The sequence below is a fragment of the Paenibacillus sp. FSL H7-0326 genome, from assembly GCF_001955535.1.
Classification (GTDB): Bacteria; Bacillota; Bacilli; order Paenibacillales; family Paenibacillaceae; genus Paenibacillus; species Paenibacillus shunpengii.
In genome coordinates this window covers 230,499-461,184 of sequence record NZ_MPVN01000003.1, presented here as the reverse complement: position 1 = coordinate 461,184, position 230,686 = coordinate 230,499, and the positions used below count along the sequence as shown (strand labels likewise).

207 protein-coding genes, 5 pseudogenes and 2 riboswitches (2 of these 214 only partly in view) are annotated in these 230,686 nt (G+C 43.6%); of the genes and pseudogenes, 57 read left to right on the top strand and 155 right to left on the bottom strand.

The window, feature by feature from the left end:
• The 3 genes in view from BK126_RS18035 to BK126_RS18025 are tightly spaced (at most 56 nt apart) and all read right to left on the bottom strand, a layout consistent with a single transcriptional unit that may run on beyond the window.
• On the bottom strand, positions 1-203 hold the 5' end (the start) of the coding sequence (locus tag BK126_RS18035) for an extracellular solute-binding protein (RefSeq protein ID WP_076313923.1). Its footprint begins 1,033 nt before the window's first position; 203 of the gene's 1,236 nt are visible here — the first part of the coding sequence; it begins with the start codon at positions 201-203; its stop codon lies off the left edge, out of view.
• Between the two features lie 56 nt (positions 204-259).
• A complete protein-coding gene (locus tag BK126_RS18030; RefSeq protein ID WP_076313922.1) occupies positions 260-1,141 on the bottom strand; it encodes a carbohydrate ABC transporter permease in 882 nt (293 codons plus the stop codon).
• Between the two features lie 26 nt (positions 1,142-1,167).
• Positions 1,168-2,124, bottom strand: a complete 957-nt coding sequence (locus tag BK126_RS18025; RefSeq protein ID WP_076313921.1) for an ABC transporter permease — start codon at positions 2,122-2,124, stop codon at positions 1,168-1,170.
• A gap of 295 nt (positions 2,125-2,419) precedes the next feature.
• Here BK126_RS18025 and BK126_RS18020 point away from each other — a divergent pair, with 295 nt between their 5' ends.
• Positions 2,420-3,394, top strand: a complete 975-nt coding sequence (locus BK126_RS18020) for a bile acid:sodium symporter family protein (RefSeq protein WP_076313920.1) — start codon at positions 2,420-2,422, stop codon at positions 3,392-3,394.
• Between the two features lie 74 nt (positions 3,395-3,468).
• Here the strand turns inward: BK126_RS18020 and BK126_RS18015 are convergent, their stop codons facing one another.
• From BK126_RS18015 to BK126_RS17945, 15 genes are all read right to left on the bottom strand, one after another.
• On the bottom strand, positions 3,469-3,729 hold the full coding sequence (locus tag BK126_RS18015) for a hypothetical protein (RefSeq protein WP_076313919.1): 261 nt from the start codon (positions 3,727-3,729) through the stop codon (positions 3,469-3,471).
• A 46-nt stretch (positions 3,730-3,775) separates the two neighbouring features.
• A complete protein-coding gene (locus tag BK126_RS18010; RefSeq protein ID WP_076313918.1) occupies positions 3,776-4,360 on the bottom strand; it encodes a TetR/AcrR family transcriptional regulator in 585 nt (194 codons plus the stop codon).
• A 165-nt stretch (positions 4,361-4,525) separates the two neighbouring features.
• Positions 4,526-5,407: an ergot alkaloid biosynthesis protein gene (locus BK126_RS18005; protein WP_076313917.1), complete on the bottom strand. Its 882-nt coding sequence runs from the start codon at positions 5,405-5,407 to the stop codon at positions 4,526-4,528.
• Between the two features lie 33 nt (positions 5,408-5,440).
• Positions 5,441-5,854 (bottom strand): nuclear transport factor 2 family protein, encoded by a 414-nt coding sequence (locus BK126_RS18000; RefSeq protein ID WP_083655950.1) that lies wholly within the window; start codon positions 5,852-5,854, stop codon positions 5,441-5,443.
• 304 nt (positions 5,855-6,158) lie between these two features.
• Positions 6,159-8,288: a galactose-binding domain-containing protein gene (locus BK126_RS17995; protein WP_076313916.1), complete on the bottom strand. Its 2,130-nt coding sequence runs from the start codon at positions 8,286-8,288 to the stop codon at positions 6,159-6,161.
• Positions 8,272-11,367 (bottom strand): glycosyl hydrolase, encoded by a 3,096-nt coding sequence (locus BK126_RS17990; RefSeq protein WP_076313915.1) that lies wholly within the window; start codon positions 11,365-11,367, stop codon positions 8,272-8,274. The genes BK126_RS17995 and BK126_RS17990 overlap by 17 nt, the downstream gene beginning before the upstream one ends.
• A gap of 17 nt (positions 11,368-11,384) precedes the next feature.
• Positions 11,385-12,386, bottom strand: a complete 1,002-nt coding sequence (locus BK126_RS17985) for a glycoside hydrolase family 130 protein (protein WP_076313914.1) — start codon at positions 12,384-12,386, stop codon at positions 11,385-11,387.
• A gap of 31 nt (positions 12,387-12,417) precedes the next feature.
• The gene (locus tag BK126_RS17980) at positions 12,418-13,245 is read right to left on the bottom strand and encodes a carbohydrate ABC transporter permease (RefSeq protein WP_076313913.1); all 828 of its coding nucleotides are present in this window, start codon (positions 13,243-13,245) and stop codon (positions 12,418-12,420) included.
• A gap of 10 nt (positions 13,246-13,255) precedes the next feature.
• On the bottom strand, positions 13,256-14,158 hold the full coding sequence (locus tag BK126_RS17975; RefSeq protein WP_076313912.1) for a carbohydrate ABC transporter permease: 903 nt from the start codon (positions 14,156-14,158) through the stop codon (positions 13,256-13,258).
• A 73-nt stretch (positions 14,159-14,231) separates the two neighbouring features.
• Positions 14,232-15,608: an ABC transporter substrate-binding protein gene (locus BK126_RS17970; protein WP_076313911.1), complete on the bottom strand. Its 1,377-nt coding sequence runs from the start codon at positions 15,606-15,608 to the stop codon at positions 14,232-14,234.
• 173 nt (positions 15,609-15,781) lie between these two features.
• Complete coding sequence (locus tag BK126_RS17965) at positions 15,782-17,413, bottom strand: response regulator transcription factor (RefSeq protein WP_076313910.1); 1,632 nt, start codon at positions 17,411-17,413, stop codon at positions 15,782-15,784.
• Positions 17,373-19,085: a sensor histidine kinase gene (locus BK126_RS17960; protein WP_256702909.1), complete on the bottom strand. Its 1,713-nt coding sequence runs from the start codon at positions 19,083-19,085 to the stop codon at positions 17,373-17,375. The genes BK126_RS17965 and BK126_RS17960 overlap by 41 nt, the downstream gene beginning before the upstream one ends.
• Before the next feature lie 489 nt (positions 19,086-19,574).
• Positions 19,575-20,531, bottom strand: coding sequence for an NAD-dependent epimerase/dehydratase family protein (locus tag BK126_RS17955; RefSeq protein ID WP_076313908.1), 957 nt, complete (start codon positions 20,529-20,531; stop codon positions 19,575-19,577).
• Between the two features lie 117 nt (positions 20,532-20,648).
• Positions 20,649-21,179 carry a TetR/AcrR family transcriptional regulator gene (locus BK126_RS17950; RefSeq protein WP_076313907.1) on the bottom strand — a complete coding sequence of 177 codons (531 nt, stop codon included), beginning with the start codon at positions 21,177-21,179 and terminating at the stop codon, positions 20,649-20,651.
• 144 nt (positions 21,180-21,323) lie between these two features.
• Positions 21,324-22,337 carry an NAD(P)-dependent alcohol dehydrogenase gene (locus BK126_RS17945; protein ID WP_076314109.1) on the bottom strand — a complete coding sequence of 338 codons (1,014 nt, stop codon included), beginning with the start codon at positions 22,335-22,337 and terminating at the stop codon, positions 21,324-21,326.
• A gap of 227 nt (positions 22,338-22,564) precedes the next feature.
• Here BK126_RS17945 and BK126_RS17940 point away from each other — a divergent pair, with 227 nt between their 5' ends.
• On the top strand, positions 22,565-23,515 hold the full coding sequence (locus BK126_RS17940; RefSeq protein ID WP_076313906.1) for a phospho-N-acetylmuramoyl-pentapeptide-transferase: 951 nt from the start codon (positions 22,565-22,567) through the stop codon (positions 23,513-23,515).
• Positions 23,516-23,630: 115 nt separating this feature from the next.
• Here the strand turns inward: BK126_RS17940 and BK126_RS17935 are convergent, their stop codons facing one another.
• Positions 23,631-24,401 (bottom strand): alpha/beta fold hydrolase, encoded by a 771-nt coding sequence (locus BK126_RS17935; RefSeq protein ID WP_076313905.1) that lies wholly within the window; start codon positions 24,399-24,401, stop codon positions 23,631-23,633.
• Positions 24,402-25,000: 599 nt separating this feature from the next.
• Between BK126_RS17935 and BK126_RS17930 the strand changes: the two genes are divergently transcribed.
• Positions 25,001-25,615 (top strand): TetR/AcrR family transcriptional regulator, encoded by a 615-nt coding sequence (locus BK126_RS17930; protein ID WP_076313904.1) that lies wholly within the window; start codon positions 25,001-25,003, stop codon positions 25,613-25,615.
• Between the two features lie 144 nt (positions 25,616-25,759).
• Here BK126_RS17930 and BK126_RS17925 read toward each other — a convergent pair whose 3' ends face one another.
• Positions 25,760-26,536 (bottom strand): ABC transporter ATP-binding protein, encoded by a 777-nt coding sequence (locus BK126_RS17925; RefSeq protein ID WP_076313903.1) that lies wholly within the window; start codon positions 26,534-26,536, stop codon positions 25,760-25,762.
• Positions 26,537-27,024: 488 nt separating this feature from the next.
• Between BK126_RS17925 and BK126_RS17920 the strand changes: the two genes are divergently transcribed.
• On the top strand, positions 27,025-27,945 hold the full coding sequence (locus tag BK126_RS17920; RefSeq protein ID WP_076313902.1) for a TauD/TfdA dioxygenase family protein: 921 nt from the start codon (positions 27,025-27,027) through the stop codon (positions 27,943-27,945).
• Positions 27,946-28,023: 78 nt separating this feature from the next.
• On the opposite strand, the gene BK126_RS17915 is transcribed toward BK126_RS17920, so the two are convergent.
• The 4 genes from BK126_RS17915 to map form a co-directional block, all read right to left on the bottom strand.
• Positions 28,024-28,257: a transcriptional regulator gene (locus BK126_RS17915; protein ID WP_076313901.1), complete on the bottom strand. Its 234-nt coding sequence runs from the start codon at positions 28,255-28,257 to the stop codon at positions 28,024-28,026.
• Between the two features lie 61 nt (positions 28,258-28,318).
• Positions 28,319-29,185, bottom strand: coding sequence for a methyl-accepting chemotaxis protein (locus tag BK126_RS17910; RefSeq protein WP_076313900.1), 867 nt, complete (start codon positions 29,183-29,185; stop codon positions 28,319-28,321).
• 18 nt (positions 29,186-29,203) lie between these two features.
• Positions 29,204-30,658: a benzaldehyde dehydrogenase gene (gene yfmT / locus BK126_RS17905; protein WP_076313899.1), complete on the bottom strand. Its 1,455-nt coding sequence runs from the start codon at positions 30,656-30,658 to the stop codon at positions 29,204-29,206.
• Positions 30,659-31,058: 400 nt separating this feature from the next.
• The gene (map, locus tag BK126_RS17900; RefSeq protein WP_076313898.1) at positions 31,059-31,805 is read right to left on the bottom strand and encodes a type I methionyl aminopeptidase; all 747 of its coding nucleotides are present in this window, start codon (positions 31,803-31,805) and stop codon (positions 31,059-31,061) included.
• 476 nt (positions 31,806-32,281) lie between these two features.
• On the opposite strand from map, the pseudogene BK126_RS29890 reads away from it, so the two are divergent.
• Together BK126_RS29890 and BK126_RS29885 are read left to right on the top strand one after the other, a co-directional pair.
• Positions 32,282-32,422 (top strand): annotated as a pseudogene (locus tag BK126_RS29890) (EamA family transporter); the annotation flags it as partial.
• Positions 32,423-32,459: 37 nt separating this feature from the next.
• The gene (locus BK126_RS29885) at positions 32,460-32,606 is read left to right on the top strand and encodes a hypothetical protein (protein ID WP_256702934.1); all 147 of its coding nucleotides are present in this window, start codon (positions 32,460-32,462) and stop codon (positions 32,604-32,606) included.
• 19 nt (positions 32,607-32,625) lie between these two features.
• Here the strand turns inward: BK126_RS29885 and BK126_RS17890 are convergent, their stop codons facing one another.
• Positions 32,626-33,555: a VanW family protein gene (locus BK126_RS17890; protein WP_445321887.1), complete on the bottom strand. Its 930-nt coding sequence runs from the start codon at positions 33,553-33,555 to the stop codon at positions 32,626-32,628.
• A gap of 202 nt (positions 33,556-33,757) precedes the next feature.
• Here BK126_RS17890 and BK126_RS17885 point away from each other — a divergent pair, with 202 nt between their 5' ends.
• Complete coding sequence (locus tag BK126_RS17885) at positions 33,758-34,498, top strand: class I SAM-dependent methyltransferase (protein WP_083655948.1); 741 nt, start codon at positions 33,758-33,760, stop codon at positions 34,496-34,498.
• 229 nt (positions 34,499-34,727) lie between these two features.
• On the opposite strand, the gene ppsA is transcribed toward BK126_RS17885, so the two are convergent.
• The 3 genes from ppsA to BK126_RS17870 form a co-directional block, all read right to left on the bottom strand.
• A complete protein-coding gene (gene ppsA / locus BK126_RS17880) occupies positions 34,728-37,346 on the bottom strand; it encodes a phosphoenolpyruvate synthase (protein WP_076313897.1) in 2,619 nt (872 codons plus the stop codon).
• A 267-nt stretch (positions 37,347-37,613) separates the two neighbouring features.
• A complete protein-coding gene (locus tag BK126_RS17875; protein ID WP_076313896.1) occupies positions 37,614-38,789 on the bottom strand; it encodes a macrolide family glycosyltransferase in 1,176 nt (391 codons plus the stop codon).
• On the bottom strand, positions 38,786-39,226 hold the full coding sequence (locus tag BK126_RS17870) for a helix-turn-helix domain-containing protein (RefSeq protein WP_076313895.1): 441 nt from the start codon (positions 39,224-39,226) through the stop codon (positions 38,786-38,788). Before BK126_RS17870 ends, BK126_RS17875 begins: the two co-directional genes overlap by 4 nt.
• Before the next feature lie 299 nt (positions 39,227-39,525).
• On the opposite strand from BK126_RS17870, the gene BK126_RS17865 reads away from it, so the two are divergent.
• On the top strand, positions 39,526-40,317 hold the full coding sequence (locus BK126_RS17865) for an SDR family oxidoreductase (RefSeq protein WP_076314106.1): 792 nt from the start codon (positions 39,526-39,528) through the stop codon (positions 40,315-40,317).
• Between the two features lie 138 nt (positions 40,318-40,455).
• Here the strand turns inward: BK126_RS17865 and BK126_RS17860 are convergent, their stop codons facing one another.
• Positions 40,456-41,571, bottom strand: coding sequence for a glycoside hydrolase family 88 protein (locus BK126_RS17860; RefSeq protein WP_076313894.1), 1,116 nt, complete (start codon positions 41,569-41,571; stop codon positions 40,456-40,458).
• A 30-nt stretch (positions 41,572-41,601) separates the two neighbouring features.
• The gene (locus tag BK126_RS17855) at positions 41,602-42,741 is read right to left on the bottom strand and encodes a DUF2264 domain-containing protein (protein ID WP_076313893.1); all 1,140 of its coding nucleotides are present in this window, start codon (positions 42,739-42,741) and stop codon (positions 41,602-41,604) included.
• Between the two features lie 118 nt (positions 42,742-42,859).
• Here BK126_RS17855 and BK126_RS17850 point away from each other — a divergent pair, with 118 nt between their 5' ends.
• The 5 genes from BK126_RS17850 to BK126_RS17830 all read left to right on the top strand — a co-directional run bounded on the left by BK126_RS17850 (position 42,860) and on the right by BK126_RS17830 (position 47,306).
• Entirely contained in the window at positions 42,860-43,630 is a 771-nt protein-coding gene (locus BK126_RS17850) for a helix-turn-helix domain-containing protein (RefSeq protein ID WP_076313892.1), read from the top strand.
• 295 nt (positions 43,631-43,925) lie between these two features.
• Positions 43,926-44,366 (top strand): MarR family winged helix-turn-helix transcriptional regulator, encoded by a 441-nt coding sequence (locus BK126_RS17845; protein WP_076313891.1) that lies wholly within the window; start codon positions 43,926-43,928, stop codon positions 44,364-44,366.
• Entirely contained in the window at positions 44,363-45,208 is an 846-nt protein-coding gene (locus tag BK126_RS17840; protein WP_076313890.1) for an SDR family oxidoreductase, read from the top strand. The genes BK126_RS17845 and BK126_RS17840 overlap by 4 nt, the downstream gene beginning before the upstream one ends.
• 85 nt (positions 45,209-45,293) lie before the next feature.
• Complete coding sequence (locus BK126_RS17835; protein WP_076313889.1) at positions 45,294-46,010, top strand: FAD-dependent oxidoreductase; 717 nt, start codon at positions 45,294-45,296, stop codon at positions 46,008-46,010.
• Positions 46,011-46,079: 69 nt separating this feature from the next.
• Positions 46,080-47,306 carry an FAD-dependent oxidoreductase gene (locus BK126_RS17830; RefSeq protein WP_076313888.1) on the top strand — a complete coding sequence of 409 codons (1,227 nt, stop codon included), beginning with the start codon at positions 46,080-46,082 and terminating at the stop codon, positions 47,304-47,306.
• Between the two features lie 174 nt (positions 47,307-47,480).
• Here BK126_RS17830 and BK126_RS17825 read toward each other — a convergent pair whose 3' ends face one another.
• The 5 genes from BK126_RS17825 to BK126_RS17805 all read right to left on the bottom strand — a co-directional run bounded on the left by BK126_RS17825 (position 47,481) and on the right by BK126_RS17805 (position 51,220).
• Positions 47,481-47,750: a KGG domain-containing protein gene (locus tag BK126_RS17825; RefSeq protein ID WP_076313887.1), complete on the bottom strand. Its 270-nt coding sequence runs from the start codon at positions 47,748-47,750 to the stop codon at positions 47,481-47,483.
• A gap of 62 nt (positions 47,751-47,812) precedes the next feature.
• Positions 47,813-48,331, bottom strand: coding sequence for a GNAT family N-acetyltransferase (locus tag BK126_RS17820; protein ID WP_076313886.1), 519 nt, complete (start codon positions 48,329-48,331; stop codon positions 47,813-47,815).
• A gap of 67 nt (positions 48,332-48,398) precedes the next feature.
• Positions 48,399-49,265 carry an aminoglycoside phosphotransferase family protein gene (locus tag BK126_RS17815; protein WP_256702903.1) on the bottom strand — a complete coding sequence of 289 codons (867 nt, stop codon included), beginning with the start codon at positions 49,263-49,265 and terminating at the stop codon, positions 48,399-48,401.
• Between the two features lie 209 nt (positions 49,266-49,474).
• Entirely contained in the window at positions 49,475-50,128 is a 654-nt protein-coding gene (locus BK126_RS17810) for a hypothetical protein (RefSeq protein ID WP_076313885.1), read from the bottom strand.
• 57 nt (positions 50,129-50,185) lie between these two features.
• Positions 50,186-51,220, bottom strand: a complete 1,035-nt coding sequence (locus BK126_RS17805) for a WxL protein peptidoglycan domain-containing protein (protein WP_076313884.1) — start codon at positions 51,218-51,220, stop codon at positions 50,186-50,188.
• Positions 51,221-51,480: 260 nt separating this feature from the next.
• On the opposite strand from BK126_RS17805, the gene BK126_RS17800 reads away from it, so the two are divergent.
• A complete protein-coding gene (locus tag BK126_RS17800) occupies positions 51,481-52,317 on the top strand; it encodes an alpha/beta hydrolase (RefSeq protein WP_076313883.1) in 837 nt (278 codons plus the stop codon).
• A 65-nt stretch (positions 52,318-52,382) separates the two neighbouring features.
• Here BK126_RS17800 and BK126_RS17795 read toward each other — a convergent pair whose 3' ends face one another.
• Positions 52,383-53,726, bottom strand: coding sequence for an FAD-binding oxidoreductase (locus BK126_RS17795; protein ID WP_076313882.1), 1,344 nt, complete (start codon positions 53,724-53,726; stop codon positions 52,383-52,385).
• 161 nt (positions 53,727-53,887) lie between these two features.
• Positions 53,888-54,523: a hypothetical protein gene (locus BK126_RS17790; protein WP_076313881.1), complete on the bottom strand. Its 636-nt coding sequence runs from the start codon at positions 54,521-54,523 to the stop codon at positions 53,888-53,890.
• Between the two features lie 260 nt (positions 54,524-54,783).
• Here BK126_RS17790 and BK126_RS17785 point away from each other — a divergent pair, with 260 nt between their 5' ends.
• Positions 54,784-57,366: a glycosyl hydrolase gene (locus BK126_RS17785; protein WP_076313880.1), complete on the top strand. Its 2,583-nt coding sequence runs from the start codon at positions 54,784-54,786 to the stop codon at positions 57,364-57,366.
• Between the two features lie 177 nt (positions 57,367-57,543).
• On the opposite strand, the gene BK126_RS17780 is transcribed toward BK126_RS17785, so the two are convergent.
• The 10 genes and pseudogenes from BK126_RS17780 to BK126_RS29480 all read right to left on the bottom strand — a co-directional run bounded on the left by BK126_RS17780 (position 57,544) and on the right by BK126_RS29480 (position 68,448).
• Positions 57,544-59,844 carry a heavy metal translocating P-type ATPase gene (locus BK126_RS17780; protein WP_076313879.1) on the bottom strand — a complete coding sequence of 767 codons (2,301 nt, stop codon included), beginning with the start codon at positions 59,842-59,844 and terminating at the stop codon, positions 57,544-57,546.
• Between the two features lie 154 nt (positions 59,845-59,998).
• Positions 59,999-60,733, bottom strand: coding sequence for a type 1 glutamine amidotransferase (locus BK126_RS17775; protein ID WP_256702902.1), 735 nt, complete (start codon positions 60,731-60,733; stop codon positions 59,999-60,001).
• A gap of 221 nt (positions 60,734-60,954) precedes the next feature.
• Positions 60,955-61,725 (bottom strand): IclR family transcriptional regulator, encoded by a 771-nt coding sequence (locus BK126_RS17770; RefSeq protein WP_076313877.1) that lies wholly within the window; start codon positions 61,723-61,725, stop codon positions 60,955-60,957.
• Positions 61,726-61,891: 166 nt separating this feature from the next.
• Positions 61,892-62,377, bottom strand: coding sequence for a DUF6609 family protein (locus tag BK126_RS17765; RefSeq protein ID WP_076313876.1), 486 nt, complete (start codon positions 62,375-62,377; stop codon positions 61,892-61,894).
• A gap of 29 nt (positions 62,378-62,406) precedes the next feature.
• Positions 62,407-62,568 (bottom strand): annotated as a pseudogene (locus BK126_RS17760) (manganese catalase family protein); the annotation flags it as partial.
• Positions 62,569-63,037: 469 nt separating this feature from the next.
• Positions 63,038-64,801 carry a right-handed parallel beta-helix repeat-containing protein gene (locus tag BK126_RS17755; protein WP_256702901.1) on the bottom strand — a complete coding sequence of 588 codons (1,764 nt, stop codon included), beginning with the start codon at positions 64,799-64,801 and terminating at the stop codon, positions 63,038-63,040.
• Between the two features lie 133 nt (positions 64,802-64,934).
• Positions 64,935-65,123 (bottom strand): hypothetical protein, encoded by a 189-nt coding sequence (locus tag BK126_RS17750; protein WP_143757750.1) that lies wholly within the window; start codon positions 65,121-65,123, stop codon positions 64,935-64,937.
• A 614-nt stretch (positions 65,124-65,737) separates the two neighbouring features.
• Positions 65,738-67,687, bottom strand: a complete 1,950-nt coding sequence (locus tag BK126_RS17745; RefSeq protein WP_076313873.1) for an alginate lyase family protein — start codon at positions 67,685-67,687, stop codon at positions 65,738-65,740.
• 278 nt (positions 67,688-67,965) lie between these two features.
• The gene (locus BK126_RS17740; protein WP_076313872.1) at positions 67,966-68,235 is read right to left on the bottom strand and encodes an SDR family NAD(P)-dependent oxidoreductase; all 270 of its coding nucleotides are present in this window, start codon (positions 68,233-68,235) and stop codon (positions 67,966-67,968) included.
• Positions 68,236-68,307: 72 nt separating this feature from the next.
• Positions 68,308-68,448, bottom strand: a complete 141-nt coding sequence (locus BK126_RS29480; RefSeq protein WP_179085564.1) for a hypothetical protein — start codon at positions 68,446-68,448, stop codon at positions 68,308-68,310.
• Between the two features lie 639 nt (positions 68,449-69,087).
• On the opposite strand from BK126_RS29480, the gene BK126_RS29475 reads away from it, so the two are divergent.
• Positions 69,088-69,507: a helix-turn-helix domain-containing protein gene (locus BK126_RS29475; protein WP_083655946.1), complete on the top strand. Its 420-nt coding sequence runs from the start codon at positions 69,088-69,090 to the stop codon at positions 69,505-69,507.
• Between the two features lie 149 nt (positions 69,508-69,656).
• On the opposite strand, the gene BK126_RS30255 is transcribed toward BK126_RS29475, so the two are convergent.
• Entirely contained in the window at positions 69,657-69,914 is a 258-nt protein-coding gene (locus BK126_RS30255; protein WP_368665073.1) for a helix-turn-helix transcriptional regulator, read from the bottom strand.
• Here BK126_RS30255 and BK126_RS29880 point away from each other — a divergent pair.
• On the top strand, positions 69,855-70,085 hold the full coding sequence (locus tag BK126_RS29880) for a hypothetical protein (RefSeq protein WP_256702900.1): 231 nt from the start codon (positions 69,855-69,857) through the stop codon (positions 70,083-70,085). The two genes, BK126_RS30255 and BK126_RS29880, sit on opposite strands and share 60 nt — an antisense overlap.
• 127 nt (positions 70,086-70,212) lie before the next feature.
• Here the strand turns inward: BK126_RS29880 and BK126_RS17725 are convergent.
• The 4 genes and pseudogenes from BK126_RS17725 to BK126_RS17710 all read right to left on the bottom strand — a co-directional run.
• Positions 70,213-70,401, bottom strand: a pseudogene (locus tag BK126_RS17725) (manganese catalase family protein); the annotation flags it as partial.
• Positions 70,402-70,484: 83 nt separating this feature from the next.
• Positions 70,485-71,117, bottom strand: coding sequence for a LysE family translocator (locus BK126_RS17720; protein WP_076313869.1), 633 nt, complete (start codon positions 71,115-71,117; stop codon positions 70,485-70,487).
• 116 nt (positions 71,118-71,233) lie between these two features.
• Positions 71,234-71,680 carry a VOC family protein gene (locus BK126_RS17715; RefSeq protein ID WP_076313868.1) on the bottom strand — a complete coding sequence of 149 codons (447 nt, stop codon included), beginning with the start codon at positions 71,678-71,680 and terminating at the stop codon, positions 71,234-71,236.
• A gap of 68 nt (positions 71,681-71,748) precedes the next feature.
• Positions 71,749-72,510 carry an alpha/beta hydrolase gene (locus BK126_RS17710; RefSeq protein WP_083655945.1) on the bottom strand — a complete coding sequence of 254 codons (762 nt, stop codon included), beginning with the start codon at positions 72,508-72,510 and terminating at the stop codon, positions 71,749-71,751.
• Positions 72,511-72,642: 132 nt separating this feature from the next.
• Here BK126_RS17710 and BK126_RS17705 point away from each other — a divergent pair, with 132 nt between their 5' ends.
• The 5 genes from BK126_RS17705 (at position 72,643) to arsC (ending at position 75,412) form a co-directional block, all read left to right on the top strand.
• Complete coding sequence (locus tag BK126_RS17705; RefSeq protein ID WP_076313867.1) at positions 72,643-72,870, top strand: hypothetical protein; 228 nt, start codon at positions 72,643-72,645, stop codon at positions 72,868-72,870.
• Positions 72,854-73,126, top strand: coding sequence for a hypothetical protein (locus tag BK126_RS17700; RefSeq protein WP_076313866.1), 273 nt, complete (start codon positions 72,854-72,856; stop codon positions 73,124-73,126). Before BK126_RS17705 ends, BK126_RS17700 begins: the two co-directional genes overlap by 17 nt.
• A gap of 200 nt (positions 73,127-73,326) precedes the next feature.
• Complete coding sequence (locus tag BK126_RS17695) at positions 73,327-73,644, top strand: ArsR/SmtB family transcription factor (protein WP_076313865.1); 318 nt, start codon at positions 73,327-73,329, stop codon at positions 73,642-73,644.
• Positions 73,645-73,658: 14 nt separating this feature from the next.
• Complete coding sequence (locus tag BK126_RS17690; protein WP_076313864.1) at positions 73,659-74,951, top strand: arsenic transporter; 1,293 nt, start codon at positions 73,659-73,661, stop codon at positions 74,949-74,951.
• Positions 74,952-74,989: 38 nt separating this feature from the next.
• The gene (arsC, locus tag BK126_RS17685) at positions 74,990-75,412 is read left to right on the top strand and encodes an arsenate reductase (thioredoxin) (protein ID WP_179085562.1); all 423 of its coding nucleotides are present in this window, start codon (positions 74,990-74,992) and stop codon (positions 75,410-75,412) included.
• Position 75,413: 1 nt separating this feature from the next.
• On the opposite strand, the gene BK126_RS17680 is transcribed toward arsC, so the two are convergent.
• Positions 75,414-75,956, bottom strand: a complete 543-nt coding sequence (locus tag BK126_RS17680) for a hypothetical protein (protein WP_076313862.1) — start codon at positions 75,954-75,956, stop codon at positions 75,414-75,416.
• A gap of 127 nt (positions 75,957-76,083) precedes the next feature.
• A complete protein-coding gene (locus BK126_RS17675; RefSeq protein ID WP_076313861.1) occupies positions 76,084-76,722 on the bottom strand; it encodes a nitroreductase family protein in 639 nt (212 codons plus the stop codon).
• Positions 76,723-76,842: 120 nt separating this feature from the next.
• Between BK126_RS17675 and BK126_RS17670 the strand changes: the two genes are divergently transcribed.
• A complete protein-coding gene (locus BK126_RS17670; protein WP_076313860.1) occupies positions 76,843-77,202 on the top strand; it encodes a MerR family transcriptional regulator in 360 nt (119 codons plus the stop codon).
• 59 nt (positions 77,203-77,261) lie between these two features.
• Here the strand turns inward: BK126_RS17670 and BK126_RS17665 are convergent, their stop codons facing one another.
• Positions 77,262-78,479: an MFS transporter gene (locus BK126_RS17665; RefSeq protein ID WP_076313859.1), complete on the bottom strand. Its 1,218-nt coding sequence runs from the start codon at positions 78,477-78,479 to the stop codon at positions 77,262-77,264.
• Between the two features lie 146 nt (positions 78,480-78,625).
• Here BK126_RS17665 and BK126_RS17660 point away from each other — a divergent pair, with 146 nt between their 5' ends.
• A complete protein-coding gene (locus tag BK126_RS17660) occupies positions 78,626-79,441 on the top strand; it encodes a MerR family transcriptional regulator (RefSeq protein WP_076313858.1) in 816 nt (271 codons plus the stop codon).
• A gap of 149 nt (positions 79,442-79,590) precedes the next feature.
• On the opposite strand, the gene BK126_RS17655 is transcribed toward BK126_RS17660, so the two are convergent.
• The 9 genes and pseudogenes from BK126_RS17655 to BK126_RS17620 all read right to left on the bottom strand — a co-directional run bounded on the left by BK126_RS17655 (position 79,591) and on the right by BK126_RS17620 (position 85,042).
• Positions 79,591-79,953 (bottom strand): DUF423 domain-containing protein, encoded by a 363-nt coding sequence (locus BK126_RS17655; RefSeq protein WP_143757749.1) that lies wholly within the window; start codon positions 79,951-79,953, stop codon positions 79,591-79,593.
• Positions 79,954-80,026: 73 nt separating this feature from the next.
• Positions 80,027-80,362 (bottom strand): hypothetical protein, encoded by a 336-nt coding sequence (locus BK126_RS29875; protein ID WP_256702898.1) that lies wholly within the window; start codon positions 80,360-80,362, stop codon positions 80,027-80,029.
• On the bottom strand, positions 80,353-80,559 hold the full coding sequence (locus BK126_RS29870) for a P-loop nucleotide/nucleoside kinase family protein (protein WP_256702897.1): 207 nt from the start codon (positions 80,557-80,559) through the stop codon (positions 80,353-80,355). Before BK126_RS29870 ends, BK126_RS29875 begins: the two co-directional genes overlap by 10 nt.
• 54 nt (positions 80,560-80,613) lie before the next feature.
• Positions 80,614-81,597 carry an aldo/keto reductase gene (locus BK126_RS17645; protein WP_076313857.1) on the bottom strand — a complete coding sequence of 328 codons (984 nt, stop codon included), beginning with the start codon at positions 81,595-81,597 and terminating at the stop codon, positions 80,614-80,616.
• 128 nt (positions 81,598-81,725) lie between these two features.
• Positions 81,726-82,115 carry a hypothetical protein gene (locus BK126_RS17640; RefSeq protein WP_076313856.1) on the bottom strand — a complete coding sequence of 130 codons (390 nt, stop codon included), beginning with the start codon at positions 82,113-82,115 and terminating at the stop codon, positions 81,726-81,728.
• Between the two features lie 130 nt (positions 82,116-82,245).
• Positions 82,246-83,306 (bottom strand): annotated as a pseudogene (locus BK126_RS17635) (RNA-guided endonuclease InsQ/TnpB family protein).
• Between the two features lie 5 nt (positions 83,307-83,311).
• Positions 83,312-83,710 carry an IS200/IS605 family transposase gene (tnpA, locus tag BK126_RS17630; protein WP_076313855.1) on the bottom strand — a complete coding sequence of 133 codons (399 nt, stop codon included), beginning with the start codon at positions 83,708-83,710 and terminating at the stop codon, positions 83,312-83,314.
• Positions 83,711-83,820: 110 nt separating this feature from the next.
• The gene (locus BK126_RS17625) at positions 83,821-84,420 is read right to left on the bottom strand and encodes a DUF3885 domain-containing protein (protein WP_076313854.1); all 600 of its coding nucleotides are present in this window, start codon (positions 84,418-84,420) and stop codon (positions 83,821-83,823) included.
• Positions 84,421-84,685: 265 nt separating this feature from the next.
• Entirely contained in the window at positions 84,686-85,042 is a 357-nt protein-coding gene (locus tag BK126_RS17620) for a hypothetical protein (RefSeq protein ID WP_076313853.1), read from the bottom strand.
• 394 nt (positions 85,043-85,436) lie between these two features.
• Here BK126_RS17620 and BK126_RS17615 point away from each other — a divergent pair, with 394 nt between their 5' ends.
• Positions 85,437-86,207, top strand: coding sequence for an EcsC family protein (locus tag BK126_RS17615; protein ID WP_076313852.1), 771 nt, complete (start codon positions 85,437-85,439; stop codon positions 86,205-86,207).
• Positions 86,208-86,304: 97 nt separating this feature from the next.
• Here the strand turns inward: BK126_RS17615 and BK126_RS17610 are convergent, their stop codons facing one another.
• The 3 genes from BK126_RS17610 to BK126_RS17600 all read right to left on the bottom strand — a co-directional run bounded on the left by BK126_RS17610 (position 86,305) and on the right by BK126_RS17600 (position 88,279).
• Positions 86,305-87,087, bottom strand: coding sequence for a tyrosine-protein phosphatase (locus tag BK126_RS17610; protein WP_179085561.1), 783 nt, complete (start codon positions 87,085-87,087; stop codon positions 86,305-86,307).
• Positions 87,088-87,300: 213 nt separating this feature from the next.
• Positions 87,301-87,780 (bottom strand): phage tail protein, encoded by a 480-nt coding sequence (locus tag BK126_RS17605; protein ID WP_076313851.1) that lies wholly within the window; start codon positions 87,778-87,780, stop codon positions 87,301-87,303.
• A 19-nt stretch (positions 87,781-87,799) separates the two neighbouring features.
• Entirely contained in the window at positions 87,800-88,279 is a 480-nt protein-coding gene (locus tag BK126_RS17600; RefSeq protein ID WP_047910275.1) for a GyrI-like domain-containing protein, read from the bottom strand.
• A 106-nt stretch (positions 88,280-88,385) separates the two neighbouring features.
• Here BK126_RS17600 and BK126_RS17595 point away from each other — a divergent pair, with 106 nt between their 5' ends.
• On the top strand, positions 88,386-89,348 hold the full coding sequence (locus BK126_RS17595; RefSeq protein ID WP_076313850.1) for a helix-turn-helix transcriptional regulator: 963 nt from the start codon (positions 88,386-88,388) through the stop codon (positions 89,346-89,348).
• Between the two features lie 51 nt (positions 89,349-89,399).
• Here BK126_RS17595 and BK126_RS17590 read toward each other — a convergent pair whose 3' ends face one another.
• The 8 genes from BK126_RS17590 to BK126_RS17555 all read right to left on the bottom strand — a co-directional run bounded on the left by BK126_RS17590 (position 89,400) and on the right by BK126_RS17555 (position 98,895).
• Positions 89,400-90,185, bottom strand: coding sequence for an AraC family transcriptional regulator (locus BK126_RS17590; RefSeq protein WP_076313849.1), 786 nt, complete (start codon positions 90,183-90,185; stop codon positions 89,400-89,402).
• 21 nt (positions 90,186-90,206) lie between these two features.
• Positions 90,207-90,782 carry a LysE family translocator gene (locus BK126_RS17585; protein ID WP_076313848.1) on the bottom strand — a complete coding sequence of 192 codons (576 nt, stop codon included), beginning with the start codon at positions 90,780-90,782 and terminating at the stop codon, positions 90,207-90,209.
• A gap of 358 nt (positions 90,783-91,140) precedes the next feature.
• Positions 91,141-91,455: a DMT family transporter gene (locus tag BK126_RS17580; RefSeq protein WP_047910279.1), complete on the bottom strand. Its 315-nt coding sequence runs from the start codon at positions 91,453-91,455 to the stop codon at positions 91,141-91,143.
• Positions 91,456-91,458: 3 nt separating this feature from the next.
• A complete protein-coding gene (locus BK126_RS17575; RefSeq protein ID WP_047910280.1) occupies positions 91,459-91,791 on the bottom strand; it encodes a DMT family transporter in 333 nt (110 codons plus the stop codon).
• A gap of 101 nt (positions 91,792-91,892) precedes the next feature.
• A riboswitch (guanidine-I (ykkC/yxkD leader) is annotated at positions 91,893-91,991 on the bottom strand.
• A 164-nt stretch (positions 91,992-92,155) separates the two neighbouring features.
• Positions 92,156-93,889, bottom strand: coding sequence for an allophanate hydrolase (atzF, locus tag BK126_RS17570; RefSeq protein WP_076313847.1), 1,734 nt, complete (start codon positions 93,887-93,889; stop codon positions 92,156-92,158).
• On the bottom strand, positions 93,886-97,503 hold the full coding sequence (uca, locus tag BK126_RS17565; RefSeq protein WP_076313846.1) for an urea carboxylase: 3,618 nt from the start codon (positions 97,501-97,503) through the stop codon (positions 93,886-93,888). Before uca ends, atzF begins: the two co-directional genes overlap by 4 nt.
• Positions 97,496-98,173, bottom strand: coding sequence for an urea amidolyase associated protein UAAP2 (locus BK126_RS17560; protein ID WP_379262183.1), 678 nt, complete (start codon positions 98,171-98,173; stop codon positions 97,496-97,498). Before BK126_RS17560 ends, uca begins: the two co-directional genes overlap by 8 nt.
• A complete protein-coding gene (locus BK126_RS17555) occupies positions 98,170-98,895 on the bottom strand; it encodes an urea amidolyase associated protein UAAP1 (RefSeq protein ID WP_076313844.1) in 726 nt (241 codons plus the stop codon). The genes BK126_RS17560 and BK126_RS17555 overlap by 4 nt, the downstream gene beginning before the upstream one ends.
• Before the next feature lie 71 nt (positions 98,896-98,966).
• A riboswitch (guanidine-I (ykkC/yxkD leader) is annotated at positions 98,967-99,075 on the bottom strand.
• 253 nt (positions 99,076-99,328) lie between these two features.
• On the opposite strand from BK126_RS17555, the gene BK126_RS17550 reads away from it, so the two are divergent.
• Positions 99,329-100,660, top strand: coding sequence for an APC family permease (locus BK126_RS17550; RefSeq protein WP_076313843.1), 1,332 nt, complete (start codon positions 99,329-99,331; stop codon positions 100,658-100,660).
• 142 nt (positions 100,661-100,802) lie between these two features.
• On the opposite strand, the gene BK126_RS17545 is transcribed toward BK126_RS17550, so the two are convergent.
• The 12 genes from BK126_RS17545 to BK126_RS17495 all read right to left on the bottom strand — a co-directional run bounded on the left by BK126_RS17545 (position 100,803) and on the right by BK126_RS17495 (position 114,716).
• A complete protein-coding gene (locus BK126_RS17545; RefSeq protein WP_076313842.1) occupies positions 100,803-101,240 on the bottom strand; it encodes a hypothetical protein in 438 nt (145 codons plus the stop codon).
• A 10-nt stretch (positions 101,241-101,250) separates the two neighbouring features.
• A complete protein-coding gene (locus BK126_RS17540) occupies positions 101,251-101,790 on the bottom strand; it encodes a LytTR family DNA-binding domain-containing protein (protein WP_076313841.1) in 540 nt (179 codons plus the stop codon).
• A 33-nt stretch (positions 101,791-101,823) separates the two neighbouring features.
• Positions 101,824-103,008 (bottom strand): serine hydrolase domain-containing protein, encoded by a 1,185-nt coding sequence (locus tag BK126_RS17535; RefSeq protein WP_076313840.1) that lies wholly within the window; start codon positions 103,006-103,008, stop codon positions 101,824-101,826.
• 145 nt (positions 103,009-103,153) lie between these two features.
• Positions 103,154-105,577 carry an RNA polymerase recycling motor HelD gene (gene helD / locus BK126_RS17530; RefSeq protein ID WP_076313839.1) on the bottom strand — a complete coding sequence of 808 codons (2,424 nt, stop codon included), beginning with the start codon at positions 105,575-105,577 and terminating at the stop codon, positions 103,154-103,156.
• Positions 105,578-105,901: 324 nt separating this feature from the next.
• Positions 105,902-106,210: a hypothetical protein gene (locus BK126_RS17525; RefSeq protein ID WP_076313838.1), complete on the bottom strand. Its 309-nt coding sequence runs from the start codon at positions 106,208-106,210 to the stop codon at positions 105,902-105,904.
• Between the two features lie 73 nt (positions 106,211-106,283).
• Positions 106,284-108,539 (bottom strand): ATP-binding cassette domain-containing protein, encoded by a 2,256-nt coding sequence (locus tag BK126_RS17520; RefSeq protein ID WP_076313837.1) that lies wholly within the window; start codon positions 108,537-108,539, stop codon positions 106,284-106,286.
• 180 nt (positions 108,540-108,719) lie between these two features.
• On the bottom strand, positions 108,720-108,896 hold the full coding sequence (locus tag BK126_RS29470) for a hypothetical protein (protein ID WP_177178700.1): 177 nt from the start codon (positions 108,894-108,896) through the stop codon (positions 108,720-108,722).
• Between the two features lie 37 nt (positions 108,897-108,933).
• The gene (locus BK126_RS17515; protein ID WP_143757762.1) at positions 108,934-110,133 is read right to left on the bottom strand and encodes an MFS transporter; all 1,200 of its coding nucleotides are present in this window, start codon (positions 110,131-110,133) and stop codon (positions 108,934-108,936) included.
• 263 nt (positions 110,134-110,396) lie between these two features.
• Positions 110,397-111,602: an NAD-dependent epimerase/dehydratase family protein gene (locus BK126_RS17510; protein WP_083655943.1), complete on the bottom strand. Its 1,206-nt coding sequence runs from the start codon at positions 111,600-111,602 to the stop codon at positions 110,397-110,399.
• 14 nt (positions 111,603-111,616) lie between these two features.
• The gene (locus BK126_RS17505) at positions 111,617-112,507 is read right to left on the bottom strand and encodes a patatin-like phospholipase family protein (RefSeq protein ID WP_256209698.1); all 891 of its coding nucleotides are present in this window, start codon (positions 112,505-112,507) and stop codon (positions 111,617-111,619) included.
• Between the two features lie 16 nt (positions 112,508-112,523).
• Positions 112,524-113,672 carry a glycosyltransferase family 4 protein gene (locus tag BK126_RS17500; protein ID WP_076313835.1) on the bottom strand — a complete coding sequence of 383 codons (1,149 nt, stop codon included), beginning with the start codon at positions 113,670-113,672 and terminating at the stop codon, positions 112,524-112,526.
• Between the two features lie 267 nt (positions 113,673-113,939).
• Positions 113,940-114,716 carry a TerC family protein gene (locus BK126_RS17495; protein ID WP_076313834.1) on the bottom strand — a complete coding sequence of 259 codons (777 nt, stop codon included), beginning with the start codon at positions 114,714-114,716 and terminating at the stop codon, positions 113,940-113,942.
• A gap of 276 nt (positions 114,717-114,992) precedes the next feature.
• On the opposite strand from BK126_RS17495, the gene BK126_RS29865 reads away from it, so the two are divergent.
• Together BK126_RS29865 and BK126_RS17490 are read left to right on the top strand one after the other, a co-directional pair.
• Complete coding sequence (locus tag BK126_RS29865) at positions 114,993-115,097, top strand: DUF6254 family protein (protein ID WP_256209697.1); 105 nt, start codon at positions 114,993-114,995, stop codon at positions 115,095-115,097.
• A gap of 391 nt (positions 115,098-115,488) precedes the next feature.
• A complete protein-coding gene (locus BK126_RS17490; RefSeq protein ID WP_076313833.1) occupies positions 115,489-116,442 on the top strand; it encodes an L-lactate dehydrogenase in 954 nt (317 codons plus the stop codon).
• Between the two features lie 73 nt (positions 116,443-116,515).
• On the opposite strand, the gene BK126_RS17485 is transcribed toward BK126_RS17490, so the two are convergent.
• Complete coding sequence (locus tag BK126_RS17485) at positions 116,516-117,079, bottom strand: TetR/AcrR family transcriptional regulator (protein WP_076313832.1); 564 nt, start codon at positions 117,077-117,079, stop codon at positions 116,516-116,518.
• Between the two features lie 167 nt (positions 117,080-117,246).
• Between BK126_RS17485 and BK126_RS17480 the strand changes: the two genes are divergently transcribed.
• Entirely contained in the window at positions 117,247-118,725 is a 1,479-nt protein-coding gene (locus BK126_RS17480; protein ID WP_076313831.1) for a DHA2 family efflux MFS transporter permease subunit, read from the top strand.
• A gap of 231 nt (positions 118,726-118,956) precedes the next feature.
• A complete protein-coding gene (locus BK126_RS17475) occupies positions 118,957-119,937 on the top strand; it encodes a YpdA family putative bacillithiol disulfide reductase (RefSeq protein ID WP_076313830.1) in 981 nt (326 codons plus the stop codon).
• Between the two features lie 97 nt (positions 119,938-120,034).
• On the opposite strand, the gene BK126_RS17470 is transcribed toward BK126_RS17475, so the two are convergent.
• From BK126_RS17470 to BK126_RS17460, 3 genes are all read right to left on the bottom strand, one after another.
• A complete protein-coding gene (locus BK126_RS17470) occupies positions 120,035-121,744 on the bottom strand; it encodes an ABC transporter substrate-binding protein (RefSeq protein WP_076313829.1) in 1,710 nt (569 codons plus the stop codon).
• Positions 121,745-122,192: 448 nt separating this feature from the next.
• Positions 122,193-123,674 carry a DHA2 family efflux MFS transporter permease subunit gene (locus BK126_RS17465; RefSeq protein WP_076314099.1) on the bottom strand — a complete coding sequence of 494 codons (1,482 nt, stop codon included), beginning with the start codon at positions 123,672-123,674 and terminating at the stop codon, positions 122,193-122,195.
• 58 nt (positions 123,675-123,732) lie between these two features.
• Entirely contained in the window at positions 123,733-124,311 is a 579-nt protein-coding gene (locus BK126_RS17460; protein ID WP_076313828.1) for a TetR/AcrR family transcriptional regulator, read from the bottom strand.
• A 315-nt stretch (positions 124,312-124,626) separates the two neighbouring features.
• Between BK126_RS17460 and BK126_RS17455 the strand changes: the two genes are divergently transcribed.
• Positions 124,627-125,502, top strand: a complete 876-nt coding sequence (locus BK126_RS17455; protein ID WP_076313827.1) for a hypothetical protein — start codon at positions 124,627-124,629, stop codon at positions 125,500-125,502.
• A gap of 255 nt (positions 125,503-125,757) precedes the next feature.
• Here BK126_RS17455 and BK126_RS17450 read toward each other — a convergent pair whose 3' ends face one another.
• Entirely contained in the window at positions 125,758-127,071 is a 1,314-nt protein-coding gene (locus tag BK126_RS17450) for an alkaline phosphatase (protein ID WP_256702896.1), read from the bottom strand.
• Between the two features lie 267 nt (positions 127,072-127,338).
• Between BK126_RS17450 and BK126_RS17445 the strand changes: the two genes are divergently transcribed.
• Positions 127,339-128,754, top strand: coding sequence for a catalase (locus BK126_RS17445; protein ID WP_076313826.1), 1,416 nt, complete (start codon positions 127,339-127,341; stop codon positions 128,752-128,754).
• Between the two features lie 279 nt (positions 128,755-129,033).
• Positions 129,034-129,549 (top strand): hypothetical protein, encoded by a 516-nt coding sequence (locus BK126_RS17440; RefSeq protein WP_083655940.1) that lies wholly within the window; start codon positions 129,034-129,036, stop codon positions 129,547-129,549.
• 150 nt (positions 129,550-129,699) lie between these two features.
• Here the strand turns inward: BK126_RS17440 and nhaC are convergent, their stop codons facing one another.
• Positions 129,700-131,097 (bottom strand): Na+/H+ antiporter NhaC, encoded by a 1,398-nt coding sequence (nhaC, locus tag BK126_RS17435; protein ID WP_076314096.1) that lies wholly within the window; start codon positions 131,095-131,097, stop codon positions 129,700-129,702.
• A gap of 387 nt (positions 131,098-131,484) precedes the next feature.
• Between nhaC and BK126_RS17430 the strand changes: the two genes are divergently transcribed.
• On the top strand, positions 131,485-132,366 hold the full coding sequence (locus BK126_RS17430) for a PhzF family phenazine biosynthesis protein (RefSeq protein WP_076313825.1): 882 nt from the start codon (positions 131,485-131,487) through the stop codon (positions 132,364-132,366).
• Here BK126_RS17430 and BK126_RS17425 read toward each other — a convergent pair.
• The 4 genes from BK126_RS17425 to BK126_RS17410 form a co-directional block, all read right to left on the bottom strand.
• Positions 132,341-133,519 carry an aminotransferase class I/II-fold pyridoxal phosphate-dependent enzyme gene (locus BK126_RS17425; protein ID WP_076313824.1) on the bottom strand — a complete coding sequence of 393 codons (1,179 nt, stop codon included), beginning with the start codon at positions 133,517-133,519 and terminating at the stop codon, positions 132,341-132,343. The two genes, BK126_RS17430 and BK126_RS17425, sit on opposite strands and share 26 nt — an antisense overlap.
• Positions 133,509-134,453, bottom strand: a complete 945-nt coding sequence (locus BK126_RS17420; RefSeq protein WP_076313823.1) for a D-alanine--D-alanine ligase — start codon at positions 134,451-134,453, stop codon at positions 133,509-133,511. Before BK126_RS17420 ends, BK126_RS17425 begins: the two co-directional genes overlap by 11 nt.
• Positions 134,454-134,485: 32 nt before the next feature.
• On the bottom strand, positions 134,486-135,949 hold the full coding sequence (gene pdxR / locus BK126_RS17415; protein WP_076313822.1) for a MocR-like pyridoxine biosynthesis transcription factor PdxR: 1,464 nt from the start codon (positions 135,947-135,949) through the stop codon (positions 134,486-134,488).
• Between the two features lie 179 nt (positions 135,950-136,128).
• Entirely contained in the window at positions 136,129-136,611 is a 483-nt protein-coding gene (locus BK126_RS17410; RefSeq protein WP_076313821.1) for a hypothetical protein, read from the bottom strand.
• 155 nt (positions 136,612-136,766) lie between these two features.
• On the opposite strand from BK126_RS17410, the gene BK126_RS17405 reads away from it, so the two are divergent.
• The gene (locus BK126_RS17405) at positions 136,767-138,428 is read left to right on the top strand and encodes a PucR family transcriptional regulator (RefSeq protein WP_076313820.1); all 1,662 of its coding nucleotides are present in this window, start codon (positions 136,767-136,769) and stop codon (positions 138,426-138,428) included.
• Positions 138,429-138,561: 133 nt separating this feature from the next.
• Here the strand turns inward: BK126_RS17405 and BK126_RS17400 are convergent, their stop codons facing one another.
• The 5 genes from BK126_RS17400 to BK126_RS17380 all read right to left on the bottom strand — a co-directional run bounded on the left by BK126_RS17400 (position 138,562) and on the right by BK126_RS17380 (position 144,921).
• Complete coding sequence (locus tag BK126_RS17400; RefSeq protein WP_143757748.1) at positions 138,562-139,848, bottom strand: amidohydrolase family protein; 1,287 nt, start codon at positions 139,846-139,848, stop codon at positions 138,562-138,564.
• Positions 139,845-141,041 (bottom strand): amidohydrolase family protein, encoded by a 1,197-nt coding sequence (locus BK126_RS17395; protein WP_076313819.1) that lies wholly within the window; start codon positions 141,039-141,041, stop codon positions 139,845-139,847. The genes BK126_RS17400 and BK126_RS17395 overlap by 4 nt, the downstream gene beginning before the upstream one ends.
• Entirely contained in the window at positions 141,038-142,273 is a 1,236-nt protein-coding gene (locus BK126_RS17390) for an amidohydrolase (RefSeq protein ID WP_076313818.1), read from the bottom strand. Before BK126_RS17390 ends, BK126_RS17395 begins: the two co-directional genes overlap by 4 nt.
• Before the next feature lie 32 nt (positions 142,274-142,305).
• On the bottom strand, positions 142,306-143,292 hold the full coding sequence (locus BK126_RS17385) for an ABC transporter substrate-binding protein (protein ID WP_076313817.1): 987 nt from the start codon (positions 143,290-143,292) through the stop codon (positions 142,306-142,308).
• Positions 143,293-143,568: 276 nt separating this feature from the next.
• Complete coding sequence (locus BK126_RS17380) at positions 143,569-144,921, bottom strand: amino acid permease (RefSeq protein ID WP_076313816.1); 1,353 nt, start codon at positions 144,919-144,921, stop codon at positions 143,569-143,571.
• A 302-nt stretch (positions 144,922-145,223) separates the two neighbouring features.
• Here BK126_RS17380 and tlp point away from each other — a divergent pair, with 302 nt between their 5' ends.
• From tlp to BK126_RS17355, 5 genes are all read left to right on the top strand, one after another.
• Complete coding sequence (tlp, locus tag BK126_RS17375; protein WP_076313815.1) at positions 145,224-145,451, top strand: small acid-soluble spore protein Tlp; 228 nt, start codon at positions 145,224-145,226, stop codon at positions 145,449-145,451.
• Between the two features lie 39 nt (positions 145,452-145,490).
• Complete coding sequence (locus BK126_RS17370) at positions 145,491-145,679, top strand: hypothetical protein (protein ID WP_047910314.1); 189 nt, start codon at positions 145,491-145,493, stop codon at positions 145,677-145,679.
• Between the two features lie 221 nt (positions 145,680-145,900).
• Positions 145,901-146,539, top strand: a complete 639-nt coding sequence (locus tag BK126_RS17365) for a nitroreductase family protein (RefSeq protein WP_076313814.1) — start codon at positions 145,901-145,903, stop codon at positions 146,537-146,539.
• Positions 146,540-146,638: 99 nt separating this feature from the next.
• Complete coding sequence (locus BK126_RS17360; protein WP_076313813.1) at positions 146,639-147,067, top strand: MarR family winged helix-turn-helix transcriptional regulator; 429 nt, start codon at positions 146,639-146,641, stop codon at positions 147,065-147,067.
• A gap of 29 nt (positions 147,068-147,096) precedes the next feature.
• The gene (locus tag BK126_RS17355) at positions 147,097-147,393 is read left to right on the top strand and encodes a putative quinol monooxygenase (RefSeq protein ID WP_076313812.1); all 297 of its coding nucleotides are present in this window, start codon (positions 147,097-147,099) and stop codon (positions 147,391-147,393) included.
• 100 nt (positions 147,394-147,493) lie between these two features.
• On the opposite strand, the gene BK126_RS17350 is transcribed toward BK126_RS17355, so the two are convergent.
• Positions 147,494-148,150, bottom strand: a complete 657-nt coding sequence (locus tag BK126_RS17350; RefSeq protein ID WP_256702894.1) for a CPBP family intramembrane glutamic endopeptidase — start codon at positions 148,148-148,150, stop codon at positions 147,494-147,496.
• Between the two features lie 264 nt (positions 148,151-148,414).
• On the opposite strand from BK126_RS17350, the gene BK126_RS17345 reads away from it, so the two are divergent.
• Positions 148,415-149,173 carry a response regulator transcription factor gene (locus tag BK126_RS17345; protein ID WP_076313810.1) on the top strand — a complete coding sequence of 253 codons (759 nt, stop codon included), beginning with the start codon at positions 148,415-148,417 and terminating at the stop codon, positions 149,171-149,173.
• On the opposite strand, the gene BK126_RS17340 is transcribed toward BK126_RS17345, so the two are convergent.
• The 8 genes from BK126_RS17340 to zwf all read right to left on the bottom strand — a co-directional run bounded on the left by BK126_RS17340 (position 149,146) and on the right by zwf (position 162,689).
• Positions 149,146-154,302: a protein kinase domain-containing protein gene (locus tag BK126_RS17340; protein ID WP_076313809.1), complete on the bottom strand. Its 5,157-nt coding sequence runs from the start codon at positions 154,300-154,302 to the stop codon at positions 149,146-149,148. The two genes, BK126_RS17345 and BK126_RS17340, sit on opposite strands and share 28 nt — an antisense overlap.
• Before the next feature lie 111 nt (positions 154,303-154,413).
• Positions 154,414-155,559 carry a hypothetical protein gene (locus BK126_RS17335; RefSeq protein ID WP_076313808.1) on the bottom strand — a complete coding sequence of 382 codons (1,146 nt, stop codon included), beginning with the start codon at positions 155,557-155,559 and terminating at the stop codon, positions 154,414-154,416.
• A gap of 1 nt (position 155,560) precedes the next feature.
• Positions 155,561-156,364: a lipase family protein gene (locus tag BK126_RS17330; protein ID WP_076313807.1), complete on the bottom strand. Its 804-nt coding sequence runs from the start codon at positions 156,362-156,364 to the stop codon at positions 155,561-155,563.
• Positions 156,357-156,689: a hypothetical protein gene (locus BK126_RS17325; protein ID WP_076313806.1), complete on the bottom strand. Its 333-nt coding sequence runs from the start codon at positions 156,687-156,689 to the stop codon at positions 156,357-156,359. Before BK126_RS17325 ends, BK126_RS17330 begins: the two co-directional genes overlap by 8 nt.
• A gap of 250 nt (positions 156,690-156,939) precedes the next feature.
• Positions 156,940-158,580, bottom strand: a complete 1,641-nt coding sequence (locus BK126_RS17320) for a hydroxysqualene dehydroxylase (protein WP_076313805.1) — start codon at positions 158,578-158,580, stop codon at positions 156,940-156,942.
• Between the two features lie 271 nt (positions 158,581-158,851).
• Positions 158,852-160,288 carry an NADP-dependent phosphogluconate dehydrogenase gene (gndA, locus tag BK126_RS17315; RefSeq protein ID WP_076313804.1) on the bottom strand — a complete coding sequence of 479 codons (1,437 nt, stop codon included), beginning with the start codon at positions 160,286-160,288 and terminating at the stop codon, positions 158,852-158,854.
• Between the two features lie 41 nt (positions 160,289-160,329).
• A complete protein-coding gene (gene fsa, locus BK126_RS17310) occupies positions 160,330-160,995 on the bottom strand; it encodes a fructose-6-phosphate aldolase (protein WP_076313803.1) in 666 nt (221 codons plus the stop codon).
• 137 nt (positions 160,996-161,132) lie between these two features.
• Positions 161,133-162,689 carry a glucose-6-phosphate dehydrogenase gene (gene zwf, locus BK126_RS17305; RefSeq protein WP_076314094.1) on the bottom strand — a complete coding sequence of 519 codons (1,557 nt, stop codon included), beginning with the start codon at positions 162,687-162,689 and terminating at the stop codon, positions 161,133-161,135.
• Positions 162,690-162,841: 152 nt separating this feature from the next.
• Between zwf and BK126_RS17300 the strand changes: the two genes are divergently transcribed.
• The 3 genes from BK126_RS17300 (at position 162,842) to cyoE (ending at position 165,528) form a co-directional block, all read left to right on the top strand.
• Positions 162,842-163,720 (top strand): LysR family transcriptional regulator, encoded by an 879-nt coding sequence (locus BK126_RS17300; protein WP_076313802.1) that lies wholly within the window; start codon positions 162,842-162,844, stop codon positions 163,718-163,720.
• A gap of 54 nt (positions 163,721-163,774) precedes the next feature.
• The gene (locus BK126_RS17295; protein ID WP_076313801.1) at positions 163,775-164,233 is read left to right on the top strand and encodes a DUF4385 domain-containing protein; all 459 of its coding nucleotides are present in this window, start codon (positions 163,775-163,777) and stop codon (positions 164,231-164,233) included.
• Between the two features lie 365 nt (positions 164,234-164,598).
• Positions 164,599-165,528, top strand: coding sequence for a heme o synthase (gene cyoE / locus BK126_RS17290; protein WP_076313800.1), 930 nt, complete (start codon positions 164,599-164,601; stop codon positions 165,526-165,528).
• A gap of 118 nt (positions 165,529-165,646) precedes the next feature.
• Here the strand turns inward: cyoE and BK126_RS17285 are convergent, their stop codons facing one another.
• Positions 165,647-166,174, bottom strand: coding sequence for a P-loop nucleotide/nucleoside kinase family protein (locus BK126_RS17285; protein WP_143757747.1), 528 nt, complete (start codon positions 166,172-166,174; stop codon positions 165,647-165,649).
• A gap of 101 nt (positions 166,175-166,275) precedes the next feature.
• Positions 166,276-167,643, bottom strand: coding sequence for a PD40 domain-containing protein (locus BK126_RS17280; RefSeq protein WP_143757746.1), 1,368 nt, complete (start codon positions 167,641-167,643; stop codon positions 166,276-166,278).
• A 198-nt stretch (positions 167,644-167,841) separates the two neighbouring features.
• Between BK126_RS17280 and BK126_RS29145 the strand changes: the two genes are divergently transcribed.
• Entirely contained in the window at positions 167,842-167,967 is a 126-nt protein-coding gene (locus BK126_RS29145) for a sporulation protein YjcZ (protein WP_143757745.1), read from the top strand.
• 105 nt (positions 167,968-168,072) lie between these two features.
• Here the strand turns inward: BK126_RS29145 and BK126_RS17275 are convergent, their stop codons facing one another.
• Together BK126_RS17275 and BK126_RS17270 are read right to left on the bottom strand one after the other, a co-directional pair.
• Positions 168,073-169,377, bottom strand: coding sequence for a DUF4179 domain-containing protein (locus tag BK126_RS17275; protein WP_076313798.1), 1,305 nt, complete (start codon positions 169,375-169,377; stop codon positions 168,073-168,075).
• Positions 169,289-169,906: an RNA polymerase sigma factor gene (locus BK126_RS17270; RefSeq protein ID WP_076313797.1), complete on the bottom strand. Its 618-nt coding sequence runs from the start codon at positions 169,904-169,906 to the stop codon at positions 169,289-169,291. Before BK126_RS17270 ends, BK126_RS17275 begins: the two co-directional genes overlap by 89 nt.
• A gap of 254 nt (positions 169,907-170,160) precedes the next feature.
• Between BK126_RS17270 and BK126_RS17265 the strand changes: the two genes are divergently transcribed.
• A complete protein-coding gene (locus BK126_RS17265) occupies positions 170,161-170,616 on the top strand; it encodes a hypothetical protein (RefSeq protein ID WP_076313796.1) in 456 nt (151 codons plus the stop codon).
• Positions 170,617-170,802: 186 nt separating this feature from the next.
• Here the strand turns inward: BK126_RS17265 and BK126_RS17260 are convergent, their stop codons facing one another.
• The 11 genes from BK126_RS17260 to BK126_RS17210 form a co-directional block, all read right to left on the bottom strand.
• Positions 170,803-171,597, bottom strand: coding sequence for a DUF2935 domain-containing protein (locus BK126_RS17260; protein ID WP_076313795.1), 795 nt, complete (start codon positions 171,595-171,597; stop codon positions 170,803-170,805).
• 128 nt (positions 171,598-171,725) lie between these two features.
• On the bottom strand, positions 171,726-172,250 hold the full coding sequence (locus tag BK126_RS17255; RefSeq protein WP_076313794.1) for a GNAT family N-acetyltransferase: 525 nt from the start codon (positions 172,248-172,250) through the stop codon (positions 171,726-171,728).
• Positions 172,251-172,463: 213 nt separating this feature from the next.
• Positions 172,464-173,669, bottom strand: coding sequence for a GTP-binding protein (locus BK126_RS17250; RefSeq protein WP_076313793.1), 1,206 nt, complete (start codon positions 173,667-173,669; stop codon positions 172,464-172,466).
• Positions 173,670-173,796: 127 nt separating this feature from the next.
• Entirely contained in the window at positions 173,797-174,066 is a 270-nt protein-coding gene (gene rpsN / locus BK126_RS17245) for a 30S ribosomal protein S14 (protein ID WP_076313792.1), read from the bottom strand.
• 64 nt (positions 174,067-174,130) lie between these two features.
• Positions 174,131-174,280 carry a 50S ribosomal protein L33 gene (gene rpmG, locus BK126_RS17240; protein WP_076313791.1) on the bottom strand — a complete coding sequence of 50 codons (150 nt, stop codon included), beginning with the start codon at positions 174,278-174,280 and terminating at the stop codon, positions 174,131-174,133.
• A gap of 29 nt (positions 174,281-174,309) precedes the next feature.
• Positions 174,310-174,558 (bottom strand): type B 50S ribosomal protein L31, encoded by a 249-nt coding sequence (locus BK126_RS17235; RefSeq protein ID WP_047910338.1) that lies wholly within the window; start codon positions 174,556-174,558, stop codon positions 174,310-174,312.
• A 137-nt stretch (positions 174,559-174,695) separates the two neighbouring features.
• A complete protein-coding gene (locus tag BK126_RS17230; protein WP_076313790.1) occupies positions 174,696-175,511 on the bottom strand; it encodes an AAA family ATPase in 816 nt (271 codons plus the stop codon).
• Between the two features lie 182 nt (positions 175,512-175,693).
• A complete protein-coding gene (locus BK126_RS17225) occupies positions 175,694-176,164 on the bottom strand; it encodes a DinB family protein (RefSeq protein ID WP_076313789.1) in 471 nt (156 codons plus the stop codon).
• A gap of 112 nt (positions 176,165-176,276) precedes the next feature.
• Positions 176,277-176,699, bottom strand: a complete 423-nt coding sequence (locus BK126_RS17220; protein WP_076313788.1) for an NUDIX hydrolase — start codon at positions 176,697-176,699, stop codon at positions 176,277-176,279.
• 325 nt (positions 176,700-177,024) lie between these two features.
• Positions 177,025-178,071 carry a hypothetical protein gene (locus tag BK126_RS17215; RefSeq protein WP_143757744.1) on the bottom strand — a complete coding sequence of 349 codons (1,047 nt, stop codon included), beginning with the start codon at positions 178,069-178,071 and terminating at the stop codon, positions 177,025-177,027.
• Positions 178,072-178,114: 43 nt separating this feature from the next.
• Positions 178,115-179,662: an extracellular solute-binding protein gene (locus BK126_RS17210; RefSeq protein ID WP_076313786.1), complete on the bottom strand. Its 1,548-nt coding sequence runs from the start codon at positions 179,660-179,662 to the stop codon at positions 178,115-178,117.
• A gap of 318 nt (positions 179,663-179,980) precedes the next feature.
• Here BK126_RS17210 and BK126_RS17205 point away from each other — a divergent pair, with 318 nt between their 5' ends.
• Positions 179,981-182,356, top strand: coding sequence for an AraC family transcriptional regulator (locus tag BK126_RS17205; RefSeq protein ID WP_076313785.1), 2,376 nt, complete (start codon positions 179,981-179,983; stop codon positions 182,354-182,356).
• 64 nt (positions 182,357-182,420) lie between these two features.
• On the opposite strand, the gene BK126_RS17200 is transcribed toward BK126_RS17205, so the two are convergent.
• The 17 genes and pseudogenes from BK126_RS17200 to BK126_RS17120 all read right to left on the bottom strand — a co-directional run bounded on the left by BK126_RS17200 (position 182,421) and on the right by BK126_RS17120 (position 206,306).
• Positions 182,421-187,763 carry a sugar-binding protein gene (locus BK126_RS17200; RefSeq protein WP_143757743.1) on the bottom strand — a complete coding sequence of 1,781 codons (5,343 nt, stop codon included), beginning with the start codon at positions 187,761-187,763 and terminating at the stop codon, positions 182,421-182,423.
• Positions 187,764-187,981: 218 nt separating this feature from the next.
• The gene (locus BK126_RS17195) at positions 187,982-188,857 is read right to left on the bottom strand and encodes a carbohydrate ABC transporter permease (RefSeq protein WP_076313783.1); all 876 of its coding nucleotides are present in this window, start codon (positions 188,855-188,857) and stop codon (positions 187,982-187,984) included.
• Positions 188,858-188,880: 23 nt separating this feature from the next.
• Positions 188,881-189,831, bottom strand: coding sequence for an ABC transporter permease (locus BK126_RS17190; protein ID WP_076314092.1), 951 nt, complete (start codon positions 189,829-189,831; stop codon positions 188,881-188,883).
• Between the two features lie 323 nt (positions 189,832-190,154).
• Positions 190,155-191,579, bottom strand: coding sequence for a glycoside hydrolase family 88 protein (locus BK126_RS17185; RefSeq protein ID WP_179085560.1), 1,425 nt, complete (start codon positions 191,577-191,579; stop codon positions 190,155-190,157).
• Between the two features lie 22 nt (positions 191,580-191,601).
• Entirely contained in the window at positions 191,602-193,539 is a 1,938-nt protein-coding gene (locus tag BK126_RS17180; protein WP_076313781.1) for a glycoside hydrolase 5 family protein, read from the bottom strand.
• 35 nt (positions 193,540-193,574) lie between these two features.
• Positions 193,575-195,704: a Sip1-related alpha-galactosidase gene (locus tag BK126_RS17175; RefSeq protein WP_076313780.1), complete on the bottom strand. Its 2,130-nt coding sequence runs from the start codon at positions 195,702-195,704 to the stop codon at positions 193,575-193,577.
• A 368-nt stretch (positions 195,705-196,072) separates the two neighbouring features.
• A complete protein-coding gene (locus BK126_RS17170) occupies positions 196,073-196,582 on the bottom strand; it encodes a DinB family protein (protein WP_076313779.1) in 510 nt (169 codons plus the stop codon).
• Positions 196,583-196,720: 138 nt separating this feature from the next.
• Positions 196,721-196,895: pseudogene (locus BK126_RS30355) on the bottom strand (VOC family protein); the annotation flags it as partial.
• Entirely contained in the window at positions 196,888-197,457 is a 570-nt protein-coding gene (locus tag BK126_RS17160; RefSeq protein WP_076313778.1) for a GNAT family N-acetyltransferase, read from the bottom strand. The pseudogene BK126_RS30355 and the gene BK126_RS17160, both read right to left, overlap by 8 nt.
• Positions 197,458-198,201: 744 nt before the next feature.
• Positions 198,202-200,220, bottom strand: a complete 2,019-nt coding sequence (locus tag BK126_RS17150) for a bifunctional diguanylate cyclase/phosphodiesterase (protein ID WP_076313776.1) — start codon at positions 200,218-200,220, stop codon at positions 198,202-198,204.
• Between the two features lie 187 nt (positions 200,221-200,407).
• The gene (gene yidC, locus BK126_RS17145; protein WP_076313775.1) at positions 200,408-201,253 is read right to left on the bottom strand and encodes a membrane protein insertase YidC; all 846 of its coding nucleotides are present in this window, start codon (positions 201,251-201,253) and stop codon (positions 200,408-200,410) included.
• Entirely contained in the window at positions 201,151-201,555 is a 405-nt protein-coding gene (locus BK126_RS29140; RefSeq protein WP_143757742.1) for a hypothetical protein, read from the bottom strand. The genes yidC and BK126_RS29140 overlap by 103 nt, the downstream gene beginning before the upstream one ends.
• A 170-nt stretch (positions 201,556-201,725) precedes the next feature.
• A complete protein-coding gene (locus tag BK126_RS17140) occupies positions 201,726-201,914 on the bottom strand; it encodes a hypothetical protein (RefSeq protein WP_076313774.1) in 189 nt (62 codons plus the stop codon).
• 187 nt (positions 201,915-202,101) lie between these two features.
• The gene (locus BK126_RS17135) at positions 202,102-203,247 is read right to left on the bottom strand and encodes a copper amine oxidase N-terminal domain-containing protein (RefSeq protein WP_179085559.1); all 1,146 of its coding nucleotides are present in this window, start codon (positions 203,245-203,247) and stop codon (positions 202,102-202,104) included.
• A 160-nt stretch (positions 203,248-203,407) separates the two neighbouring features.
• Positions 203,408-203,908 carry a CYTH domain-containing protein gene (locus tag BK126_RS17130; RefSeq protein ID WP_076313772.1) on the bottom strand — a complete coding sequence of 167 codons (501 nt, stop codon included), beginning with the start codon at positions 203,906-203,908 and terminating at the stop codon, positions 203,408-203,410.
• Between the two features lie 71 nt (positions 203,909-203,979).
• Entirely contained in the window at positions 203,980-204,645 is a 666-nt protein-coding gene (locus BK126_RS17125) for an HD domain-containing protein (protein WP_076313771.1), read from the bottom strand.
• Positions 204,646-204,692: 47 nt separating this feature from the next.
• Positions 204,693-206,306: a DUF4153 domain-containing protein gene (locus BK126_RS17120; RefSeq protein ID WP_076313770.1), complete on the bottom strand. Its 1,614-nt coding sequence runs from the start codon at positions 206,304-206,306 to the stop codon at positions 204,693-204,695.
• Positions 206,307-206,422: 116 nt separating this feature from the next.
• Between BK126_RS17120 and BK126_RS17115 the strand changes: the two genes are divergently transcribed.
• Positions 206,423-208,141 carry an ABC transporter substrate-binding protein gene (locus tag BK126_RS17115; RefSeq protein ID WP_076313769.1) on the top strand — a complete coding sequence of 573 codons (1,719 nt, stop codon included), beginning with the start codon at positions 206,423-206,425 and terminating at the stop codon, positions 208,139-208,141.
• Between the two features lie 368 nt (positions 208,142-208,509).
• On the opposite strand, the gene BK126_RS17105 is transcribed toward BK126_RS17115, so the two are convergent.
• Positions 208,510-209,418: a DMT family transporter gene (locus BK126_RS17105; RefSeq protein ID WP_076313767.1), complete on the bottom strand. Its 909-nt coding sequence runs from the start codon at positions 209,416-209,418 to the stop codon at positions 208,510-208,512.
• Positions 209,419-209,567: 149 nt separating this feature from the next.
• On the opposite strand from BK126_RS17105, the gene BK126_RS17100 reads away from it, so the two are divergent.
• Entirely contained in the window at positions 209,568-210,473 is a 906-nt protein-coding gene (locus BK126_RS17100) for a helix-turn-helix domain-containing protein (protein WP_076313766.1), read from the top strand.
• Between the two features lie 89 nt (positions 210,474-210,562).
• On the opposite strand, the gene BK126_RS17095 is transcribed toward BK126_RS17100, so the two are convergent.
• Together BK126_RS17095 and BK126_RS17090 are read right to left on the bottom strand one after the other, a co-directional pair.
• The gene (locus BK126_RS17095; RefSeq protein ID WP_076313765.1) at positions 210,563-210,889 is read right to left on the bottom strand and encodes a hypothetical protein; all 327 of its coding nucleotides are present in this window, start codon (positions 210,887-210,889) and stop codon (positions 210,563-210,565) included.
• Positions 210,890-210,995: 106 nt separating this feature from the next.
• A complete protein-coding gene (locus BK126_RS17090; RefSeq protein ID WP_076313764.1) occupies positions 210,996-211,844 on the bottom strand; it encodes an AraC family transcriptional regulator in 849 nt (282 codons plus the stop codon).
• A 127-nt stretch (positions 211,845-211,971) separates the two neighbouring features.
• Between BK126_RS17090 and BK126_RS17085 the strand changes: the two genes are divergently transcribed.
• From BK126_RS17085 to BK126_RS17075, 3 genes are all read left to right on the top strand, one after another.
• A complete protein-coding gene (locus tag BK126_RS17085) occupies positions 211,972-212,970 on the top strand; it encodes a Gfo/Idh/MocA family protein (RefSeq protein ID WP_076313763.1) in 999 nt (332 codons plus the stop codon).
• 49 nt (positions 212,971-213,019) lie between these two features.
• Positions 213,020-213,964: an aldo/keto reductase gene (locus BK126_RS17080; protein ID WP_076313762.1), complete on the top strand. Its 945-nt coding sequence runs from the start codon at positions 213,020-213,022 to the stop codon at positions 213,962-213,964.
• Between the two features lie 131 nt (positions 213,965-214,095).
• The gene (locus BK126_RS17075; RefSeq protein ID WP_076313761.1) at positions 214,096-214,659 is read left to right on the top strand and encodes a maltose acetyltransferase domain-containing protein; all 564 of its coding nucleotides are present in this window, start codon (positions 214,096-214,098) and stop codon (positions 214,657-214,659) included.
• 24 nt (positions 214,660-214,683) lie between these two features.
• Here the strand turns inward: BK126_RS17075 and BK126_RS17070 are convergent, their stop codons facing one another.
• Together BK126_RS17070 and BK126_RS17065 are read right to left on the bottom strand one after the other, a co-directional pair.
• Positions 214,684-215,202, bottom strand: coding sequence for a glycosyl-4,4'-diaponeurosporenoate acyltransferase CrtO family protein (locus BK126_RS17070; protein ID WP_076313760.1), 519 nt, complete (start codon positions 215,200-215,202; stop codon positions 214,684-214,686).
• A 26-nt stretch (positions 215,203-215,228) separates the two neighbouring features.
• The gene (locus BK126_RS17065) at positions 215,229-216,350 is read right to left on the bottom strand and encodes a glycosyltransferase family 2 protein (RefSeq protein ID WP_179085558.1); all 1,122 of its coding nucleotides are present in this window, start codon (positions 216,348-216,350) and stop codon (positions 215,229-215,231) included.
• 170 nt (positions 216,351-216,520) lie between these two features.
• On the opposite strand from BK126_RS17065, the gene BK126_RS17060 reads away from it, so the two are divergent.
• Positions 216,521-218,041 (top strand): phytoene desaturase family protein, encoded by a 1,521-nt coding sequence (locus BK126_RS17060; protein WP_076313759.1) that lies wholly within the window; start codon positions 216,521-216,523, stop codon positions 218,039-218,041.
• Positions 218,042-218,181: 140 nt separating this feature from the next.
• Here BK126_RS17060 and BK126_RS17055 read toward each other — a convergent pair whose 3' ends face one another.
• From BK126_RS17055 to BK126_RS17030, 6 genes are all read right to left on the bottom strand, one after another.
• A complete protein-coding gene (locus BK126_RS17055; protein WP_083655973.1) occupies positions 218,182-219,690 on the bottom strand; it encodes a glycoside hydrolase family 43 protein in 1,509 nt (502 codons plus the stop codon).
• Positions 219,691-219,804: 114 nt separating this feature from the next.
• Positions 219,805-220,704 (bottom strand): alpha/beta hydrolase family protein, encoded by a 900-nt coding sequence (locus BK126_RS17050; RefSeq protein WP_076313757.1) that lies wholly within the window; start codon positions 220,702-220,704, stop codon positions 219,805-219,807.
• Positions 220,701-222,059 carry a glycoside hydrolase family 28 protein gene (locus tag BK126_RS17045; RefSeq protein ID WP_076313756.1) on the bottom strand — a complete coding sequence of 453 codons (1,359 nt, stop codon included), beginning with the start codon at positions 222,057-222,059 and terminating at the stop codon, positions 220,701-220,703. The genes BK126_RS17050 and BK126_RS17045 overlap by 4 nt, the downstream gene beginning before the upstream one ends.
• The gene (locus tag BK126_RS17040) at positions 222,056-223,222 is read right to left on the bottom strand and encodes a glycoside hydrolase family 88/105 protein (protein ID WP_076313755.1); all 1,167 of its coding nucleotides are present in this window, start codon (positions 223,220-223,222) and stop codon (positions 222,056-222,058) included. The genes BK126_RS17045 and BK126_RS17040 overlap by 4 nt, the downstream gene beginning before the upstream one ends.
• A gap of 147 nt (positions 223,223-223,369) precedes the next feature.
• Positions 223,370-224,884, bottom strand: a complete 1,515-nt coding sequence (locus BK126_RS17035) for an extracellular solute-binding protein (protein WP_076313754.1) — start codon at positions 224,882-224,884, stop codon at positions 223,370-223,372.
• A 35-nt stretch (positions 224,885-224,919) separates the two neighbouring features.
• Positions 224,920-225,825 (bottom strand): ABC transporter permease, encoded by a 906-nt coding sequence (locus BK126_RS17030; protein ID WP_081872274.1) that lies wholly within the window; start codon positions 225,823-225,825, stop codon positions 224,920-224,922.
• 374 nt (positions 225,826-226,199) lie between these two features.
• Between BK126_RS17030 and BK126_RS17025 the strand changes: the two genes are divergently transcribed.
• Positions 226,200-227,096, top strand: coding sequence for a carbohydrate ABC transporter permease (locus tag BK126_RS17025; RefSeq protein ID WP_076313753.1), 897 nt, complete (start codon positions 226,200-226,202; stop codon positions 227,094-227,096).
• 107 nt (positions 227,097-227,203) lie between these two features.
• Here BK126_RS17025 and BK126_RS17020 read toward each other — a convergent pair whose 3' ends face one another.
• Positions 227,204-229,447, bottom strand: coding sequence for an AraC family transcriptional regulator (locus BK126_RS17020; RefSeq protein ID WP_076313752.1), 2,244 nt, complete (start codon positions 229,445-229,447; stop codon positions 227,204-227,206).
• A gap of 213 nt (positions 229,448-229,660) precedes the next feature.
• On the opposite strand from BK126_RS17020, the gene BK126_RS17015 reads away from it, so the two are divergent.
• Positions 229,661-230,404, top strand: a complete 744-nt coding sequence (locus tag BK126_RS17015) for a cupin domain-containing protein (RefSeq protein WP_076313751.1) — start codon at positions 229,661-229,663, stop codon at positions 230,402-230,404.
• A gap of 195 nt (positions 230,405-230,599) precedes the next feature.
• A protein-coding gene (locus BK126_RS17010; protein WP_076313750.1) for a class I SAM-dependent methyltransferase crosses the window boundary here: on the top strand, positions 230,600-230,686 show its start. The gene runs 651 nt beyond the window's last position; the window shows 87 of its 738 coding nt (coding positions 1-87); it begins with the start codon at positions 230,600-230,602; its stop codon lies beyond the right edge, outside the window.

Here is a 230,686-nt window from a genome sequence, read left to right as displayed (position 1 = left end):
AACTCTGGATTGTAGCTCGTCAGCATGATAGACATTTTGAACGGCTTCTGCCCATCTGTACCGGCTGCCGTTCCTGTCCCTTCTTGCCCCGTATTCCCTGCCGATCCGCCGCCAGCACAACCGGCGAGTAAGCTTGCAGCAAGTACTGTTGTACAGAAGGCAGCCCCCCATTTAATCCGCTTTTGCTTCTTTGCCATTGTCATAAGCCGTTTACCTCCCTATTCATAAACAAATTTATTCGTTGTTCCTCTTCTCATTATCAGCCCTTCACAGAGCCTAAAAAGGCTCCCTTGGCAAAATGCTTTTGCAGAAACGGATACACAAGCAGAATTGGCAGGGTGGAAACGACGATAACTGCCATCTTCACCGATTGCTCAGGTGGAACAAAGTCTGACTCGAACGCGGCCGTATCACCGATATTACCGCCTTGGGACAAAATAACGATTTGCCTTAGCAGAACCTGAATCGGCCACATGGTTGAATCGTTAATGTACAGGACAGCGCTGAAGAAGGTATTCCAATGCCCTACCGCATAAAATAAGCTGAATGTAGCAATTACAGGCAGCGATAACGGAACCACAATTCGAATCAAAATGCCCGGATCACTTGCGCCATCTATCTTCGCTGCTTCCTCCAGCCCTTCGGGCAGCTGCTGGAAGAAGCTTCTTATAATAATGAGATTAAATGCGCTAACCGCTCCAGGAATAAGAAGCGACCAATACGTATCGATCATGCCTAATTCCTTGACGACTAGAAACGTAGGAATCATACCGCCGCTGAACAGCATCGTGAAAATCACCATAAGCTGAATCGGCTTGCGAAAGTCCAAATCCTTTCGCGCCAGCGGATATGCCATCAGGCAGGTAACAACGATATTGATTAAGGTTCCGAATATGGTAATGAATATGGTAACGCCAAGGCTTTTGACCAGCGTGCTGGTTGAGAATATAAATTCGTAAGCGCTTAAAGTAAATTCCGTAGGAAACAGAATAAATCCTTTCTCAAGCAGCTCGCTTTGGGTCGCGAATGAGCCCGCTACGACATAAACAAAAGGAATAATGGTAAGCAGAGCAAACAATCCAAGCAGAACAACATTCAATGTATCAAACATTTTGCTGCCCCATGTGCGGTCCCGAACCATCAAATACACCTCCCTTCTTCACCAGGTTACAAAATACCTTCCTCTCCAAACCGTTTCGCCAAATAGTTGGCTCCAAATACAAGCGCTAGCCCAACGACGGACTTGAACAAGCCAACGGCGGTGCTGTAGCTGTACTGCCCTTGCGCAATGCCGGTTGAATAGACGTACGTATCGAATACTTCCCCAACTTCACGGTTCAGCGGATTCAGCATCAGCCATATTTGCTCAAAGCCCGTATCAAGAAAATTGCCAAGCCGCAGAATAAGCAGCACGATAATGGTGGATCGGATTGCCGGCAGCGTAATGTGCCATAGCTGGCGTAAACGGTTCGCTCCGTCCATCCTCGCTGCTTCATACAATTGGGTGTCTACGCCAGCCAAGGCGGCGAGGAATATGATCGTTCCCCAACCGGTCTCCTTCCAGATGACCTCAGCGGTAACGAAGCCGCGGAACCATTCCGGGCTGGCGAGAAATTGTATCTTCTCTCCCCCAAACGCAGCAATGGCTTCATTGACTACCCCGCCCTCCGTCGTAAACAGCAGATACGCAATGGAAACGATTACAACCCATGACATGAAATGAGGGATATAGATAAGTGTCTGGATAAATCGCTTGTATACCTCAATCCGCAGCTCATTCAGCATAAGCGCTACAATGATCGGCAGCGGGAAAAAGAAGAAAATATTATACGCTGCCAAAATGAACGTATTCTTAAGCAGCATCCAAAACAATGGATCCCCAAAAAAACGGTCAAAGTGCTTCATGCCCACCCATTCACTGTTCAAAAATCCGAGAAAAGGCTGGTAATTTTGAAAGGCAAGCAAGACTCCATACATCGGAATGTATTTAAAAATAATGAAGTAAATCAGTCCAGGCAGCAGCATGATGTACAGCCATTTGTTACGGACCATCCGCCTCAGCCTGTTACGGTGATATGCTTTGCCGACCGAGGACGGATGTGGGGTAATCACTTCGCTCTTCATATGGCATCTCCTTTCTTCCTCTTTCTCTCTTCCAAATACGAAACGGCGCCGTTTCTATTCCTCCGAATTGTAGGTGAATCGTCCTGTTGCCGTATATAGTCATTCCGATAGAAGTTAAAAAAATCCAGATGCAGCAAGGGTTTGCCGAAACCGTATAATCATTAGCATACCTGGATAGTCATTTGAGAAGACGGACCGCTACATTACATTCAGCATGACTTTTCTTGATTTGGAAACGTCTATCCCCATAAAAGGTGTATAATGTAAAGAACTTATTGAAGAAGGAAGTTATGTCATGCTGCTTACTGTAAACCGTATACTTAACCGAATGATGCCGCTGATTACTCCGCTCAGTGTCTTGATTGGTGTGCTTTGCGGAAGTGCACTTTCCTCTTATACTTCTTTGACTCCCTGGCTATTTGCTTTTATGACATTTACCGGAAGCATCAGCCTTGGATTTAAAGATTTTTTGAATGTGCTTAAAAATCCGCTGCCTTTGTTCATTTGTATCTTTATTCTTCACATTGCAATGCCGCTGGTTGCCCTTGGGTTCGGGAATGCACTCTACTCCTCCGATGAATATACAATTACCGGACTTGTGCTAGCTGCAGTTATTCCGACCGGAATTAGCAGTTTTATATGGGTCAGTATTTACAAAGGAAATACGGCGCTTACGCTATCCATCATTTTAATTGATACACTGCTAGCTCCCTTTGTCGTACCAGGTGTTCTATCATTGCTGATCGGAACTAGCGTTGAGCTGGACACTTGGGCCATGATGAGCAGTCTGTTCTGGATGATCGTGGTACCATCACTACTGGGCATGGTGCTTAATGAATGGAGCAAAGGCAAGGTGGCTCCCAAGTGGAGTCCCAGACTAAATCCATTTTCCAAACTTTTTATGGCTGTTGTCATCATGATTAATGGATCTGTCATTTCTCCATACCTGACTGACATTAACCTGCAATTAGTTGGGCTTGCTGTCGTTATTGTGACTATGGCGGCTTCTGGATACGCCCTTTGTTTTCTTACGGCCCGAATCCTGCGTTGGAATGAAGCAGACGAAGTCGCTCTTCTATTTAATGGAGGCATGCGTAATATTAGCGCAGGTGCAGTTCTTGCCGTTTCATACTTTCCTCCTCCGGTCGCTGTACCGGTTGTGCTCGGGATGGTATTCCAGCAGCTCTTGGCTTCAATCGTTGGCTTCCTGCTCGGAACCCGTTCCAGGAACAAAAAGATCGCGGGGGAATCCTCTATAAACCAAACATAGAGCAATTGTATTTAGCTCAAATAAAAAAAGAGCAGCTACCCATCGGTAGACTGCTCTCCTTAGTTGCATAAATATTATCCAAACAATGCTTTGATCAGCTGCTTGTCGTTCGTCTCCCAGGCTTGGCGACCCAGTTTATGTAAGTATTTCGGCCGTTCGTTAAGATACTGCTGCACATCAGGCATTTCCCCCGGGTAATGAATGACCTTGTTGTACCCCAGAATATCCTCGCTGAAATGAGCAAGCTGATGGGTAAAGAACAGCGGATCATAATGATGAAAGTTGTATACAACCTTCGAATCATCCGTAAGCGTAAGCTCCTTCGAGGTCAGCACGCTGTTGGCGTCGTTGCCGCCGACGAGAATCGTTCGTCCATATATTTCATCTATTAAGTATATCCAGCGTTATTTTCGCAATCTGTTTAATCACGATAGGGTCTTTTGTCATTTTAGCAGATTGAGTTAAGGCATACCGAGCGTGATATAGATAAGCAGCCAGCTCTCGCAAATCGACGTTTGGATTAAATTCTCCTTGTTTTTGTCCACGGATCAAGGCTTCATAAATCGCCTGCTCCAAGAGAAGCTTATCTTGTACGAAGATTTCAGCGATTTCGTGGTCATGTGGAATCTGATCAATTGCACTATTGAGAATAAAACATTCATTTCGGCGCTTCTCATCTGTTAGTGCTTCCACAATAGTCTCAAATATATGGTTAATGGCTTCCTTAACGTCTGCTGACTGCTCCAAATAAGCCACAACAGAAGATGATTTCTCATTAACATAATGCTTAACTGCTTTAATGAAAAGGTCACGTTTCGTACCGTAAGTGTCGTATAAACTTTGCCGGGCTATCCCGAGACCATCGAGTAAAATTTGCAGTGATGTGCCTGCGTATCCATAATGGCCGAATACTTCCATAGCCTTATGCAGCACAATCGTCGTATCAAACTCCTTATTTCTTGCCAAAAAACCCGCCTCCCTTCTCTTCATCCTATCTTTCGTAGAATCTCTCAGTCAAGCCTAATAACAAAGATACTAACCGTACCTATTAAGAATATAAGGAATTCAGGAATTCATCTCTTATCCCAATAGGTACTTATAGACCCCTATTCTTAAGTGTTCAGTCTATGTTCATTGGTGCTGTTTATCGCTGATAGCCGAGTTCCATAGGGAAGCATGTTTTTCCGCGAACCTATGGAAGGAAATCGGCTCCTTTCCAGTTAACCTAACTACCGTGTCAGTCCTTAAATCTTCCGTCCCTTCCTCACGGATTCTACGGTCCAGCTCCGTCATGATCTCTGCATAGGTCTTATTGAGTCCTGCTGCTAACCAGCTACGGGTATGTTCTTCACTTGATATGGATTGGTGAGTCACATTTCTTCCTATTACTTTAGTTATAATTTGACTGATATCTTCATATGAAAGTGAATCAGGCCCAGTTATGATGTGCTCCGTATTATGAGCTTCAACATCAACAAGTGCTCTCACAGCGACTTCTGCAATATCTTCTGCTGATACGAAGCCTACTTTTCCGTGACCTGCGGCACTAATAATTGAATCCTGCTGACGAATCGTCTTAGCATGCTGACCTTCGGTAAAATTCTCCATAAAGTAGGAAGGTCTCAGTACTGTCCACTCAGGGGCCCGTTCCTTCAATAATTGATGAACCGGTCCAAATACAGGTCCATCCTCTGAAATGGAGGCACTGCTAAGCAATACAAAGCGGCGAACGCCTTGTTCCAATGCCATTTCGATAAAGGGTTGCATCACTTCAATTGGTTCTGGATCGCCTACCGGAGCAACCAAATATACGCGTTCCACATTTTCTACAGCTGGAAGAAACGTTAAACGGTCATACCAGTCAAAATGGACTTGTTTCATAGGATTAATAATGTCCTGTTTATTTCGAAATGTCGTACTGTAGGGGTATCCGGATTGATCTAGTCGATTCGCTATTCTCGTTCCCGTCTTACCTCTTCCTCCGGTTATAAGTATTTTGTTATGATTCATCATCAGAGTCATCTCCTTATTGGCAAGTAGCCGTACTTAATTTTGCACCGCATTCAGAACCACTACCGGATTCCAGTAATCCTTAAAGCGTGTAATCTTTCCACCCTTAGTATGGATTACGGAAATGTACGTTTGTTGATATGGTTTTTGTGTCTCTATAACCACTCCATCGCACGTATACTCGGCAACAATTTTATCATTCGTAATGATCAGCTCCGCGTTTGAAAAGGCATGCACATTCATCAGCTTAGGCAGCTCATAAATATAATTTCGAATTTCTGAAATTCCAGCCAAACACTTAATATAACCTTCTGGTGCATAAGGAAACTCAAAGATCGCATCTTCGCTGAACAGCTCTAACCAGCTTTCAAAATCCTGAGTTATGATACTGTTATGAAATGTTTCTAAGATTCCAGCTGCCTCTGTCTCAGTTAAAAATCCGTTATTCATAGAAATCTCTCCTATCTTTTTGGACTTTTTAGTCTAGAATGATCAAAAAAATAAATGGATGAAATACCTTTTCCAGAACAATTAGTCTAAAATCGAGAAATAAAAATGAAGGGTTACACCCTCATCAGCCTTACCTACTCACTATCTATTGCTAAACTAATCCGTTATCATGTATTTCCTTCCATATTTCACCTCCTTGATCGTTATTATAATAATTACGGACCAATCAGTCAAGAAAATTTATACATCGTGTTCTTCGTAAAAAAGCCCGGTTGATCACCGGGCATAACTGTTAATCGTACGATTATTGTTGCGGACCATAAATTTCAAATTCCCAGATGGAGTAGCCATATATTGTAGCCCGAACGGTTCCGTGCATTCGTATATAGCGGGCGTCTACTTCGTCAAAAGTAATGACCTCAAGTCCACCCTTACCTGCTGTAGTACTGAACACATCTCTCCAATGGGTTTCTTGGCTTGGATCATCAGTGACCTGTATTTGATAGCTCTTTCCATAAGCTGCTTCCCAGTAGAGCCTGACTTCGTTTATCTTCTTAATTTCTCCAAGATCAATATAAATCCAACCCGGATCTACACCTCGCTTTGTGCCAAAACGTGTTGCTAAATTCCCGTCATTTACGTACGGAGCGGTATCCTCTAATCCGTCTTGGGATGAGCCTACGGCTGGACGGTGCAGTGCCAGGTTAGTTTTCGGGAGCGGTTCGTTATTCTGAACGGGTCTAATGGTGACATCTCCATAATGTTCTTTGTTCAAAAAATTCATCTCGTGTAGCGTAGTCGCCGGTTCGCTGTCACCAGGCATATAAATATTCTCAAACGTGAGATCAGTAATCAATGCACCTTCCATACCTTTAATTTTGGCAAAACTTTCACCCGCGTCACGTACCGTAATATCCTTCACTTTAACATCATGAATAGGTCCCACCCCGTGATTGCTGCCATTCACAATGAATAAAGTCATCCAGGCACTATTGTCTTCATTCTTTCCACTGATATCTTCAACGTCCATGGATTCAAACCGTACATCACTCACTGTGCCGGTCCCGTATTTGTGATGAATTGCGAATCCTACGGCGGCTTTGTACACAACGCCGTTACGGAATACAATATCAGATTGATTCTGCATGACACCTTGACCCACTTTATATCCGTAGCATAATGTCCAAGCGATCGTATCTTCAAACAGGACGTTCTGAACAGGTTCAGGGTTTCCCGGCCAAGGTACTTTACCTGAAGCGATGTCAGTATCCTCTTGCCAGGCTTTCGTTGAGAACGGATCATCAAGAGAAATACCTATCACATTTTGTACGACAACATCTTGGGATTCACAAATATCAATACCGTCATTCTCCCCCATGCCCAAACTGTTAAACAGCTTTAAATTTCGAAAAGTAAGATCGTTTGATCGAACTGTAACGACTGCCCATCCCGAAGATTCCCTTATAATAATGCCGTCCATCACAAATTGGGATGTATCAATCGGAACTACCAAATTGTTAATCATGCCCTTACCATTTGTTTCTTTGTCATTGTGGAGGACTTGCCCATTTCCATCGATGGTGCCTCTCCCATATATTCGAATGTTCTCTGATTGAAATTCGGTGGAGATCCACCACGTTGCAGGCCTTCCCATCGAATCCTTAAACCAGTGCTCTGTATAATGGTTCGTCCTTCCTGTCCCCAGCAAAGTGGCTCCCGGTTCTAAATAGATGGCCGTATTGCTTCGTAATACCAAATTGCCAATAGAATAAGTCCCTGCTGGTATATAGACAATACCTTGTTTACCGTCTCCTTGGGCGGTTCCATACTCGCTCGCCTCATCAATTGCATGCTGAATCGCTTTAGTTCTTGCGGAGACCTCTGTTGTGGAGGTTCCTGAAGGTATAACATGATAAGGAGCAGAAGTAATGTTGAATATTCCCTCTCCAGCTGAAGCTGGAACATCACTCTCCAGCGGATCTGCAGCGATGACCATTCGGGTCTTGCGGTTGTTCAACATGACAATTAAATATTCATCCGATCGGGTCGTAAAGGTGAGTGTCCTTCCCTCTATTTTGTCTGCTTGTATCCCGAGTTTTTTGGGACTGATCGAATATTCATGTACCTTATCCGTATTCAGAATCGTTAATTCGTAAGTTACTGGGCCATCGGACATCGAAAAATGTGCATAATCATAGTCGCTGAACCCTTTTATCACTGGAACCGAGACCCCATTTGCTTTAAGTGTATAGTTTGCGGAGTCCTCATAACGTTCTGAGGGTTCATAGGTTATGACTGAGGCTGGAGCCGAGTGTTCAAGAAACTCTGTGCTCTCTAATGCATTAGCTTGAGGGTTTAAGGTTAGCGGTAACAGCATAACCGCAGCAAGCGATAATCCAACCGTTACATTAAACCATTTATTGAACCATGTCATCACCTTTTGCCTCCTTTGGTTCACAGGTAGATATAGAAACCAATCCCGGAATATTTGACAATCCAAACCGGACAAAAGCATATCGATCCTGATAAATAGAGGTATCTGGTTGAAGGTCCTTATCCGTCCAACCCGGCTTATCCTTAAAACTGTCTGGTCCTACCTTAAGAGGCTCTCCCTTTATATGATGATGCGGACCGAGTAAGTTCCTGCAGCTCCCTGTCAACTCGAGTTCAATTCGATTAACTCCTGTTAGGAGATATTCTGAAATCTCTGCTTCATAGGGCTCCCATATAAAGCTCCGAATTTCTATATTATTTATCACCAATCGGGTGACAATCGCATCTGGCCTTGAGCCAAACTGCCATCGCCATAAAGCAGCATGATCTAAATTCACAATAGCAGTCTGTACTACCCTTATACTCCCCGCGAAGAAGGGGAATCCTTGCCTAATGAAATCGTCTTTCAGCGAAATATACTCAGGTGAATCCGTAAGTGTAAAAGGACCATCCGTATATATAACTCCATGTTCATCATCCACATATTCCGTTTCTGACACGACAGCAAAATCTCCAATTATATAGATACTTTCAAGCTCTGTATCGAGCTTAAGCTTATTGGCTTCAGCTTCGAATTGAGCAGACCGCTCTATAGCTTCATAAGTTTCGGGTGTGTTCCAGAATTCAAGGTTCAGAATGATGGTGTTCCTGCCATAATGAAGGCAACCTCGAATATCTACCTTCTCAAAAGCAATGCCTCTCCACCATCCACAGCTAACAGAAGGTACCTCTTTATCGTTAATCACGATTTTCGTGCTTTCGAGATTCTCTATAACTAGATACATTTCCTTGTCATCTGTAGGCTCAAATGAAAGATTAACGTCAAATTCCAGATCGATTTTTACCGGATAGCCTATCCTTAGCAGCTCTTCTTGGATAAAAATAATGGGTAAAGAGGGTGACCATTCTCCATTCTCTACTCGATAACGACATGTATCTAGCGTTAAACTGTTAAGATCCATATAATCAATTCTCCATCGCTCATCCAAGATCTGAATAGTACCATCTTCATGACAAGCTTCTAATTCCGTAATCGTACCGAGATCACATGGAATATCCGCTTGTTCAAGCCGGATCATGTATGAGTAAGCAGGATAGAGAGTCAAATTTAGCTGGGTGCCCTCCTCCACGACGGTTTGATCCACAGCCTGTATCTCCCCGCTCTCCATGTCGATAAGGGATAACCTGCCCTTCTTATGGATTGTTACCTTCACATCCGAGTAAAGTTCTTCTCCAGAATTCACGATGTAATAGAGATAACAATCATCCAGTTGGAGTGTTTGCACGTTAATCATATCCGACACCATTGGATCCCCCTGATTATTGCGGACAGAAATAGATGGTGAAACTGTACACGAAACCAGCTTAGCTAAAGAGCTACGATCTCGGGCAGGCTTTAATGCCGCAGCTATTAGAGAATCGATATGTTCGCATTGCTCTCCATTCATTAGATATGGATAAGGTTCACATGCGATTAATCTTCCACCTTGAAGTGAAAATTCCTGAAGTAAATTTACCGTGATTCTGTCTAATGTAATACTAGGAGGGATAATAACTACTCGATATCCAGCCTCCCCAATGACAAATTGTCCATCTACTACCTTGCCATGATGTTCAATGATGCCTTCACTCCCATAGTCATGCTCGATGAATGATTGGCACAACCAGCGGGATAACTGTGCGAAAGATTGGTGATAAGGCTCAATCCTTGTTGAATCTATGCCTTCTTGCTCCACCCAGGCTGTTCTGATGGGATGCAGCAGAAGTACTTCTGCTTGCCGCGTCCCCTCTGATAGCAGCATGGACAACCGGGAAAAGTAATCATTAAATTGATGATAATCCTTCCACCAAGGCTGTTGATAGAATAAGGATGGCGGATAATCCCGTTTTCGCATGCCTCGAAGTGAATACGCCTGCAAGTGCTGACACATCAGATTTATTCCATGAACAAACTGCCACTCTCCGATTCTCCTTAATTCCTGAAAGCTGACATTCCATCCGCTGCAACCGAAGCTTTCGGTGATGGCTGTTTTTTTGCCAAGCTGCCTGACAACGGAGCTCACCTGTTTCGGAACAATCGGCTCTTCACTAACGAACCGTCCGAGCCAGTCACAGCCGGGTATTTGCAGATACTCGTAAAAGAGGAGTGGATCACCTACCGAAGTGGCTTGACTCATAAGGGTTTGCTCGTCTACAACATGCCCGGTAGAAACCCACCCTTTGTCCCTGCACCACGCTCCGATCTGTTTGGCATACGCTTCCGTAAACATCCTGGTAACACATTCCCAATAATCATACCTTATCTTTCGGCAACCCTTGGTTTCCCTAAAAAGTGCCGGAAGTGCTTGAAGAAGAGAATATCCATAATGACTTTCAAAAACTTCTGTTAATTCTAACGACCATGGAATATGACCACGTCCAAACTGGGGTTCATCTGTAAAAATGCCTTTGAGTATGGAGCCATGCTCTTTGCCAAACTTCTCCCAATATGCTTCATAGATGATTGTAATAAATGCATTCACTGTCATTTTGCTTAGTGTGTCGATGTAATAAGGGTTAACCTCGTAGCCTATTCGAAAGTCAGGCTGGGTTGCGTCATCCGGAGCAAGTAATTGCAGTTCATCACTAACCTGAACATACTTGGCGATGGTCACCATATCCTCTTGCTTAAATGGTGCCCATTCGCAGGTCAGCCGCTTTTGCTGATAATTGGGCCCCATTGCAGGTACCTTTCCGTCGGCATAACCGCTGGGCCAGCCATTTTCGTCATACAGCCACACCTCCATCCCGAGCTCCTGACTTTTCTTGATGCATAGCTGTATCGCCTCCATCCACTCCTCACCCATGTAAGGTACCATAAGGCCCCCGCGGGCATGTATAAAAAAACCTCCGATACCGGCTTTATACATTTCTTCGATTTGTCGCATAAGTTCGTTCTCATTTAGATCGTCATTCCAGGACCAGAAGGGTATCGTTTGGTAACAAGCAGGAGGACTCTTAAGGAGGCTCCATACGGTCATTGTCTTCTCCACCTCCCCTATACCTCTAGACATAACCTAATCAAATCATCAATATGTGCCGTCGCCAGACATTCCACCGCGTCTGCTGAACCGTAATAAATTTTTACCTCACCGTCATCTTCTAATATCATTCCGCCCGGAAAGATCACGTTGTTACGGAAACCTCCATCAGTCTCATAACTAACCTCAGGTGCAAGTAAAGGTTCCTTATACATGCCGATGACCTTTTGAGGATGCTCCAGATCCAGCAGCATCAAACCGGCTGTATAACGTTTTTTCCAAGTAGGTTCCCACCCGTTTTTTCCTCTTGCTGGATCAAGATCTACGGCGTGGAATGTCGTAAGCCATCCCTTCTTTGTCTTGATTGGCGGAGCTGCCGGTCCAATCTTATCATTTGCAAATGGGACATCTTCCACTGCAAGCAGCAAAGCCGAATTCCCCCAGTATTTCAAATCAGGCGACTCCGAAATCCACATGTCAAATCGATCGATTCCCCCTCGGCTGTACACCGTAAACGGCCGCTCAAGCCTCACGTAGTTCCCATTGATCTTCTCGGGAAACAGCACCATATTTCGCAAATCCGGAGTCGACAAGCTTAAAATTTCAAAATTTTCAAAATCATCTGTAACTGCAACACCACCGCGAATGCCATGCTGTGTATCAACGGCAAAACACATATAACACCGACCGTTAATCACAGTAAGCCTAGGATCATACACACGAATGTTCTCTTCATCATGCAGCTTGAAACACGGCTTAGGTCGTACATCCCAGTGAATTCCGTCATCACTGAAGGCAACGCCAAGGTCGGTTGTGTGATGAGGCTCAAGGATCTGGCTCTCTACACAACCGTAGTCGTTACGGAATACCATGACATATCTTCCATTAAATTTGGTGACGCCAGCATTAAATACGAGAGCGGTTGAATAGGGAACACGGGATGCATCCAATATTGGATTATCCGAATGCCGTTTAATTACGGGACTTGAGATGAGTTTCCCAATCGAAAAAGAATTCATGTGAAGAGCCTCCTGTTCAATGAATTTTTAACTAGCCCTTTAAGGAGCCGGCTGTCATCTGCATAAAGGATCGGTTGGCAAAGATATAAGCAATAAGAATGGGAAGAATAGACAGACAGGCACCTGCCATCATGAAGTGGGTCTGAGAAGCGGCCGCTATACCGTATTTCAAATTAGCAAGACCGACGGTGAGTGTCTGCAGCTCGGGTTTACTGAGCGTAAACACAAAAGGAAGCAGATATTCATTCCACGCACCTCGAAAAGCAAACAACGCGCAAACGCCAAGTCCCGGAGTAAGCAAAGGAATAACGATTCTCCAAAACGTTCGTCCAAGTGAGCACCCATCAATCCGAGCTGCTTCATCCAGTTCTTTCGGAATCCCGTTCATAAAACTGAGTAAGATAAAAAATGCAGAAGCATGAGCACTAATTAAGATCAGAATTACACCCCACAGCGATTCGTGTAAATGAATCTTTACCATGAGGTCAAATTGAGGACGCAATACGACTGCCCCTATGGCTACAAACATCGTAAACGCTTGAAGGCCGACATATAATTTTTTACCGATAAACTCCATCCGGTTTACTACATAGGCCGCCATCGAAGCTACCAATAAGGTGCCGATCGTTGTGACACTGGCAACGAATAGGCTGTTCAGCGTGTATGTAGAAAAATTGGCATGAACCCATGCTTCAAGATAGTTCTCAAACTGCCAGTCAGACGGAAGAAAAGTGGCTCCGGCGGTAAGTTCAGCATTCGTTTTAAAAGAACCAAGGAAGGTGATTACAACGGGGAACAGCGTCAGAAATGCGACCAAAATTAAAAACGTCCACAATATAGTGTTCCATACAATTTTCATGAACGTCCCCCTATTCATACTGGTTCATTCTTTTTGAACCATAGAAGTAAAGTATCGTTATCATGCCAACGATCACCGCTGTAACAAAAGCGACTGCGCTGCCATAGCCAAACTCCTGAATTTGAGTGGATGCTGTTGAACCTGCTGGCGGGAAAAATAATTTGTACACATATAAGAACATGACATTCGTTTTTCCAATTGGACCCCCATCGGTCAGTACCATGATACTTTCAAAGCCTTTTAACGCATTAATGATAGCCAGCATAATGATCATCTGCATGACGGGTCCCAGCATGGGAATGGTAATGTATCGGAATTGCTGAAATTTGTTTGCCCCATCCAGTGCAGAGCTTTCGTAAACATCATTAGGTATGTTCTGAAGCCCTGCCAAAAATAAAAGCATGTAATTCCCAACGGCCCCCCAGACGGATACGATAATAATGGTTAACATCGCAAAATCGACACCGAGCCAATCGATGGCACTCTTAACGAGACCAAACTTCATCAGAAACTGATTGAGGATCCCATTATAGGAATTAAATATGGTAAAAAATACGACAGCCATTACGGATGTACTTATAATGGTCGGCATAAAAAAGATGGCTCGAAGCAGGTTTCTTCCTTTAATGTTCCAGTTCAGAATAACTGCCAGGATCAGAGCAAGCGGAATGGATATCAGAAGTTTGCCTCCGGCATAGATAAACGTGTTGGTTACAGATTCCCAGAATTGCTGGTCCATTATGACACGTTCGAAATTAGCCAGTCCCACAAATTTCTCGGTTCCATACCCCTTATAATCATAAAACATATATCTCATAGCCCACATAATAGGGTAGATGCCCAGGACCACGGTTAGAATAAAGCTCGGCAACAGAAAGCTGTATGAAAAAGCAACACCCTTTGCTCTATTCATATCCTCTCAACTCCTTGCATTACAATAAAATTTAGAAAGGGATGGAGCGTGAACCATCCCCATAAGAAAAAAGTTATTCTTCAGCATATTGTCCGGCTAGGTCGAGAGGATTAAAATCTGCCATCGGCTCCGCCTTTACTTCCCCACTGGCTATAGCGCTATCTAAGGCGGCGTTATAGCGTGTATTCAAATCATTAATAATGGCATCCAGATCTCCGCCACTTAGCATATATTTGAAAAAAGCGTCATCAGACTTCGTTCCCTGCACGGCAACCGTCGGGTATACCGGCCAGACACCGTCATATTTGTTAGGCAGGAATCCGTCAATTCCATTCACTTCAGGCTTCGCAGCAACCGCACTAACCGAAGGAACCATTGATATCCCAAACCCTTTTTCCTGGTACTGTTGAAGGATAGATTCGTCATACATGTACGTTAGAAATTTCCATGCCGCTTCTTTATGTTCCGACTCCGAGCTAATGGCCAGCCATTGTCCTCCTAAGAAACCTGACGCGCCATTAAATTGACCGTCAATGGAAGGAACAGGTGCTGCTGCCCAGTCAATCTTTGCAGGAAATTGGGATTGGTACACTCCTGCCTCAGCGGAAAAGGATAAGTACATTCCAATCTTTCCTTCCGCGAATTGAGCACGCAGTGGATCGATATCTAGAGATTCAACCCCCGGAAGCATACTCCCATCGTCCTTCATTTTTTTAAATGCTTCTATGATTGGCTTGAATCCGGTGAAGTCATAGCGAGCCGTTTTGAAATCATATCCAAAGCCTCCATAACCGCTCACCTCGGCAATCACGCGCGCAGAACGACCGAACGCACTAGATGGATTCTTGAAATTTTGGGCGAAGCCATAAGCACCACTTTCTTTCCCCACTTCCGTTATTTTCTTTGCCGTCTCCACTAACTCATCCAACGTGGTAGGTGGTTGTTCAATACCCGCTTTGGCGAAAAGCTCTTTGTTATAGATCAATCGCATCGTTGTACCGTAATTCGGCAGGCTGTAGCGCTGTCCATCGAAGCTGTTCAGATCCTCCATCAATGGGAATTTCTCCTTTATATCATCTGTTAGAAACTCGTCGATGGGGGCAATAAATCCCTTTTTATGGAAGGTCTGAATGGTGTTCTCTTTCACGCGAATCACATCAGGCGGATCTGAGGTCTGAAAGGACATATCCAGCGCTTGATCAAAATCGTCACCCTTGATAACGAGTTCAACCTCGATGTTATCTTCATTCGTTTGGTTGAACGTATCGATGACCTCTTTAACGAATTCAGAATCATGACGATCTCCCGTCCAATAAGTGATCTTTGTCTTACTATTGGTCTCAGAATCCGATCCCTGCTCCTCAGAGCTCGGGCTGCTGCAAGCGGCAAGACTTCCGGCAAGCAGCATACAACACATCGCAAATACGAAAGATTTATTTTTCTTCTTCATCCATAGAACCTCCCTTTTATGAGCGAAATATCGTTGTTGCTCTCTCAGTATAAAGGCATCTTCTTACTCACATAATGCGGGTAACCACACATTAAGGGCAGGTTTTATATTCAAACTGGCCCTTCTCGCAAAGCAAGCCTTGTATCCATAAACGGAAACAAGGCTTGCTATATCTACTGTTCTATAGGTGGAGTAACTCTCCCTGTGCTATACAACTTGAATTCTGATGGAGTCATATTGGTATGCTTCTTGAATACCTCGCTGAAATAGCGTCGATGCTCATACCCCAGCTCCTGAGCGATCTCCTGTACCTGATAATCATTTATTAACATCTCTTTCGCTTTTTCCATACGCTGATGCATCACGAATTGCTGAAAAGTGATATTCAGCACCTTTTTAAAAAGATTTGAAAAATAGCCGGGACTTATATTAAACTGCTTGGAACAAATATCGAGCGTCAAGTTTTTATGTAAATTAGAACATATAAATTCCTTAGCCTGATAGATTAATTTAGTGGATTCATCTGAACGTTCCTCTTCAATCCAGGAACAGGCTTCAAGACATATTTCTTTAACCGTTTCCCGTAAGATTTGGAACGATACCAAGCCTGAACGCTTAACCGCATTCCATTTTTCTTCAAGCCTCTTTACCCGATCCTGTGAGAATTGCTCTGACATGACCCTGCATATTTTGGATGAGAGCTCATAGCATATATTTTCGACCTGCTGCGGCTTAGGAAGTGGATCCAGCTGTAAGATATCATTAAAAATTTGCTCCAGAATGAGTCGGCACTTCTCCTGATGCCCGGAACGCAGCGCAAATAGTAATTCTTGCTCGGTCGATTCCGTGTAACTCCAGAAGGTCTTCTCGTCATCCGAACGGTAACTGTTCACTCCATTAGCGTAGAAATGGTATTCTAAAGCATTCAGAGCTGTCTCATATGAATTTGGCAATTCATCAATAGAAGTCACGCACATGCCAATTCCAATGGAAATGGTGGAATGTGTGAATTGGTACATGTTCTTCTGACAGGCTCCCGCTATTTGTTCTGCGACCTTCATTTCTTCGCAATTGAACAAGCATACAAATCGGTTCAAGGCTTCACTAAAAACAATTCCCTCGGTAAAACCTTTAATCGTCTCCTCTAATATGTTTCGAAGACTGAATCGAATCAACTCTACTTCCCTTGCAGGTTGATCTTTATATTTGCCCATGAATCGATCCATTTCCACGATAAACAGATTGAAGAATCGAGGCTTTAACGTAATACCAAGAGATTGCCATCTTAGATAAGCTGCAGATGAATTTGTATGATGATGAACCAGCAATGACAAGTATTCTTGCTGCAATACCGGTAAACTTGTAAACATATTCTGCTTCAATTCCATGACCTGGCTTTGCTTCTGCCGATCTTCTAAATAAGCTGACTTTGCTTTCAATACGACCTGAACAATTTCATCTATTGAAAAAGGTTTCTTGATGAAATCAAATGCGCCTAGACGAATAGCCTGTCTCGTATAAGAAAAATCGGTGTACGCACTGAGAATGACAATCTTAGTAGAAGGGGAATATTCTAGAATCTCTTGTGTCATGGCAAGACCATCTTTTTTCGGCATCCGGATGTCCGTCAGTACGATATCTGGCTTCATTTCCTTAACCAATTGAATGCCTTCTTCACCGTCCAGCGCCGTACCTATTACCTCAATATGGAATTCCTCCCAAGGAGGCTTTCGTGCGATCATTTCTACCACACTTCGAATATCATCAATGATGCATAACCGAATTAATGAATGCTGTTTCATCATGATTCAACCCTTCCTTCATCGGAATCCATATTTCAGTCCTTGATCCTGAACCAATAATGCTGGTCAGTTTGATCTTGGCATCTTCACCATAAAAGAGCTGGAGCCTGTTAACGAGGTTATTCAAGGCATAACCCTTTTTAGAAACGGGCTCTTCCAGCATACGCTTGCTCACTTCATCTGCATTCATCCCTATCCCGTTATCTTCTATGATTAGATAGATCAGATGGTTTTGTCTACTAACATGTAAGTCAATTCGCCCCCCACAACGTATCTCCTTAAAGCCATGCTGTATGCTGTTTTCGACGATGGGTTGTAGAAGAATTTTGGGCAAGAGACAGCTAAGTAATGATTCGTCTGTTACAGTAAGTTCATACTCAAACAATCCTTCATAACATTTCTGTTGAATCAGGCAATATTGTTTCACATGCAGCAATTCATCCTCCAGTGTGTTCCAATCTTTGCCCCCGCTTAATCCTAACTGGAACATCTGGGACAAGGACAAGATCATTTCATTGACCTCATCGTTTTCGCCTAATACTGACTTGCAATATATCGTATTTAGAGTGTTGTATAAAAAGTGCGGTTCCATCTGTGCAGTCAAAGCTCTCATCTCCGCCTGACGTTTTGCCGATTCGATCCGTCTTACATCACTGATAAGCCGATTAATTTCATCCAGCATGCGGTTGAATTGGTAACCTACCTGTGCTACTTCGTCATGAGAACGGCTCTTAAACCGGACATTAAGACGGTTGTCTTCGACCTCCCTCATGAGTCGTTGGAGTTTATATAACGGATTAAGCAAAATTGTGGTTAATTTTGTGGATATAATCCAGGTGACTAGCAGAAAAAACAACATAATAAAGAAGGTGGTACGTTTTACGCTATTCATTTGCTTAAGCAGCGTATCCTTCTGCTGGATACCGAATAGGCTCCAGTCTTCTACTATAGAGGATCTTGCATAGTTCACAAGATAATCGGTATGATCAAATTGATGAAAAAAAGCACCTTCATTTCGTTCAGAAACATTGTGCAAGAAAGGGATGTCCTCCATAAGATTATGGCGGGATGACCACGCTGTCCGAATCACTTCCTCACCTTTGGCATCGATGATAAAATAATCGCTGTCATCATTCGCAGAATGTTGGTTCACGGTTCCAATCAATTGGCTTTCGTTCACATTCACGACAATGAATACATTGCTGTTTGTTACATTCTCCAGCGTTCCCTTCGTAATAAAAGAAAGAGTACGACTATCTCCAGTAAAAAACTTGTCGATATGCCCCTTAATCCAAACTCCGCCGTAGTTCTCTTTGACATCGTAATACATACTCGACTCATAAAAGGACTGTACCTGAGATCGACGCTGTGACACGGGATAGAAATCCCCGATTGGCGTAGCAATAAGAATGCTTTCAATCAGAGGTTCATTAAAGGAAACCTGTGAAAAAACATACTGAAGCTCGGACAAATGAACATAATAATTCGAAATGTCGTTGCTCTGTACATCCAGCATCATTTCTTTAAAAGCGTAACTAAACATAAGGGAACGGACAGAATTAGAAATCCCAGCCAGCTTATCGTCAAGAATTTGGATCGTTTTGTTGACCGTCTCCTGTCTCGATTCAAAGGCATTTCTCTGAAGCTCCTTAGAAGCAATCCCATACGTGATCATGCCAGATACCCCTATTGCAAGCGCTATCATAACTAGGAAGGACACACGAACTCTTTGTTTAAAAGAAACACTATGCAGACGTTCACCCAACTTTTCGATCAATCGCTCCAACTTTAGTCGCCTTATCAAATATCGATCAGCCTCTCTAATTCAATAGTCCTAGCATGACTAAGCTAATTGAAAAGAAGAAATTTTACAAGAAGATTTTTTATTTGTAGGAATGAAATGGACCCCGAATTAACAACAAAGAAGCAAATCATTTAAATGACTTGCCTCCTAGTGCACAAATATCTAATTTTAGCAAAGTAATGCTTAATCTCATTTCCAATAACACAAATTTACTCTGTCATTCAGATTATGCTTAACTGCCTTGATCTAACCCTAAAATTTTCTCACATAATACATCCACAATACAGAAAATACGATCAAACAAAGAATAAGCAAGCTAGCAAATATATTAGTGATTAATCAATCACAAATATTCATAGTTTATTTCTTATTCTGCAATTCGCGAATAGTTGCGGTAATTCCAATCTCCGGTTTGGTTGATGAGAAGCTTCCGATACGACGCTTATACTTCTCACCGCTTAAGCGCAGTGGCTCTTCTGTTAAGTACAGCATTTCCACAACCTCCTTCATAACCGGGACGAATAAGCCTAACAGTGACAAACCAATTCTGCCTAGCGCAATGACGGGCTTTTTAGTGCCGCTTGCCTGTTGTGCGATACGGACAATCTCATGGCCAGTTATGATATCCGAGCCTGGTATATTCCAGTTCTCCCCATAGGCATGCTCATTTCTCGCAAGCTCAACAATCATATGGGCTGCATCAGGCAGATACACATATTCGCGGGGAGTTCTCATATTACCTATGAAAAAGGACATTTTTCCATTTGCAATCGCTTCGAGTGTTCCACCTAAATAGGAAGCCTGATTGGCAGTTGGTCCATAATAATCAGGAAGGCGCACAATCATCGGACGCGCCTTTTTCCATCTGCTGCTAAAGACCATTTGCTCAAAGGCAAGACGAACCTTTCCCTTCTTCGTATGAGGTTGTTTAGGATGCTCTTCAGTTACGAAATCCATCTGTCTTCTTCCATAAGGGTAGATCCCATCTACGACAACGACCTTCATACTAAGTCGATCAGCTGCCTCCATAATAGATTCACCCAGAGGAATCAGCTTACTTGCCATCTCGTTGTAAGGGACATTCGCGCAATGGAACAGGACATCTGCATCTTGCACCGCAGCCACAATCTCATCCGGCCGACATGCGTCTCCAACTGCCAGCGACAAATGAGCGGGATTGCCATGTCTGATGGCAATCTCCTTCAGCTTTGTGTTAGATCTCCCGAATGCAATTGTCGGCACCCCACGCTTCACCAGCTCAGACACAATAACAGCACCCGTACCGCCGGTTGCACCGATTACTATCGCTTTTTTCATACTTCGTCATCTCCCAAATTAGTTTGTGATTGATCAATTACTTATTCAATAACCAAACTATATCACCCAGTTAGTGATTGGTCAATAACTAAGTTTCAAATTATGGCTTTCGCCATATCACACCCCTCTATCGATAAGCTCTGGCATATCGAGAGCCCACGAAATATTGCAGAGCATTCCTCTCGCCAGAAACAAAAAGGTTCGTTCCCCTGGATTCGATAGCCCTTTCTGGCGAAAAGCATCCAGTACAATTCGATGCACTTCCCGAAACCCATTGCGCATGGCTTCCCGAATAGGCTCTTCTCGCATTGTCTGGGCTTGCATTTGCAAGTAGGTTTCATTCGTATGTGCAGATAGAATCTCCTTATACGCCTCAATCAGATCACTTTCTAATTCCTCTGGGCCAGCTGCGGTTTCCACGACCTGCTTAAACGATTGTTGGATCCTTTCCCACGAAAGCTCCAGTGCGCTGAGTAACAACGCTTCCTTTGTTGCAAAAAAACGAAACACATAAGGCTGGGAAATATTTGCCCGCTCTGCAACCTGTGCTGTCGTTGCACGGTAATATCCAGTTTCCGCAAAGACCTCAATTGCTGCCGATATGATTTCGGCTTTACGGTTCACGCTTTTCTTCTCATCTCTTGCCATACTTCCTACACCTCTTTTTTAATTAGTAACTAATCAATAACAAAATATCAGTAAAGTATAGCTTATATAAGTTATACTTGCAATCAAGCAGTTGCATTGAAAAAACAGCCGATTAATCCAGCTGTTTCCTTAGAGTTACAACATCTAATTCTTGATGGAGATGACGGCTTTTCCTTTTAACCGGCCTTCTCCAATATCGCGAAACGCCTGAGCTGCTTCACTCAGTGGGTACTCCTGATCTATAACCGGCAAGACCTGTCCTAATTCGACAAGTTCCTTCCACACCTGCTGGTCTCCGTTGTTTGGTTTGTGGATGAGCAGCATCATTTTCTTTTTTTCCAGCCTAGAAACGAAGGGGCCGAGCAATAAATTTTGGAAGATGCGTAACATAGTCCCCCCGATCATAACATATCGTCCACCCTTTTTTAGGGTGCGCTTTAAGGCAAATGTGGAGCGATTTCCGACGACATCAAGTATCAAATCGTATTTGTGTCCTCTTGCAGTAAAGTCCTCTCTGGAGTAATCCAACACATGATCCGCGCCTAAAGCTTGCAGCATCTCCAGCTTCTCAGCCAAGTCAACTGCCGTCACTTCTGCACCGTGCAATTTGGCATATTGAATGGCGAATGTCCCTACTCCGCCACCGGCGCCATTAATGAGCACACGTTGTCCTTGCTTTATATCTCCTTTATCACGCAGACCTTGCAGAGCTAGAACCGCTGCCTGTGGGATAGCGGCTGCCTGGGCAAAGCTGATTGCAGCAGGCTTTGGTGTTAAGGCATTTTCGTTCGCACAAACATACTCCGCAAATCCTCCCCAGCCACAACTAGAAAGATCGCCAAACACCTCATCTCCTCGTTTAAATCTGGTAACATCCGCGCCCACTGCGATTACCATTCCTGCTACGTCTGCGCCAAGAATTCGGTAACGAGGCTGCCGAAATGCACCGATACGGTTTGCGAATGGTTTTCCGCGAAGAAGATCCCAATCCCAGGAATTTACCGAGGTCGCATAGACTTCAATCAAGACTTCATTACCCTTGGGTACGGGGACTGCTACTTCTTCTAAACGGAGAACTTCTGGTGTTCCGTAGGTATCGTACACCAAAGCATTCATGGAGGAGGGACCCTGCTTGCCGGACAATCCATTGTTATCCATTCTTTCTCTCATCATCATTCTCCATTCGATCACACCAAAGAGTTCACTTTCAAACGTCTCATACGCTGTAAAAATTTAGAAGTTTCAAATTCAATTTATTCCGATATTAAATGATGTATTCTATCCTGTTATTGATCACAAGGAGCAACTAAAACAGGAAAAATATTGAAGCTAAATTTCGCTTTATTGATTCTTCACCCTTATGATATGAAAGGGGCCTATCCGAAATGTTTGGCATATTAGGTATATCTGCTCTTTCGTTTGTGCTTGTGGCACTCTGTGCTCCCGTACTCATATGGGGATTACGCAATCTGAAGCTAACGCAGCCCATTCGATTCGAGTTACCCCCTGATCATCAAGCTAAGCAAGGGACTCCACTGATGGCTGGTCTCATTTTACTTATCGGAGTCGTCATATCTTTACAATCTTCTCCTACACCATTGATGATCTTTATGTGCGTTACGTTTCTCTTATTCAGCTTTATTGGGTTTATCGATGATTTCAAAAAGGCAGTATGGCAAGATCCATCAGGCATCTCCGGACGAACCAAGCTTATGTTTCAATTCGCATTTACCTTTATTCTGCTAATTATTCTATTTCATTCATTTAATTTGTCGAGCGATATTTCATTATTAAATGGTTTTAGAATACACCTCCCCGTTTACGTATACATAATGATCATGTCACTATTTGTGGTTGGATCAGCGAATGCGATTAATTTTACTGATGGTCTGGACGGACTGTTAATCAATGTTGCTCTCCCTAGTTACTTTTTCTTTTTTTTGATTTCGGACAAGCAGGAAGTTCAAATATTCACCCTCGTAATGATAAGCTGTTTGCTCGGATTATTTTTCTATAATATTTATCCTGCCAAAGCTTTCATGGGGGATACCGGATCGTTAGCAATCGGTGGTTCGCTCTCTATCTTAGCTGTTATGGAGAAGGTAGAAATATTAATCCCTATTCTATTTTTCGTATATCTGACTGAACAAATTTCGGTCATCCTGCAAGTCTGGTACTTTAAACGCACAAAATTACGTCTTTTTAAGATGGCCCCTATTCATTATCATTTCAGCTTGAAATATGGCTGGAGCGAGAATAAGATTGTCATCGTATTTGGCTTTATTTCTTGGGCGTCCGCTCTTATCTGCTGGTTTATTTGGAAATATGCTCTCTAGGCAATGTCGCACCAAAAAAGTAACCGCAGCTAAATTTAGAGCCGCGGTTACATCCGGTAGTGTGGAACTGATGGTTCACACCAACATTTAATCTCCAATTCTTTTTGAAAAACGTTTATCGTTGACTGTTCATCTCCGTGATCCAATCCTCTATAGCATTAACTACTTCTTGTCGTTGCTCCTCCTCATCAATAGCTGGATCATTATCCCCTTTTTGCTTCCCATAGGATCCGAATTGTCCATGGTTGCCTCCTTCTACACTGACATAAGAAGTATGTGCAGGCAGATTGGTTTTGGAGCTTTCCCACACTTCTCTATTTAGGACTCCATCCGATGTACCTGTAATTTGCAGCGCAGATAGATCTGTATCTTTTAATGAACCCGTCTCATCAGCATAAGAAGCCAAGAAAAACACACCCTCAAGCTCCTCAGTATGCTCAGCAGCATATCTGGCTGCAAAAGAACCACCTAAGGAGTGCCCCCCAATAACGAACGATTCGTCCGGGTATTCCTTAAGGAAGGAGTCAGCTTTGTTTTGACCGAAAATGGCCAGGTTCAGGGGCATGTCAGCAATGTATGTGCGATGTCCTAGTTTAGCTAGTTCTCTCGCAAAAGGCGAGTAGCTTTCGGGTTCAACTAACCCTCCTGGATAAAAAATAATATTAGGTTCCTTAATATTTCCCATTTCAGGCTCAAATTTGAAGCCTCCTTTAACTTCTGTTACTTTCACCTGGCTATCGCTCTGAAAAGCTAGCTCTGCTTGCTGGGTAGGATTATAGGTTATCGAATTAAGATACACCCATAGACCAATAATACCAATCACCAAGATTAAGCATCCCCATAATAATATTTTTTTCCATTTACTTCTTTTTGTTTTTTTTGTCAAAGTTAAAACTCCTTATCAATGAAATGTTAAACTGCAGGCTTGGCTAGTCTCCAAACGATATAGCTCATGTATGATAACAGGCCAAAAAGTACCGCTATACTTGTCATATGAGCGAGCACAACAAACATATACACTTCAGGACGATCCATGGTAAGCATTAATCCGCCCCGGAAAGAACTTGAAACAGAATAAGAGTAAGTGCGCTATTCCCTAAGATTCTCAGTTCTCTATTATTCTTATACTCATGCAATTCCCACTCCTCCTGATAGTTCTGGCAATAATGTTCCATTACACAGCGGAAATCAGAGAGCATACGCCTGCTAAATACCACCAAGAGCGCAACCATTGCTCCTTGAATACTTACAAATATTAACGTGAGCAGCGCAAAAAATTGTAAGTCTCTCCGCTTTTGGCTGTACAAAAGAATTAATACGAGTGTAGCTGCTGATAAAATACCCGCTCGCTTTTTTCTTGACATTGAATTGCTGATACATTTCTAGTAAATTATATTTACCGTTAAGTATAATTACAAGGTTCACTGCACGATTCATTTGTTCAAATAGACTATTTGTCATAAAATATTCACGGAGGTTATGTTGATGAATATCGATATTCAACGTTCACCAGGAAGACCCAAACAAGCTGAACATGAGTTATCCATACAAGAAGTTATACTTCAAACGGCTGCACAGCTGTTTATGAGTCATGGTTATGAGCCCGTGTCGCTCCAGCAAATTTCTAAAGCTTGCAATGTGACCAAACCGACCATTTACTATCATTTCACCAGCAAAGCTGAACTTTTTAAGGTTGCGGTTACGACTATGTTCAAGAATGTACATCAACATACGTCAGGATTATTAAGAGATGCAGAGCATCTGGAAGAAGGATTACTAAAGGTTGCAGAAGCAAGATTAGCCAATCCCCATGCGGAAATAGAGACGCTTCTTAGAGAAGCAGAGAAGTTTCTGAGTGAGGAACAGATCCAGAAGATTAGAGAAGCTGAAAATCAAATTTACGAGGAATTAGCTGACTATTTTCGAGAGGCGATGGAACGTAATATACTTCGAAAAAATAATCCAATGCTACTGGCTCAAACTTTCTCTACCATGATGGTTATAGGTAATAAAAATGAGACTTACTCTGCCAATTTAGGCAAGGAGATCGTGGAAATCTTCTTGCGCGGTACGTTATTGGGATCACCCGCCTCCATGTAAGCTTGACGAGTGTAGTATACAACATAAAAACCCCCATCATTCAACAAGAGAAATCTAAATTACCCGATTTCTTTCTAACCTTGTTTACTAGTGGGGGTTCTTATGTATTATATTAAACGCTATTACGTTAATATAATATTGAATTCAAATACTGTATGCTTCTTGCTCCTCCCGGTGATCCAGCTCATCCAATACCAAAGTACGCAGCTCAGTAAAGGAACGGCTGGTTCGTTTACGTGGATAGGGTAGATCAATCGGCACGATCGCCTTGATTCGACCTGGACGCCGGTCCATCACGACCACCCTGGTGGACAAGAATACCGCTTCATCAATATCATGGGTGACGAGAACCATCGCAGTCTTATTGGTCTGCCATATATCGAGCAGCGCCTCCTGCATATGGCCTCTTGTAAAAGCATCCAGTGCACCAAACGGCTCGTCGAGCAGCATGACCTCCGGATTTCTGAGCAGTGCCCGTGCAATGGCAACCCGCTGTGACATCCCACCCGAGAGTTCTCTTGGAAATGCCTTTTCAAAACCTTTCAATTTAACCAGTTCAATCAACGCGTCGACTCGGCTTCGAACTTCCGGATCTTTTAGTGATAAATCCGCTGCAATGTTCTGCTCTACACTGAGCCACGGAAACAGCCTGTGCTCCTGAAAGATAAAGCCTTTTTCCTGAGATGGACGATCTACCCGCTTCCCTTTGAGAAATACATCCCCTTCGTAATCGGTATCAAGGCCTGCAACAATTTTGAGCAGTGTGCTCTTCCCACAGCCGCTCGGCCCAATAATGGTCGTGAAGTCCCCTTCCTTCACTGTAAGATTGATCTCATCCAGCACATGATTAGAGCCTTGGTCTCCTCTAAAGGTTTTATTCACTGCGTTCACTTCGAGAATTGATCTTCGTTCTTCGGACATATTGGCTCCCCCATTCTTAGTGAAAAATAAAAAAGAGACTCGGCTCACCTTCTGAAAAAAAGGGGTGCAGCCGAATCTCTGGTCGTTCCAGTCGATTCACACATATCGATTTAAATTACCGTTAAGAAATCCAAATCATTCGTTGTTGTGGCTCATCTTAGCAGAGCTGGGAGGATATTGTCAATACCCGATTAAACAGGTAGAATTACATTAGTAAGTAAAAAAGACTAAACTAAACCGCGAAAAAATCTTACATATTTTAGAAAAATACAGGTTGACAGTTTGCGATACTTGCTGATAAGATTTGGTCCATCACACACTGAACTATAAATCAGTCTGTAAGCGATGAACGGATCAACTGGACGACCAGAGATTCGGATACGAGGGATGTAATCCATCTTCTTCGTGTCTGACTTCTCTGGCGTCTTTTTTTCGTTCTAAAGTCCACTAAAAACGTAGGAATACTATAATTGAGGAGGCTAATATCCATGAGTCAAACCACTTATCTGTCACGTGATTACGCACCTGTCCGGGAATTTAAAGCAGGAGCGAGACATTTGAACCGACTTGCAGAAGGATTAGAGGATCGTCCTTATACCTTGTTCACATTAAAACCGCTTGGGCCGATTATTGGAGCAGAAATCGAAGGTGTTGACCTTGGAAAGCCGCTGACTCCTGAAATCAAGGCCGAAATTCATCGCGCATTTCTGGAGTGGAAAGTGTTGTTCTTCCGGAACCAGCACATTACGAGCGAACAGCAGGTGGCTTTTGCCAAAGAGTGGGGAGAACTTGAGAAGCATCCTTTCCTCCCCCGTGGAAGCTCAGAAGAAATTACGCGGTTTGAGAAAAACGCAAATATGACTGGCAATGAAAATGTTTGGCATGCAGATGTGACCTGGCGTATTGACCCTGCCCTTGGCTCTGTGCTTCGATTATCCGAAGTCCCTCCCTTCGGCGGTGACACGATATGGGCGGATATGGGAGCAGCTTATGACAACCTTCCAGATGAAATAAAAGAAAGAATCAACGGGCTTACTGCCATACATGATTTTACGACGACGTTCGGACGCTTTATGCCGCCGGAGATCCTTGCTGCAAAACAGGAAGAGTTTCCTGCTGCAGAGCATCCCATCGTGCGGACTCATCCCGAAACGGGGCGCAAGACACTATTTGTTAATGGCGCCTTCACCATCCGGATTGTCGGACTTGAGGAGGAAGAGAGCGAGAAGCTTCTTAATTACCTGTTCCGTCAGGCTCACATTCCAGAATATCAGGTTCGTTTCCATTGGGAAGCCAATTCCGTCGCACTATGGGATAACAGGGCAACCCAGCATTATGCTGTCTCTGATTATTACCCGCATCGCAGGGTGGCAGAGCGCGTATCTATTGCTGGTGATCGGCCGTTCTAATTCGTATATAAAAAAAAGATCGGTTCTTAATGAATCGATCTTTTTTTATAAGTCTTATGCAGGCCGCCGATTCATCTGTTAATCTCTCTTTGTTTCAGATAAGCTCGGTATCCGTTCATACAAGTCAGCAACATCACAACCGATAGTATAGGCGATGGATATCGCCATTTTGAGGGGCATCACTCTTTTGTTTTCGATAAAGTCGTATACTCGTTCCGGTTTAATCAGCAGCTCTTTAGCCAGCCATTCCACAGACCTATCGGATACCATTAATCGTTCATTGAGTAAGCAACGCCCAAGTTCAAATTTCAAGAGTTGAACTCCTCTCAATAATTTTTACCTTAAGGGTTGTCCATTACCAGCATGTATATACTCACTGACTATCGTTTGAATACAAAGTTTGTTCTGCAACCTGAGCTAACTCTTCTGCTTTGACACTGATCTCTTGAATCGTAGCCGTAAATTCTTGAATGGTACCTGATTGGGTATCAGCAAGTGTATGAATATCGGAAAAAGCTTGGTTTAAACGCAGCAGCAGTTCTTGGATATTTTGTGTGATACCATTAATTTGATCTACGTTACTCTTGGAGCTCGTAGCCAGCTTCCTAATCTCTCCGGCAACAACCGAAAAGCCTCTTCCCACTTCACCAGCTCGAGCAGCTTCGATAGCAGCATTCAGACCAAGCAGGTTACTTTGATCCGAAATCTCCTTAACTACGGCCGAGATCTTGCCAATCTGCTGAGCACTTGAACTTATGTCTTGCATTTGTGCAGTCATGCCTGTCACACGATCATTAAGATGAGTCACAGCACGACTAATATCCTCAATTGAGGCCGTAGACTCCTCGACAATGGCGGAGAAGCTCTCCGCCATCTCAAACAGCTTGCTCGCTTTCTCAAGACTAGTCCCCATACCAATTCCACCAATCACTCTGCCTTCTTCGTCATGCAGTGGAATCGCTCTAGCCGCTAGAGGAAACCCAAACAGCTCCTTTGGTACAATCGCGGATAAAGCCGTATTATTTCGAATGGCATTGGTTACAATATCCCCTTCCATTAAAGGGTCTCCCGGGCTTACATTAAGAGAGAAAGTCTTCCCCGGAATATTAATGATCAGCTTCTCTGTATCATAGATTCCAATGGTAATGTCATCATTTGAGAGGCTATTCAAGAATGGAGCTACTGTTATAAATGATTTGATAAGATCGTGCTGTGTGTTGGGTTCCATTGATGTATTCATCTTCTTCTCTCCTTGTTCTTAATACGGAAATTTCCGCTGTCCATAGATAACCGAAATCCACTTCATCGTCGTAAATTCATCCAGACTCCATGCTCCATTCATACGACCTAACCCGGATTGCTTCTCTCCACCAAACGCAATGATGGGCTCATCGTTTATCGTAATATCATTGACATGGATCATGCCGGTATGCACTTTTTTCGCCAGCTCTACCCCCCGCTCCAGGTTGGAAGTGTGGACTGCACCGCTAAGTCCAAATCTCGTATCGTTTGCGATATCAATGGCTTCTTCTTCTGTTTCAAAAGGAATGATGGAGACAACCGGACCAAACAGCTCATCTTGAGCAACGATCATCTCAGGATTGACATCAATGAGAATCGTCGGCTCTACCATTCTTCCTGATATCTTGCCTTGCAGGAGAGGAACGGCTCCTTCCTCAATTCCCTTCGCAATAAGCTTCTCAAGTGTTTCTGCCTGGCGTCTATTAATGACAGGACCAATGACCGTCTCTGGATCGCTAGGATCCCCCACCTTAAGCGCAGCTACTTTTTCTTTAAACATGCTGATAAATTGTTCATATATTGATTTTTGTACGAGAATACGATTGGCACACATACAGATTTGACCTTGATGTGTAAATCTGCTGAAAGTTGCCGCTTGAACTGCATAATCAAGATCAGCATCCTCTAGTATGATGAATGCACTATTTCCACCCAGCTCCAGAAGAGGCTTCTTATAGTTCTTGACTGCCAGCTGGCCAATATAGCTACCGACCTGAGTTGATCCCGTAAAGGAAATAATTCTAGGAATCGGATGCTCGACAAACGCATCTCCAATTTCCTTAATATCAGTAACAACAACATTTAATAGACCTTTTGGAATACCTGCTTCCTCGAAGATCTTGCCAATCAGTGTACCACCTGTAATCGGTGTATCCTCATGCGGCTTTAACACCACACCATTTCCCGCACCGAGGGCAGGCGCAACAGATTTCATGGATAAGAAGAACGGGAAATTAAATGGACTGATAACCCCAACCACTCCAGCAGGAATTCGATATAGACGATTTTCTTTGCCATCTTCTGTAGATGGAAGAATCTTTCCTTCCATGCGGAGCGGGAAGGTAGCCGCTTCCTTTATCATATTCTTAACAAGACCAATCTCAAACGCGGCCTTCATCCGAGTACCACCCAGCTCTTGAATGATAAGGGATGTAATCTCATCTTCATTTGCTTCTATGTATGTAACAGCTTTCTCCAGAATATCGCGTTTCTTGTAAGGATTAACCTTGTCCCATTCGAGCTTGGCTTTATGAGCTGATTTGTATGCTTCATCAATATCATTTACGCTGGCTATTTGAAAAGTCGTGATAATCTCATCATTATATGGATTGATATCATGCAGCACTTTCTCGCTGGATCCCTCTCTCCAGTCACCACCTATAAATTGTTTCCCTAGTTCTATGTAGTTCATATGCTTCCTCCTCTAATTATCGATTGCTTCAGATGATCAAATATAATATCGTCAAAATACTTGTGTTGAATAAGATCGTTTTGCACCAATGTTGGCAAAAACAGGGATTACCAATGATATTTAGTGCTTAATGCCTATATTGGAGAAAGGTTATCATGCGATCGTTCATTTAAACACGTAAAATAAATGAACGAAAAACACCTGCAATCAAGCCCTTTCATTCAATTAACGATTTTGATGCTAAGGAGATCACCGGATTCACACAAATGCTGAACATAATTAACACTTCATTTAAATTTCATCAATGGAGACATTATAAAGGAGCGTACTACGGCCGCTATAGCGGCCGTAGTACGCTCTGAGATGTCACCGATCTTGCGTTTCTGACTTAGATAACCAACTATACTGCAGTTAAGATAATAGGCTGATTCTTGGTAATAATGATAGTATGCTCGTGCTGTGCTACAAAGCTATTGTCAGGGACACCTAATGTCCAGCCGTCTAGCTGCTCAACGGCATATCCTGCGCCTGTAGATAGAAAAGGCTCGATCGTTATAACCATACCCTCTTTCAATACGCGTTTATCATGTTTGTTGTAGAAGGGCAGAATTTCAGTCGGAGACTCATGCAGTGATTTTCCAATACCATGACTGCACAGATTTTTAATGATGTTGTATCCGCCTTTTTTAGCCTCGATTTCAATAATCCTTCCAATTTCGTTCAATTTTACTCCGTGCTTCAGTGAAGAGATTACTTTCATCATTGTCTGATGTGTGTATTGGCACAACTGCATTAATGACGGCTCATATGGAGGAATCAAAAAAGATTGCCCCGCATCCGCATAATAACCCCCCGCTTCTGCAGAAACATCGATGTTGATTAGATCGCCTGGCTGAATAATTCGGTTACCTGGTATTCCATGAGCCACTTCGTGGTTAACACTAATACAGGTATTTCCAGGGAAATCATAAGTGATCTTTGGTGCCGATACAGCACCATACCTGCCCAGAATCTGCCCTCCAATTTCGTCAAGCTCCTTTGTTGTCATTCCTGCACGTGCCTGATTTTTCATTTCTTTGATCGTCAAGGCAACAATCCTCCCTATTTCCTTCAGACCTTCAATATCATTTTGCGATCCTATTGTCATCTAAGCCCCTCCATTTAACTAATGTATCTAATGTACCACATCTATCAGTTATTTAAATATTTGTGGATAATCGGGCTATTCCCTTTATAAATCTTTGAAAATAGCGGCAGCACTGGTGGACGCTGCTGGATCAAACGGTCAATCTCAAGGATGCTGTCTATAATGCCTGTCACCCACTGCTCGTCTGTTCGTTGCTTTTATATAAGGTTTCACATAAGTTCCGTATAACTCTTGGGACAACATGAATCTCGGAGAAACGTTCAAACAAATATAGACACAACCCGAATTATTGTTATCTCTGGCAAGGTGCAGGCAGCCACTATTGATAAATAACGCTTCACCCTTAGACAAGTTCACTTTTTTCTCCTGAATCTAAAAAACAGCCTGCCCTTTGACTACAAGTACAAATTGGAGTTCTTCATGCCAGTGCAATGGGATATATCCGTTAATATGGTGAATGATCGTCGTGTGATAGCATGTGTTTAATTCTAATTATTTTGGGAGCTTTATTCTGGGGGATTGGCGGAACGGTTGCAAAAAAGCTCTTTCAATACGGAATAGATATGGGATCGTTCGTAACTGTCCGATTACTGATTGCAGGAATACTCCTTCTCTTACCGTCCATTGTTGTAATAAGGGCAGCAGAAAACAGCTTTGAGCCAGGCAGCCGTGCTGACGACCGTATTCTGGATGAAGGAATCCTTTGGAGGATTTCAATGGATGGGCACGCTCTGCATCATGATCATGGTGATCTACTTAGCTCTTAATAAAGAGGCCTCTTCAGATCGCGCAAACTCATAGAATCAACGAAACAAGAACGCTAGTCTCCATTCACGGAGGTCTCCCGTCGGTCGATGATCTCTTCAGGCAGCTGCTTGGACATACCTGGTACGTGCCGTGGCTGATACTCAATAAATTCCGATGAATACACAGCCACTGCAATTTGTCCCCCGTTGCTGTAAGCCCGAATAAGGATCGGCTCATTATAGGCATTCTCAAAGGCGAAATCCGGCCCTCCCCAACTGACGGTTGCATCCCTTCCAGCCAGAACGTAAGGTACGTTTCGGCTATGAGAGTACCGCTTCACGATCTGCAGCCCCGCTTTGTCAATGGCATTGAACAAAGTAGAGGATACTTGACATATTCCACCACCTACACCTTCCGATAGTTCACCCCGGACAATGACGCCTGCTCTTTTGTAACCCTTCTCTACCGTTCTCATACCCACAACCTCGTTAAAAGAGAAGGTCTCTCCCGGAAAAACAACAGCGCTGTCAATCGCCTTGGCCGCCAATGCGATGTTATGCGAGCGATTTTTATTATTAGAATTAAAATAAGTAACGTAATACCCGATCGGCTTCGCTCGGATTGAAGTCAGTATCTCGCTATCTACTTTGGGATGTAGTATGTAGGTTGGCAGCTCGACCGTTGCCGGCCCCTTTCCATAGTAATAGTTGTAGAAGAGTACCCGCATTTTACGTCGATCCAAGCGATATCCGTTCTGTCCCTCTTCAATATGACCATCCAATGCAATTCGTGCGTTCTCAGGCTTCTTTATCGTCTTACGATCCAATTTGTCCACCCACTGTTCATAGGTATCCGTGTTAATGAGCGGAAACACGCCAATATTATACTCGCTCCGATCCAGTGTGCTTAGTGAGTTACCATCTTGGGTTACAGTTAATAGATCCGCCGGATTTGCCTGTGTCGTGAGCAGTCCCAACAGGACCATGATGGATAACCATTTCAAATGCGTCTGCCTCCTTCCCCAATCGATTCCATAACAGTCCTTCTGGTATTATGGTAATCTTTTGAGAAATTCATGCATCATTATCCCCGAGATGAAATTACTCCCCCTTATTTATTTTTCTTCATTAGTATGGAAGTTATCTGGTAAAATTGAACCTGAAATTAGACACGAAATACTCTACAATTGTCGAGGAGGGTCTTGCATGAACATTACTTCAATACATAAAACAAACAGCTACTATTGGGATACTATTGGAAATGACTTCTTAAGAGCCATCGTGCTTCCTCACTATGGAGCATTTATTTCAGAAGAAAAACACCAGCTCTTTGGCGAGGTAACCGGAAAAAAACTGCTGGAGATCGGCTGTGGAAACGGTCAATCCCTGCAGTATCAGGGAGAACGAGGTGCTTCTGAATTATGGGGCATTGATTTATCTGATAATCAAATTGAGAAGGCAACGCAGCACCTGCAATCTTGCGGTGTGTCAGCTAAATTGATCTGTTCACCTATGGAAGAGGAATGCGGGATACCAGCGGATTATTTTGACTTTGTTTATTCGATCTATGCTATAGGCTGGACCACGGACCTTGAGGGAACTTTTAACCGGATTGCTTCTTATCTTAAAAAGGATGGAGTATTTATATTCAGCTGGTCTCACCCTATACACAAATGTGTAACTGCTGAGAATGATATGCTTGTATTTACAAAGAGCTATTTCGATGAAGCTTGGTATCCGGTACCTCTTGATGAAGGCCTGCTAACCTTAGCGGATCGCAAATTATCAACCTTTGTGAATGCGTTATCAAAAGCGGGCTTTGTCATTGAACAAATGATTGAGGAAACGGACGAAGAATTGCTGCATTCCCGGACAGATAACAGTGAGCTTGCACACAGAGCCAAGCTGCTTCCTGTTACTTTTGTAATTAAAGCAAGAAAGCTATAGTAGCCAAGCAGGGGATTACCCCCTGCTTTCTTTTATTATCAAAGTTTGAAACGCTATTGAATGAACATTGTACAATAGAAGTTATTACACCTTCAGGTACACCCAGTGTAAAGAGTCTTGCACAGGAAATGGGATACTCATCAAATTATTAATCCCGATTACTGGATCTCGCTGAGAACCTGCTCTTGACGACAAAAGAACCAATCAGCCAAATTCCAGAGAAGCCCTATTACAGCAATTCGATATGCCCCTCTGTTCCATTCACACGAATTCGCTGCCCATCCTTAATCAATTTAACGGCATCATCTACACCGACCACTGCTGGTATACCGTATTCCCTAGCAATCACGGCTCCGTGAGTCATCAGTCCGCCAACCTCAGTGACAAGACCTTTTATAGATACAAACAAGGGTGTCCAGCTAGGGTCAGTGAAAGAGGTAACTAATATATCTCCATCCTCCAAAATCGCATCCTCTATATTCATAATGACGCGCGCACGTCCTTCAATAATTCCGGTAGACACAGCCAACCCCGCAATCGCTCCCGGAGGAAGATTCTCACGGTGGTATCTGCCTGCTATCATTTCTCCATCAGAGGTCATTACGCGTGGTGGCGTCAGCTTCTCGTATCGACGATACTCTTCTTTTCGATTCTTAATCAGCTGGTAATCTAGTGTATGGGCGCGCACGACCTCATGAAGTTCATCAAAAGTCAAATCGTAAATATCTTCTTTATTCTGAATAATACCTTCCTGCACAAGCTGTTCTGCTTCTACCAACAGCGCCTGCTTATATATAAAGTATCGATTGATCATACCATATTTAGGATACTCCCGAAATCCGCTGAAATTCCGAATGAGGTCGATTCGCTGTTTGGTCTCTTTGGCTTTTTGCTCACCATCCGGCAGCCGCTTTAGTCGCTCCAGAAGCTCTCGCTCTTTATGGAGTGCCTCCTGGCGTCCTTGCTCAAATTTAAGCTCGCTTGCGCCCTTCTCGAAATTTCTAATATTCCCTAGGATTAAAGGAATGAGTGTCATCGGATTCTCACTCCAACGCGTTCGCGTTATATCAATCTCCCCGACGCAGCGCATGCCGTATTTGTCCAGGTAAGCATAGATGGCATCCTGCACTTTCTGTCCGCCGTCAAAAGTACCGAGATCCTCTATAAAGCGGTTATCTTCTGCTTCTTGTAAAAAGTCCACGATATCCGGATAAGGACGTATGGTATCGGCAACATCAAGCAGAGCAAGACCCATTTCCGAAGTAATATTATGTGGTACCGATTGGGATAAGGTATCCGCTGCATTGATCTCACCAAGCCAGGTGTACATATGTTCATTGATCCAGGCTGAAGCCTTCATCGTTTCATTAATTATTTGTGAACTTTGTGGATCAAACAAGATCTTCTTTAATTGCTTCATATCCTCCAGAATAAAATCGAATAAATCGCTTCCTGATTTCGCTTTTATCGTATGCTTCAGCTCTGCGATGGAATTCTGAGTCTTATGGATGAGCTCTGATACGATGGACTTATCGAATTCAACCCATGCCTCAGAAGCTGTAGACGACTTGCTGTCACTGCCTGCATTTCTACTCTGTTCTTTGTTCTCTGGCTCTAATGCAGGAAGAAAATTTTCTCGCTCTAAGAGAGTTATGAGGGCATCCTTAACGAGCAGATCGGATTGTCCCAGCGTGTTGATCATGTGATTTCTCCCAGCAGCTGTAGACAGCACTGGCGTAATATCGACGAACAATCTTCCGCCCGCTGTGCGCATAGGTGCAGGTGTCGTTAACAGATAAAATGACATACCCAGCGGCTTGATGGGATCTGTCATCATTTGCTGGTGACCGACTGACACATAAACATGATTCTCCTGATCATTTGTCTGTGGAATTGGATATAACGTCGTGATTGGCCTGCTCTGCACAATATAAAATGTATCATGAGCCAAACACCATTCAATATCCTGTGGAGCGTTATAATGAGCTTCAATCTGTCTACCGAGCCGAGCGAGCTCCATAATTTGCTGATCCGTCAACGTCTGTGTGTTTTGCTGATCGGGATGAATCTCCTGTGTCTCTGTACCGCCTTCTGGCCGTCCATACACCGCTAATTTCTTTGTTGCTATCTTCTTATCGACGATTTCTCCGTCACACACTTTATAGCCATCTGCAGATACGATTCCAGATACGAGTGCCTCCCCTAGTCCATAGCTGGCATCAATGGTGAGAAGCTTTCGGTTCGAAGTTACGGGATCTGCAGTGAATAATATCCCTGAGGCTTCTGGGAACACCATCCTTTGAACGATAACGGATATTTTAATCTGCTTGTGATCAAATCCATTTTGCATTCGGTACATCACCGCACGGTCTGTGAATAGAGATGCCCAGCAATTGCTGATATGCTGCAATATCGCTTCTGTGCCAATAACATTTAAGTATGTGTCTTGCTGTCCGGCAAAAGAAGCATGCGGCAAATCCTCAGCAGTCGAACTCGAACGCACGGCATAGGCATGTTCTTCACCCAGCTTGGAGAGATAGTGAGCTGTCGTTTCCTTAACATCGGTAGGGATTCCTGCAGCCCTGATGATATGCCGAATTTCCTCGCTGATTGTACCGATCTGATCCCGATCCTCTACAGTTAGCATAGCAAGTCGATTAAGCAGTTCCTGATACACTTTGTTTTGTGCGATAGCTGCTTCATATCCTCTAGTTGTGATACAAAATCCATCTGGCACTTCAATTCCTTGAAGTTTGGACAACTCTCCTAGATTTAACCCTTTTCCACCAACAAGCCATAACTGCGTTCTATCCATTTCTTGAAAACCGAGAACCAAAGGATAATCCATCCATATCTCCCCTTACTACTAAGATTGAGAAAAAACATTTGACACACCATATGCCGGCATGATATTCTTAATATATAAGATGAGTTAATTATGCCTACATATTTAAAGCGATAGAAAATCTATTTTATTATATCAGCGTTTTTGTTCATATACAAGACAAAAGAACCCGGTACTGGCTACCGAAGTTCTTTATTTGTTTATTCAGGATATACTCTGATCTCGGGGTAACCTGAACGAAACGAAATTTTGGCATAGATCACCATAATGTCACTCCTGGGTCTGCTTCAGAATCACATTCGCCGCTTCTACCGCACCTCCTGCATTTCGTAAGGACTTTGATAGCTTCTTCGCGTTTTCCTCATATTTCACATTTGTCAGCACCTCCGTTACTGATGCTGCCAGATCTGCTCGCTTCTTCCCTTTCAGCAATACGCCCGCTCCCAGTTCAGCTACCCGATTGGCAACCATTTTTTGTTCGCTGTGTTGTGGAAATAACACCATGGGAACACCAAAATACAAGCTTTCACTCACACTATTCATACCGCTGTGTGTAATAAAAGCATCTGCGGTTTGTAATACAGATATCTGATCCACTGTGTTCCTCACCATGAAATTTTCAGGAATAATGCCGAGTGATTTAATATCTGTCTTCTCACCCACGGATATGACAATCGTATAATTGGATTGTGCAAATGCGTTGATGCAATTGTCATAGAACTCACGATTTTTATTAAGAACGGTTCCGAGGGAAATATAGATTAATTGTCTATCCTTTTTATTGTTCTCCTGCGGCGACAACGTTCTAATCGAAGGTCCAACAAAGGCATACCGTTCAGAAAAGGTGTCCGCCATCGGTTGGAATTCCTTTGACGTGTATACAATTGTGTCAGTATCATTATCATTTTGAACAATGGATATAAAACTTCTCACATCATAACCGTGATTCCTAAGCATCTGAATTTTTTTATTGATTCGGGGCATACCAAAGGCCATCTTTAATAGTTCCCTGAAGCTGCGCTTCATCAGCTTGGCTGTATGTTGATTAAACGCAAAAGTAGTTGTCGAGCATATATAGGGAATTTTTAATTTACTGGCAAACAGCTTCCCCCAGAAGCATAATGAATCGGATACAATACAATCCGGCTGCAATTCCTGTAATTCCTTGCACACCTTCGCATCTAAAGCTATGGTCGTATCGGCAACCATTTCAATCAATGCTGCAAAATCCTTGCCCGCCTTGCGATCCAGTTCTTCAGGTGAAAGCTTGGGCAAATATTCATCACAGGCTATAAATGAAGCACCAGAGGCTTGAATCTTCTCCTGAAATTCGAGAAACGAATAATACCATACCTCGTGTCCTCTATTGACTATTTCTCTGACAACGGGAATAGTCGGATTGGTATGACCATGAGCGGGTATCGAGAAAAAGACAATTTTACTCATTCTATTCCCTCCTCCGTGATTTCGGATGTCCTAATCATCTCTGCAAATTGCAGGAAACCGTCACTTTTCATAACAGCAATACCTCTCGTTGCGTCTTCTCCCAACACCACCAGCTTATCACCTGCATGAATTTGATACATTTCTCGTGCCTGCTTGGGAATCACAATCTGACCTCGTTCTCCTACCTTTACCACACCAAAAAAATGCTTCCCCTTAGGGGCAACCTGGTGCACCTCCTCTTCGCTCATACTGCGCGAGAGCTGATCCAATGTGACTTGAAAAATATCAGAAAGCAATTTGCATTTATATATATCGGGCAAGACTTCTCCATTCTCCCACTTTGCTACGGTCTGTCGTGACACGTTTACCTTCTCTGCCAATTGTTCCTGGCTAAGTTTTAGCTTTTTGCGAAAAGTACGAATATTCATATCAATCATATTTTTCATCTCCTTGTAAGTTACATCTTATAGAAGATCTAAGGTGAGTTCTATCAACGAACTTTAACATTTGCATGTTAAGGATTGTAGCATTTCCTTTAGGGTTCTCATTTATTATTCCACCAACCGTCCCAAGTTAGCGAAACCAAACTTTCTTCCAAGTGTAGTGCTTAATCAATTTCTAGATAAATGGAGCAAGCAACGCCCTCTTTTCTAAAAAATCAAATGTTTCGGAGTTTATTGTATCGATGACTGGTTTAAAATACTTGAAAAACTCTAAAATCGAAAGGACCAAAGCTATGTTAAGGCATCCTAACCTAAACGGTAAAATCGCTGTAATCACTGGCGCTGGCTCGGGTATAGGACGTGCTGCAGCACTGCAATTCGCAGGAGAAGGTGTGAAGGTATGTCTATTAGATCTTGATCTGGATCATGTGAACAGCGTGAAGGCTCACCTTGAGGAATCCGGAGGCGAAGCCATAGCTCTGAAGTGTGATATCAATTCTTCTCATGACATCAAGCAGGGAATCCGATCGGCAAGCGAACATTGGGGAGGACTTGATATTGTGTTTGCCAACGCGGGGATCGCCGGGGAAATGGCCCCTATCGAAACGATGAATGAGGAGGATTGGGACCGCACAATCCATACGAATTTAAGAGGAACGTTCTTGACCGTTAAGCATGCCATTCCCTTCATGAAAGAGCATGGAGGCAGTATTATTATTACAAGCTCTGTTAGCGGAAACCGTATTTTCTCTCAGCCTGGTTATACTGCTTACAGCACATCTAAAGCCGGACAAATTGCACTCATGAAGATGTCTGCTCTTGAGCTTGCACAGTACAAAATACGCGTGAACGCGATTTGCCCAGGCGCGATTAAAACCCATATTGGAGATTCCATACACAGCTCCATGGATATCAAGGACATTGAGATCCCCGTCGAATATCCTGAAGGTGATCAGCCTCTGGAGCACGGACCAGGCCAACCTGAACAAATTGCAGATTTAGTGACATTTCTCGCTTCCGACTTATCCTCACATATCACCGGAACCGAAATTTATATTGATGGAGCAGAGTCGCTTCTTAAATGACCACAGCGCATTGAACATCGTGGAACGCTTATTGTAATCAACTAAATTTGTATCTGCTAAAAAAAGAAAAGCCGCCAATTGGCGGCTGATCGTGCAGAATATGATAAGGTCGAATCATTTATTTTATGAACTTAGATCTTACCAGAACCGATCGTGGTGTCCCATTAACAGTGAAATGCCTTCTGTAAAGTAATAATCTCCGTAGATTAGTGGGACATCAATATTGCTCTTCCCTGGGTAATGACTCGTTCCATGCAAGATGAGTCCTTCCTCTGTCTCCGATTCCCATGCTCCATAATTGGTGTACAAGGAGTAGAGAATTCGCTCTGCACATTTGCGGTACATCTCCGCCTCCAGTCCGTTAACCTGATCTGCGATAAGCAGAAGTCCGCAGGCGGCACAGGCGCCGGCTGAGGAATCTCGAATCGAAGGCACTCCTTCAGGTGATCGGAAATCCCAATACGGAATATGATCCTCCGGTAAATTAGCTATAAAGAAATGCGCGGTTTGTTTAGCTGCATCCAGATATTCCTGCTTACCAGTATAATGATAGCTTAGACTCATTCCATAAATCGCCCAAGCTGTTCCACGAGACCAAGCTGATTCTGGTGCGTACCCTTGTCCTCCCATCACTTCCCGCTTCTCTCCAGTTTCAGGGTCAAATACGACAATATGAGCAACCGAGTCGTCAGGACGATAAAAATGCTTCAGCACCGTATCTGCATGCTTCACAGCAATGTGCTTGTACCTTGGATCTCCCGTCGTACGGGATGCCCAGTGTAACAGAGGTAAATTCATTAAGCAGTCAATGATGGCCCAGCCAGCGTTATTCTCTCCATTCCACGCTCGAATATAATTACCCTGAATGTTGAACCTCGCAGCCAGAAGGTTGGCAGCAAGCAGCGCTCTTCGTTTCGAGTCCTCTGCTCCTAGAAGCTTATATCTTGCCCCGCTTGTCAAAGTCCACATGAATCCGATATCGTGATCTACCTGATGGGCATCCGTAAGTAATGAATCCAGCTGACTTTCACAGGACTCTGCGGTTACCTTGAGTACTTCGTCTTTGGTATCACGATAAACAAGCCACAGTATGCCTGGCCAGAAGCCGGCGGTCCACCACGAGGCCCGCTCCAGCTGATACTCTCCGTTCACACTTGCGTGTGGAAAGCGGTCTCCAATTCGATGATGAATTCGCTTCACTTTTGTTACCGTTTGATCCCAAGCTTCTTGCACCCAATCCGGTTGAACTGTCATATTACATGCTCCTCTCAAGAACTCTATGTTTTATCCTATAATGGCTTTGTCCAAATAAACGTTCCCACCTGACCAGGCCTTAAGTGACGTCCACTCGGCCTGTCCTTGCCAAAAAGCAGCGTCAGGAGGCAGCCCGAGCGGCAAAAATACAGTCGTGCACAAATATAAGCTGCCTGTCGAAATATAGGCTTCTCCGATATCAGGCTGATGTCCGGCAAATCCGATCCGAAGCCAGCCATTATCATCGAAAGTGCCCGGCATCTGTACCTGCCGCTTGATGACCGCCGTGAGCGCACAGCGAACTTGAGCTGGTTCCAGTTCTTTTGGAAGCTCCTCCCTTAAGGACATTAACGATAAATGCTGAAATGCACCGAAGCGGTAGGCAAGTGATCGTCCAATAGGCGGGAAAGTGCCTTCTGGTGAAATGAATCGTTCCAATATAGCGGCATAACGTTCAGCTCTCGTTAATACTTTCGCTCGGAGTTCCGCCCAATCCCCATACTGATCTCCAACCTCATTCAATATGTCCACCAGCATAGGCTGAATGACATAGCTGTTGTAATAATCCCAGTGAAATGCAGGCCCATCCCCATAAGCTCCGTCGCCCTTATACCACTGCTCATGCTGCCTCAGTGCATAATCCACACGCATTCGATCCCAATCCTTGACTCCCATTCGGAATAAAGCGGTTTCAATCATCGCGCTGAACAGCAGCCAATTACTAAATACAGGGCGTATAATGCGTGTTGCCTGCAGAGCGGAGATCAAATTCTGCTTCACTTTTTCATCTAATAGCACATACAGCTCATTAGGAGCGCGAAGCACCGCGTTTGCAAGAAAGGCAGCATCAACGACGGGCTGTCCGCCTATTGCAAAATTCATAAAGTCTGGTGATTCCGGATCTGTAGCCATATCTATGGCACGCCTTGCCATATCGGCCATCCTCGCCCGAATTTCTCCTTCTTCTCCTGTACGCGGACCATGCTCAAGCCAAGGCGAAATCCCGGCAAGTGTGCGCCCTAGTGCTTCTAGATAAGTGTAATCGGATCGATCACGAGCCGTTGCTTCAACAGGCATATCCATCTTAAGCCGACGTTCTGATAATGAATACAGTACAGGATAAGCAATGCGAACCAGAGTATCCACCCAATAATTTCGATCGACGGACATCGCTGCAGCCTCCTTTTTCATATCCTTGCTTCCCAAAAAAGTATAGACGGTTGCCTCTGGCCATTCAATAAACTATAATCATCAAAAACTGACCTATCGTGCTTAGGAGTGCAAACGAATGATTAAGCTGTTATCCTGTGGGTTCCATACCATACACCGTGAAGGTATTGTGCGAAACAGACCGAATGGTTCAGAAAACTACATTTTTGTATTTTTTAATAGCAGAACGGAAGTCAAGCTTCATGACGACACCCTGACGGTAGAGAAAAATACGTTTATTCTCTTTCAACCCCATACGCCCCATTATTATCGCGAGCTGGAAAGCCCGTTTGTTAACGACTGGTTTCATTGTAATGGCGATGGCATTCAGGAATTCCTCCTGGATATCCGTTTCCCTGTGGATATGCCGGTTGATGCCTCTGATCCGATGCTGATATCCCGAAGCATTATGGAGCTCACGAACAGGCATCGACTCGACGGTCGTCTGCGCGAGCGAATTATTGATAGTGATCTTCGGTCTTTTTTTATGAAACTGACGGACCTGCGGGAACGAACTGCTCCACACTATTACATCCGATTCACCGAGCTTCGAAGCGAACTGTACCGCAGTCCCCAGAAGTACAGATCTGTGCAGGAACTCGCACTGAGCTTGAATTTAAGTAAATCGTATTTCCAGCACATCTATAAGGAGCTATTTGGTTGTTCTGTCATGACCGATATCATCAATGCCAGGCTGGAGCATGCGAAGTATCTATTAGATCACAGCGAGTGGTCAGTCACTCACATTGCCCATTCATGCGGCTACGAGAACGACACCCATTTTATGAGACAATTCAAGAAGTTTATTGGAGTCTCACCAAGGCAGTATCGATTCAGAAGTGAAACATGATTCCACACTTCATGCTCCAGACAGTTTGCCTGCAACCTAAAAACGACCCGTAGAACCCGTCGCTTTTTCTTAAGTGCTTCTTCTACGGGTCGTTTCTACGATTTTTTTCGAACCAGACTCGCAAAGCCTACCTGCCCAAACCATTCCATAACTCACTTCATATGCGGGCTTGCGTCCGACACTTTAGAAAACGAAACGAGCTCCTACTTGCTGAAATATTGAAAATCATTTTAGTTATTGATATACTTCAATTGAAATATCTTAGTCCCTAAGATATTTGATAGAGGAGGACACGATGAACATCTTTGAAAATTTACTTATATCCTTAAAAAAAGCAAGTGAAGTAAGTATTTCGATTATGAAGCCTAGAGACATAGGAGAAATTAATCATAGTTTGATGATATTTCTTTTTATGATCAACAATAAAGGTGAAATCAAGACTAGTGAAGTTTCAGAGTACTTTGGTGTGACCTCCGGTGCAGCAACAGGCATTGCTGACAAGCTCGAGACCTTAGGCTTGATTGACAGACACCGCAGTGATACAGACCGGAGAGTTGTTACCTTGGCATTATCTGAGAAAGGGAAAAAACTTGTACAAGACAAGAAAAATGAGCACGTTGAACTGTACCAATATATTTTGCGTGACTTCTCAGAGGAAGAACTATTGAACACCATTCGAATGCTAAACAAAATATCAAACTCAATAGAAAATTACTTCATGGAGGATACGAAATGAAAATATTAGTAACGGGATTTACCGGAAAGGTCGGCTTCTGGGTTGCTAATAATTTGAAGTATAGAAATATACCAACCGTATGTGCGGTGCGAAATGTTGAACAAGCGATGGCCAAATATGGTAGTGGTTATGAATTCGTTCGTCTTGATTTTTCAGATATAAGTACCTTTGATGAGGCACTTGAAAGGGTTGACCGGATTTTTTTAATGTATCCGCCTGGTCAACATCTTCATTTCGATGTATTTCTAGAGAAAGCCAGGGAAAAAGGGATCAAGCATATTACCTATCTATCACTAAAAGATGTGCAGTTTATGCCATTTATTCATCATTACAAGATGGAAAAGTGGATCAAAAAAAGTAAAATACCTTACACATTCGTTCGTGCGGGCTATTTTATGCAAAATTTGAGTGATTTTCTCTGTAAGGAAATTAAAGAAAGACACCGAATTTTTGTATCCGCAGGAAACGGAAAAACAAGCTTTGTGGACACTAGAGATCTTGCAGAAGTCTCTGCTCTGTCGTTAACGGAGATAGCAAAGCATAGAAACCAAATCTATGTCATCACCGGCAATGAAGCACTTGATTTTTATGAAGTAGCAGCTCTAATGACGGAAGTGCTTGGCGTAAAAATTGAATACACGAACCCTTCAATCAAAGAATTCAAGCAATATATGACACAGTCAGGTGTAGATGCACAATTCGTTAATGTCGTTGCTGGAATTCATATGCCTACTAAGCTCGGACTTGCAAAAGGAATCAAGCATGATTATATGAAGGTAACTGGAAAGAATCCTACAACCATCAGGCAATATATTGAGGATTTCAAACAGGATTGGCTCTAGCCGTTACCTGTTGAAACCACAACTCATCCAAAAGATCATTTGTTTATATTAAATATTATACTTTAGAAGAGGGAGAGAAATAATTATGGGATTTATTCAAGATATAAGGCCTGTCTTCAACAAAACGAAAATCAAGCTGAGGGACAAAATTCATGAGGCAAATGACATTTACACCTTTATCTTCGACAAAAGTGATGCGCTAAACTGGAAAGCCGGCCAGCACGGCGTATTTAATATCACGCACCGGAAAGTAGCGAATCCAACCCGGCCATTCAGTATTGCCTCAGCCCCATTTGAGAATAAAATACAGCTGTCCATGCAAATCTCTGAAAGTCCCAGCGAATTCAAGCAAGCGATGCTGGAACTGGAACCCGGAATGGAGATGGACATGCGTGGGCCCATTGGACCAATGTATGTTGATACACCTCAACAGCCTATTTTATTTATAGCTGCCGGGCTTGGCATCACCCCGTTTCGGGCGATTTTGAAAGATTTGGCGAACCGAAATACTTATGAAGCGGTTTATCATCTTTTTTATATAAACCATTCCGAAGTGTTTTTATATGCGGATGAACTGGATGAGCTGTCAAGCAAGCACCCTTCTATTCGTGTGCAATATTATCAGGATCGAAACATACTTTATAAAGACATCTCAAATTACGCTACCTATCAAGGCAATCAAGGATATTATTATGTTGCCGGTTCTCAAGCGATGGTGGGTTCCATATCCGATTTGCTAAGATCCAATAACATTAAAAAAGGGCATATTAAAAAAGATATTTTTCGAGGATATAAATCCTGATTTTGCGTCCATATACGTCCGAAGTGAGGGAATACAATTCACAAATGAAGACATTGGGGGAGCACGATCATGCGGGTGGGGATCATTGGCGCCGGAATAGGCGGGCTTACTTTAGCTCATGCATTGTCGAGTCAACATATCGAAGTCGTTCTGTTCGACCGCGATCCTGCCTCTTCCTGTACAGGCGGATATCGGCTTCACCTCAGTGAAGAAGCCCTCAAATCCCTACACCTTGCTCTGCCTGCAGAAACAGAACATGCACTTAGAAAAAGCGGCACAGGCAAGGAAACCTTCAAGCAATTTTCGATCCTTGATCATCAAGGACAGACGAAGCTGCGTATTCGTCAACCCGACCATAGCGACCCGCTTATGATCGGAAGACTGCCCTTGCGTACCATATTAGCTTCTCAGCTGGAGCACCAGATTCGCTGGGACACACATTTCACCTGCTATGAAGAAGCAGACACCGGCATCCGGCTTCATTTTGCCAATGCAGAAAGTGAGCTTGTAGATGTCCTGGTCGGTGCAGATGGAGTAAACTCTGCTGTTGCAAGACAGTTATTAAATAGAAAGACCGCAAAAAGTGCTGGAGTGACCGCGATCGCAGGCAAAACGCGGCTGACGAATCATTTCAGATCATCCTTGTACAAGGATTTGTTCATAGGACCTGGATTTGCGGCTGGACCACAGGGAATCGGGATGTTCTTGTCCGTACATGACCCGGTTTATGACGGACCGCAGGAATTCGTTAACTCCCTAATTGTCCATGAGGAGCCTTACCTGATCTGGTCCGTTGCTGCCTTAGATGAAACCTTTTATACTGACCTGAAAGAATTGACTTCCGGTGAGTTGCAACTGGAATCTTTAAGGCTGTTACATGATTGGGATCAAGGATATCAGGAGCTCGTCAACCATTCGGTTGAAGGAGAAACAGCCGCCTTCAAATTCTGGTTCCCGAGCAATCTGTCTGCCTGGAAGCATAACCGGATTACACTAATTGGGGATGCGGTTCATCCCATGCCGCCGACGGGCGGTTTAGGTGCGAGCACCGCGATTATAGATGCTGTACATTTAGCCAAAATGCTTAATGAGCAAAAAGATATCCCCACAGCATTACATATGTACCAGAAGGCGATGCTGAAATATGCTCCGAAAGCGATCGATGAAGCACGTCCTCCTTTATTTTGGCAGCGTCGGTTTACGAATGAATGGATTAGAAAGTTCGCGATGTCCATCCTCCTTCCTGCAGTAGATCAAGCTTTATCGATAAATGATCGCTTTAGAAAGAATAAATAGACGATACTCAGATAATCAAGGCAGCTATGTTCTCGGCCGCAATCGAATTTATCTGTAATATCTCTGCAACAATAGAAAAGAGAATGATTTCGGACTCTTCCGGAATCATTCTCTTTTTTTATATGAAAAAATTTTACAATTGCTAAATTCTTTTCTTATCGAAACAGAGGTAGATCAATCCCTCTGACGGGAGCGGGCCTGTCCACCCTTACGACCTGCCTCTTCCCTGCTCATTTTACCATTACTGTTGGAGTCATCACGGGCTTCTCCACCCTTGCGGCCGATTTCTTGATAAAATTCCTGATCATGATTCCGGGAAGTCGCATCTCCCCCTTTTTTCCCAATCTCTTGGTAGAATTCTTTCTCGTGATTGTTAGAGGTTGCTTCCCCACCCATACGACCTGCTTCTTCACGACTCATGTTGTTGCCACGGTTGTTTGCCATTTGAATTCACTCCTTAAGTAGATTAGTATAGGAAGTTGTCTTACTTCCGGTACGTTATTTGATTACCCGCCTCTCAAATTATTAAACTCCAACACCATCAAATCTTCATCATAATAAACTCCCGAATATTTTAATGCTCTTTTCTCGGTGCCGAATATAGTAAAGCCTAGCTCCTCGTATAGCTTTTTGGCAGCGATATTATCTGAAACAACAGTTAAATTCATTTGCTCCAATCCTTCTAGCTTCCCTGCAAATACAATCAGCTCTTTGAGCAGCCTTTTGCCAACGCCCATTCCGCGATGTTCTGATGATACATACATCCCATAAATATTTCCTTTGTGTGCTGTCTTCAAGTTGCCATCGCGTATGAACGTCACAATAGCTATCAATTTATCTTCTATAAATGCACCGAGTGTAAACTTGGTATTTGTTGAAGAAATACGCTGGGCTACCTGCTCGGCAGAATAATTCAATTCTTGCTCATAAGTTGATCCGAATGCTTCCGGATTGGTTTGCAGTGCCTTTAACCGGAGCTCCTGATATGCCTTAGCGTCATTCTCTTCTAATATACGTATAATCAAGCTAAGACCTCCTTTAACAGCTTAATATTTGAACATAAATAAGAATGGTCCTTCTCACTACAATTATTCACATGCTCTTATTTAGCGATCTTCGAATCTCTGTGACCAATAAGGACTTTTCTTCTTCTGTAATTCCATCAGCAGCCAATTTCCGCGCAGCCATAGGGACGATCCAGGACTCGACTTCAGCATAACCAATACCCGACAGTCTCTCGTACTCATCTATAAATACACGAATACTGGATTCACGAGTTTTATCTAAAGCATTCTTGGTGTGTTTGGAAAGATTCGGAGGTAATATGGCATATCTGATCATGATGATATATTCGGCCAAATCTGCTTCAGGGTTCCCAATCGATGCATTGTTCCAATCTATAATTACGGCTTCGTCTCCTCTAAAAAGTATATTTCCTGGATTAGGGTCTCCATGACATAGCTGCTGTTTCAGCGGTAATTGATCCAAGTGATGGATAACAGACTTTTTTTCGTGTTCAGTTAAGTGTTGTGAATATAATATGTCATTCTTGATGTTTTCCCGCTGACACGGCAGGCTTAAAACTGAATGAGAATGGATCTGAAAAAGAAGTCGCGCCGTCATCTTCGCGTCAATATAATCTTCAATCTTCTGTGTCAATTCATTACTTTCAGCGACTTCTGTAGTTCTATTAATAAAACGCTCCATAATGGATTCTCCATAAATTCTTTCAAATACAACCCCTGAACGGCCATCAACATTAATCAACTCAACTGGTTTAGGAACGGGAAGACCGCAATCCCATGCAATTTGACAATGATGAAATTCACGTCTTAGTGCAGTGACACTTGTATTGGGTTTAGCTAACTTAATAACCTTGTTGTCATCCTCCCATTCAAAAACCTCTGCACATCCACCTTCCCCTATCTTCTTACCAAGTTTACCTATCATATCGCACATATTCCCTTCCCTCATAACCGTTATAGAAAGCAAGTGCAGTACTCATTTTCTGTGAGTATACCATACAGCTCCAATTATAAATCGGTCTCTGGATGTATATGAAGGTAGGCAATTCAGCAGCAATCTTAAAATGCTCTTTTGCTAAAAAAGACACCTGCTTCTGCAGGCATCTTTTTCTTTTCGTTCAAGCTTTGACTAAGTTCTGTTCGTTAAATTCCGCTTGCCAGTGTGTACGTTAACACACTTGTATATGTAGTTGCCACTGCTCCCACCGTATCCCCGATCGCATAAGAAGATCCTGTGCCATGAAGCTCACTGACGTTAACGGTTTTTGGCGTATTTATCCAAAAAGTTGGACTAACTTGATAATCTCCCATACCGTAACCTGGATCAGCACTGAAAATGGTTTGTGGTGTAGATGATAGATAGAAGCTCTTGGATAAGGGACCATACGTAGTATCTACTTGCTGCCCCGTATTCACATAAATCTGTCCGGATCTAACTTCAACATTTGAGGCAGGATAGGACAGTGTATATGTCCCATTTCCTCCGGATGTGGGATCCGTAAGCGGCTGGCTTACAAAATCTGATGCAGCTAGAGTAATGGTCCATCCGTCCCCTCGGCCTGTATTGTCTGTGAGAAGAATATTGCTGGTTACCGTTGCTCCCTTCCAGTCCTTGTTGTTGATTTCCTTGGCGGCAAAAATGATTGGATCTGCCGAGAATGTGAGCTGACCTCCGATTAAGCTAAACTGACTCTCCGGATTTTGTACATCTAACTCTTCAGCTGCGGCTGTCAGTGGGACTGACATGATGAATACTAAGCCGAGTAGAGCTGTCTCTAACTTCTTCATGATTGACATTTTATAATCTCTCCTTTAGTGTTTCGTTGCTTCTGTACCTCCCTCGGATGTTACACTTTAATCCCTCCTTTCATCGTTCTTCTTGAATCTCATCCGTATAAGCAGGCTCAGTAACAAGAAGATGATAGCAAGCAAACACCAGATCATTAGGAAGGAGATCCCTCCATTATTATTCTGAGGCAGCACCTTAGCCAGATGATGATCAGCAAGAGATTGCTTGGATTTAGCAGCTTCCGCCCGGTTTAGAACAAATTCATATTCCTTCGTAAATACTTCATCCTTCCACTGTCCTGTTAATACCGCTTTATAACCCCCTTGTTCAAGGTGCAGCCCTTCTAATATAAATTTTGATTCCGCCTCTGTGCCTCCATAGACAGATTCCATACTCAGTTTGTTCTTATAGAGGCTTGTATTCGTGTCGGTATCAACCATTTGTATCTCAATTTCAGGCTTACCGAGTATAGTCCCCTCATTTTTAATATATGGAGATACGCTTAATAAGCCGTTATGTAAGTATTCATATTTAATATCAGAAAATGAAAATTGGGTACGTGCTTGACCTGGGTTATAATCAGCAATTATCTGTATTCCGATTTTGGTTAATGCTTCCGTTTGAAAATTCACTTCTTGTTGAGTATCTGCTCTCACAGCCTCCGGGTATTCTTGTAGTGCAATATAAGAAATATATTGGCCGTAGCTCAAGTGCTCAGGAAATTCAACGTCAAAAGAGTAATTCTGAGATTCTAAAGGCGGAAGGGTTACCCTTAAGGGCTTTGTCTTTATCCATTTACCTGGCCCTGTTAATTCTTCTCCATAATTAGTAAAATCCTTACCTCCATTTAATTTGGGAACAGCATCCGCAGGATATAGATAAAATTCGGACTGACGATCTTTGCTGTGATTCGTGACAGTAACTGTAAATGTTTGCTTAGACCCTGGTTGCACCTGCGCATGAAAGCCACCCGCTAATGTCTTAGCCTTCTTGTCTGTGATGTTCATCGACAAATTAAAATCTGCAGCAGAAGCCGTTGCGGCAAATAATGTGAGCAGCAGCATACAGAATATTTTCGTTCTCCATATTTTAAGTAACATTTAGTTCAACCACCTCAATATATGTTTGTACAAACCCAGGTTCATCGCGTTAGATGACGCTGTCTGATTTCATTACAAAAAAAAGCACCCCACACTTAACAAAGTAAGTGCGAGGTGCTTCCTCGATCGAATTTTCAATTAATTAGATACTATAACTACTTCTTAACATTGTCAATAAACGATCTAAAATTCATACTGTATTGCATTCATTAGTAGCGCACGATAAGATTCTAGTAAATATGAGTACTAGGAGAATGAGGATGAAGATTAGTGATCCTTTACCTTGGAGAGATGTTCTTACTAACGAGGGCACGCATACTATAACGGGGGATGTCCGAATATTCAACGCATTTCCGATAATTCAGCTGCAAATCGAGCGCAGAATCTGGATATATCTGCCTGGCAGCTATAACATTGGAGAACGCAGATATCCGGTCATTTATATGCAAGATGGACAGAATGTATTTGATCAAGCAACATCCTGGGGCACCGAATGGGGTGTAGACGAGACCCTTTCGCAAATGGGACTTGAGAATCCTTCTTTAGAAGCGATCGTGGTCGCGGTTGATCATGGGGGCAAGGAACGTAATAATGAATACAATTTTACAGTCAACGACGAGTATGGCTTCGGCGGCAAAGGTGAGGCGTACACTGCTTTCCTGGCAGAAACGCTCAAGCCTTACATCGACAAGCACTTTCGTACACGCCCAGAACCAGAGCATACAACGATTGCTGGGAGCTCTTTTGGTGCCTATATCGCACTTTATACGGCCATTCGCTATCCAGAACAATTTGGCCGTGTAGGCGGGATTTCCTTTGTTATGTGGCACGATAACGGAGCGATGATGCAATTGATCCAGAACTCAGTGCTATCACCCGCTCTGCGGGTCTATCTTAGCATTGGAGGACAAGAAACTGACAATCCCGAATTTAATAAGACTGCGTACGAGCATGTTGAGCTTGCCCGTCAGACGCTGATTGCCGCAGGGGTTCCGGAGGACCGGGTTCGATTCGATGCCGTTCCCGAAGGAACACATCACGAATCGACATGGAGTATGTTATTTCCTGAGGCACACCGCTGGCTGCTCCAGCCCTAAGGTTAAACACTACTATGGCATAATCAATGAAGCCGCTGATCCGATCGAATCAACGGCTCTCTATTTTAAGCTGGAGGAATACTTTGCGGATTGTTAAATACATTTTTCGGATCGTATTTCGCTTTGATTTTCTTCAACCTAGCATAGTTCTTCCCGTAATAGACGGGCCCTGGACATTTAATCCCTTGGTCAGGAACATTGATGTAGGAACCTACAATATAAGGCTTTAATTTCTTCCTTGTGTTCCGGGCCAAGGCAATGTTTCTGGCTGCATGGGATGGTTTAACCCACGAACTATTCCATTCCACATAGTACTTAGCTTGTCGCCAGTAGAACGCCGTTGCTTGTGGAGCTACTCTGCTTACGGCTCCGCCCCAGTTCAGGAAAAAGAAGCCTGCCGGAGTCCCTCCCTCAGCTTTCTCCAAAAATTCGCGCATCACTTTATAGGCTTTATCGGGAAATGGCTGTTTCCCAAAACCACTTGAAAACTGATTGCTATATCTTTGAGTAAGCACCGGATCGGGGGCAAGCATGAATTTCGTAGCTTCCGTGTAAGGCAGGTAACGAATTACCTTTTGAGTCGGCGTGCCCACGCTGAGAATAGGTTTCAGCTGGTGAAGCGCCTTGACCTTTGAGCCGAGGTAGATTCCTAACATGCTGACATTACCGCCTTTTTTAGGACCGACACTTAACTCACTGCCTAATTTGTTGCTGGCGTTAGGTGCCCATACCTGCCATTTCCTTACGACTTCCTCAAACTGCTCCCAAGGCCACGTGATGCTAAATACGGTAGCTTTGGCTGGAGCAGGCAGGACTTTAAATTTATATTTGGTATAGATGCCGAAGTTGCCGCCGCCACCGCCACGGGAAGCCCACAATAAATCCGAATTTTGTTTGTGATTTGCTCGAATGACTCTCCCCTTCGCGTCAACCATTTCAAGTCCGATGAGATTGTCGCAGATGAGGCCTGTTGTCCGTTGCAGCGGCCCAATTCCCCCTCCTGGCGTGATACCTCCGATCCCCACCGTTGGACTATCACCGAATGGAGCCATATATCTTTGCCGCGCGAGCGTATCCACAATTCTTCCAACCTGATTACCTGTCTCCACGATGACCGTTCCGTTCTTTTTGTCCAAGGTAATCTTCTTCATCTCACTTACATCGATGACAATGCCGCCATTGATCTGTGAAAGATTCCCTTCCAAGGCGTGTCTTCCACTTCTGGCGCGCAATGGAATATGATTTTGACGTGCCCATCGGATGGCATTGGCCACATCCTGTGTTTTTTGTGCAAAAACGAACACCTTAGGAAATCGATCTGTATGCGGGTCCCAATTCTTACGAGCAGCTTCGTAACCAGGGTCTCCCTTAAAAATGACTCGCCCTGTGAGCTTAACTTTTGAACTCATCCATGATCCTGCTCCTTTATATAAAAGTTCTATTAGGCAGATACCATTTAATGTATGAATGCGTTCATCATCTGGTCTGGGCTTATGTGTAGTTACAGCTTCTGAATCGCCAAGTGCATAAAAAAAGCCGCACGAAGAATGCGACTCTGAACGAAATGAAACTACTTATTTTTTTGCACAGTCGACAAGGAAACAAGAACGGGTCCTGCGAAATCGGAAGCCTCCTCACTCTTCGGATTATGAAGGCGGAATTCAAAAGCATCCCCTTGTTCTGATGTCCATACCATATAATCGCTGATGCCTTCCACTCCGGAAGCTTGAAGGTAAAGCTCAGCGAACCCAAGGGGATGCTCGACTAACTCACCACTATAATCAGACACTTCTCCTGCTTCACTCAAGTCCTCCTTGGCGGCAGCTTCAAGCTGCTCTAAATTATAATCGGCTGGTAAAGGTTTAATATCCACGTAGTAATCTGGATTGCTAGTCAAAGACAATCGGCCGGTATCTGCATCAAATGTAAACTTCTCAAAGACATACATACTAAATCCCTCGCCGTACTGCAAGCGTCCTTCAAATAACTGATTTCCTTCAGAAGTCAGCATCTCAAAGCTCTTGGTCTCTTCCCGCGTCTTCTCTTCGAGAAATTCCTGCTCAGATGAAGGAGGCACAGAGGATTGATTTTCACTTTCTCCAGTTGCTGGTTTCGTCACATGCTCTGTTTCCCCTGAACAAGCAGAGATCACAATTACCAGAACGAAAAGTGGAACCGTAATCCAATAGCGATGCTCCTTTTTCATTTTTCAGCTCTCCTTTCAATCGTTTATTGAGATTCCATAATATGTATTAACCGACTCTGAGATTCAATACTCTCTTATTTTAGGGGAATGAAGTCGACTGCAGTACACTTGATATTGAAAGGCGAATTTGAGTTTATCAAAATAACAAAATCGAATTATTTACATTTAATGGCAATCATGATATCTTTACTTTGAAAGCGCATCCATGACCGAGCAGAGTATCCATTCTTCATCACATTTTATATGGAGGGAAGATGTTAATGGTACAATTGTTCAAAAAGTCAAGCGCAATACTGATGGTATTCGCTCTGCTCGTAGGGTTAGTAACAGTCCCTGCTCAAGCAGACGACGCCCCACTCTTGACTATCGAAAGTGAAGATGCTCAGCTCAGTTCTGATCTTCAAGTGGTTACGGAAATCTACGGCCAGCCTAAGCCTGGATACACAGGAGATGGATTTGTCTGGATGCAGAGTTCCGGGACGATTACCTTCAACGTAACTGTTCCAGAAACAGGTATGTATGAAATCTCTACCCGTTACATGCAGGAGGTTAGCCCGGACGGAAGAATGCAATCCTTGGCCGTGAATGGTGTGACCAAGGCTTCCTCTATGCTGCCATACACAACAACATGGTCAGATTTCAATTTTGGTTTTTTCAAGCTGAATCAAGGCAGCAATACTGTCCAACTGAAGGCCGGCTGGGGATTTGCATATTTTGATTCCTTCACTGTGGATTATGCTGATCTTGATCCCTTGGAAGTACAGTCTGTACTCACAGATGCTCAAGCGACACCTGAGACTCAGCTTCTTATGAATTATTTAACAGATGTGTATGGGAATCATATTATCTCGGGCCAACAGGAGATATATGGTGGCGGAAACGACGGCAATTATGAGCTTGAATTTGAATGGATTCATGATTTAACAGGCAAGTATCCAGCCATTCGCGGCTTTGACTTTATGAACTATAATCCACTGTACGGCTGGGAAGACGGCACGACTGATCGGATGATTGACTGGGTGAACAATCGAGGCGGTATTGCGACAGCCGCTTGGCATATCAATGTACCCAAGAATTTCACGACCTATCAGCTTGGGCAGGCTGTAGATTGGAAGGATGCCACCTATAAGCCATCCGAAACCAATTTTAATACAGCAAATGCGGTCATACCTGGTACGAAAGAGTATCAATACGTCATGATGACGATTGAGGATCTGGCGGAGCAGCTGCAAATCTTACAGGATAACAATGTACCCGTTCTATTCCGTCCTTATCATGAGGCCGAAGGAAACGGAGGCTTGAATGGAGAAGGTGCATGGTTCTGGTGGGCTTCAGCAGGTGCAGAAGTATACAAAGATCTATGGGATCTGCTCTATACCGAACTAACTGAAACGTACGAATTGCACAATTTGATCTGGACTTATAACAGCTATGTATACAGTACTTCTCCCGCATGGTATCCAGGAGATGATCAGGTCGATCTTGTAGGCTACGATAAATACAATACAGTCTACAATCGCGATGACGGATTGTCCGGCGTTCCGAACGAGGACGCCATCACTTCGATTTTCTATAAGCTGGTTGATCTGACGAACGGAACAAAGATGGTCGCCATGACCGAGAATGATACCGTTCCGAGTTTACAGAATTTAGTTGAGGAAAAATCCGGCTGGCTCTACTTCTGTCCATGGTATGGTGAGCATCTGATGAGTTCTGCCTTCAACTATCCTGCCACACTGACAACTCTATATCAAAGTGATTATGTCATTACGTTAGATGAGCTTCCGAATCTACAATCCAATAATCCAACTCCAAATGCATCCCTATCACCCTCCAACATTGAATTCGACAAGTATACACCTAATCAGAGTGACAAAACCATCACCCTAAATTCAAACAGCCATACGTTAACTGCGATCCGTGTGGGCACTCAGGCACTTATCCCGAGCCAGGACTATACCTTAAGCGGTAACACACTTGTACTCAAAAAAGAATTCTTGTCACAGCTGCAAGTGGGCGAATATACTTTCACGTTTGACTTTAGCCAGGGTCAAGATCCTATACTAAAAGTTAAAATCAACAATTCAACACCAAACGCTGTGTCAATCTCACCCGTAAATACAACATTCGATAAAGCCACAAATCTTCAGCAGAATATTACCCTGTGGCTTACCTTGAACGGTCAACAGCTCTTAAGTATTAATAATGGTAGTTATGCGCTTATATCGGGTCAGGATTATACGGTGACAGGCTCTTCCGTCATTTTGAGCAAAACCTATCTGTCCACCCTGCCGCTTGGTCAGAATACGATCACCTTCCAATTCAGCGGAAGCAATCAAGCCGTTCTTACCGTGAATATTGCTGACAGCGGCGTAACCGTTCCCTCCCCTGACGGGGCCATTACGATTCAAGCTTATAATGGCAACACAAGTGCATCTACCAACGGAATCTCGCCTAAATTCAAAGTTAACTCGGGGACTTCCGACATTTCATTGAGTGATGTCAAGATTCGGTATTACTACACCATTGACGGGGAACAAGGGCAGAGCTTCTGGTCTGATTGGGCCAGCGTAGGAAGTGCTAATGTGAGCAGTACTTTCGTTAAACTGACGACTCCGGTTAACGGGGCTGATCATTACTTGGAAATTAGTTTCTCTAGTGCGGCTGGAACATTAAGCCCAGGTCAGAGTGCAGAAGTCCAAACACGCTTCTCGAAAAACAATTGGTCCAGCTACACGCAAACAAACGATTACTCCTTCGATTCGACCAGCACACAGTATGTTAATAGTAATCAAGTTACTGGATATTTGAACAATCAGCTTAGCTGGGGCATTGAACCGTAATTCGATGGAAACAAGGGCCGGAACAGGTTTTGACCTATCTCCCGCCCTTGTTCTGTATTCAGCTCTGCATAAACTTCTATATAGGCTTATCATTCCATATTTGCACTTCGATATCGCTTTTCTTCTATTCAAAATGAAAGAGCAGCTAACTGTTGTTTAAATGAGGCAGCTGCATTTTCACAGCTTCAATTTCTGGAGACGCAGGGAATTCAGCACAACCGAAACAGAGCTGAACGCCATCGCTGCACCAGCCAGCCACGGTGCTAAGAGACCTATAGCAGCAATGGGAATGCCCACTACATTATAGGCAAGTGCCCAAAATAGATTTTGCTTGATATTACGCATCGTGCTTTTACTTAATTGGATCGCGTCAGCAACTTGATTCAGATCTCCGCGCATCAATATAACTTCTGCTGCCTCTGCGGCTATTCCCGTGCCAGTGCCTACAGATATGCCTACATCAGAGACAGCAAGTGCAGGCCCATCATTAATCCCGTCTCCTACCATAGCTACCTTATGTCCCAATTGCTGCAGTCGCTTTACTTCTGCCGCTTTCTCCTCGGGAAGGACATTTGCAATGACTTTGGAGATCCCTACCTGACTCGCAACAGCCAGAGCCGTACGTTCGTTGTCTCCCGTCATTAATACCACTTCAATCCCCATTGCTTGAAGACGGCTGACGGCCTGTGCAGAGGTTTCTTTCACGGTATCAGCGACAGCGACCATTCCTGCCCATTGATTATTGATTGCCACGAGCAGCACCGTTTTCCCTTGACCTTCAAGCTCAGACATTTGAACCCCTGCTTCAGCAGGAATCCGTACCTTCGCATCCGTGAGCAGCCGCCGCGTTCCCACAAGAATGTCCTGGCTGTAACCGCGGGCGCGAACGCCGTACCCCGGCATATTCTCAAATTGCTCTGGTCTAAGCAGCATCTTAATACCTCTGTCCTCTATCCCTTCCGTTATGGCTTGTGCAATGGGATGCTCCGAGCTGAGCTCTGCAATTCCTACTCGTTTTAACATTTCGTTCGAGGACCAGCCCTGCGAAGTAATTACATCGGTCAGCATCGGTTTCCCGTGAGTGACGGTTCCGGTTTTATCTAATATCACGGTCTGAATATAACCTGCATTCTCAAGGTGCTCCCCACCTTTAAACAGGATACCGAATTCAGCGGCACGACCCGAGCCAGCCATGATGGATGTCGGAGTCGCTAGACCCAGTGCGCATGGACAGGCGATGACCAGTACAGCAATCGCTTTTTCCAGAGCGGTACTCAAGCTGCCTAAGCTCTCAAATAATAATGAAAATAAAAATGTAATAGCAGCCAGACTAATAACGACAGGCACGAATATTCCTGATAAGGTATCTGCAACACGCTGGATGGGAGCCTTTGATCCCTGAGCCTGCTCGACAATATGAATGATCCTTGCCAAGGCGCTGTCAGCACCTACTTGTGTCGCACGTATAACGAGGCGGCCATTGATGTTAAGTGTTGCTCCAGCAACAGTGTCGCCAAGCTTCTTGTCCACTGGTAGACTCTCTCCGGTTAACATGGATTCATCTACCGAGGAAGCTCCCTCTTCCACGATTCCATCCACAGGAATCTTCTCGCCTGGCTTTACATGAACAAGATCATTGGAATGGACACGTTCAGAGGGGATTTCAATAATCTTGCCATTTCGAACGACTCTTGCCGTTTGCGGAGCTAACTGCATCAAACTGCGGATGGACCTTACAGCTCTTCCTCTAGCCAGAGCCTCCAGCCATTTGCCGAACAAAATTAACGTAATCAGCACGGCACTTGTTTCAAAATAAAGCTGGAGTGGAGCTTGGCCGGCCCCATCTACTGCTTGGTGAATATGACCCAGTAACCCCCCGGTACTGGTCATCAAAATAAAATATACACTATAAAAATAAGCCGAGCTTGTCCCAAGGGCGACTAGCACATCCATATTAGCACTTCGGTTTTTCAACGCTTTATACGCACCTTTATAGAAAGTCGCGCCAAAATAGAACTGTACCGGCGTTGCCAATAACCATTGAACAATAGGTATTAATAACACGTCAGGGACACCTATTCCAGAGGTAAATGAAAAATGAGAAACCATAGACCACAATAAGGGAAAAGAGAGTATCGCTGACAAGATCCACTTCCATTTTTTTCGTTGTAGTTCCTGTTCTCTCAAGGTAAGCGATTCTTCATCTGTTGTTTGAATATACGCCTCATATCCCAATTGCCTGATCTGGTGGATAAGATCTGAAGCTTGTAGTGTTCCTGATACGAACTCAACATGTCCTGATTCTAAAGTAAGGTTCACATTTACTCGCTTCACTCCGGGAAGCTTGCTGAGGCCTTTTTCGATTCGAGCTGAGCATGCGGCACACGACATCCCTGTTATTTTTAGATTCGCTTGCTGATAAGTATGGTCTGTTAATTTATCGTTCGTAGAATAGTGATTATTCGAAAGTGGATCCATAAGATATAGCGCTCTCCTTCACTAAACGTTATCCTCTACATATCATACGTTGTACTCTCGATTCTGATGATTGCTATCTTAGGGTCAAAAAAAGCCTCCAAACCTACACTTATCATAGGTTAAGAGGCCTCTCCATAAATCGACTTCTTCGTCATTATGATGAAAGCACGCTTTCATCTGTACTTTCTGATATGCTCAACGCAATTTGAGCCAATATTCCCTTCAGCAGCCTGTTCGCAGGTTCACTATGATTCATGCCTTCGCGAATTTCTGCATCCTGCTGAATAAATGGTAAATCGATCAGTTCATGTGACCATCTGGACAGCATTTCCTCGATGCAATCGGGTGTTGACTCTAAGTGAAACTGCAAGGCCAAGACATGATCACCATAGGCAAATGCTTGCTGACCGCAAGCTTCCGAGTACATCAGATGTCTGGCACCTTCAGGCAATGAGAAGGTATCACCATGCCATGAAAAAGAAATAAAACGATCCGGAAGCTGAGCCAGCCAAGGATGATGTTCCTTATTTCTGTAGATTTGATGCCATCCAATCTCCTTATTTGCTCCAATCGGAGATACCGTTCCTCCCAAGATTTCTGCGATCATCTGTGCTCCCAAGCATATCCCAAGCACCTTCTTCCCCGCTTCAATGACATCTCTTACAAATTGCTTCTCTTGAATAAGCCAAGGGTATTCCGTTTCCTGGTAGACACTCATGGGTCCCCCCTGAATAACGAGAAGGTCTAATGAATGAAGCCATTCCGGCGGTATCCCGTTGGCAGGGTCATGTAGGATCAGATCATGCCCGGCTTGTTTGGACCACGACACGATTACGGATGGATCATCAAATGAAAAATGACGGAAAACAATGATGTTCAATAGGCTCACCTCGAATGATATGAATAATTCTATAGTATCTCAAATAGGGAGGATAGCAACGCTATTATCCCACATAGTGAGATAATATTGAGAAATATTGAGTATTGTTTATATCTATCCCGAATAATGAGATGACTGGAACAGAAAAAGACCCTCGTCATAAAATGACAGGGGTCTGCTACAATTTTAATAAAAGGTTATCCTTCATAGGATGTCAGTTCACCTGGAGATCATTGAAGGTTACGTCCGCGATACCCAAGCTCGTTAGATATAAGGGCTGCATATTTTCGAGCCATACTTGAATATTTACCAATACTCTCTTCACTGAAACGAATCGAAGGACCTGCCACATTCAAAGACCCGATAACTGTATTCTCGTAGGAAAAGATCGGGACTCCAATTCCTGTGGTCCCTTCTGTTGCCTCATTCGTCGTCATTGCATATCCTTGCTGTTTAATTGCTATAAGCTCCTGCTCAATATAGGATCGGGACAGCGGCTTCAACGATGGGACGTCATCCCAATCAAATGATTCCAGCAGTGACTTCTGCAGCTCAGGCTTTAGGAAGGCTAATATCACTCTATTCGATGCTCCGATAAATAATGGCAAGCGCAGCCCTATCGGTTCCGATATTTTCAGAACTTGCGGTGAGTCCACTGAATCAATGTAGATCCCTTCCGCATTCTCACGAACGGATAAGTATACGGTTTCCTTAGTACGCTTCGATAGCTCCTCCATGAACGGTCTTGCAATCGTGCGCAGCATCAAACTATCCCACATGAGAAAGCCATACTTCATCAGAGACAGGCCCAGTTTATACCGTTTCGTTTTCTCATTTTGCGACACAAAACCATGCTCAGTAAGAGAGGAGAGTAATCGATGTGCACTCTGTATCGGCATATTCAACGCTTTACTGATCTCCGTTACACTCATCTCTTTTTCAGTACCCTGCGGAAGTAACAGGTCCAAGATTTGCACTACTTTGTTAATAACGCCAGACAATCCGTTCACATCTCCTCGTCTAGAACTTTGCCATGATTATATCATATCAAGGGTAGAACGATTCTGATCAGGAACGAATAGACGACGGCTAATCTGTCTATGTACTTCTGCTTGAAGGGAACTACTTATGTCTCCAATACTATAATCCTAAATGCTGCTAGTTTTTTTATGCTGAAAGCTGATGTGCCCTGCTCTGACGGCTTGGCTTGGAATAGAATAATAGATATAGTCCTACTCCTAGCTTGGCGAGGCCATCTGCCATTCCAAAGTAGAAAAAAGGTATCGATTCGAGAACCATCCCCGCTATTGCAATCACGGTGCCCATCGAACCGATGACAAGCATCGACTTACCGTGGACATAATAAAACAGGAAGAAATGAATACCTGTTGCCAGAAATGTACCCAGCCAGATCATCCGCCGATCCAAGCTCGGGAAAAAAGGCCCTGCGATCAAGAACATCAGCACGAATAAAGAGATAACACCCATATTTCCCATTCGATCCTGAAATGGGGTGCTGGGACCCTCAGCTAATCTGCGCTGAACTCTCGCATTCAAAAACGAAATATAGAAACCGATGAAATAACCGATCACCTTCTTGTAGTTGAATTGCAAGGGAACAGTACGATCAAGATGATCACACGATCCTGCCATGAACTAGCATATTTAACATACTCATGATGTAAATGCTGCGGGTTAACCCCGCCCATAATCGCTGCGGTCACTGGATCTTTTGCACCCTCATCCTGTTCTTCTGGAGATGTGCCGTCAAGCAGCTGACTGATCAATGCACAGAGCATTTCAACATGTCCAATCTCTTCGGTACCGATGTCCTGTGTGTTGTCATATTTAGTGAGAAAAACCAACGAAAAAATGTTGATAGATCAAGGCGCTTTTTCATATTTAATGAGAAGGGTTCCTTTAGTAAACGCCGGATATAATGCTTATTTTCAGTATTAGTGAGAATTCGCGCAATGCCTCATTTGCATATTTATTCACATGCATACATCGATTAGCTCGACTAGAACAAATTTGGTCGCTATTTCGCAAGTTAGCAGTATTCCGCCCCGCTGAAGTCGAAAATGGTCCAGGGTTTGCTCCCTCGACCTGTTGCGTCAGAAAGGTCGACCTCCACCCCTAACCAAATGGAAGTCAATGTTGTGGTTTGGTTGCTGAAAAGACACAAAGCCATCCCCCTCAAGGGATAGCTTTGGTTTATAATTAATATAACTCATTATGGCTTATAAAGCTGTGAAAGCGGAATCGCTCCTTGTAATTTGTTTTTGTTTTACTTGATACAAGTCAAATATTTAATTACTCTGCAGAAACATCATCAATAGCTACCCAGCCGTTGGCGGTTTGCGGTGCGCTGATCCACACCTTGATCGATTCCCCTGCAGTGGCACTCACGGTGAGTGTCACTCTCTTATAACCCCCTGATACGACACTCTGCTGTGCTTTGTTCACTCCGGCAACATCCGCCCCGAGTTTCACATTGCTTGCAATATTTGTATTGATATATGCGGTTATAGTGTAGGTTTTCGTCGTTGGTGCTGTTAAAGTCTGGGACATCTTGGTAGCGTCCGTCGTACTGAAGGCAGCCTTATAGGTTCCAGAGTACGCTCCCGTATTTTGGATGGTGATGCCTTCAGTGTTTTGCTCCTTGGTCCAACCTCCACCTAGACTGCCCCACTCAAAGCTTGGATTGCCGATCAAGTTTTGGTTCTCATAGGCTCCTCGGTCAAACGCTGAACCTCTTGGCCTTGGGTTATAGCTGAAGTCGTTGTTCGGCGCCAAGCTGTTAGTTCCAGTATCGATCGCCTTGGATCCGATGATTACATGAAAGTCTCCTCCGGCAGCATTTACAAAGAGAGGATCGCCCCAAATGTCATTCGGCCCGCTTACCACAGGGTTTCCATTATGGTAAACATTATAGTTATTGGTAACGTTCGTATTGCTATAGTTCGTATTGATATTCCTCCCTGTTCTGGCAACCATAATATTATTAAGTATATTGACATTATTGGAAGATTGGGCGAAAATTTCCCCGTAGTTCAATTGGGAAGAATTGTTGTAGGCAGTGTTGTTGATGATATCTACGTTCGCACTTTTATACGAATGAATACCGCTACCCCCGTTATTATAAGATAGATTATTGGTCACTAGGGTCTTTCCTGTATAGGCAGGATCATTCCTGGTACTGTCGATAATAATTCCGTTACCATCCGAATAATCTTGCGTTTTTTCCCATTTAACCAACGTTTTATTATTATACACCCGATTATTGCGAATCACGTTTTTATAGCTTGTTGTATTCGAATCGATATTCTTAGGGGTAAGGATCGAAATGCCGCTGGTCGCATAGAACGTATACCAAGAGTTGTTATAGATGGTATTGTTCTCGATGGTTATATAATCAGCATCCGATGCACTGATCCCTCCGCCAGGTACATCATGAACGATATTGTTTTTCACAATAATGTGATGAGGATACGAGGTGCTCCCCTCTTCGGGTCTAATATAAATACCATTCGTTTGGGTTTTGCGGACATAAGCCCAATCAATGGTATTGGTCGGTTTATTTTGTATAAAATGGTTATATCTCGCTTCGCCATCGCTTAATGTCAGGTTGGCGTTGTCCCCTTCGATTTCGAACCCTTCAATTTTGATGTAGGAGGCGTTTACGACGATGTGATTCCAAGCATCAATGGCCTTGAGTTTAGGATGATGTCCCGGATAAGCCAGGTAGCTGATGTAACCACCCGTTGAGCTGGAATTCCCGGAGCGATTAACTTGGAATACGGCCTGATCATCGGTCTTGTAGTAGGTTCCATCCATGACATAGACGGTATCGCCTGGATTGGTTTGATTGGCTGCATATTGAATGTTTTTGAACGGTTTTTCAGGGGAAGTTCCGTAACCACTGCCGTCCACACCTGTATCGATATCGACGTAAAACGTTTGCGAAGCGGCATGTGCTGAGTTTGCAAAAACAATCAAGGAGCAGGCTGCCAGCAGAAATAAGAACAAACTCATTAGCCATCTTGATGTACGACTCCCAAATCCTAAATCCATCATAATTTCCTCCAATATAAAACATTATTGATATCGCTTACAATTTACCATGAACAAGAACCGGGGAATAACAACCTCATTACTCCCCGGTCCGCGCGACTATCTTTCATTTCTAATGCGGAGCCTATTACTTACATTACATTGTAGTCAGGGTAAAGGTCAGCTTACCTGTTGCAGCATCGTATTTCCCGGCGGTTTCCTTAATAACCTTGCCATCCCCATCCATATAATAAACCTTGATGTGTTCAGGTTTCTTTAATTGCTCTGGTGTCGGTTGATAATCGATGGATACCGAAAGCGGAGCTTGATTGTTTTTCCAATCCAATCTCTGACACCCAGACATTCATTTTTTTAAAGAATTTCAATGATTTCATCCTCCTTCGATTGTTTATTGCACGACTAATCGTCTGTGGTAATTGCTCCGAATACTACTATCCCCCTTTACTACACCCTGCAAATCTAGATCCTTTCAGAATCATCATAGGTTAAGCGTTTACAAGAAAACTAAGAGGATCACTGGAATTCGTGACCATGGGTTTAGTTTGATGTACGAAAGTATGGCTAATCTACATTCAATCTAACATGTGCCATTGGCCTAGTTATAGAAGATAGATTTAATATTAATTATGTTTTCTTAGTAATGTTGTAAATAACTGACGGTTAACTATCTAAAATTTCTTCCATTTTATAATTCTTTATTGTAGGCAAACCGAAGTCTAAAAGTTATTTGGCATGATCACATGGAGTTATTTGCTGCTAGTTATCCGGAGATTATCAAACTCCAACAGAAAACACCGCTATCCCTAAAGGAATAGCATTGTTTTCTATACTTTACCTGGTGTGTCATAGCAAGAAGAGTTTTTCTTCAGTATTCGGGGTTTTTATTCTAGAACCCGATCGGATGGGCGGCATCTCATTAATGATAGGACTCCCCTTCACTCATGCTTCGCCCTTCTGTTTGCCATAATATTTGAAGACAACCTCATAGCTTGAATGATCCAACTTCATTTGACAAAAGGCTTCTCCATTTTTTTCATAAACTTCGAGTGATCTGAGTTGATCTTGCTGAAATTTACCACGGAAAGGGAAAAGTACCGTAGCATATCTCCTGACACCGGCCATACCCCCATAATCCGACATGATAACACGTGTGGAGGGTCTAAGATGGTCCATCTTATCGGAAATGCTCGCTTCTTTTCGTTCGCCATATACTTTTCTTCCAGCAGTCCATACCGCTACGTTTACTTCATTACTCTGTGTATATGCAATCTGCCGATCCTCATTCCAATGGGACTGAACGGCATCCAGGTGCCAGTTCAACTGAACAGTATCCTGCTCAGTGAGTCCTGAAACTTCGTCCAAGACAAGCAAAAATTGACCGGTAAACATAACTAAGTCCCTGCGATGGATTATAGGTTCGTAATTATGATGAACGGCCGATGCCCGGATCCAATCTCCGCTATCAACGACATACTCGATCTTCCCTTGCTTTTGGGGGCCATACTCCCAAGAGGAGAGGTATTCGAAAGGATCCTTACCATTAATCGTTAGGGTATTATGCCAGGCAGCCGACTTGAACTTGCGGCGTTCTTCCAGCCACCAATAATTATAACGTCCTGGATCTACCACCAACGGTTGGCCCCATGCCGAAAAATCAAACGACGATGGATCAATATGCGCATGTCCGTTATACACCGGAGTGCGGCATACGAAAAACACGCTAAATGCCTGCCTGGACCAATCAGAGCGAATCGAGACCTGATCCAGCTCTTTGTCCCAAAAGACACGCGGAGGTTCATCCAATTCCTCTGCTGCCGGTACATTCAAGCTATTTAGCAACCCCGTCAAGCTTAATAACTCGGGGTAATCAAATAAGAGAGGTATAATCGCATTGACAAACTTCTGCTCACCCATTAAAGATTGAAGAAGACGCACTAGATTGTTCTCCCCCAAGAATAGAGCACCTAGAGATAGCGTTACCGCTGCCTTGTAATCTGCATCGGAATCACCCCAAGGCACGACCTGGCCGGTAGGCCGGCATGTCTGTATGCAGTAATTCATTGCTTGACGGAATCTTTCTACAAAGGCTTCTGAGAGGGAAATTCCGTTCTTACGAGCCAGCAAAGCGACCTTGCCCATGTAAATCGTGGTGAAGTTATGATAACTTGGACAGCCTTCCAATTGGCCCCCCTGTTTAGAGAACTGAGAGGACATACAACGCTCAAGCTCCTGTTGAGCGAATGCCCCCCACTCCGCCGACTCCTCAAGAGCCGGAAAGTTCAGTGCGATGGAGTACAACCCCCACATCTCGGTTAGGTAGTAATTATGGTCAGCATTGGGCCAAAACTTCGGACAAACCTCACGTAGAATTCGCCCGTGGTCTAGTATGGATTTAAGGATCGTTGGACGAGCAGAATCCAGCATGCCGGGAATTTGGTCCATCACCCTAATCACGAAGGGCCAAACATTCCCCACCCGTTCACCGACTTCAAGCTGGCGCCAGGGATCGACTGAACCATAAACTCGTTGGGCTTCCTTTACATCTACCGTCAGGGCAGGAGCCGGGCATGATTCGATCCAATCCAGAAGCTCCAGGAGTACGCGATCAATATACTTTCGTTGATTAGAGAACAGATAAGCATAAGTTAAAATCAACCAATGATTCATCCGATTTAACATCCATATATAACCGTTGTTATTCACTTTGTTGTCATGCCATTCGGGAGGGTTTCCTACCACAAGCCATTGTCCGCGCGTGCCTGACAAAATCAGCTTTCCTTGTAGAGCCATATCGGCGGAGTGCATCGTTCTCTGAATGTAATCTGGTGAATAGCGTCGGATAAAATTGCATACTTCTGTAAAATTGCATACATGAGGCAGGTTATTCACATTTCAGACCTCCTTATAGGAATTTGCTTTTCATTGTTCCTTGATCTCCCAATCATTGTGAACGATGTGTATCATCTTTCAACACGATTTCGCCATCACGAAGTCCGTAGACTCGTCCTGTACCGTAATCCTGTATAATAAGTCCCCCATCTGGTTCCAGTTCTACGGAAAGCCCCCATCCTTGCTCGGTGGTTCAGCAAAATACACGTTGAGAGCCGTATTATAGATATGCCAGCCAGTGATAGTATCAATATCGTCCATCGCGAAGGCATAGACCATTACATGCTCTTTGGCAAATTCATTATTCTCATAGGTGACGGTAGTCCAGCCAGATTGACCAGGATATCCGCTTGTCCGTATGTTTGTTGTGCAAGATGAAACAATGTTTTTACTTCTTCCTCGTTAGTGACATCTACGGTTGATACAGTGATCGAAGCTCCCTCGGATTCATATTTTTCTTTCATTAGATTTAACTTTTTAGGATTAGTGGAGGCCAATACCATTTTCATACCTTGGGAGGCTAGTTCCTCCGTCAATATCGTACCCAAACCTCCTGTTGCCCTTTAACAATGGCTACTTTATTCTGCAAGGATCTCAAGTCGCAATACCTCTTTCATCAATTAGCAAGTTAACAGTATCTTCCCAAGATTCTCTCCGCGGATCATCTTCTGAATAGCCTCTTCTGCTTTTTCCATTGGCATCGTATCGCTGATCATTCTCTCCAGATCATACTGCTGATTTTCTACGATCTCTTCCAGCATCCGAACCGTCCGACAATACCGATCGCATAGCTCTTTATCTGTTATAGGCAGTTTAACGATTTTGATGCTGCTCCTTTGATGCTGTTAATTCATCCAAATTCATAGCCATGCCTCCATATCTCATATTAAGGAGTTGATCACTTATTAAAAATCATAAGCAGAGAAAGCCTTTTCATCCATGCACATTACAAGGTTTTTTTTATCCGATTCGCTTATGTTCGTTTCTGTCCAAGGAATGTTATAATGAGTAATATGAACAAGTGGACAAAGGGGTTATTTGTTGATGTATGATTTTATCGTATCCGATATTAGCTATGTTCTAGAGAGGCAACCTGACCCCGCTTGGCGAACTGGAGAAATCCGCAACCAGACTCACCATATACTGGATACGAATAAAAGGGGCAGAGCTTTTTATAATATTGAAGGAACAAATATAACATAAAAAAAGAGACCTGCTCTATTTCCCGAAGGAATTGGTTTACTCCGGCTTCAGTGATCCTGAAGAACCTTGGGGATTATGGTTGCATTCGATTTGGAGAGTCCTTCGGGAGAACCGGGGTTTCCCCCGTCTTATTCAGGAGTTAATCCTTCTTCTTACCCCCACCAATTAATAGAATTGTTTCAAACCCTTGGCCCTGCATGGGCCGGCAAGAAGCCCGGCTATTTACTGCATTGCCGCAGCATCATCATGGAAATTCTGTACCACATGATCCGAACTCGTACCTTCTCACTCCCAACTCCCCACATACGCCAGCAATTGAGAACATTATCAATCTAATGCAAGAAAACTACAGCCGACATTATAGCGTGCAGGAGTTGGCGGTCATGGCAGGCCTTAGTACCTCTCACTTTCGATTGGTTTTTAAAAAAGTGACTGGCCAGTCCATATTGGATTATCAAAACCAGATTAAGCTGGGGAAAGCAAAGGATTTGTTGTTAAGTGGAGAATGCAACGTGACGGAAGCCGCCTTGCATACGGGGTTCGGCAATGTGTATTATTTCAGCCGATTGTTTAAGCAGGTTATGGGATGTAATCCATCCGATTATTTGAGGAAGTGACAACAGGTCAAGTACTCACTTGAATATCTAGCAAGTACCATAATTACGAAGTCCATAATGATGTCATGATCAGCGAATAAAAAATATTATATGATTTCTCGAAAAATAAATGGCCCCTGATCAAGGAAGCAGACTTCTGCATCCCCGCACTAGGGGCTATTCTTCATTTGTCGACTTGTCCTAAATCTCCTTACCATATCATTATCTATACCGTATCTTGTCAGTTGCCTTTCTAAGACAAAGTAGCTGGGGTCGTTAAAACCTGACTGAAGTGCAGCTTCTGTGATCGTAAGCTCCGAGGAAAGAAGCAGCTTTTCTGCCTCAGACAGTCGGACATAATTAAGGTAATGAATGAAGGTTTTTCCCATCACCGACTTAAAAAACTTCATGAAGTATCTTTCGCTCATACAGCAGAGCTTGGCCATTTCCTGAACGGTAATCCGTTCGCTGAAGTTGGCGTTGACGTACATAAGGGCTCTCTCCAGGCTAGAATAATCCTGTTTACGATGCTGCTTGCCGGACAGTATACGGAGCCCTTCCCTATTCCACCGTCGGACGATCCACAGCAGCAGGGATAAATTCTTGATCGAATCCGACTACATAATGGTTAATAGGTGTCCCCTTCTCGATAACAACCGAATGAACCTCACGACATGGATAATGACCAGTGAATGGGGATTTAAGACGTAATGAGTCCCCCCTGCGAATGTCCATCAGCATATCTTTGTACTTCTCTTCACCACGGCAATTAAAGCCTTGGGATAAATACTGCATCATGACTGTCATTTCTCCGAACTGACCCCCAAGAACTTCTTGAACCTGACGTGCCAGCATCGGATCTGGACGATCCACTTTAACTTCAAACTGTAATTCTTTCTGATGACGGAACTTCATATCACTCCTAATCTAGAGGTTTTATTTACAATTTTACTAACTTGTAATTAAACCAATTGATCAGAAATAAACAAAATATAATACTAGAAGAACAAAACCTTAACGGCTTGTACACCAAAATGTATGCCAAAACCGATTAAGAAAAGACCTGATAGAATAGATATTCCTCTTAACAGGGAAGCACTTAGCACTTTACGGAAAAAACTCGATGTCGCAGCGACTGTAACATCCCACACAAGGATCCCAGCGACAATGGCCAGGCTGAGCAGTGCAATCTGCGAAGTGCTCTTGGCCGCCGTCTCCTGTGCAAGTACGGAGCCAAATATGCCGAGCCAAAACAAAATGGACATCGGATTAAACAAGGACATCCAAAATCCGGATCGAAATGATCTGCCTAGCGGCTCTCTCTCTGACGTTTCTGACTCCTTAATTTGACCGCTGCTCAGCAGACTTTCAACACCGGTATAGACTAATACAAAGAAGCCGAATAACCATAGAAACGTCTGCACAAACGGAGTATCTAGAAAATGAACTACACCCAAATACACAAGCAGCATGTAGACGACGTCTGCCAGCACAGCCCCGAGACCGAATACCCAGGAGTGAAAGAAGCCCCGTCTGATCCCAATATTTAATTGAGCTGCATTCAAAGGGCCAATGGGAGCGGCAAGCGACAACCCAAGCAGCATATAGGCAAAATAAGCACTTGTTAACATATGCCTCCTCCTTAGATAACAACATTACATCGTTATATCCTATGCACTGGAGGAGGCTTGTACGACTGTTTTATTTTTATAACCGTATATCGCTTTTGACTTCCATTGTGACGAGCTTAATCAGAGGTTAGTTCTCTCTTTTTTTCCTCCCACAGCTTGATTCGTTCTTCATGACTAACCTCTTTATATACTTGATGCAGCATCCATACATAACCGAACGGATCTGTAAAAATAGCATTTGCTACTCCGTAGTCGGGCAGCTCCGTTACCGGCTGTATTTCAGCGCAGCCCAAACCCATCGCCTTGCTATATGTCTCTTTAATATTAGGAACCGAGACATTTACCCAGCTCGTTTGAGGATGCTCAGGAGTTGGTGCAATCAGATGAAATTGCGGGTTCTCATCCAATAGATGAAAGCGGACGCCGTATAGAGTAAAAACCACTTCATTTTCACCTCGAGGAAGCTTTGATGCTTCCACCAGCTCAATATCAAATATACCCTCGTACAACTCCAGTGCTTTTAAACTGTCTGTTACAACCATATCCAGTTCTACTCCAACCATCTTCTACACGCTCCTAATCTAAATTTATTCATGTTATCAATTTTTCTCTAATCCTAATACGAAGTATACTACGCACGCTGAATTACAGAGGGACCCGGATACGCAAATCTCATTCCACGCGGGAAATACTTGTTAAAATATTGGTGACTGTGGACACCTTCTGGGTCCGTCTCCAGCATTATTTGATCTGCTCCACCGGGAATTTTATCTGTTAAAATGCGATAAACCTTCTTCGTATTCGGAACCATATACTGCTGCAAATTATCCCGCCCTACTCCCTCCGTTTCGCCGACATACATGTATAAACGGACATCATTTTGAGTAAAGGTGCTGCTCTCCACATACGATACGAAATTTTCGAACCATAGAGATGCTGACATCATGATAAATCGTCCAAAGTAATCTGGCTTTTGAAATGCAGCATACAGCGATATCAACGCTCCCAATGACCCTCCCGTTATTCCAATCTGAGATGTATCTTCGGTAATCCGATACCGTTCCCTCACAAAAGGAATCACTTTCTCAGTCACAAAGTCCAAGTACCGATCCCCTTCTCCTCCGAAGACTTCCCCTTCCTGCAGAGGCTCTGCCTTCCAAGGGGTATATTCGCAGTCACGCCTGTGCGGCTGAATCCCAATAAATAGCACTTCTTGCGTAATACCGCTTGCAAAATCCGCCTCTAATTCTTCCATCGAATCTACGAACAAATAGCTGCCATCCTGAACAATTACTGCGGGATATAAATCTGTATCATTCTCATCATAAGAAGGTGGTGTGTAAACATAAATGCTCCTGTTCCCTAACTGGTATTTTGCCAATTTCCCCCGCATTGGTCCATCTCCTTGTATACTTTTTGCTCCATTCAGTATATCAAACAACAGAAATCAGCACGAGGTGTCTGCATGTCTCCATTATCCTAAATATGGTAAAATATATTTAAATGATCTAGAGAGGAGCTAATTATGAAAAAATCTCGTTTAATAATGATTACTGTATTACTCACAATGCTGTTCATAATCTCCGCTTGCGCTAATTCGAATGTACCGAGAGCAGCTGAAGTGGCAGAGAAATATAAGCTTGGTGAATTAGAAAGTCCTCAAATTAATGAGGTTACGGATCAGATCATATCCAAAAAATACGAGGAGATGGAGCCTTTAACAACGGAAGTCTTCTATGAAAGAATCGGTTAGTTCCCGTGTATTTATCCGAGGATCTCAATTAGCACAATTGAAAGAAAGTGAGGTCCGACTGACCGACCTTGAATTTACCGAAAGAAACGTAGCAGACACACAAATTGAACTGAATTATACAGGGACGGTTTCATTGGCAGAAGAAGCACTTGATCTCGAAGGAACCATCTATATGCTAAAAGAGGATGACGAATGGAAAGTGAATAATGATGTTTATAACGTAGAAGATATTTTTAATAATTTAATGAAACATTGAAGAGTGACCAAGGTCAACGAACTCTCCACATTCTATGCTTAATCTTCTTCTGTCTTAGGGAGCTCTCGTTTCTTAAATATAGTATACGTAAGTACATATAACCATTTGATTATATAACTGTTTACTTATATTCAATCCTATGTATAATTAATGAAGTCATGACGAATACAAGATGGAATTGATCGTGAGGTGGAATACATTTGTCTCAAGATATAGAAGCGATAGCAAACACTCTTAAATTGCTCTCTGATGGGACGAGGTTAACGATCTTGGCACTTCTCAAGGAAAAAGAATTATGTGTGTGTGATCTGGTCGATCTTCTGCAAACGACACAGCCCAATGTAAGTCAGCACCTTAGAAAGCTGAAGAACGGGGGACTTGTGACGGAGACCAAAAGGAAGCAATGGGTTTATTATTCTCTCAATATGGATGAAAAGCCTTATCTACAAGGGATTTTAGATGAGATGCCTTCAATGAAGGAGCAAATCGATAATCTGGACCCTGATTGTTGCCGGTAGCTTAGGAGGAAATGATGTTATTGACAGCAAGCCTTATATTTCTTGTTACTCTTATTTTAGTAATATGGCAACCTAAAGGATTAAACATCGGTTATTCTGCCATAGGTGGTGCTGTCTTAGCACTGATGTGCGGCATTGTGAGTCTGCAGGATGTTTGGGATGTGACGGGCATCGTCTGGAATGCGACGCTTGCCTTCGTAGCCATTATACTGATCTCTCTCGTTCTGGATGAGATCGGGTTCTTTGAATGGGCTGCCCTTCATATGGCCCGCTTCTCCAAAGGAAATGGAAGAGTGTTGTTTATCTATGTGATTCTGCTGGGAGCTGCTGTTGCTGCATTTTTTGCCAATGATGGAGCTGCCCTTATCTTAACTCCGATTGTACTAGCTATGGTTAGAGCGTTGAAGTTCGATGATCGAATGATCTTACCTTTCATCATGGCCAGCGGATTTATTTCAGATACTGCATCCCTTCCTCTAACCGTCAGTAACTTAGTAAATATCGTTTCGGCGGATTTCTTCGGCATTGGTTTTGTCGAGTATGCTAGCAGAATGATCGTACCGACATTGTTCTCCATTGGCAGCAGCTTGCTCGTATTGTTCCTGCTATTTCGAAAGAGCATTCCCAAAACGGTAGATCTGCAACAGCTTAAGCACCCAAGAGAAGCCATTAAAGATCCGCGTATGTTTAAGTTATCTTGGTTCATTCTTGCGCTGCTGCTCGCTGCTTACCTGCTGAGTGAATTTATTAATGTCCCTGTATCCATCATGGCTGGAGTTGCTGCAATTGTATTTATTGTACGAGCTAGATACAGCCGGGTAGTCAACGTTCAATCGGTAATTCAAGGAGCGCCATGGTCAATTGTGTTATTCTCAATCGGCATGTACGTGGTTGTATATGGTCTCCGCAATGTAGGTTTGACAAATGAGCTTGCCCACCTCTTTCAATGGCTTGCGGATCAAGGACTCCTTACTGCCACGATCGGTGCTGGTTTTGTAGCTGCCTTGCTCTCTTCCATAATGAATAATATGCCAACGGTCATGATTGATGCTCTAGCGATTCAAGCAACCAATACACAAGGTGTATTAAGAGAGGCTCTCATCTATGCCAATATCATTGGTTCGGATCTCGGTCCAAAAATTACGCCTATCGGTTCACTCGCTACCCTCTTATGGCTGCACGTGCTGGCTAGGAAGAACGTCAAAATAACATGGGGATATTATTTCAAGGTTGGAATTGTACTTACCTTGCCGGTACTCTTAATTACCTTATTTGGCCTCTTCCTATGGCTGACCCTAATTTATTGATTGCAAATACAAATGAAGATTACCAAAGGAGAATGAATATGGAGAAAAAACTCGTATACTTTTTATGTACAGGAAATTCTTGTCGCAGCCAAATGGCCGATGGATTCTTGAAGGAGCTTGGCGGTGACAAGTATGAAGTGAAAAGCGCCGGATTAGAAGCTCACGGTCTTAATCCTAGAGCTGTGCAAGTGATGAATGAAGCAGGAATTGACATCACTAGTCACTCTTCGGATGTGATTGATCCAGCTATCCTTAACCGTGCTGATTATGTCATAACGCTATGCGGTCACGCAGATGAGCATTGTCCGGTAATATCCAATCCAGAGGTTATCAAATGGCATTGGGGATTTGAGGATCCGGCAAAAGCGACAGGAACAGAAGAGGAAATCATGAGCGAGTTCAGATCTGTCCGTGATGACATTAAAGCACGCATTCAAAGTTTTGTGGAGTCTGGCAATTAACTTATTCCTCTTCTAAGGGTCGCCGAAGTCCAAACTCTATTTTGGATGGTAAATTCATCGTATGGATTGATTTAGGCAATAGATTTGGAGTTCTCACAGTAAGGATATATCCGTTGATGATGTCCGTAAGCATGCAAATCTCGGCAAGACTGTAGGTTTCCAGCTCCGAGGTTGAGATAAGCACATCCTTTTTAAATATTTGAGATAATCTGGTCGTTAGCCGAAGCTGATGATCTTCAGTTAAACCATTGAACTCCTGCACCAGAATTTCTAGTTCATCATCGCTATCGGTAGACTGGGCAAGATGAGTTTGTACCGACATTTGAGAAGGAGTCAATGATTGGATCGCGAAGACTTCAATGATATCATCCATCTCATACTTCAGAGAGTTCCCTTCTTCTGAGTCTATGAACAAGCAGTGATCATTCATAAGTTTAGAAACGCCACGGACAAGTTCATCATGATCTTTAACTCTAAGGACAACAGAGCGTTCCTCTTTCACGGTCATCTCAATAAATTCTCGATTGTTCATCATTCTAGACATAGGAGTTGCCACCTCTTCCGAAAAAATCAATCGTCAAATGTTGTAATTCGATGTTATCAGTCAACAATCCTGCACCCGGGAATAAGGCTGCTGAATCATCAGCAGCCCTATTTTTACATATCAGAGGTCATGCCCAAAATGTAATCTTCTCGGCATCTAATCGAATGGATTCATACCCCTCCTCTTTGGCCTTACCGATGGAGATGATCATAACCGGAACATAACGCTCCTCATCTAATTCAAACGCTCGGGCTAACCGATCTGCTTCAAAGCCTGCCATTGGATTGGTATCATATCCATGTGCGCGGGCGACTAACATAAGCTGCATCGCGAAGAGGCTGCTGTCTATTTTCGCAATTTCCACTTTCATTTCTTTTGTCAGCGTTGGAAAAATCGACGATATGGTTTCAAGCTGCCGATCTCGCACATCCGCAGGCATTAATCCTTGTTCTACTGCCGTGTTGTATATTTCTTCTGCATATAGATAACTTGATGTGTCTCCAAAAATTAATAGCATCGCTGAAGAGGTACTATTCTGAAGTGTATTAAACCGAACTAAGGGTGTAAGCTTATTCTTCCCTTCCAGAGTGTCCACAACGACGACTCGCCATGGCTGCATATTAGCTGAGGAAGGAGCCAGGCTGGCTTCAGATATTATTTCAGTAATCTCTTCTCTCGGAATTATATAATTCTCATCATAGTTGCGAACTGAACGACGTCCCTTCACGATATCCGTGAAATCATTACTTTGAATATAGTTGAACATATGACTCTCTCCTTCGTGATAACGTTAGATTTTTTTGACATTTGATATGCCGTTCGTTATCATGATCACATTATGAGCTATGAACCTAGGTTTATAGCAAGAAGTTAAAGAGGGATCATTATGAGAATAAATGAGGTATCGAAATTAACGGGTCTGCCGATATCTACCTTGAGATTTTATGAGCGCAAGCAGCTGATTCCGGGCAGCTATATGTATAGAGATATACATAATTACCGTGTATATTCAGAGGAAATTGTGGAGTATCTGAACGATGTGAAGGCACTGCTATCTGCAGATTTTTCTATAGAAGAGCTGAGCCTGCTAGTTAATGACGAGATTAACCTATCATATGAGGACAAGCTTAAGCTCGTTAAGCAAAAAGTCAAAGAAATCAATGACCTTAAGAATCAATTGAACCGGTCTGAGCAATATTTGAATACGATCTTGGAAGGTACAGCAAAGTTTCACAAAGAGTGCTGAGACTGTGGCAGCTCCTCGAAAATGCAAAAAAGCGCGGGATCGTTCCCGCGCTTTTTTGGTTATACATTACTCACAACATCATCCTTCATCGGATTGGTCTTTAAGCGAAGTGTAAAAATGACACAAGATAAGGTGATTCCGGCGGCCAGGAAGTAGGTACCCATAAGATCTAAATGATTCACAATAAATCCAGAGGATGCACTTCCGAGCAGCATACCTCCCATCATGAGCGGAATCATAATGCCATTCGTTCTTCCAATATACTCTTCCTTGATTTCTTGGATCATCATCGCGCTGAAGGTGACCTGAAAGAAAGCGGTCGCCACACCGGAGAGTATTCTCGCGCTTGCTGTAACCAGCGGCCATACAGAGAGGACTTCAACCACGGTAATGAAAGCCCATATAGCCATTGTGACGGATATAATGACTCTGCGGTGACGGCTAATTTTCGCTGCTAACACAGCTGCGATGGCTCCCCCGACCAGCATGCCCACACCTTCCGATGCTGCAAACCACTGAACGTTCTCTTTAGGCAGTCCCAAGCGCTCCATGGTTACGAATACATCCAGCGGCTGCGTTATCCCCCACCCAAGACCCGATATGAGGAACATACTCGCAATGAGCTTCAAATTTGTGTTGCTCATTACATACGTAAATCCTTCTTTGATATCTTTTAGCGGTGAGGTCTTACTCACTCGTTCGGTTCGGTTTGATGATGGAAGGAACAGCTGTATAAATGCCGCTAAGGTAAAGATCATAATCAATGCGGTGATCGAAGATGTAATGCCCAGCTGCGTATACACAAACGTTCCCAGCATCGGTCCGAAAATGGTGAACATAGCCATAAGACTCTGATTAAATCCAACAGCTGTACCCACCAATTCATTCGGAATGTGCTTTTTAAATAATACGGCAGATGAAGGCTGTGAGAACTGACTGACAATCGCCGAGACAACGGTAGCTGCAAATACCGCCTGCCATACCCCGATGGAAACCAGATATAGGATGGCTAACATGGATAAAGCACTTAGCGTGTCGCCTAATATTACTGTTTTCTTGGGATTCCAGCGATCTGCAAAGGTACCACCAATCAGGGAGAAGATAAAGATCGGTAAGTACTCTAAGGCGGTTAGCAGCGAAACTGCGGTCGGATTATTGTTCGTTTGGTCCATGATGTAAAAAAGTAGTGCCATATTGCGAATCCATATCCCCATCTGCTGTAGCAGATCCGCTGTCAGCACGATAAGAAATACTCTGTTTTTCATTAAAGAATTCATACTCCACCTCTGACTACCTTCTCTTCTAAGTTGTGAAATCATCACACTATACTAAAACATAAACTATCGGGTAACCCTATAGTCAAGTGCCCTGCTGATCTTTATAATTAGAGAAGAATAATTGTAAATCCAAAGGAGCTGCCTCGTTGTCAAAAATCCAGAAAAAATATTTTACCACTAGTGAAATTGCCAAAATCTGCGGCGTCACCAAGCATACCTTGTTTCACTATGATGAGATTGGACTGTTGAAGCCTGAATACGTTCATACGAACGGATACCGTTATTACTCCATTCTGCAATGCTATACCCTTGATATTATTGATGTATTAAAGAAGACAGGCAGTTCTCTGCAGGAGATCAAGGCATTCTTGCACAATCAAAGTACAGATCAGTTCGTTCATCTTATACAGCAAAAACAGAAGGATCTCAAGATCGAGCTCCAAAGGATTTTGCAAATGGAAAATTTGTTGGAAGATGCTCTGCATATGACGGAAAAAGCGAAGAAGGGACTTAGAAGAATTCCAATTGAAGAGTATTGTGAGGAAGAATATTATATTGCCACTAGTATAGAGGAAAATAGTGATACAAACTTCGCGATAAAATTAAGCGAGCATCGTAAATATTGTGAAGATCATTATATAATACATTCATTTTCAGCCTGGACCATTATGCTGAGAGAGACATTTATATCAGGGAACTATTATCCGAATTATGTTGCGAACAAGATCCAGCAGCCGATTCCGGGAGAGAAGACCATCATTAAACCGAAAGGCTTATATGCCGTTATGGATCATGTTGGGTCTTATGAAACCATGAATACGACATATTCGAGGTTAAAAGAGTTTATAACGAGTCAAAACAGGAGGATAACGGGACAGGTCTATGAGGAGGATCTGTTAAATTATGTTACCGAAAAGGATCATAACAACTTCATCATCCGAATCGCAGTCGGTATTTCTTAAGCAAGTCGGCCACATAACAGTGGAACAGGTGAACCAGAATGAATCCTGGTTCACCTGTTCTCGTGAATTCAATTTACGGCTTCCGCGGTTTGGTATAGGAGCATTCCTAATTGATGATATATGATATCTTATTACATCTTCTTCATTCTCTACATTACACCAATGGCAACAAGAACCCAGGCGACGATAAAGGAAAGCCCGCCCAGTGGTGTAATGGGACCGAGAATACGGATCTTTTTCAGACTGAGTATGTATAAGCTCCCGGAGAACAACAGGATCCCAACGGCCATCAACCACCCTGCTGTCATGAGCAGTCCTGCTTCCGGATACTGACCCGCCAGAATCCCCACAACGATGATCGCTAACCCATGAATCAAGTGATACTGGACACCGGTTTCATATACTTTCTGTTTCCCTTCTTCGAATTTGCTCTTAAGTAGGTGCGCACCAAATGCGCCCAAAGCTACGGCTATAACCATGAGTATACTTCCAAGCACAATCAATATTTGCACTTAAGTTCATCTCCTCTAATGATTTCAACAACAATGACCTGATTGTATCACACATGAGGCCAATTTAAGAAGGCTAGCGCAGGAGGAGGATGTCCTTCGTATCTCTCAACCGGATCACTTTCTCATCGTATCGCTGAAGCTTTGATTCAAAATGCTCCCGGTTCTGTTCGAACTCCCTCGTCCATATGTACATCCTTCTGAGCATCGACAAATTCGGCTTGTAGTGACATCGTTCGATCCCAAGCTTTTGTTTAATAAATCGGGTCATGATCCGAATTTTTCGCTTCCATAGGGGAGGATCCAGGAATATAATCTTGTCCGCGATCGCATATAGACTTTGATAAGAATCCCGGTCGGTTCCTTCAAATATCCATGTGCCTTTCGCGTCAATTTCCCGGATCACTTCCATTTGTTCTGCTGGCGTGCGTTTAGATCTCCTGCAGGAGTCAGGTGATGGACAATAGAGTCGAACTCATACCAAGGTATACCGAGTTGCTGGGCTAAGTTTTGGGCCAAGGTAGTCTTGCCACTCGCGACAATGCCGATAATAAGAATCTTACTTCCAACGATTTCGGCATTGGCAGGATTTGAAGCCTTACTGTTCATTGAACCATCCCTTTATATCCAATCGGATAGCATACTTATGAGGCACTTCATTTATTAGTATGGTCCTCGAATGTAGTCAACGACTTTCTCCTGGTAAAACTGCTGTATTTTTTGATGCTCTTCTTCTGAAAATGACTGGGTCTCCCGTGCCGTGAGATTATCCTTCACCTGTTGGACATTTTTAAATCCAGGGATAATAGAAGTGATCTCCTTTTGATCCAGAATCCAGCGCAGAGCAGCACTAGCCATAGATGGACGGCCTTCTCCAATCCACCGTAACTGATCTGCAAGCTCCACCCCTTTCTTGAATCCAAGTCCGGCAAAGGTCTCCCCTACATTAAAGGCTTCTCCGTTCTCATTGAATCGGCGGTGATCATCCGCTTCAAACGTATAGTCTGCAGTAAACTTACCTGTCAGCAGTCCACTGGCGAGAGGCAGCCTGACGAGAAGTCCGACGCCGTTCTGATAAGCTTCAGGAATCAGTTGTTCTAATGGCTTCTGCCGGAACATGTTAAATATAATTTGCAGACTCTTCATGTTAGGATACTTCAAGCATATGAGCCCTTCTTCTACCGATTCCACACTTACGCCATAGTGCCGGATCTTCCCTTGTTCCTTGAGACGATCGAGCACTTCAAATACATGTCCATCCTTCAGGATTTCTGTTGCCGGGCAGTGAATTTGAAATAAGTCGATCGCCTCTCTGTCTAGCCTGCGCAGACTATCTTCACAATACGCAGATACTTGCTCATAGCTGTAATTCGCTGGATCTGCAATATCTCCTTGGCGGCAGAATTTAGTCGCAATATATATTTGATCTTCTTTGCCCTTTGTTGCCTTAGCTAATAACTGTTCGCTGTGACCATCTCCGTATACATCAGCTGTATCGAAGAAATTCACCCCTTGTTCCATTGCATATTCCAGAGATCTTAACGCTTCCGTATCACTTGTCTTTCCCCAGGAGCCTCCAATTGCCCATGTTCCAAAGCTTACTTCACTGATCTTCATGCCGGTATTTCCTAATTCGCGATAAATCATATTATAACAATCCCCTCTCACAAAAAATCATCTACATGAACTCGGTTTCACCTATTCATAACCGCTCTAAACCAGAATAATATAACGCTTACATTTATGACAAGTCATATCCTTCCAACAACCCTTTTCTAGTCTGCAATAAAATACTGGTTGACCACATCCAATCTATATTGAACTGTCTCCGCCTTAGCTTCGGATGTACCAGCCGACGTTCCTGGAGTGACGATTAAATATCCATTCTTATTGACTGGAAAATGTTCCATGGCGTAGTTTAAAGTATCGGTTGTTGCTCCATGATTAACAAACTTAAGAGGTGCAGCCTCTCCATTATCCTTATTAACCACAAATGCATAAGCAGATAAACCGTGACCGCCTGTATACTGAGGGGTCAGGAAATAAACATCCGCCTCTTCAAAGTTTACTTTTTCAAAGCTAATAGGTTCTTTGGATATCTGAATAAAAGACAGTTCTTTTAGTTCAGTTACCACTTGCTCTTTCCCATTAATTTTGTTGATCACCTTTTGACACTCCCACAGCTAAAGCATTGGGATTCTTGAGTGATGAAACCGAAGTCCGTTTCCGGTATCGGAGTATGACCTCAAGATGAGGCTGTGCCATCAGCCATCCTAAGACAGTGCGTATAGCATCTTAGGCTGATTGGCTGTTACCGCCAATCACAGGTGCGTGAATAATATTGATTGCACCCACTCTATCTCGATGGGTTTTATAACCACATGAACAAGCATATTTTCTATCCTTTACTTTGTTTTTTGAATCGCAAGCAGGACATTTCTGTGATGTATACGCTGGGTCCACATACTCTACTTTAATTCCTACCATATTCGCCTTATATTCAATGAATTGAGCCAAGCGATAAAATGACCATGTATGCAAATTCTTCTCGTTTTTACGACTTGTTCTTGTCGTCTTCCTTATATTAGTTAGTTGCTCTAATCGAATAATAGACACTTGGTTATCTACCGCAAAATTAACGATTTCCCTACTAATTTTATGGTCTTTATCTTTCATCCACCGTTGTTCTTTATCATGCAACTTGCGAAGGGCACTAAGTTTTTTCTTTTCTCCTAAGCACTTTCTTGTTTTGCGGAACTTTCGTTTCATAAATTTATTTTCTCTTCCGTTTCCAAAGAACTTTGTCTTACCTTCATTAGTTACTGCAACGGCCGGTACTTTTAATCCTAAGTCAATACCCATCAATTGTTCTTTTGTTGGCTTTTGAGACGGGGTTGGCACTTCCAGGGAGATTTGTGCGAACCATTTCCCTGATTTCTCCACGACGCGCATTAGCCCTAATTTGGCTGCTTGGAGAATTTTTTTGTCTCTTTCTGTTATTAGGGCGGGGAAGATGGTTTTCTTCGCTTTTCCGTTGACCATTATCGGAAAAGCAAGTGAAGATTGATCTAGGCTATAGTTTTGGTTATTTATACAGTAGGTTGGCTCTTCAGAACGGGGCGTTTTTTTCTTTTCTTTGTTATTCTAAATACGCTTTTAGCGTCACGAATAACTTGATTCAACACCGCTGAGGGGAGAGCAGCTTCAATATTCTTTGTTGTGACTTTAGGGAATGAACCTTCTATCTCGGCTCGTTCAGTTAAAGTATTAACAGTACGAATATATTCTTTACTCAGTTCCTTTAAACCGGATATGTCTTTCGGAAAAAAGCGAATTTTTACTGTGATGGGTTGCATGAAAATCACCCTCTTGTTTTTTGCTCTTCTACATATCGTTTGATTGTTTCACTCGAAACATTACCTGCTGTACTTACAAAGTATGAACGTGTCCAAAGCGAAGGTAAATGCGCCAAGTGCTTATGTTCCTCTCTTAATATTTTTGAAGTTGTTCCTTTGATTCTAGCCATAATGTCAGATGGACTTAGTCTGGGAAGTGCATTCAAAAAAAGATACGCATGATCTTTGTCTGTTTCGATGGCGATAATTTGTATGTCCAACTGAGCACAAACATCTTTAACAATTGATTTAAATCTTTCTTCTACTTTTGAATTGAGAAATATATTTCTTCGATAACGAGGACAAAAAACAAAGTGATAATTAATTAACGATACGGTAGTGTGGGTTCTTCTATAATCATTCATATATCCATTGTATCAGTTACCGATAAAAACTGAAACGGTATTTTTGTTAATATTGGAACATTTAACGTCTGAAAAGATACACCTGCTCTAAACTCGCTCTCATCCCACCCCTAAAGGAGTGGGCTTTCTCGCTCGCTAACTATATTAAGATCCATTTTGGAGTCAGTTACTTTTTGGTCATTCAGTTTCTGTCGAAGTTCTCTCTCTTCCTTTGTCTCAGTAATACCCGTTAGTCCTTCATTAAAAAGCTGATCGATGTCGTATCGGTCGTAATCCAAGATCCATTTTCGATGCAGGTGATAGAGCGGTAACAAGACATTTTGATCCAAGCTGCAAACATCACATCCGCGATCATCATACATATGAAACAGTATGCCGTTTCTCTTATTATAAAGATAGATTTGACCATCGGGAGTTGGTTTTCGCGCAAAATCTGAGTTGTAGATACATTCAATGACATAGGCAATACGGATATCTTTCATTTTGACATCCACAGCCCATTGTCGAATATACATTTCTTCATCCTGTTCTTCATACCAATGAGTAGATGTGTGAGATCGCAGCTGTTTCATTCGCGCTCTGAAGAATCGCTTTAAGCGAATCTTATCTGTTGGCTTGTCCTTTACATCATGGAATGTGCGATGTATGAAGGTCACATCATCCTCCGGGTTAAAATCGAACACAATATCGTATGTGCACGATGGATACACTCTATACGATATTCCTCATCCTTTAAAGACTCCACTCCAAGTTCATATCGAATACTTACACCCTTGGTAATCATCTCTTCAACAATATTCACTCGCTGTATTTCCCTTCATTATCTTTGTTGTTTGTATGTATAGATCAAGTAATAGATAATAGCTTGCCTAAATTATGAAGTGGTTTATTTTATGAAAAAGTGGAGCATTACCGATCGGCACTCTGCTCCACTTCATATCAAATTCTATTTCCGAACCGTAAGAATAAATCTTTCTAAGACAGTTGGTTGTAATCGATCATTTCCAGATCCGGTACTTTGAGCTTCTTCACTTTCGGGAACAGCTTCTGTATCTGTTTCTGTGTCACATGTGGAAATGGCACAATATAGGCTTTCAGGCTATCCAAATAATTCTGCAGCTCATGTGCCGCCTCGTGGTTAGACAATTGTTCCAAAAGATGAAGCTCTTCAACGTTCAATTCGTCAAAAGCCGCAATTGCGTTGCTGACTGTCGTACTTCTGACTGTATCCAGCACCTTCCGATCCGCAACGGTGCGCATTGCCTTCAACAGGAAGTTTACTTGTTTCTTAATTTCATTATATTGATGATTCTGAATAAATGGTGTTTGCATCGTCTTTAGCCCCTTATTATATAGTCGTAAATGAATAAGGTGCAAAGCCAAATGCGGGCAAAGCATATCGATAACAAGGGCGGTCTAGCTATGATCCTGATTGCGCCCTACACAAAGCTCGCCCTATTCAGGCTTTGCGTAAGGCGTTCTAGTGAACGAGCAATCCAGCACTGCTGCCAACATTGCCACGGTATAACCCCCAATTCAAATAATGTAAGAAAATTATAACCGGATAAACGCATGGGAGCAACGATTATGGTCAAGACAAGTAATTAGAGGTGCTATGTCATGCCAGACTGGACTTTAGTCGAGTCTGCTAACCTGCTATGGTCTGTTCCGCTGCAGCGAATTATCCATTAAAATAGAGCCAAGACTTTTAGAGGAGCGATTAAGAATGAATGATGAGGTTAAACTTCAGAAAGAAGTAGAAGAATGGGAACGCCAGCTCTTTAAACCACCAGGATGGCTCGAAAAAACATCGAAAACAATCGGTACTCGAATTAACCACATCATCCCTCCGAAGGTGCACACCGTTATAACGACGACCATCAAATCCATTGTTCGTACAGCACTTTTTGGCGCGGAATATACACCGAGACGTTCAGTTCAGCATGGTTTAGATCTAGCAACTGCGGATGAGGAAGCCAAGGAACTGTTTACCCTCTACCAAAAAATCGCGGTAGCTGAAGGTGCTGGAACCGGTGCGGGCGGAATTATGTTCAGTATGGTAGACTTTCCGGCTCTTATCGGCATCAAAATGAAGTATTTGTTCGAAACCGCGCATGTGTACGGTTATGACACCAAGCAGTTCTCCGAGAGAATATTTATTCTCAAGGTATTTCAGATGACCTATTCGGGTGCTGAGAACCGTGCCGATCTGCTCGATTCCATCAAGCATTGGCATATCGAGAAGGAGCAATGGCTCTCTGACGCTGACTATTCCAAGAATATGGACTGGGAGTCCTTTCAGAAGGAATACCGAGATGCGATTGATTTTCGGAAAATGCTGCAGATGGTGCCTGGAATCGGTGCTATTGCAGGGGCATGGGCGAACTATACGATCCTTGAAGAGCTCCGTGAATTCGCTATGAATGCTTACCGAATGCGCAGATTACATGATGATGCTGAGGATAAGGGTACTAGCTATCGAATGGACCCCATATAAAAAATAAGAAACAGCTCAACTCCGTTTAACTGCTAGAACCGCAGTGAACTGGAATTGAGCTGTTTTACGAATCTATTTCTACGAATGGTTCAGATGTTTACTCCAAGCAGAAATCTTGCAGCTGTGCTCGCAGCTCTGCTGTCATACCAAATTCTTGTTCCAGGAATGCCTCAATGGTCCCATAGCTATTCTTGATCGTTGCAAATACAGCCTCCATAAATTCCCGGCGAAGCTCAAGATTGGCAATGACCTCATCGACTTCTTCTGGCGATAGGACGAAGGCAAGCTGTTCTCTCATCTTATTATTCATCGGAATAAGCGTGGTGTTAGAGATCAGGTAGTCCTCGATAATCGTTTCTTCAGGGACACCTAGTGCCAGCAGGATGAGTGCTCCGCCCACACCGGTTCTGTCACGTCCACCTGCGCAGTGATGAAGAATGCCCAGATTGTCTGTGTTCATGATCGTCGTCATCAGATTTCGGTAGGATTCATTCTTGATCGCCATCTGTATATACATCGCTTCCAGAGCTTCCGGTGTCATGCTCTTTAGATAGCTTGCATGATACGTTTCTTTATCATCTACAGGAACCTCTTGTTCCAGCACCGTAAACCGCAGATTGGATATGCCTGGAAACAAGGGATCGGGCTTCTGCTCTGCTTCCTTATCTGTTCGATAATCAAAAATCGTCTTGATACCAAGTGATGTAAACAGCTCTACATCCTTAGCTGTCATTCCGGTAAGCTCCGCCGATCTGAAAAACAGACCATATTTCACCTTCCTGCCGTCCATGCTCTCATATCCACCCATATCACGGAAGTTCAATACCCCTTCAAACGGAAGTACACGGTTATTCGGATAATGCTCTAATATCATCGACATGATCATACACCTCTTAAGTTTATTTTGTATGCAACTTGTATGTAAGTACTGTGAATTCATCATAACGATGATTTGTATGTGGAATGTTTTTTTAAACTACACTTATTGTAAAATGATTAAACACCTATCAAAACCAAAGTAATAAAAAACAGCCCAGACCCAATTGCTCTGCAAGGAAGCAGACTTTGAGCTGAGCTGATCTAATCATGCACCTTATCTATTCTCTATCTCATACTCTCCCTTGATGACGAAGAATGATCCGCGAATGGTGCCGGCCAGTTTCGATTTTTGCCTCGCGAACTTGAACTTCCCTTCCAGCTCCTCTGGCACTTCAATTCCTTCCGACAGCTTGAATCCAACCGCACGCTTCTTGGGATCATCGACTGCATACATTACATTGACCGAGAGACCGTTGTCGTAAAATACATAAGCAAACTTCATATTTTCCACCTGGAATCGCGAGGTTTCCAAAGGCTTAGCTGCAAAGCGAATGTCACGTTCTTCACGCATTATACGGTTCACATAATCCAGTGTGTCTTGGCTCTCGCTGGCAGGAATCACCGTAAACACGTGCTTATACTTGTTCATAAAATATCGAGCTTCATTGGCGCGCAGCCCGGCAAGCGCTTCAGCTGCGGTTGAAGACTCCAAGCCAGCTTTGGACACACAGGTATAGTCTACAATATAGGACATTTATTCCACCTCACTTTATTTATTTTCTAACGACAGGAATCCACATCTCTCCATAAACATGGCCATCTCGTTCTCCCATTTCAACCGTAGCATTAGGGCCTCCGACATAAGCAACTTCGTTCACTTCCGGCAGTACTTGACCGAAGGCAATGCCTGTGAGCATGCTGCTGAGTTCTCCGGGTGTGTTCGCTTCTCCTCTGACAACCAGATATTCACCTTCAGGAAATTGGATGATTCGAGTCTGTTCTGGCAGCGTTGCCTCTGTCATTACACCTGCATAGTACATCATTTTGTTATTTACGGCTTCGTTTACAGCGAATACATACTCATTCTCGGCCACTGATTTTAAACGTTCAAATCTGCCATCCTGCTCAATCGTGCTCCAGAATTCCGTCTTCTCCTTATGAATACCAGCATAATCCGTATAGTCACTCTTTAGCTCAGTGCCAATTCCCAATACGATAAAGCTTTCTTTTTCCTCGATTACATAGTTGCTCATGTTAAGCACCTTCCTCTTCTTTTTTTGTTATAATTTGAGTTTTCACTTGATGGGTTTATAATAAACTTTAATCATGTCAAAAAATGATACTGTTTAGAGGTGCCGGATGAAAAAAGTAGAACGAATAAACATCATCATGCGATATATCAACAACCGTGCCCAATTTACGATTTCGGAAATCATTCGAGAATTTAATATTTCTCGTTCAACCGCGATTCGGGACATTAAAGAGATTGAAGCCATGGGCATGCCGCTTGTCGCCGAGGTTGGAAGAGACGGGGGATATTATGTAATGAATAACTCCGTGCTTCCTACGGTTCGCTTTACTGATAATGAGATCAAAGCTCTATTTATCGCATTTATGGCAACAAGAAACCAACAGCTTCCTTATCTAAAGAGCCGCCACTCTTTAACTGAAAAATTACTCGGTCTCCTCTCCCAGAACCTGCAGGAGGATCTTGTTGTTCTGAATCAAATACTGCGATTTGAAGGTACGAACCCTCATAATCCTGACCTGCTTGATCTGTCGGATCTGCCGCATCCTGTATTAGAGAAGCTGATTCAAATATTGCTGTCCGATTGTTATTTGCTGGTTACCGTTAAGGAAGCGACGGAAATAAGATCCTACCCTATATATCTCTTGCATTTGTACCGTGAGAAAAGTGTGTGGCTAATCGAAGGGTTTAATTTAGAGGAAGAAAATAGGCAGATCATCCCTGTCGATCATCTGCTTGACGTGGTGACCTACCCTGTGAAGAGAAGAGAAAGCAAGAAAAAAATCCTTGGGAAATTAAATAAGCAGGAGGAAGTCAATAATCTTGTTGTTGAGCTTGGTCCTAAGGCAATTACGCAATATAAAAAATATCATCCGCTCCAAGTCTCCATATCCTATACCAATCCATATCAAACCACGGCCTTGCTTAAGATGTTCGTAAATACTCATCACCCGGAAGAGCTCACTGAGATAACAGATTGGCTGCTCTTCTTAGGTAAGGATATTAAGCTGCGTGAAGTGCCTGCTGCAATTTCAATCGAGATAGAGGAAAGGCTAGGAATATACCGCATATAGATCATGTTCATTAATGCACAGCTTTCAAGCTAAGCTATAGTTATTAGGCCATCACCTATGTATATGAGTCATATATTCATATGCGGTTAAGCCATACACACTTTTGAAATGCCTGTTCAAATGGGTGAGATCAACGAATCCGCAGGCAGCTACGGCGAGATAAATATCTCTGCTCGCTTCAATGATCTGCTTCGCACGTTCTACTTTACAGTTCAGAAAATATTGATACGGTGAAATGCCAGTATGGGCTTTGAACATCCGAATAAACTGAAATTTGGAGCACTCCAGTTCCCTGCATATATCATCCAGCATGAGAACCTGATCTAGATTGGCACGAAGCATATCCTTTGCAATGGAGATGAACCTGTTGTCTTGTTTGGCATCAGCGATAGCGATAGAATCGACTTGAAATAGACGATCTGTAAGGGAGAGAAACAATTCATTACACAGTGCCTCATCCTTCTCATTTAACACGTGATAAGACAGGCTTAATATTTGCTGCTTTAGCATGCGATCATACACAATAGGCTGTGAGAACTGTACAACATCTTTTTGATGAGCGGCCTCCAAAAATAAATGGGGCTCCACATAGAGCATCACATATTCCAGTCCCGAATGATCATGAGCCATCCCGTCATGAGCCTGTTCCGGATTAAATATCATGACCCCGTTCGGATACGATAATTGTAAGCCTCCATCCAAAGTATAATGCTGTATACCTCGCAACGTAACACCAATGGCATACTCCTCATGTGCATGTTTTTTATATTTAAACTCGGTCATATTCGCTGATAAGACTATAATGCCTGCTGATTTTTTATATATAAACTGATCCATTCGTCATACCTCCTCACTTGCTTATATCCATATCATGAATGCTGCATACATGAGACAGATCCCCATGATCAAGTTAACGAGCTTCTGATGTTTCTGCAGAAATGCTTTAAACAAAGTTCCGAAGATAACCCATGTCATAAATGCCGCAAATCCGACGAGTGTAATAACCATAATACCAAACATCATTACCGCTGCTGAGTTATTATAGGGCATGATAAAAGTCGGTATAACTGTCAGTGTGAACAGCACTACCTTAGGATTGAGAAATTGCATAAGTAAGCCGGACCAAAACGTAGCCAGCTGCCTGGGACCTGCGTCAGATGACTTCTTCATACAGATCAGATAAGCAAGATACACCATATACAAGCTTCCAATGATTTGCATGACAATCAATATTTTAGGCAGTATTGTTGTCAGCACTGAATTTAATATAGCAGATAAGAGCAGTAATAAGGCAAAACCTATCGTCGCCCCATACGTATATTGGATTGCTCTTTTGGTTCCGTATTGCTGTACCGTCGACATAATGACGATATTGGTAGGCCCCGGAGTAAATGTCGCGATGATGCAATAGATCAGAAAAGATGTCATATTCACAAGAACCTCTCTCCATATGTGGTCCTCATATCATACATCTTGGATTATTGAGCCTATAGTACATTATTGCAGCTGCTTAAGTAGACACATAGTAAATATTATGTAAACTTACGTACTTCGCTGCAAAATTACAGTTGCATTTTATCTAGACCTTGTGCAATCCCTTTTTCTAATGATAAGGATATAGATTCGATATAAGTTTGGTAATATGTAAATGTGATAGATATTTTGCGTTTTACTATTATGAATTTTTCATATGTTGAAATAATCATGCGTTGATTTGGTTTCAAAACCTAATAGGTACAAAAAGTAAGCGACCCAAGAATGGGCCGCTTCTAGATCAGAATCTGAAATCGGGTCAGCTGACCAGCTTTAATCCAACTGCTGATCCCAGTACCATGGCAATGAACACAATTCTTAAAATATTCCTTGGCTCACCGTAAAAAATCATACCCAAAATGGCTCCACCCGATGCCCCTATTCCTGTCCATACCGCATATGCTGTTCCCATCGGCAGAGTTTTCATAGCAAGAGATAAGAACAAGAAGCTCAGTCCAAATCCAGCGACCAGCAGTAGAAATGAGACGACATTCCGATCTTTGTTGAGCTTGTTAATCATAAGAACACCGAACATTTCGAAGAGACCCGCTAATATAAGATAAAACCAATCCATGATTTACGCTGCCTCCTTCTTTTCTTTACTCAGCATTTTAAGTCCAATGACACCTAGCAGCAGCAATACAATCAGCGCCATCTTCTCCAGTTGCACAGGAGAGCCGAACAGTATAATTTCAGCCAGCACGGTACCTGCGGTGCCCAATCCAACGAATACGGCGTATACCGTACCTACTGGCAGGAAGCGGGAAGCTCTGATCATCAAGGTAAAACTTACGATGATGGCAATCACGGTAGCCCCCCATTCGAGGATCCCGCTCGCATGCTTCAACCCAATAACCCAACCTACTTCAAACACTGCGGCGATAATAACAGACAACCACGTTTTGTTCATGTGTATCACACTCCTTTTTAAAATTACACTGCATGTATTATTTTTCAAATGCAGCTAAAATATGAAAAAGCCTGGGAAACAAACTGTCATTCAGACAGTTTATCTCCCAGGCTTTTATCCCTCCGTGACACAGCCGTAAGGCTGTGAGTTATCTCTCGGACCAGCCGATACATCATCGCGGAACCCTAGATAACATTTGGTTATTAACTTATGGTTAGAATTATACACACTTTATAATAAAATTCAATAAATATTTATTTACAATTTATAACAATGAAGACGCATCAGTCGTAATAATCAATATGAAAATGGCCTATACTCATGAAATCATCAGGAGTATAGGCATTATTTCCAATACATTAGGTTAGTTATGAACGACAGCATGTCTCCAGCCGCCGGAAGCTGTTATATTCAGCGCATGTTGAACTGCCGCTGCTTCACATATGAATCCAGATACCCATCTCCCATCCTCGAGTTCGATCTTGCTAATTCCAAGGGGAGATGGAATAGAAGCCGTAAATCGACCGAACGAGGCCACAGGCATTTTCCACAGCTCAAGCTGAATCGCCGCTCCGTTATGATTCACTCGAACCAGACCCGGTTTCGGAGGCAATGTATCCAGCTTATACAGCTGATAATGTGAAGAGGTATAGGTCTCTTCAATAAACTCGGCACGAAGTGCGGTCATTTGCTTCTCCAGCGGCATACCTTTCATATGAAGTCCACACACGGCAATCGTAACGTGCTCCTCTTGCTGCTGATACCATTTCGCTGCCTCGACCATCCTTGATTCCTCTTCGGGCAGTGAGAACAACGTAATTCCAAACGGTAAATCCTCCTCCGCCTTCCCTGCTGGAATAGCAACTGCACTCAGATCCAATAGGTTGCAATGATTCGTATAAAGTCCCATTTGACTATTAGTATGAATCGGATCGATACGAACCTGCTCACGTGTCCACGTGCCTCCGCATGTAGGAAGAACCAAGACACCATTTGTCATCATTTCCCTAGTTATTTCTTTCATTTCAGCCAATCTATGCTGTGCACGGAACAATGCGGCGGCAGTAAAATCTTCTCTGGCTCCAGACCTAAGAATTTGCTCTGTTACGGGGAAGGCAGCGTCTGGATTGGCTTCAATAAATGACTCAAGATCAGACCATCTCTCTGCAACCAAGGGTCCTTCATAGAGCAGTGCTGCTGCTTCCTGCAAGATGGAAATATCGACTTCCTCCACTTGGAGCCCGGATGAAGTGATGCTGCATCTTACTTCCTCCCATCCTTTCTTATACGCAGCAGCAAAAGGGCCATAGAAGGTAAGCTCTCCTCGGGGAAGCAGCCATTTCTCAGGCAGCACAGCATTTCCAAGCGGAAGATCTCTGGAATACGCATCACCTTGTTTTTTACCGCGAACCAAGTGATCGATCTTCTCAGCATCTTCAACACTGTGGGCAAACACGGTTATGCAATCAATACTTCGGCAAGCCGGAATCAAGCCTGCAGACGGCCATGCACCTACAGCCGGCTTATAGCCTACCAATCCATTTAATGCTGCTGGAACTCTACCCGATCCAGCCGTATCTGTTCCAAGTGAAAAAGCACATTGCCCCCGTGCAGCAGCTACAGCCGATCCTGAGCTGGAGCCGCCGCTAATCAATTCCTTCCTCAGTGCGTTATGTGTTTCTCCATAGGGACTTCTTGTACCGACGAGACCGGTCGCAAATTGGTCCAGATTCGTCTTGCCGACAGGAACAGCTCCGGCTGCAATCAATCTCGCAACGACTTCGCTATGCTCAGCTGGAGTATAGGAGTAGTCCGGACACCCGGCCGTCACAGGCCAGCCGGCAACCTCGATATTGTCCTTTATGGCAAAGGGGATTCCCCATAAAGGGTGTTCCGCCACATCTAAATGCTGCAGCTGCTGTATATATGAAGATATCCGTTCAATGGATGGCGGCAAGATCCATATATTTTTGTCTTTGTCTTCTTCCGCTCTTTGAATAATGACCTCAATAACCTCAAGCGGTGTAAACTGCTGGTTCAAATACCCTGTCCGTAAGGATTCCAATGTCATGTTAAACGGTACGGCATTCCATGTCATGATGCTGTCGCCTCCTGTTCAATCGGTGTAATTGCAGCAATACAGTCACCGGAGCGAACCTGGTCACCGGAGGTTACGTAAATAGATGAGATGATTCCGTCAAATGGAGCCGTCTGTGGAAACTCCATTTTCATACTTTCTTCTATTATAATAGTATCGCCTTTCTTAACCTGCTGCCCTTCTTCCACTAATACCTTCCATACACTACCCGACATCGAGCTGTTAACTCCGAGACTCCCTTCGGGCAGTTCCTCCTCTCCAAATGAAGCATGCACCTCAGGCTCAGCTACATACTCAGCAATACCAAGCTCCTTCCAATAAGCTCTCTCTGCCTGGAAGGCCGATTGCTGCTGATGACGGAATTCACCTGACTCATTCTCGATGCTCTCGATCCAGTGCAAATATTCACCCAGTTTGAAGGTCGTCTCCTCAACCTCTACTTTGAACTCGCCTCTCGGGAAATCCTCTCTCATCTGCAGCAGCTCTTCCTCGGATACAGGATAGAAGCGAAGCTGGTCAAAGAAACGAAGCAGCCATGGCTTGCCTTGTTCAAAATTGTCTGTTTCCCGGAATTTGTTCCACATTTGAACGGTTCGACCGACAAATTGATATCCTCCAGGGCCTTCCATACCGTACACACAGAGGTAAGCTCCACCGATTCCTACCGCATTCTCCGGTGTCCATGTTCTCGCCGGGTTATATTTCGTCGTGACTAGCCGGTGTCTTGGATCTAGCGGTACGGCAACAGGGGCTCCCAAGTAAACATCGCCAAGTCCCATCACCAGATAAGAAGCATTAAATACGATCTCCGTAACCTCCTCCAAGGAACCAAGTCCATTCATTCTGCGAATGAATTCTAGGTTGCTCGGACACCAAGGTGCATCCGGTCTAACATTTTGCTGATAACGTTCAATGGCCAGCCTCGTCGCCGGATCATCCCAGGATAAAGGAAGCTTCACGATCCGAGAAGGCACTTCAATGGACTCTAATTCCGGAAGCTGCAGATCAATCTCCATGATTCGAGCTGCAGCTTCTTTGACGGTCATCCTTGAAGCATCCAGATGAACCTGCAAGGAACGAATGCCAGGTGTCATTTCAATATAAGGAATTTCTCCGTTTTCTTGCAGTGCTTGCATGAGCACATACACCTGGAAGCGGTAGAGAAGATTTAGTTCACGATCTCCATATTCAATCAGAATGTTCTCATCCCCGGAACAACGGACGGTAATTGGAAACCGTCTATGCTCCTCATCAAATGCCAGTACAGGCATGTATTCTCCCGTAGAATGCTCTGGCAGCAATGGCAATACGGAGTCTCGTGATAGAGAATTCAAGTACTGCTCCTGCTCATATCTTAGCTGCTCTGCTTCTTCTACCGTAATCAGCTGGAATCGTACCTTATCCCCTGGACTTAATTGGCCGATCTTCCACAGCTCTGCCGATGCCGTTGTTACCGGGCAGACGAATCCACCTAGACTTGGGCCATCCGGTCCGAGTAATATAGGCATATCACCCGTTAGATCCAGCGCACCAACCGCATAAGCATTGTCATGGATATTTGAAGGATGCAGTCCTGCATCTCCCCCGTCTTCTCTCGCCCACAGCGGCGCAGGGCCTATCAATCTCACACCTGTTCTTGAGCTGTTAAAATGAACCTCCCACTCTGTTCCTGTCAACTGGTTCAAATATGCAGGAAGCAGATACTCTGACGTACAATGCGGTCCCGGTATAACTCCAATGGTCCATTCTCTTGTGTACATCGGACGCGAACCTTCAGCAAGTGGCTGCAGCGTTCCTCCATCGGTCTGGCTGGATACACGAATAACAGCGCCGGCTCTCAGAGCGCTCCCCGTATGTCCTCCGAAGCCGCCTAGTGTAAAGGTCGATGCACTACCTAATGTGAGAGGCATATCAAGACCGCCTGCTACGAGCAGATAAGCTCGCATCCCCTTCTTAGCTTCACCAAATTTAAGAATCGCCCCTGCAGGTGCTGCCGTCGGTGTGTACAATTCTATAGGCACACCATTTAATTCTGCCCCCATATCAGCACCCGTGATACAGAATGTAATCTTCTCCCTGAACAGATATTCTCCGCCTCGAAGAGTCAGCTCAAGACCTGGCGCTTCTTCCTTGTTACCAAGGAGCTTGTTGCCGATCCGAAAAGCAAGGCGGTCCATCGGCCCTGAAGGGGGTACACCAATATCCCAATATCCCGTTCTCCCCGGAACATCCTGTACCGTCGTCTGCACACCACCGTCCAACACTTCGATCGCACGTTCTTCAGGCATGAATCCGCCGAGCATGCGCGTGTAGACTTCACCTTTTTGAAAGAGCTCGGTTTGGAGGAATGCCTCAATATAAGATTGATTTGTAGTGATTCCATATATACGAAGACGTTGTAAAGCCTCTGTCATTCTCGCAATGGCTTCAGATCTTGTATCTGCATGGACGATAATCTTGGCCAGCATCGGATCATACAGCGTCGTGATCTCCACACCTTTTTGAATCCAGGATTCCACACGTACACCCTCCGGCCAATGAATCGCATCAATCAGGCCATCACTTGGACGAAAATCATGGACACAATCCTCGGCATATAAACGAACCTGAAGGCTGTGACCCTTGGACTGAGGCATATCTGTATTTAATAATTCAAGCTCATTCGCTGCCTCTTTTACCATCCATTCCACCAGATCTATACCCAGCACTTCTTCCGTGACGCCGTGTTCTACCTGAAGACGAGTGTTCACTTCGAGAAAATAATATTGTTCATGCTCTGGATCGTACAAAAATTCAACCGTACCCGCATTCCGATAACCTGCTGTCACAGCAAGCCTGCGTGAACTGTCCAGCATCGCTGACCGCACATGTTCAGGAAGCTGTGGTGCCGGAGTTTCTTCAATGATTTTTTGATTTCGTCGCTGTACAGAGCAATCTCGTTCGCCAAGAGCTGCTGCTTCACCGCTCGAGCTTCCGAAGATCTGTACCTCCACATGACGCGCTCTGGCAATGTACTTCTCGAGAAAAACGCCGCCATCATTAAAGTTGCTTATCGCGAGGCGAGTTACCGAATCAAAGGCCGCTCGGAGAACAAACTCATCCTCACAGATCCGCATTCCGATTCCTCCACCGCCTGCTGTTGATTTCAGCATGACAGGATAACCGATCGCTGCTGCCTGCTGTACGGCTGCTTCAATTGTATCGATCAGCCCGGTTCCTGGAAGAAGCGGAACACCCGCTTCCTCCGCCATGGCACGTGCTGTATGCTTTAGTCCGAAGAGCTCAATATGCTCTGCAGATGGGCCGATAAAGACAATCCCATGATCCGAACAGGCTTGGGCAAAGGACGCATTCTCGCTCAGGAACCCATATCCCGGATGGATGGCGTCCGCACCTGACTCTAGAGCCGTATTCAATATGAGCTCTGCATTCACATAGCTTTCCTTAGCGGGTCCATCCCCGATAAGAACCGCTTCATCCGCGTGCTCGACATGAAGGCTGTCGCGATCTGCCTTCGTATAGACAGCAACAGATGAAATCCCCATCTTTTTCAATGTGCGAATAATTCGAACCGCAATAGCACCGCGATTGGCAACAAGTACTTTTTTAAACATCGAATTGCTCCCCTTTCGCTTCCCAGATTAGAACCTCCGCCGGAGTAGGATTATAGCCATTGCACGGATTGTTCAGCTGCGGACAATTGCTGATCAGCACGGTTACGGGCACAAGAGCAATGAGCTCTACATATCGCCCTGGACCAGAGATTCCATCTGCAAAAGTCAGCTCACCTTCCGGTGTAACAGGTACGTTCATAAAGAAATTTACGTTAGGAGCCAGATCCCGCTTGGTGTACTCACTCCGCTCAGATAACATCAGCATGAAGGTGTCTCTGCAGTTATGCATCGGCAGCTTGTCGTGTGCGTAACGTACCGTATTGCTCTGCGCCGAACAAGCTCCTCCGATCGTATCATGTCTGCCGCAAGTATCAGCCGTAATGCGAAGCAGCTCCTGTCCGGATTCAGCCAGCAATGTGGAGCCTGTTGTTAGATAAATATTGCCCTGATTTGATATGGTGCGTACAGCACTATAATGATCGGTTGGATTCTCACTTGAATAAAAAAGGGTGTCCACGGCCTGATTCCCTTCCACATCAACGATTCGCAGCACCTGCCCCTGCTTCAGATCATAGAGCCAGCCCTCACCTGCCGGAATGATCTGTTTGTATACTGCATCTTCTGGCTTGAGACTGCTTGTTACGGGATTAGGATTAATTGTACTCATCATTCGTTCGCTCCCTTCATCAATGCGTAAGCATTCCAGGTATTCTCAAACGCTCGTCTGTTCTCATCACAAAGCGTTACACATGGATCGGTTTCAGTAACAGGCGCCGCATCCGCGACATCCACTTGAACACTCGATGCAGGATACTTTGTCGTAGGATCTAATGGATTAGGCGTGTTAGACAAGACCAGCAGCACATCCATTTCCGTTCGAAGGGTCACCGATCTACCTGCCGTGGATTGAGAGACATACTTCATCGTTCCGTCCAGCTCACAGATGACTTTCGAGAAGAAGTTGATGGGGGAGCTCAAATCCCGCGGAGACAAATGGTGACTGTACATTTCCACAATCAAATTCTCTTCCCCATTTCGCAGCCGCTGGTTCCGATTCTTCTGATAACTTGTGACACCATACTTGTCATCCGTCATTTGCTTTGTTGTATATCCGGAGAGCGGATCATGCCAACCAACCGAATCCTCAGTAATCGAGGCCAGTACTCTGCCCTGATCACTCATTAACACATGTCCTTGTGTCAAAAATGCAGTATGCTGAGCTTTTAGCGTATCTGGCATATTGTATCTTTCCGATGGATAAGGTGCGTGAAATAATAACGCGGACAGATTGGCTCTGTCACTTTGCGCTGTAAAGGTAATGGATTTACCTCTGCCCACATACGCCGACCATTTGCCGCCCGGCTCTACTGTAATTGAGAATAATGCTGTCATGATCTCATTCCTCCTATGTGCAAATAAATATAAAAAAGCCCGGGAGAAACATCAAAGAACACTTTGATGGATTCTCCCGGGCTTTTTTCCCGCCGTGTACATCAGTAGATAAGCTGCTGATGCGTTTTCTCTCGGACCAGCCAGTCGATTATACGACCCGGAACCCTAGAAAACTTTGGTATGTAATTGTTGATGTCATAAATACTAACTCTAAATATCCGATAATGCAATATATATTTCCGGAAAATAAAGAAATACCTCAAATTTATTTGCATTAAAGTACTATTATTCTTGTGTTTTCCACTAAATCAGAACATATGATTCTATTATCATCAAAAATAATGCTTGATTTTTGAAAAAAACCCTGAAACAATGTGAGGAGAAATGACATGCGAGAATTTGCGGATAAATAAGCTATTGGAGGAGGATGTATATGTCACAAACCATAACACTAAAAAGAGACCTATCACTCACTCATGTTGTGACCATGGGACTTGCCTGGATGTCCCCCATGATTTTCTTCACAAGCTTCGGCGTGCTTCATGAAGGTTCAGGAGGGATGCTGCTGGCAGCCTATGTTCTGGCCTTTGCAGCGATTTTATTTACCGCAGCAAGCTATGGTCAGATGGCAAGGGCATTTCCTGTATCCGGTTCTGCCTATACCTATGTAAGTAAAGCAATGAACCCTTTTATGGGCTTCATCGTCGGCTGGGTCATATTGCTGGATTACTTGTTCTCCTGTATTGTCGCGGTTCTGATGTTTGGCATTAATCTACATGCCCAGTTCCCGACTGTACCCTCTTATGTATGGATCATCCTGCTGACGCTTGTCGTCATGACCATTAATATAATCGGGATAAAGACCTCTGCCAACATAAACAAGATTTTTGTAATGATGCAAATTTTGTTTATCGCCAGCTTCTGCGCATTTCTTGCCTACAAAGCAGTAACTGAAGGATTTACTGCCGGATTGAATCCACTGAGCAGCACGACGGGAGTTTCTTTCTCCTCTATTTTGGCCGGTGCTTCCCTTGTCTGCTTTTCATTTCTTGGCTTCGATTCGATTACAACAATGGCGGAAGAAACCAAAGACCCCAAGAAGACCATTCCTCGTGCCATCATGATTATTGTGATCGCTGCAGGAATCATGTATTTTGTGACAGCATACCTCATTCAGCAGCTATATCCCTCCCTCACATTTAGTCATATCGACGCTGCCGGATTCGAACTCATGCAGATGATTGGCGGGGGTTTACTTGCATCAATTTTCACTTTTGTTATTATCTTCTCCATACTTGCGCAAGGAATGGCCTCCATGACTACGGTGTCACGCCTTCTCTTGGTCATGGGCAGATCCTCCCTGCTTCCAAGCAAATTCAGCTCCATTCATCCCAAATTCCGGACTCCGGTGTTTAACATCGTACTCGTCAGCATCATTTCCTTGTTCGCTATATTTATCAGTCTTGAAACTGCCATCATGTTTGTCAGCTTCGGAGCACTAACCGCCTTCCTGTTCGTAAACTTATCTGTCATATTCCATTACATAATCCGGAATAAGCAGCGAGAATCTAAAGACCTCGTATTCCGCCTTGCATTCCCGCTTATTGGTGCTGGATTTGTATTCTATCTGATCACCTTGCTTGAGCTTTCTTCTCTTCTGCTCGGATCTGGCTGGATCATACTTGGACTCATATTGTATACCATTAACAGAGCGAGATCGGTAAAAGAAGGCGTGGTCTTAGGCGAGATTGAAAAGGCAGTATAGGTTGTATTCCTGATATAAAGTAAAAACAGCAGCCAAAAGCTGCTGTTTTGTTGTAATGCTCAATACAAAAACAAACCACTAGATATCCTTTAGTGAAGTGGGCTGTCGATCCATGCCCTATTTATGACATAACGCTTCTCAGCTACAGGTTATTCCTCTTAACTACATTCTTAAACCTCTCCAACCTTTTCTGCGCTCGTCGGTACATTACATAATCCAATACATTCGCAATACAAATGATGGCAAGCACTATCAGCAGGGACGTGGTGAATTCTCCTCTGTTCTCTATTTCGCCTCTGCTTAACATATAAAAAGTAATCATTATGCATGCCGTCACCAGCAGGGCAATCAAATTGTTAATGAAAAAGTAGGTTCGAGGATTTGCAATGTTAATCGGAAGAAGAGCTGTGACCCATTCCGTAAGGAACCCAATGATGAGCCCTATACTTCCGCTGGCCAGTACAACCATTGCTCTATAGGTGAACGCTGTATCTGATGTGTCTAGAAACTGGAGAATCACACCCATGAAGAGGCCCAGAAAAAATGACTTTATAATGTTTGCATAATGAATCTTTTCCATCGTGATTCTCCTATATTTTAAGTGTGTTCCTAAGCTTCTTCGAGAACATCTTAGATACTTCTAGTTCTGTGTTGTTGTCCATACGAATGACATATCTGGAGTTAAACCAAGGAATAATCTCTTTGACATGCAGCAGATTCACAAGCTGGGATTTATTGATCCGGACAAATCCTTTTGCTGCCCACAGGTTCTCGTAATACTGCAGCGTCTCTTTGATACTATATTGATTTTTGACCGTATAGGCCATAATCCCCTCCGATCCCGCTTCTAGATATAAGACATCTGTTGGATCGATGACTGCAAATTTATTATCCAGAAATCCGGTTAGTGTATTCCTGATCTGATGATCATCACGAATACCGGACACGAGCAGCTTAATTACATCCATATAATCCAGTGCATCAAAAACAATACTGAGCTTCTCCTTGGGCAGATCATGACCTCGTTCTACGAGTGCAATACTGCTGTCCTGCGAGACTTCTATCTGATACTTGATCAATTCTTGCCTTAATTTATCCCGAACCTTATCTGAACATATCAATTGAACCATCCGAAGTCTCCTATTGACAGCATACAAAATTCGTTATTCTACAACCATCCTATCATAGATCATCCTGATTTTTATTAACTCCTCAATCCCTTTTTTCTTGTATTCCAGAGAACCGAAATTCGCAATAAAATACGTATCCTTTTGTTTATCATAGAGCATATAAGTCCCAGTAGCGCCGACACCGCCATACAGATCGGTCATTGAGCCCAGCAGAAATGACAGCTCACTAAAATCAAATAACATCATGCCCATGCTGTAATGAATCCCTTTTTCATATTGCTGATCAAAGCTCGTCATCTGACGGTATACCTCATCAGACAACCATTCTCCATCCTCCAGTGCTCGCATGAACTTTAATAAGTCATTCATCGTCGTGACCACTCCTCCGCCTGCCCAGTCAACCGATAATGCATCTCTTCTGCTAAAGTCAATATCATTGATGTAGATTCCAAGTAATTCAGCCGCCGCCGGTCGATCCTTAGTGAACAAATAACTATGATCCATGCCTAATGGTTTAAATACTTTTTCTTCTAAAATTGTCGAGTAAGGCCGACCTTCCACCGCTTCCAGGATAAGTCCAAGCAAAATATAGCCCGTATCCGAATAATAAAATTGTTGACCCGGAATTCCCACGGGTTCTTGATAATCTCTTGTGAATGAGATGAGTTCCTGGGGAGTGAAGGCAAGATCTGGATCTGATGAGATTCTTGTCAGCATCGGTTCCCCGTGCAGTACGGGACCCTCAAAGTAATCTGCAGCTCCTGAAGTATGGTTCAAGAGATGTCTAATCGTTACTTGATCACTATAATCTATGCCGTCTATCACAAATAATCTCTCAAGTATATCCTGATCGAGCCAATTATTGATCTTATCTTCATATTCAAGCTTGCCTTCATCCACCAGTAAACCAAAGACAGCAGCGCACATCGTTTTACCGATACTGGCAGAATGATACGGACTGTCAGCATGAACAGGTTTTTGTGAAGAACGGTTTATTGTTCCTACCGCAAATTGTCCATGGTATCCCGTTTGGTTGGAGTAAATCGTTAGTAAGACACTCGATAAGTCACGGTTGTTATTGACGATTTTGGATAAATGGCTGCGGATCTGTTCACTGGCTTCTTCCTCTGACAACGGCCTATTCATCACAGCTAATATGACCCATCCTAATACAGCAATAATGACGATTCCTGCCAAAATGCTAATGACAATTCTCAACGTGTGAACCACCTTTCGATTCATGTATTTATATACATAATCTAATCCGTAAATTGGAAAATAGATGCCGTTCTACGGTAAGTGGTCATTTTTTAAGGCTAAGTCATCTTTTGGGATGGCTCAAAGCAGCTACGAACAGCACTCGTTATGACTGGGTCACCACAAACAAATCTGCATTCAGTGATTGGACGAATGGTGTCCATTCTCCTGTTGAATAGAGCAGCAGCCGATGCATCGCACGTGTACAGGCTGTATAAAATAACTTACGCTCACTCTCCTGTTGATAACTATCAGCAGACGCATCATAGATAAGGACAGCATCGAATTCCACACCCTTTGCCAAGTAGACAGGGATGATCGACACACCCGCTTCAAAGGTGAGCGTACCCTTCGTTACCAGCTTCACATCTTGGCAGCCACTTGCAGTTAGCAGCTCATATGCCTCTTTACTCTCGGCTGCCGTCTTTGTAATGATACCAATCGAGGTGAGTCCTTCTTCCCTAAGAGAAGTGAGGTGCTCAGCAATACGAATGATCCGATTCTCTCCATTTTCAACTCTATATAGGTCAGGCTTCCTGCCACTGCGATCAAAAGGGATGACCTCTTTGGCTTCGGGCAGCAACGCTTTGGTAAATTCAACAATTTCTCTCGTCGAACGATAACTCCGAACCAGGTGAAATACACTTGTGTCTGCTTCACCATATAGCCGAATGAGGGGGGAGTCCACACCATGCAGCTCCGTTGCCTGCGTGTAGATGGCCTGGCTGAAATCACCCAAAATCGTCATTCGAGCACGAGGAAACATTTTTTTGAGGTACTCATATTGGAACATCGAATAATCCTGTCCTTCGTCAACGAACACATGCCGCACCTGGGTATTTGTCCGCACGCCTTCAATGAGCTCTTTTAAAAACAAATAGGGTGTAGCATCTTCGTAAAATAATTCAAGCTGCCCGAGCTTATCCCTCGTCTGCTGACAAATCTGCGGCCATAATGACGGCATATCTGCTTGATCTCCCATCTGCCCAAACACACGCTCTTCCTCAAATAAATTCGAATATATCTGAGCTAGATCAATGAATGACAACCGCTTTACACTTTGTTTTACAGGTGAGAAGTTCTCTTTCACAACCATTACTCGCAGCAGCTCTTCCTCTCGATCGGCGAAATCAAAATCCCCTTCATCCGCCCTGCGCCGGTTATTTAATCTCTCTCTGACCTCTTCATATTGTTCGGCAAAGTCAAAGACCGCCCTCTCGTTATGCAATTCACGATATACTTCGGCATATGCATCCTGATCAAGATAATCAAGCTCATCTCGTACCCAAGAAGCTTCCAGCTCTTTTTTCTCAAGAATACGAAGTTCACTTAGCAGCCACTCCTTCAACAGAGCAATCCGATTGGCAAGTCGAATGGAAGCATCATAGCTGTAGAATTTAGATTCTATTTGCTCTGCTGAGATTAGATCACGTCCACGAAACCGAATGGCTCTAAATTGCATCCCTTCGTGCGTAAGCCAATTTGCATAATTTTGTATCACATTTAGAAATCCCTCGGAAGCTTTGTATTTTATACCGCTTAACCTTGCTGCGTACTCTTCTTCATGAGATCGTTGTGCTGTCAATACATATTCCATTTGATCGAACGGATCCTCGAGATGAAATGTGTCGCTGAGCGAATAATCAAGATATTCCTGAAAGGTCACCTGCTGCATATTCTCTTCGCCGAGCTCAGGCAGTACAGTCGACACGTAGCTGTTGAACATCGGATTGGGCGAAAATAGAACGACTTGATCTGCGTTTAATCTCTCCCGATGCTTGTAGAGAAGATATGCAACCCGCTGAAGCGCTGCTGAAGTTTTGCCGCTGCCTGCTGCACCCTGAACGATCAGCATTCGACTGGTATCGTTACGAATAATTGCGTTCTGTTCCTTCTGTATTGTGGCTACTATACTCCTCATCTGATGGTCTGCACCTTGACCAAGCACCTGTTGTAATAGTTCGTCCCCGATCGTCAGACTTGTGTCAAACACATTGCACAGCTCACCTTGCCGAATTTGATACTGTCTCTTAAGCGTCATCATACCCGCGATCTGTCCGCTGGGTGTATCATAGCTGGCCGCTCCAGGCTCATAATCGTAATACATGCTTGCTATGGGCGTGCGCCAGTCATAAACCAAGAAATCCATCCCTTCCGAATCTACAAAGGAAGAAACGCCAATATAAACCTTCTCCGTGACGCTCATCCCTTTTTCCTTGAAATCAATCCTGCCGAAATAAGGCGATTTCAGTAATCGCTTCATATTCCTCAACTGCTGCAAGCGAAGCTTGTGGCTTCTCTCCCGCTCTGACAATAGCGCCTCCTGCTGCCTTATGCTGTAAAACGTTTCTTCAAAGTCCTCATGCGTATTGGTGTTGACGGTCACTTCTTCCCAGAAACGACGGCGAATACCTGTTACCTGATCATGCAGCCCAGTAACCTCCGGTTCCAATTCAATGATTCTCGCTTCCAGCTCCCGTACAACCTGATTTAACCGTTCCTGCTCTAGGTTCCATTCTTTAGTATTCATCACTTGCAGATCCGCCCTTCATTCGAGATTTGACAATCCACAAGGCATATGATAAGATAATAGTATGAGATAAAAAATAGGTTCATTATGCCTTGTGACAATGTATTGAGACATTCGTTTCAACATAGTATCACATTGCTTTTTTGTGTGCAAATCATTTTTTATTTATAAACAGACTCGGCAGCCAGTCGGGTCTGTTTTTTTGTATACTCCAGCTTCTGCTGTGTCTAACACGCTCCCTTTATAAAACATAAAGCCACCCTGTTAGGTGGCTCTGATTCAAAGTATTTATTATTTACTCATTAACCCCTGATGTGAACTTCATTAACCTTCCACAATGTCTGCACGTAGATCTGACGCGACTTCCATCATCTTAGGTACAACCTCTTCTTGAGAAATGGCTACATAAATATCCCCATTATAATGCCGGAACGGAATCCGCATCTCTCCCAGCTCCCACATGAAGAAATCACCCTTAATTGACATCGTGCTCTCCGGACCTTTGACAGTCAGTACAGTCTCATAAGTAAAATCATCCTTCTCTGCAAAATAGGCTTTGCACTCATCTAATGAAATTTCAAGAGCTTCCGCAGCATCTTGCATCGATCTTGTAATTCGAAATCGTTGATTCATTCTATATCCTCCAGAAGTAAGTTAAGCTGTTATTCTAACATACATCGTTCAATAATCGAAGAAAGTACCACCTTTACCTTAGGTACCGTCCGGTAATCGACGATTCCGCATGAAGAATCTGTGCTGGGGGACCTTCATACACGATTTGACCGCCCTTGCTTCCTCCATCAGGCCCCAGATCAATAATCCAATCCGCTTGACTGATTACTTCAAGGTTATGCTCAATGACAATGACCGTATTGCCAGCATCTACGAGTCGGTTCATGATCGCTAGCAGGTGGCCAATATCGGACATATGGAGACCCGTTGTCGGCTCGTCCATAACGTAGATGCTGCCCTTCTTGTGCAGCTCGCTTGCCAGCTTGATACGCTGACATTCTCCGCCAGACAATGTGCTGAGGGGTTGTCCCAGTGTAACGTAGTTTAGTCCTACATCACTCATCGCCTGCAGCTTACGGACGACTTCCTTAAGCTCAAAGAATTCCAGGGCCTGCTCTACCGTCATTGCCAGTACATCGGCAATCGATTTGCCGTTCAGCTTGTACTCCAGCACCTCTTCCTTAAAGCGTTTGCCTCCACACACATCACACGGCAGCTTCACACTGTCAAGGAATGCAAGGTCCGTATATACAACCCCCAGCCCCTGGCAATTCTCACAAGCCCCTTTGGAGTTAAAGCTGAATAAGCCTTGGTTTACTTTGTTTGCGGAAGCAAACGCTTTGCGCACATCATCCATAATCCCCGTGTAGGTAGCCGGATTTGAACGTGTTGAGACACCAACTGCGGATTGATCGATCACGATTGCATCAGGGTGCTCGCTGAGAAATATATCGTTAATCAGCGTACTTTTGCCCGAACCAGCAACTCCTGTAACAACGGTCAGAATGCCTGCTGGAATATCAACACTCACGTTCTTCAAATTATGCAGCGATGCATCCTTGATCGAGAGATGTCCTGAGGGGCGTCTCGATTCCTGCTTCAATTGAAGCGGAAGCTTCATATGGTTGCCCGTGAGCGTATTCGACTCAAGCAGACCTTGGTAGCTGCCTTCATATACGATATTCCCGCCGCGACTTCCGGCATAAGGACCTACATCCACAATATGATCCGCGACCTTGATGACATCAGGATCATGTTCAACTACGATCACCGTATTGCCCTTATCGCGCAGCTTCTGCAGTAATTCATTCAGTCTATGCACGTCCCTTGGATGAAGACCCACACTGGGCTCATCAAAAATATAAGTTACGTCAACCAGACTCCCGCTTAAATGCTTGACCATCTTGACCCGCTGAGACTCACCACCGGACAAGGTATCTGTTTCACGATCCAGTGTCAAATAGTCGAGTCCAATATCGACAAGATGCTGAAGCCGCTCTGTCAGCGATTTAACAATGGGAGCTGCAATCGGCTCGTCAATATTTTGAATCACATTAAGCAGCTCTCCCACTTCCATAGAGGACAGATCCGCAATGTTAAGCCCATTAATTTTGCAGCTTAAAGTGGCTTGACTGAGTCTCGCACCATGACAACTCGAGCAAGGGCCTTCAGAGATATAGGGTGCGACTGTTTTTTGTGTCCGTTCGGATTTGGTCTTTACATCCTGCTTGATGTATTTGTTGGTAAACTTCTCAATGACACCTTCTACCGTCACATTTGTTGGCTTTCCGGCAAAATCCATCTTCACTTTCCGTGCTTTGGAATAGAGCAGATGATCCAGCTCTTCCTCCGAATAATCACTCAGCTTCTTATCTGGATCATAGTCTCCAGACTGCATCAGCATGTTCCATTCCCAGCCGTTCACCGAATAGTCAGGCAGCATAATAGCTCCTTCCGAGAGGGACTTGGACATGTCGATGGCCTTATTCATGTTAACACCCAGCTTCCGTCCCAAGCCACTGCACTCCGGACACATCCCTTGCGGATCGTTAAAAGAGAACATATGCGCTGCCCCAACATGCGGCTGACCGACTCGAGAGAACAGAAGGCGCAGGATCGGAGAAATATCGGTAATTGTACCCATCGTGGAATGCGACCCTCCCCCCAGTCGTTTCTGATCCACAATAACGGCCATGCTTAGATTCTCAATCGAATCCGTATCCGGCTGCGGCACACGCGGGAGAAAATTGCGTACAAACATACTGAAATTTTCATTCAGCAAGCGAGTAGATTCTGCGGCGATTGTATCAAATACAATAGATGACTTGCCCGATCCCGACACGCCGGTGAAGATGGTAATCTTTCGCTTCGGGATGCGCAGGGACACATCATTCAAATTATTCTCCCTTGCCCCGGAGAGTACAATGTACTCTTGATTCCATTCTGCCATGCCTACACTCCTTTATCATCATTTTCGATATATGCACACTTTACATCTAAAAAAACCGTTTGTTGACGAAACGATTATAAGACTCCAATCAGGTCATGTCAACGTGAATCACCGATAACCAAATCATACGAAAAAAGCCGCCAAATCAGGCGACTTAGTCTTAATATCTATCACATGCTGTTACACACTTACCGTAACAATCGAACCAACTCTCAGAAGCAGCAGCAATCCATTCTCTATACTTTGAATGAAATATTTCTGATCATTCAAGACAACGACGTCATTTTCTTTCAATTGAACGTCGCTCTTGAAATAGATCAAATTATCAACTCCTGGAAGCGCACCTTTGTAATACATGTAAATTACGATCCTTTCATCAAAGAGTATGATCTCATTATATGACTTGCTTACGTTTGGACAAATAAATATATAGAATGACCCCTGTAATTGCACATAATGCGGCACATAATCCGATGAATCCATAACCCGCCTGCAGTCCCCGGAATAGCCCGAGCTGGGTATCTGCGCCAAAGAAGCTCTTCGTCCACTCTGTAATAGCTCCAATAAGATAGTTCCCGATCACACTGCCTACTCCCATAAGCGTGACGGTAAACGTAATGGCGGTATCACTTCCGTTTGGATATCGTCTAGCGATGAAGGCCATCACCGTTGGATAGATCATCGCAATACCGATCCCTGAAGCCGCAAATAGAAATGCAAGCTGTTCTCCGCCAAATATAGCAATAAATGTACAGATTGCAGATACTCCAGAGAAAATAATTAAAGATAGGGTAAATCCGATTCTGTCTGTAACAGGACCTAAGATCAATCTCGCCAGAGCGAAGCATAGGAAGAAGGTTGATAACATACCTGAAGCCGACACAGTATCCCAGCCGTAAGCCTTCTCAAGGAAGTTAACGAGCCACCCTCCGACAGCCAATTCAGATACAACTCCGAATGATAACACCAGCACCATAAGCCATAGCACGGGGTCCTTCAGGAGAACTTTTAGCGGCAAACGATCCTCCTGTGCGACATCATCACCAGGAAAAGAACTGAACAGGGCAAAAATGATAGGAATAACAGACAAAAGCAGCATGACAAGGTACATTCCTCGCCAATCCAGCGTATATCCGTTAATTGTAACCTCCATAAGTCCTGTTGCAATTAGAGGAGCCACTGTCGAGCTCAGGCCATAGAATCCATGGGTCAAATTCATCATCGTTCCCGTGTTCTTCACAAATATACGAGCACCAAGAATGGCGAGCCCAATCTCCAGCATGCCGTTACCGATATACATCAAGAAATAGGAGGCTGAGAATAAGGCATACTGCTGTGATAGGAATATAAATATTCCCGAGATCGCCATAGCAGCAAAGGATAACACCGTTATGACCTTGATCCCCCATAATCTTGTTAGATAAGCAGTGAATGAGCAGGCAATTAAATAGCCAAGCGCATTTAGAGATAACAATGTACCGAGCTGAGATTCATCCAGCATGAAGTCATATTGAATGCGGGGGATGGCGGGACCTTTAATGTTCTCTGACAAGCCGAATATGATGAAGCCAATAAATATCGTTGCCAGCTGCATCGCATAAATTTTGTTGAATGTTCCTGTACGTTTATTCACTCTAAGAAGTCTCCTTATGTACTCACTTTGCGATATTGCACGAGTTAGACAATATCCTTCGCTGCTATATATTAGACCGAACCGCTCGAGTTATAAATATAAGATTAATACTGTTGCATATAAAAATAAGGAACTTAAAATTTCTTTTAAGCCAAAAAGGAGCGTCTGCACGAACGGCTGCTGCTCCTTTTCTACCCATGTTCTATAGACTATAAATCAATAGATTACAGCAATCCCGGCTTCTGCTGCTTCGTCCACGTACTCATGGCAGGAATTTTCGAATGATCGGCACGATTGGCATACTTCTTCGCAATCTCCGTGATTTCCGACAACAGCCCCTCATTGAGCGTAATCGGAACCAGTCCCTTGGATAGAAAGAGACCATTCTCGACATGGAGATCATTCTCAGCCGCCTCTTGTCTTGGATTCGGAACAAAAGCAATTTCAGTGCCGGTCAACCGACTCACTATCTCAGCCAGATCAATAACTCGATGTGTCTCGGTCATTTGATTCATGATGAGCACTCGATCACCTGTTGCAGGAGGATGTTCAACCGCAAGCTGTATACATCGTACGGTATCTTGAATATGAATGAAGGCTCTCGTTTGACCACCGGTCCCATGTACGGTAATCGGATGCCCAATCGCTGCCTGCATGAGGAATCGATTGAGAACTGTACCATAATCTCCGTCATAATCGAAGCGATTAATCAGTCTTTCGTCTAATTGAGTCTCTCGGGTATGCGTTCCCCATACAATTCCCTGGTGAAGATCAGTAATGCGAAGCTTATCATTTTTGTTATAAAAAGCAAACAACAGCTGATCCTGAGATTTTGTCATATGGTAGATAGATCCCGGATGGGTAGGGTACAAAATTTGCTGCTGCACACGATCTCCGGCTTCAGTAACTACCTCAATATCTAGGTACCCCTCAGGTATCGGAATCCCTGCCGTACCATAGCCATAGACACCCATCGTTCCTAAATGAATCAAGTGAATATCTAAGCCGCTCTCCACGATTGCGCTGAGTATGTTATGAGTAGCATTAATATTGTTGTTCACTGTATAACGCTTCAAACGAGAGGACTTCATAGAATAAGGCGCAGATCGCTGCTCTGCAAAATGGATCATTACATCCGGCTTTTCCTCCACTATGACATTTAACAGGTCATCGTAATCCTCGGCGACATTTAGAAGATAATGCTGGATGTGCTTGCCTGATACTTCCTTCCAGGCTTCAAGACGATTTTCCATGGACTGAATTGGTGTAAGAGAATTGGTCTGGCACTCCTCATCAATTCTTCTTCTGGATAGGTTATCAATTATAATCACTTCATGTCCTAAACTGGACAAGTGAAGGCTGGTCGGCCAACCACAGAAGCCATCGCCGCCAAATACAATTATTTTTTTATGTACATCCATGTTTGTCATCTTTAACCCATCCTTTACGCATTCAATCTGTTCTTATTATGTGAATTAAACAAAAATCGGAAGAGGGCATCCTTCTGCTGCTCTGTTTCACGGTAGCCCTGCCAGTATAGCTGCATAAGCACTCGCTTGTTGCGCTCCGTTCTCCCTGCAATCAAAGGGTGTTCAGGCTGGATGATGAATACTTCTTCATCCTTCTCCATTCGGATCAATCGCTTTGTTGTCTGGTTATAGTAATGATGTCTTTTCTTCAGCTGATGCTGGAGATGAGGGAATTGTCTGAACAATCCATAATACATCCAGCCGTAAGGCTCGGGCTTTTTTATATACCCTTTATTTCGGGTTAGAACGACAAGATGACGTTTGTAGCCTCGATCAATGGAAGGCTGAATCGGAATTGGATCTGCTACGCCGCCGTCAAGAAGACGTCTACCCTGGAACAATACACTTGGAGAGAGTACAGGTAGACTGCTTGAAGCACGGACCAGGTTGAACAGATGCTCCGCCGAATCATATTGATCATGATACATTGCAGATCCCGTTGCCATATCCGTCGTCGTGATCAGGAACAATGCATTCGATTGAGAAAAGGTATTATAATCAAAGGGTGCCAGCTGCGTCGGCAGAATATTAAATATCAGATCCATATGAAAAAGCTCCTGATGGGTCAGCATCCGCTTCAGTGAAACAAGACTACGACCATCCAGCAGTTGATTAAAGGCCTTGTATATCTTCCCTTTCTGATTCGAAATATAATAACTTCCAATGAGCGCGCTGGAGGATGAAGATACAACAATCGGAAATTCGATGCCCCAATCGCTTAAGCAATCCAATACACCTGCCGTGTATAACCCCCTCATTCCCCCGCCTTCCAGGATAAGTCCAATATCATTCACCGCTGAATTCAAGCCGTCATCTCTCCTTCTAATTGGAATTCAAGATTTCCTCGTTATGCTTGAGCTTCCTTTCTAAGATCGTCTGTTTGTAATAGCCAAGCACCTGCTCTGCCGCCTCTGACCACCCCTTGCCTATACTTTCTTGATAAGCAGCCTCTGCCATCCTTTTTCTTACAGCTTCATCTTCAAACCGACAGACAGCGGAGATAAAATCGTTGTGATCGTTAGCATCATACAATAATCCTGAATGCTCGTGTCTAATCTGTTCAACTGTTGGCCCGCTTCTTGCAGCAACAACAGGAAGACCGGACGCCATGGCTTCCAGGAGGACAAGTCCCAGCGTTTCCGTCGTTGATGGGAAAACAAATACATCGGAGGATGCAAACGCCTGTGCCAGCTCTTGATCATACAGGAAGCCCGTAAAGAGTGTCGGAGTACCCTTAAAATGATTCTCCAGTGCCTGTCGATGCGGTCCATCTCCGATAATGGCCAGAACAAATTGATCAGAAGCATCAAACAGATCTCTAAGCTTCTCTATTTCCTTCTCTACTGCCAATCTGCCTACATAGAGCAATATCTTCTTGCCTTCTTGTCCTTGAGACAGCCGTTCACGCATAACCGGACTGTATTGAGTCGGGCTGAACAATTCGGTATCGACACCGCGTTTCCAGAGCAGTACATTCCGAAACTGCCGCGACGTTAGTTCTTCCTGTACAGTATGGGAAGTGCACAGATTGACGGCTGCCCGGTTGTGAAGTGATCGTATATAGGACCACATCAATCCTTTTAAATAAGAGAGCTTGTAATAATCAAGATACTGCGACAGGTTGGTATGATACGACGCCAGTAATGGGTAACCATACTTTCTCGAGTAATAGATTCCGGCAGCCCCAAGTAGAGCCGGATTGACAACATGCACAACATCAGGGTCATACTCTTTCAGCAGCTTACCTACTTTAGGGCTCGGCATTGCAAAGTTTTTCGTTCTGTATAACGGAAGTGGACGTGCTGGGATGCCATAAATTCTCGCTTCACCAAAGCTTGTGACTCCCAGATCCGGCGCAATAACGATCACTTCATGACCTTCGGCGAGAAAATGGCGAATCGACGCTGTTAATCGGGTCACTATTCCGTCAGTAGAAGGCAGAAATGTTTCTGTTATGATCGCAATTTTCATAGTACACTTCCTCCTTAGTTGATCCAACTCTAATGATACCCAATTTCTATTAAGGCTGAGTTAATTTCACAATACTATAGAAAAAATGAAGTGAATTGCTGTTGAGTTATTAATTGTTTCACTATGTATAATATCAAATCAGCCCTACATAGGGTAAGAACAAGCGGATATAAAATATAAAAAGAGCCGCGTCATTCGCAGCTCCTGGAATTCCATGCTCATATTGTCAACGACAAGTTATATTTCTCTGCTGACAGCAGGTTGAAACTATACAATATCTTCTGCCGCTTGCTTCTTGTTCGCTGGAGCAAACCAGCCCCACAGTGCAATAGCAACCAACACCCCATAGAATACAAGCGTCCAGCCTGTGCTGTGTGGAAAGTGATGATCCAGCACTCCGATGTCCTCGTGGGCAAGGGTAATTACAGCCAGCTTCACACCAACCCATGCAACGATTGCATAGGCTGTCGTTTCCAGTGCCGGGCGGTCAACAAGCAGCTTCACAAACCATGTGGCAGCAAACTTAATGAGTACCAGTCCAGCGATACCACCGAGCACTACAACGATAAATTTACCACCGTCCATTCCTCCGAAATTGCCAAGCGGTGAATCCGGAAGTCCGAGGGCAAGAGCTACTGCAGCCAGTATAGAGTCAATCGCAAAGGCGATATCGGCAAGCGCGATTTTACCAACAGTGGCCCAGTAGCTTTTTCCGGCAGCTTTTTCCTTGACGTCCTCACGAATTTTCTCGTTTTTCTTCCCGAATTTTGCTTTGATAACATGCTTTAATCCGAGGTATAGAAGATACGCTGCACCGATGGCCTGTATTTGCCAAACGTTTGCAATAAACGAGATGGCGAATAAGGCACCAAAACGAAACACAAAGGCCATCATAATTCCATAATTGATCGCTTTCTTCTTCTGCTCTTCCGGCAAGTGCTTCGCAATTACCGCCAGAACAAGGGCATTATCCGCTGATAACAATCCTTCCAATCCAATAAGAATTAGCAGCGCCCATGCATACTCCAGCCAAATAGACTCCAATCGTGTTACCCTCTCTCCATTTAGAATGTTCTTGCTGATGACTCTAGTACATACCTCATGATTCTCATCATGACAGGAAATGAATACTTACATGATTTCACTTATTTCCTTTTTTATGTACGACATTAAGTCCCATTTCGTTTCGTTATCAGAAAAAATTTAACAAACTTCGTTATATTGGAGCTGCCTAACTTGATATAGACGAATGAAATTCACCGCGCAATGACACCCTAAAGAAGTAGTATACATCTCATTTGCCTAAGGAGGATTACTGTTATGACCAACCAGAAGAGACGAAAAGAAGCTGCCTGGAAGTCACGAAAGCAAGAACAGCATCCACATGGTAAAGTAAAATCGCTCAAGGAATTGTCAAGCGAGTAAGAGATGGACTTACTGCGATTAATGAAGAAGACTGCTGGCATGTATCGTCGGCAGTCTTTTATGATTGCAGTTACTATCATTTCAATTTATTCAACAGCTCCTTATCTATAACAATAACCTGAAAGTTTCGCCCAGAAACCGAACCATGAAATAACGCATCCTGCTGATTCCTTGACTGTCTCTGCCCTTCTGCGATCCCTCCTCCCTCTCGGCTGCTCTTTTGAACAAGGCATAGCAAATTATTTCTGTCTCCTTCGCCCTTCGTTTTCCTTATGATGACGATTCTGGATTGTACTATGCATGACAAGCTTTCATGAATGTTCATCAGCTGATAAAATGAAACAGACTTCTATGATATGGTTAATAAAACATATAAAGGAAGGTGACTGTCTTGAAGAATAATGTCAACCGTGTAGTACTTGTTGGAACAGGAGCAGTAGGATGCAGCTACGCCTATTCCATGATTAATCAAGGCGTGGCAGAAGAGCTTGTGCTAATTGATGTTAACGAGAGCAGAGCAGAAGGCGAAGCCATGGATCTGAATCATGGAATGGCCTTTACATTAACACCAACCCGAGTGTGGAGCGGTACTTACGCAGACTGCAACTCTGCAGATCTTGTCGTTATTGCAGCAGGACTTCCTCAAAAGCCTGGCGAGACTAGACTCGATCTCATTGATAAGAATACGAAAGTATTTCGGACCATTATACGCGAGATTATGGACAGTGGATTTGACGGGATTTTTCTCGTAGCTACCAATCCCGTAGATATACTCACTTATGTGACCTGGAAAGAATCAGGTCTGCCAAAGGAGCGCGTCATTGGTTCCGGTACAACCCTGGACTCGGCACGATTCCGCTACATGATTGGTGATTACCTGCAGGTCGACCCTCGTAATGTACATGCAGCGATTATCGGGGAGCACGGGGATACCGAATTTGCGGTATGGAGCCAAGCATCCATCGGAATTGAAAGCTTGTCCAAAGTGCTGGAGCGCCGTAATAATCCACAAGACCAATCCAAGCTTGATGAGATCTTCGTCAATGTACGGGATGCCGCCTATCATATTATTGAGCGAAAGGGAGCTACCTACTACGGGATCGGAATGTGCCTCGTTCGGATCACTAAGGCCATTCTTGGAAACGAGAACAGCATTCTTACCGTATCCTGTCTGCTGGAAGGCCAATATGGCCAAGAAGATGTATATATCGGCGTACCCGCAATAGTCAACCGCGGTGGAATTCGAGAAGTCATCGAAATTGGACTGGACAAGACAGAAACCGAGAAATTCAATCACTCTGCCTCCGTTCTCAAAGAAATGATTGGCACAATATATAATACGTAAATCATATATCCCTCCTTAATGGAGGGTTCTTTTTTATGTTCATTTATTTTCATGTTCAATATTGAATTTATGGCTAACTTATAGGTGACCTTTTGTAAATCATTGAAATTTGATTCGCTATATGCTCTGAGCTAAAGTGTATTCCGTCTCGAATCCACCACATGATCACCCCAATAATGGAAGCTGTCAGAATCTCGATCGATACCAAGTGTTCTGGTAACCCTCTCGTGATCAATGCTTTATCTCTTCTCGTTTCAATCAAATTCTTGAACAGATTAAATAACCTCGATTCATAGCTTTTATGCTCAAACAGTACAGCGAAGAGCTTCCTATTATCGTATATATAATCCAAAAATCGTGTAAGGTCCTCTTCGTTATCCATGATTTCCGACTGGACAAGCGGTTCTATCTTTATTGACAGCTCGTCAAAGATTTCATTAGTTACCTTGGTGATCAGATCATGAATATCTTCATAATGCAAATAAAATGTGGCTCTATTTAATTCAGCACGGTCGGCTACCTTCTGTACCGTGACCTGTGTCATAGATGATTCCTCGATCAGAAGCGAAAGCGCAGCTTGTTTAAACATATTTTTAGAGCGAATCGCTCGTGGATCTTCCTTTTTCCTCATAGACATTTCCTTCTCCTTTGTCGATTAAATCGATGATTATAATCGGTTTCCCCTTCCCTGCTGATTAAACGACGGTTTGAAAAATTTTCCAAATAGTCAATTCATTTTCATTGTGGTACTATCTATTTTATTGATACGGTGTTGATAAAGCAATGCTTGGAAGGAGTATCTTAATGGAACAAGAGAAACCAGAAGTAAAAAAAGGAATACTATTATTTATTTTAATTTTAGGTTGTTTTTTATCGACCTTGAATCAAACCTTGCTCAATGTAGCTCTAAATGATCTGATGGATGTATTCAAAGTGTCGGCTACAACCATACAGTGGCTTGCAACTGGCTTTATGCTGGTTAACGGTGTGTTGATTCCCGCCACGGCCTACCTCATGAAGCGTTTCACCACCAGACAATTATTTGTGAGCTCCATGCTGCTGCTGTTAATCGGAAGCGTCATATGTGCAATATCTCCTAATTTTAGTATTCTGCTTACAGGGAGAATGATCCAAGCTGCAGGTACAGGAATAATTACACCACTCATGATGAGTGTTATCCTCATTGTCTTCCCTATTGAAAAACGAGGCAGTGTCATGGGCTTAATCGGGTTTGCCATTATATTTGCACCTGCAATTGCCCCTACGCTGGCGGGATTTATCATCGAATACGTTTCCTGGAGATGGCTCTTTATTGGATTGGTGCCTTTTGCGGCCATTGTCATTTTACTATCATTAAAATTCTTGGCTAACGTTTCTCAAACCGTCAAAGCCAAGCTTGATGTCGTGAGTGTTGTATTGTCTACGATCGGCTTCGGCTTTATATTATATGGATTTAGTACCGCTGGGAGTAAAGGCTGGGATTCCTTAAGTGTAATCCTATCTTTAATCATCGGACTCGTATTTACGTCTCTATTTTGTATGCGGCAAATCAAGTCCCCTGATCCTTTGCTGAACCTTGATGTATTTAAGAATAAGATCTTTACCTTCACATCTATCATCAATGTTCTCGTTACTATGCTGATGTATGCGGATTTGATCCTGCTGCCGATGTATCTCCAAAGCGGCAAAGGCTTTACCGCCTTTGAAGCTGGACTGTTATTACTGCCTGGTGCAGTGATTAATGCCCTGCTATCTCCAGTTACAGGCAAGCTGTATGACAAATTCGGTGCAAAACCACTGTTTGTTACAGGTCTTCTCTTCATTATCCCATCCATGTGGGCTGTGACTGACTTATCCGGTGACACTTCTTATATGTATTTAATGATCAGAACCATTTGTTTGCGTATTGGTCTCAGCTTTATTACGATGCCGCTTAACACGGCCGGTTTGAATGCCTTGCCAAGACAATTGGGCACACATGGCTCCGCAGTGAACAATACGGTTCGGCAAATTGCAGGAGCAATTGGTACAGCTGTTGTGATCACCATCTATACCGCTCAAGCAGCAAGTCATTCGATTGAAGTTCAGAGTCAGAATCCCACCGCTTCATCTGAATTCATCGCGACCTTGTCCTCCATATTAGGCTCAGGCGACGCATACTATTTTATGATGATTATAGGGATCCTTGCACTTGTACTGACGCTGCTCATGCCTGGCAAAAAGGCACAAAAGCAGATAACGGAGCAAGCTGTAGGGAACAAAGAGACGGTGTTATCTAAATAGCATTTTTTCATAAAAATGGAGGAAGATGAGATCAGCCATTGTTGCTGTCCATCTTCTTTTTTTGTTGATTTCCAAAACGTTTGCGGTATTAATTATGACATCAGACCGATCTCACATCCCATTTTTTATAAAAATAGAGCTAAAAAGTAGCACGTATGATAGAATAGGTAACACGATATGAGTGAAGGCAAGTTCAATAAATCAGCATTTGAGTTAAGGGAGGCAATATACATGGTGGATGTAATTATTATTGGCGGAGGACCTTGCGGGTTAGCAGCGGGTTTAGCATTGCAGGAAAAAGGGACTTCCTATCTCATTCTCGAAAAAGAAGCGATTGTTAACTCCATTGTCAATTGCCCAGCCGATATGCGGTTCTACAGTACTTCGGATCGTTTGGAAATCGGCAGAACTCCATTTCTTACACAGGAAGCACGTCCAACCCGATCGGAGCTGCTGAAATATTACCGACTTGTAACAGAGCGCGAGGAGCTAAACGTACACTGTTATCAGAATGTGGTCGGTATAACTTCAAGCCCTGACTTATTCACTGTACAAGCGGTGGATGATAAAGGAAACCAGCATACATACCATAGTAAATTTCTTGTCGTTGCCACAGGCATCTATGATAATCCAAGAAAGCTGCATATACCAGGTGAGGATCTGAACAAAGTAAAATACTACTATACGGAAGGGCATTCATATTACCGACGACAGGTTACGGTGATTGGTGGTAAGAATTCAGCTATTGAAGCCGCTATTGATCTCTATCGCTCTGGAGCCCATGTTACACTCGTTCATCGAGGAGAATCCGCACATGTCGGCATAAAGCCTTATCTAATTCCTGACATTCGCAATCTTGTAGAGAAGGAAAAAATTAAATTTTATCCCTTGTCCCATGTGGAAGAAATCACCCACAGTACAGTCTCTATACGCACTCCAGAAGAGCTGGTCAGCATACCTAATGACATCGTATTTTCATTAATAGGCTATCGGCCAGACTTTAGTCTGCTCAGTCAAGCCGGTGTTCAAGTGGATGCGTTGACCTCTGTGCCCTCCTATCGAGCTGATACGTATGAGTCCAACGTTCCCAACTTGTTTCTGGCTGGGGTTGTTACAGGTGGAACGACGAATCGTGTATATATCGAGGACGGCAGATTTCATGGGGGAAAGATTGCGGACGAGGTACAAAAGAGACTGCTTGTATCCGTGTAACAGCTATTGGGATGAATACAACAGAAGACAGCCGAGCATCAACATTCGGCTGTCTTCTTCGTTCCCGTTATAAATATCCTTCAAAGATTTGATATAACTACACATCTTTTCCTGTCCATAATTTAATACGCTCTTTAAGCCATTCTGTGTATTGCTGCTCCATCTCAACCGCACCCGCTTTATCAATCTCCGCCAGCATGCTGTCATAAATTTGATCAAATTGATCCGGTGATGAGACAATCGCTTCTGGAATTCGCTTGCGAATAATATCTTGTGTTTTCTGGAATATAACATTGTATTCTGTATCCGATGGAACCGGCATATTGTATGCTGCCCCCCACTCTTTCACAGGGAAATCCTCTTCCGTCGGGAACAAGCCTTTCCAAGTATCTACCCCATATGCTGCAAGGGTTTCTTTCTCAACTGGGTTATAGTTCTTAATGATTTCCTCAGGGAAGTTCGTTGTATAGTAATTACCTGTTGAATCTTTTACCCCATCACCATAACGCGCGCTGAAGATGTTATACAGGCCAATTCCGGATTCCTTCGTAAAGTTTGCATTGTCGTTGTTCTTTTTCTCTTGAACCTCTGCCGGTATCTTACGAACTCCGTCTTCTACAACGTAATGTTCTCCTTCAATACCCCAATTACGAAGCACCTGGCCTTCGTCAGAAGCGAGCCAGTCAAGGAATTTAATGGCACGAACCGGATCTTCACAGCTCGTTGTGATTCCGATACCGTATGCATCCAGACCGATGCTTTGGAAATCGGCACGTTTATATGTTTCGTCCAAAGATACAGGGTAGTGACCATAGGTCTGTTCATACTTTCCGGCAGATTTCAAAGCATTCTCTGCGTCACTGTATCCCCAATCCTGGTCAAGTAACCCAAGTACGCGTCCACTTGCAATTTTAGCCTTGTACTGATCATCCTTTTGAATGAAGCTCTCTTTATCAAGCAAGCCTTCGTTGTATATTTTGTTCAACCAGCGGAAAAACTCTTTCTCCTCTGGACGCTTGTAATGTAACATCGCTTCGTAGGTTTCAGGATTAATGTAATATTCGCCATCATCCGGAGCTCCAGTTACACCGAAGGCTGGATTTGTAACCGTTATCATAATTCTCCATCCATCTGCACTGAGTGAGATCGGAATCGTTGGCTGTCCATCTTCTGTTGTTGGATGCTTTTCATAATATGCACGAATCGCATTCTCAAAATCTTCAAGGGTTTTGATCTCTGGATAACCCAGCTCCTTCACCACTTGATGCTGTATTGAGAAACCGCCTCCTGCATCGAACAAGGTCTCTCCAACTCCCGCATTCGTTGGAAGCCAATATATGGATTGATCTTCATTACTGTATTTAAGGCGATTCATTTGATCTCCGTAAACCTTCTTCAGATTCGGTGCATGCTCTTCAATGAGATCCGTAAGATCAATCATCGCACCTGCATCAACCAGTTTGGACAAGTTACCTTTAGGATAGATGAGATCAGGATAATCACCGCTTGCTGCCATCAGAGGGATCTTCTCATCTCCGCCCCCGCTTGATACATCATACTCGGCATTGATCGTTACACCTGTCTCTTCAATAATCTTCTGGCCTATTGCATCCTGCATCTTGTTCCAGTTCGGACTTGCGTCCGCTCCAAAGAACGTAAAGGTGATTGGTTCTGTCGAATTCGATTCCGATGAAGCCCCTTCATTTCCAGTACTTGCTCCATCATTCGTATTTCCACAGGCAGCAGTAAACAACATTGTGCTTGCAAGTAGAAGCATGGCAACCGTTTTTGGCGCTTTGTGTTTCATTTGCTGTAATCCCCCTTAGATAGCTTTTTTATATGTATAACAGGCATCCCTGTCTATACCGAATTGAAAAGCAAGGAAACATACATACCCTTGTAAGCCTTGAAATAAAGCGCTTTAGGAACATAATGAAATTGATGAATAGAGCATTGCTCATTGCAGTGCAGTGTACTAGAGAAAAAGAGGAAGCATTTCGGGAAATCAAATGAGGTAACGTTTTCGAACCTAAATGTAAGTGCTTTCATTGCATTCAGTGTATGAAATATCATTCAATAAGTCAATCCTATTTTTTAAAAATATTCTGCATTATCATTCACTTGGAATAATCACATCGTCATCCTCTTGTTTGCAGAAACCAAAGAACATTATGAAATGGAATCAACCTAAACTATACAAAAAAGGGAGGCTTCCAGTACTGCGGGAAGCCTCCCTTTCTATATAACTTATATGATTAATGCATAGGACCTTGACCACTTTGTTGTCCAGTAACCTGCACCCGCTTAACGAAGAAAGAGATGACTAGACCAATGACAGCCAAGATTAATGCGAATACAAAGGCATTTTGTACGCCGCTTGTAAATGCAGCGAGTTGATTCTCCGGACTTTCCGGATTCGTCACTCCACTCAAGTAGCTTGCCTGACCTGCACTCAGAATGCTTACTGCGACCGCAGTTCCGATCGCTCCAGACACCTGCTGCAGTGTATTCATAATAGCTGTTCCGTGCGGATAATACTCCGGTGGAAGCTGATTAAGTCCATTCGTCTGTGCAGGCATCATAATCATGGAAATACCGATCATCATGAATAAATGCATTGTAATAATCATAGCCAGCGGTGTAGTTGGCTCAATGCCAGAATACATAAACAGGACAGCAGCCACTACAACGAGTCCAATACGAACAAGCCATTTAGGACCAAATTTGTCAAACAAACGACCCATCACGGGAGACAAAAATCCATTCAGCAAGCTGCCCGGCAATAGTACCAATCCAGCTGTCAGGGCAGTAACCGCAAGTCCCTGCTGTAAATACATTGGCAATATCAGCATGGACGATAACATCATCATCATACAGAAGAAGATGAGAATGAGCCCAATTGTAAACATTGGATACTTGAATGCCCGCAGATCCAGCATCGGCTGCTTCATTCTGAGCTGTCGGATGCTGAAGATGAGCAAAGACAATACTCCGACTAACAGTGTACCGATAACAACGGGGCTGCCCCAGCCACTGCCGGTTTCTCCGTGTCCGCCCGCACTACTAAATCCGTAAACGATGCCCCCAAAACCAAGTGTGGATAGGACAATGGAAGGTACATCAATTTTGGGTTTCGTCAATTTCGAGATGTTCGGCAGGAACATTAAGCCGCACACCAGCGAAATGATAAAGAACGGCAAGGAAATCCAGAAGATCCAATGCCAGGTCAGATTCGCAAGAATCAAACCGGAAATACTCGGGCCGCTCGCTGGCGCAAACATAATAACCAGTCCGATCAGACCCATCGCAGAACCCCGCTTCTCAATCGGGAAAATAATCAATATGGTGTTAAACATCAGCGGCAGCAACAAAGCTGTACCCACTGCTTGAAGCACCCTTGCAATTAATAGCATTTCAAAGGTTGGTGCCAACGCAGCTACCAGAGTACCTGCAATTGAAAAAATTAATGAAGTTGTAAACAATTGTCTCGTCGTAAACCATTGCAGCAGCAATCCAGACACAGGTACTAAAATACCCAATATCAGCAAATAACCAGTAGTCAGCCATTGAATGGTTGTAGGCCCTACTTCTAACAGATCCATCAGCGGAGTCATCGCTACATTAAGTGCCGTTTCTCCAAATAGACCGATAAATCCGCTGAGCAGCATGGCGAACAAAATGGGCAGTACCTTATATTGTTTTTGTTCCTGCCTCTCTTGTACAGTATCAGCTTTCATGGTAACCTCCACGGTTCCATCCTCCTCTTAATCTATAATCATTTATCTCTCTCTAAATCTACCTCGCGTTCTTTGCAACAACCGACAAATAATCTGCAGCCGTCAGCATCGGCTGTTTGTCTTGGTTGGTGAGGCTTATAATGAGTGCTCCCTCGAGCAAGGAAATGACCAATAACCCTGTTTCTCGTGCCTTCTGTTCACTAATGCCATCCTTAATGAGATTCTTGGCAATCACTTGCTGCCAATCTGCAAATACGCTTTGACAAGCTTCTCGCAGCTGATGACTGATGCACGATGTTTCGACAGCAGCCCAGAAGCTGAATGGCAAAAAACCTGTAAATCCAGCTGCTTCAGTCTCATCGGCAAGCTTATGAACGAAGAGTTGTATAGCGTCTCCGGTATTGTCGCTGGCTGCAAAGCAAGCTTCAAATTTCTGCAAAATATCCTCATTCGCTTTTTGGATACATACATGGGCGAGCTCTTCCTTGCCATGCGGGAAGTAGTGATACAACGAGCCTTTGGGTGTATTGCTTTCCTTAATAATCTGATTCAGCCCGGTCGCGTGATATCCCTGTGAAAAAAACAGTCTTGCTGCTGTATTTACGATGCATTCCTTCGCATTAGACTTCTCACTCAAGCAGAGTCACATCCTTAAGCATTATAACGATTGGTCTATATAATTAAAACCATATCATTGCTTACTGTCAAGCATTATTTTGAGAAGGGTGGTTCGCATCGTTATAGTGCGGATAACATCAAATTATTGCTCAACATGCACCATCTTACAATGCCTTTATGTATCCAGTACATGATCATAATCAAATCCGTGTTAAATCTATGGAGCACAATCTTTAAGAAGTAATTTTCCCCTACGAAAGCTTTATTGACCTCCTAATTCTTCTCCTGTAATATAAAGTAAATATTATGAAAATTATGGCGAGGAGAGGAATAAATGAGTGTACATTTTCCTTACGATGAGCCTCTGGACTTGGACTCTCTAGTAAATTTGATCCAATCAAATTATACAATCGAGAATTGGGAAGAGGTTCTATCCTTATCCGATCAGCTCATGCAGCTAGCTAAGGAAGTTCATCAAGAGCTTATAGAGACAGACTCCACGTCACATGTTTATAAAGACCATATCATCTATTACTTTGGATACAGTCATCTAATGAGTGGTCTCTCCTATCAGAAGCTGGGTGATTTCACCAAATCAAGAGAGTATATCTCCTTCTATGCCAATCTGGACTGGCTTGATGATTCCACAGAAACCGGCAAATATCTGATCGAACACTTTAAATTCTTTTCTTCTGCCAATGAGCTACAGCTGGATATTCTGGATGGCAAGAAGGACAGGCTTCCCGAATATGTACAATTCCTAGACGCTAACCCCGATCAAGTACTTCAAGGCTTAATCAATATCCTTCGTTCTGCGAATCAATTTAATTATGACGTGGACTCGATCATAACACACCTATCAAACTACGTAGAAGATTACAAGCATTACAATGATAAAGTAAAAGCAGCACATTACTTGTCCTACCAGTACCAGCTCGCACTATACCGAAATATGAATGAGGAACATTCAACCGCTATTGATATTACCCTTCATATTCTGGATGCTGCCGATGAAATGAGAAATGACAAGTATTTCAAAAAGGCAATTTCTTTGTTTGAAATTCTTAGGAAATTTGGTACTGTTTCTCAGCTCAAAACGTGTTATGATATACTCAATAAAATTCTTATGAGAGGAGATCTCCCTAATGAAAAAAGGTATTCTAGCCGCTCTGACAGTGTTGGGTCTGTTCATCTTCGTAGTTTATCCTGACTTTGTACCAAATTCAATCCAGCTTCTAGATCACGGTTCTGAGTTTAGACCTAAATAATTAACGATCTCCTTGCCAACAATGAACTACATAATGTAATGGCTATTCACGCTTATATTTTACGTGCTGTGAATAGCCATTTTTCTATTTACAATGGATGATAGTCTGCTCTTCATTGAAAAAGATCACTTGGGATTGGTATCTTCTCACCTCCCAAGTGATCTTTTACTTTCAGAGCAATGGAAATTACAGCTGGTTTATTTTCCTGGTGTAAACTTAATCTTGAACGCTTCTGCCATTAACACAGGCAAATCTGTATTCTCATGAAGTCCGTAGAATAGCTCTGCACCCGGGCCATATGCATACAGCGGTACGTCTACACCTGTATGATTAAGACTTGTCCACCCAATATTTGCCCGGGCAGATACAACTTCATTTATCGTAATCGCCGGTTGTTCTGAGGTCTTGATCAATTGAGCCTCTTCATCTGTAAGTTCAAGTGCAGTATATTCCTTCACAATCTCTTTGACATTACTGCGTGTGGAATTCAGCTTGGTAACCATATAATCACCGGTAGCCGTTACATTACGAATCACCTCAAGATCTACATCCCCTGGGCCGTTTCCTCCAACGGACATCCCTCCTGTATCATGATCCCCTGCGACGATAACCAGTGTGTTCTTGTCCTTCTTGGCAAATTCCAATACAGACTCCAGAGCCTTCTCAAATGCTTCTGAATCCTTCATAGCCCAGGCTGCATCATGATCATGACCTGCCCAGTCAATCTGACTTCCCTCTACCATAAGGAAAAATCCGTCTTTGTCCTTGTCGAGAACTTTCAATGCCGTTTCTGTCATTTCTTGCAGGCTAGGCTCATTCGTCGTTTCGCGGTCCAACTCCGGGGCCATGCCAGCTTCTGCAAATAAACCAATCACTTTGTCCGATCTTTCAACACGCTTCAAATCAGCTTTGCTTGAGATGTACTGATATCCATCCTCTTTTGCTTCATTGATAAGTGAGTCAGGGAAGTATTTTTTACCTCCGCCCAAAATTACATCAACATCGTTATCAATAAGCTGTGGAGCAATGGCCGATTCATCTGCCCGACTGGCTACGTGAGAGGCAAATACAGCCGGTGTAGCGTGTGTAATGGTTGAAGTCGCAACTAAACCAGAAGACTTGCCCTTTTCCTCAGCTGCTTCCAGGATGGTTTTGAGCTCTTTGCCATCAGGGGAAGTGCTGATCATGCCGTTATTTGTTTTTACACCTGTTGCAAAAGCGGTGCCTGCTGCAGCTGAATCTGTAATCTCAGAGTTTGCAGAGTATGTACGATGCATGCCAACTAATATCGAATCCAGTGCTGTTTCTTCTCCTTTATACCAACGGTAATTCGTTGCATAAGAAGCAGAGAAACCATCCGGAACCATAAAGATGACATTATCGGCTTTTCTATTATTATTCTGATTCCCCTTTGCATCTAAGATGGGTAAGTTACTTCCGGCAGTTATTGTGCCAAGAGTGATTGCAGATGCTGCCGTAATCGTTATTGCCTTTTTTTTAAATTTGTTCACTATTATTCCTCCTTTAATTATCAAATCTATTAAAATATAAAGCTGAAGTATTAACTCTATATTTTCTAAACGTTTTCTCATTGTAATAATATCGTCGTTATATTTTCTGGATTGAGATCGAATTATTTTGTAAGCAGAGTCCGATCTGCAGTACTATTTCTATCCATGAAAGAATAAGGATGAAAGAACGACAATCTGCATTTAAGCATAATATATCAACGCTATTTCGTTATTCACTTGTCAACTTTTGATTAGGAGGCTTGAATGATGGACGAAAACTCTACTAAATCAAATTTCTCTCGAAATCCTTCTACAAACGAAAATCAAGGATATCAGAATACAGGAGCAGGCTCGAAATGGGCTGGCGACATTCCCGCCGAGCTCCATTCTCAAACAGTCGGCAGCCGGGGACCCGTACTGGAGCAGGACAATGTATTACATGAAACTCTGGAAACCTTCGTACATACTAAAATTATTGAAAGGCCTGTACACGTCAAAGGCTACGGTGCTTTCGGATACTTTCAGACGGTAAATTCGATGTCGGCATATACTAAGCTGCATTTTTTACAGCAGCCTGGGCAGCAAGTCCCAGTCACGGTCAGATTCTCGCTCGCTGTCAGTAACAAAGGAACTCCTGACACTTCCCGTAATGTAAGAGGCTTTTCAACTAAATTTTACACAGAGGAGGGTGTCTTTGATCTTATTTGCAACCATATCCCTGTCTTCTCCGTGCGAGATGCTATCCGCTTCCCAGAATCAATCAAAGCGTTTCTTCCTTCACCAGTTAACAATCTAATTGATCCTGAACGATTCTGGAGTTTTGTAGCAAGGGCGCCGGAGTCGATGAACTTCCTGGTTTGGCTCTACTCCGACGCCGGTACGGTAAAGAGTCTCCGTCATATACCGGGAAACAGTGTGAATACATATGTTTGGAGAAATGCACACGGTGTACGTACTTATGTTAAATACTGCTGGATTCCTTTAGCAGGCGTGCAATATATCGATCGTCAAGAAGCAGCTCGAATTGCATGTGAAAATCCAGATTATGCAGGGAAAGACCTCTATGATACCTTAGCCGCAGGAAAAACAATAGAGTATGGATTGTACGTTCAGCTGATGAATCCTGCAGATGAAGCGATCCTGCCTTTTGATCCCCTTGACGACACGAAGGTGTGGGATGAACGGCAATATCCTTTGATACCAGTCGGCAGGATGGTATTGAACCGCAATCCAGATAATTACATGGAACAGGTTGAAAAAATCGCGTTCTCCCCTTCAAACTTGCTTGAAGGCGTCGAACTCTCAGATGATAAAATGCTGCAAGGTCGTGCGAATATTTATTGGGATTCACAACGCCGAAGGATCGGTCCTGATTTCCGCAGTGTTCCTGTTAACCATCAGCAGAACTGGACCACCGATGAGCTTATTACGAGCGGCAATGGCAGATTTGTTGAGGGTCATTTGACGAGGTCTGATATACCGAAGCAAGATGATTTTACCCAAGCAGGTCAATACTATCTAAGCCTGCCTCCTGTACAGCAAGAACATTTAGCAGATAATCTCGCCGCGGATCTTGAAGCTGTATCTCAAGAAACGACGAGCATCGTTCTTGGCTATCTCTATCAAGCCTCTCCTGAGCTAGGTGAACGTGTCGCAAGGCTAATTCAATCACAAATTAAATAGAGACTACTTTTTTCTGTGTAAAATTTAGTTTGACTACAACCATAGTCCAGGTCTGGACTATGGTTGTTTGCATGTTGTTGGTATGAAATTAGTGATCTATACATCAAGTCATTCCTGCGAAAAGCTCTGTATCATAAGACTATTAGAGTATAGAATAAGACTAAAGTATTATTTTTGTTTTTATGGAATTATTTTGCTATTTTCTACTTACTTCGACACTCGATACATGCTACATTATCTCTGGTTTTAAATATAAATTACGATATGGAGGATGATGATGTGAAGTATTTGAACCAATCGAAGTCGAAGTGGTTGATTGCTGCGGTTGCAGCTCTAACATTAACAGTGGCTATTCCCATTTCATCGGTTATGGCTGAGGATTCTGCAGCTGAAGTCAGACAGGTAGATAAATCTGCTGTTGCAGCACCTAACGTGACCATTATTCGGGCCAACGGTGAAGTTATTTCTCCTATGGCAGAAGGCGAATGGGATTATCTCGGTCAGCGATCTACCGTATCCTCTCAAAACCCTACAAACTATGTCCACTCTGGTGGTGGTGATTTCAAATTCCAAGTTGCCAGCGGTCCAAGTGGTGGCACTTGGTATCAGTTACGTGAATATGATCCAGGCAGTAATGCTGACGAGCTTGTAACTGGTTACGAGTACTTGTTGTACCCTGGCGACACGCTTATCTATAGGGGAATCGGAAGCTATGTAGATGGTGACAACAAAAAGGCAGAATTTTATGTATACGAAAGCTTCAGCGGCTCCGGCTCCGTAAAGTATTGGGATTGAGTCAAACAGACAACGCGTAAACTAGCTCAACATTACTAATATATATGCAGCCGCAAAGAGCCACTAATTATTCGTTGCTGTAGATTCCCTCACAACAGATAATAGTGCTCTGTATTCGGCTGCTTATATATTAACCATTAGACGACTTCCTTATTTCTGTGTATCTTTGATGGATTTCGGCAAAGAGATGCCTGTAAATCCATAGAAAACAGTTATTAATGGACATAGCAAGCAGAACAGAGCAAATGGTGCATATTCCACAACGGAAACTCCCAGCACAGAAGCAATAAACACACCACATACACTCCATGGAACAAGGGGATTCACTACCGTTCCCGCATCCTCAAGCACACGTGACAAATGCTTTGGTTCAAGCCCTGCCTTCTTATAGTAATCTTTAAACGCATTTCCGGGCAGTAAGACCGACAAATACTGCTCTCCAATAATAAAATTGACGGCTACAGCCATTCCTGCGGTAGAGCAAATGAGGATCGAAACACGATTTAAGAACCGCTGTACGATAGACAATAACGCAGGTATAATTCCAAGTCTGAACAGCAAGCCTCCCATACTTAACGCGAGCAGTATAACAGACACACTGAACATCATACTTTCTATTCCGCCTCTAGTCAGCATGGAATCCACATCCTCCACACCACTGGCAGATTGGTAACCAGAATAGAGCAGCTCCAGCATTCCTTTCATTTCCATGCCATTACCCGTCCAGATGGAGATGATTAATGCCGACAACGTACCTCCCAGCAAGGCAGCGGTAACAGGCACCTTCATAAAAGCAAGCAACGCAAGGATGACAAATGGAAGAAGTGCATATCCGTTAACAAGATTCAACTGGATCAAGGTCTCTTTTACCAGCTCAATCTGTTCTATACTTGTACTCGTTTGTTCAGGAGACAGCACTAGGAATACGATGAATGATATAATAAATGCCGGAATTGTCGTCCAGGCCATATTTTTAATATGATCAAATAGATCCGCACCCGCTACCGTAGCAGCAAGGTTTGTTGTATCTGATAGAGGTGACATCTTATCCCCAAAAAATGCTCCTGAAACAATGGCTCCTGCCGTGATTACCGGTGACATATCCAGTGCCGTACTCGCACCTATGAACCCAACACCCAAGGTTGCTGCCGTCGTTAGTGAGCTGCCAAGACTAACTCCGATAATAGCGGTAACTAGGAAGACGATCGCATAGAAGAATCTACCCGACACCAGCTCAACAGATAAATAGATGAAGGTCGGAATCGTCCCACTAGCCATCCAGCTGCTGATCAGCATCCCGATGAAAAAGAAGATCATGACAGCACCAATCCCGGATTTAGCCCCATCTGCCATGGCTCCTTCCAATTCTTTGAACCCCACCCTCTTTATAGCACCGTAAATTAACAGAAGTACAATACCGGATATCACTGCCATATGAGGAACTGCTTTAACTCCAATAATCAGGTACCCAAGCAGTCCCATTAACAGAGCCGTTATCACTACCGCTTCTATGGGATGGATCTTTAATACCTTATTTTCTTGATTCATATTTGCCTCCATATCAAAATCGTAATGCACATCAACATAAAAAAGCCCCTTCGCTTTAGTGACGAAAGGACTCATTAGGCTCCGCTCTTATCGCGGATGAATAACTTAGAACTCCTGCTCTCTGTAAGCTTGTTACCGTCTAGGTGCGAAATAAATCCATCGGTTGACGACAAATTTCATTATCCACTTTTATCACTAAAATGCTAAAATGCTTTTAAGCGTTAAACCGTGTGTGCAGACATCACTTTACACTAATTCATTACTCCTGTCAAAAATCCATTGACATGCTGGACAGCGAGCATAGTAGTAAAGGTACTCTAAGCTAAATGTAGATTATTAGGATCTCAAACGATTATAACGGACGTCTTACAAATTACTGGAGGTTATATGGGAAATATAAAAGTTTATCATTACGATGCATTTAGCCATATTCCTGGTATGGGGAATCCAGCCGGGGTTGTACTGGACAGTGCTGATCTGACGGAGGAGCAAATGCGACAGGTGGCTGAGCAGGTAGGATTCAATGAGACCGCGTTCCCGATGAAGTCGGAAATCGCTGATCTGAGAATTCGTTATTTTACACCTGGACATGAAATCAATCTATGCGGTCATGCCACCATGGCATCCATATATGCGCTGCATTCATCAGGCATGCTAGGGAATAAGAAGAATTTTACGATTGAAACAAAAGCCGGCGTCCTGCCGATCAGACTTAATCTGGAACAGCAGCAGTTATATATTACGATGAAGCAGGCAGCTCCCAAATTCCACACCTTTCATGGCTCCCTTCAAGAACTGGTGAATTCGATCGGAATTAAAGTCAGCGATATCGATACAGATATCCCCATCGTCTATGGCAGCACGGGAACATGGACCTTAATAGTCCCGGTAAAAACCCTGGATGCGTTCAGGCGGATGAAGCCTGAGAACAATCTTTTTCCAAACGTACTCAAGGAAATGCCTCGTGCTTCTATCCATCCGTTTTGCTTACAGACCTATGATGAAGCTGCTCATATCCATGCCCGGCATTTCTCATCCCCGTATTCAGGTACGATCGAGGACCCGGTTACAGGCACAGCTTCTGGTGTATTAGGGGCTTACTATGCAAAGTATATCAAGAAGGAATTAGCTTCAACGTTCGAGCTGCTCATAGAACAAGGACAGGAGTTAGGTAAGGATGGCCGAGTAAGAGTAAATGTGACCGGCGGCGACACGATCGAGATCACGGGCAGTGCGGTTTATGTCAATGAATTCCCTGTGTTAATCTGAGCCAGCGGCTGATTCTTTCCAATGCTTCCTCCAGCTGAGCGAATGAAGAGGCATATGAGCATCGGACGAAACCCTCGCCGCCACTGCCAAACACTTGACCAGGGACCACGGCTACTTTACCCTCGTGGAGCAGCCTGCCTGCAAACTCCTGAGAACTCATTCCTGTCAACGTAATGTCTGGAAAGGCATAGAAGGCTCCCTTCGGTTGCCGGCAGGACAGACCCATTTCACTTAAGCTCTGAATGAACATTTTTCGCCGCTCATTATAAGCACGCTTCATTTCTTCTTTTTCTTCATGTCCGTTCCTTAGACATTCCATTGCGGCAATTTGCCCCATAATAGGTGCACATAAGGTCGTATATTGGTGAATCTTAACCATTTCCTGCAGGAGCTGCTTAGGTCCGCATAAATAACCTACTCGCCATCCTGTCATCGCGAATGCTTTGGAGAAGCCGCTGACCACCAGCGTCCGTTCTCTCATACCAGGCATTGATGCGATACTCTCATGATGACCATCATACGTGAGTTCAGCATACATTTCGTCCGTAATTACGATGAGGTTATGCTGTATTGCCAAGCGTACAATCGGCAGCCAATCTTCTTTCTTCATCACTGCACCTGTGGGATTACTAGGAAAATTGACGATCAAGGCTTTCGTTCTTGAAGTAATGGCCTGCTCTAGTAACTCTTCGTTCAGTTTAAAATCGTGCTTATAGAGCAGCTCCAGCTCAATCGGAACGCCACCGTTTAAACGTACAAGCGGTGAATAAGCCACGTAACCTGGCACAGGTATGACAACCTCATCACCCGGTGTTATAAGTGCGCGCAGTGCCAGATCAATTGCTTCACTACCGCCAACGGTGACGAGAATCTCATCTATAGGATCGTAGCTCATGTTAAAATACTCGTTCAAATATTCAGCAATTTCTTCCCGAAGCTCCATGAGTCCCTCATTGGGTGTATACATGGTTTTTCCATTGTTAAGTGCCTTAACACATGCTTCTATTGCTCGCTTAGGTGTAACGAAATCAGGTTCTCCAACACCTAGAGAGATCACCTCTGGATCTGCTTCGGCTGCGTTAAAAAATTGGCGTATTCCCGACGGAGGCATCGTCTGTACGACAGGGGATAGGAATCGGTTCTTAAGATTCATTATCATCGGTCCCCCCAATACGTACATTCTCTTTGCTTCTTTCCTTCAAGGAGGCTGTAATGATTCGATCCAGCAGCTCTTCGTACTCTATGCCAGCTGCTCTGGCGCTCTGCGGAAACAGACTCGTTGGAGTCATTCCAGGAAGCGTATTTACTTCTAACACATAGACCGAACCGTCCTTCAGCATAAGGTCCACCCTGGCATATGCACTGCATTTTAAGGTCAAGTAGCACTTTAATGCCACTTCATTCACCTCGTTTTGCAGCACATCTGTGAGTTGAATGACCTGCTCCTCCGCTTCCCCTGCCTCATATTTAGACACATAGTCAAAAAAATCGGCTTTGGGTTTAATCGATATGATCGGCAGAAGCTCACCGTCTAATATAGAGCAAGTTAGCTCCTCTCCTTCTATATACTGCTCTATCATGACATGACGGTCCCACTTCAATGCTGTTGCTACTGCTTCCTCGAGAAGCTCAGCCGAGCGAACAATTTGAGTTCCGATGCTCGACCCGCCGCTATTCGGCTTGACGACGACCGGAAATGCAATAGTTTCGAAATCTACGGTCGCCAGCTCTTCCAAGCTGCTAACATTCATCCAGTCCGGTGTACGAACACCTTCTTGCCTCAGCAGCTTCTTGCTCATGTCTTTATCCATACAAATACTGCTGGAGAGAACGCTGCTTCCTGTATATGGAATCCCCAATGTATCCAGGGTGGCCTGCACTCTTCCATCCTCACCAAAAGCTCCATGAAGTGCGAGCAGAGCGACGTCAATCCCTTCTGTCTTCGTGATCATGTCACGCTTATCCCTAATCTCAATTGATATCGGACTATATTTGGATTGGTCCAGATGAACCATCATTTGCTTGCCTGTTTGGAGTGAAACTTCTCTTTCGGAAGATACTCCGCCCATCAAAATGCCAACCTTCACAACAATACCTCCCTTGAATTCATACGGTGCGGTTATGACAGCAGTTTCTCCGCACAGTAACCAATGATTTGGATTCCCTTCTGAATATCCCTTTCCGATACACGTGAGAACCCAAGCCGAAGTGTATTCTGACCCCTGCCGTCTGTATAAAAAATATCACCCGGTGTAAATAAAACCCCTTGTTCTGAGCAGAGCTTCAACAGCTCCCTTGTATCAAAGCCGGCTGCAAACTCAATAAATACGTGAAGCCCTCCATCACTTGACAGCTGATGTGCAGGCAGCCACTCTTTGCAGCTTCTGACGACCAGCTCGTATTTTCGCTTGTACTCCGCCTTCGCTCGTCTAAGATACTTCTCAAAATTGCCGTTATATAAATACTGATACAGCAAGGATTGATCGAGCGTTGATGTGTGGATAGTTCGTGCACGCTTCACGCTCTCCAGATAATCAATCAAAGATTGATCAGCAAGAATCCACCCGACACGTAAACCGGGAAATAGTATTTTAGAGAAGCTCCCTATATAGATTACACTGTTGTTTCCACTACCCGCACTCACGACAAGCGGTGCAATATGCGATCCTGAATATCGGAGCTCCTCATTAAATCCGTCCTCGATAATGGGAACGTGATATTGATGAAGAAGCCGCAGCGCTTCTCTTCTTTTTGGATGAGACATGACGATACCTGTCGGATTATGATAAGAGGGTATAAGATAAGCCAAATCATAAGCTTGTGAGGCAAGCTCGCGTGAAAGCTCCTTGAGATTAATACCATCCCTCTCCATAGGCACTCCTGTAATCTTGTATCCATGCATCTTAAAAGCTTTGATCGCTGTATGATGAGTAGGGTTCTCGCACAGAATCCGCCCGCTTCCTTGCTTGAAGCTAGACAATACCAGACTGAGTCCCTCCGTGAAACCACTCGTCACGAGCAGATCCTTACCCGCTAGGTCCACGCCTTTGTTCTCCATGTAGCTCAGCAGATATTCGATCAGCGGTTTGTAGCCTTTGGCGTAGCCGTAATTCAGAAGCACGTCTCCCTCTAATGACATTCGGTCCATAAAGGCCCTTTTTACATTTTGCAGATCAAACAGCTTCTCATCAGGTGCAATACTGGTAAAAGAAATGGCATGTTTCTGTCCGCGAATACCATGCTTCATTAGATCATGTTCTTCGGCCAGCCTGGCATAGTCATTTAATTTCGTACTCCAGTTAATCTTCACATCGTGTGACTGAAATAGAGAATCCGAAGGTGCAGCTGACAGAGTAACGAAATGCCCCTGACCTTTCACAGTATAAATAAAACCATCCTCTTCAAGCCCCGAGTAAGCATTTATGACGGTATTACGGCTAACATGGAGGAGTCCGCATAGTTCACGGGTAGAAGGCATCTTCTGATCACCTTGCAGCGCCCCTGTCGTTATTAGCCGTCTCATATAATCTTTGACCTGTATATAAGCCGGTCTCTCATTTGCAAGTACAAAATCCGAATACATTTCTCAGCAGCCCCTTCGACATCATCATCGCATATAATCTGTCAGACCACTAGATCCACGATGTCACATATTCTCGCTGGCAGTGGTTTGTTCTATTATAATAAAAAAGACCTTTCGATCACCTAATCGAATGGTCCGTCAACCTCACATTTATAGCTGTGTTTAGTAGTAATAAACGTTTATTTTTCAACCTCTATTACAAAATGATAAAATGCATCCCCATGAGATACTTGCTCATTCTCCTCATCCATCCACCAGACTCCATATGAATAATAATAAGTGCCTTCTTGAGTCGGAGCAGTAAAGGCGTTATTTTCAATACTTACTTCCTTATGAATATTCTCCCCGCTATATTGCTGCAGCGAACACTGATTGGGCTTAGGCTCATAGTTCATTACAAACTGTATCGCGGCTTCCGGTGATACCCTAAGCGGTGTTACATCTTGCAGCAGATCTACAGGTCCCGCTGTATCTACACAGATTCCCTGATTATTGCTGGACCAGCAATATGTACCTAGCTTCGTATCGTAGAATTGATCTGCTATTTTGATCTGCACTCCAGGAGGCTTGTTCCCTGTAAGCGGAGAATGACTTGAACCCCCTTTTTCACATCCCGTCATGAGCGCTACACTGAATAATATAAGACATATGATCTTATGCATACTTACCTCCTTCATCATGATCTCCGTTATAAAGTATAGACTACATAATCTGCAATTTCGTTCCGTTCTAAATTGATATCTAACATATGTATTTACTACTTCAGAGCATAGTGCTAGCTTTGATAACAGAAGCATCGTTGGAATAGAGGTGAGTTATGCATTTAGATGAACTAATTCGCAGTGATATTTATGACAGCTCACAAATTCTTGCCGGAGCAGAAGGCATGTCTCGTCAGGTTGAAACCGTCAATATTATGGACACACCGGATATCATACATTTCCTGAAGCCAAATGAACTGCTGCTCACCAATGGGTTCTTTTTTAAGGCTGCGCCGGATACGTTACCCAAGCTGATCAGCGATATGCAGCAGTTGAAGTGCTCGGGAATCGCCATCAAAACAAAACGTTTCGGCATCACGATTCCGGATGACGTCATTGCTGAAGCAGAACGGCTGCAGTTCCCTATCATTGAGATCTCTGAATCCAAATTATCCCTGGGCGAGATATTGCAGCGGTCCACGAGTCTTATACTCGACAACAAAAATGAGGAATTACAATATGCGCTGCATATTCACAAGCGCTTCTGTGATATGTCAATGCAGGGCAAGAGCATTGCTGACCTCGTTGCCGCACTCGCAAAGCTGTTATCCTCCCCAATCGTGCTGCTGAACGACAAACGCCAGCTGATCGCAAGCTCGAATCTCCCTTCTTCCCAGCTTGAGGAAATAACCAGGATGATCGGATCTGCGCTCGATTCTACTCAGTTTGGTACTGCTTCTAGTACGTTTTGTTTATTGGAAACCAGGTTCCGTCATTATTCACATGTACTTCTCTATCCTGTCCATACTTACCGACTTGAAGGGTATCTTCTGTCATTTCACGGATCCCCGTCGCCTTCAAGCCGTTATGGTCTAACGATGGAGCAGGCAGTGAATGTCATCGGGATGGAGCTGACTAAAGCACAGGCCGTGAAGGAACGCTCCAGGAGATACAAGAACGAATTCTTCTCTGATCTAATTGAAGGTTACTATAGTACAGAAGCTGAAGTGTTTCATTCTGGGAAGAAATTTGGATTAACTCCTAATGTGAACTGGGTTGTAGTAACTGCCAGAATAGACGAGCCTGATCGCACCCGCTCCTTACACAAGCGTGGTTCGAATCTGAATGAGCTGTCCATATCAGAAAGAGACGTGCAGTACGAATTCATTAAATGGCAGCTTCAAGGGCTTCGATATCCATTTAAGATGTTCACCAAGAATGACAATTTTGCAATCCTGCTTGCGATTGACGAGATCACATGGAATGAGCCCCTTCTAATCGAAGAGCTGAGAGGGAGAGTTGATGCCTTATTCAATGATGCTGGGATCAGCATATCCATCGGAATAGGGAATCTCGTTACAAGTGTGCTGGATATCGGACTTTCTTATAACGAGGCAGTCAAAGCATTGCAGTATGGCTATCAGATGAACATGTATCGATTCGTCGAATCATTTCAATCCAAGGACACAGCCTACCTGTTCCGGATGCTGCCTCATGATGAGCTGCGCCAATTCTATGAGGACACATTGCGCTCATTCTATCAGGTGGACCCGCAGGAGCGCGAAGAATTACTACGTACTTTAAGGGTTTTCTATGATACCCAGTGCCAGCTCGTGGAAACTTCCAAGCAGCTATATGTTCATCGAAACACCGTCGTATACCGATTGGATAAATGTGAGAAGATCACCGGACTCCGTTTGAAGGACCCTTCGACCAGCCTCCGCTTTCGAATGGCATTTGCCATAGAATCCATGATATTTCCTCAAGGTGGTTTATAAGGAGCATGTTAGGAAGAACTGATCAACAAAGCAAAAGAAGAAGTGCGCGCTCATGCTACAGGAAACAACATGGGACTGCGTAAGAAACCCGCCTGGCAGGCGGGTTTCTTGTCACACTCATTATTCATGTATACTAGTAATCCTCAGCCGTTTTGATAGGCCTCAGCATCTTTCCATTCTTCCAGACCGCTAAGGGTTTAGGTCGTTCAATCAGCAGTTCTCTCTCAGAAGCGACAGGAAACAGCGCAAGATCTGCAGTCTGTCCAGCTGTAATGCGGTAATTAAACATTCCGAGTACCTGTGCTGCCAGTGTTGTCCCCATTTTGACCAGCAGCTTGGCATCATTCTCACTTCCCATATATGCCGTATGAGCCAGAAGCCAGGCAATATCCATCACGTTACCGGTTCCGAACGGCGTAAAGGCATTACGGATATTGTTAGCGCCATAGAGGACATTCACTCCTTGTTCTAGCAGGAGTCTTACCGGAGTTAGTCCGCGGCGGACATTATCTGTATCCTGCCTTCCGTTCATATAGAGATCTGTAGCAGGCAAGGTAATGATGTGAACACCTGACTCAGCGATTTGCTGTGCACAGAGTACAGCCTCTTCTCTAGGCATCGCTCCGAGAGAGGTAACATGGCCTGCCGCTACACGGCCTTCATATCCGAATTCCTTCGTTCTACGGGCGATTTGCATGATCCCGCGGTCACAAGGATCTAGTGAAAAGTCGGCATGAAAATCAAGCGGGAGATCATATTCGGCAGCCAATCTGAATACAAAGCTTAAGTGTTCGTCCAGATCAGGATCCATATACGTAATTCCACCGACAGCATCAGCCCCGAGCTTGACTGCCTCCTTCATTAACTCAGCAGTTCCTGGTGCAGCATAGATGCCTTCTTGTGGAAAGGCCACGATGTTTAAGTCCATGCGGTCACTTACCCTGTCTTTTACCTCCAGCAAGCTCTCTATTGCCGATAGACCGAGGACGGGATCTACCTCAACATGACATCTGGCAGTTGTTACTCCATAAGAGTTTATTCTATAAGCTACATCCAAGGAACGTGCAATCATGTCTTGCTTGGTAAAGCCTTCCTTTAGCTTGACCGTCATCGCAATAGCTTCCTGCAGCGAGGCAGCTTCCTTTGGCATCCGATGGAGAAGCATTGCTTTTTCCATATGAATATGAGGTTCTATTAATCCAGGGATCAGCAGTCTGCCTCTAGCATCGATCTTCCTTTCATTGGAGATCAGATCTTCTTCTAATACGGACTCTAATGCTATGTCTTCACCTACCCGTGAACTTACTTGTTCAATATGCTCTCCACGTAAGGTAACGTCAAAAAAACCGGTTTGCTCTGGAAGTCGGCAATTATAAATGATTTGAACCTTATTGTGCTCGCTCCGATCATTCATTATCATCGGCTTAACGCTCTCTTCTGCCTTGTACCTGCCCTTATCCCGCCTGCAATCTTGCCATGGGACACTACCCACTCTCTTTCTGGTACTTTACACAAGGCGTGCTCTGCATTAATAGCGTCATTCACAAGCATGAAATCGGCGCGTTCACCTAATTTGGGCTCTATTGCTCCAACTGCTGTGTAGTTAAATGCTCCCAATAATTGCTCATCCTCGACCCAATGATATCGTTCAGCCAGTCTGGAGGTACGCTGAAGCATATCTCCATTACCATATGGAGACCAAGCATCGAGTACATTATCGGTACCGATCATTGTTGCTACGCCAAGTGAACGAAGCAAGGGCAAATTCGGCATCGGACGGTCAATGGGAACGCTGCTGATAATGGCTACACCCTGCTCTCTTAATTTGTCAGCAAGCCTGCTAAGCTCCACATCCGAGATATGACCCAAACCCCAGGCGTGACTTACCGCTACTCGATCCTTAAGTCCGGCTTGTGCCGTAAACTCTGTCATTCGCTCAATGGTATATACACCTAGGTGACCTGGATCATGCAAATGAATGTCTACACCGGCCTGATAGTCGACCGCGAGACCGAAGACTTCTTCTAAACAAGGATCAATTGCCTCATCCAGTCCGCCAGGGTCCACGGCTCCGACAAGGTCAGCACCCATCTGCATCGCTTCCCGCATCAGCGGCAGGGCATGTGAACGAATGAGCCCCTGCTGGGGAAAGGCGACAATTTCGATATCAATGGTGCCTTCATATTCCTCTCGAACTTTGAGTACGGCCTCCAGTGATTTGAGTCCAACCTCATGATCTACATCAACATGGGTTCGAATCTGGGTCGTACCTAACTGAAGCATGGTATCCAGCATGACTCTGGCCCGTTCTTCGACGCTCTGGGTCAGCTGCCCGAGCAGTTCTTTTTCCCGTCTCAATTGATTAGGCAGTGTATCAATGGTTTGACGCGAGTACCATTTCGGTTCATTCAAAAAATGCTTATCCAGATGACAGTGCATATCCTTCATAGCGGGAATGTATAATAAACCTTCTGCATCATGAGTATTTCCTCTCGAAGATCCTGCTGATGCTTGTTCGTGATGATAAGGAGTGATCGCGGAGAAACAGCCATTCTCTATCTCCAAATTATACAGCCGGCTGCCTACTCTTACTCTATTCCAAGTTGATATCAAGCAGATTCCCCCCTCTTATTCTGAAGCACGCCTTGATGAATGATCTTCACAGCTTGTGATCTTCTGGCTATAAATTCAGGAGAACACCGTGCCTCTGTCAGAATCATACTCGCATCATCACCTGCCTGCGGCCATACTCTATCGCCCGCGGCGCTGAGCGGCGTGATACCTCTCGTAATGTAACCTAGTGATTCTGCTAGAGAGCGCTCATCAATCCAGCTGTTATATTCGGCAAGCCGGCTAAGACGATCAATAATGCTTGCATTTCCAAAAGGACCCCACCAATCGAATATACTGTCACAGCCTAGATCTACCTGCACTCCCCTCGCCTTCAATTCCTCCAGAGGCGGGAGCGTCGTTCTTGCTCGCATCGTAGCAGCTGAGATTAGACGAACCCCACATGAGGCCATCCGTTCTGCCGTTTCTTGAGCTTCCGACAGCGTGACTCCTCCTAAGGCGAACCCATGACTAATAGCGACCCGATCTATCCACCCTGCTTCCTCTGTAAGTGAAAGCAGCTTATTTATCGTGTATAGTCCCAAATAGTCGGGATCGTGCAGATGAATATCAATGTCTGCATTCGCTTCTACCGCAATATCCATCATATCGGCCAGGGAGCGCTCGATGTTTCGATCGATGCCGCCAGGATCCAAGCCCCCAACATGAGTAGCACCATTCCTCATTGCTTCACGCATGAGCGCTGCTGCATTTGTCCTCAGTAGTCCTTGCTGTGGAAAAGCCACAATCTCATACGTAAGACGATCACGATAATCGTCTAGAACCTCCCGCACAATCTCGAGGTGTCTCAGTCCTACATACGGATCAATGTTCACATGAGTTCGAATATGAGTCGTACCGGCCTCCATGATTTTGTCTATCAGCAGCCGGGCAGTCACTTCTACCGTATTTAGCTTGCCGGGCAGAATCTTCGCTTCCTCTTCGAGTCGATCAAGTAAATGAGCCGCCGGCTTTGCTGCCTTCCATTCCTCTCCATAATATGATTTATCCAGATGAAAATGGCTGTCAGCGATAGGCGGTAGAGCTAGCATTCCACCCCCCTCTATCTTGTCGTGATGATCTTTGATCTGCTCTTCCGCCGAAACAATTTTTGCGATCTTTCCATTTTCGACGAATAAATGATATTGCTTCGTTAACGTTCTGACAGGAGTGCTGTCCTCCACCTCATATCCATCTTCAAGTCTGATGTTGACTAACCAATAGGCTTTATGCATCTGTTCTATTCTCCTATCTGCTCTGTCCTCGTTTATTCTGCATCTAAGTATTCTGTCGTGAACATTTCAGAAGCATCAAATTTTTCCTTCAGCAGGCCAGCGGTATGCAGCTGATCTATAAGTGTATTCCACCGTTCCTCAGTCATGTAACCTACCCCATGCTCTGCGGCGTCAAATCCATAAATATACTCTTTTAACGTTTGTTCTTGAAACTTCAGCGAATCGAAGGTCATATCCGGATTGAACTCATTAATGATCTTAAGAATATCGTCAGGAGAATCCTTGTAGTAAGACCAGCCTTCTACCATGGAAGACACGAAATCGCGCACCGTTTCTTCATTCTTATCCAAATATTCTCTCGTCGTGTAGAGCACATAATTATATGGATCATAGCCTGAATCCGAAATAAACTTAACTTCCGTTTCAATCCCCTGCTCCTTCATGAAATACGGTTCACCTGAGATATATACCTGTTCAGCGGACTCCTTGTCATTGATAAAATTCGTAGAATCGCCTAAGTAAGGAAGCTCTCTCACGTTGCTGAGATCATATTGTGACTTCAAGTAATCCCAGTACGGTATTCCGGTCTGAATATAGGCGGTTCGTCCATTCAGCTCTTCGAAGCTCTCAATCCCATGCCCCTTATGAAACATAAATGCTTGCGGGCTTCGCTGATTAAGAGCAGCCAGTGCGACCAGATCAATTCCTTGATTACGTGCGATGAGCACCTGATCTCCATGGGCAAGACCAAACTCTGCTTTGCCAGAAGCAACAATCTGAATGGAAGATACTTGAGGACCGCCGGGCTCAATCGTCACATCCAGTCCTTTCTCTTCGAAATATCCTTGATCTTTGGCAGCGTAGATCCCTCCATGCCCTGGAGCAGCAAACCAATTCAACACGACCTTTACTTCTTGGACTCCAGAAGCATTTGTCCCTCCGCAGCCGCTTAAAGCCGTGACGACAGCCACACTTGCCAGTAAACCCGTTACTTTTTTACCCAGCCACTTGATTCCCATATATTCTCCACCCTTTTCTCTGGAATTGATCTGTACCTTGAAGCAATTATAAATGTTATATTTCTTCACGTCTTTAGATCATGAATACAAAATAAGGGTGCATTTTTATTGGATTAGTACAAATATATTCATGTATATAACTTTATAAGTAATTTAATATAACATTAAAACTGAAAAGTAACGATTTATTCGTATATGCTGCTATTCTAATCAGATAGAATGGAACCACAAAAAGAGCCAAGGCAAATATAGCCTCGGCTCTCGTGAAGAATATCGTTATGCTATTTTCTTCTTAAGAATGTGATAAATTGCGATGACGATGATAAACCAGACCGGAGTTACAAACAAAGCGACTCTCGTATCTTCGGCCAGCCCCAAGATGACAAGCACAAAGGCAAGAAAGGCCAAGACCAAATAGTTAGAGAACGGATACAGCGGCAGCTTGAACTTATTGCTGCGTGCCAATTCCGGTTTCATCTTACGGTACCTCAAATGACTGATAATGATCATCGCCCAGACGAAAAGAAAACACACGGTCGAAATGCTCGTAATTAATGTAAATACTCCCTCCGGCATCACATAGTTCAAGATAACGACGATTAATATGACCGCACAAGAGAAATACAAAGCATTTGAAGGCACGCTTCTCCTGTTCAGTTTACTTAGACTTTCAGGAGCATTCTCGTCCTTGGCCAAGGAATACACCATACGGCTCGTACTAAAAATAGCGCTGTTACAGGCTGAGGCCGCAGATGTCAGCACGACAAAATTAACGACTGCTGCTGCTGCAGTAATACCTACAGCCAGAAATACTTGAACGAATGGACTTTCATCCGGATTAATCGCATTCCATGGATAGATACTCATAATGATCAGCAGTGCACCCACATAGAAGATCAATATTCTAATGGGGATATTGTTGATTGCCTGCGGAATGACCTTTTCCGGATTCTCCGTCTCGCCCGCTGTCAGACCGACAAGCTCAATCCCTACAAAAGCAAATACTACCATTTGAAAGGATAGTAAAAAGCCGTGCATTCCATTCGGAAACATGCCTCCATGCGCCCACAAATTCGTGAAGCTGGAAGGACCCTGATCTGTAGAGAACCCTCTCACAATCATCACGATTCCAATGACGATGAGGGCTAGTATTGCGATAACTTTAATTAAGGCAAACCAGAATTCCATTTCACCAAACAGCTTCACGGTTGCCAAATTCATAATCAGCAGGATCACAAGTGCAATAAGTCCCGGCATCCATTGAGGGATCTCTGGAAACCAGAATTGAGTATATAGACCGACGGCCGTTAAGTCTGCCATGGCAATCGAAATCCAGCAGAACCAGTAGGTCCAGCCTGTGACAAAGGCGGCTCCATTTCCCATATAATCTTTAACAAAATCAACGAACGAGTGGTAATTCAGATTGCTTAATAACAATTCGCCGAGAGCCCGCATAATGAAAAATAATATGATGCCCGTTATTATGTAAGCAAATAGGATCGAGGGACCTGCTAAATGAATGGATTTGCCAGCACCCAGAAACAAGCCGGTACCAATTGCTCCACCTATGGCGATAAGCTGCACATGTCTGTTTTTTAACCCTCTTGTCAAATTCTCATCCTGTACCATGGGTTAGCTTCACTCTCTTTCTCTGGTGTCAATTCGGTTGACAGCTCAATCTCCCGTTTTTATATCATACTTGCTTCAGCTCTCAATTACATAGGTAAATGGAACGAATATGATAACTATATGGGCTTATCCTCCTGTATCCTGCTTATTATTACACATTGCGCTTAAGCTCATCCTTCCACATGTACATGATAAAAATAAGGCTTGAATGCATAAGCATCTCTGTCTTAAGGAAAACTTCCTACGTAAGGATTTAACTACAAATCTCAATCCAATATCATCATTTATGGGAGGTATTTCGTATGGCTAAGCCGGATAATCGCAAGGATAATGTTGAGCATTTGCAAAATGCAGTACAAAACACCATAGAGAACTACCGTGAAGCTGAGGGCTATCTCGAAGAGTTCGGAGATGAGATTCCTGCTCAGGAAAAAGCCCAAATTCAAGAGAAAAATGAACGCCGCAAGCATAGCATTTCCGGTTTCCGTGAGGAAATTAAGGATGAAGCCGATCATCAGTCACATTCTTAAGGTATTTTGCACTTTGACTCCAGAGGAGGTTTGCTTCATATGACAAAACAGGATCCACAGGAGCTGCTGCAGCAAAAGCACAAGCTGGATGAGCAGAAAGAACAGTTTACCAAATTTGCGCGCAGTGCATCAGGTCATACGGAACTAGAAGCAGGACAGGAATTCAGTACGGACCGCAAGCTTGATGATCAGAACCGCATGAAATCGGTCGAAAATAAAAGAGCTTGACTATATCTTGACCCGAGTAACCAAGCCGATCCCGTGTGGATCGGCTTATTTGATATATCAAGTCCTTGAAGAGCATAGGATTTCCCTCGGTTCATCTGTTATTGCTGAAAATTAGGTGTTGCAAATTCTGCAGAAGTGCATTATATTAATTGACGTATCAAATATTGACTACTCAAATATTGAGTCATCAACTAATTTTTTATTAAGGAGTGTCTAGTGACATGCGCAAATATCAACAAACCAATGATTTTAACGAGATTGTATATGGACGTCGTTCCATCAAAGTATATGACCCTGCTGTAAAGATCAGCAAAGAAGAAATGACCGAGATATTGGAAGAGGCGGTTACAGCTCCTTCGTCAATTAATATGCAGCCGTGGCGTTTTGTGGTCATCGAAAGTGATGAGGCCAAAGCTACACTTGCTCCACTTGCAAAATTCAATAAAGACAAAGTACTTTCCGCTTCTGCAGTGATTGCGGTCTTCGGGGACATGAATAATTTTGATTACGCTGAAGAAATCTATGGTAAAGCCGTAGAGCTTGGCTATATGCCTCAGGAAGTCAAAGACATGCAGCTTGGTGCTTTTAAACCGATGTATGAAAACATGTCGGATGAAGCTATGCGTGAAATTCTTCTACTGGATTCCGGTTTGGTATCGATGCAGCTCATGCTTGTAGCACGTGCCCATGGCTATGATACTAACCCAATCGGCGGATTTGAGAAGGATCAGATTGCTGAAGCATTTGGCCTAGACAAAGACCGTTATGTACCGGTCATGCTAGTTACCATCGGTAAAGCAGCAAGTGAAGGATTCACCTCTTATCGTTTGCCTGCAGACAAAGTCGCTGTGTGGAAATAATCGACAAGCAGATGGAATATGCGGTATGGTTACCTTGCACTCTTTGGGGATTTGCATTATATTAATTGATAGCTCAAATAATGAGTGGAGGTCAATGATATGGAATGTTCATTCTCAGAGCAGGAGCAAATTCTGCATCTGCTTAAAAATCTGAATAATCAGATCAGCCCCAAGTTTGAAAGATGCACGGGAATCAGCTCATCTCGTTATGACTTATTATATCAGCTGTATCTTGCAGATGAGGTCAACCAGACCCACCTGCAGAAAGCGATCAATATTGACAGTGCCGCCATTACTCGTCATCTGAAACAACTGGAAGCAGACGGCATGGTCGCCAGAAGACGCAACCCTTCTGATCAAAGAGTAACCTTTGTTCGACTGACCGAAGATGGTCGGAAGCATATCGTCAATTACAAGAAAGAAAAGACAACTTTCGTGAATCAAATGCTGATGGATTTCAGCAAGGAAGAAGTCGACGTTCTCAATGATATGCTGCAACGCATGCAGAGCAATATTAGTGAATACTAAATGACTACTAGAAAAGGCAGGTCATCATAATGATCATCGTTCATGCTAATTTATTTATTAAACCGGACCAGGAAGCTGTATTTCTTGAAGAAGTCAATTCTCTTCTTGCAGCAACGCGAGCTGAGGAAGGAAACATCAGCTATGAACTCATGAAATCAACGGAGCAAGAACATAAGTACACCATGGTTGAGCTGTGGAAGGATATGGAGGCAGCAGGAGCACATAATGCAAGTGCACACTTCACTGCCTTCACTCACAAAGCCAAAGAGCTTCTGTCTGCACCCATGGAACTCAAAATATTCAGCGGCGAACCTCTAGAAGTTTAATCTAACGTATATAGGTATATATCACCTATTACACCTAAATTACAAGAAAGACCTTGGGAATATACAGTATCCCAAGGTCTTTCTTGTAATTCAATTCATTTTATATGATCCCAAACAGGATGAAACCGATGGTATTGATAGCAAGGTTGGCACACATATGTACCATCCAGGAAGCATAGATATTCCCGTTTCTTTCATTCAACCAGTTGAAGAGCACACCTGCAACGAAGAGACTGACAATCAGTAAGACGAACAAAGGAATCGTAAACCAGCTTGTCATCATCGCGATGTGATAGACTGCAAACGCTCCTGCGCTGAACAGATAAGCAAGCCTGCGGCCGGCGAGTTTTTTCAAAGTTAAGAACGCAAATCCTCTGAAGAAGAACTCTTCGAGCAATGAATTTATAATTGATATATAGATGGCTACGAATACAAAATTTCCCGCATTAACCCCCATATTATTCTGCAGTGCTCCCGTAACTTGGGTAAAATCAAAGTAAGGTCCTATGAGAAAGTAGCTTCCCAAAATGAATATAAATACTCCGATGCCTAGCAGCATGGCAAACTTTAGACTCTTCTTATCGAATTTGAATAAGGCCCGAAAAGAAATCTCCCTGCTAAAATAGGCGTACAGCGCCGGTAAGGTGAGAAACAGCATGATTTTGATGATGGATTTAACAGCATAATCCGGTTTAAGTACCGCATCGACATAGCCCATGATGACACAGCTGAATACCACAATGAGTATTATACTCACCCAATTTTTCCTTGAGTTTAACATTTTAGATCTCCTAACCCGATTTCGACAATATTCTACGTCTGCATGACAGTTTCTTCTTCATAAGATAAAGCAAAACTGCAGTGAAAACCCCTCTCTACCATACCTTATCACCATCAAACTATACTTGAATGGATTGAAGCACGTCAAATTTCATAGGTCATTTTATCCAGAAGTTATTTCGCATCTGACGCAGGTCAGGTATAATTTGACTATTAAATATTGCAAGAAGGTGAAATTAGCATGTCCCATGAATCCATTCTCGTTCTGGATGACGAGCTCGAAATTAGTGAACTTATCCGATTATACCTGGAAAGAGAACAGTATCATGTAACCACGGTAAGTACAGGGCAGGCAGCGATTCAAGCCGTTTACGAGCTGCAGCCTGATTTGATTATTCTTGATATTCTGCTTCCTGACATGGACGGATTAGAAATTTGCCGACAGATTAGAGATCATACCCCTGCCCCCATTCTTTTCTTGAGCTGCAAAGGTGAGGACTGGGATAAGATTAGTGGATTAAGTGTAGGAGCTGATGATTATATGACGAAGCCGTTTAGTCCGGGAGAGTTGGTTGCCAGAGTTAAGGCACATCTTCGCCGGGTCCATCGACAGCCTCAGCCTGTAGTCACTAGCAATGAGGTAATCTATGATCGTCATATTCTAGACTTCGGAGATTTGTTAATTAATGAAACGACGCATGAAGTACATATTCGCGGAACAGCCGTGCAGCTGTCTGCTACGGAATTCAATATCCTGCATAAGCTAGCATGCCAGCCGGGACGTGTTTTTCCAACTGAGCAGCTATTTGACTTTATATGGGGCGCAGACCACTACGGTGACACCAGAACCGTAATGGTTCACATCAGCAATTTACGCAAAAAAATCGAAGCCAATCCATCGATGCCGCAATATATCCAGACTGTACGCGGAGTAGGTTATAAATTCCACGCACAGCCGGCTGCTTCAGGTGCTCAAGAAATAAAAGGAAGTTTAACATAGAACGCACTGCCTTGACCCAATGTGCTCTCTACCCAGATTTCACCGTCATGCAATTGAACAATTTCTTTGGCTATAGCAAGACCCAGTCCACTTCCACCATACTTTGAATTGCGGGATTTCGAAGCGCGATAGAACCTTTCAAATACATAAGGTATATCCTCTTCCGAAATCCCTACCCCCGTATCCTTCACCTGTACAACTAAATGGGGACCTTCATCGCTAATGACCGCCGACAAAGCAATCGAACCTTCCTGAGATGTATGATTGATGGCGTTGCTGATCAGATTCGTAAATACTTGTCCCATCCGCTCCCGATCCACCAAGATGTGCATGTCTTCCCCAGGGGCTGCATCCATCATAGTAGGGTCAAGACTCACCATGTACTCAATTCCCGCCTGCTCAATATCGAGCTCATATTTCTGTGATAACCATTGTACGAATACTCCCGCATGCATTGGAGTCTTGGTCATCGTTAACTGCTTGGCCTCCATTCGGCTCAGCTGCACCAAATCTTTGAATAATCTCTGTATACTGAGAACTCTGGAATGAATCACCTTTAAATATTTGCGCTGTTGTTCCTCTTCTGTCACGACACGGTCCAGGATGGCTTCGACATAGCCTTGAATCGAGGTCAGTGGTGTTCCAAGATCATGCGATATATTAGCGAGGAGCTTCCGCCGATCATTCTCCATCTGCATCAATTCTTCTGTTCGTTCTTTGACCTTATGCTCCAGTGTTGATATCAATTTCGCATGCTCGATGGATATTGCAGCCTGGCCTGCCAGCATATGCACAACCATTCTACGCTCATCGTTAAATACATGAGAAGTAAACCGGTTCTCCAAGTAAACAATCGCATTCAATGTACCCTGATGCAAAATCGGAATACACAGGATGGAGCGCACTTCATTATTTTGTATATAAGGGTCTTTGACAAACAATCCTTGTCTTGAAGCATCATCAAGCACTACGTCTTCACTAGTTCTCGCTGTATACTGTACTATAGACAACGGAACTTCCTTATAGGTATGGATCTCTTCAGCTGCTGTGTGTCTGGCTGTACCGTCTCCAACCTTGCCCCCGCCTTCTCCTTCGGCTTCTACATAGAGACCCTCTGCTTGTTTAACAACGAGTACACCTCTGGTTGCACCTGATATCTGAATCAGGATTGTCATAATTTTCTCGAGTAGTGTTTGAAGCACAATTTCCTGAGACAGAGCTTGTGAGACGCCCATTATGGCTTCCAGATCCAGAAAATCTGTTGATATCGTCGTGGTTGTATTATACGAGCCTGATTTAAATTCCGGATAAATATCTCCGATTCTTCTCACCTTGTTCACGACACCCCACTGCTCATATAAATTGTAAGCCTCCGCCATGTACAGACGGCCTGCCGTCATCCGGCCTTCAGCCAAACAGAAGTCTGCCATGCGTTCAGCGGCAATCGCGTTAAAATGATAAAACCCGTTAGCTCTAGCTCCCTCTACCGCCTGCTCATAGCATCTCTCAGCCTGCTTCAACTTACTTTCAGCACGATATCTTTCTGCTTTGATCAGCAAATAGAGGTGCTGATAGTTCTCAGGTGCTTCTCGCGCCCAGCGATACAATTTGCGTTCGCACTGACGCGCTTCCTGGAGCAGGGGCTTCTTCCGCTCCTTCGAAACCTCCTCAATCAGCGAATATATCGTTAACGCCGTGTATAATTCATGTTCGACCTTATGAAACAAGCCGAACGAAGCGGCCAGCGCTCCCTTTGATCTTCGTGACATGTCATACGCGGCTTCATAGTCTCCTGATAGATAAGACAGCATCATTTTTTTCATGTAAAAGACCTGAATGACAACCTGGTTCTGGATTCCCTCCAGTTCTTTAATCCATAACTCTTCCTCGGCCTCACGATCAGACAGCATGACGTTTGGGCCATAGCTTTCTGTAAGGCGAACATGTGTCTTACGTACTAATTCAATCATATGCACTGTCTCTGGATTGCCCGTTTGTCTCAAGAAAGGCAAATGCCTGTCCGCCTCTTCAATCCATCGCTCAGCAGGCAGACCGAGAAAATCATGAGCAAGAAGGATATAGGTCACTGCATAGCCTGCGTACACCAAATCCCCCGCTTCCATTCCGGCATGGTAGGAAGTCCATAGGTCGTCGACAGTATGACGTAAGTGACGTTTCCAGGGAGAAATAAATACAGCAAAGGTAAAGTGTGTCTTGCAGCGAAGTCCTGGATGTTTAAACTGGTTGCTAAGCTCCACCCCATAACAACCTAGCTCATAGCTGCGGCTATACATTCCGTATCCTGAGCCTAATAACAGTCCCATCGCGTTATAAGCGTTAGACGATTCGGTAAAATTGCCATAATGGATCGAATATTTGACGATCGTCAGCATCATGTATAAATATTGAGTTGGATTAACGAAGTAAGCAGATGTCGCTGTGTCCATGAGGAGTTTCATCTGACTTCTGATCTCATCTTGAATCTGGGGAGCCCGTAAGTTACGCTTCTCTCTGCTTCCTTTTCTAACCCTTTGGTACATAATATCGAGTAGAGACAAATGAAGTGAACCTTGACTTGGAGCAGCATTTAACTGAAGTCCAAAGATACGGCTCAGTCCTTCCATTCCCATGGATATCGTTCTTTCGTGCTGACCACTCTGCGTATATTGATTGATCATCACTGTGTAGACCGCTGCACGATGGGTTGAAGTCTTTGCCAGCTCGAGAATCTCTTCAAATCCTTGTTCCGTTTCTTCAAATCTTCCTTGCAGTGAATTGGACTCCCATCTCCCGAGTAATAAACGGAATGCCAGTTCATAGGAAAGCTCCCAATCCCGCTCCTCAAGAAGCTCAATTCCACAAGAATACCATTCTGCAGCCGAGTCGTATGCACCAGAGGCTTTGGCTTGCTCCGCAGCAAGCTGAAAGATCTGAGCAATGTGCAGCCTCTCGGATTCATCATTCAGCAATGACAAGCCTAGCCGGTAGTGATGTGCGGATAGAAATAAACGTTCCTCGCTATCTCCAGCCGTACTGCGTGCAATGAGTCTTGCCGTCTGAAGATGAATTTGCTGTTTCTCGTCCATATGCAACAGATGATAGAAGAAGCCGCGAATTCGGTCATGGAGGAAGATATATTCATAGGGCCCAGAGGGTGCAATTAATCTTAGATCAACTAACGGATTCAAATGAAGCTGAAGCTGTGCCTTATCCATTTGCAATAGTTCCGCAAGAAGCTCCGAATCAAATCTATCTGCAATACATGAAGCATACTTCAAGGTTTCCTTCTCGCATTCTGCCAATTGATCGATTCGCTGCAAGAGGAAGCCTGACATCTGATCGGATACCTTCCTTGTCAACAGCTGTTCCTCATCCCACATCCAGGTTCCCGATTTCTCGTCCAACCACATTAAATTCTGTTCGATAAGACTATATATAAATTGTTTCACATCAAATGGAATGCCTCCGGTATACTCCATTACAAGCTTCTGGAAGCGATGAGGCTGCTGTATACCCAATCCAAATGTATCTTCAAGCAGTGCATGGATTATCTCTTCATCCATAGGAGCGAGTGTAATAAGTTCAATTCCCTTTATACGGGAATTAAGCTCTCCAACGAACCATCTGAGCAAATGCTCCTTCTCCCAATCCTCTGCCCGATATGCACCGATCAGCATCAGTGAAGGCGCATTTGATGCCGTCATTAAGAAGTGCAGGAGCTGCAGCGAGCCCGGATCTGCCCACTGAAGATCATCCACGAACCATACAATCGGCCTGTGCTCTGCCAAGCACTCCAGCAGCTGAAATACCGCAAAATGCAGACGATTTTTCGCTTCTGCAGCCGATAGCGCCATTAGAGATTCTGCCGCGTCTTGAGAGCCAATAATCCACTCTAATTCAGGCAGCATATGAACAAGCACACGCGTGCTCTCCTTGAGCTTCTGGGTAATTCGTTCCTTCCATACAGCAAGCTCATCCTCGGTTTCAGATGATAGGGAGCGTAAGATTCCACGCAACCCCTGCAGCACACCACTATAAGGAACCTGACGCTTCAAGACATCAAATTTACCGGAAACAAACAGTCCTCCGCCAAGTGTTACATCCAGCATGAGTTCCTGAACCAAGCTCGACTTCCCTGAACCGGCAAGCCCGCTTACCATGGCACATTCCGTGCTTCCAAACTGAAGGCGCTCGTACAGCTGTCTAAGTCTTGCTGCTTCCGAATCTCGCCCATACAGGCCGCTTGGTATGTAGAAGACGTCCTTCTTATCTTGCTTGCCAATTACAAATTCGGTTACATATCCATGCTGCTCCAATTCATTAAGGCAGTGGGACAGATCATGCTCCAAGCCTTGTGCACTCTGATACCGATCCTCCGGGTTCTTGGACAAACATTTCATGATAATGTCGGACAAGACCGAAGGAATTCGAGCATCCAGATGAGAAGGCGGTATCGGTGTTCGCGCCAAATGACAATAAACCCATTCCATCGGAGATTCCGCCTGGAATAGGGGTACACCTGTGAGCATTTCGTATAAGGTTGCTCCAAGGGAATACAGATCCGTTCTATAATCCACCATTCGGTTCATCCGCCCCGTCTGCTCAGGTGACATGTAGGACAGCGTTCCTTCTAATTGCCCATAAGCTGTCGATCCAACGTACTCAGACTGAAAGCGGCTCGCTATACCAAAATCTGTAATCCAAACATTGCAGCTCTCCGGCTCTACGATAATGTTTCTAGGCTTCAAATCTTTATGAATAATTCGATGTCGGTGTAACTGCCCGACGATGGAAGCAATAGAGATGGCAATCTCTAGAGCCGCTTCAAGCGTTAGCGAATTTTCTTTAATCAATTGCTGAAGGGATACACCCTCATTATCCTCCAGCACAAGTGCATATCCATTGTAGTATGGGATTAACTCGATCGATTTGACGATCCCTTGTATAGAAAGATTGCTGATCATGTCGTATTCTTGCTTTAATTTTTGCCATTCTTCAACAATAGGAGGTTCTGTTCTCGGTACTTTAAGTATGTATTTCTGATTATTCTTACTGGAGCGTGCTCGAAAAACACTTGCATACTTCCCGTCATTCAATCGTTCGTAACCGGAATATTCGCCAATTCTCATCTTCTTCACCTTTTCACTTATACTTATGGCACAGGTATTGAGATCATTATACGTAAAAGCGTTGTCAGTGAGAAGGAGTATTCTTCCATTATTCGACAAAAAAACTTCTATCTACATTGCCCCCAGTTCTGACCACGACATCGAAAAATAATGATTGGATTCTCCTCTGAAGATCATCGCATGATTTGTCGGATTGGCCGTGATATCAACAATATACCTCGCACCGATCTTATCCCATCGTTTAACCAAATTCCCCTCCGAGTCAAACACGACAATGGCCATCCCCATTCGATGATCTGCGTAGCTGAGCGGCCAATAGGTATAGCTATTGGATCTTAAGACAGGATATACCTCTTTGGGTTCAAAGGTGTCCGGTGAAGTCAGGCTCAGTGCCTTTAGATCCGCTGGAATCGAAGGTAAGAATTGGATCGGAACCTGGTCAATTTGGAAAAAACGCTGAGGTTGAGGTGAAGCTGTAGGTACCACATCGTCTTGCGTCCATGAGGCCCGAGCCTCGTCCATTTGATTCAATTGAAGCACGGCATCTGACAGCTGAAGCGCGTTTGCCTTGGTTACTGCCGGTTCGACAAAATTCACGACCATCTGCTGCAACGTGGCCCGTGTAACAGCATCCCCTCTGTCCTGCATTTGGTCTAATTGATACTTAATGTAGTGCATCGAGCGAATGATGATGTCTAGTCGATTCAAGGTCAATAGCTTCATTGCCCGAATATGATTCAGATGATGAATATTTCTGCGAAGTTTATTTCCCAGCACCATCTGCTGTACTGCACGGATTCCAGCGGCCGCCATCGCTGCGACAGCACCTGCTGTCAATGCGCCTGCAGTCAGACCGACGCTCACCTCTGCACCAAAGGCTGAGCCAGCGAAATTCGCTGCCCAAGCCGAATCAAATAATCCGGCTCCGATATGCTGGGCTGTAGCTTCAGGAGCAAGCAGCAGAATTGAACCAATCACTGCAGCCGTACACATTATTAAACTGGAAATCCTCATCGGCGTACGGTTAGCCCCAGTATCATGTGTCAATTCAGACAGCTTCCATATTTCATGGAGCTCTGCCTGTGGAGCAAAGTCATGCTCTGTATATAGCAGACCCAGTTTATCATGAATTTCATCGTTTAATTCCTTGAAATGCTTATACTTCTCCTTCATTTGGTGAAGCAGGGATTCTATATCAGCATACAGCTCAATCCACCTTGCTCTACGTTTATGATTGTTCCGGAATAAATTCAGCATATCATCCAACTCTTTCTTTATTCTGATCGTGCTCTAACTTCATTTGAGCAATACATGACAGATACGTATCAAGCTTGTGATATTCGGTAATTCCTCTTCCAATCGCGGGATTGTTCAAGGAATCAACTTGAAATCCTGATTCTGGATGAACGTAACCCAGCTCGCAGCTCGGCAGTTTCGGAACGATATCAGGCACATTATATATTCGAAACGTACGAGGAACAGCCTGTTCATATGTCTCTATGAACACCCGATCCCCTACCATGGGTGAACCGAAAGTGTAAACCTCTGTATCTATATTGTAAAAAGCGGCTGCAAAAGCAGTAAGCATGGCTAAGGCTCCCCCTAAACTATGGCCTGCCACTATCAAATGAGAAGCATTCATATCCTCAATGTACGCTGTGAGCATCTGTACCTTATTGGTCACCGTACAGCAGACCTTCAAGGATCGATACATCCTTGCGAATCCTTCCTCCACTTTGCCGATTCCACCTGGTTCAGAATAGGACAGCAGGAAGAAATCGAAATGCTCTGCCCATTTAAGCAGCGCAGCTGTCCCGCGGAACAAGATTGCATAGATGGAAGGATCGGCGATCGACTGGATGATACAACCGATACATTGTTCCGATTGCCATTGGAATTGGGAAGGCTCAAGCGTAATATTGGCAATGATACGCCAATTAGAAGGACATGAGATATTTGGAGTAGTACCCGCATCTGAAGCCTCATCACCTGCTGTATACAAAGCCTTAATCATGTTACCCCACCGCATTGCCTCATCTCGATTAAGCACCGGATTAACCATAATGAACAGCTCCAATATGAGCTTCAATCACTCGAATCGTCTCGCCCAGTGCCGGCGAGATCAGCTCAATACGTTCGATCCACTCTCCAGTCAATTCTTGTTCAAGCCTTAGGGTAAATACATGCAGGACGGAAGGTAATAATGATGCATGATCTTTAACGGGAGCAGGGGTATATACCTCTCTGGTTACCGATATCGGTGAACCCGGTTCAACTCTCCAGTCATATCCGGCAGAAACCGAATCGTTACTGACAGCAACAAACGTTTCCTCCCCTTTCGCCAATCTGACGATAACTTTTGTTACAGGAATTGATTGGGTATGCATCAAAATCTTCCTTTCTATACTGGGGTTCCTCACTTGGTACTTATGATCTTACAAGAATCGGTTAAAGTTACGTTCAAGCCAATCTAAAGATTAGTTAAAGATCGTTCTTAATCTTTAGTTAAATAACTTAAATTGTAGAGTGGGATATATAAACTTAAACCTTAAAATGCTAAATTTGAACCTGGAAATGCTAAATTTAAGCATAAAAAAGCACCGCCTTTTACAAGACGATGCTTTGAGGAATTATCGATTATATTTTACCGTCCCAAGGAAGTCCCTTGTGATATCGGTGACGGTCATGTGCATGCCATGGTGCCAAATAATCAACACCGAGAAAATCATATTCATACATCTCCCAAATCTTGCACAGCTTCTGACTAGAGCCTGCTGCATGAAGAATGGCATTCACCGCTCTTCTTCCTGCTTCATTTGCACCTTCCATCGTAGCGAGATCCGTGTTGGTCTTAACATAGTCGGAGGCGAGGAATAAGTTTGGAATGGAGGTATACGCATTCGGGCGCAGTTCCCAGGTTCCCACCTCATTGATTAACAGGGGCTCCAGATTCACCGTATGATGCGGATTCTCGAAATGTATATCTGTATCCAGGAACCATGAATGCAGCACTTCATCACGCAAAATGGTGCAGCCTACATTCAATCCCCTCTTTAGCTGCTCCCATACCTCTTCTTTAATCTCTTCCGGTGTACAATCCATAGCCGGTTTGCGAATATGTATTCCTTCAGTTTCCCAATCAGATATATCTACTGACAATACGCCTTTAACTTGTCCGTCTCCATAATTGCTCCAATCGAAGCCATCCCAGAATTGGGCCTGCGATATGGAGGTTAATGACCATGGAGAATCAAAATACATCACATGACCAGGGGCCACAGGGACGTCTTCCTTCAAATAGAATTGAATACCGTTCATCCAATCGATGGACTTCGACAGCAGGCGGATGTTCGCTAATTCATCATGAGCCGATGCCATCTCGTTCGTAATAAATTCTGACATGATCTCTACCGGAAAAGCAGCTACATAGTAATCAGCTGTGATCGTGCTGCTCTCTCCATTCTTCACTACCGTAACCCCGCTGATCTGACCGTTCTTATAGTGGAGTTCCTTTACCTGCGCCTCAGTTTCGTAGATCGCACCTTTGCTCTCGATATAATGAACCCAAGCGTCAATCCAGCGATTATTCGTAGGTCCATCCAGAATGCGCACAAACGATAAGCCTGGGGTCAATATATCCAGTGTCATCTGTGCCGCAACCGTACCTACAGTTTTGGTATTCGCCTTAGTCGACTTGCACGCGACCAGCGTCTTCGTAATATTGCCAAACACTTTGCGGAAGGCTGGAGAATATTTGTCTGCTTCAATGAACTCCCACCAAGGTATGTCCTGATACTCATTCTCTCGTCTCTCATCACAGCTGGTCATGACCTGCCATAGCTTAGATGTATACTGTTCCAGATCAGCTTCTGTTAAGCCTAGTTTATTATCAAATAACAATTTGATTAAATCTCGGAGATCATCAAGTGAGAATTTCATCTCGGTCACAAGTGGAACGAGTGGATGTGTATCTGTAGAAATATCCAGACGGGGCACTTCCACCAAATTATCGTATACCACCTTCCCATTTTCATAAGGGATTTTCTTCATCGAATCAATGACATGTCTATAGAACTTCGGGAACAACCGAAATCCGTGCTCGCCTGGAAGATCCGAACGATCCCCTACAGCAGAGCCAGAATAAGGCATGCTGCGTGCCTTCCCCCCTGGAATGGCTTTGAATTCGTACACCTCCACTTCAAAACCGCGATCGACGAGCTCATGTGCGGCCGTTAAACCTGCAACTCCTCCACCTAATACTGCTACTTTCTTGCCCATACTTCCCCTCCCCATGTTATCTGAAGCGTTATTCCCCCTCATCATAGCAAATTTCGACAGAAAAGTATTTCACCTATTTTAAAAAATAGAATCAATATCATCTTATCTTTCTTTCGGCCCATAATATTCTCGAATACGACCCTGCCTATCAATATTACTGCAATAACACCTATCTAAAAAAATACATCTGCATATAAAAAAAGGTACTCACGGCTACCTGATGGTAACCATGAGCACTCTGATCATTATGAATCGGCTTATAATTGCAATTTTATTTCGTCTCCAGAACCTTCTCAGCAGACTCCATCCATTGGTAATGGAAGGTTCCTTCCTTGTCCACACGATTGAACGTATGCGCGCCAAAGTAATCACGCTGAGCCTGCAGCAGGTTTGCCGGAAGACGCTCTGTACGATAGCTGTCATAGTAGGCGAGCGCAGAAGCGAACGCAGGAACCGGAATACCATACTGAACGGCGATAGAGACTACTTTTCTCCAAGCTTCCTGATAGTTGTTCACTACCCAGCCGAAGTAATCATCCAGCAGCAGATTTTTGAGGTCTGGATTCTTGTCGTAAGCTTCCTTGATATTCTCGAGGAAACGGGCACGGATAATGCAGCCTCCTCTAAAGATCATAGCAATACTTCCGAAATTCAGATTCCAGTTGTATTCATCTGATGCAGAGCGAAGCTGTGCAAATCCTTGGGCATAAGAAGCAATTTTGCTCGCATACAAAGCTTTACGAACCGCTTCAATAAATTCTTTAGCATCACCATCATAAGGTTTAGTATCAGGACCGCTCAGAATCTTGCTGGCCGCTGCGCGTTCTTCCTTCATTGCGGACAGGAAGCGTGCAAATACAGACTCCGTTACGATGGAGAGCGGAACCCCTAGATCAAGAGAGCTTTGACTTGTCCATTTCCCCGTACCCTTCTGACCTGCAGCATCCAGAATGACATCAACCATCGGCTTGCCTGTATCAGGATCTTGTTTGGAGAAGATATCAGCTGTAATCTCAATCAAGTAGCTGTCCAGCTCACCGCGGTTCCATTCTGTGAAGATCTCATGCAGCTCATCTGTGTTCAGATTAAGAACATCCTTCAGCAAGTGATACGCCTCACCAATCAGCTGCATATCACCGTACTCGATACCATTGTGAACCATTTTCACGTAATGACCGGAGCCGCCTTCTCCAATATAAGTGGAGCAAGGGTCTCCATTTACTTTTGCAGAAATGGCTGTAAGAATCGGTTCCACGAGATCATAAGCATCTTTTTGTCCGCCAGGCATAATGGCAGGTCCTTTAAGTGCTCCTTCTTCACCGCCGGAAACACCAGCTCCGATAAACCGAAGCCCTTTGGCTGCGAGCTCTTGATATCTGCGTTCGGTGTCAGGGAAATAGGCGTTTCCACCGTCAATCAGAATATCTCCCTCTTCCAAGTGAGGTACAAGCTGTTCAATAAGCGCATCCGTCGGTTCGCCGGCTTTGACCATCATCATGATCTTGCGCGGTGTTTCAAGGGATGCTACGAATTCCTCAATACTGTATGTGCCTACAAAATTTTTACCTTCTGCTTCTGCCAGCAGTTCTTTGGTCTTCTCTGACGATCGATTATATAAAGCTACTGTGAAGCCTTTGCTCTCCATATTTAAGGCCAGATTCTTACCCATCACCGCAAGGCCGGCTACCCCGATTTGTTGTTTGCTCACGAATCTCTTCTCCTCCTGTTTCGGTTTCCAGTTTACTTCGATTATTTCACGCTTTTTTGCCAATCCGCTGCAAATTTCTCAAGACCTTGATCAGTCAGTGGATGCTTAGAGATTTGCTCAATAACGGAGAAAGGTACAGTAGCGATGTGCGCACCTGCCATAGCAACACGTGTTACATGATCCGGATGACGCACAGATGCTGCGATGATTTGTGTATCCAGGTTGTGCGTACGGAACAATTCAGCTACTTTGGATACCAATTGAACGCCATCTTCTGAGATATCGTCCAAACGGCCAAGGAATGGTGATACATAAGTCGCACCTGCACGTGCAGCAAGAAGCGCTTGGTTCACTGTGAATATCAATGTAACGTTAGTTTTGACACCTTTATTGGCAAGATAACGGCATGCTTCAAGACCTGCGAGGGTCATTGGCAGCTTGATCGTAATGTTCTTATCGTTGTTATTAATCTTAATGAGCTCATTGGCCTGTTCAATCATCTCTTCTGCCGATATCGCGTCAGGCGTTACTTCTGCAGATACGGATTCTACATCAGGTACAAGCTGCAAAATTTCTTCAATTCGATCTTCAAATTTTACGCCTTCTTTGGCTACCAAAGATGGATTCGTTGTTACTCCAGATAGCACTCCGATTTTATAAGCGGTTTTAATATCCTGTACATTCGCTGTGTCAATAAAGAATTTCATTTTGTGTAGCCTCCTGTAATGTGTTTTAATATCGATTTGGTAAATATATAAATTAATCTGTAGACGAATGAATCTCACATCTCACATCTTGTACTAAGAATGTGAAATTCATTCAGATGAACAGAACTTACCCAAATTTATCCTACAATAACTTGTGCAACGGGAGTAGCTTCTGAAGATTCATCTTCAGCAGTAGTCTCCATTTCATGTAAGGCAAAGGTCTCAGCCGGCTCATCAAACCACCAACGATAACCGTCATGAGCAAGCATTTCATTTGCTGCTGCCGGACCGTGAGAACCTGCAGGGTACGGATGAAGCGGCACTTCATTCTCAGCAAAAGCCTCAAGTATTGGTTGTACCCATTTCCAGGATAGCTCCACTTCATCCCAGTGCACGAAGAAGGTCGAGTCGCCAATCAAGGCATCGTTAATCAAGGTCTCATAAGCTTCAGGTGCTTCGGTCCGGTCAGGATATAGATCGATGTTGACCGGCTTGAACCCGCCATGATGCTCACGGTCCTTCGTATTCAGCTGCAGCGTGATTCCTTCATCTGGACCAATATCAAAGATGAGCAGATTAGGCGTAATGGATTGTTGAGTACTTCCAAGTGATTTAATCGGATCTTTGAATTCAACAACCATCCGTGTGTGCTTGGATTTCAAACGTTTGCCCGTACGGATATAGAACGGAACTCCACGCCAGTAGTAGTTGTCAATGTTCAGCTTGGCAGCGATAAACGTATCATTCATCGAATCTTCTGCAATACCGGGCTCTGCAGTATATCCTTGGACTGGCGTTCCACGAAGTGTTCCAGCAGTGTATTGTCCGCGCACGATGCGTGTGGCAACATCCTGTCTCTGCAGAGGTTCAAGGGCTTCAAGCACCTTTTTCTTCTTCAATCTGACATTCTCTGCAGATGGGCTGTTCTGGGGCACCTGGATGGCCAGCATCATGAGCAGCTGCAGCATATGATTCTGGAACATGTCACGTACAGCACCGACATGATCATAGTAGCCTGCACGTTCTTCCACTCCAACGGTTTCATCCGCCGTAATCTGAACGTTTGCAATGTAACGATTATTCCACAAGGCCTGAATGACCGGGTTCGCTTGCTGTAATGCTTCAAGACGCTGAACCATCGGCTTGCCGAGGTAATGGTCTATTCTGTATATTTCCTCTTCAGAGAATGCCTCGCTGAGCTGAGCATTCAGTACCCGAGCCGAAGCCAGGTCATGTCCGAAAGGCTTCTCGATGACAAGTCTCTTCCAGCCCGTAACCTCACCGAGTCCGCTGTTCTCGATCTGCGATGCGATCGTTCCGAAGAACTCGGGTCCTACAGAAAGGTAGAAGAAACGATTCGCACGGCCTTCATGAGCCTGCTCCCACGCTTGAATGCGTTCTTTTAATTGAACAAAATCCTCTTGTTTATCAATATTTAAAATATTAAAGCCGAATAAGCTGAGAAATGCTTGTAACGTATGATCTTCCTTCACTTCGAAACGATAAAAATCAAAAAGAGACTGCTTAACATGGGCCTGGAAGGTTTCATCAGATAAGCTTCTTCTTCCTAGACCAATCAGAGAAAATGTCTCTGGCAGCTTTCCGTTTAGAAACAAATGATAAAGTGCTGGATATATTTTTCGTTTGGCCAAATCGCCTGTAGCTCCAAACAATACAAAAGTTGTAGGGTTCACTTCCATGATCTCCTTCCTGCTGAGAGTACACAGTCACCGGAAATTTCGTATGGCTGCGATCATCTCTGGTATCTATTTCTTAGTTACACTATAATACAAAGAACAGTTATACATGTAATTAATATATTTCAGAGGAGATATAGACCACATCTATGACAAATAATTATGAACTATACAAAGTTTTCTATTGGGCTGCCAAAACAGGGAGTTTAACCCAGGCAGCAAAAGCATTGTACCTTACACAACCTAGCGTAAGCCATGCTATTAAACAGCTTGAAGAGAGCTTTGGCGTGACGCTGTTTTACCGTACCTCCAAGGGAGTTAATCTAACACAGGAAGGAACCATTCTATTTTCATATATAGAACAGTCTCAAATTATGATCTCACTTGCCGAGGAAAAAATGGCAGCATTAAAAAATCTGGACAGCGGAGAACTCCGTGTGGGAGGCAGTGATTCGTTATTTAAACACTACCTGCTTCCATTTCTTGAGGATTATCACGCGAAATACCCGGGCGTCAAGCTGCATCTTAACCATGGAACCACACCTGAGGTCATCTCTTACCTCAAAGAAGGCCGCATTGATCTCGGTGTCGTCCGAATGCCAATCGTCGATTCCCATCTTGAAGTAACCGAAAGTATTCAGCTTCAGGATTGTTTTGTCGCAGGAGAACATTATGCAGAGCTCAAAGGGGTACAGCTGTCTATGGAAGAGATGATGGAATATCCTGTCATTTTATTCTCGCGTAACAGCCGGGCCAGAATGGCCGTCACTGAACTGTTTCAACGATATGGATATGAGCTGAAGCCTGAGATTGAAGTCGGCAGTGTGGACTTGCTTATTGAATTTGCCCGAAGGGGTTTAGGGATATCGTATGTCACTCGTGAATTCGTGTCTAAAGAATTGAGGGAAGGCTCTTTATTTGAGATTGAACTGGATATTAATCTGCCTCCATCCAAGGTAGGCGTTATGATTATGCGTAATATGCCCATATCCAGCGCAGCAACAAGGTTCCTTGAAATGGTGAGGTGACTCTAGGCAGGGTATATAGAAGTATACTCAGCCAACAGGAGGAACTGATCTGCGATGAAATCATTCGATTATGATTTAAAATATGACGAACTTGACCTTAGACAGCACCCGGAACTTTATACGATTGGCCGTGGAGAACAAGGTGTTCTGCTTGTTGAGCCCTACAAGAGCGAGATTCTCCCCCACTGGAGATTCAAAACACCCGAAATAGCGAAGGAATCCTCCAAAAAGATATACGACATGTTTCTTCAATATAAGAAGCAGGACGATTTTGTAGGAATGGACATGGCACGGAAATTTTTACAAATGGGCTACACACGTGCAAGAAGATATGCAAATCATAAAGGCGGGAGAAAATATGCCAAGGAGGATGGCTCCCTTCTGCCATTTCAGAATGATCCGGTAAAGGCGGAGGCAGCAGCTATATTCAAAGCCCAGTGGGAGATTGTAAAGAAAGATCCAGATTATGTAAAAATGAAAGGCATTCATCGACAAAAGTATGAAAACGCATAGGTAGGAAGAACACATTTTCTGAATATTAAAATACCTTTATGAAAAAGTTAATAAGAAGTTCACAATTTATTGAATGAATTATTAAATATTTAACAAACAAACATTTTTCCTTTAAAAATTGGTATGCTGTATACAGTTGAACTAAAGATTTAACAGGAACATGTAACATTCAGGCTAGACAGTAGATCAAATTTAGTTCAATCTATATAGATAGAATCAATTTCATAAATCATTAAAAAGGTGAAATTGAAACTATATATAGACAAATAAAATCATTTTTCTCTATATATAGTCTTGATTGAAGCAACCAAAGGTATTATGAAATTGATTCATATACTAATTTAATCATAGAAGTGAGTGGAATTATGAGTACAATTAATAACAGTTCAGGATCAAGTGCGCAAGCGGATGTTCAATCCCTGCCACAGGTTTTCTTTGCGACCATTAAGACAGGAATCATAAAATCAAATCTCATCGCGATGTTTGCCGGACTTAGTATGGCGCTCTATGTATTCAATGTTTCGTTTATTGACCATTTGGGCGCTATTATCTTGTCGATTATTGGTTCCTCGCTCGTTATCGGTTCTGCGGGTACATTTAACAATCTGTACGACCGGGACATCGATGCCATTATGCAGCGAACCAAGGATCGCCCGACCGTCACAGGCAAAGTGGATACAAAGTCAGGTCTTATCCTCGGATTCCTGATGAGTGCTCTCGGTATACTCCTGCTCTATTTTAGCTCACCGATGGCTGCATTTTTTGGATTTCTCGGATTATTCCTATATGTTGTGCCTTATACGATGTGGACCAAACGGACAACCATTTACAATACGGAAGTAGGCAGTATCTCCGGAGCCGTTCCTCCGCTTATTGGGTGGTCTGTCATCTCGAGCGAGCTCGGACACTTCGAAATCTGGGCGCTGGTTGCGACGATGCTCATATGGCAAATGCCGCATTTCTATGCGATCGCCATCCGCCGATTGGACGAGTACAAAGCAGCCAAAGTACCTATGCTGCCTGTTGTAAAAGGAATCAAGCGGACTTATTTGCAAACCAATTTTTATCTGATATTGCTTATCGCTTCAAGCGCCCTGTTCTGGCCGTTTAATCCTTACATTGCCGGAATTGCCTTTGCCTTAAGTCTTGCCTGGTTTATCTTCAGCTTGGTGAGCTATCGCAAATCTGACATTACGGGCTGGGCGAAGAAGATGTTTATCTTCTCCTTGAATCATATGACCTTATTGTTCGTGATCGTCATTATTTTCTCCCTGATTGCTCAAATGTTAAGATAGTGTGAAATCATTGCATATTGCAATAGCAAAAAAACCCTAAGCTTTTCTTATTTTTAGAGAAGCTTAGGGTCTGCCCTGAGTTTTTCTTAACATAGAAAAACTCAGGGTTTTTTTGATTTTATGTATGAGCTAGACGAAACCTCACATCTTCAAAAATTTCCTTTGCAAGCTCATCTGGACGCTTATGACCGGCATCCAACAGGAAGGCCTGATTGCTAGAAGAAGATATTAATTGGGTTCGCAGAAAGAGTGATCGCTCAATGTACTGTCCATCCCCTCTCTGTTGAAGTCGTGTGTTCAGCGTATCCGGCTCTGCATGCAGCACTGCGTAGTGAAGTTCCACACCCAGATCCGATAACTGTTCGCGAAACCACTCAAGCTCATCTTCGACGACAAAATCGATAACGACAGGAATTCCGTTCATAATCAAATTCCTTGTAACTGCCGTAATATTTAGCCATGCGATTCGAAGGCGCTCCTCCCATTCGGGTTCAGTATCTCCACGGTATACATGAAGAAGCAGATCTCCTTCGATTAAAGCACACTGGTTCATTGTATCAGCCAAAGCCTTGGATACTGTCGATTTCCCAACTCCCAGTGGACCAGAGATTAGATAAACGGATGGTGTTTTTTCCAATTGAATCAAGAGACTAGCCTCCTCACTATAAATAATCAACGGATCCTAATGACCGATCCAAGACACTTAAGATGCAATCGGTCATTTAGAAAGTTGTTTTCCGCTGCATGCTACTGAATAAATGTCAGTCTTCCGCCGATTGACCGAATATGATTCACATCAGCATACAAGATAAAGTAATTATAATAGGTCCCTCCAATTTGAACAGGTCGTGGGTATCTGACAATAAGCGCTGCTTGTTGATTCATTTCTGGAGGCTGATCTGCCGATGGGTAAATGAAGCATGCATCTTGATGTTGAATCGATGTCTGGATCACCATTGGTGAAGAGCCATAGGGCATTAACGGATGATAGGCTTCGGAACTGCATACATCGGAAATATCCTCACTGCCGGATATGGCGGATACTTGAAAAAAACCGTCTGGTCCTTCGTACCTTTCCTCACTCACCTGACTCCAATTAGCGGGATATGGAAAGGATACCATGTATATGAAGCTTGTGAAAGTATAATGTGGCGGCCTTCGAATCTTAGGGGACCACTGAAGAGCGGTCATTTGACCTCCGTTAAGCAGGTATACCGGCCTCTGCTCACTAATATCCACAATCCAGAGCTGACTCGCCCTTTCTGCATTGGTGCATCCTGATAAGTATGCGATTTTTTTACCGTCTGGAGACCAGTCAACTGGTGTGGAGAAACAATTAGATATCGTAATCGTCCTTTGATGGTTGCCCATGAAACTGTCGATTTGGATGTGCGAATAATAAGTGGGCTCCTTAAATTCGGTTGCACTGTAAGCGATGTTTTGTGAATCAGGGGACCAGGCAGGAAAATAATTTTTAGAAAGTGATCCCCCTGCAAGTGTATTCGTAGCCCCGGTTTCTAAATTTACAACCGAAATCAATGATATGCTTGCACCCGGGAAGGTATACAATGCAAATTTGCCATCTGGAGAAATCCGAAGCTGATGAAGCGGGCCGCCCGTATTCCGCGTAATTTGTCTCCGATTTGAACCATCGGTCCGAATACGGTAAATTTGTGTGTTTCCGTTAATGTCGGGAGCTGCAAATATTAACTCTTTACCGGAAGGGAACCACTGTGCATCACGAGCTCCTACCTCTAATAAGAAATAACTCCGGTGTGTGAAGGTATCATAGATCATGATTCGCCCATTCTTCACATAAACAAGTGACCGGCTGTCTGGTGACCAATCGAGCAGCGTGTAAGGTTCTATCTGATCGATTCTGGCGATCGCACGCGTCGCGATATCGAGCACAAAGACTACATTATTCACACCAATGAAAGCAATTTTGCTGTTATCTGGAGCCCAGTAAGGGACAGAGAATTCCATGCCCATCCCATCCGTTATCCTCGAATTTAAACCTCCATTCAGTTGATATAGCCAGATATCATAAGATCCGCCACGGTTTGAAGTGTACGCGATCCACCCTTTTTCAATGTCTTGAGAACCCGCTTGCATGACCCACATCCTTTCCTAGACCTGATTCATCATACGTTCTAGATTATTCAGTGAAGCTCAATTAGGCTACTGTCACGTATTGGTGAAGTTGTCACCACCTATGACATTTGAGGATATTTACACTGTAAGGACATTTAACCAGTCAAATCATATGAAAATGCATAGAATGTAAGCATGACCAGCAAGGAGGTGAAGTAAATGAGCGGATATGAATATGTTGGCGGAACTTATGGTGGTTCTCATAAAGATGGAAACAGCGTTGCTGCAATCCTCGTTCTCTTCATTTTGCTAGTTATCATTGCAAAGGCATTTAAAGGATATTAATAAGTAGTAGTCGCAAAAATATGCCCATCCGATTTGGTTATCGGGTGGGCTTTTCCATCATATAACTGGATCGGCTAGCTTCTGGTTACTTACAGCTTCCTTCTTTTAATCAATAGGAATGGTTACACGCTTATTATATGTCTTAATATAATGATATCCATCGAGATGTAATGTCTCCGGTCTGTCTGATGTATTAAAGGAATAGGTTCGTTCCCACAAAATATTGCCATTGCCCAAATCCCAAGGACGCTGAGAAGAAATGGATGACACAGGAATCTGACTCCCTCCTGCTTCTGCAAATAAATTATTCTTTTCTAGAATTGTAAATTGCTTGGAGGCAACCACGACATCATATCCTGTTTCCGTTTTGCTCACACTTCGAATCCATAACTTCTCATTACCCACTTTAATGGATTGATCAGATGGTGAGGCAAGAGAGATGGATTCTGGTATTTTATAATAACCATTAGAATTCTCAACTAATAACTCTATGCTATTAATATTCTCTACTATTGGCAACGCATCATATCCTATCTTAAACTCTCTAATACCTCTTTTTGTGTTAAGTTGTGATTCCATTCCTCGTGACTCCACTTCCACTCCATTTACATATAGACGTGTCCTGCCGAAAAACCAAGGCTCTTTATCTCCATCTAATTCAAAGTGTCCCGTAATGACCGTGGAACTTGGTGAAGCTGTAATAGATTCATAATGAATAAATCCCTGGTCGATGGGAACAGACTCCGAGAATTTTTCTTTTACTAAACTCTTCATTGCTTTGCTGGCATCAAATTTAAAAGAAATTGGATACGGCACTGGCTTGGCATTATCCATAGATTCATAAAAATTAACCGTTAAATTTCTTGAGAAAGGACTAATCGGTTCAAATCGATAGGTTCCCATGAATTTTCCTGTATCCTCACTATAACCGCCAGAACCTTCTTTAATGATTGAGTCAGTCATGAACCCTTTTATGCCTTCTACGCGGTATCGGGATGAATAACTGCTTATTTCTTCTCCCTTTGGTCGATCAATAGAGTAATGCATAGTGAATGCATTATCATCGGCTATTACCCTCTCAACCGTAATCACAGTACCATCATCTAGAGTTATACTCTTGTTTACAAGCTGCCCGTATCCCTCTTCGGCAGCTTCTGAGAAGCTGGATGCGTTCAGCTCCATATTCAATATTTTGTTTCCGTAATAAGTTAATGCCGGATATTGATAGGTTCCAATCATGAACACTAAGGCGGCAGCGGATAGCCCAAACCACAGTACAGCTTCGTTTTTCTTCTTTTTATTCGGTACACGGTCTAGTGCATTACGAAGTCTGCTTTCCAGCTCTGACGGTGCCTGTATTCTGTCCGAGGTCTGCTTGTGTTCTTGTAATCTCTCCTCGATCGTTCTCATAACGATCACCTCCGTTCATTGATTTCAATTTCACTAACCCCTGTGAGATTCTGGATTTGATCGTACCAATCGGTGTATCTGTCATGTCTGCAATGGCCTGATAAGGAAGGTCATGTATATAACGAAGCTCGATCGCTTCACGCTGACGTGGACTGAGCTTCGACAGAAGCATGCTCATGTCCATTTCAGATTCAAATTGAAGATAAGGATCGTCTTCAGTCAGATTCGTTATGAATGACTCCTGTTCTCCATCAATGAGAATCCATTTTTCTTTTTTACGGAGTAATGATCTGCAATGATTAACAAGTATCGTTTTACTCCAACTGTAAAAAGCTTCTCGCTTCTGTAACTGATCGAGCTTCTCATATAGAGTTACGATCATATCTTCCATTGCATCCATAGCATCATGCTTATTTCCCATGTATTTGTAGGCAAGACGGTAATAAGCGTCCTGATCAGCTAAGATGAGCTGTAATAAAGCCTCTTTCTTCCCCTTTTGAGCTTGTTTAACAAGACGGCTTATGTTCATAGACTCCCCCCTTTTCATAAATAAGAGATTTATATCGCTATAAAAGTTCATTTTAAGCAAAAAAACAACAAAAAAGGAGCCGATCCTAAGATCAGCCTGTTCGATACTTCTTAGTCGCTTTGTCTCCCGAAGCTCTTCCACTCTTTTTGCGTTACTTTTCGAGAATCCTTACCAAATTTCGGTATGTTACTCACTTCTTTCATTTCGAATGTTCTATGGCATTAAGGGTAAACTACGGGTGAGGTGATAAACATATGAGAAAATGGATGATCGTACTCCTTATCTTGATCATAATGAATGGATTTTCTGTAGCTGAGATTAGCGCCACACCCGATCCACCTGAGGAATCCTATCAAATGGAACAAAGCGGAACTGTTGAACCTTTTCGACGGGGCAGTTTTCGTTCACCAAGACGCAGCTATAATCCCGGAATTCGTAACCCGAATCGCACAAATCAGGGAAGACAGGATAATAATGTGAACAATCCTTCCCAACCCAGAACGACGCCTACACGAGGAACTGGATTTGGCGGTCTTGGCGGCCTATTCGGCGGGTTGGCATTAGGTACCATTATAGGATCATTGTTTAATCCGTTTGCAGGCTTCTCCTTGGGCGCACCCGTGCTCTCTTTGCTCAGTTTTGCATTATGGATTATCGTAATCGTCTTGGTTGTTCGTTTGTTTCGTAATCGTAGGAAGAAAGAATATTAAGAATATCCGGCCGTTAAAGTCTTAAGCCCACAAAATGGCATAGGATTCTTGCGGCCATTTCTCAACAGGGATAAACATAATGATAAAAGAGGGCAAGGAAACAATATTAGTTATATAAATCCAGTTTATTCGAATTAAAAAAAGACAACCTCCGATGAAATCAGAAGTCATCCTTTTTAAGTTCACTTAGTTAGAAACTCTTGGCTTGGTTGGATCGCAATTAGGGCTTTGTATTTCACCCAGTGCAGCCAGCTTCGATAAATAATAACATTCTTCTCGATACATATGATCTGGCATTAACGGATTGATTCGATCCAACACTTCACCGCGCAGCTCCAATTCCTCAAGTTCTGCCAGAAAGTGCATGAATACTTTCATTTCAAGGTCTACATCCGCATGAAATTTTGTGAGTGCAGGAAAGCCTTTTAAATGCGTACGTAAATATCCTGCCATTTCCACTGACTTGAGGTAAAATCCTTTGAAATTGTTCTGAAATGCATTACTTTTCTCAATAAGCTGCATTTCAGCAAAATCCAAATCAGCAGCCAGACTGGCTGCATGGCCATATGCATCCTGCAGCCATAGCATATCATAATGGAGTGGATGAAATACGGGGACATCTTGCCCTTCAAGCAGCGCTTTTAATATCCGCTGATACTCCTCTAATTCGTTAACCATATGATTAATGAAGGAAGGCGTCAGAAGGATATCTACCTTACCCATAAGCTGACGTTCCAGCAAATATAATTTGAAGTTTCGAAGTTCTTCTGTGGCTCGATGAGCTTCATAGGTCAGATTTGATATATTTGTCGATGCATCCGAACGTCTCGCTTCATTGAGCAGGGTATCAAATCGGTTCATCAAACGTTCAGCGGTGGCGACTTCCTCTTTTTCCTTAGGTGAAAGCGCAGTAAAAATAAACCGACAATGATCACCAAGAATTTGCAGCCAAAACCGATGCTCATACAACGCATCACTCATCAAATTCATCCTCCTCTCACAGCCGTTATTCTCCAAAATATATGCTGTTTGAGGTTAAGTAGAACGATGGTAGGTCAATGCGCTTATTTGCCTGTCATATATCCTTACTGCACAGGTTTAATCGTCCTTCATAATGTCATATCCATATGCAGCGTCTGCCATACAGGATCATCTTCAGCCAATCTGTCCTTGAAGCCTTTTGCTGTCCAAAAAGGTATGGCGCCTGGTAAGAAAGCATGCGTATGCAAATATAACGTTTCATAACCGGCATCCCGGCTAAAAGAGGCCGCTGCTTCGAATAACGCCGTACCAATGCCTGAACGGCGACAAGTGGAGTCCGTGTAACACTTGACGACTTCAGCGGTTGTAGATAAGTCATACCTTCCTTCGATCTGCTTAAGTCTCCCATCGTAGGGACAGATTCCAATCGTACCCAGCACAGAACCGTCCTCAGCTGTAGCAGCAAAAAATGCGGCATTCTTTCTCAGCACATAATGCTGCTCAAATTGATCCAAATCCTGTGGAAGCTGTTCCGATGACAGCATAGGAAATACTTCCTTCCTCATTTTTATGACAAATGCAATAACTTGATCATAAGGCTTTGCTTCGATCTTGTGTATCACGTAGGCCTTCGGTACATTGATGCTGCTCATATCTACTCCTTCTGTTTGCATGTATTGTTGTAAAGTTATTGTATCCTAAATGTATAATGTGCAGCTATATAATAAGTTACTATTTTAGATATAGACGATACAACGATGAGGGGAGCTTTCATTCCATAAAAAAGAAGTCCCTGAGTAAGCTTGCTCTCAAGGACTTCGCTATTAGTATTCGCTAGATATCATTGGATAGAAATAGTAATGTGTTTATTGGAACTTAGGAAATGGATCCTTGAATTCTCTCCAATTAGAGAGAAGCTCAGCTTCAGTTAATAGTGCTGCATCAAGACTCTCCTCAATTTCGGTGCGATTCATATCAATTCCAATGAACACCATCTTAGTAATCCGGTCTCCCCACACATCATCCCAGTCGGGAATATCCGGGATCCTCCCATTGAAATGAAAGTCAATTTCTTCCTGGCTCAGTGAAGCAATCCACACTCCTGCTGGAGAGAGCTGTTTCGATGTCCCCGCATGACTAAATGATAAGGCTAGATTATTGCGGGTAGCGAGCCACATCAGTCCCTTGGATCGAACAATCGTCGAAGGATATTTAGATATCCAGCGGAGCAGCCTTTCCGGATGAAAGGGTAACTTGCGTTTATACACAAAGGAGTGAATTCCATATTCTTCTGTCTCTGGTACGTGTTCTTCCTTTAACATTTCTTTAATCCAGCCTGCAGACTGACTTGCTTTATCGAAGTTGAAGCGGCCTGTATTTAGAATATCTTGTGGATCTACACGTCCTTGTACTGCATGAATCAGCTTCGCCTCGGGCTGTAAGGCAGTTAATGCCTTCTCAAGACGAATCAATTCTTCTTCTGTAATAAGATCTATCTTATTAAGGATCAGTACGTCACAGAATTCGACCTGATCCGTTAATAAGTGTACAATCCCACGTTGATCTTCTTCACCGACTGCCTGACCGCGGTCTTTTAAAGATTCTTTAGAATTAAAATCGATCCAGAACTGTGCAGCATCCACCACCGTAACCATCGTATCAAGGCGAGTATATTTAGTTAGATCTATGCCGTTCTCTTCATCTACATAGCTGAAGGTTTGAGCTACGGGTACGGGCTCTCCGATCCCGGTTGATTCTATTAATATGTAATCAAACTTTTGTTCCTTAGCAAGTCGTTCCACTTCGACAAGAAGATCTTCACGCAGCGTACAGCAGATACAGCCATTAGACATCTCAACCAATTTCTCATCTGTTCGAGATAAGCCGCCTCCATCTCGTATCAAATCAGCATCGATATTGACCTCGCCCAAGTCATTAACGATGACTGCTACTCTAAGACCCTCTCGATTGTTTAGCACATGATTCATGATCGTTGTCTTTCCAGCACCTAAGTAACCACTTAGTACAGTGACGGGTATTCTGCCATCGTTCGCAGCGTTTTGCAGATCCATTGTACAGCTCCCTTTCAAATGTAATTTCTGGATTGAATAACAAATAGACGGAAGTATTAAAATCAACACTTAGTACAATAAGGCTTCCATATAAGTAAGGAAGCCTTATAGAGTATCCATTACAAGGTTACCAGCTGGATTTCTTTACTCCAGGGATCTGACCCTTGTGCGCCAGTTCTCGGAATACAATTCGGGACACACCAAATTTACTAATATATCCACGTGGTCTTCCGCTGACTGCACAACGATTATGGAGCCTTGTTGGTGAAGAATCTCTCGGCAGCTTCTGCAGCGCTTCATAATCTCCCTTTTCTTTTAACTCCCTGCGTTTATCCGCATATTTTTGAACCATTTGCTGTCTCTTTAGTTCCTTCACTACTTTGGATTTCTTTGCCAACGAAACAACCTTCTTTCGAACTTTTATTCAACACCCTATATCAGACATATTGCAATTCTTAGAATTAACGAGTTTCACGATGCAGCGTATATCTTTTTAATCTCGGGCTGTATTTTTTCATTTCTAATCTTTCAGGGTGATTCCGTTTGTTCTTCGTCGTAGTATAATTCCGATCACCTGTTTCAGTACAAGCCAAAGTCACAATTACTCTCATTGCGTTTCACGTCCCTTTCTAATAAATTTTTACTTCTTATGCTTAAGTCTCTGTTTGAACTTATCAACACGCCCGCCAATTTCCGTATTCTTTTGTCTTCCGGTGAAGAACGGATGGGACGCTGAGCTGGAATCTACACGAATGACGGGATAGCTGTTACCGTCCTCCCATTCCATGAACTCTGATGAAGTCTTCGTAGAGCCACTGAGAAACTTGTAGTCTGCACTTGCATCCAAGAAAATGACCGTTTGGTAGTTTGGGTGGATTCCTTTTTGCATCATGATCCTCTCTTTCTTTGCCTGTTGTTATTTATTCGTAATTATTACGATTAACTAAAAACACTTTATTACATTCTTTCTCTGCTGTCAACCTAAGACGAAAAAGAATAGAGTTGATCAGTTCTATGACTCTTGCTTTATTGGACCATCGTGTTCGGAAAATAGTCATTAAATGCATTTTTTATCTTCGTGTAATCCATGCTGCTCTCTTCAATGATTACTTTGCGTCTGGCTTTGATCATCACCTGCTCCATATCTGCAAAGCTGCAGCCTCTTAACAACTGAGCAGCGTCATCAATTATCGTCGGTTCCACGAGTTCACTCCCCAATAGCTTGGATATATAACTCTTGCACTCCGTTTCCTCAGGCAGATCATAATGCATCCGCGTATCAAATCTGCGCCAAATAGCATGATCAAGTTCAGCTTGAAGATTGGTGGCAGCTACAAATATACTGGAGCCATCAAATTCGTCCAGGCACTGGAGCAGAGTATTAACAACGCGAGCCATCTCTTTAACTTCATCAATTGAATCTCTGGCCCTGGCGATAGCATCCACCTCATCCAAGAACAGCACACATGAAGTAGATTTGGCATACTCAAATATTTTTCGCAAATTACTGCCTGTCTCCCCCAAATGACTGTGAATGATCGCATCCAAGCGAACCATGATGAGCGGCAGATTCAATCGTTCAGCAATATAAAAAGCAGTCAGCGTTTTACCTGTACCCGGAGGTCCGAACATGACGATCTTATTCGGCATCGGTACATCAGCAGCTTCAAATTTATCCTGCATTTGTTGAATCTGCAAAAACTCCTCAACAATCTTGGCATTCGCTTCGTTCAGTACGATATGCTTTACCTTTCTTCTGCACTCAGCTGGACTATATACGGATGCGGCATCGATTCCCTTTGATTTTGGCAGCATCTTTGATTTGTTTTTCTGTTGACCCATGGTATTCTCCTGTCATATATACTTTCGTTTATTAGTAATTATTACGATTAACTAAGAGTATAGTATTGCATTTCTTTATTTTTGTCAAAGTAGATGACTGATACTGCAGGAAAAAGAAATAGACCGTCCCTCTTTAAGGAAACAGCCTATTCGTCAATCTATCAATCATGGACGACTCTATATTAATCCCATATTCTTATTCTTGGAACCTCTGCAGTCCGTAAGTAATCAAGCAATTGACCCGTATGTACAGATTCATGATATGCAATTCTTAATAACATATCTCCGAGTGTTCTTATATACCCAACATCTGAGCGATCAATTTTAATATCCTCCAGGTCGGATTGTTCAAATGAACTGACTGTTTCGAGAAATGCATTTCTATATGGCTTAGCGAATTCAATTTCGCTCTCCACAGATGTATACGGTTGTGACTCAAATGGTGAAGCAAAGCTCTTTAAACTTCCACGATTTAATATGGCTAAATGGTAATAATATTCCGATTCTAATACGTGACGAATCATTTCAATGCAGCTCATTGCTTGATCATCTGGCTTCCAATTCAAATACTCAGAAGGTATGGATGTCCATACTTTCATACTTCTTCTTCGTACTTCTTCAAAATTCATAATAATCAGGTCCGTGGATTTCATTAGATATAACACCTCATTTTTTGTTCAACGCTAGATTTGATGCCAGTAAAATATTACCTCAATTTATTTTTACGCACAAGTGTTCTTATATATGAAATCCCGTTGATCTTGTTTACTTGATCCCTTCATTAAAATATGTAATTTCATTGCCGTAAATTAAGCTCCTAAAGCCGTTCTTATGATAAGGCATTAATTCATCTGCCTGTTCGATATCTAACCAAGCAATTTCCGAAATTTCATCTGGTCTCAGTATCTCTTCGATTCCTCCAATAATCTCTGCTCTAAAGGTTATAAAAAGTGCATGCTCCTGTAGCTTATCAAATTGGCATTCGTTGATTGCTACAATACCGTAGACTTTAACATCTAGCCCTGTTTCTTCCTTGGCTTCTCGAACAGCAGCTTGCTCTAATGATTCATTGGGCTCGACAGCTCCGCCAGGCAGAGACCAACTCGAGCGCCCCACATTCCTGACTGCGAGTACTTTAGATTTAGATTGATCTGTTATTAAAGAGTACGCTACATTGACACGTTTCACGGATTCTAATTCCCTTCTGATTTAAACTAACAGAATTTTCACATAACGTTTTATATTCCCGCCCCATCAACAGCAGGATTTATTCACAGTCACAAATATTATTTATCAGATTTCAACGCCTTCCTTCAGATTCCATTATAATGTATTCAAAATGATTCTTACAATTCATCATAAGTAGCCCATGGCCTGATTCTCCTGTTACACGAATCAGGCCATGGGCCATTTTTATATTTTTTGAACTAGGTGTCGCAATTCATAACTTAAAATGTAGATTCTACCTGTTTTATACTTGTTTTCAAGTGGCTCAACCATAGAATAAACGTATTTATTTAATAATGATATTTTCCGGTAGGCCAGTTTTCTCATGATAAGCTTTAAAGAGATGGTGGTGGGGCATCGGCACCATGCCTTTTTCCATGGTTATGCCTGTCTCGACAAACCGGTACTTATCAAACGGGATCTTTCGTAATCCGTTCTCGTCAAGTAGTCCATCCCAATCTTTATCTTTATTCGCCCATAACCCTTCACCATACAATGTAACTCCTCCAGAATAATCCGTGAACACCGCTCCATATTCTTGAAGCGCTCTGGCAATAATCTTCTCTTCACGAGTCAGATCATAAGTATCCAAGTCTAGACCTGGATCTAATTGAATCAATGCTCCTTCCGGAATTCCATTAGGAACCGCACCGTCTGTCCAAATAGCAGGAGGATAACAATGCTCAAGTAGCCCGACCATAGAGCATGCACAAGCCAGTTTGTGTTCAATTCGTCCTTCCATAATTTCATCATGCATGATTAAGCCAGCAATGATGGGTACTCCTGATGCACGGGAAGGGCCATACAAATGAATGCTTTCGCCATTATGAATTCCGAATTCTGCAGGGTCGAAGACTCCGCTTCCGTTCAGGTCATATCGTATGCCTGTGCAGGACCACCAAGTACCGTCTGGTTTTTTCTCAGCTGCCCACATATCCCAAACTATACCTTGCTCATAATCAATCAGAGCCATATGAGCGTCAGATTCCTTATCCGGAATGGCTTCTTCAGGAATGGGAACGTCTACACCAAAGCCAGGAGCGTGACCTAACGGATGATTCTTATTGCTCCCAATGAAGTTCTTTGAGTTCATGTAGAAAGCCTTACCTTCTCCCGTATGCTGCATCATTCTTTTGCCAATATGGAATGTAGGTGTATCCTTGGTTACCTCATAAACCGGGATGGTCCAAGAGTGCAAATTGATATGAAATCCTTTTTCCTGATCCGCCTCATACAATAGATCAATAAAATGGGAAGAGCGGGTAACGATCTTGGGGTTAATTTCAATTTTTGTATTCCAAAAGCTTTCATCAGAAAAAAAACGTTTCTTCACGATGATCTCATCCTCTCGTATCTGTAAAGCCTTATTCAATAATTTAGTCTCTACCCAGTGCTTGATAGCTTGCTAGCTTCTCTTCTAGCATTTTCTGTACGTCCGGATTGTTCTTCATTGTGTCTACGAACTTATCCCATGCTTCAATGGATTCCTTGCCCATAATGACGCGAATTTTCATATCCTGAACCTTCTTGCCCCATTCAGGCATATATTTATTCTCCGTCTCAGACGTGACGCCGTTCATATTATTATAATAGCCAAGCTCGATCCGTGTCTTAATGACTTCTTTGTCTCGTTCATAATATTCAACTGGAAATCCGTTCTTTGGCTGAATTCGTGCATGCTCATCAACCAACGTCCAGATGTTGTTGTAATTTCCTAAACCACTCTTCTTGTGTTCTTCAGTAGTCGTCTTCAATCCTTCTACAACAGAAAAATGCTGATCTGCTAAACCGTAGCTGGCAAGTTCCATACCTTCTTCCGTAGCCCCATAATCAAAGAATTCAAGAATGGCTCTCAATTTCGCCTCTGGTACTTTCTTGGAAATCAGGTAGTTTCCGAAAAATCCGCCTTCTTTCGGATAGAATGGCTGTCCGGTTGCAGGAGATTCCAGGGTAGGTACATGGACTAGACCAGCTTCAGGCGTCGTTGCTCGAAGAGTGGTAAGCATATCTCCGATCTGAGAAGCATCCATCGCGTAAGGTAACATTCCCACTTTGCCCTGCTTTAAGAAATCAGACATCTGAGAATTCTTAATAATGGCGAAATCAGGTGCCAATATGCCTTCATCGTACGTCTTCTTCATCCACAACAACGCATCTTTTTCAGCATGCTCCAAATCACGCCAAATGATCTTGCCATCAACATATTTGAACGAATCGTTATGACCATGGAATACATCTTCAACGAAGGTCAGCTTATCCATCCAATTCTCTGCAACGTTTCCGATGTAACCCATTGTATCCTTCTTGCCATTCTGGTCCGGATCCTCTTCCGTGAACGCTTTCAAAACATTATACAGCTCATCCATCGTTTGTGGTATTTCTAGGTTTAAATTCTTTAACCAATCCTCACGCAGCATCGGGAATCCTTGACCCCCAACCAACGGACGAGGACGAGGAATGCCATATACCTTTCCATTTACCTTTGTATTTTCAATTGCATCAGCATAAACCGAAGCTAAGTTCGGATAATCCTTTATGAATGGTGTGAGATCCCAAAAAGCACCTTGCTCAATGGCCTTTAAGACAGCAGAATCCCATATCCACTTGGTCAGCATGACGTCCGGTAATTGTCCGGAAGAGAGCGTTACCTTGAACTTATCGTCAAAACTGTTAGCAGGTTGGAAAGTAATGTCCAACTTCGTATCCGTGCGCTTCTCCATCTCCAGCTCTATCACGTTGTCCGCTTGAGGTGTCTCAGCAGAATAATTGATTGTGAAAATACTAATTTCGGTCTGTTTCTTCGATTGGACTGATGAAGGTGACTCATTATTATTTGAACTACTGTTGCTACCGCATCCCGCTAAAATAGTCGTTAACGCCAAGCTTAGAGACAGTACTTTTATTGATGTTGTTTTTCTTCTCATTAAATTTTCCCCCTTAGTCATGTAATTTTCAGTTTTATTTCTAATAGCAGACAGGGACTTAAATCTTTGCATCTCCTCATCGTTTGTATTTCGTTCCATCTGCGGTATAAATGTAATACCATCCGACTCCTTTCCGCAATAAGACTGTTTTGATTACGAATGGAAACATATAAGATAAGTGTAATTTCACTTGAAGGTAAGCGCTTGCAAATAATATGCGAATGAGGAAATCCATAAAATTCCTAAAAAAAGAAGCATATCCTGTTATAATGATTTTACTACAATCATGATTCTATTTATCATAAAGGAGATGAACTTGTGAGCAAATCGCTCTCACGTATATCGAAGTGGGGCAGCAACTTAATTCCATCACCCATCTTTCGAAAAAGCTTGATTCTATTACTCCTGATTACTTGTTTGCCAACGGCTTTAATCGGGTTAAGCTTATACTCGATTGGTCGCGAGCGAATTGAATTGGAGCTTACCGGCTCTCATGAACAGGTGTTGGCGAGTTCAATAAGTCAGTTTGATCAACAAATTAGCCTGCTTGAACAAAGTACGTCGCAGTGGGCGTTTAATCCACTGTTTAATAAGGACAATCTAGAAAATGACTTATCTTCAGAGCCGAACCTGACTCGTGAAATTTTCCGTTCACTCTCAATCATGAGCGAAACCAATCCGTTAATTGAAGAGGTCTATTTATATATCGACTCAACGGCTACTTTGATGTCCAATTTAGGCGGATATAATGAATTAGATAACGCTGAGCTTCGAATCAAATTACATAAACTGCTTGAAGTCAGAGAAGATATCTATTGGTCAAGTGAGATCAATCCCTCAGAGCTATCCGCTAGCACGAACCAATATAGTGAAGACTCCTTTAAATACATGCTGTTCCATCAGATCAGTGGGGGAAATGCGAATGAGCATGCTGTCATTATCGTTCAGCTGTCCTCACACAAGCTAAGAGAGTACTTCGGAAGCTTTGATAAAACTGGGGTATCGTTGCTATTCGATAGCACTGGTGACCCGCTGTTCCAACAAAGCGATGATCAGTTGGGATCGGCTTTCCCAAGAGATCACCTCAAAACTATGGTATTACATAAAATCAAGCAAAAAACTCACGAATCATTCGTATTTGAACATGAACAAAAACGGTATTCAATTAATTATGAATCCTTTCAGCGATTGGGATCGGAGTGGATTCTGGCAACTGCTACAGATTTATCACAGGTATCTGCACCGGTGGTCTTTATGTCTAGAATGATCTTGTTCATCAGCATTATAGGTTTGCTTGTCTCGATTATACTGTCTTGGATCGCTTCCAAAAGAATCTATCAGCCTGTAGCTCGGTTATTATCCAAAGTCTCTCCTTCCGGCAAGGAAGACATAAGACACGACACAGATGAGCTTGAATTTATTGGAATGCATATGGACAAGCTCTCACTTACGAGTCTGCATTTACAAAACGAATTAGAGAAACAACTACCTAGCCTAAGGGAAAGCTTCATCCTTCAGCTGATCCAGGGTCACCTCAATTATATGAAGGAGCCGGAGTTGAAGAGACAGCTCCATTATTACGGTTGGAATACCTCTAATCAACAATTTGCAATTGTCGTGATTCAATTGTTTGGACTTATGCAAGAAGAAGGTAAATTCAAACAAGACGATTATCAGCTTGCTTGCTTCGCAGCGGCCAATATCGTTAATGAGTTAACTGGCATTCGAGTTCCTGATTCACATGTTGTTAACTTGCAGAATATGAATCTTGCAATTATTACTGGTTTCTCGTCAAATCACCCAGAATCGGCTGTGAGAGAAGAACTACGGTCGCTGTCAGAACACATTGCGACCACATTGTTAAGCCTCCTCAAGATTCAAGTTACCATTACAGTAAGTGGTTCTGGACTTCAATTGAAGGATATCCCACAGACACTTGAAGATGCTTATCAGATTATGAAATACCGTAATCTAACGGAGTCGAACCAGATCATAGAGATTGATGACATTTCACTTAAAGGAGATTTCAAATTCCAATATCCTTTTGAAGCGGAGAAGCTTCTTCAACATTACATTCGCCTTGGACAAGAGGAGGAAGCATTACAAGCGTTTAAATCACTTATGCAAGAACTGAACGAAACAACAGGCATCGAGCTTTATGTACAGCAAGCTATGGCTCAACTCGTAGGCAACGTCCATCAAACACTGCTTCAGTCCGGCTTTAACGTGTTTGCAATCCAAGGCAGTACCAATCTATACGTTGAACTTGGAAAATTAAAACAATTAGCAGAAATGGAAACTTGGTTTAAGAACAAAATTATTATTCCGTATATCAGGGAAATGAACAACTCTTACAATACCCAGCTCAAACAAGCCGTCAAGAAGGTTATCCAATTAATTGAAGAGCACTATATGAAGGACTGGTCCTTCGAGGAATACGCTGAACAGGTTGGTGCTGCAAATATTTCCTCCCTAAGCCGAGCCTTTAAACAAACGACGGGCATTAATTACGTGGAATATGTATCAAAGGTGCGTATTGAGAAAGCGAAGAAGATGCTGCTGGATACTGATCTTCGGATCAATGAAATTGCAGAAAGAACGGGATATCAGCATTCTTGGTTTAATCGTGTGTTCAAGAAGCATGAAGGCGTTACTCCCTCACAATATCGCGAAACACATAAAGGAAATATATGATAACAATGCACACCCCCGACAGTTTATACTGAAGGGGGTGTGCATTGTTTATAAATATAAACTGTTACAACGCCTGAAGCAACCGCTGAATAATTACCGCAGATTCAGCTCGCGTAGCGGTTCTATTCGGACTAAATTTACCGTTATTTAACCCGTTTAAGATCCCAGCCTGCTGTAAATCGTAAACTGCGTCTGCTGCATAATTACTTATTTCTGAATGATCACTAAATACTACCTTCTCTTTAATGGAATTCAGCTTCGTTCCTGAAGCCTTAACAGTATTTGCCGCCATTACAATCATCTCTTCCCGAGTAATGGTACGATTCGGTTTGAATGTGTTATCCTTGTAACCACTTACAATACCTAACTTATGAGCACTTGCAATTACTGCAATATACCATGCATCCTCTTTTACATCCTTGAAATTTGCTGTTGATTCAGATGTATCCTTAAGATCGTAAGCATTAATTAACATTTGCAGAAACTCTGCACGGGTAATTTCACCATGTGGCTTAAAGGCTTGTTCACTGTAACCTTTCACGATTTGTAACGCAGCCAAGTATTCGATCGCTTCCTCAGCCCATTGTACATGATGCAGATCAGAGAACTTCGTTTCATTGCTCATGACCTCGTATTTGCCAAGCTGGTTCGTATAGAACGATAGCTCTTTGCTGTTGAGGTCATACTTACCTTTCTTATATGATTTCTTACCGTCTTCTGAAATATGGTACGCCACGACCATATGCTTTTTCTCCATATCAGCTAGAGTGAATGGAATGGTAATTTGGATTGATTCTTTAGATCCCAAGTTTAAAATAGCCTTCCCATCCATCAAAACTGAGAATTCAAGCTTAGTCACCTTACTTGAATCCAGCCCAGATTGATCAAGGTTGGTGATGATAAACACCACATTGTCTTTAACAGCTTCTAAAGTCTGTAAGGTGTAGGATACAGTAACGAAGTCGTTTTTTATTGTTATTCGCTCTATTCCATTTTCAATTGCCTTTGTAAGAACTTCAGAATTTAGTTTAACTTTTACCGAGTTTGCGTCAGTATTGTCAGGCACGACTATGGTTACGTTCTGATCAGCATTCTCGATTGCTTTTAGCAGCGCATCCATCTCCACTTCGGTATTAAACACGGCTCCTTCTTCCAGTTGAGCTGTATTTATTACCTTATCGGTTGATTTTTCTGGAGAATTTGTTGACTCCTTAGGCGTTTCCGACGACGAACCTCCTTCATTAGCTGCAGGAGAAGTTGTGACATCAAGAGTTTCGCTCGGCATAGATTGTTTTCCTGATATATCATAGGCTTTTACCTTAATTGAATACTTCGTTCTGCTGTTTAACCCCATGATGTCGTAAGTTGTGCCTGTTACTGTGCCGATTTGTTTATCTCCCTGATACACATGGTATCCCTTAACCCCAACGTCATCGATGGACTTCGTCCAATTTAATACGAAACTAGATTGTGTGATCTCAGATGCTGTTAAATTCTTTGGAGGTGTCGGAGCTTCAAGGTCCTCGTAATATTCGTAAGCTCCCCGATCAAGGGATGCTCCCCATGGTCTAGGCACTCCATCCAAATCGAAATCAGTTCCAATATTACTGTTACCCGTATTAATTGCTGGAGAGTCCGGAAGCAGACGGAAATCTAAGCCTGCCGGATCCACAAACCGCGGATCTGCAATGACATCATTTCGCCCTTTAATCGCTGCTGGCACGCCTGCTGCGAGTCCTCCGAAGTAAATATTATAATCGTATTTGACGTTCGTGTTTTTAATGTTACTCGTTGCATTTCCTTTGGGGTTCGTGGTGACGATGATATTGTTCATCATTCTTGAATCTTTACCGTCCTGGATAAACATATTGCCCCAGTGAATAAGTTCCGGAGTTCTCGCATTGTCATATGCCGTGTTGTTAAAGATATCGATGTTATGTGAATGATAAGAATGAATGCCAGACCCACCGTTGTGGTATACCAGATTGTTCTCCACTAACGTACGACCTGCGTAAGGAATGGCCACACTATTCGGATACAAAGCTTTAATCTGTCCGTTCGAGAAGTCGTCAATTATAATGCCATTACCGTCTGTAATCGTTTTAAAACGAAATGCCTCAACCCTTACATAATTGTTGTAAGATACATTATTTCGAATGATATATTGATAGTCGTTCGCATCATACTTCGCAGAATCCTGAGCATGGAAGATCGAGATACCGCTCTGCCCAAAAGAACTGCTCTGCGCTGTATCATGCACGGTATTATGTTCAATTGTTACGTAATCCGCTTGATCGGTATTGATTCCTCCACCTGGTACATCATGAACATAGTTGTTTCGAATGATGATATGTGAAGGTATCGCTTTATCCACAAAATTTGCGCTCACGCTGTGCGGTCGTACACTAATACCGTTAGTTTGAGTTCTCAGAATGCGCTCGTCCATCCAGCTAAAGTCCCCGGAGTAGAACAGATCAGTAACTTCTTTCGCCTGTTCATAAGTAATGTTTTTGCCATTACCAGATATCTCTAAGCCTTCAATAGTGATATACGAGGCCGAGTTGATCAGGATATGGTTCCAGCCCTTTTTCACATGAAGTTTCGGTTTATGCCCTGGATAATTTTTATAAGTGATAGGATAATTGGGTGCGCCACTGCGTCTAATAACGACGACACCCTCATTATCTCCGCGACTGAAATCCTCCACATAGGTTCCATCCATGATTAATACCGTATCACCAGGCTTTGTCATATCCGCAGCCCGTTGGATGGTCTGGAAGGCTTGGTCTTCTGAAAGACCGGTATTCTGATTATTGCCATTGCTTATATCGACGTAGTACGTTAAATTCGAAGGTCGATCGGTAATGTTGACGACCACTTTGGTCATCGAGGTGGCTCCACGACTGTCAGAGACCTCTACTAGAAAAATGTCATATCCAACGAATCCTTCTTTAGGCGTGTACGTCCATCGATCTTCAGTCGAATCAGGAATAACAGCTGTACCATGCTTAGGAGCTTGCAAAATAGAGAAGGTTAATGGATCACCATCTCCATCTTGACCATAAACATCTCCGGAAATAGATTCATTTAAGAAGGTGAATTCATTGATTGCAGTAAGAGACGATGGAGGCAGGTTATCTTTCTTGTAATCAATTCGAACCTTCGTGACCGACGAATCTCTTGCCGCTCCACTTGGATTCATGAATTCAAGTTTAATATATTTGTGACCTTCCGGCATATTCTCTGACTTATATAAGTATTTTCCGTAGTTTGCGGTCTCCTCGGCATCTGGGTTAATGAGCGTTTCAATTTGGTAGTGTGCTCCTTCTGACAACACCGTCCAATTATTCTCATCAGGAGATACGGATAACCGAATCCAATTACCGTTCTTCTCAACCGTTTCAATTTCAAAATCGACAATATCAGATCCGTTTTCTGGATTTTTATACATAATCCATGTGTTATCTTCCCACCCATTGTAAATTTTAATTCGATCCGCAATTAACGGTCCGCCTTGAGCTATTGAACTTGTTGTTAGATTTCCTGAGGTTGATTTCTTGTAAATTAACGCTTGTGACGTAGCAGGGTCTTCAAATGTAACTCGAGGCCCCTCATACTCTTCTCGTAACTCAAGAGTTTTGTAATTAAATGACACATTCTCAAGCAGAGATTTATGCCCATTGGATGCTCCATTATTCGTGAATTCAATCTTGAGATAGACTGCTCCTTCAGGAAGATTTGATGACGTATGTTTGTACTTTGTATACCATCCGTTATCACGGGAGGCAGTTTCATAAGCTTCAGATTGGAGATGTACTCCAGGATCTAATGGACGATAAGACTGGTTGTCATTCGATACATAAAATTTCATGAATGGTGCAGGATCTGTGTTAACCCATTCTTCGATTACAAAGTCCAAAATGTCCAAAGATGATGGACTTTTATAGATGACATAATCCTCTGTACCACCGTTGTTAAGAATCCGTGGCTCTTTCGGCAGAGCGCTTGGCCAGGATGCAGTCACAATATTGCTGGATTTTTCAAATATTTTGGAGAGATCGGATGCTTCATCTACGAACGTGGCTTTTGGACCTTCGTAAGATGGTTTCACAATATTCTCGTTATTCACGATCAAGAGACCAAAACCCGAAGTATCTGCTTCGTTATACTCATCACCACTCCAGATTGCCTGTTCGTCCCGGCTTCCCCCGTTATCGTCATCATTCACAGCAACGTCAAAACCTAACATAATTCCATCACTCGGAACGATGCCTAATGTACTCCACGGAATGGCAACCTCAACTGCCCAACCCCCATCCATGGCCAAAGAACGAGACTTGACGTTGTCAATAGCTCGTCCCCCCATTTCAACAGGGACCAGATCACCGTAACCGATAACAAAATGACGATCATTTTCTTCCTCATAACTGTTCGTTTTAGCGTTAATGCCATCAAGGAAGATTTCGATGCTATCATCATTTCTTGGATCCGTATCGGAATCACGATGAACTTCAGCATCTCCTACCTTAAACCCTAAATAAAGAAAGTGTGGATCGGATAATGAACCAAATTCGACTTCATTATTACTGAAAGATAAGGAATAATCTAAATGCCAAGTATTTTCCGATAGGGTCCCATCGATCGTGGGACTTCCTTCGGTCGAGATAACGGGCTTAGTGTTCCCTGCTAAGGACAACGTTCCAAAGGTTGAAGTATTCCCATAGTTCGTGTTTCCCTTAGCGTTCCATGTTAATTGAGCTGCACGACCACCTACACCGTCAGTCGTGTCGTTATCATTGTTGCTTATATCAAATCCTATCTTTAATCTTTCCTCAGGCGTCACACCAAGGCTTGCCCAAGGAATTCTCAACTCCACATTGTATCCGCCTTCGATTGGACTAGTAGCCGTATGCAGACCGTCTAGAACAACATCCGCACTTTTCTGCTTTACAGCAAGCCGATTATCTGACCGAATCATAATCTGATAATCGTCACTCTGATAGGCATTGGTCTTCCCATTATTACCGTCCAGAAAAATCTCAACAGAATCATCCTCATACAGCTGTGTATCATTATGATTGTTCACAACGGTTGTATCTAGAACTTGCACTCCTACATACAAATATGTTGAGCTCCAGACTGTGTTAAATCTAATGTCATTATCCGCGGCTGTGCCCACTGTCACGTTTGTTACCGGGGTGTCTAATGACCAAACGGCCTCATCTAGAATTCCATCCGTCTCAAGATATACATCTTCCGTTACACGCCCTGCATAGCTCATGTGATCGACTGCATTGTTCTGTTCGGCTGCCTCTACATGCTGAGGAACTATGACACTAAATGAGCTAAGTAAGGTAACTACCAATAAAATTACGGCCATAAGACCTGAAGTTTTTTTTATTAGCACAACATCTACTCCTTCTTAAAAATTACGTAAGCGTTTTCTACACATCAAATAAAATGGAGTTCCTGGCCAAGACCGACAAGGAAGGCTGATTGAAGTTAATTTCATGAAAATACAGCTTGTTCAGACACGCAGTTCTCTCCTTCTCAAGTTAAGATAAAATAAAGCATATCACGCCTCCTTTAGCAGAGTGCTTCACATACTAATTCAATTTATTGTGATCATCCCTTAACAGATCCTAGCATAACGCCTTTAGCAAAATGCTTCTGTAGGAATGGATACACCATAAGGATAGGTACCGTTGCGATGACAATGGCTGCCATCTTGATGATCTCCGGCGTTACCTGAACTTCTCCACCTGCACCTGCTGCTGCATCCCCAATATTTGTAGACGAACTGACGAGCATCTGCTGAAGAAGCACTTGTAAAGGCCACTTCTCGTTATCGGTAAGATACAATACGGCGTTAAAGAAGGTGTTCCAATAGCCAACTGCAAAGAACAGACCAAATGCAGCCATGGCTGGCAGAGACAATGGAATAACAATCTGGAAGAAGATTCGAAGGTCATTCGCTCCATCTATATAAGCGGATTCCTCCAGACTGTCTGGAATACTGTTGAAGAAGGTTTTAATTAATAGAGCGTTCCACGCACTAATTAGGCCAGGTAAAATGATGGCCCATAACGAGTTCATAAGCCCAAACTGCTGAACTATCAAATAATTCGGGATAATACCCGGATTAAAGAGCAGGGTGATGATTAATAAGGTGATAAATACCTTTCTTCCATAGAGCCTTTTACGTGAAATCATGTAACTGAAGGCTGCGGTGACAATCAAGCTAAGTAAGGTGCCTACTACTGCCAAGTACGTACTAACGCCGATTGACTGTAAAAATGTGCTGGTAGATAGAATATATTGGTAAGCTTCAAGCGAAAACTCCTTGGGGTACAGGGAAATTTCACTTGAGGTGAAAGAAGTCGAAGAAGTAAATGATCCTACGATGATATAATAAAAAGGAAACAATGAGACAAGTCCTATAACCGTTAATAACAAGTAATTAGCGACAGAAAAAATTTTCTCAGAGAAAGAATAGCTCACATAAATCCCCCTTTCTGCAATTGTTAGAAGAATCCTTCGTTCCCGAACTTCTTGGCCAGCCAGTTAGATCCTAGAATAAGAATCAATCCGACCACAGATTTAAACAAACCAACTGCGGTACTGTAACTGAATTCGGATTGTTGAATCCCGACACGATATACGTATGTATCAAATACATCAGATACTTCGGATACCAAACTATTTTGCATTAAGAATACCTGCTCAAGTCCGACATCCATCATATTGCCCATTCTAAGAATCAAGAGGATAATAATGACGTTGCGAATTGCAGGGAGTGTAATATGCCACATCTGTCTAAATCTGCTGGCTCCATCCATCCGAGCCGCTTCATAGAGCTGAGGATCCACACCAGCAATGGCAGCTAAGAATAGAATAGTTCCCCAACCGGCTTCTTTCCATATGCTCTGGCCTGTCAGCATGGCCCAAAAATAATTCGGATTCGTTAACCAATCCATCGGAGAAAAGCCAAGCTGAACCAACATTTTATTAATGAGGCCTTCCCCCGTCGCGAAGAATGTGAAGGTCAAACTAGCGATAATAACCCAAGACAAAAAGTGCGGCAAATACACAATGGATTGAATTGTACGCTTGAAGACTTCCCTTTTTACTTCGTTTAACATTAAAGCAAGGATGATCGGTATTGGGAAAAAGAAGATCAAGCCCATGAGGTTAATGGCTAGTGTATTCCGAAGCAGAACCGGAAAGTCTGGATCTGAAAACAGTCGTTCAAAATGTTCTAAACCGACCCACTCGCTCTTCATAAACCCTAAGAATGGAGAATAATCTTGGAAGGAAATAAGGATACCGTACATAGGAAAGAACTTAAACACAATTAGCGCAATGAATCCGGGTAAACCTAAAAGGTAAAGGTACTTATCCTGCTTAAGTCTCAACCATATTTTTACCCTGCGCTTTTGCTGTAATATCGTCGTATCCGGAGGCTCTGCTCCCATGTCGTAAATAACATTCATAAGTACCAACCTCATTCCTTTTTAGTTTGTAATCGCTTTCCGTGTTATAGAATGTAGTCTACCCCGGTTACTTTCCGCAATAAGATTGTTTTGATAACAATCGATAAATCTAGACGCAGCAAGGGTTTGGCTATCTTACGAGTCTTTGCAAAAATGCTGTTAACCAGGAAAGGGTTAAAATAACGTCTTACTATAAAGTGTCAGAAGGAATGAAATGTAAATGATGAAGCAGAGACCCCGTCAAAAAAAGCCGATGGTGTACGTCACCATCGGCTAGCTTGTTTCCTTTCAATAACAAATTTAGTTTACTTATTGCTGTCCAGTTCTTCTAAAGCATTGATCAACTGAGCTAGCAGCCCCATGCTTACTTGTGAAAGTACTCTGTACCCATTCCTTTGCAAATCCTCTCCTCCCTTATTACCTTGAGAAGTCCCCGTAATTAATCCATCTGGAGTAAGGAAGGTGAGGAGCGAATTTAAGGTTCTCTTTAACTCTGGCTGGTATGAACTCGATAGATATTTCAGTTCAATACCTAGAGCTGTAGCTGCAGCGATTCCTGCGGAAGTAGATATTTCGACTCCCGTACCCGAATCATCAACATAACAGAACCATAACCCTTTATTATTTCTATAAGACCAGGCCACATTCCAAGCACGAATGAATTCTTCTTTCCAATATTCTTCAGAAGCTTCCGACAGCCGATTCTGACTTTTCAGCTCTTTGATTGTGCGGGCAATCCCTAACAGATACCATACATAAGCTCTTCCCCAGTTTTTGAAAGTATGCGAACCATTTTCTAAAAAGCGCAGATATAAAGTGTGTTCTTTCCAGAGCAATTTCCTTCTCACGGCTAATTGTAATAATGATTCTTCTGCTAACTGACTATCATCAAGGGTATTCGCCAAACAAGCTAAAGGGTAGGCTATTGTGTAGTTCCCTTCACAAGAAACTTCACTCTTATCCTGGATAGCCCCCTCTTTGTTCTTCCTGCTATTCATATAATTTATAGCTTGATATAGAATTGGATTTTGCGGATATATTTTGGCCATGATGGCAATTGGGAGCAATGATTCAATACCGTAAAATTGTCCATCTACAGGCTGACTTCTAGGATCTTCATAGATCAATTTATCTAGCTCCGTGCTCACATATAAATCCAAATGAGATTTTGCAGTTTCGCTATATCCTAAATCCATTAGTCCATCTAGTACACATCCCTCCATCCAGCCAAATTGCTGTATACTTGCTAAGGATGCAAAGCGATTACGAAAGTTGGTTATATTACCTTGTTTTGTTTCTGTCAGAAGATGTGGTTTGAATACAAGCTCAATAGAAGCTTTATCGCTCCCGTGTGTAAAGAACCACAAAGGCTCACTGCCCTTAATTAATTTAAGACCTACGCCTTCCCTAATTGCTACTAATGTATCTTCTTGAGTGAAGATAACCTCATAGGTTTGAAAAACTGAAGAGAATCGGATATCAAGATATCCAAGCACTTTTTTGGAAGCCAGGCTATAGATCTGCACCATTTTCTCTTCTCTAACATCTATTGCTACCGTTAATCGGAATCTAGTACTTGATTGCATGTAATCCCCAGGAACGTTCCAATGTAATTGAGTTACCCTATCGGGATCGGAACCAATGGGAGCTGCCTCCCATCCGAATGGAATCCGCTTACCGCTGGGAAGAGTAATACGTGTTGCCTCTATATAATCTGGTGTACAGTACACTTCAATCATCCCCTATATAAGTTTAGGAGCTTACACTAATTATTACAGCTTCATTCGCTGGTAGTTCACTAATTTGTTGTCCATCCGGCAATTCTACAATTTCACCATAATACGTTGCATTTATATGCCATCCATCTACCATGTGAAGCGGAATCTTCTTATCTTCAGGACTATAATTCACCAATATAACGATGCGCTCCAATTCATTTATAGGATGTTCTGTTATTCCAATATCCTGACAATCCACTTTAACAACTCTCTTATGTTCAAAGTGGCTGTACACCTCTCTATAGATCTTCCAATAAGGATATTGTTCAGGGTAATAGAGCGACTCCTTACTTTCAACAGCATACTTCTCAATAGGATACGTCAGTAAGAATACGCTTCCTTCTCCATATTTGGATTTTGAGAAACATATGTTTCCATCGCTTTCTGTACCCAGAATTTCTGCACCTATGGACTTTAGGCTGAGTTTAATAGGATTGTTCAGCTCTAGTTCAAATGTTTGAGGATCACCTAATATTGTTAAGGTTTCACTTCCTCTGCGATGACTCCGAGTTTGCACAGAAAGACCTGTAAGCTGCTCAAAATCGAGTAAAAATCCATCTGCAAGGGTAATAAATAAAGCTGCACCTTTATACACACGGTCAAGTAAATCGTTCCAGCGTTGCTTAGGAATTCCGTCAAAGCCACTTACACTTGGAAGAATATAAACATCTGATTCTTTTAAGGGCTGGTCTTCCAATTGGAATTCAAGATCAAACCCACTTTGTTTTGATAAAGTAAATGCACCTAAGGCAACTGCCCAGTGATCTTGATTGGTGTTAAGAATACAAACAGCATCAATATTTCTTGGAGGTAATTCTTCAAATGGAAGGTTCTTAATGACCTGGTTTAAACGGTTCATTTCCTTTAGCACGGGTTTAACTCTTCGATCTTCAGTAATAAGGCCTAACTCTCCTTCAACGGCAACCCAATCATAAGGAGCAGCATTTAATTTCGTCTGATCGTAGGCACACCACCATACCATTCCATGACAGCCATGAGCCCATAATGAGAACAGACTTGCACGAGCAAAATCACCCGCAATTTGTTCACTTGAAATCATGGGACCCATTGTTCCAATTTCTTCAGCAAAACAAGGCTTTCCCCCAAGATCAGCATAATATAAGCTTTCCGCAGTTGCGTGAACAATTGGCCTAATCGTATTGATAGGATCGACCCCAACATGAGGAGTCCACAACGGGTATGGATGTGTTGTCAGGATATCGGTTAATTCCCCTTGATCCTGCATTGTCCATTTTCCATTTGGTGATAAACTATGCATGCCTGAGATTAGAGGTCGGACAGGGTCTGAAGATTTTATCGCATTAGACAACGTGGATGTCCATAACCATGCTTCTTCTCTTGTGTTAACCGTGCCCATGCAATTACATTCATTCCCCAGGTCCCAGGCAATAATTACGTTCGAATATTTCATTTTTTTAATAAAATATTTAATGAATCTGACTTGCCATTGGATTGATCTTGGATCTGTAAGAATAGATCTTCCACGTAATGCAGGAGGAACGAATAACCTCCCGCTCATCCATCCAGTAATTAAGCCGACGATTAACTTGATACCGTGTTTTTCTGCGAGCTCAGTGAACTTAACGAACCGTCCCATCATCTCTTCTGATACGCCTGCTTTTTCTGCTTCATTATCTAAGAATCGCTCTTCACCAAATCGGTAACCCCTTTCTTGACCCTCCACACCATAGAGCATATCGATTGGCTGAAAGTCGGGCCAGAGGGGGAATACTCTTATGACTTCTATCCCCTCTTGTGCCAGCTGTTGAAGATCTTCATCAACAATACTCTCTTGCCAATTGGACCACATTGCAGTACCAGCATGAGAAGCCCAATAATTACAACCTATGAAAAACTCACTTTCAAAAGGTAATATTTTATTTTTGTTCATCCAATCCCATCCCCCTTAGTTAAAAAATCTTCTGCTTAATCGATTACAATTTCTATAAGAACTTCTGATTCAACTGCTTCTATATGAACGGTGTATAATTGATCTAACAAGTGAACATTGACCGGCTGACCACATACCAGAACTTCTTTTGGTTCTTTTTGAGAATAAAAACCAAACAAGCCTCCCCCGCCTTTTAATATAACTACTTTTCTGTTTCCATAATCGTATTGCTTCTCTATTGCCGCTGTTGATGTGTACTTATCCAAAAGTCCACAGGAAGCAAAACCTTCTTTTATGGGCACAAGTACAAATATCTTCACTTCATTATCTTTTAATGTGAGGGGAAGAGTTGAACTATGGTCTAACCGATACGCTTTCTGTTCAAAGTGATCGAATATGATAAAATCATTGCCTTTCAAGCTCGGTATATCTTTTGGTCCGACCTCACCTCTAACATCAAGTTGATAAAGATTAACATTGAAGGCAGCAATCACTGCCGATTCACCTGAGGTATTCCAAATTTTTAGTGGAATTGCTTCCTCATTAGGATCTCTCATGATGCAATCTTCCGTAGGAACACCGCCTTGATCACATCGAAGCACCCTGCCGTCTGACAAGATCAGGGGCCACAGTTGTTTCGCATCCGTTGCTTCAAGAGGATCGCTAATATATACAGGTCCTCCACTAACCGCCCGTAAGACCGCATTATTTACAGCATGTTCGTGCTGGGTCCACCACATATCCCAATCTCCCCATATAAAGTTCCTATGATAGAGTGAATTATATGCATTCTGCATGGCGTGCTCTTTAAAATTTTGTTCCTTATTCGGGTAGAAGTCATCACTATTCCTTGATACGGCTGTCATCGGTCTATGCCATAGCTGTTCCAAAGACATACCCATACAATTAATAATAGTGCTTCCAAAATGGAGTCCAACGGATGCTTCTAGTGATTCGTGAGCATTTTTGGCAGCTTCTCCAATTGGCATCTGGTACTTCACATAATCAAGAAGTGCACTTTGGTTATCTACTTTTACAAAATCGACGCCTTGTTTTTTGAGATAATTATGCCATTCGCTCCAGAACGCAAACCCTTTTTGTTCCACTGGTGAAGGGAAGATTCTACCGCTATTTGTCTTATATAAGCTGTCCTTCATAGTAGTAACCAAATCACTATCTGGATGAATACCTTGCCAATAACCAGTGAAAGCATGCCAAACTCCAACCTTTAGAAAGTCATATTCACTTTTTAATATATTGATTGTTTTCTTGAGTCCACTTGGGAATTTCGCTGCTTCTTCTCTGAATGACAGTAGTTTATTGTCTTTAGTCTCTGACCAGCCATCATCAATCATCAGCCACTTTACTGGTAATTCCTTTTGTTTGAACTCTCTTGCCTTTTTTATAATCTTTTCTGAATCAACTTCGTGATAAAATGCATCCCAAGTACACCAGCCAAGATATTCAAGAATGTTCGGAAACTTCCGATCCTTAGCAGGCTTACCACAAGAATTTAATACATCAAAGCCTCTCTCTGTGGTCTCTCTCGTTAACTCATAAGGATCATCTCCTTTTCCAAGAACAAAGAGAGTTGAAGAAATATTAGTTAAACCCCCGGAGTAAGGACAAATACTTATTATTAATTCTTCTCCGTCTGAAGACAATTCGGTTTTATTCTGGTCGTCCGTTAAAGGTAATAAGTGATGATATTCAGAATTACATTTCCATAATAGAGACTGGGTTTTGGGCTTCAGATTTGAGACATGTTTACCGAATTGAGGTCTTGTCCACCATTTGGAGAACAAATAATTCGCCATAAATCCTTCACTGACGTCAAGATTACTTACTCTTAATTTTATAGAACAGTTAGATAAGAATGTTCTCGTATTTTTAAATGAATCGATAGGGAGATTTGATTTTATATAGGCTATAAGACCATCTTTATAAGTATCCATCTGAATAGATAGATTAATCTTCTCAGCAGCATTGCTATAGTGAATCACATAAGAGTGAAGCTCCTCTGAATGATTTGTAATCTCCGTTTCCACTAAAGTCAGGTCAATCTCAACTTCATCATCTAACAGAATACTCGGAATGATCTTATGAAAAAACAAATTATGATTATATACGGACAATTGATTATCATCGGTTTGAATACGATACACCGCTTTTCCCTCCTGGTAAATAATTCTAATTAATAATTTTCCTATGACTCTAGTAAGACCTTGCTTACCCTCCTTTTATCTTAACCCCCTCCTTTTGCTATTCATTTACTCCACATATTGAGAATAACATCGCCCCATACCTCTTAATATAATGTATTATTAAGATAGCCTATGTTTATTTAAGTATCCTAAGCTTTACGGTATCCACATGAGGACAAAGCGGTAGACTTAGTGAATTGCCGTTAGAAATTGAATAAATCCAGAAAACCTATGACGACTAACGACTCTCTAGAAATGGGTAGGGAAGGAACGCATACAAAATAGGACGGAAGCCATTTATGCAGCTTCCGTCCCGATCTTCTGGACAACTAACTTAAGTACCGAGTGCGGATGATCCCCATATGGTGGAGTTCATGTCCCGCAATACCGTACGCGAGAGCGCGCACCGTTATGTTTACGTCGTTGGCCGTTCCCTTACGAGACCAAGCCTCCACCGGCAGCCCGCGTAGCAGCGTGATCGTTGCTTGTCTTACAGCCTTGTAGTCTTCGGCCAATTGCGCAATTGTCCAGCCTCCAAAAGGAGGAATGAACACTTCCTGGTCGAACCCGGGCAGAGGTGTCTGGTCCCCTCTTGCAAACCGGAGCAGGCGATACGTCATGACCCGCTCCGAGTCCACAATGTGGCCCACGACTTCTTTAAGCGTCCATTTTCCTTCGGCATACTGATAAGTACCCTGGCTTTCTGTCAAGGATGACAGCAGCTCCGTCATTTGCTTCTCCTGTGCGAGCAGGATGTCAATGATGCTGCCTTCTGGCACTAACCGGATATACTCACCGATGTCTCCGGCGTATTCTTCTTTTGACGGTTTTTGGTTCATGAATGGTCCCCTCTCCATGAAATATATGGAATATTATAGCTTTCAATTTCAGATATTTCCACCGTCGTGAGTATGTTGTTATAAACAGTTCCTGCCTTCTACAAGTTATAATCCTATTTGTCCATCTTATTAATCACTATTTGTTGTTCCCAAATGTAATGGACCATTACCTTCAGTAGGTGTTCCTTCAGCAACCTGTAACCAGCACCAAGGAATTAGTTCCCACTCAGTAAATCCCTCATGTGGTATAACGTCAGGTTTTCTAATTTAAGAGAATTTCATACCACTTTTGTCCCACTTCAATATTAGATATCCGAACTAACTAGAGCATATATATGAGTATCTCTTGTTTGACTTTTATCTACTGATAAATCATCACATCTTAATGTACCTTCTAATTGAAAGCCTATCCGTTCTGGAATAGCCTTACTTTTATAATTTAAAGTATCACAACGAATTTCTACTCTTCTAGCCTTCAACTCTGTAAAGGCAAAATTTGTTATCCCTTGCACTGCTTCAGTCATATATCCATTTCCACTCTTACGCGTATCAATCCAGTAACCGATTTCGAATTTACCAATCTCCCAATCTGGCCTATGCAATCCAGATGAACCAATGAATTGGTTAGTTTCTTTATCAAATATCAGAAATCTCAGATCTTCTCTCTTAATAAACTTTACATGTGCTTCTCGTAAATTTGCTTCAATTGTCAGTTCACTTTGTTCGTATTGTGCAAAAGGTAACCATTGCTTGAGCTTATTGATCGATGAGATTATACTTTCGTACACTATTTTGCCATCACCAGGTTGAGGTATTCTGATCAATAGCCTTTCTGTTGTAAATTGGTTTGGAAAGTCAATTAGTATTGGATTCATTCTTTAATCCCCTCTGTATTTATTTTTTATTTGTTTTATCCGATCTTTAATTGATTTCCTATGACTCTCTTATCTCAGAAATTCAGAAATTTCCTCACACAACCAATATCTACGAACTTCAGACAACCAGATTATCTGTTCAACAACCATCACAGTGCTTCTACAAAAATAATGCATGATGTCTAACTTCCTAATAATACAATGAACTCCTAATCTAGTAACCTAGCTCTTAAGTTTATCTCAACCATCCCTTCTCTAGAACAATACCAAATAAGACTGGTGGAATGAATGAACTCAAGTAGAGCATATACCAATTCGGATCGAATACGAAGTACAGTAATAACCCTGAAAGTACGCATATAAATAAATAGTAGAAGATTATAATCAGCCGTGATAATCCTCTCAGCCGATCATGCAGCAGCAGCATTACAAAAAAGAATAGAAATATAATTATCGTAAGTGGAATGATCAACCCTATAAAGAAAGAAAAGAAGCCGCTAACCGAACGAAAATAGGCATTAAAACCGTCATCGTGTGGATTCATTGAGCTAAGAACATACAAGGTAATTATTTCAGCTATGGTGCTAATGAAGACCCATAATACGAATTTGCTAAATTTTTCAGATTCCTCATTCTCGTTCACACTAATCCCTCCCTAGAGTAAAGACGTTTCGTCTATAGTGAAAGTTGTTAGCTCCATTTAAAAAAGAAAGACCGCCATATGATGGCAGTCTCTATGTATTCTTAACTACTCACTTTCTCCGGTACTTGGAAGTCTTGAATCCACTCTCCAATCTGCTCATTCTTCATCGGTTTTCCATAGTAATAGCCTTGCATGACATAACATCCAAGCTCAGTTAGGAACTCGATATGCTCCTCGTTCTCTACACCCTCCGCGATGACTTCGAGATGGAGCTTCTCCGCCATTAATATAATAGCGTGAACAATCGCACGTTTGCTGGGCGTGTCCAGATCGTAAGTGAATAGACGATCGAGCTTCAATGTATCAATAGGAAGTCGGTCCAGCAAGCCTATTGAAGAATATCCTGTGCCAAAATCATCCATCGAGATACGGACTCCTGTATTTCGAATTCGATGCAGCTGCAGGATGATATCATTGATATCGTGGAAGACCATAGACTCCGTAATTTCGAGCTCAAGCATTTCTGGCTCAAGCCCAGTCTCCTGTAGCACCCATGGGATTAACTCCGTCAGATTATCGGTCTGAAACAACCGAACCGATAAATTGACCGAGATGGGCTGATAAATCCCCTGTGACTGCCATTCTTTACACTGGCGGCAAGCTTCTAACAGCACCCACTTGGTCATCGGTATCACAAGTCCTGTCTCTTCGGCAATCGGAATGAATTCACCTGGAGATATCTGGCCTAATCGAGGATGCTGCCATCTAATCAATGCCTCAAATCCGACCAAGCTGTTCGTCCTCACATTACACTTCGGCTGGTACACCATATAGAACTGCTGCTGCTCGATTGCAAGCTGCAAATCCTTCTCCAGCTCCATCTTCCTTACTTCTTTGACACCCATATCCTCCGTATAGATGCAGTACTGGTTCTTGCCGAGTCCTTTGGCCTTGTACATAGCGGTATCCGCATTTTTCAGCAGACTAGACCGTTCTGTATGCTGAATAGATCCGACACTGATTCCAATACTGCCCGTCACATAGAGCTCATTTCCTTCAATGCGATGAACCTTCTTAATTTCTTTGACAATCCTCTCCGCATAAGCTTCTGCTTGCTGTAGGCTGCAATTTTTAATAATGAACAAGAACTCATCTCCACCGATTCGAAAAACCTGCAGATCAACATTTGAAAACGGTTTTAAGCGAGACCCCACCTCCTGAATGAGCAGATCACCGATGTCATGACCCAGGGTATCGTTAATCGCTTTGAACTGATCCAAGTCCAGAAATAACACCGCCAGCTCTTCATCATCTGCATAGGTATCAAAGAATCGATTCATCTCATTACGATTAGGCAGCCCTTTAAGACTGTCCTCGTAGGCCATTCTCTCAAGCACATGGCGGTCAAGAAATAAGGCGCACCATGACACTAGTAAAATAATGAATGTTGATACCGTCACGCCGTATAGTAAAAACAAATCCACCGAAGCTGCGTGATCATGTATTGGCATCTGTTCATGACCTGTGAATGTAGCGGCCTTCATACCTGTGTAATGCATTCCGCAGACCGCAAAGCCCATAACGATGGAGGATACCCATTTCAACCAGCTGGCAGAGGCTTGATTCCGGAATTTTAAGAACAAGAACAGCGCTGCATACGATGCGGCGTAAGCGATGATGGCGGACAGGATCCAGAGCACGGGATCATAGCTGATGTCCATCGGCATAATCATGGCTTCCATCCCGACATAGTGCATCATAATGATCCCGCTGCCCATGAAGAACCCACCGAATGCAATTTTCAACCGGCTGACATATTGAGGCTTGGTGATGTAAAACGCAATAAAGGAGGAAACGACACTCGCCACCATAGAGAGCACCGTAAGCCACACATCATATTTCACGGCCGTGTGAACATGAAAAGCCAGCATTCCGACAAAATGCATAGACCATATTCCAGCTCCCATCACAAGAGCTCCCGCAAACAGCCAGAATAGCTGCATTTTGCCTTTGGAATTGGATATTTTAGACGTGATACTGAGCGCAGAATAAGAAGCCAAAATGGCAATAATAACGGAGAGCACTACAATATAGTAGTTGTAACCCCCTTGAATAATCATTATTTCACTCCTATGTATTCAATAATGTGTCGATCAGAGCATGATAATAGAGCAGACTCTATATAATATCGTCAGAATGATCAGAACCATTTAAGTGATTTTATATAAGATCAGTAACACTGCGTTATCCTTCTCAAGCAAAAAAGCCCTTCTACTTCTTAAACGAAGTAAAAGGGCTTTATCCTGATTAAGCCGGGTTCGTGCCTTTGGTCTTGGGTGCTGGGGAAGCAGGACTGTCATCTTCAACAAGCTCCATTGGATACAGCTTTTGGAACAGCAGGGTCTGAACAATAAGAAAAGTTCCTCCGGCCATCCAATATAATGGAATCGCTGCAGGTGCACTGATCGAGAAGAACGCCATCATAATCGGAGATATATAGCCCATTATAGCAAACTGCTTCCGCTGCTCTGCAGGCATGTTCTTCATCGAAATTCGGGTCTGCAGCAAGTAGATCGCCGCTACAATAATCGCCAGAATCACATCCGGCTCTCCAAGTGTGAACCACAAGAAGGTGTGACTGCTCATTTCCGGCATAAGCCTAATGGCGGTATATACACCAGTCAATATAGGCAGCTGAATTAGAATCGGCAGACACCCAATATTAAGCGGGTTGAACTTGTGCTTCTTGTAGAGCTCAAGCATCTCCTGCTGCATCTTCTGCGCACTTTCCGGATCTTTCTTATTCTCGTATTTTTTCTTGAGCGCATCCAGCTCTGGCTGCATTCCCTTCATCACACGCTTCATGTTTTGCTGAGATTTCGTCTGTCTGAGCATGAGCGGGAACAGCAGCAAGCGTACAACAATCGTCAATACAATAATCGCAAGCCCGTAGCTTCCCTGAAACCATCCCGCCATATGAGTTATGACATAAGATATTGGAAACACAATGTAATGATTAAAAAAACCAGGCGTACTACTCGTAATCTCTGTTACATTCGAACCGCAGCCTGATAACAATAATGCGATGAGCACACTTGCGATAATGCCGTATAACCGTAACGTCCGTCCAGGGAATCCTTTTGATTTGTCCATTGATATCCTCCTCGTTGATCGATCTTGCGTGTTATCAACGAGTGAAGGCACTCATCTGAATCATCATCAGGAGAAATTTTAATTCTACGAATCATTCTTAATATGGAGCGTACAGCCCGTTTTTCTCCAGTCAGGCGCTGAGATGGAATGAATTCCGGCCATTCCGCAGTTCGCCTTATCCCAAATTCCTCGAGTCTTCCCATCAGATGAAGCAGCGATGCACAGGTAACGGCAAATACCAAGCCGGCAGATGCCAAATATGGAATCAAATGATGCAGATCTTGAAGCTCAAACCATAGCAAAAGGATTCACCTCCTTTAGATATCTATCATTATACTCTTTTTAATCCCAGGATATAAGGGGAAGCTTTCGCCAACAAAAAAAAGCATGTCGTCGTAAGCATACGCCTCCATGCTTTGGATCAGCTGCTGTTCAGCCTATATTTAATTAAAGCGCTCATTCTCTCCATTCATTACACGTGCATCATCCGTAAATAATGCTGTGTATTCTCCGCTGCTTTTTCTTCCTTGTTGTCAATCAAGCCCTGCTCTGTCCAACAATTGAGGCAATCTTCTTCTGTAGCGCATAATGCCGCATCCTCACAGGTATAACAGTTCTGTAAATACAAGCGGGTTATTTGATCGGGCATTAACTCTCTCATGACTCTCATCTCCTTCTTATCTCTTGACTACAATGTAACATGAATCCTATTGTTAATTTGTGATTATTTTCACATACATATAAAAAGAGTTGAGGTAACCCGATTGCTTGTAAACGGGATGCGGACCGACTGCTGATAATGATATGAAATGGATTGAACTGCGGCCCTTTTGACTACACTAGAAGCACTATAAGGAAGAAATATTTATTGATTTCGTATACTGCTTTCCACTCAGTCCTTCTGTAATTTTAAACTCCAAATTTTGTTCTGTTCTTCTTAAAAAATAGATTTCATCACCATAATAGGGGACATCGTTATTATCTGCATATTGCTGCTCTTCTAATGGAAGCAACTCCTTGTACAGTGCAATTCGTTCCCCTGTCCGCCTATCAATATATGTTAGGAGACCTTTGGTATTGGAGCGAATTAAAAAGAAATCATCCTCCACTGCTTCCACAGCATATTTACCCTCTACTCCGCCGAGCTCGATCAGATCATAGGTTTCCTTCACAGATCCTGTATGGTCCTCTAATATCCGAAGCTTTATCCCATCGGTAAGCACAAGTTCTTTTCCGTTCACAGATACTGCCGCATTATTTGCGAATCGTTTAAAATAATTTACCTTGGATTGCCTGATTACTGCACCGTTCTTCATGATCACGGTAAATACCTGCTGTTGAACCATGGGCTCGCCGTAAATATCTGTGATCCTTAGGATAATGAGCCCTTGATTTGTTTTTGTAAATTCGAAGGTATGTGGATTATATGTTTCTGTTTGGAAATCATATAGCTGTTTTGTTACACCTTCGCTATTCGTTGCTGATAATTTCCCGTCACTAGAAATACGATAATTCAAACCTCCGTAATGACTCTTGTTGTGACCAGAATAGATATCCGAAGCAACAATGGTTTTCACTTCAGGTTCATATTTCAGACCCGTACCTTTTAGAGCGTCTACCAAGAACTTAGCAGGCACAAAAACTTCCTCGTTCCTTGTCCTTGGAGAACCCTTCATCCTCGTACTTTTACCATTTAACACCGCTGTATTGCTTCCAATCCGAATTGCAAAGGAATACACCTTGCCTCTTACTGTAATACGATTTCCGTTTTGAACAACGTTTGCTCCTAGCTGCTCGGCTATTGTCTTCAAAGGCAAATAGGCTAATCCCTTGTCTACGACTGTACTGCCGCTGATTAATTCATTCGAATCCAAATACAGTTCATATTTTATGTCCGTATCTGCTCTGACAGCAGTCGGCTCTACCGAGTATGCTGATAAAAGGATGGCGCTGGCAGCAAGGGCCGCACCTGCTTTTTTGAATCCCGAGTTCATTTCATATCCCTCCATTTATTCAAACCTCATAGAGCTTAACGTCTAAATAATAAAATATGTTTCAAGATAGTTCGTGTATATGAGAAAAAAGCCGGCTTTCGCCGACTTCTATCTCCTGCATACGACCAATTCTGATGTATTCCAGACTGCTCATGTTCTATTACTCGCCCCGGTTCTGCAGATCACTCCATACTTTCTTATTACTGTACTCCTTGCTCGTACTAATATCTTGGCCGAACCATTCCGGTGCTTTGAAATTCTCTGCTTCCTCTAGAGTCAGGAATTCCACCTCCAGCACCGCCAGCTGGATCTGGTCATATTCATCGATCTCGATTACTCTGTTATTCCACGCAGCGGTAGTTCGCTTCTTCGTCAGCGGAATGGTCCCGTGAGCCTCCATAATCTGCTTGTACAGCCCTTCCGAGATATGGTATTCGACTTCCTCTCGTGCCAAGCCCCACCCTTTCTTGAAGGTATGGGTATATTCTACTTCGTTTGTGCTCAGATCTGTTATCTTCCGGGCTCTCAGCTCCTGATCCCCGTCCAACGCCAGATACGTCTGTTCTATAAACTGCTCTTTCATAATGACGATATCTCCAGCTTGTATTAAAGCTATTGGATAGGCTGTAAGCATAAATTTGCGTTCGATCTCTACTCCCATTGTGATGTAGCTCCTCTGTCTTCTAATTTATTTGCAACTACCTATATCAATTTCATATGTCCTTTAACTGCTTATACCACTTCACCTTCCCATTCGTTAAAAAATTGCTCCAAATACTGCTCCATGAAGGCATGCCTATGTTCTGCAAGCTTTCGTCCATACTCGGTGTTCATTAGATCCTTTAATTTCAGAAGCTTCTCATAAAAATGATTAATTGCCGTGCTCTCTTCATTGCGATATTGATCTGTCGACATGGCTTCTCTTGGCTTAATGGATGGATCATAGATCAGATGACCTTTGGCGCCTGCATAGACAAACGCCCTGGCAATGGATATCGCCCCAACCGCATCCAGCCTGTCCGCATCCTGGACCACTTGACCTTCAATCGTGCGCATTGGCGGGTTATGACCGCCATTGTAGGACATGGTGGAGATAATCTCCAGAATATGCTCCCGATCTTTAACTGCTATCGAATGCTCCTGAAGCCAGTTCTCAACCTTGGCCATTCCTGCCTCTTTGGAAGGATTCAGCTTCTCATCAGCGATGTCATGAAGATAGGCAGCAAGCATACAGACGAACATGTCCGCATGCTCTGCCGCAGCTATTTTTTCAGCTGACCTTACGACCCGGTGAATATGCCACCAGTCATGGCCTGTTTTCTCCTGCCCCAATTCATGCTTCACATATACCTCAGCCGACTGCAATATGTTTTGTTCGATTTCTGACAAATTCTTCATCCGTTAATATCCCCGCGATCTATATGTTGTAAGAGAAAGATATGGCTCTACTCCTGTTCAAAATATGCCTTCAGTGCCTGATGTGCCCGATATTCGGCTACGTTGAAGGAAGGCCAAGCTTGTTCTCTCTCATTCAGTCTATTATAGTCTGCCTTAAGATCATTTTGAATCTCGGGATACTCCCTGCTGAACTCAATGAGCACAGGCACAGCATCCATGGACAATGAGCTAAGGAAATACGGATCCATCTTTTGGTGGATATGGTACCGCTCGATATTTTTCTCGGCAATATAGGTGTCCATCCCTGCATAATTAATCGCAACATACGCTGCAAACCCGAAGACAATATAGCACTTGGCCAGAGGAATTCGTTCAAAATGGATCCGCAGACCGGCAATAACCATAAGTATGGCGAGAAGCAGCATGAACGCATGCACGAGATATCGGAGATAAGTAAAGCCATAGGCTTCTTCATACAATGCCAATCTGGAAAAGGCTGAATACAAAATGATGATCGAACAGATTACGAGAATGTAGAGCAGCACTTTTTGAATAATTCGAAGTACGCCTGAGCCACTATCGTCCGTATACAGGAGTACCCCCATCAGAATTCCAAAATTAAGCAGCGCGACCAGCATCAGCTCGGCAAAGCCCCTTCTTGCATAATCCGCATAAGTCATGCCTTCGGGCAGCGCTCCCTCAAAGGCTCCAAATAAATAAGTGAACTGCAGAATAACGAACACCAGGTAGACGACATTCACCATCGTCAGAACGGTGGAGGCAATAATCGGATCCAGTCGAAGGCGATGAGAATCAGGCCCGCTCTCTGATATTCTATCCTTGGTACCCGCTGTTTCTGCTAATGATCTCCACTCAGGTTCCCCCTTCGATAGATCTCCTTCTTGAGGAGTGGCGATGTCTGCTTCTTTCCAATGCGCCGTCTCCGGATCTGTCTTCCTCACGGACACTGGATGAATAAATCCGTATACATAACCGAAGAAGAACAACGTGAACAACAAGATCCACATGAATCGAAAAAATCCTTCACTATAGGTAATTTCATCTAACCACCTCGGTATACCGAACATCACTCTCTCAAACATACCGTCAGCAGAAGACAGCAAGGAGATCACAATAATGACAAGCGGTGCGGAGATGGCAAGACCGAATACGATTTTACGGCTGACGGCTCTTGAGCCTTCATTAACCCGCTTGGAGTATGCAGAAGTGACACTGGTAAAGGCAGTAGGGATATGTCTAAGGGTCCTTGGAATTAAATGCGACAGTATATCTTTAATAATTCCAGTCTTCCACCAAACCTGAGGATTGTAACCCAGCAGCAATGTCACATGGTAAGCAACCAGGACGGGGAGGATCAGGATATTGAGCACATAAAATATCGGATTATCAAAGAGTAAGTAAGTTAACGACAGCATGAAAATAACTGCAAACAAAAAAATAGCAAAGGGTGATAGTCCGTGCAGCCGATCCCCGGCAAATCCCAGCACATAGCCATAGAACAGTAGGATAAATACAGGAATGGATACTCCAGGTGCATGTTCGAAGAACAAATACTGGTGGATGATCGCAAGAATCACAGCACCTAGGAGTGTGAATAAGCTGCGCGCAGGTGATTTTATGACAGGTAAATTTAACTTCATTTGAGCGTCCCCCAAAACTTTAGGTTTATAATCCTAATTTTAGGTGATAAAATATGAAAATAAATAGAAAATATACTTATATAAGTTTCGTATTTTAGTAAGGGGCTGAATAACGAATGAAGCTTCATTCCCAATTTTTACGACTGCATGGTTACTATGGAAGCGAAGCAAGCGTACAAATTACTCTCGATGAGATGGCAGAAACGCTGGAATGCACACACCGCAATGCCCTTAATATTATTCGTAAAATGGAAGCCGAAGGCTGGATTGAGTGGCATTCACAACGGGGACGAGGTAAGCGCTCTGAGCTTAAATTTCGGGTTGATCCAGAGGAGATTGCCGCCATCTCCATGATTAAGGCGATTGACCGCCATGAGATCAAGAAAGTGATGGATGATATTAAGGAATATACAGATTCTGCAAAATTGCCCGGTCGTCTACAAGGATGGCTTATGCGATATTTCGGACATCACACCCAGGTGAACGAGGATAAAGAGCAGATTGATATTCTTCGCCTGCCATTGCGTCAGCAAATTCATACGATGGACCCGCTGGCTATGAATCTGCTGGCAGAGTCTTTTGTCGCAAGTCACATCTATGACGGACTTCTGACTCGGAACGAGACGGGTGAAGTCACCCCTCATCTTGCTCATGACTATGATGTCAGTAAGGATCGGATGACGTGGGTATTTTATTTGCGCAAGGATGTTTACTTTCATCATGGAAAAACGCTCACTGCTGACGATATCGTTTACACCTTTGAGCGATTAAGACTGCATCAAGAGCCTTTGCTGTATAATTTTATCGTTCAGTCCATCGCATCCGTTACAGCGCTCAGCAGCACCTGTGTTAGGTTTACGCTGAACACTCCGAATGAGCACTTTTTGCCGTTCTTGTGTACAAGCAGGGCTGTGATCGTTCCTTCCGGCCTGGATGAAGCAGCAGAACACGATGAGATCCGATTCAGTGGAACGGGCCCTTTTAAGGTAACGGAGTTTAACTCCAGCATGTGTATCCTTGAGGCGTTCTCGGCTTATTTTATCTCGCGTCCTCACCTGGATGTTGTGGAGATTATTCAGATTCCTTGGTCACTGCCCGAACAGAATACGGAAGCCCAGGACGGAGCCAACCCGCTCTTCCATGTGCTGCTTGGCACCAGCAAAATTCAGCAGAACCAGAGCCAGTATAGTTCACATACCTTGGTACGCAAGCTGCTGACCTGCAATACGAGAAAAGAAGGACCGCTGAAAGATCCCAAAGTACGCAAACATGTGTTTCAGTGCATTAAGTATGAAGAGCCGGTCGGAGCCGCAATCCATCCAGAAGCTCTGCAGCCAGATGACGTAGACGGCACCTACCTTGTACTTATCACGATTCCGCAATATCGGCCGGACGCGATGAATATTAAGGAGCGCCTAGAGCGATTTGGTTACGAAGTCAGAGTAAAGGTGTTTATGCCCAAGGATTTTAAAGGTCCTATTCGGATGGAGTCGGATCTCATTCTGTTCTCTCTCCTAATGGACTGGGACGAGTCTCTCCGACGTCATGACTTGTACTTAACTTTATCCTCCCATGTAGAGTGTTCTGTTGAAGACAACCTATTAAATGGCCTAAACCAGATATTGTTGGTACGGAGCGCAGATGAGAGATTACGTATGCTGCAGCAGATCGAAGAACAACTGATCGAACAGGATCATCTGTACGTCTTGTACGACCGTCCCTTTCAGACCTCCTTCCTTCCCTCCGTCCGAGGCATCAGGCCCGGATCACAAGGATGGGTTGATTTGCGGTATCTCTGGTTCCCGCCTGACGTGGGACAGATTGAGTCGATTTAGATAAAAATAGCAGCAGTCAAGTGATAGGTGGAACTCCCCCCTGCTTGAAATGCTGCCTTTTTTTATCTTCGTTTTATCGCTTTTACTATAAGATCGACAATTATACCGATCACAAGCCATCCGACGATATTAATCAAGTAAAGTGCTAACATGCCATTGAATTGACGTCCAATGGAGGTGTAACTCTCAATAAACATCAGATGAGGACTCGTGAAATATAGTAATAAGTTCTTGTCATCCTCACCTATAGCATTATATAAGCACACGAATAGACTGAATAATGGTAACCAAAATCTAAACTTCTTAAGCATTAAATCAACTCCTACGACAGGCTCTTCATGTTAGTTAGATCATCATTATACATCAAATCAGTTCGTACGCTGAACACTGTACTTCAACGATTTTGACCAGAAATACAATCCCATACCCATTAGAGTCAGCATGCCGCCTATGAGCTGAAACACAGATATCATTTCCCCCAAGAAGAAATAAGCAAGAATAATGGCGAGCACCGGCTCCCCGATGATCCCTACTGAAACGGTAGTTGCCCCAATAGAATTCAACAATATATTAAAAATGTATTGGCCAAAAATAGTCGGAATAATGGCAAGCAGCAAAAAATAGATCCAGTCCGATAGGTGATATTGAACCAGCGAATAATTTTGAAACAAATTATAGATGAGCATCACTGTGCCACCAATAAAGAAGACAATAATGCTGTAAGCATTGGCATCGATTTTGTTGCTTACTTTTTGGCCCATGAGTAAATAAGCGGACACGAACAGGGTACCGATGAAGGACAAGCCATCTCCAAATAAAGCTTCTCTTGAGATGCTGATGTCTCCCCATGCGATGAAGATGGAACCAAAGAGAGCAATGATCATGCACAAAACCGTCAGCAGGCTAACACGTTCCTTGAACAAAAAATAGGAACCGAGCATTACAAATAACGGCTGCAATGACAAGATCACCATAGAGCTTGCAACAGAGGTGTAGACGAGTGATTCCATCCAAAACAAAAAGTATAACCCTAAAAATACACCAGCAAGAAGAACGATACAGCCTTCTCTTTTACTCAGTTGAATGGAAACGAGCTGTTTCCTCGGAACGAACGCGAGCATGATGATAACGGAGATGAAGAGTCTGTACATCCCAGCCACCGAAGTCGGTGTATCCGAGAATTTGATCATGATGGAAGATATCGAAACAGATAATATACTGATAAACAACAAAACAAATGGATGCGAAATCATGGATGGTTTATTATGTTTTAACATGGCTCCTCCCAGTAATCATAGTTACAAATTTGATTATCTGTGCACAGATAAGCCGAAGCTGGATATAATAATATCATCACCATTTGCTATTTTGTGTAAATATATCATTGAATTATATAGAAATATCGTCAATTAAAGGAGCCTTACGATTGAAAAAACAATTGCACGAAACCATCCAATACCCTGACGAGAGATTTCCTTACATTATGTACACCCATTCCATCCGTGAATCAATTCCGCGAGGACGGGGATTTAATGATCTGCATTGGCATGAGGACTTGCAATTCACTTTAGTGACCAGAGGGAAATTAACAATTCAAATTAATGGAATTAATTATGATTTGCTAGAAGGACAGGCTATTTTTATTAATAAAGGGGTTCTTCATATTGTTACGCACTTAACTTCAGACGGCCAGTATGTCAGTTTTAATTTTCCTGAAAAGCTGCTCGCTTTTTACTCTAATAGTGCGATGGAGAAAAGCCATGTTCTTCCCTTCACGAATTCTTCCCTGCTGTCCGTTGAGATCCCGGGGAATGAGGCGTGGCATAATGAATTCCTGCAAATCCTCTGGAAGCTGAAGAAGAAATTTGATTCACCAAAAAAGTGGGGATGGCAGTATGAAATTTCCATAGATACGGTTCAGCTATGGCTTATCTTCATCTCTCATATTTCAGTATCTTCAGAAGAGTCTTCTAAACATAACAAACTACAGCAGGAACGAATGCAATTGATGCTTAGCTATATCCACCAACACTACACGAGCACGATAACGTTGAAGGAAATTGCAGACGTAGCGCATTTAAGTATTTCGGAGTGTACCCGCAGCTTTAAGAAAAGCATACATAGGACTCCATATACCTATCTAGTTGAGTACCGCATTAAGAGAAGCTGCGAGCTGCTAGAATCTACCCAATATACGATTACAGAGATTGCCCAGAAGGTTGGGTTCAATCATGTGAATCACTTTATTCAGTCGTTTAAAAAACATCAGCAGATGACCCCAAAAGAATATCGAAACAACAAAACGCACAACGATATTGAAAAAAGCCGCTAGAATGAACTGATCCTCTAGCTGTTAGAATGTTGTCCAGCAACGGGAGTTCAGTTTAAGTCAGCGGCCTTAATGTAATTACTATTCAGTTCCTATCTCCGAATGATAATGTACACTCGGTTCGCGATCCACAAGATTAAACAAACCGTTCCGGAATAAAACAATCCATTTAGAAAATATGAAAAAGGAATAATGCTGCTCGGATGCTCTCTTGGATCAAGCAGTCCAAGCTCAAATGGAAAAGCGCCCTCCATTGGTGTCAGTGTCGTATGCTGAACGAGAAACGGAAAAGGCAGCCCAAGCTCATGATGGTTTAACTGTTCTGCATCCGTAATCAATTTGGAATCGAGCATGGGTGATGCCGCCGCTAGCAAGAAGCCAAGTATAATGGATAGTAAGACGAGTGTTCGTAATCTCATAGATGTAATATTCCTTCCAGGTTGTATTAAACGTCATGCCATATCAATGTAACGCGAAAGCACGCCATAAGTTGCGTCTCAAATCATTGGAAAATATCCTAAACTTTCAATTCGTCCTGCCAAATAATCTCCGATACTCCGTGGGTGTAACGCCCTCATGCTCCAGAAACTTGCGGTTGAAGTAGCTGCTGCTAGGGTACCCCGCTTCTGAGGCGATGTCTCCTATTGTACTCTCTTCCTGTACCAGTAGCGCCTGCTTCGCATATTGGAGTCTGCACTGGGTTACGAAATCCATAGGTGTCATATTAATGGCCTTACGGAACAATTTGCAAAAATAATGAACGCTAACTCCCGCTTTATTTGCCCACAGTTCAAGCTCGAACGGCTTTACCGCCTCCTGTTGAAGCTCAGGCAGCAGATCTAGAATACGCTGAATGGATCCTCCGGATTTACTGCCATTACCCGTGCGCGGGACAGCCTGATGGACAAACTCCGTCACGACGGCAAAAGTAAGCGTAGACAGCATTGTAGGATTCAACATTTTGTTATTTTCCGCTTCGGTCAATAGCTCGAGATGAGCTTTTTCCCACTCGGCCCCATTCCGCAGGGTCCATATTCGATGATGCTGAAATCCCTGATCCAGCATATATTCTGTCATATTGCTTCCATAGAAGTGAACCCACCGAATGTCCCAAGGCTCTTGCTCATTGCTGAAATATCGCTGCTCCTGCAGCGGGAAGTACAAGAAGGCATCACCCGCACCAAGCTCCTGCAGCATGCCATCAATTTCGATGTAGCCCTTACCGGAAGCAATATAGTGAATATTAAAATTGTTTAATGCTCCCTTCTGTCTTGTCACCGTATGTTTAGGCATATCGCTGTACATTCCTACCGATTCGGGATAACAAAAAAACCGAGGATTTTGAGTTGTGACCAAGTGACTTTGCCGCTGCATCGCCTACTCCTCCAATGTAGAACAATATTGTGTTATTCGAACACAAAATCGTATTATTTTAATTTCATTCCAAATTCAATACAATGACAATATCATCATAATATTTAGTCAGGAGGATATAAAGCATATGAGTAAAAAACTTCGATGGGGTATACTCAGCACTGCCAATATAGGAAGAAAATCCGTCATTCCCGGACTGCAATACTCCCAGTTTAATGAAGTCACTGCGATCGCCAGCCGGGATCAAGCAAAAGCAGAAGAAGCCGCCAAGGAACTGAACATCCAACATGCTTATGGCAGCTATGAAGAGCTGCTTGCCTCAGACGACATCGATGCTGTCTATATCCCATTGCCGAACCATCTGCATATGGAATGGACGATCAAAGCTGCCGAAGCAGGTAAGCACGTGCTGTGTGAGAAACCCATCGCGTTAACGGCTGAGGAAGCGGAGCGAATGGTAATCGCTTGTGAGCAAGCAGGCGTTCATTTGGCTGAGGCATTCATGTATCGTCATCATCCCAGATATCAAATGATCAAAGATGTAATCGCTTCCGGTGAGATCGGCACCGTTCGTGGTCTCCATGCAAACTTTACATTCAACAGCGGAGAAAGTACAAACAACATCCGCTTTAACAAGGAGATGGGCGGCGGGTCTATATATGATGTCGGCTGCTATCCAATTAGTGCTGCCCGCTTCTTGACCGGACTGGAGCCGGATGCCGTAACAGCACAATCGTTCTTCTCGCCGAAGCACGGGGATGTAGACATGATGACTTCCGGCTTCCTCGAATTTCCGAATGATGTCTCACTGATCTTCGATTGTGGTATGTGGGCGTCCTTCCGAAATCGGCTTGAAGTGCTTGGGACGGACGGAACCATTGAAGTCCCATCTGCCTTCGTTTGCAGTCATGACAGCGAAGCAGGGTTTATCGTGAATGGCAAGCTGGGCAAACGTGAGATCGAGGTGCCGGTCATTAATCAATACTCTGCTATGGTCGATCATTTTGCCGATGTCGTCTTTGAACGCAGTACACCTGCATTTACACCGTCAGATGCCGTCCGCAATATGAGAGTCGTTGAGTCCGCTCTTGTCTCGGCTACGAAGCGGGAAAGAATTACCCTCTAATTAGTCAAGAAGAACAATTCTGCACATTACTCTTAAGGAGGAAACGGTTATGGAATATATTTCGATTCAGGGATCAAAGAAGCCTATTTCTCGTTTGATTAAAGGTTCCGATTATTTCATGCATGAAAATTATGATCAGGTCGTGACCAATATTGAAGCATTCTTGGCCATCGGCGGCAACACGATCGATACTGCACATATCTATACCGGAGGTCAAAGTGAAGAGGTTATCGGACGCTACCTGCAGGAGTCAGGCAATCGGGACAAGATTGCCATCTTCACAAAGGGGGCTCATCACGACAGACAGGGCCCGCGGGTGAACAAACAGGCTATTGATCACGATCTGGCTGTCAGCCTGGAGCGTCTGCAGACCGATCACATCGAGCTGTACGGCCTTCATCGGGATGATCCGTCTATTCCTGTCGAGCATATCATCGATGCACTGAATGAGCATATTGCTGCCGGCCGGATTGGAGCCGCAGGTGCATCCAACTGGAGCTGGCAGCGTCTTACGGAAGCGAATGCATATGCGGCAAGCAATGGACTTGCCGGTTTTACATTCAGCAGTCCGAATTTAAGTCTTGCCAAGGCGAATGAACCCTTCTGGCCGGGATGTGTATCCGTCGATCAAGAAACGAGTAAGTGGCATGAAGAAACCCAGCTCCCTCTGTTATCCTGGTCGTCGCAGGCCCGAGGATTTTTCACTGGTAAATTTACACCTGATAACAAGGATGATGCTGATCTTGTGCGTGTGTTCTATAATGATCAGAACTGGGAGCGGCTCCGTCGAGCGAAGCAGCTTGCAGAAGATAAAGGCGTTACCGTCATTCAGATCGCACTGGCGTATGTACTGAATCAGAACTACCCTACCTGTGCCTTGATCGGCGCACGCAATCCAGCGGAGCTGGCTTCCTGCGATCAAGGGGCCAACGTTCAGCTGTCACAGCAGGAAGTAGAATGGCTGGACTTGACAAGTGAAGGTGTTCAGTACTAGCAATCCATAGGGATCACCGTCATCGCTGCAGTCATAAGAAGGAATGAGTTCACGTACTTCCTCCTTGCACGAGATCTTATATTTCGCGATAATCATATATTGAATGAATTACGCCAGGAGGAAAGTTCACCATGAGGACAGAAAAAGAGAAAATGCTTGCAGGGGAGTTATACTTGGCGGGTGACGCCGAGCTTACAAAGGATCGTGAGCACGCTAGAAGGCTGACCCGGCTCTACAATCAGTCTATTGAAAGCGACCGCGAGCACCGGAGTGATCTGCTTCGTAAATTGTTTGGAAGTGTTGGAGACAATATTTATGTGGAATCGACCTTCCGCTGCGATTATGGATACAACATTCATGTCGGAGACGGCTTCTACGCCAACTTTGACTGCGTTATCCTTGATGTGTGCGAGGTGAGAATCGGTAAAAATTGTCTGCTTGCGCCAGGTGTACATATTTACACGGCAACGCATCCACTTGATCCAGTGTCGCGCTGTGAACGATATGAGGAATTCGGCAAACCGGTTACCATTGGAGACAACGTCTGGATCGGCGGCCGCGCAATCATTAATCCAGGGGTAACCATCGGGAATAACGTCGTCGTTGCCAGTGGAGCCGTTGTCACCAAGGATGTGCCAGACAACGTCGTCGTTGGGGGCAACCCTGCCCGCATCATCAAATCCATTGAAGTATAAGCACCTTCTATCAGACCCAGGCGATCATCTTGTGCCTGGGTCTATTTGTACAACAGAATCGCTGGACATCGGAGCTGTTCTTCTATCCAGAAGACGGAGGATCCGAGCCCGGTTATACCGGAGGGCAAATATGCAGGGCAGATTGGCCGCCAGCGCATATAGGACCATCATCATCCCAACCATGGGACTATTCCAGAGGAAGAACAAAGGTGCAGGCAGCATCGAAATGAGGTGGCACCATTCCCCACGATGAGCCTCTAGCTGGTACCGCTCCAAGTAGGCTTCACTCCTCTCTTCGATCCTTTTTTTACGAAAGCCTTGCTTCGACCAGCCTCCACCGTCAGGAAGACGATTCTTCCAAGCTTTGATCTTCAGCGCGTTCGTGTAGAATAACAGTTCCTTTTTAGAAGCCGGGTATCCAGTGACTGCAAACCAGCGATCCGGCAGCCTGGCGTGAACTGCAGTCACAAGCAGGTGAATGAGAAGCCAAGCCCCTGCATTGACTCCTATATTACATATAACACTCGACATCTGTGAATCCATGGACATCCCTCTTCTGTTCGTTATCCTTATTGATTCTCCTCAGGATCAAGGGTCAGCTCCCTTCCCTTCCAGCGAACCTGCCTGTTAACAAAGGTGTGAAGTATCGATACGGAGAATACACTGAAAAAAGCAAGCAGCGGGACCGGATAAAGTATGGCCGATATAGCTCCGAACTTCCCTACTTTGCCAAGGAGCCCTGCCATAAGTGCTGAATACAGTCCGTACACAACAACAGACATGATGCCGTAGTCCCAGGATAGCAGGGATAGAGCTGCCGTGAATGCACCCATCAGAAATAGAACGACAGTAAAGAGCTTGGAGAATCGAGTTGCTGCTGCGCCGGAAGCCATACTCTTAATCCAGCCCTGAAACAGCTCTCTAACGCCTCCCGGATACATCCGAAAATGAAGCGCTCCTCTGCCAATATAATTAACAACCGGATATCCTGCGGCTTCAAATCGAAGAGCCAGTGCATGATGATCCAATATCTCACCCTTTACCTGCTCATGTCCGCCGACGTTATCATAAGCTTCTCTGCTGGTCACTACACATGGACCGTAAGCTCCTGTTCCCTTCTTGCCGCTTCCGGCAGACACCGCGACAATGATATTAAATATCCCGGACAGCTTCTCGTAAGCAGACCAGGTGTCATGAAAAGGCTGAACGGACATCAGGCCGGATGGATAAGCATCTACCAGCTGACTAAGCCCACCCTTCTTCAGATAAGTATCCGCGTCTAGAAAGATCAGCATTTCTCCGTTCGCAGCCGCCGCCCCTCTCCAGCAGGCATGACATTTTCCCATCCAGCCTCTCGGAAGCGGACCCGCTTTAATGATCATGGCCCCCCGACGGTGTGCGATCTCGGCCGTACGATCTGACGAATTATCATCCACGACAATGATTTCATCTTGTGGATTCATCTGTTCTCGCAAGGACTTCAGTAGCCTGCCAATATTTTTTTCTTCATTCCGAGCAGGAATGATCACACTTATGGTCATTCTCTTCGCTTCGTGCGCCGATTTACCAAGGGATTGCTCTCGATCATTATTATCTGCTAGTTGCCTTAGGCTGCTTCCCGGCAGCAGCCTAAGCTCTGACCATAACAAGATGCCGGAGATCAGGCCAGCCAATATCCATATCAGTGACATCACATGCATCCTCCTCTATCTATGAGCAGGAAATTGAACGTCACCTGCCGTTTATTTCATCTCACTTCCGGTAAGTATGGTAATTAAGCATTTTTACTTCAATTATGATCCGTACATCACCTACTTTATACGGTGCAACGAGATCAGAGAACGAGAAGAGGAGAATAAATATGCGCAAAAAAATGATTGTCATCGGCGGAGGATTGGGCGGGCTGTCAGCAGCTATGAGACTTGCAGCCGATGGTCATGAAGTAACTGTCCTAGAAAAAAATGAACGTGCCGGGGGTAAGCTGAATGTTCGATCCGGTGAAGGCTACTCCTTCGATACAGGTCCATCTATATTGACGATGCCATGGGTATTGGAACAGCTGTTTGAGAGCACTGGACGCCAGCTATCCGATTATATGAAGCTCGTACGAATTGAGCCGCAGTGGCGAACTTTTTTTGAAGATGGTGTATCCATTGATGTGACCAGTGACCTGCCGGAAATGCTGTCCACCATTAAAGAAATCTCCACGGAGGACGCCGCAGACTTCTTGAAATATCTTCAGTACTGTCAGAAGCAGTACGATATGAATCGACGCAGCATTTATGCCAGAAGTCTCTCAGGTCTTGATGAGCTTCGCGGGATGCATTCAATCAAAGAGCTGCTGGCGATGGACCCGCTTCGTACCATGGCACAAAGCACCGACAAATATCTAAAAGACAAGCATTTAAGACAGCTGTTTAACTTCTTTATTATGTATATTGGCTCATCCCCTTACCATGCTCCTGCTGTCCTGTCTCAGCTCATCTATGTGCAGCTGGGACTCGGGATCTATTATGTGGAAGGCGGAATGTACAATATAGCTAAGGGAATACTGAAGGTTCTCCATGAGCAAGGCGTAACTGTACGTACCGACGCCAAGGTAACGAAGATTAACACGAAGGATAATATAGCAACTGGCGTAACGCTGCACGATGGAACCGTGCTGGATGCAGACCTTGTCGTATCGAATTTGGAGGCCATCCCAACCTATCATTCGTTATTGAAGGATCAGAACGGGGCTCTGAACTCAGCTAAAAAGCTGAATAAATTCGCGCCAACCGTATCCGGGCTTGTTCTGCTATTAGGGGTCAACAAGAAGTACGAGCAGCTGCTCCATCATAACTTCTTCTTCTCTCAGGATCCGGCGAAGGAATTTGATGATATCTTTAACAAGGGCATTCCTTCCAATGATCCAACGGTGTACATCGGGGTTTCCAGTAAATCGGACGCCACTCAAGCTCCGGAGGGAAAAGAAAATTTGTTCGTCCTCACCCACGTTCCGCCGCTTAAGCCGGGTAAAAGCTTCGAATCCAATGCAGAAGAGTATCGGGAGCTTGTCCTGAATAAGCTTGAACGAATGGGACTTACGGATATACGCCAGCACATCGAATTCGAGTATACTTTTATCCCCGACGATCTTCAGCGGTTATATGGCGCTAATGGCGGTTCCATTTATGGTGTGGTCACAGACCGTAAGATGAACGGTGGATTCAAGGTGCCCAGCCGCAGTGATTTGATTGAGAATCTGTTTTTTGTCGGCGGGTCTACGCATCCAGGCGGAGGCGTTCCTATGGTTACTCTATCTGGCCAGCTAACTGCCGATCTTATCAAGGAACAGTACTCAAAAACCGCAAAGTCAGGAAAAGCCAAAAAAGCGAACTGAAGCTTTCATATGAGCGATAAGGTTTGAACCTGTGTCAGCTCGTATGTATGCATAAAAAATAAGGCACGAGTCTCTTTTTTGGATGAAAGATGACTCATGCCTTGTTTATTTTTGTTCACTGTCATTTATTTGTGCTTTAACTATTTCTGGCCTGTATAACGAAAATATGAAAAGTCCGCATAGCTGCCCATGAACTGATTCATATCATGAGCTGCAATTCCAACAAAGTTCCCCGTGAACCCTCCGGATAAAAATCCGACATGATGGGCCTCACCGAGCTCATTCCATTCGCCTTCCTCTGTCCGGTAATAGAATTGTCCATTTACGCCGGATACATCGACAGCGAGCTGTAAAGGCTTACCCTCTTCAAGCTTCACGATGACGGGCTCCAGTGTAAATTCATCTTTTTCACAGCGCATAAGACGCAGCACTTTACCCAGTTCTTTCTCTCGAGTTACATAAGCAAACCAATAATTGTCTTCGTTTAAATACAGCATGAGTCCTGCCATTTGCAGATACATCGCTGGCTCGTAGTCCAGCTCTGTTTCGGCTCGGAAATGCGTATCCGCCTGTCGAACTGCTAAGATATGATGCTCGAACAGACTTTGAGCCGATTCTCCTGCATGAATTCTCAAATAACCGGGTCTTTCTGATAAATTGCACCATCGATCGTCTGCCACGATACGAAGTGTATTCCACTCGGGCCTCAACCCAGCTCCCGTAAAATCATCATAGAAGTCTGTGCTGCGCTTCCCTCTAACCACCGCACCCTTGGGAAGCGGAACCTCTGTCTGAGGTGAGTGACCACCAGAAGTTAATCGAAGCCAGCCTTCTGAATCCCAGTAGACCTGCTGCAATGCGGTTTCCCTGCCCAGAATAGGGTACTTTCCTTCAACCGGCCGAGTGCATAAATGAGCCATGTACCACTCACCCTCAGGCGTTTCAATCAAGCTCCCATGCCCGGCGCACTGAAGCTCAAGCTCCGGGTTATCACTTGAAGTCAGCATTGGATATTGAGGATCCACTTCGTAAGGACCGAGCAGCTCCGTAGACCGGGCTACTGTAACCGCATGTCCGCTGCCCGTTCCACCTTCCGCTGTAATTAAGTAGTAATATCCGTTTCGTTTATAGATATGAGGAGCTTCCGTCTTCTTGAGCGGCGTACAATCAAAGAGCTTAATGGGTTCTCCAATCAATCTCTGCTGCTCCGGATCGTATTCTTGAATGACAATTCCGCTGGACTTATTCCCTTCCGTAATTCGATAATCCCACAAGCAGTTTAACAGCCATTTTCGCCCGTCGTCATCATGATACAGGGATGGATCAAACCCGCTGCTGTTCAAATAGATGGGCTCTGACCATGGCCCTGTAATTGACTGGGATGTAATGAGGTAATTATGGGTGTCTTTAAAAGGTCGTTTTGTGCTCTTCACATCGGTATACATCAAGTAATACAGACCTTCATGGAAGCTTAGCTGTGGAGCCCAGATACTGCAGTTCTTGGGATTACCCTTAAGGTTCACTTGATCTGTTAACACATCCGTACAAAACTCCCAATCCGCCAGATTATCCGATTGATAGATTCGAACACCCGGCAGCCATTCGAAGGAAGAAACCGCAATATAATACATATCGTTCACACGGATCATACAAGGGTCAGGATTAAATCCGGGAAGTATCGGATTCTGAATGGTCTTGATATTCGTCTCTTTCGTATTGTTCGTAATCAAGCTAACGCCTCCCTATACAAGATGAATAGTAGATTACAAATATTTGACTAAGAAATCCTTCCAGGCATAACGCATCTCTGCGGTTTCCATATGTCCCGATCCGGTCTCTATATGCTGCCAATGCTCAGGATATCCAGCCTTCTCATATGCAGATTCAAGGCCATCAGCCAGCAGCATGACTCCTTCATAAGGACATAACCGATCATCCCGCCCGTTTAGGCTCAGTCTCGGGCGCGGGACGATCCTTTCCTGAATGGAAAGGGTTGTGAAATGCTTAAGCAAGCCGGGAACATATGAATAGAATCCGTGATGATCAAGGCCCCTCTTCATAATCAAGGTGTGGGCATCGACCTGACCACAAATATCAACGACCACCTTGATTCGATCATCCAGTGCCGCAAGCCACCACGACATAAGTGCTCCCATAGACATGCCGATCGTACCAATGCGGCTGGAATCTATATCCTCTCGTGTACAAATATAGTCAAGCAAGCATTGATTATCACGAAGCATTCTGCCCCATAATACTTCTCCCCGCCACAGCATTTCTTTGACAAGCTCGCTTTCTGTTCGGCCGGAGCGCTCGTTGAATCCGCGCATATCCATACAACAAGCCGCATATCCCATAGAGGTCAGTGTCTTGGCAAAGGATGGCTGCTGCAGATAATGACTGCTCGTTAGAAATTCGTTGCGTCCTCCCGCATAATTGCCGCCATGGGAATGGTTAAATACAACGACAGGATATGGACCTTTCTGGTTTAACGGAAGCGCCATTGATATAGATACCTGCTCCATTCCATACAGTTCTAGCATGATTGTCTGAAGAAGATAGCCCTCCTTCTCCTCTTCAGTCAGCAATCGTGAGTTCGATACGCCTCCTTCAGGAAGCTCTCCTAACAGCTGCCACAGTGGATCTGCCTGTGATGGCTTCATACCGGATTCTCCTGAGAAGGCTTTACCGCAGCTTCATGAATGAGCTCTTCTGCACGGTCCGTATTTCTCGACTCACAGCCCTCAAATTTAACGGTGTCTCCATTCTCCACATAAAAGGCAGGCCCCTGATGATTCTCGATCGTCACGTTTCGAAACCGAACATCCCTTACATTCCCAAGGAAGAACCCTCGATTGTTCATCTCTTCGATTCCCGCCATCATCGCAGGGACAGCGGGTGTCGCATTTTCTGCCATGGTAATATCAATCTGATCAAATGTAATTTCAGAGACATATTGCTCTGCCAGACCATAGATAAACCCTGCTGCTGCATGAACGTTACGGGCCGTAATCCCTGAGAAATGAATCCGCCGAAATCGTGGAGTTTCAATCGTCACAGGATACGGATTTTTGTCCCATACATATTTGTCTGTTCCGCGAGGACCGCAGAAGTAGTATAGATTTAATATAAATGGACAGATGACATCCTCCATGACGATATTGCTTACGCGAATATCTTCAACCGTGCCGCCACGTCCCCGTCTTGACTTAAGACGAATGCCCCGGTCCGTATGCTTGAAGACACAGTTTGATATCACCACATTGCGCACATCACCGCTCATCTCGCTGCCAATAACGACAGCTCCATGCCCATGAACCATTGTACAGTTCGTAATCGTGATGTTCTCACACGGAACTCGGTGAGCTGTATCCTCCGTACCTGCTTTGATCGCGATACAGTCATCTCCGACATCGATATGACAATTGCTGATTCTGACGTTCGAACAGGATTCGGGATTAATGCCGTCTGTATTCGGTGAATCGGCGGGATTCAGAATCGAGAGATTATCAATAGTGACGTCATGGCATAGAATCGGATTCACTGTCCAGCTTGGCGAGTTAAACAGCTGTACATCCTTGATCGTGACTCGGCGGCAGCTGTCGAAGCTGATCAGCTTCGGTCTAGGATATGTGAGCTCCTCCGGACGATTCCGCTGCTTATCCCACCACAGTGCACCATTGCCTTCAATCCGGCCTGTCCCTGAGATCATTACATTCTCCAGCTGTTCACCATAGATACAGGAAGCGTGAACCTCCCGTTTCACACCTTCCCAGCGAGAGGTGACTACAGGATAATCCTCTGGCTTGTCACTGAAGGACAATGTAGCGCCAGGACTTAAATACAGATGGATGTTGCTCCGAAGTATGACTGCTCCAGTAGCATAAGTACCCGCAGGGATCACTACCGTTCCTCCCCCTGCTGCTTCAGCAGCAGCAATAGCCGCTGTAATGGCTTTGGTGGACAGCTGACTGCTGTTTTTATGTGCACCGTAATCATCAATGTTATAGATGGTCATTGCTGAGCTCCTCCCGTTACGGGCAGACTTAACTCACCAGCCTGAACCAGCTCCTCGTATTCAGCACAAGCCAAGAGGAAAGCACCGAGTCCCTTCTGATCATTCGTAATAATCGGTTCGCTAATGTAATACGCATAGGTCCCATCACGACGATCTGCACCACCCAGTCCCGCCACTTGACAAGTCTTGTTAAGATTGAGCCAGCCTTCCTTGGTTTCTAATATAAATTCAGCAATGAGCCCCTGGAATGCCCGCTCTAATGAATTGTTCCATTCAGAACCGAGAAGTCCCAGTCGAATTCCCTTCGCCATCGCATAGGTGAACATGCTGGAAGCCGAGGCTTCCAAATAGTTACCTTTGCGTCCAGCCTCATTCACAACCTGGTACCATACTCCGGAATCCGCATCCTGAAAGTCTGCTACTGCCGTCAGCGTATCCTTGAATATTCGTTCGAGCTCGTTATAGTCCGCATGCTCCTTAGGCAGGAGCTCAAGAACGTCAGTGATGGCCATGAGGAACCAGCCCAGTGATCTGCCCCAGAAATTCGGTGACAGTCCGGTACTCTTGTCGCACCACGGCTGTACACGTTTCTCATCCCAAGCGTGGAATAATAACCCGGTTCTGTCGTCTCTCGTATGCTTCTCGCATAGAATGAATTGCTTCGTTACGTCACCAAGATCCCCCTCGGACTCAAACGTAAGCAAATACTCCAAGTAGAACGGGGAGCCCATATATAAGCCATCCAGCCAGATCTGATAAGGATATATTTCTTTATGCCAAAAAGCCCCCTCGGAAGTCCGGGGATGCGTCAGCAGCTGCTTCCTCAAAGTAGAGGCTGCAAGTTTGTATTTATCTTCACCCGTTTCCTCATACAGGACATATAGAAGCTTGCCATTATTCAAGTGATCAATGTTATGCTCGTCCTGCCTATAGCCTCGAATCGATCCATCCTCCTGAATGAAGTGATCCATATTGCTCTTAATATAATCGAAGTATTTCTGTTCTCCGGTGGTACGCCATAAGCGCTCAAATCCTTTGAGGATAACCCCGTAATCATAGGACCACTTCTCGTTATATCCTTTATCCTCATACAGCCTTGGTGTCCGCTCCATAATAGAATGTGCCATTCTGTGCGCACAGCTAGTCTGGTTTGTTTGATTCATCTCAAATACATCCTCCTTTGTGATCGATAAGCCGCTCCGTCTTCAATAGGTCCTGCTGAAGAACGAAGCGGCAATACATTTTAACGACTATGAAACTAGTTGAAATACATCCGCAGTGATCAAGAAGAATATGTCATAAGGATCGGGTTATTGACCATGCACAGCCTGGTAAGCAGCTTCGTATTCTGAGATAATCTGATCACCACCTGCTTTTCTCCAGCTGCTTACGGCTTCATTAAATTGATCGAGGTTGATTTTGCCCAGAATATATTTGTAGGTTGCATCAACGATCGTTTTTTGCAGCTCAGATCCTTGAGATGAGAAGGTAGCGGATTCGAGCGAATACAGAGGGTTCAGCACGGCAAACGTTGAATTCTCCTCGATCAGACGGTCAGATTCCTTCTTCAGTGGATCGTTGTCATGAATCTCGTAACCGGTCTCGTTAGGTCTGGAGGAAGCGAATGGCTGAACCTCTTGCTGCCACAATTCTGTGTTCGTAATCGTTACTGCTTTTTCCTCATTCACCGTGTAATGTGTTCCTTCAATACCGTAGGTCATCAGTGTGTAGACTTCCTCGGACATGAGATCGTCCATGAATTGCAGGAGGCGTTTGAGCTCAGCTTCGTCCTTGACTTCCGATTTAGGGAATGCCAGCAATCCGCCAACCCCATTGGAGATCGACCAGATTGCGCGATCCGCTTCATTGCCCGTTGATGTAATGTCGTTGACAAGTGTAAGCTCCATATCGTCCTGAACACCCTTAGCCATGTTAAGCAGGTTCTTGCTGTCGAATAGAGCACCTACATAAATACCGGCTTTACCTTGAGCAAAATTCTGCTGCTGATCTGTCTTCGCTGTAACAGCAAAGTCCTGGTTAATGTATCCGTTCTCATATAGCTCTTTCATATAATCCATCGTTTTAACATAGCCTTCTGTCTCAAACTCAGGCGTTACCTTGCCATCCTCTCCTACACTCCATACACTTGGTGTGCCGAAATAGGAGCTCAAGGTCTTGAATGCGCCATAGATCAGGTCACTGCGGTCCATGAAGCCTGTCGTATCCTTCGCACCGTTCCCATCAGGATCCTGCTCTGTGAAGGCTTTGGCAACCTCCATTAATTCGTCTGTCGTCTTCGGCACTTCAAGTCCCAATTTGTCCAGCCAATCCTTCCGAATGACGACACCATTTCTCGCCACTTGCTTCTGCATCGGAATTCCGTAGAGCTTGCCCTCAATGGACGCGGAATTCCGCATGTCTTCTGAAATCGTCGCTAGGTTCGGAAATTCATCCAGGTAAGGACCAACCTCCCAGAACACACCCGCTTTTAGTGCGTTACGGACAGAGGAGTTCTCCATCAATGTGATCGTTACAATGTCAGCCAGAGAATCCGAAGCAAGTGACGTATTCAGACGCTCTTCCTTCGAAGCATCCGGAATCCATGAGAATTCAATGTTTGCATTGGTTGCCTCTTCAATCTTGTTCAGTACCGTTTCTGTTGGCGGCGATGCCGTATGAAGAATATTCAGCCAGGTAATATTGGCTTTGCCATCCGCATCAACGGACGGCTCAGAAGATCCTGACGTATCTCCTCCACAAGCACTAAGCACAAGTCCACCTGCAATAGTAAGCGCTAACAATTTAGATAATTGTTTTTGTTTCATGTACATATCCCCTTTTTATATATGATAAAAAAAGATTAATACACACCGTCTTCTCCAAACTTCTTCGCCAGCTTATTGGCAATCATGACGAGGATAAGTCCTACCAGCCCTTTAAACAAGCCTACTGTGGTACTGAAGCTGAGCTGTCCATTCTTCAGACCGGCAGTATATACATAAGTATCAAAGATTTCCCCAACCTCCCGATTGAGTGAGTTCAGGAGCAGGAACATATGCTCAAATCCTAGTTCAAGCGTGTTGCCGATCTTAAGTATGAGCAGTGTAATGATCACGGGTCTAATGGCCGGCAAGGTAACATGCCAAATCTTACGAAGCCTGCTCGCACCATCCATTTCAGCGGCTTCATAGAGCTGGGTATCTACTACTGTAATCGCTGCCAGATAGATAATGGTAGACCAGCCGACTTCTTTCCAGATGATTTGACCGATGTACATTGGACGCAGCCACTCCGGCGAAGTCAAGAAGCTAATCTTCTGACCGCCTAATGCAGCAATGATCTCATTTACAACACCGCCGTCCACATTCAGAAATACATATGTAATGGAGACGATGATAACCCATGACATGAAATGCGGAATGTAAATGATCGTTTGAATCGAGCTCTTGAACAGCTTGTGTCTGACTTCGTTAAGCATGAGTGCAAGTATGATAGGTAATGGAAAGAAGACGACAAGCTCAAGTGCAAATAAGATTAAGGTGTTGCTGAGGAGCATGGCGAATGTCGGTTCAGTAAACAACCTAATGAAATGCTTGAAGCCGACCCAAGGACTCCCTTGAATACCAAGATAGGGCTGATAATCCTGAAAGGAAATAATGAGTCCGCCCATTGGCAAGTACTTAAATACAACAAAGAATAGAAATCCGGGTAAAATCATTAAATAGAGCAGCTTGTATTTCTTTAAAAAATGAAAGGGTTGAAACATCTCTTTTTTCTTACGTGTGCCCACCTGATATGAAACGGCCGGGGTATCTGCTTCCTTCAATCGCTGTCGACCTCCTTGAAAAATACTTCTTCAACATGCAATGATGCTGAGTCGGTTGTTCGAAGCCAAGCATACCCTCATATGGTCCGTTACGTATATAATCATCAGCTATATTCACTGCTGGAATGCGGGTTTAGCAGGGATTAATGTAGCTCATGATCATTATTTAATATCAGGATTATCAGTGTAAGAAGCCGCTTTTTAACGTGAAATGAAAGCCGTAGGACATGATTATATACGGAATTTGGTCTCCTTGATAAGGTGTATATATCTCAATAATACTTACATCCGAAATAGAAGGAGGTCCTCATCCTATGGCTGCAACTGCCAAGAAACCCGCCTATAAAAAAGAGTCCCTGGGAAGCCGCATATTTAATGTTGTCAATTACACGCTGCTAGCACTGATCGCCCTGGCTTGTCTGCTTCCCTTCATTAATGTACTCGCAAGCTCGTTTGCATCTACGCAGGAGCTGGTTGAGAAGAAGTTCGTGTTATTCCCTACAACGTTCTCCCTGGATGCATACAAGTACATCTTCTCGACCTCGACGATCTTCCAAGGTCTTGCGGTATCGATTGGTACGACAATCGTGGGAACGGCTGTAAGTATGCTCCTGACTGCGCTGATGGCTTATGGCTTGTCCCGCAGGTATTTATATGGAAGAAGCTTCATTAACTTCATTGTCGTATTCTCCATGCTGTTCAGCGGTGGTATGATTCCTACTTTTCTGGTTGTCAAAGCCACCGGCTTGATTGATTCGTACTGGTCGTTGATCCTGCCCGTTGCAATCAATGCATTTAACCTGATTATTATGAGAAACTTCTTCCAAGCACTGCCGGATAGTCTCGAAGAATCTGCCAAGATCGACGGAGCGAATGATTTCCGAATACTAGGAAGCATTATGCTGCCGCTCGCCCTTCCGTCGATTGCTACACTGTCCTTGTTCTATGGGGTAACCTACTGGAATACCTACACGAATGCCATTCTGTACCTGACGGATTCAGACAAATGGCCTTTGCAGGTCCTTCTGAGACAAATCGTTATTGTCTCCAGCGGCATGGAAGGCGACAGCTCTGCGGTTGATATTATCCCGCCTGCACAGACCATCAAGATGGCCGTCATCGTTGTGGCTACACTTCCTATGCTGATTGCTTATCCATTCGTGCAGAAGCATTTTACCAAAGGCGCACTGCTCGGTGCAGTAAAAGGATAGTTGAATATAAAACAAAGAAGTTCGGTCTGCGCGCATTTCATTTTGCTCGCTTGCTCCGAACTTCTTTTGTTTGACATGACAAAGTCCCTGATCTTCAAGCCTGATTGTCATGCTTGAAGCTTCATTTTTCGATAAGCTCCAGGTGTCACATGCTCTTTCTTGCGGAAGGATCTAATAAAATTCTGAGGATTCTGATACTGTAATCGCTCGGCAATATCTTTAATGGTCATATCCGTATCCACCAGCCATTTTCTTGCGATATCTAATCGATAGTTCATCAGAAATTCCGTAAACGTCATGCCATACTCCTTTTTGAAGATGCTGCTTAGATAGTTGGGACTATAATGAAGTCTTTCACTGATGGATTCCAACGACAATTCCTGATCGTATTCAGCTCGGATGATGGATGCAATGCGGTCTGCGATTGACCTGAATTGGTGATTGGTCTTCTCCTTCATGCATTTAACCATGGGCAGTATCACTTCATCGACCAGAATACGTTCAATCTCCTCCGGGTTGCGAATATTCAATAAGCGGTGGTATAAATTAGCGTTATCCGGAGTTAAGAGCACTTCAGCACCAATGTGCTGTTCCAATTGAATCAAATTATTAACGAAGCGCATCAGTGTCACTTCCAGATTCATCGGGTTCTTGCTGTGCTTCATCATGTCAGCGAGCAATGGATACAGCGCACGAAGAACGGCACTCTCATCACCCAGCCGAATCGCATCAAACAGCTGTGTCTCAAGCTCTGCTGGATAATGAAGAACCATTGGTCCTGAGATGACCGTGGAGATATCATCAAAGAAGATGATCGACTCTTTTCCTAAATTAAGTCTCTGATGAAGAGCCTCTATGCTCATCTCGCAAGCTTCACGGCTCTTAAGTAAATCGGTATAGCTCTGACTTACACCGATACTAACAGGCAGTCTTAGATATTCTCGTGAGGATCGGATAATCTGTTTGGCATAGGCAATGATCTTCTTACGGATCTCCTGCTCACTGTCTCCTTCGAACATAAGGATCGTAGCTTGCGTACGCTCATTCATAACAACAGGGAGCAGTCTTCCTCCCTGAGGAACGATGTCCTGTACTAGATTGTTTACCGCGAGCAGCAAAACATCCTTATCGGACAATTGTTTATCATGATAGCGGTCCATTTGTACAAGCATGGTGACATAGACCTTGTCCTCTTGGACTCGATATCCGAAGCGGGACATACTACGCCAAGCCTCATCAGACGTTAATCGGTTATGCAGCAAATTCAGAACAAACTGTGTTTCGAGCTTCGGCTTCTCCGCCTCCATCAAATGCTCCAGACTTTCCTTCTCTGACACGATCGAGTCAATAGATCTGATGATCCAGTCTACCTCATCCTTCATCATCGGTTCTGAGCTGTGCGCTAAGCTGCGCTGGATCTTGCGAATCGGCTTAGACAGGTATACGGACAAGAAATAAGCGATGATAAAAATTAATATCATGATGATTAACCCCATGACTACGATACCGATGCGAGTGGCAGACATCGCTTCACTAACCGCCTTATCATCCAGCAGCGTCACAAACGTCCAGTTATTATACGAGGATTTGGCATAAATGACATTCACTTCTGCCTGCGTATCGCCCGGGATCGTCAGCTTCCCTGTCTGCGGCCGACTGGAGGCTGCATCCATGATTTGTTTGATCTGGACATCACTCAGCTGCGGGTGTTCCGTATCCGCCGAATACAGAAGCTCACCCTGTTTGTTCAAAATATAAACGGGTGTATCCGGCTGTGACTGCAGTGTGTTATTAAGCGTCTTTAACGATATAGAAGACAGTGCAATGGCTTGCTTATTGTTCGAGAATACGGGCAGGGTATGTACAAATTGAATTCCGTCCTCGGTCTTTACCCAGAATAGATCCTCGCTCTTTTCGCTTATATATTTATTGTACAATTCACTTTTCTCTTCATCTGTCAGCCGGGATAAGGAGCCATTGGTAATGCTCCAGTCTTGCTTGAGACTAATGAGAGAATATTGAACTCCATCCAGCCCAAGTGAAGCAATGTAGTTCAGCTGGGAGTTTACCTCCTGATAGGTCTGGAATTCCTGCTCTGTAAGCGGGTTATTGATTACATCAGTGAAGGATTTGGTTGTACTGTAGGTGTTGAAGGCATATTCAATCGTCTGAATCTTCTGCTCCAGTGTGTTACGAATCTGGGAGATCAGACTCTGCTGACTGTCACTAATCCGATCAACGACAGAGTTAGTAGTTGACACATAAATATAACTTCCAAAGGATATAACGAGTCCCAAGCTCAGGATGAGAACAGGAATGAATATATTATAGAAGGTCTTGCTCTTTCTCATTATTTCCGCTCCCTTAACCCCATGATATGAATTTGGATATTCTTTTTACATTAATTTCAATTATAGCGCTTTCATATCAATTTCGACAAACCTTTTTCCTAAAACGATTAAAAATTATCGCACCCAGGAGCAAATCAAATGATCTAGGCATATGCTGAAAAAAAGTTGCTCACGTACAGAATGTGGTGTACAGAATGGGAGGAACAGCAGCTCATGAAGACCAATCCAGTCTTACAATCTCCATCCCTCAATCTTAGCGGGGATTCCAATGCGGTCACTACTTATAAGAGAGATGCGCATAATTACATTACACAAATGTTTGCAGAGCAAATGCCTGCAATTGAAACTGGTTTTTTCAATGCACATATGAGCAAGAACATTATCGTTCAGCCTCACTGGCACACGAACGTCAATGAGCTGGTGTATGTCATTAGCGGAGAAGTCGTGACCTCCGTGTTTGATCCTTTTACACAAAAGCTGATGTCCTATCGGCTGAGGCCCGGTCAGGTCTCCATGTTTCCTAAAGGTTGGTTCCACTGGATTGTGTCCATGAAGGATAACACACATTTTCTTACGATCTTTGATGAACCGACACCTGACATTGTGTACGGCTCTGACTTCCTTCGGTTCACACCGAAAGAAATTATGAATCTTGCTTACTGTGTAGATGAACAAAAATATGCGGAAGCGGCCCTACCTATTCAAGAATCTGTTATTCTTGGTCCACCGCCTGGCTGTAAACAAGCAAAGAGCAGCACGCAAGGAAAGAACAGCACTCATCGGACTGTGAATCACACCCAAGGAACAGCTGGACAGGGAAATAATATCCCTCCTCAAGGTGTTTTTCACCAATCAAGCTATGGTCCTCAAGGATATGCAGACGATGATTACGAATGGGTTAAGGCCAGTCCGTATCATTATTATTATCCTCACAGCTCTTCACACTATCAGCCGTAGTGATTCAAAACCTCCACAACGGACAATAAACCGCACTTTCATAACCCGTCATACGGGGTGAAGCTGTGGTTTTTCATATTGGATAGACTGCTTCTCAAGGTAATAAATGATTATAATTAGTCTATAGTCTAGAATCTTTGACCTTAAGTCCGTAGAGTATGAATAGGGAGATGACTAGAGAAGGAGCCTTCTGTTATGAAGCAAAATAAGTATGATGAATCGACCTTTTTCAACGAATACAGCCGTATGCCCCGCTCGACCGGCGGATTGGAGGCAGCTGGG

Excerpts from the sequence above, each read along its gene's own strand:
- BK126_RS18030 (WP_076313922.1), bottom strand. The coding sequence starts at position 1,141 with ATGGTTCGGGACCGCACATGGGGCAGCAAAATGTTTGATACATTGAAT.
- BK126_RS18025 (WP_076313921.1), bottom strand. The coding sequence starts at position 2,124 with ATGAAGAGCGAAGTGATTACCCCACATCCGTCCTCGGTCGGCAAAGCA.
- BK126_RS18020 (WP_076313920.1), top strand. The coding sequence starts at position 2,420 with ATGCTGCTTACTGTAAACCGTATACTTAACCGAATGATGCCGCTGATT.
- BK126_RS18005 (WP_076313917.1), bottom strand. The coding sequence starts at position 5,407 with ATGATGAATCATAACAAAATACTTATAACCGGAGGAAGAGGTAAGACG.
- BK126_RS18000 (WP_083655950.1), bottom strand. The coding sequence starts at position 5,854 with ATGAATAACGGATTTTTAACTGAGACAGAGGCAGCTGGAATCTTAGAA.
- BK126_RS17995 (WP_076313916.1), bottom strand. The coding sequence starts at position 8,288 with ATGACATGGTTCAATAAATGGTTTAATGTAACGGTTGGATTATCGCTT.
- BK126_RS17990 (WP_076313915.1), bottom strand. The coding sequence starts at position 11,367 with ATGACCGTATGGAGCCTCCTTAAGAGTCCTCCTGCTTGTTACCAAACG.
- BK126_RS17985 (WP_076313914.1), bottom strand. The coding sequence starts at position 12,386 with ATGAATTCTTTTTCGATTGGGAAACTCATCTCAAGTCCCGTAATTAAA.
- BK126_RS17980 (WP_076313913.1), bottom strand. The coding sequence starts at position 13,245 with ATGAAAATTGTATGGAACACTATATTGTGGACGTTTTTAATTTTGGTC.
- BK126_RS17975 (WP_076313912.1), bottom strand. The coding sequence starts at position 14,158 with ATGAATAGAGCAAAGGGTGTTGCTTTTTCATACAGCTTTCTGTTGCCG.
- BK126_RS17970 (WP_076313911.1), bottom strand. The coding sequence starts at position 15,608 with ATGAAGAAGAAAAATAAATCTTTCGTATTTGCGATGTGTTGTATGCTG.
- BK126_RS17965 (WP_076313910.1), bottom strand. The coding sequence starts at position 17,413 with ATGATGAAACAGCATTCATTAATTCGGTTATGCATCATTGATGATATT.
- BK126_RS17960 (WP_256702909.1), bottom strand. The coding sequence starts at position 19,085 with ATGATCACGTATGGGATTGCTTCTAAGGAGCTTCAGAGAAATGCCTTT.
- BK126_RS17955 (WP_076313908.1), bottom strand. The coding sequence starts at position 20,531 with ATGAAAAAAGCGATAGTAATCGGTGCAACCGGCGGTACGGGTGCTGTT.
- BK126_RS17950 (WP_076313907.1), bottom strand. The coding sequence starts at position 21,179 with ATGGCAAGAGATGAGAAGAAAAGCGTGAACCGTAAAGCCGAAATCATA.
- BK126_RS17945 (WP_076314109.1), bottom strand. The coding sequence starts at position 22,337 with ATGGATAACAATGGATTGTCCGGCAAGCAGGGTCCCTCCTCCATGAAT.
- BK126_RS17940 (WP_076313906.1), top strand. The coding sequence starts at position 22,565 with ATGTTTGGCATATTAGGTATATCTGCTCTTTCGTTTGTGCTTGTGGCA.
- BK126_RS17930 (WP_076313904.1), top strand. The coding sequence starts at position 25,001 with ATGAATATCGATATTCAACGTTCACCAGGAAGACCCAAACAAGCTGAA.
- BK126_RS17925 (WP_076313903.1), bottom strand. The coding sequence starts at position 26,536 with ATGTCCGAAGAACGAAGATCAATTCTCGAAGTGAACGCAGTGAATAAA.
- BK126_RS17920 (WP_076313902.1), top strand. The coding sequence starts at position 27,025 with ATGAGTCAAACCACTTATCTGTCACGTGATTACGCACCTGTCCGGGAA.
- BK126_RS17910 (WP_076313900.1), bottom strand. The coding sequence starts at position 29,185 with ATGAATACATCAATGGAACCCAACACACAGCACGATCTTATCAAATCA.
- yfmT (WP_076313899.1), bottom strand. The coding sequence starts at position 30,658 with ATGAACTACATAGAACTAGGGAAACAATTTATAGGTGGTGACTGGAGA.
- map (WP_076313898.1), bottom strand. The coding sequence starts at position 31,805 with ATGACAATAGGATCGCAAAATGATATTGAAGGTCTGAAGGAAATAGGG.
- BK126_RS17885 (WP_083655948.1), top strand. The coding sequence starts at position 33,758 with ATGAACATTACTTCAATACATAAAACAAACAGCTACTATTGGGATACT.
- ppsA (WP_076313897.1), bottom strand. The coding sequence starts at position 37,346 with ATGGATTATCCTTTGGTTCTCGGTTTTCAAGAAATGGATAGAACGCAG.
- BK126_RS17875 (WP_076313896.1), bottom strand. The coding sequence starts at position 38,789 with ATGAGTAAAATTGTCTTTTTCTCGATACCCGCTCATGGTCATACCAAT.
- BK126_RS17870 (WP_076313895.1), bottom strand. The coding sequence starts at position 39,226 with ATGATTGATATGAATATTCGTACTTTTCGCAAAAAGCTAAAACTTAGC.
- BK126_RS17865 (WP_076314106.1), top strand. The coding sequence starts at position 39,526 with ATGTTAAGGCATCCTAACCTAAACGGTAAAATCGCTGTAATCACTGGC.
- BK126_RS17860 (WP_076313894.1), bottom strand. The coding sequence starts at position 41,571 with ATGACAGTTCAACCGGATTGGGTGCAAGAAGCTTGGGATCAAACGGTA.
- BK126_RS17855 (WP_076313893.1), bottom strand. The coding sequence starts at position 42,741 with ATGTCCGTCGATCGAAATTATTGGGTGGATACTCTGGTTCGCATTGCT.
- BK126_RS17850 (WP_076313892.1), top strand. The coding sequence starts at position 42,860 with ATGATTAAGCTGTTATCCTGTGGGTTCCATACCATACACCGTGAAGGT.
- BK126_RS17845 (WP_076313891.1), top strand. The coding sequence starts at position 43,926 with ATGAACATCTTTGAAAATTTACTTATATCCTTAAAAAAAGCAAGTGAA.
- BK126_RS17840 (WP_076313890.1), top strand. The coding sequence starts at position 44,363 with ATGAAAATATTAGTAACGGGATTTACCGGAAAGGTCGGCTTCTGGGTT.
- BK126_RS17835 (WP_076313889.1), top strand. The coding sequence starts at position 45,294 with ATGGGATTTATTCAAGATATAAGGCCTGTCTTCAACAAAACGAAAATC.
- BK126_RS17830 (WP_076313888.1), top strand. The coding sequence starts at position 46,080 with ATGCGGGTGGGGATCATTGGCGCCGGAATAGGCGGGCTTACTTTAGCT.
- BK126_RS17825 (WP_076313887.1), bottom strand. The coding sequence starts at position 47,750 with ATGGCAAACAACCGTGGCAACAACATGAGTCGTGAAGAAGCAGGTCGT.
- BK126_RS17815 (WP_256702903.1), bottom strand. The coding sequence starts at position 49,265 with ATGTGCGATATGATAGGTAAACTTGGTAAGAAGATAGGGGAAGGTGGA.
- BK126_RS17810 (WP_076313885.1), bottom strand. The coding sequence starts at position 50,128 with ATGTCAATCATGAAGAAGTTAGAGACAGCTCTACTCGGCTTAGTATTC.
- BK126_RS17805 (WP_076313884.1), bottom strand. The coding sequence starts at position 51,220 with ATGTTACTTAAAATATGGAGAACGAAAATATTCTGTATGCTGCTGCTC.
- BK126_RS17800 (WP_076313883.1), top strand. The coding sequence starts at position 51,481 with ATGAAGATTAGTGATCCTTTACCTTGGAGAGATGTTCTTACTAACGAG.
- BK126_RS17795 (WP_076313882.1), bottom strand. The coding sequence starts at position 53,726 with ATGAGTTCAAAAGTTAAGCTCACAGGGCGAGTCATTTTTAAGGGAGAC.
- BK126_RS17790 (WP_076313881.1), bottom strand. The coding sequence starts at position 54,523 with ATGAAAAAGGAGCATCGCTATTGGATTACGGTTCCACTTTTCGTTCTG.
- BK126_RS17785 (WP_076313880.1), top strand. The coding sequence starts at position 54,784 with ATGGTACAATTGTTCAAAAAGTCAAGCGCAATACTGATGGTATTCGCT.
- BK126_RS17780 (WP_076313879.1), bottom strand. The coding sequence starts at position 59,844 with ATGGATCCACTTTCGAATAATCACTATTCTACGAACGATAAATTAACA.
- BK126_RS17765 (WP_076313876.1), bottom strand. The coding sequence starts at position 62,377 with ATGGCAGGATCGTGTGATCATCTTGATCGTACTGTTCCCTTGCAATTC.
- BK126_RS17755 (WP_256702901.1), bottom strand. The coding sequence starts at position 64,801 with ATGATGGATTTAGGATTTGGGAGTCGTACATCAAGATGGCTAATGAGT.
- BK126_RS29480 (WP_179085564.1), bottom strand. The coding sequence starts at position 68,448 with ATGCTGGAAGAGATCGTAGAAAATCAGCAGTATGATCTGGAGAGAATG.
- BK126_RS29475 (WP_083655946.1), top strand. The coding sequence starts at position 69,088 with ATGGGCCGGCAAGAAGCCCGGCTATTTACTGCATTGCCGCAGCATCAT.
- BK126_RS29880 (WP_256702900.1), top strand. The coding sequence starts at position 69,855 with ATGAATGAAGGTTTTTCCCATCACCGACTTAAAAAACTTCATGAAGTA.
- BK126_RS30255 (WP_368665073.1), bottom strand. The coding sequence starts at position 69,914 with ATGAGCGAAAGATACTTCATGAAGTTTTTTAAGTCGGTGATGGGAAAA.
- BK126_RS17720 (WP_076313869.1), bottom strand. The coding sequence starts at position 71,117 with ATGTTAACAAGTGCTTATTTTGCCTATATGCTGCTTGGGTTGTCGCTT.
- BK126_RS17715 (WP_076313868.1), bottom strand. The coding sequence starts at position 71,680 with ATGGTTGGAGTAGAACTGGATATGGTTGTAACAGACAGTTTAAAAGCA.
- BK126_RS17710 (WP_083655945.1), bottom strand. The coding sequence starts at position 72,510 with ATGCGGGGGAAATTGGCAAAATACCAGTTAGGGAACAGGAGCATTTAT.
- BK126_RS17705 (WP_076313867.1), top strand. The coding sequence starts at position 72,643 with ATGAAAAAATCTCGTTTAATAATGATTACTGTATTACTCACAATGCTG.
- BK126_RS17700 (WP_076313866.1), top strand. The coding sequence starts at position 72,854 with ATGAAAGAATCGGTTAGTTCCCGTGTATTTATCCGAGGATCTCAATTA.
- BK126_RS17690 (WP_076313864.1), top strand. The coding sequence starts at position 73,659 with ATGTTATTGACAGCAAGCCTTATATTTCTTGTTACTCTTATTTTAGTA.
- arsC (WP_179085562.1), top strand. The coding sequence starts at position 74,990 with ATGGAGAAAAAACTCGTATACTTTTTATGTACAGGAAATTCTTGTCGC.
- BK126_RS17680 (WP_076313862.1), bottom strand. The coding sequence starts at position 75,956 with ATGTCTAGAATGATGAACAATCGAGAATTTATTGAGATGACCGTGAAA.
- BK126_RS17675 (WP_076313861.1), bottom strand. The coding sequence starts at position 76,722 with ATGTTCAACTATATTCAAAGTAATGATTTCACGGATATCGTGAAGGGA.
- BK126_RS17670 (WP_076313860.1), top strand. The coding sequence starts at position 76,843 with ATGAGAATAAATGAGGTATCGAAATTAACGGGTCTGCCGATATCTACC.
- BK126_RS17665 (WP_076313859.1), bottom strand. The coding sequence starts at position 78,479 with ATGAATTCTTTAATGAAAAACAGAGTATTTCTTATCGTGCTGACAGCG.
- BK126_RS29875 (WP_256702898.1), bottom strand. The coding sequence starts at position 80,362 with ATGGAAGTGATCCGGGAAATTGACGCGAAAGGCACATGGATATTTGAA.
- BK126_RS29870 (WP_256702897.1), bottom strand. The coding sequence starts at position 80,559 with ATGAACAGTAAGGCTTCAAATCCTGCCAATGCCGAAATCGTTGGAAGT.
- BK126_RS17645 (WP_076313857.1), bottom strand. The coding sequence starts at position 81,597 with ATGATTTATCGCGAATTAGGAAATACCGGCATGAAGATCAGTGAAGTA.
- tnpA (WP_076313855.1), bottom strand. The coding sequence starts at position 83,710 with ATGAATGATTATAGAAGAACCCACACTACCGTATCGTTAATTAATTAT.
- BK126_RS17620 (WP_076313853.1), bottom strand. The coding sequence starts at position 85,042 with ATGCAAACACCATTTATTCAGAATCATCAATATAATGAAATTAAGAAA.
- BK126_RS17615 (WP_076313852.1), top strand. The coding sequence starts at position 85,437 with ATGAATGATGAGGTTAAACTTCAGAAAGAAGTAGAAGAATGGGAACGC.
- BK126_RS17610 (WP_179085561.1), bottom strand. The coding sequence starts at position 87,087 with ATGTCGATGATATTAGAGCATTATCCGAATAACCGTGTACTTCCGTTT.
- BK126_RS17605 (WP_076313851.1), bottom strand. The coding sequence starts at position 87,780 with ATGTCCTATATTGTAGACTATACCTGTGTGTCCAAAGCTGGCTTGGAG.
- BK126_RS17600 (WP_047910275.1), bottom strand. The coding sequence starts at position 88,279 with ATGAGCAACTATGTAATCGAGGAAAAAGAAAGCTTTATCGTATTGGGA.
- BK126_RS17595 (WP_076313850.1), top strand. The coding sequence starts at position 88,386 with ATGAAAAAAGTAGAACGAATAAACATCATCATGCGATATATCAACAAC.
- BK126_RS17590 (WP_076313849.1), bottom strand. The coding sequence starts at position 90,185 with ATGGATCAGTTTATATATAAAAAATCAGCAGGCATTATAGTCTTATCA.
- BK126_RS17580 (WP_047910279.1), bottom strand. The coding sequence starts at position 91,455 with ATGGATTGGTTTTATCTTATATTAGCGGGTCTCTTCGAAATGTTCGGT.
- BK126_RS17575 (WP_047910280.1), bottom strand. The coding sequence starts at position 91,791 with ATGAACAAAACGTGGTTGTCTGTTATTATCGCCGCAGTGTTTGAAGTA.
- atzF (WP_076313847.1), bottom strand. The coding sequence starts at position 93,889 with ATGACATGGAATGCCGTACCGTTTAACATGACATTGGAATCCTTACGG.
- uca (WP_076313846.1), bottom strand. The coding sequence starts at position 97,503 with ATGTTTAAAAAAGTACTTGTTGCCAATCGCGGTGCTATTGCGGTTCGA.
- BK126_RS17560 (WP_379262183.1), bottom strand. The coding sequence starts at position 98,173 with ATGATGAGTACAATTAATCCTAATCCCGTAACAAGCAGTCTCAAGCCA.
- BK126_RS17555 (WP_076313844.1), bottom strand. The coding sequence starts at position 98,895 with ATGACAGCATTATTCTCAATTACAGTAGAGCCGGGCGGCAAATGGTCG.
- BK126_RS17550 (WP_076313843.1), top strand. The coding sequence starts at position 99,329 with ATGTCACAAACCATAACACTAAAAAGAGACCTATCACTCACTCATGTT.
- BK126_RS17545 (WP_076313842.1), bottom strand. The coding sequence starts at position 101,240 with ATGGAAAAGATTCATTATGCAAACATTATAAAGTCATTTTTTCTGGGC.
- BK126_RS17540 (WP_076313841.1), bottom strand. The coding sequence starts at position 101,790 with ATGGTTCAATTGATATGTTCAGATAAGGTTCGGGATAAATTAAGGCAA.
- helD (WP_076313839.1), bottom strand. The coding sequence starts at position 105,577 with ATGAATACTAAAGAATGGAACCTAGAGCAGGAACGGTTAAATCAGGTT.
- BK126_RS17525 (WP_076313838.1), bottom strand. The coding sequence starts at position 106,210 with ATGAATCAACGATTTCGAATTACAAGATCGATGCAAGATGCTGCGGAA.
- BK126_RS17520 (WP_076313837.1), bottom strand. The coding sequence starts at position 108,539 with ATGGCAGAATGGAATCAAGAGTACATTGTACTCTCCGGGGCAAGGGAG.
- BK126_RS29470 (WP_177178700.1), bottom strand. The coding sequence starts at position 108,896 with ATGTATTACAAAGGTGCGCTTCCAGGAGTTGATAATTTGATCTATTTC.
- BK126_RS17515 (WP_143757762.1), bottom strand. The coding sequence starts at position 110,133 with ATGCAGCTGGCAACGATATTTATTGGCTTCATCATATTCGGCTTGTCA.
- BK126_RS17510 (WP_083655943.1), bottom strand. The coding sequence starts at position 111,602 with ATGACAAACATGGATGTACATAAAAAAATAATTGTATTTGGCGGCGAT.
- BK126_RS17500 (WP_076313835.1), bottom strand. The coding sequence starts at position 113,672 with ATGAAAATTGCGATCATAACAGAAACATTTCTGCCTTCTACTGACGGA.
- BK126_RS29865 (WP_256209697.1), top strand. The coding sequence starts at position 114,993 with ATGACCAACCAGAAGAGACGAAAAGAAGCTGCCTGGAAGTCACGAAAG.
- BK126_RS17485 (WP_076313832.1), bottom strand. The coding sequence starts at position 117,079 with ATGTCTATGAGGAAAAAGGAAGATCCACGAGCGATTCGCTCTAAAAAT.
- BK126_RS17480 (WP_076313831.1), top strand. The coding sequence starts at position 117,247 with ATGGAACAAGAGAAACCAGAAGTAAAAAAAGGAATACTATTATTTATT.
- BK126_RS17475 (WP_076313830.1), top strand. The coding sequence starts at position 118,957 with ATGGTGGATGTAATTATTATTGGCGGAGGACCTTGCGGGTTAGCAGCG.
- BK126_RS17470 (WP_076313829.1), bottom strand. The coding sequence starts at position 121,744 with ATGAAACACAAAGCGCCAAAAACGGTTGCCATGCTTCTACTTGCAAGC.
- BK126_RS17465 (WP_076314099.1), bottom strand. The coding sequence starts at position 123,674 with ATGAAAGCTGATACTGTACAAGAGAGGCAGGAACAAAAACAATATAAG.
- BK126_RS17455 (WP_076313827.1), top strand. The coding sequence starts at position 124,627 with ATGAGTGTACATTTTCCTTACGATGAGCCTCTGGACTTGGACTCTCTA.
- BK126_RS17445 (WP_076313826.1), top strand. The coding sequence starts at position 127,339 with ATGGACGAAAACTCTACTAAATCAAATTTCTCTCGAAATCCTTCTACA.
- nhaC (WP_076314096.1), bottom strand. The coding sequence starts at position 131,097 with ATGAATCAAGAAAATAAGGTATTAAAGATCCATCCCATAGAAGCGGTA.
- BK126_RS17430 (WP_076313825.1), top strand. The coding sequence starts at position 131,485 with ATGGGAAATATAAAAGTTTATCATTACGATGCATTTAGCCATATTCCT.
- BK126_RS17425 (WP_076313824.1), bottom strand. The coding sequence starts at position 133,519 with ATGAATCTTAAGAACCGATTCCTATCCCCTGTCGTACAGACGATGCCT.
- pdxR (WP_076313822.1), bottom strand. The coding sequence starts at position 135,949 with ATGTATTCGGATTTTGTACTTGCAAATGAGAGACCGGCTTATATACAG.
- BK126_RS17410 (WP_076313821.1), bottom strand. The coding sequence starts at position 136,611 with ATGCATAAGATCATATGTCTTATATTATTCAGTGTAGCGCTCATGACG.
- BK126_RS17405 (WP_076313820.1), top strand. The coding sequence starts at position 136,767 with ATGCATTTAGATGAACTAATTCGCAGTGATATTTATGACAGCTCACAA.
- BK126_RS17400 (WP_143757748.1), bottom strand. The coding sequence starts at position 139,848 with ATGATAATGAATGATCGGAGCGAGCACAATAAGGTTCAAATCATTTAT.
- BK126_RS17390 (WP_076313818.1), bottom strand. The coding sequence starts at position 142,273 with ATGCATAAAGCCTATTGGTTAGTCAACATCAGACTTGAAGATGGATAT.
- BK126_RS17385 (WP_076313817.1), bottom strand. The coding sequence starts at position 143,292 with ATGGGAATCAAGTGGCTGGGTAAAAAAGTAACGGGTTTACTGGCAAGT.
- BK126_RS17380 (WP_076313816.1), bottom strand. The coding sequence starts at position 144,921 with ATGGTACAGGATGAGAATTTGACAAGAGGGTTAAAAAACAGACATGTG.
- tlp (WP_076313815.1), top strand. The coding sequence starts at position 145,224 with ATGGCTAAGCCGGATAATCGCAAGGATAATGTTGAGCATTTGCAAAAT.
- BK126_RS17370 (WP_047910314.1), top strand. The coding sequence starts at position 145,491 with ATGACAAAACAGGATCCACAGGAGCTGCTGCAGCAAAAGCACAAGCTG.
- BK126_RS17365 (WP_076313814.1), top strand. The coding sequence starts at position 145,901 with ATGCGCAAATATCAACAAACCAATGATTTTAACGAGATTGTATATGGA.
- BK126_RS17360 (WP_076313813.1), top strand. The coding sequence starts at position 146,639 with ATGGAATGTTCATTCTCAGAGCAGGAGCAAATTCTGCATCTGCTTAAA.
- BK126_RS17355 (WP_076313812.1), top strand. The coding sequence starts at position 147,097 with ATGATCATCGTTCATGCTAATTTATTTATTAAACCGGACCAGGAAGCT.
- BK126_RS17345 (WP_076313810.1), top strand. The coding sequence starts at position 148,415 with ATGTCCCATGAATCCATTCTCGTTCTGGATGACGAGCTCGAAATTAGT.
- BK126_RS17340 (WP_076313809.1), bottom strand. The coding sequence starts at position 154,302 with ATGAGAATTGGCGAATATTCCGGTTACGAACGATTGAATGACGGGAAG.
- BK126_RS17335 (WP_076313808.1), bottom strand. The coding sequence starts at position 155,559 with ATGCTGAATTTATTCCGGAACAATCATAAACGTAGAGCAAGGTGGATT.
- BK126_RS17330 (WP_076313807.1), bottom strand. The coding sequence starts at position 156,364 with ATGGTTAATCCGGTGCTTAATCGAGATGAGGCAATGCGGTGGGGTAAC.
- BK126_RS17325 (WP_076313806.1), bottom strand. The coding sequence starts at position 156,689 with ATGCATACCCAATCAATTCCTGTAACAAAAGTTATCGTCAGATTGGCG.
- BK126_RS17320 (WP_076313805.1), bottom strand. The coding sequence starts at position 158,580 with ATGGGCAAGAAAGTAGCAGTATTAGGTGGAGGAGTTGCAGGTTTAACG.
- fsa (WP_076313803.1), bottom strand. The coding sequence starts at position 160,995 with ATGAAATTCTTTATTGACACAGCGAATGTACAGGATATTAAAACCGCT.
- BK126_RS17300 (WP_076313802.1), top strand. The coding sequence starts at position 162,842 with ATGACAAATAATTATGAACTATACAAAGTTTTCTATTGGGCTGCCAAA.
- BK126_RS17295 (WP_076313801.1), top strand. The coding sequence starts at position 163,775 with ATGAAATCATTCGATTATGATTTAAAATATGACGAACTTGACCTTAGA.
- cyoE (WP_076313800.1), top strand. The coding sequence starts at position 164,599 with ATGAGTACAATTAATAACAGTTCAGGATCAAGTGCGCAAGCGGATGTT.
- BK126_RS17280 (WP_143757746.1), bottom strand. The coding sequence starts at position 167,643 with ATGCAAGCGGGTTCTCAAGACATTGAAAAAGGGTGGATCGCGTACACT.
- BK126_RS29145 (WP_143757745.1), top strand. The coding sequence starts at position 167,842 with ATGAGCGGATATGAATATGTTGGCGGAACTTATGGTGGTTCTCATAAA.
- BK126_RS17275 (WP_076313798.1), bottom strand. The coding sequence starts at position 169,377 with ATGAGAACGATCGAGGAGAGATTACAAGAACACAAGCAGACCTCGGAC.
- BK126_RS17270 (WP_076313797.1), bottom strand. The coding sequence starts at position 169,906 with ATGAACATAAGCCGTCTTGTTAAACAAGCTCAAAAGGGGAAGAAAGAG.
- BK126_RS17265 (WP_076313796.1), top strand. The coding sequence starts at position 170,161 with ATGAGAAAATGGATGATCGTACTCCTTATCTTGATCATAATGAATGGA.
- BK126_RS17260 (WP_076313795.1), bottom strand. The coding sequence starts at position 171,597 with ATGAGTGATGCGTTGTATGAGCATCGGTTTTGGCTGCAAATTCTTGGT.
- BK126_RS17255 (WP_076313794.1), bottom strand. The coding sequence starts at position 172,250 with ATGAGCAGCATCAATGTACCGAAGGCCTACGTGATACACAAGATCGAA.
- BK126_RS17250 (WP_076313793.1), bottom strand. The coding sequence starts at position 173,669 with ATGGATCTGCAAAACGCTGCGAACGATGGCAGAATACCCGTCACTGTA.
- rpmG (WP_076313791.1), bottom strand. The coding sequence starts at position 174,280 with ATGAGAGTAATTGTGACTTTGGCTTGTACTGAAACAGGTGATCGGAAT.
- BK126_RS17235 (WP_047910338.1), bottom strand. The coding sequence starts at position 174,558 with ATGCAAAAAGGAATCCACCCAAACTACCAAACGGTCATTTTCTTGGAT.
- BK126_RS17230 (WP_076313790.1), bottom strand. The coding sequence starts at position 175,511 with ATGGGTCAACAGAAAAACAAATCAAAGATGCTGCCAAAATCAAAGGGA.
- BK126_RS17225 (WP_076313789.1), bottom strand. The coding sequence starts at position 176,164 with ATGAAATCCACGGACCTGATTATTATGAATTTTGAAGAAGTACGAAGA.
- BK126_RS17210 (WP_076313786.1), bottom strand. The coding sequence starts at position 179,662 with ATGAGAAGAAAAACAACATCAATAAAAGTACTGTCTCTAAGCTTGGCG.
- BK126_RS17190 (WP_076314092.1), bottom strand. The coding sequence starts at position 189,831 with ATGGGAGCAGAGCCTCCGGATACGACGATATTACAGCAAAAGCGCAGG.
- BK126_RS17180 (WP_076313781.1), bottom strand. The coding sequence starts at position 193,539 with ATGAACAAAAATAAAATATTACCTTTTGAAAGTGAGTTTTTCATAGGT.
- BK126_RS17170 (WP_076313779.1), bottom strand. The coding sequence starts at position 196,582 with ATGAACCAAAAACCGTCAAAAGAAGAATACGCCGGAGACATCGGTGAG.
- BK126_RS17160 (WP_076313778.1), bottom strand. The coding sequence starts at position 197,457 with ATGAATCCAATACTAATTGACTTTCCAAACCAATTTACAACAGAAAGG.
- BK126_RS17150 (WP_076313776.1), bottom strand. The coding sequence starts at position 200,220 with ATGATTATTCAAGGGGGTTACAACTACTATATTGTAGTGCTCTCCGTT.
- yidC (WP_076313775.1), bottom strand. The coding sequence starts at position 201,253 with ATGGACAAATCAAAAGGATTCCCTGGACGGACGTTACGGTTATACGGC.
- BK126_RS17140 (WP_076313774.1), bottom strand. The coding sequence starts at position 201,914 with ATGAGAGAGTTAATGCCCGATCAAATAACCCGCTTGTATTTACAGAAC.
- BK126_RS17135 (WP_179085559.1), bottom strand. The coding sequence starts at position 203,247 with ATGAACTCGGGATTCAAAAAAGCAGGTGCGGCCCTTGCTGCCAGCGCC.
- BK126_RS17130 (WP_076313772.1), bottom strand. The coding sequence starts at position 203,908 with ATGGGAGTAGAGATCGAACGCAAATTTATGCTTACAGCCTATCCAATA.
- BK126_RS17125 (WP_076313771.1), bottom strand. The coding sequence starts at position 204,645 with ATGAAGAATTTGTCAGAAATCGAACAAAACATATTGCAGTCGGCTGAG.
- BK126_RS17120 (WP_076313770.1), bottom strand. The coding sequence starts at position 206,306 with ATGAAGTTAAATTTACCTGTCATAAAATCACCTGCGCGCAGCTTATTC.
- BK126_RS17115 (WP_076313769.1), top strand. The coding sequence starts at position 206,423 with ATGAAGCTTCATTCCCAATTTTTACGACTGCATGGTTACTATGGAAGC.
- BK126_RS17105 (WP_076313767.1), bottom strand. The coding sequence starts at position 209,418 with ATGTTAAAACATAATAAACCATCCATGATTTCGCATCCATTTGTTTTG.
- BK126_RS17095 (WP_076313765.1), bottom strand. The coding sequence starts at position 210,889 with ATGAGATTACGAACACTCGTCTTACTATCCATTATACTTGGCTTCTTG.
- BK126_RS17090 (WP_076313764.1), bottom strand. The coding sequence starts at position 211,844 with ATGCAGCGGCAAAGTCACTTGGTCACAACTCAAAATCCTCGGTTTTTT.
- BK126_RS17085 (WP_076313763.1), top strand. The coding sequence starts at position 211,972 with ATGAGTAAAAAACTTCGATGGGGTATACTCAGCACTGCCAATATAGGA.
- BK126_RS17080 (WP_076313762.1), top strand. The coding sequence starts at position 213,020 with ATGGAATATATTTCGATTCAGGGATCAAAGAAGCCTATTTCTCGTTTG.
- BK126_RS17075 (WP_076313761.1), top strand. The coding sequence starts at position 214,096 with ATGAGGACAGAAAAAGAGAAAATGCTTGCAGGGGAGTTATACTTGGCG.
- BK126_RS17070 (WP_076313760.1), bottom strand. The coding sequence starts at position 215,202 with ATGGATTCACAGATGTCGAGTGTTATATGTAATATAGGAGTCAATGCA.
- BK126_RS17065 (WP_179085558.1), bottom strand. The coding sequence starts at position 216,350 with ATGTCACTGATATGGATATTGGCTGGCCTGATCTCCGGCATCTTGTTA.
- BK126_RS17060 (WP_076313759.1), top strand. The coding sequence starts at position 216,521 with ATGCGCAAAAAAATGATTGTCATCGGCGGAGGATTGGGCGGGCTGTCA.
- BK126_RS17055 (WP_083655973.1), bottom strand. The coding sequence starts at position 219,690 with ATGATCCGTGTGAACGATATGTATTATATTGCGGTTTCTTCCTTCGAA.
- BK126_RS17050 (WP_076313757.1), bottom strand. The coding sequence starts at position 220,704 with ATGAAGCCATCACAGGCAGATCCACTGTGGCAGCTGTTAGGAGAGCTT.
- BK126_RS17045 (WP_076313756.1), bottom strand. The coding sequence starts at position 222,059 with ATGACCATCTATAACATTGATGATTACGGTGCACATAAAAACAGCAGT.
- BK126_RS17040 (WP_076313755.1), bottom strand. The coding sequence starts at position 223,222 with ATGAATCAAACAAACCAGACTAGCTGTGCGCACAGAATGGCACATTCT.
- BK126_RS17035 (WP_076313754.1), bottom strand. The coding sequence starts at position 224,884 with ATGAAACAAAAACAATTATCTAAATTGTTAGCGCTTACTATTGCAGGT.
- BK126_RS17030 (WP_081872274.1), bottom strand. The coding sequence starts at position 225,825 with ATGTTTCAACCCTTTCATTTTTTAAAGAAATACAAGCTGCTCTATTTA.
- BK126_RS17025 (WP_076313753.1), top strand. The coding sequence starts at position 226,200 with ATGGCTGCAACTGCCAAGAAACCCGCCTATAAAAAAGAGTCCCTGGGA.
- BK126_RS17020 (WP_076313752.1), bottom strand. The coding sequence starts at position 229,447 with ATGAGAAAGAGCAAGACCTTCTATAATATATTCATTCCTGTTCTCATC.
- BK126_RS17015 (WP_076313751.1), top strand. The coding sequence starts at position 229,661 with ATGAAGACCAATCCAGTCTTACAATCTCCATCCCTCAATCTTAGCGGG.